Origin of the sequence: Kribbella sp. NBC_01484 (genome assembly GCF_036227145.1) — a bacterium.
In the GTDB taxonomy this organism is placed as follows: Bacteria; Actinomycetota; Actinomycetes; order Propionibacteriales; family Kribbellaceae; genus Kribbella.
This window is the reverse complement of record NZ_CP109437.1, coordinates 966,638-1,196,769: the sequence shown is the minus strand read 5'-3', so window position 1 is coordinate 1,196,769 and position 230,132 is coordinate 966,638. Positions and strand designations below refer to the sequence as shown.

At 67.4% G+C, this 230,132-nt stretch carries 218 protein-coding genes, 3 tRNA genes and 4 pseudogenes (2 of these 225 running past the window's edge); 133 read left to right on the top strand and 92 right to left on the bottom strand.

The genetic code is table 11. The features are described from left to right. Positions 1-150, top strand: the 3' portion of a protein-coding gene (locus OG555_RS05830) for a lipoate--protein ligase family protein (protein WP_329484773.1). It extends 900 nt beyond the left edge of the window; only the last 150 of its 1,050 coding nucleotides appear in the window; the start codon falls outside the window, past its left edge; it ends in the stop codon at positions 148-150. Here the strand turns inward: OG555_RS05830 and OG555_RS05825 are convergent, their stop codons facing one another. The 3 genes from OG555_RS05825 to OG555_RS05815 all read right to left on the bottom strand — a co-directional run bounded on the left by OG555_RS05825 (position 151) and on the right by OG555_RS05815 (position 2,373). Further along, on the bottom strand, positions 151-780 hold the full coding sequence (locus OG555_RS05825) for a dihydrofolate reductase family protein (protein WP_329481654.1): 630 nt from the start codon (positions 778-780) through the stop codon (positions 151-153). A gap of 452 nt (positions 781-1,232) precedes the next feature. Next, the gene (locus OG555_RS05820) at positions 1,233-1,682 is read right to left on the bottom strand and encodes a hypothetical protein (protein ID WP_329481653.1); all 450 of its coding nucleotides are present in this window, start codon (positions 1,680-1,682) and stop codon (positions 1,233-1,235) included. Between the two features lie 103 nt (positions 1,683-1,785). After that, positions 1,786-2,373, bottom strand: a complete 588-nt coding sequence (locus OG555_RS05815) for a helix-turn-helix domain-containing protein (RefSeq protein WP_329481651.1) — start codon at positions 2,371-2,373, stop codon at positions 1,786-1,788. Positions 2,374-2,423: 50 nt separating this feature from the next. Between OG555_RS05815 and OG555_RS05810 the strand changes: the two genes are divergently transcribed. After that, positions 2,424-2,813 carry a VOC family protein gene (locus OG555_RS05810; RefSeq protein WP_329481650.1) on the top strand — a complete coding sequence of 130 codons (390 nt, stop codon included), beginning with the start codon at positions 2,424-2,426 and terminating at the stop codon, positions 2,811-2,813. A 1-nt stretch (position 2,814) separates the two neighbouring features. On the opposite strand, the gene OG555_RS05805 is transcribed toward OG555_RS05810, so the two are convergent. The 14 genes from OG555_RS05805 to OG555_RS05740 all read right to left on the bottom strand — a co-directional run bounded on the left by OG555_RS05805 (position 2,815) and on the right by OG555_RS05740 (position 17,471). Then, on the bottom strand, positions 2,815-3,273 hold the full coding sequence (locus tag OG555_RS05805) for a DUF1707 SHOCT-like domain-containing protein (protein ID WP_329481649.1): 459 nt from the start codon (positions 3,271-3,273) through the stop codon (positions 2,815-2,817). After that, positions 3,270-3,947, bottom strand: a complete 678-nt coding sequence (locus OG555_RS05800; RefSeq protein WP_329481647.1) for a PadR family transcriptional regulator — start codon at positions 3,945-3,947, stop codon at positions 3,270-3,272. The genes OG555_RS05805 and OG555_RS05800 overlap by 4 nt, the downstream gene beginning before the upstream one ends. A 137-nt stretch (positions 3,948-4,084) precedes the next feature. Further along, complete coding sequence (locus OG555_RS05795; RefSeq protein WP_329481645.1) at positions 4,085-5,050, bottom strand: aldo/keto reductase; 966 nt, start codon at positions 5,048-5,050, stop codon at positions 4,085-4,087. A 75-nt stretch (positions 5,051-5,125) separates the two neighbouring features. Next, complete coding sequence (locus OG555_RS05790) at positions 5,126-5,848, bottom strand: LmeA family phospholipid-binding protein (protein ID WP_329481643.1); 723 nt, start codon at positions 5,846-5,848, stop codon at positions 5,126-5,128. A 38-nt stretch (positions 5,849-5,886) separates the two neighbouring features. Beyond that, positions 5,887-6,606 carry an NAD-dependent epimerase/dehydratase family protein gene (locus OG555_RS05785; RefSeq protein ID WP_329484772.1) on the bottom strand — a complete coding sequence of 240 codons (720 nt, stop codon included), beginning with the start codon at positions 6,604-6,606 and terminating at the stop codon, positions 5,887-5,889. Continuing rightward, positions 6,501-6,791 carry an FAD-dependent monooxygenase gene (locus tag OG555_RS05780; RefSeq protein WP_329484771.1) on the bottom strand — a complete coding sequence of 97 codons (291 nt, stop codon included), beginning with the start codon at positions 6,789-6,791 and terminating at the stop codon, positions 6,501-6,503. The genes OG555_RS05785 and OG555_RS05780 overlap by 106 nt, the downstream gene beginning before the upstream one ends. 80 nt (positions 6,792-6,871) lie before the next feature. Beyond that, a complete protein-coding gene (locus OG555_RS05775; RefSeq protein WP_329481642.1) occupies positions 6,872-7,183 on the bottom strand; it encodes a hypothetical protein in 312 nt (103 codons plus the stop codon). A 94-nt stretch (positions 7,184-7,277) separates the two neighbouring features. Next, positions 7,278-7,700: a hypothetical protein gene (locus OG555_RS05770; protein WP_329481641.1), complete on the bottom strand. Its 423-nt coding sequence runs from the start codon at positions 7,698-7,700 to the stop codon at positions 7,278-7,280. Beyond that, a complete protein-coding gene (locus OG555_RS05765) occupies positions 7,700-8,785 on the bottom strand; it encodes a flavin-containing monooxygenase (RefSeq protein ID WP_329481640.1) in 1,086 nt (361 codons plus the stop codon). Before OG555_RS05765 ends, OG555_RS05770 begins: the two co-directional genes overlap by 1 nt. Next, positions 8,782-10,371: a multicopper oxidase family protein gene (locus tag OG555_RS05760; protein ID WP_329481639.1), complete on the bottom strand. Its 1,590-nt coding sequence runs from the start codon at positions 10,369-10,371 to the stop codon at positions 8,782-8,784. Before OG555_RS05760 ends, OG555_RS05765 begins: the two co-directional genes overlap by 4 nt. Positions 10,372-10,498: 127 nt before the next feature. Next, entirely contained in the window at positions 10,499-12,250 is a 1,752-nt protein-coding gene (locus OG555_RS05755) for a SulP family inorganic anion transporter (RefSeq protein WP_329481638.1), read from the bottom strand. 62 nt (positions 12,251-12,312) lie between these two features. Further along, the gene (locus OG555_RS05750) at positions 12,313-13,242 is read right to left on the bottom strand and encodes a polyphosphate kinase 2 family protein (RefSeq protein ID WP_329481637.1); all 930 of its coding nucleotides are present in this window, start codon (positions 13,240-13,242) and stop codon (positions 12,313-12,315) included. 91 nt (positions 13,243-13,333) lie between these two features. Continuing rightward, positions 13,334-16,111, bottom strand: coding sequence for a cation-translocating P-type ATPase (locus OG555_RS05745; RefSeq protein ID WP_329481636.1), 2,778 nt, complete (start codon positions 16,109-16,111; stop codon positions 13,334-13,336). A 16-nt stretch (positions 16,112-16,127) separates the two neighbouring features. After that, positions 16,128-17,471 (bottom strand): chloride channel protein, encoded by a 1,344-nt coding sequence (locus OG555_RS05740; protein ID WP_329481635.1) that lies wholly within the window; start codon positions 17,469-17,471, stop codon positions 16,128-16,130. A gap of 201 nt (positions 17,472-17,672) precedes the next feature. On the opposite strand from OG555_RS05740, the gene OG555_RS05735 reads away from it, so the two are divergent. From OG555_RS05735 to OG555_RS05720, 4 genes are all read left to right on the top strand, one after another. After that, positions 17,673-18,365 (top strand): GAP family protein, encoded by a 693-nt coding sequence (locus OG555_RS05735; protein ID WP_329481634.1) that lies wholly within the window; start codon positions 17,673-17,675, stop codon positions 18,363-18,365. 89 nt (positions 18,366-18,454) lie between these two features. Next, positions 18,455-19,921 carry a DUF2252 domain-containing protein gene (locus OG555_RS05730; protein WP_329481633.1) on the top strand — a complete coding sequence of 489 codons (1,467 nt, stop codon included), beginning with the start codon at positions 18,455-18,457 and terminating at the stop codon, positions 19,919-19,921. Between the two features lie 54 nt (positions 19,922-19,975). Continuing rightward, positions 19,976-20,809, top strand: coding sequence for an MIP/aquaporin family protein (locus tag OG555_RS05725; protein ID WP_329481632.1), 834 nt, complete (start codon positions 19,976-19,978; stop codon positions 20,807-20,809). A 50-nt stretch (positions 20,810-20,859) separates the two neighbouring features. Continuing rightward, positions 20,860-21,516: a hypothetical protein gene (locus tag OG555_RS05720; protein ID WP_329481631.1), complete on the top strand. Its 657-nt coding sequence runs from the start codon at positions 20,860-20,862 to the stop codon at positions 21,514-21,516. 9 nt (positions 21,517-21,525) lie between these two features. On the opposite strand, the gene OG555_RS05715 is transcribed toward OG555_RS05720, so the two are convergent. Next, complete coding sequence (locus tag OG555_RS05715; protein WP_329481630.1) at positions 21,526-22,293, bottom strand: CPBP family intramembrane glutamic endopeptidase; 768 nt, start codon at positions 22,291-22,293, stop codon at positions 21,526-21,528. A gap of 186 nt (positions 22,294-22,479) precedes the next feature. On the opposite strand from OG555_RS05715, the gene OG555_RS05710 reads away from it, so the two are divergent. From OG555_RS05710 to OG555_RS05675, 8 genes are all read left to right on the top strand, one after another. Continuing rightward, positions 22,480-23,649 carry a sensor histidine kinase gene (locus tag OG555_RS05710; protein ID WP_329481629.1) on the top strand — a complete coding sequence of 390 codons (1,170 nt, stop codon included), beginning with the start codon at positions 22,480-22,482 and terminating at the stop codon, positions 23,647-23,649. Next, the gene (locus tag OG555_RS05705; protein WP_329481628.1) at positions 23,646-24,320 is read left to right on the top strand and encodes a response regulator transcription factor; all 675 of its coding nucleotides are present in this window, start codon (positions 23,646-23,648) and stop codon (positions 24,318-24,320) included. Before OG555_RS05710 ends, OG555_RS05705 begins: the two co-directional genes overlap by 4 nt. A gap of 107 nt (positions 24,321-24,427) precedes the next feature. Continuing rightward, positions 24,428-25,324 (top strand): ABC transporter ATP-binding protein, encoded by an 897-nt coding sequence (locus OG555_RS05700; RefSeq protein WP_329481627.1) that lies wholly within the window; start codon positions 24,428-24,430, stop codon positions 25,322-25,324. After that, positions 25,321-26,118, top strand: a complete 798-nt coding sequence (locus OG555_RS05695; RefSeq protein WP_329481626.1) for an ABC transporter permease — start codon at positions 25,321-25,323, stop codon at positions 26,116-26,118. Before OG555_RS05700 ends, OG555_RS05695 begins: the two co-directional genes overlap by 4 nt. 259 nt (positions 26,119-26,377) lie before the next feature. Then, entirely contained in the window at positions 26,378-27,676 is a 1,299-nt protein-coding gene (locus OG555_RS05690) for a S8 family peptidase (protein ID WP_329481625.1), read from the top strand. 186 nt (positions 27,677-27,862) lie between these two features. Further along, entirely contained in the window at positions 27,863-28,279 is a 417-nt protein-coding gene (locus OG555_RS05685; RefSeq protein ID WP_329481624.1) for a nuclear transport factor 2 family protein, read from the top strand. Between the two features lie 268 nt (positions 28,280-28,547). Beyond that, positions 28,548-29,225, top strand: a complete 678-nt coding sequence (locus tag OG555_RS05680; protein ID WP_329481623.1) for a GAP family protein — start codon at positions 28,548-28,550, stop codon at positions 29,223-29,225. A gap of 101 nt (positions 29,226-29,326) precedes the next feature. After that, positions 29,327-30,145, top strand: a complete 819-nt coding sequence (locus OG555_RS05675) for an alpha/beta fold hydrolase (RefSeq protein WP_329481622.1) — start codon at positions 29,327-29,329, stop codon at positions 30,143-30,145. A 106-nt stretch (positions 30,146-30,251) separates the two neighbouring features. On the opposite strand, the gene OG555_RS05670 is transcribed toward OG555_RS05675, so the two are convergent. From OG555_RS05670 to OG555_RS42745, 3 genes and pseudogenes are all read right to left on the bottom strand, one after another. Further along, a complete protein-coding gene (locus tag OG555_RS05670) occupies positions 30,252-31,541 on the bottom strand; it encodes a chloride channel protein (protein WP_329481621.1) in 1,290 nt (429 codons plus the stop codon). A gap of 496 nt (positions 31,542-32,037) precedes the next feature. Further along, positions 32,038-32,145, bottom strand: coding sequence for a hypothetical protein (locus OG555_RS42750; RefSeq protein ID WP_442914516.1), 108 nt, complete (start codon positions 32,143-32,145; stop codon positions 32,038-32,040). A gap of 140 nt (positions 32,146-32,285) precedes the next feature. Next, a pseudogene (locus OG555_RS42745) lies at positions 32,286-32,594 on the bottom strand (DUF1254 domain-containing protein); the annotation flags it as partial. A gap of 306 nt (positions 32,595-32,900) precedes the next feature. Here OG555_RS42745 and OG555_RS05665 point away from each other — a divergent pair. Continuing rightward, positions 32,901-33,239, top strand: coding sequence for a sulfatase-like hydrolase/transferase (locus OG555_RS05665; protein ID WP_329481620.1), 339 nt, complete (start codon positions 32,901-32,903; stop codon positions 33,237-33,239). 136 nt (positions 33,240-33,375) lie between these two features. Then, a complete protein-coding gene (locus OG555_RS05660) occupies positions 33,376-33,705 on the top strand; it encodes a carboxymuconolactone decarboxylase family protein (protein ID WP_329481619.1) in 330 nt (109 codons plus the stop codon). A gap of 67 nt (positions 33,706-33,772) precedes the next feature. Here the strand turns inward: OG555_RS05660 and OG555_RS05655 are convergent, their stop codons facing one another. Continuing rightward, complete coding sequence (locus OG555_RS05655) at positions 33,773-34,369, bottom strand: HdeD family acid-resistance protein (protein WP_329481618.1); 597 nt, start codon at positions 34,367-34,369, stop codon at positions 33,773-33,775. Positions 34,370-34,482: 113 nt separating this feature from the next. Here OG555_RS05655 and OG555_RS05650 point away from each other — a divergent pair. After that, positions 34,483-34,585: pseudogene (locus OG555_RS05650) on the top strand (IS481 family transposase); the annotation flags it as partial. A gap of 85 nt (positions 34,586-34,670) precedes the next feature. Continuing rightward, positions 34,671-34,805, top strand: a complete 135-nt coding sequence (locus OG555_RS05645) for a hypothetical protein (RefSeq protein WP_329484951.1) — start codon at positions 34,671-34,673, stop codon at positions 34,803-34,805. 975 nt (positions 34,806-35,780) lie between these two features. On the opposite strand, the gene OG555_RS05640 is transcribed toward OG555_RS05645, so the two are convergent. Both OG555_RS05640 and OG555_RS05635 read right to left on the bottom strand, forming a co-directional pair. Continuing rightward, entirely contained in the window at positions 35,781-36,146 is a 366-nt protein-coding gene (locus OG555_RS05640) for a TMEM175 family protein (protein ID WP_329481617.1), read from the bottom strand. Between the two features lie 50 nt (positions 36,147-36,196). Beyond that, the gene (locus OG555_RS05635) at positions 36,197-37,729 is read right to left on the bottom strand and encodes a DUF2252 family protein (protein ID WP_329481616.1); all 1,533 of its coding nucleotides are present in this window, start codon (positions 37,727-37,729) and stop codon (positions 36,197-36,199) included. Positions 37,730-38,498: 769 nt separating this feature from the next. On the opposite strand from OG555_RS05635, the gene OG555_RS05630 reads away from it, so the two are divergent. The 4 genes from OG555_RS05630 (at position 38,499) to OG555_RS05615 (ending at position 43,882) form a co-directional block, all read left to right on the top strand. Beyond that, positions 38,499-39,095, top strand: coding sequence for a GAP family protein (locus tag OG555_RS05630; RefSeq protein ID WP_329481615.1), 597 nt, complete (start codon positions 38,499-38,501; stop codon positions 39,093-39,095). 245 nt (positions 39,096-39,340) lie between these two features. After that, positions 39,341-40,780 carry a DUF2252 domain-containing protein gene (locus tag OG555_RS05625; protein WP_329481614.1) on the top strand — a complete coding sequence of 480 codons (1,440 nt, stop codon included), beginning with the start codon at positions 39,341-39,343 and terminating at the stop codon, positions 40,778-40,780. Positions 40,781-40,961: 181 nt separating this feature from the next. Then, positions 40,962-43,340: an arylsulfatase gene (locus OG555_RS05620; RefSeq protein WP_329481613.1), complete on the top strand. Its 2,379-nt coding sequence runs from the start codon at positions 40,962-40,964 to the stop codon at positions 43,338-43,340. Positions 43,341-43,366: 26 nt separating this feature from the next. Then, positions 43,367-43,882 (top strand): DUF1269 domain-containing protein, encoded by a 516-nt coding sequence (locus tag OG555_RS05615; RefSeq protein WP_329481612.1) that lies wholly within the window; start codon positions 43,367-43,369, stop codon positions 43,880-43,882. Between the two features lie 316 nt (positions 43,883-44,198). On the opposite strand, the gene OG555_RS05610 is transcribed toward OG555_RS05615, so the two are convergent. Beyond that, complete coding sequence (locus OG555_RS05610) at positions 44,199-44,483, bottom strand: hypothetical protein (protein ID WP_329481611.1); 285 nt, start codon at positions 44,481-44,483, stop codon at positions 44,199-44,201. A 226-nt stretch (positions 44,484-44,709) separates the two neighbouring features. Here OG555_RS05610 and OG555_RS05605 point away from each other — a divergent pair, with 226 nt between their 5' ends. Beyond that, positions 44,710-47,487 carry a LuxR C-terminal-related transcriptional regulator gene (locus OG555_RS05605; protein ID WP_329481610.1) on the top strand — a complete coding sequence of 926 codons (2,778 nt, stop codon included), beginning with the start codon at positions 44,710-44,712 and terminating at the stop codon, positions 47,485-47,487. 537 nt (positions 47,488-48,024) lie between these two features. On the opposite strand, the gene OG555_RS05600 is transcribed toward OG555_RS05605, so the two are convergent. Beyond that, complete coding sequence (locus OG555_RS05600; RefSeq protein WP_329481609.1) at positions 48,025-49,017, bottom strand: potassium channel family protein; 993 nt, start codon at positions 49,015-49,017, stop codon at positions 48,025-48,027. A 154-nt stretch (positions 49,018-49,171) separates the two neighbouring features. Here OG555_RS05600 and OG555_RS05595 point away from each other — a divergent pair, with 154 nt between their 5' ends. Beyond that, complete coding sequence (locus OG555_RS05595) at positions 49,172-49,609, top strand: pyridoxamine 5'-phosphate oxidase family protein (protein ID WP_329481608.1); 438 nt, start codon at positions 49,172-49,174, stop codon at positions 49,607-49,609. Positions 49,610-49,817: 208 nt separating this feature from the next. On the opposite strand, the gene OG555_RS05590 is transcribed toward OG555_RS05595, so the two are convergent. Continuing rightward, on the bottom strand, positions 49,818-50,405 hold the full coding sequence (locus OG555_RS05590) for a TetR/AcrR family transcriptional regulator (protein ID WP_329481607.1): 588 nt from the start codon (positions 50,403-50,405) through the stop codon (positions 49,818-49,820). 185 nt (positions 50,406-50,590) lie between these two features. Between OG555_RS05590 and OG555_RS05585 the strand changes: the two genes are divergently transcribed. The 8 genes from OG555_RS05585 (at position 50,591) to OG555_RS05555 (ending at position 59,159) form a co-directional block, all read left to right on the top strand. Then, positions 50,591-51,271 (top strand): NADPH-dependent F420 reductase, encoded by a 681-nt coding sequence (locus tag OG555_RS05585; protein ID WP_329481606.1) that lies wholly within the window; start codon positions 50,591-50,593, stop codon positions 51,269-51,271. An 18-nt stretch (positions 51,272-51,289) separates the two neighbouring features. Then, a complete protein-coding gene (locus OG555_RS05580; RefSeq protein ID WP_329481605.1) occupies positions 51,290-52,198 on the top strand; it encodes an SDR family oxidoreductase in 909 nt (302 codons plus the stop codon). Then, entirely contained in the window at positions 52,195-52,434 is a 240-nt protein-coding gene (locus tag OG555_RS05575; RefSeq protein ID WP_329481604.1) for a hypothetical protein, read from the top strand. The genes OG555_RS05580 and OG555_RS05575 overlap by 4 nt, the downstream gene beginning before the upstream one ends. Then, positions 52,374-53,006: an LLM class flavin-dependent oxidoreductase gene (locus OG555_RS42740; RefSeq protein WP_442914515.1), complete on the top strand. Its 633-nt coding sequence runs from the start codon at positions 52,374-52,376 to the stop codon at positions 53,004-53,006. The genes OG555_RS05575 and OG555_RS42740 overlap by 61 nt, the downstream gene beginning before the upstream one ends. Before the next feature lie 177 nt (positions 53,007-53,183). Further along, complete coding sequence (locus OG555_RS42735; protein ID WP_442914514.1) at positions 53,184-53,510, top strand: MarR family winged helix-turn-helix transcriptional regulator; 327 nt, start codon at positions 53,184-53,186, stop codon at positions 53,508-53,510. 429 nt (positions 53,511-53,939) lie between these two features. Beyond that, positions 53,940-54,284, top strand: a complete 345-nt coding sequence (locus OG555_RS05565; RefSeq protein ID WP_329481602.1) for a hypothetical protein — start codon at positions 53,940-53,942, stop codon at positions 54,282-54,284. Between the two features lie 927 nt (positions 54,285-55,211). Next, on the top strand, positions 55,212-58,244 hold the full coding sequence (locus OG555_RS05560) for an ATP-binding protein (protein ID WP_329481601.1): 3,033 nt from the start codon (positions 55,212-55,214) through the stop codon (positions 58,242-58,244). Between the two features lie 381 nt (positions 58,245-58,625). Beyond that, the gene (locus OG555_RS05555) at positions 58,626-59,159 is read left to right on the top strand and encodes a hypothetical protein (protein ID WP_329481600.1); all 534 of its coding nucleotides are present in this window, start codon (positions 58,626-58,628) and stop codon (positions 59,157-59,159) included. A 287-nt stretch (positions 59,160-59,446) separates the two neighbouring features. Here the strand turns inward: OG555_RS05555 and OG555_RS05550 are convergent, their stop codons facing one another. Continuing rightward, on the bottom strand, positions 59,447-59,791 hold the full coding sequence (locus tag OG555_RS05550) for a hypothetical protein (RefSeq protein WP_329481599.1): 345 nt from the start codon (positions 59,789-59,791) through the stop codon (positions 59,447-59,449). 220 nt (positions 59,792-60,011) lie between these two features. Here OG555_RS05550 and OG555_RS05545 point away from each other — a divergent pair, with 220 nt between their 5' ends. The 6 genes and pseudogenes from OG555_RS05545 (at position 60,012) to OG555_RS05520 (ending at position 66,261) form a co-directional block, all read left to right on the top strand. Continuing rightward, on the top strand, positions 60,012-61,052 hold the full coding sequence (locus tag OG555_RS05545) for an IS630 family transposase (RefSeq protein ID WP_329481598.1): 1,041 nt from the start codon (positions 60,012-60,014) through the stop codon (positions 61,050-61,052). 74 nt (positions 61,053-61,126) lie between these two features. Beyond that, positions 61,127-62,200, top strand: coding sequence for an IS630 family transposase (locus OG555_RS05540; RefSeq protein WP_329481597.1), 1,074 nt, complete (start codon positions 61,127-61,129; stop codon positions 62,198-62,200). Between the two features lie 1,131 nt (positions 62,201-63,331). Beyond that, a pseudogene (locus OG555_RS42730) lies at positions 63,332-63,409 on the top strand (zinc-ribbon domain-containing protein); the annotation flags it as partial. 231 nt (positions 63,410-63,640) lie between these two features. After that, positions 63,641-64,009, top strand: a complete 369-nt coding sequence (locus tag OG555_RS05530; RefSeq protein WP_329481596.1) for a hypothetical protein — start codon at positions 63,641-63,643, stop codon at positions 64,007-64,009. Between the two features lie 795 nt (positions 64,010-64,804). Further along, positions 64,805-65,137: a histone-like nucleoid-structuring protein Lsr2 gene (locus OG555_RS05525; RefSeq protein ID WP_329481595.1), complete on the top strand. Its 333-nt coding sequence runs from the start codon at positions 64,805-64,807 to the stop codon at positions 65,135-65,137. Positions 65,138-65,187: 50 nt separating this feature from the next. Continuing rightward, positions 65,188-66,261: an IS630 family transposase gene (locus tag OG555_RS05520; RefSeq protein ID WP_329481594.1), complete on the top strand. Its 1,074-nt coding sequence runs from the start codon at positions 65,188-65,190 to the stop codon at positions 66,259-66,261. Here the strand turns inward: OG555_RS05520 and OG555_RS05515 are convergent. The 6 genes from OG555_RS05515 to OG555_RS05490 all read right to left on the bottom strand — a co-directional run bounded on the left by OG555_RS05515 (position 66,258) and on the right by OG555_RS05490 (position 73,627). Further along, the gene (locus OG555_RS05515; protein ID WP_329481593.1) at positions 66,258-67,289 is read right to left on the bottom strand and encodes a YheC/YheD family protein; all 1,032 of its coding nucleotides are present in this window, start codon (positions 67,287-67,289) and stop codon (positions 66,258-66,260) included. The genes OG555_RS05520 and OG555_RS05515 overlap by 4 nt on opposite strands. Further along, complete coding sequence (locus OG555_RS05510; protein WP_329481592.1) at positions 67,282-68,703, bottom strand: SIR2 family protein; 1,422 nt, start codon at positions 68,701-68,703, stop codon at positions 67,282-67,284. The genes OG555_RS05515 and OG555_RS05510 overlap by 8 nt, the downstream gene beginning before the upstream one ends. A gap of 543 nt (positions 68,704-69,246) precedes the next feature. Next, the gene (locus OG555_RS05505) at positions 69,247-70,338 is read right to left on the bottom strand and encodes a response regulator (protein WP_329481591.1); all 1,092 of its coding nucleotides are present in this window, start codon (positions 70,336-70,338) and stop codon (positions 69,247-69,249) included. 1,035 nt (positions 70,339-71,373) lie between these two features. Next, the gene (locus tag OG555_RS05500) at positions 71,374-71,916 is read right to left on the bottom strand and encodes a flavoprotein (RefSeq protein ID WP_329481590.1); all 543 of its coding nucleotides are present in this window, start codon (positions 71,914-71,916) and stop codon (positions 71,374-71,376) included. 20 nt (positions 71,917-71,936) lie between these two features. Next, positions 71,937-73,160, bottom strand: coding sequence for a helix-turn-helix domain-containing protein (locus tag OG555_RS05495; RefSeq protein ID WP_329481589.1), 1,224 nt, complete (start codon positions 73,158-73,160; stop codon positions 71,937-71,939). A gap of 119 nt (positions 73,161-73,279) precedes the next feature. Further along, entirely contained in the window at positions 73,280-73,627 is a 348-nt protein-coding gene (locus OG555_RS05490; RefSeq protein ID WP_329481588.1) for a GntR family transcriptional regulator, read from the bottom strand. A gap of 117 nt (positions 73,628-73,744) precedes the next feature. Between OG555_RS05490 and OG555_RS05485 the strand changes: the two genes are divergently transcribed. The 16 genes from OG555_RS05485 to OG555_RS05410 all read left to right on the top strand — a co-directional run bounded on the left by OG555_RS05485 (position 73,745) and on the right by OG555_RS05410 (position 92,040). After that, the gene (locus OG555_RS05485; RefSeq protein ID WP_329481587.1) at positions 73,745-73,993 is read left to right on the top strand and encodes a helix-turn-helix domain-containing protein; all 249 of its coding nucleotides are present in this window, start codon (positions 73,745-73,747) and stop codon (positions 73,991-73,993) included. A gap of 113 nt (positions 73,994-74,106) precedes the next feature. Further along, a complete protein-coding gene (locus OG555_RS05480) occupies positions 74,107-74,514 on the top strand; it encodes a hypothetical protein (protein ID WP_329481586.1) in 408 nt (135 codons plus the stop codon). After that, positions 74,511-75,023: a Pycsar system effector family protein gene (locus OG555_RS05475; protein WP_329481585.1), complete on the top strand. Its 513-nt coding sequence runs from the start codon at positions 74,511-74,513 to the stop codon at positions 75,021-75,023. Before OG555_RS05480 ends, OG555_RS05475 begins: the two co-directional genes overlap by 4 nt. After that, positions 75,020-77,302, top strand: coding sequence for a type IV secretory system conjugative DNA transfer family protein (locus OG555_RS05470; RefSeq protein WP_329481584.1), 2,283 nt, complete (start codon positions 75,020-75,022; stop codon positions 77,300-77,302). The genes OG555_RS05475 and OG555_RS05470 overlap by 4 nt, the downstream gene beginning before the upstream one ends. Continuing rightward, a complete protein-coding gene (locus tag OG555_RS05465) occupies positions 77,299-78,201 on the top strand; it encodes an RRQRL motif-containing zinc-binding protein (RefSeq protein ID WP_329481583.1) in 903 nt (300 codons plus the stop codon). The genes OG555_RS05470 and OG555_RS05465 overlap by 4 nt, the downstream gene beginning before the upstream one ends. Continuing rightward, positions 78,201-78,953 (top strand): hypothetical protein, encoded by a 753-nt coding sequence (locus OG555_RS05460; protein ID WP_329481582.1) that lies wholly within the window; start codon positions 78,201-78,203, stop codon positions 78,951-78,953. Before OG555_RS05465 ends, OG555_RS05460 begins: the two co-directional genes overlap by 1 nt. Beyond that, positions 78,950-80,434, top strand: a complete 1,485-nt coding sequence (locus tag OG555_RS05455; RefSeq protein WP_329481581.1) for a DUF2637 domain-containing protein — start codon at positions 78,950-78,952, stop codon at positions 80,432-80,434. Before OG555_RS05460 ends, OG555_RS05455 begins: the two co-directional genes overlap by 4 nt. A 232-nt stretch (positions 80,435-80,666) precedes the next feature. After that, positions 80,667-85,316 carry a MobF family relaxase gene (gene mobF / locus OG555_RS05450; RefSeq protein ID WP_329481580.1) on the top strand — a complete coding sequence of 1,550 codons (4,650 nt, stop codon included), beginning with the start codon at positions 80,667-80,669 and terminating at the stop codon, positions 85,314-85,316. A gap of 323 nt (positions 85,317-85,639) precedes the next feature. Further along, on the top strand, positions 85,640-85,891 hold the full coding sequence (locus OG555_RS05445) for a hypothetical protein (protein ID WP_329481579.1): 252 nt from the start codon (positions 85,640-85,642) through the stop codon (positions 85,889-85,891). Between the two features lie 82 nt (positions 85,892-85,973). Continuing rightward, the gene (locus OG555_RS05440; RefSeq protein WP_329481578.1) at positions 85,974-87,518 is read left to right on the top strand and encodes a DNA cytosine methyltransferase; all 1,545 of its coding nucleotides are present in this window, start codon (positions 85,974-85,976) and stop codon (positions 87,516-87,518) included. A gap of 283 nt (positions 87,519-87,801) precedes the next feature. Beyond that, positions 87,802-87,987, top strand: coding sequence for a hypothetical protein (locus tag OG555_RS05435; protein ID WP_329481577.1), 186 nt, complete (start codon positions 87,802-87,804; stop codon positions 87,985-87,987). After that, entirely contained in the window at positions 87,984-88,208 is a 225-nt protein-coding gene (locus OG555_RS05430) for a hypothetical protein (RefSeq protein ID WP_329481576.1), read from the top strand. Before OG555_RS05435 ends, OG555_RS05430 begins: the two co-directional genes overlap by 4 nt. Next, positions 88,205-89,119 (top strand): bifunctional DNA primase/polymerase, encoded by a 915-nt coding sequence (locus OG555_RS05425; protein ID WP_329481575.1) that lies wholly within the window; start codon positions 88,205-88,207, stop codon positions 89,117-89,119. Before OG555_RS05430 ends, OG555_RS05425 begins: the two co-directional genes overlap by 4 nt. A gap of 465 nt (positions 89,120-89,584) precedes the next feature. Continuing rightward, positions 89,585-90,061: a GNAT family N-acetyltransferase gene (locus OG555_RS05420; protein ID WP_329481574.1), complete on the top strand. Its 477-nt coding sequence runs from the start codon at positions 89,585-89,587 to the stop codon at positions 90,059-90,061. Positions 90,062-90,210: 149 nt separating this feature from the next. Then, positions 90,211-90,900, top strand: a complete 690-nt coding sequence (locus tag OG555_RS05415) for a hypothetical protein (protein ID WP_329481573.1) — start codon at positions 90,211-90,213, stop codon at positions 90,898-90,900. A 309-nt stretch (positions 90,901-91,209) separates the two neighbouring features. Beyond that, positions 91,210-92,040, top strand: a complete 831-nt coding sequence (locus tag OG555_RS05410; RefSeq protein ID WP_329481572.1) for a hypothetical protein — start codon at positions 91,210-91,212, stop codon at positions 92,038-92,040. Between the two features lie 266 nt (positions 92,041-92,306). On the opposite strand, the gene OG555_RS05405 is transcribed toward OG555_RS05410, so the two are convergent. Continuing rightward, complete coding sequence (locus OG555_RS05405; protein ID WP_329481571.1) at positions 92,307-92,738, bottom strand: hypothetical protein; 432 nt, start codon at positions 92,736-92,738, stop codon at positions 92,307-92,309. Between the two features lie 188 nt (positions 92,739-92,926). On the opposite strand from OG555_RS05405, the gene OG555_RS05400 reads away from it, so the two are divergent. After that, positions 92,927-93,571 carry a hypothetical protein gene (locus tag OG555_RS05400; RefSeq protein ID WP_329481570.1) on the top strand — a complete coding sequence of 215 codons (645 nt, stop codon included), beginning with the start codon at positions 92,927-92,929 and terminating at the stop codon, positions 93,569-93,571. 9 nt (positions 93,572-93,580) lie between these two features. Here OG555_RS05400 and OG555_RS05395 read toward each other — a convergent pair whose 3' ends face one another. The 8 genes from OG555_RS05395 to OG555_RS05360 all read right to left on the bottom strand — a co-directional run bounded on the left by OG555_RS05395 (position 93,581) and on the right by OG555_RS05360 (position 107,796). Beyond that, a complete protein-coding gene (locus OG555_RS05395) occupies positions 93,581-93,805 on the bottom strand; it encodes a hypothetical protein (protein WP_329481569.1) in 225 nt (74 codons plus the stop codon). Further along, complete coding sequence (locus OG555_RS05390; RefSeq protein ID WP_329481568.1) at positions 93,805-94,143, bottom strand: hypothetical protein; 339 nt, start codon at positions 94,141-94,143, stop codon at positions 93,805-93,807. The genes OG555_RS05395 and OG555_RS05390 overlap by 1 nt, the downstream gene beginning before the upstream one ends. A gap of 243 nt (positions 94,144-94,386) precedes the next feature. Then, positions 94,387-97,239: a hypothetical protein gene (locus tag OG555_RS05385; RefSeq protein ID WP_329481567.1), complete on the bottom strand. Its 2,853-nt coding sequence runs from the start codon at positions 97,237-97,239 to the stop codon at positions 94,387-94,389. After that, complete coding sequence (locus OG555_RS05380; protein WP_329481566.1) at positions 97,239-97,901, bottom strand: hypothetical protein; 663 nt, start codon at positions 97,899-97,901, stop codon at positions 97,239-97,241. The genes OG555_RS05385 and OG555_RS05380 overlap by 1 nt, the downstream gene beginning before the upstream one ends. A 404-nt stretch (positions 97,902-98,305) precedes the next feature. After that, a complete protein-coding gene (locus OG555_RS05375; protein ID WP_329481565.1) occupies positions 98,306-98,626 on the bottom strand; it encodes a hypothetical protein in 321 nt (106 codons plus the stop codon). Between the two features lie 996 nt (positions 98,627-99,622). After that, positions 99,623-106,099 (bottom strand): RHS repeat-associated core domain-containing protein, encoded by a 6,477-nt coding sequence (locus OG555_RS05370; RefSeq protein WP_329481564.1) that lies wholly within the window; start codon positions 106,097-106,099, stop codon positions 99,623-99,625. Positions 106,100-107,371: 1,272 nt separating this feature from the next. Then, positions 107,372-107,563 (bottom strand): hypothetical protein, encoded by a 192-nt coding sequence (locus OG555_RS05365; protein ID WP_329481563.1) that lies wholly within the window; start codon positions 107,561-107,563, stop codon positions 107,372-107,374. Then, positions 107,563-107,796 carry a hypothetical protein gene (locus OG555_RS05360; protein ID WP_329481562.1) on the bottom strand — a complete coding sequence of 78 codons (234 nt, stop codon included), beginning with the start codon at positions 107,794-107,796 and terminating at the stop codon, positions 107,563-107,565. Before OG555_RS05360 ends, OG555_RS05365 begins: the two co-directional genes overlap by 1 nt. 153 nt (positions 107,797-107,949) lie before the next feature. On the opposite strand from OG555_RS05360, the gene OG555_RS05355 reads away from it, so the two are divergent. Next, positions 107,950-108,201, top strand: a complete 252-nt coding sequence (locus OG555_RS05355; protein ID WP_329481561.1) for a helix-turn-helix transcriptional regulator — start codon at positions 107,950-107,952, stop codon at positions 108,199-108,201. 158 nt (positions 108,202-108,359) lie between these two features. After that, on the top strand, positions 108,360-108,674 hold the full coding sequence (locus OG555_RS05350) for a hypothetical protein (protein ID WP_329481560.1): 315 nt from the start codon (positions 108,360-108,362) through the stop codon (positions 108,672-108,674). Between the two features lie 59 nt (positions 108,675-108,733). On the opposite strand, the gene OG555_RS05345 is transcribed toward OG555_RS05350, so the two are convergent. Further along, positions 108,734-108,871 (bottom strand): BON domain-containing protein, encoded by a 138-nt coding sequence (locus tag OG555_RS05345; protein ID WP_329481559.1) that lies wholly within the window; start codon positions 108,869-108,871, stop codon positions 108,734-108,736. Continuing rightward, positions 108,841-109,164, bottom strand: coding sequence for a hypothetical protein (locus OG555_RS05340; protein WP_329481558.1), 324 nt, complete (start codon positions 109,162-109,164; stop codon positions 108,841-108,843). Before OG555_RS05340 ends, OG555_RS05345 begins: the two co-directional genes overlap by 31 nt. 203 nt (positions 109,165-109,367) lie before the next feature. Between OG555_RS05340 and OG555_RS05335 the strand changes: the two genes are divergently transcribed. Next, a tRNA-Arg gene (locus OG555_RS05335) sits at positions 109,368-109,443 on the top strand. Positions 109,444-109,456: 13 nt separating this feature from the next. Here OG555_RS05335 and OG555_RS05330 read toward each other — a convergent pair. From OG555_RS05330 to OG555_RS05305, 6 genes are all read right to left on the bottom strand, one after another. Further along, positions 109,457-110,914, bottom strand: a complete 1,458-nt coding sequence (locus OG555_RS05330; protein WP_329481557.1) for a tyrosine-type recombinase/integrase — start codon at positions 110,912-110,914, stop codon at positions 109,457-109,459. A 200-nt stretch (positions 110,915-111,114) separates the two neighbouring features. Beyond that, positions 111,115-112,428 (bottom strand): hypothetical protein, encoded by a 1,314-nt coding sequence (locus tag OG555_RS05325; RefSeq protein WP_329481556.1) that lies wholly within the window; start codon positions 112,426-112,428, stop codon positions 111,115-111,117. Positions 112,429-112,520: 92 nt separating this feature from the next. After that, positions 112,521-113,126, bottom strand: coding sequence for an META domain-containing protein (locus OG555_RS05320; protein ID WP_329481555.1), 606 nt, complete (start codon positions 113,124-113,126; stop codon positions 112,521-112,523). After that, complete coding sequence (locus OG555_RS05315) at positions 113,123-113,617, bottom strand: SigE family RNA polymerase sigma factor (RefSeq protein ID WP_329481554.1); 495 nt, start codon at positions 113,615-113,617, stop codon at positions 113,123-113,125. The genes OG555_RS05320 and OG555_RS05315 overlap by 4 nt, the downstream gene beginning before the upstream one ends. Before the next feature lie 104 nt (positions 113,618-113,721). Beyond that, entirely contained in the window at positions 113,722-115,020 is a 1,299-nt protein-coding gene (locus OG555_RS05310) for an alpha/beta hydrolase (RefSeq protein ID WP_329481553.1), read from the bottom strand. 55 nt (positions 115,021-115,075) lie between these two features. Continuing rightward, positions 115,076-115,732 carry a hypothetical protein gene (locus OG555_RS05305; protein WP_329481552.1) on the bottom strand — a complete coding sequence of 219 codons (657 nt, stop codon included), beginning with the start codon at positions 115,730-115,732 and terminating at the stop codon, positions 115,076-115,078. Between the two features lie 217 nt (positions 115,733-115,949). Here OG555_RS05305 and OG555_RS05300 point away from each other — a divergent pair, with 217 nt between their 5' ends. Together OG555_RS05300 and OG555_RS05295 are read left to right on the top strand one after the other, a co-directional pair. Further along, positions 115,950-117,953, top strand: a complete 2,004-nt coding sequence (locus OG555_RS05300) for a sensor histidine kinase (protein ID WP_329481551.1) — start codon at positions 115,950-115,952, stop codon at positions 117,951-117,953. Beyond that, positions 117,950-118,609: a response regulator transcription factor gene (locus tag OG555_RS05295; RefSeq protein WP_329481550.1), complete on the top strand. Its 660-nt coding sequence runs from the start codon at positions 117,950-117,952 to the stop codon at positions 118,607-118,609. The genes OG555_RS05300 and OG555_RS05295 overlap by 4 nt, the downstream gene beginning before the upstream one ends. A 244-nt stretch (positions 118,610-118,853) precedes the next feature. Here OG555_RS05295 and OG555_RS05290 read toward each other — a convergent pair whose 3' ends face one another. Further along, positions 118,854-119,459: a hypothetical protein gene (locus OG555_RS05290; protein WP_329481549.1), complete on the bottom strand. Its 606-nt coding sequence runs from the start codon at positions 119,457-119,459 to the stop codon at positions 118,854-118,856. 452 nt (positions 119,460-119,911) lie between these two features. On the opposite strand from OG555_RS05290, the gene OG555_RS05285 reads away from it, so the two are divergent. From OG555_RS05285 to OG555_RS05270, 4 genes are read left to right on the top strand one after another with little or no spacing between them, the layout of a single operon-like run. Then, entirely contained in the window at positions 119,912-120,589 is a 678-nt protein-coding gene (locus OG555_RS05285; RefSeq protein ID WP_329481548.1) for a hypothetical protein, read from the top strand. Next, a complete protein-coding gene (locus OG555_RS05280) occupies positions 120,586-120,723 on the top strand; it encodes a hypothetical protein (RefSeq protein ID WP_328526555.1) in 138 nt (45 codons plus the stop codon). The genes OG555_RS05285 and OG555_RS05280 overlap by 4 nt, the downstream gene beginning before the upstream one ends. After that, complete coding sequence (locus OG555_RS05275; protein WP_329481547.1) at positions 120,720-121,568, top strand: hypothetical protein; 849 nt, start codon at positions 120,720-120,722, stop codon at positions 121,566-121,568. Before OG555_RS05280 ends, OG555_RS05275 begins: the two co-directional genes overlap by 4 nt. Positions 121,569-121,580: 12 nt before the next feature. Next, the gene (locus OG555_RS05270) at positions 121,581-122,099 is read left to right on the top strand and encodes a GNAT family N-acetyltransferase (RefSeq protein ID WP_329481546.1); all 519 of its coding nucleotides are present in this window, start codon (positions 121,581-121,583) and stop codon (positions 122,097-122,099) included. Positions 122,100-122,146: 47 nt separating this feature from the next. Here the strand turns inward: OG555_RS05270 and mscL are convergent, their stop codons facing one another. The 4 genes from mscL to OG555_RS05250 form a co-directional block, all read right to left on the bottom strand. Beyond that, a complete protein-coding gene (mscL, locus tag OG555_RS05265; protein WP_329481545.1) occupies positions 122,147-122,536 on the bottom strand; it encodes a large conductance mechanosensitive channel protein MscL in 390 nt (129 codons plus the stop codon). Positions 122,537-122,642: 106 nt separating this feature from the next. Beyond that, positions 122,643-123,260 (bottom strand): hypothetical protein, encoded by a 618-nt coding sequence (locus OG555_RS05260; RefSeq protein ID WP_329481544.1) that lies wholly within the window; start codon positions 123,258-123,260, stop codon positions 122,643-122,645. A 66-nt stretch (positions 123,261-123,326) separates the two neighbouring features. Then, positions 123,327-123,683: an FmdB family zinc ribbon protein gene (locus tag OG555_RS05255; RefSeq protein WP_329481543.1), complete on the bottom strand. Its 357-nt coding sequence runs from the start codon at positions 123,681-123,683 to the stop codon at positions 123,327-123,329. 98 nt (positions 123,684-123,781) lie between these two features. Next, a complete protein-coding gene (locus tag OG555_RS05250) occupies positions 123,782-124,246 on the bottom strand; it encodes a DUF1203 domain-containing protein (protein WP_329481542.1) in 465 nt (154 codons plus the stop codon). 79 nt (positions 124,247-124,325) lie between these two features. Between OG555_RS05250 and OG555_RS05245 the strand changes: the two genes are divergently transcribed. Further along, on the top strand, positions 124,326-126,848 hold the full coding sequence (locus OG555_RS05245; protein WP_329481541.1) for a penicillin acylase family protein: 2,523 nt from the start codon (positions 124,326-124,328) through the stop codon (positions 126,846-126,848). A gap of 5 nt (positions 126,849-126,853) precedes the next feature. On the opposite strand, the gene OG555_RS05240 is transcribed toward OG555_RS05245, so the two are convergent. Genes OG555_RS05240 through OG555_RS05230 form a run of 3 tightly spaced genes read right to left on the bottom strand, consistent with a single transcriptional unit; the run spans position 126,854 to position 129,373 of the window. Further along, the gene (locus OG555_RS05240; protein WP_329481540.1) at positions 126,854-127,918 is read right to left on the bottom strand and encodes a serine hydrolase domain-containing protein; all 1,065 of its coding nucleotides are present in this window, start codon (positions 127,916-127,918) and stop codon (positions 126,854-126,856) included. Continuing rightward, positions 127,918-128,820, bottom strand: a complete 903-nt coding sequence (locus OG555_RS05235; protein ID WP_329481539.1) for an aminoglycoside phosphotransferase family protein — start codon at positions 128,818-128,820, stop codon at positions 127,918-127,920. Before OG555_RS05235 ends, OG555_RS05240 begins: the two co-directional genes overlap by 1 nt. Further along, a complete protein-coding gene (locus tag OG555_RS05230; protein ID WP_329481538.1) occupies positions 128,813-129,373 on the bottom strand; it encodes a 5-formyltetrahydrofolate cyclo-ligase in 561 nt (186 codons plus the stop codon). The genes OG555_RS05235 and OG555_RS05230 overlap by 8 nt, the downstream gene beginning before the upstream one ends. A 65-nt stretch (positions 129,374-129,438) precedes the next feature. On the opposite strand from OG555_RS05230, the gene OG555_RS05225 reads away from it, so the two are divergent. The 8 genes from OG555_RS05225 to OG555_RS05190 all read left to right on the top strand — a co-directional run bounded on the left by OG555_RS05225 (position 129,439) and on the right by OG555_RS05190 (position 135,272). After that, complete coding sequence (locus OG555_RS05225; protein ID WP_329481537.1) at positions 129,439-130,827, top strand: UTP--glucose-1-phosphate uridylyltransferase; 1,389 nt, start codon at positions 129,439-129,441, stop codon at positions 130,825-130,827. Between the two features lie 20 nt (positions 130,828-130,847). Further along, the gene (locus OG555_RS05220; RefSeq protein WP_329481536.1) at positions 130,848-131,324 is read left to right on the top strand and encodes a GNAT family N-acetyltransferase; all 477 of its coding nucleotides are present in this window, start codon (positions 130,848-130,850) and stop codon (positions 131,322-131,324) included. Between the two features lie 103 nt (positions 131,325-131,427). After that, the gene (gene glp / locus OG555_RS05215) at positions 131,428-132,654 is read left to right on the top strand and encodes a molybdotransferase-like divisome protein Glp (protein WP_329481535.1); all 1,227 of its coding nucleotides are present in this window, start codon (positions 131,428-131,430) and stop codon (positions 132,652-132,654) included. Continuing rightward, positions 132,651-133,130, top strand: coding sequence for a cyclic pyranopterin monophosphate synthase MoaC (moaC, locus tag OG555_RS05210; RefSeq protein WP_329481534.1), 480 nt, complete (start codon positions 132,651-132,653; stop codon positions 133,128-133,130). The genes glp and moaC overlap by 4 nt, the downstream gene beginning before the upstream one ends. Further along, on the top strand, positions 133,127-133,615 hold the full coding sequence (locus tag OG555_RS05205) for a MogA/MoaB family molybdenum cofactor biosynthesis protein (RefSeq protein ID WP_329481533.1): 489 nt from the start codon (positions 133,127-133,129) through the stop codon (positions 133,613-133,615). The genes moaC and OG555_RS05205 overlap by 4 nt, the downstream gene beginning before the upstream one ends. Continuing rightward, positions 133,615-134,232, top strand: a complete 618-nt coding sequence (locus OG555_RS05200) for a GNAT family N-acetyltransferase (RefSeq protein WP_329481532.1) — start codon at positions 133,615-133,617, stop codon at positions 134,230-134,232. Before OG555_RS05205 ends, OG555_RS05200 begins: the two co-directional genes overlap by 1 nt. Before the next feature lie 98 nt (positions 134,233-134,330). Continuing rightward, positions 134,331-135,116 carry a divisome protein SepX/GlpR gene (sepX, locus tag OG555_RS05195; protein ID WP_329481531.1) on the top strand — a complete coding sequence of 262 codons (786 nt, stop codon included), beginning with the start codon at positions 134,331-134,333 and terminating at the stop codon, positions 135,114-135,116. 83 nt (positions 135,117-135,199) lie between these two features. Then, positions 135,200-135,272, top strand: a tRNA-Ala gene (locus OG555_RS05190). A gap of 207 nt (positions 135,273-135,479) precedes the next feature. Here the strand turns inward: OG555_RS05190 and OG555_RS05185 are convergent. After that, a complete protein-coding gene (locus OG555_RS05185; RefSeq protein ID WP_329481530.1) occupies positions 135,480-136,283 on the bottom strand; it encodes an endonuclease/exonuclease/phosphatase family protein in 804 nt (267 codons plus the stop codon). A 250-nt stretch (positions 136,284-136,533) separates the two neighbouring features. On the opposite strand from OG555_RS05185, the gene OG555_RS05180 reads away from it, so the two are divergent. Both OG555_RS05180 and katG read left to right on the top strand, forming a co-directional pair. Next, a complete protein-coding gene (locus tag OG555_RS05180; protein WP_329484770.1) occupies positions 136,534-136,950 on the top strand; it encodes a Fur family transcriptional regulator in 417 nt (138 codons plus the stop codon). 36 nt (positions 136,951-136,986) lie between these two features. Beyond that, the gene (katG, locus tag OG555_RS05175) at positions 136,987-139,218 is read left to right on the top strand and encodes a catalase/peroxidase HPI (RefSeq protein ID WP_329481529.1); all 2,232 of its coding nucleotides are present in this window, start codon (positions 136,987-136,989) and stop codon (positions 139,216-139,218) included. A gap of 522 nt (positions 139,219-139,740) precedes the next feature. Here katG and OG555_RS05170 read toward each other — a convergent pair. Continuing rightward, positions 139,741-140,082 (bottom strand): hypothetical protein, encoded by a 342-nt coding sequence (locus OG555_RS05170; RefSeq protein ID WP_329481528.1) that lies wholly within the window; start codon positions 140,080-140,082, stop codon positions 139,741-139,743. A 458-nt stretch (positions 140,083-140,540) separates the two neighbouring features. Here OG555_RS05170 and OG555_RS05165 point away from each other — a divergent pair, with 458 nt between their 5' ends. From OG555_RS05165 to OG555_RS05140, 6 genes are all read left to right on the top strand, one after another. After that, on the top strand, positions 140,541-140,765 hold the full coding sequence (locus OG555_RS05165; RefSeq protein ID WP_329481527.1) for a helix-turn-helix domain-containing protein: 225 nt from the start codon (positions 140,541-140,543) through the stop codon (positions 140,763-140,765). Further along, a complete protein-coding gene (locus tag OG555_RS05160) occupies positions 140,657-141,640 on the top strand; it encodes a hypothetical protein (RefSeq protein ID WP_329484950.1) in 984 nt (327 codons plus the stop codon). Before OG555_RS05165 ends, OG555_RS05160 begins: the two co-directional genes overlap by 109 nt. Further along, the gene (locus OG555_RS05155) at positions 141,640-142,299 is read left to right on the top strand and encodes a YdcF family protein (protein ID WP_329481526.1); all 660 of its coding nucleotides are present in this window, start codon (positions 141,640-141,642) and stop codon (positions 142,297-142,299) included. Before OG555_RS05160 ends, OG555_RS05155 begins: the two co-directional genes overlap by 1 nt. After that, a complete protein-coding gene (locus OG555_RS05150) occupies positions 142,296-143,078 on the top strand; it encodes a WbqC family protein (RefSeq protein WP_329481525.1) in 783 nt (260 codons plus the stop codon). The genes OG555_RS05155 and OG555_RS05150 overlap by 4 nt, the downstream gene beginning before the upstream one ends. Before the next feature lie 107 nt (positions 143,079-143,185). Beyond that, the gene (locus OG555_RS05145) at positions 143,186-144,622 is read left to right on the top strand and encodes a GuaB1 family IMP dehydrogenase-related protein (RefSeq protein WP_329481524.1); all 1,437 of its coding nucleotides are present in this window, start codon (positions 143,186-143,188) and stop codon (positions 144,620-144,622) included. Positions 144,623-145,058: 436 nt separating this feature from the next. After that, a complete protein-coding gene (locus OG555_RS05140; RefSeq protein WP_329481523.1) occupies positions 145,059-146,042 on the top strand; it encodes a helix-turn-helix transcriptional regulator in 984 nt (327 codons plus the stop codon). 54 nt (positions 146,043-146,096) lie between these two features. Here OG555_RS05140 and proS read toward each other — a convergent pair whose 3' ends face one another. Beyond that, positions 146,097-147,509, bottom strand: a complete 1,413-nt coding sequence (gene proS, locus OG555_RS05135) for a proline--tRNA ligase (RefSeq protein ID WP_329481522.1) — start codon at positions 147,507-147,509, stop codon at positions 146,097-146,099. Between the two features lie 157 nt (positions 147,510-147,666). Between proS and OG555_RS05130 the strand changes: the two genes are divergently transcribed. Then, positions 147,667-148,680: a metallophosphoesterase gene (locus OG555_RS05130; protein ID WP_329481521.1), complete on the top strand. Its 1,014-nt coding sequence runs from the start codon at positions 147,667-147,669 to the stop codon at positions 148,678-148,680. A 57-nt stretch (positions 148,681-148,737) separates the two neighbouring features. On the opposite strand, the gene OG555_RS05125 is transcribed toward OG555_RS05130, so the two are convergent. Genes OG555_RS05125 through OG555_RS05105 form a run of 5 tightly spaced genes read right to left on the bottom strand, consistent with a single transcriptional unit; the run spans position 148,738 to position 153,793 of the window. Beyond that, positions 148,738-150,954, bottom strand: a complete 2,217-nt coding sequence (locus OG555_RS05125) for an NADP-dependent isocitrate dehydrogenase (RefSeq protein WP_329481520.1) — start codon at positions 150,952-150,954, stop codon at positions 148,738-148,740. A gap of 51 nt (positions 150,955-151,005) precedes the next feature. Further along, positions 151,006-151,680, bottom strand: coding sequence for a pentapeptide repeat-containing protein (locus OG555_RS05120; RefSeq protein WP_329481519.1), 675 nt, complete (start codon positions 151,678-151,680; stop codon positions 151,006-151,008). Between the two features lie 31 nt (positions 151,681-151,711). Continuing rightward, positions 151,712-152,548, bottom strand: coding sequence for an ROK family protein (locus tag OG555_RS05115; RefSeq protein ID WP_329481518.1), 837 nt, complete (start codon positions 152,546-152,548; stop codon positions 151,712-151,714). A 25-nt stretch (positions 152,549-152,573) separates the two neighbouring features. Beyond that, the gene (locus tag OG555_RS05110) at positions 152,574-153,275 is read right to left on the bottom strand and encodes a hypothetical protein (RefSeq protein ID WP_329481517.1); all 702 of its coding nucleotides are present in this window, start codon (positions 153,273-153,275) and stop codon (positions 152,574-152,576) included. Continuing rightward, a complete protein-coding gene (locus OG555_RS05105; protein ID WP_329481516.1) occupies positions 153,272-153,793 on the bottom strand; it encodes a SigE family RNA polymerase sigma factor in 522 nt (173 codons plus the stop codon). Before OG555_RS05105 ends, OG555_RS05110 begins: the two co-directional genes overlap by 4 nt. 167 nt (positions 153,794-153,960) lie before the next feature. Between OG555_RS05105 and OG555_RS05100 the strand changes: the two genes are divergently transcribed. The 10 genes from OG555_RS05100 to OG555_RS05055 all read left to right on the top strand — a co-directional run bounded on the left by OG555_RS05100 (position 153,961) and on the right by OG555_RS05055 (position 161,319). After that, entirely contained in the window at positions 153,961-154,500 is a 540-nt protein-coding gene (locus OG555_RS05100) for a hypothetical protein (RefSeq protein ID WP_329481515.1), read from the top strand. 44 nt (positions 154,501-154,544) lie between these two features. Next, positions 154,545-155,276, top strand: coding sequence for a YcnI family copper-binding membrane protein (locus tag OG555_RS05095; protein WP_329481514.1), 732 nt, complete (start codon positions 154,545-154,547; stop codon positions 155,274-155,276). Between the two features lie 2 nt (positions 155,277-155,278). After that, positions 155,279-155,791: a copper resistance CopC family protein gene (locus OG555_RS05090; protein ID WP_329481513.1), complete on the top strand. Its 513-nt coding sequence runs from the start codon at positions 155,279-155,281 to the stop codon at positions 155,789-155,791. Further along, positions 155,788-156,891: a CopD family protein gene (locus OG555_RS05085; protein WP_329481512.1), complete on the top strand. Its 1,104-nt coding sequence runs from the start codon at positions 155,788-155,790 to the stop codon at positions 156,889-156,891. Before OG555_RS05090 ends, OG555_RS05085 begins: the two co-directional genes overlap by 4 nt. Positions 156,892-156,937: 46 nt before the next feature. Further along, positions 156,938-157,423: a MarR family winged helix-turn-helix transcriptional regulator gene (locus tag OG555_RS05080; RefSeq protein ID WP_329481511.1), complete on the top strand. Its 486-nt coding sequence runs from the start codon at positions 156,938-156,940 to the stop codon at positions 157,421-157,423. Positions 157,424-157,605: 182 nt separating this feature from the next. Then, on the top strand, positions 157,606-157,887 hold the full coding sequence (locus tag OG555_RS05075; RefSeq protein WP_329481510.1) for a hypothetical protein: 282 nt from the start codon (positions 157,606-157,608) through the stop codon (positions 157,885-157,887). Positions 157,888-157,915: 28 nt separating this feature from the next. Beyond that, on the top strand, positions 157,916-158,962 hold the full coding sequence (locus OG555_RS05070) for a pyridoxal-phosphate dependent enzyme (RefSeq protein ID WP_329481509.1): 1,047 nt from the start codon (positions 157,916-157,918) through the stop codon (positions 158,960-158,962). A 63-nt stretch (positions 158,963-159,025) separates the two neighbouring features. After that, complete coding sequence (locus tag OG555_RS05065; protein ID WP_329481508.1) at positions 159,026-159,853, top strand: Rossmann-like domain-containing protein; 828 nt, start codon at positions 159,026-159,028, stop codon at positions 159,851-159,853. Positions 159,854-160,160: 307 nt separating this feature from the next. Continuing rightward, a complete protein-coding gene (locus tag OG555_RS05060; protein WP_329481507.1) occupies positions 160,161-160,835 on the top strand; it encodes a DUF1707 SHOCT-like domain-containing protein in 675 nt (224 codons plus the stop codon). 28 nt (positions 160,836-160,863) lie between these two features. Next, positions 160,864-161,319, top strand: a complete 456-nt coding sequence (locus OG555_RS05055) for a GNAT family N-acetyltransferase (RefSeq protein ID WP_329481506.1) — start codon at positions 160,864-160,866, stop codon at positions 161,317-161,319. A gap of 1 nt (position 161,320) precedes the next feature. Here OG555_RS05055 and OG555_RS05050 read toward each other — a convergent pair whose 3' ends face one another. Beyond that, entirely contained in the window at positions 161,321-162,871 is a 1,551-nt protein-coding gene (locus OG555_RS05050; RefSeq protein ID WP_329484769.1) for a dolichyl-phosphate-mannose--protein mannosyltransferase, read from the bottom strand. 196 nt (positions 162,872-163,067) lie between these two features. On the opposite strand from OG555_RS05050, the gene rsmI reads away from it, so the two are divergent. Together rsmI and metG (OG555_RS05040) are read left to right on the top strand one after the other, a co-directional pair. Then, positions 163,068-163,910, top strand: coding sequence for a 16S rRNA (cytidine(1402)-2'-O)-methyltransferase (gene rsmI, locus OG555_RS05045; RefSeq protein WP_329481505.1), 843 nt, complete (start codon positions 163,068-163,070; stop codon positions 163,908-163,910). Between the two features lie 29 nt (positions 163,911-163,939). After that, on the top strand, positions 163,940-165,505 hold the full coding sequence (gene metG, locus OG555_RS05040; protein WP_329481504.1) for a methionine--tRNA ligase: 1,566 nt from the start codon (positions 163,940-163,942) through the stop codon (positions 165,503-165,505). A gap of 2 nt (positions 165,506-165,507) precedes the next feature. Here the strand turns inward: metG (OG555_RS05040) and OG555_RS05035 are convergent, their stop codons facing one another. Next, complete coding sequence (locus tag OG555_RS05035; RefSeq protein ID WP_329481503.1) at positions 165,508-166,767, bottom strand: helix-turn-helix transcriptional regulator; 1,260 nt, start codon at positions 166,765-166,767, stop codon at positions 165,508-165,510. A gap of 139 nt (positions 166,768-166,906) precedes the next feature. Here OG555_RS05035 and OG555_RS05030 point away from each other — a divergent pair, with 139 nt between their 5' ends. Next, positions 166,907-167,818: an NADP-dependent oxidoreductase gene (locus OG555_RS05030; protein WP_329481502.1), complete on the top strand. Its 912-nt coding sequence runs from the start codon at positions 166,907-166,909 to the stop codon at positions 167,816-167,818. A gap of 475 nt (positions 167,819-168,293) precedes the next feature. On the opposite strand, the gene OG555_RS05025 is transcribed toward OG555_RS05030, so the two are convergent. The 5 genes from OG555_RS05025 to OG555_RS05005 are packed head-to-tail and all read right to left on the bottom strand — an operon-like array spanning position 168,294 to position 173,535. Beyond that, positions 168,294-169,205 carry a phytanoyl-CoA dioxygenase family protein gene (locus tag OG555_RS05025; RefSeq protein ID WP_329481501.1) on the bottom strand — a complete coding sequence of 304 codons (912 nt, stop codon included), beginning with the start codon at positions 169,203-169,205 and terminating at the stop codon, positions 168,294-168,296. Then, positions 169,202-170,485, bottom strand: a complete 1,284-nt coding sequence (locus OG555_RS05020) for an ABC transporter substrate-binding protein (protein WP_329481500.1) — start codon at positions 170,483-170,485, stop codon at positions 169,202-169,204. The genes OG555_RS05025 and OG555_RS05020 overlap by 4 nt, the downstream gene beginning before the upstream one ends. A 14-nt stretch (positions 170,486-170,499) precedes the next feature. After that, complete coding sequence (locus tag OG555_RS05015; RefSeq protein ID WP_329481499.1) at positions 170,500-171,309, bottom strand: carbohydrate ABC transporter permease; 810 nt, start codon at positions 171,307-171,309, stop codon at positions 170,500-170,502. Further along, the gene (locus tag OG555_RS05010; protein ID WP_329481498.1) at positions 171,306-172,220 is read right to left on the bottom strand and encodes a carbohydrate ABC transporter permease; all 915 of its coding nucleotides are present in this window, start codon (positions 172,218-172,220) and stop codon (positions 171,306-171,308) included. The genes OG555_RS05015 and OG555_RS05010 overlap by 4 nt, the downstream gene beginning before the upstream one ends. Next, complete coding sequence (locus OG555_RS05005) at positions 172,213-173,535, bottom strand: glycoside hydrolase family 36 protein (RefSeq protein ID WP_329481497.1); 1,323 nt, start codon at positions 173,533-173,535, stop codon at positions 172,213-172,215. Before OG555_RS05005 ends, OG555_RS05010 begins: the two co-directional genes overlap by 8 nt. Positions 173,536-173,611: 76 nt before the next feature. Between OG555_RS05005 and OG555_RS05000 the strand changes: the two genes are divergently transcribed. The 13 genes from OG555_RS05000 (at position 173,612) to OG555_RS04940 (ending at position 186,122) form a co-directional block, all read left to right on the top strand. Beyond that, positions 173,612-174,529 carry a helix-turn-helix domain-containing protein gene (locus tag OG555_RS05000; protein WP_329481496.1) on the top strand — a complete coding sequence of 306 codons (918 nt, stop codon included), beginning with the start codon at positions 173,612-173,614 and terminating at the stop codon, positions 174,527-174,529. 48 nt (positions 174,530-174,577) lie between these two features. Next, the gene (metG, locus tag OG555_RS04995; RefSeq protein WP_329481495.1) at positions 174,578-176,332 is read left to right on the top strand and encodes a methionine--tRNA ligase; all 1,755 of its coding nucleotides are present in this window, start codon (positions 174,578-174,580) and stop codon (positions 176,330-176,332) included. Positions 176,333-176,396: 64 nt separating this feature from the next. Next, entirely contained in the window at positions 176,397-176,825 is a 429-nt protein-coding gene (locus OG555_RS04990) for an SRPBCC family protein (RefSeq protein ID WP_329481494.1), read from the top strand. 10 nt (positions 176,826-176,835) lie between these two features. Further along, positions 176,836-177,750, top strand: a complete 915-nt coding sequence (locus OG555_RS04985; protein ID WP_329481493.1) for a TatD family hydrolase — start codon at positions 176,836-176,838, stop codon at positions 177,748-177,750. After that, positions 177,750-178,649: an ornithine cyclodeaminase family protein gene (locus tag OG555_RS04980; RefSeq protein ID WP_329481492.1), complete on the top strand. Its 900-nt coding sequence runs from the start codon at positions 177,750-177,752 to the stop codon at positions 178,647-178,649. The genes OG555_RS04985 and OG555_RS04980 overlap by 1 nt, the downstream gene beginning before the upstream one ends. Before the next feature lie 116 nt (positions 178,650-178,765). Next, complete coding sequence (locus OG555_RS04975) at positions 178,766-179,074, top strand: hypothetical protein (protein ID WP_329481491.1); 309 nt, start codon at positions 178,766-178,768, stop codon at positions 179,072-179,074. Between the two features lie 21 nt (positions 179,075-179,095). Continuing rightward, positions 179,096-179,710, top strand: coding sequence for a nitroreductase family protein (locus OG555_RS04970; RefSeq protein WP_329481490.1), 615 nt, complete (start codon positions 179,096-179,098; stop codon positions 179,708-179,710). 216 nt (positions 179,711-179,926) lie between these two features. Continuing rightward, entirely contained in the window at positions 179,927-181,063 is a 1,137-nt protein-coding gene (locus OG555_RS04965) for a ubiquitin-like domain-containing protein (RefSeq protein ID WP_329481489.1), read from the top strand. 72 nt (positions 181,064-181,135) lie between these two features. Next, on the top strand, positions 181,136-181,957 hold the full coding sequence (rsmA, locus tag OG555_RS04960) for a 16S rRNA (adenine(1518)-N(6)/adenine(1519)-N(6))-dimethyltransferase RsmA (protein WP_329481488.1): 822 nt from the start codon (positions 181,136-181,138) through the stop codon (positions 181,955-181,957). An 11-nt stretch (positions 181,958-181,968) separates the two neighbouring features. Continuing rightward, a complete protein-coding gene (locus tag OG555_RS04955) occupies positions 181,969-182,907 on the top strand; it encodes a 4-(cytidine 5'-diphospho)-2-C-methyl-D-erythritol kinase (protein WP_442914484.1) in 939 nt (312 codons plus the stop codon). 34 nt (positions 182,908-182,941) lie between these two features. Continuing rightward, positions 182,942-183,196, top strand: coding sequence for a type II toxin-antitoxin system Phd/YefM family antitoxin (locus tag OG555_RS04950; RefSeq protein WP_329481486.1), 255 nt, complete (start codon positions 182,942-182,944; stop codon positions 183,194-183,196). Positions 183,197-183,201: 5 nt separating this feature from the next. Then, positions 183,202-183,579 (top strand): type II toxin-antitoxin system VapC family toxin, encoded by a 378-nt coding sequence (locus OG555_RS04945; RefSeq protein WP_329481485.1) that lies wholly within the window; start codon positions 183,202-183,204, stop codon positions 183,577-183,579. A 644-nt stretch (positions 183,580-184,223) separates the two neighbouring features. After that, a complete protein-coding gene (locus OG555_RS04940; RefSeq protein WP_329481484.1) occupies positions 184,224-186,122 on the top strand; it encodes a translation factor GTPase family protein in 1,899 nt (632 codons plus the stop codon). Between the two features lie 5 nt (positions 186,123-186,127). On the opposite strand, the gene OG555_RS04935 is transcribed toward OG555_RS04940, so the two are convergent. Next, complete coding sequence (locus OG555_RS04935; RefSeq protein ID WP_329481483.1) at positions 186,128-186,976, bottom strand: fructosamine kinase family protein; 849 nt, start codon at positions 186,974-186,976, stop codon at positions 186,128-186,130. Positions 186,977-187,025: 49 nt separating this feature from the next. On the opposite strand from OG555_RS04935, the gene OG555_RS04930 reads away from it, so the two are divergent. Then, complete coding sequence (locus tag OG555_RS04930; RefSeq protein WP_329481482.1) at positions 187,026-188,846, top strand: ABC-F family ATP-binding cassette domain-containing protein; 1,821 nt, start codon at positions 187,026-187,028, stop codon at positions 188,844-188,846. A gap of 456 nt (positions 188,847-189,302) precedes the next feature. On the opposite strand, the gene OG555_RS04925 is transcribed toward OG555_RS04930, so the two are convergent. Then, complete coding sequence (locus OG555_RS04925) at positions 189,303-189,800, bottom strand: MarR family winged helix-turn-helix transcriptional regulator (protein WP_329481481.1); 498 nt, start codon at positions 189,798-189,800, stop codon at positions 189,303-189,305. Between the two features lie 97 nt (positions 189,801-189,897). On the opposite strand from OG555_RS04925, the gene OG555_RS04920 reads away from it, so the two are divergent. From OG555_RS04920 to OG555_RS04910, 3 genes are all read left to right on the top strand, one after another. Further along, on the top strand, positions 189,898-190,683 hold the full coding sequence (locus OG555_RS04920) for a methyltransferase domain-containing protein (protein WP_329481480.1): 786 nt from the start codon (positions 189,898-189,900) through the stop codon (positions 190,681-190,683). A 2-nt stretch (positions 190,684-190,685) separates the two neighbouring features. Continuing rightward, positions 190,686-191,033: a VOC family protein gene (locus OG555_RS04915; protein WP_329481479.1), complete on the top strand. Its 348-nt coding sequence runs from the start codon at positions 190,686-190,688 to the stop codon at positions 191,031-191,033. 881 nt (positions 191,034-191,914) lie between these two features. Then, positions 191,915-192,145, top strand: coding sequence for a hypothetical protein (locus tag OG555_RS04910; RefSeq protein WP_329481478.1), 231 nt, complete (start codon positions 191,915-191,917; stop codon positions 192,143-192,145). 238 nt (positions 192,146-192,383) lie between these two features. Here the strand turns inward: OG555_RS04910 and OG555_RS04905 are convergent, their stop codons facing one another. The 6 genes and pseudogenes from OG555_RS04905 to OG555_RS04880 all read right to left on the bottom strand — a co-directional run bounded on the left by OG555_RS04905 (position 192,384) and on the right by OG555_RS04880 (position 199,427). Then, a complete protein-coding gene (locus OG555_RS04905) occupies positions 192,384-194,843 on the bottom strand; it encodes an ABC transporter permease (protein ID WP_329481477.1) in 2,460 nt (819 codons plus the stop codon). Between the two features lies 1 nt (position 194,844). Further along, a complete protein-coding gene (locus OG555_RS04900; RefSeq protein WP_329481476.1) occupies positions 194,845-195,624 on the bottom strand; it encodes an ABC transporter ATP-binding protein in 780 nt (259 codons plus the stop codon). A gap of 94 nt (positions 195,625-195,718) precedes the next feature. Beyond that, the gene (locus OG555_RS04895) at positions 195,719-196,321 is read right to left on the bottom strand and encodes a response regulator transcription factor (RefSeq protein WP_329484768.1); all 603 of its coding nucleotides are present in this window, start codon (positions 196,319-196,321) and stop codon (positions 195,719-195,721) included. A gap of 564 nt (positions 196,322-196,885) precedes the next feature. Beyond that, a pseudogene (locus OG555_RS42725) lies at positions 196,886-197,488 on the bottom strand (sensor histidine kinase); the annotation flags it as partial. Positions 197,489-197,712: 224 nt separating this feature from the next. Further along, positions 197,713-198,315, bottom strand: coding sequence for a TetR/AcrR family transcriptional regulator (locus OG555_RS04885; protein WP_328526627.1), 603 nt, complete (start codon positions 198,313-198,315; stop codon positions 197,713-197,715). Between the two features lie 107 nt (positions 198,316-198,422). After that, positions 198,423-199,427: an acyl-CoA desaturase gene (locus OG555_RS04880; protein ID WP_329481475.1), complete on the bottom strand. Its 1,005-nt coding sequence runs from the start codon at positions 199,425-199,427 to the stop codon at positions 198,423-198,425. 124 nt (positions 199,428-199,551) lie between these two features. Here OG555_RS04880 and OG555_RS04875 point away from each other — a divergent pair. Beyond that, positions 199,552-199,623: transfer RNA gene (locus OG555_RS04875), tRNA-Gln, on the top strand. 273 nt (positions 199,624-199,896) lie between these two features. Here OG555_RS04875 and OG555_RS04870 read toward each other — a convergent pair. Beyond that, positions 199,897-200,457: a GNAT family N-acetyltransferase gene (locus tag OG555_RS04870; RefSeq protein WP_329481474.1), complete on the bottom strand. Its 561-nt coding sequence runs from the start codon at positions 200,455-200,457 to the stop codon at positions 199,897-199,899. Positions 200,458-200,918: 461 nt separating this feature from the next. On the opposite strand from OG555_RS04870, the gene OG555_RS04865 reads away from it, so the two are divergent. After that, the gene (locus OG555_RS04865) at positions 200,919-201,191 is read left to right on the top strand and encodes a hypothetical protein (protein WP_329481473.1); all 273 of its coding nucleotides are present in this window, start codon (positions 200,919-200,921) and stop codon (positions 201,189-201,191) included. A gap of 138 nt (positions 201,192-201,329) precedes the next feature. Here the strand turns inward: OG555_RS04865 and OG555_RS04860 are convergent, their stop codons facing one another. Then, positions 201,330-201,695, bottom strand: coding sequence for a YciI family protein (locus OG555_RS04860; protein ID WP_329481472.1), 366 nt, complete (start codon positions 201,693-201,695; stop codon positions 201,330-201,332). A gap of 549 nt (positions 201,696-202,244) precedes the next feature. Between OG555_RS04860 and OG555_RS04855 the strand changes: the two genes are divergently transcribed. Continuing rightward, positions 202,245-203,198 carry an aldo/keto reductase gene (locus OG555_RS04855; RefSeq protein ID WP_329481471.1) on the top strand — a complete coding sequence of 318 codons (954 nt, stop codon included), beginning with the start codon at positions 202,245-202,247 and terminating at the stop codon, positions 203,196-203,198. A 118-nt stretch (positions 203,199-203,316) separates the two neighbouring features. Here the strand turns inward: OG555_RS04855 and OG555_RS04850 are convergent, their stop codons facing one another. The 3 genes from OG555_RS04850 to OG555_RS04840 all read right to left on the bottom strand — a co-directional run bounded on the left by OG555_RS04850 (position 203,317) and on the right by OG555_RS04840 (position 205,033). Beyond that, a complete protein-coding gene (locus OG555_RS04850) occupies positions 203,317-204,138 on the bottom strand; it encodes an alpha/beta fold hydrolase (protein ID WP_329481470.1) in 822 nt (273 codons plus the stop codon). Positions 204,139-204,187: 49 nt separating this feature from the next. Then, positions 204,188-204,520 carry a VOC family protein gene (locus OG555_RS04845; protein ID WP_329481469.1) on the bottom strand — a complete coding sequence of 111 codons (333 nt, stop codon included), beginning with the start codon at positions 204,518-204,520 and terminating at the stop codon, positions 204,188-204,190. 129 nt (positions 204,521-204,649) lie between these two features. Further along, positions 204,650-205,033, bottom strand: a complete 384-nt coding sequence (locus OG555_RS04840; protein WP_329481468.1) for a hypothetical protein — start codon at positions 205,031-205,033, stop codon at positions 204,650-204,652. A 207-nt stretch (positions 205,034-205,240) separates the two neighbouring features. On the opposite strand from OG555_RS04840, the gene glmU reads away from it, so the two are divergent. Together glmU and OG555_RS04830 are read left to right on the top strand one after the other, a co-directional pair. Then, a complete protein-coding gene (gene glmU, locus OG555_RS04835) occupies positions 205,241-206,707 on the top strand; it encodes a bifunctional UDP-N-acetylglucosamine diphosphorylase/glucosamine-1-phosphate N-acetyltransferase GlmU (RefSeq protein WP_329481467.1) in 1,467 nt (488 codons plus the stop codon). A gap of 13 nt (positions 206,708-206,720) precedes the next feature. After that, entirely contained in the window at positions 206,721-207,701 is a 981-nt protein-coding gene (locus OG555_RS04830) for a ribose-phosphate diphosphokinase (protein ID WP_329481466.1), read from the top strand. A gap of 53 nt (positions 207,702-207,754) precedes the next feature. Here the strand turns inward: OG555_RS04830 and OG555_RS04825 are convergent, their stop codons facing one another. Further along, a complete protein-coding gene (locus OG555_RS04825) occupies positions 207,755-208,234 on the bottom strand; it encodes a hypothetical protein (protein ID WP_329481465.1) in 480 nt (159 codons plus the stop codon). A gap of 220 nt (positions 208,235-208,454) precedes the next feature. Between OG555_RS04825 and OG555_RS04820 the strand changes: the two genes are divergently transcribed. From OG555_RS04820 to OG555_RS04795, 6 genes are all read left to right on the top strand, one after another. Then, positions 208,455-209,216, top strand: a complete 762-nt coding sequence (locus OG555_RS04820; protein WP_329481464.1) for a DUF1932 domain-containing protein — start codon at positions 208,455-208,457, stop codon at positions 209,214-209,216. Positions 209,217-209,519: 303 nt separating this feature from the next. Continuing rightward, positions 209,520-210,167, top strand: coding sequence for a 50S ribosomal protein L25/general stress protein Ctc (locus OG555_RS04815; protein ID WP_329481463.1), 648 nt, complete (start codon positions 209,520-209,522; stop codon positions 210,165-210,167). Positions 210,168-210,213: 46 nt separating this feature from the next. Further along, positions 210,214-210,789, top strand: a complete 576-nt coding sequence (pth, locus tag OG555_RS04810) for an aminoacyl-tRNA hydrolase (protein ID WP_329481462.1) — start codon at positions 210,214-210,216, stop codon at positions 210,787-210,789. Continuing rightward, positions 210,786-214,412 (top strand): transcription-repair coupling factor, encoded by a 3,627-nt coding sequence (gene mfd, locus OG555_RS04805; RefSeq protein ID WP_329481461.1) that lies wholly within the window; start codon positions 210,786-210,788, stop codon positions 214,410-214,412. Before pth ends, mfd begins: the two co-directional genes overlap by 4 nt. 28 nt (positions 214,413-214,440) lie before the next feature. Beyond that, positions 214,441-215,067, top strand: a complete 627-nt coding sequence (locus OG555_RS04800) for a hypothetical protein (protein ID WP_329481460.1) — start codon at positions 214,441-214,443, stop codon at positions 215,065-215,067. An 89-nt stretch (positions 215,068-215,156) separates the two neighbouring features. Next, a complete protein-coding gene (locus tag OG555_RS04795) occupies positions 215,157-216,080 on the top strand; it encodes a MazG family protein (RefSeq protein WP_329481459.1) in 924 nt (307 codons plus the stop codon). A gap of 6 nt (positions 216,081-216,086) precedes the next feature. On the opposite strand, the gene OG555_RS04790 is transcribed toward OG555_RS04795, so the two are convergent. After that, positions 216,087-216,320, bottom strand: coding sequence for a hypothetical protein (locus OG555_RS04790; protein ID WP_329481458.1), 234 nt, complete (start codon positions 216,318-216,320; stop codon positions 216,087-216,089). 434 nt (positions 216,321-216,754) lie between these two features. After that, the gene (locus tag OG555_RS04785) at positions 216,755-218,359 is read right to left on the bottom strand and encodes a helix-turn-helix transcriptional regulator (protein ID WP_329481457.1); all 1,605 of its coding nucleotides are present in this window, start codon (positions 218,357-218,359) and stop codon (positions 216,755-216,757) included. Positions 218,360-219,001: 642 nt separating this feature from the next. Between OG555_RS04785 and OG555_RS04780 the strand changes: the two genes are divergently transcribed. From OG555_RS04780 to OG555_RS04770, 3 genes are read left to right on the top strand one after another with little or no spacing between them, the layout of a single operon-like run. Beyond that, on the top strand, positions 219,002-220,144 hold the full coding sequence (locus OG555_RS04780) for an OmpA family protein (protein WP_329481456.1): 1,143 nt from the start codon (positions 219,002-219,004) through the stop codon (positions 220,142-220,144). Positions 220,145-220,156: 12 nt separating this feature from the next. Further along, complete coding sequence (locus OG555_RS04775; RefSeq protein WP_329481455.1) at positions 220,157-221,527, top strand: hypothetical protein; 1,371 nt, start codon at positions 220,157-220,159, stop codon at positions 221,525-221,527. Positions 221,528-221,570: 43 nt separating this feature from the next. Next, entirely contained in the window at positions 221,571-222,428 is an 858-nt protein-coding gene (locus tag OG555_RS04770) for a phosphotransferase enzyme family protein (protein ID WP_329481454.1), read from the top strand. A gap of 339 nt (positions 222,429-222,767) precedes the next feature. Here OG555_RS04770 and OG555_RS04765 read toward each other — a convergent pair whose 3' ends face one another. Then, positions 222,768-223,226: a hypothetical protein gene (locus tag OG555_RS04765; protein WP_329481453.1), complete on the bottom strand. Its 459-nt coding sequence runs from the start codon at positions 223,224-223,226 to the stop codon at positions 222,768-222,770. 69 nt (positions 223,227-223,295) lie between these two features. Here OG555_RS04765 and OG555_RS04760 point away from each other — a divergent pair, with 69 nt between their 5' ends. From OG555_RS04760 to OG555_RS04735, 6 genes are read left to right on the top strand one after another with little or no spacing between them, the layout of a single operon-like run. Then, a complete protein-coding gene (locus OG555_RS04760) occupies positions 223,296-224,138 on the top strand; it encodes a LysR family transcriptional regulator (protein ID WP_329481452.1) in 843 nt (280 codons plus the stop codon). Further along, positions 224,135-224,680, top strand: a complete 546-nt coding sequence (locus OG555_RS04755; RefSeq protein ID WP_329481451.1) for an RNA 2'-phosphotransferase — start codon at positions 224,135-224,137, stop codon at positions 224,678-224,680. Before OG555_RS04760 ends, OG555_RS04755 begins: the two co-directional genes overlap by 4 nt. Before the next feature lie 39 nt (positions 224,681-224,719). Further along, positions 224,720-226,000, top strand: a complete 1,281-nt coding sequence (eno, locus tag OG555_RS04750; protein WP_329481450.1) for a phosphopyruvate hydratase — start codon at positions 224,720-224,722, stop codon at positions 225,998-226,000. 1 nt (position 226,001) lies between these two features. Then, positions 226,002-226,613, top strand: coding sequence for an FtsB family cell division protein (locus OG555_RS04745; protein ID WP_329481449.1), 612 nt, complete (start codon positions 226,002-226,004; stop codon positions 226,611-226,613). Next, a complete protein-coding gene (locus OG555_RS04740; protein ID WP_329481448.1) occupies positions 226,610-227,092 on the top strand; it encodes a DUF501 domain-containing protein in 483 nt (160 codons plus the stop codon). The genes OG555_RS04745 and OG555_RS04740 overlap by 4 nt, the downstream gene beginning before the upstream one ends. Continuing rightward, complete coding sequence (locus OG555_RS04735) at positions 227,085-227,993, top strand: Ppx/GppA phosphatase family protein (RefSeq protein ID WP_329481447.1); 909 nt, start codon at positions 227,085-227,087, stop codon at positions 227,991-227,993. Before OG555_RS04740 ends, OG555_RS04735 begins: the two co-directional genes overlap by 8 nt. 112 nt (positions 227,994-228,105) lie before the next feature. On the opposite strand, the gene OG555_RS04730 is transcribed toward OG555_RS04735, so the two are convergent. After that, positions 228,106-228,681, bottom strand: coding sequence for a TetR/AcrR family transcriptional regulator (locus OG555_RS04730; RefSeq protein WP_329481446.1), 576 nt, complete (start codon positions 228,679-228,681; stop codon positions 228,106-228,108). 130 nt (positions 228,682-228,811) lie between these two features. On the opposite strand from OG555_RS04730, the gene OG555_RS04725 reads away from it, so the two are divergent. Then, a protein-coding gene (locus OG555_RS04725; RefSeq protein ID WP_329481445.1) for an MFS transporter crosses the window boundary here: on the top strand, positions 228,812-230,132 show its 5' portion. The gene runs 101 nt beyond the window's last position; 1,321 of the gene's 1,422 nt are visible here — the first part of the coding sequence; the start codon lies at positions 228,812-228,814; its stop codon lies beyond the right edge, outside the window.

The following is a 230,132-nucleotide window of genomic DNA, read 5'->3' as shown; positions in this document are numbered from 1 at the left end:
CGCGTGGACGTGATCGACCGGATGGTCGACTCGTTCCGCAACCGCTACGGCCTCGGCCCGGGCACGATCGACGCCGGCACCGTGGACCGCGCCGTCGACCTCGTCGCGAGCAAGTTCGGAACCGAGGAGTGGCTCACCCGGGTGCCGTGATCACCGGCGGACGATCTCGATGTGGGTGGCCTTGGGGGACGTGGCGGTCTTGGTGACCTTGTAGTTGCCCAGGGCGTCGGCGACGTTGTCGAAGAGGCGTTCGCCGGCTCCGGCCAGGATCGGTGCGACGACGATGTGCAGCTCGTCGATCAGTCCGGCGCGCAGGTACTGCTGGACTGTCGACGCACCGCCCGCGATCAACACGTCCTGCCCGTCGGCGGCCTTGAGGGCCTGCTCCAGTACGACCTCGACCGGGTCATCGGTGAAGTGGAACGTCGTACCGCCCTCCATCGGCAGCGACGGGCGCAGGTGGTGCGTGTGCACGAAGACATCGGTGTGGTACGGCGGGTTGTCACCCCACCAGCCCGTCCACGACTCGTCCTCCCACGGCCCGCGGATCGGCCCGAACATGTTGCGCCCCATGATGGTCGCGCCGATGCCCTCCTCGTGCCGCCCGACCTGCTCGACGTCGAGCCCGCCCTTCCCGGCCGCCTTGTCCTCGAACGCCGCGAACATCCAGTCGTGCAGCCCGTCCACCCCGTCCCCGAACGGTGCGTCCAACCGCTGCCCGACCCCGGCCCCGAAGCCATCCACCGACACCGTGAAGTTCTCCACCCGAACCTTCGCCATGACCTTCTCCTCGACTAGTTCCGACTCTCACCCCTTGGTCGAAGCGAGCCCGAGCCTTTTGACATCCCCAGAAGCCCTGTTCCACCCAGTCCAGCTGCGCCTCCGGGATACCTAGCGCTCGCCCGAACGCCTGCGCCTCCGCCCGCTCCGCGTCATCACCCCGCCGATACCGGAAGACCCGCCCCGGAAACACCACGAAGATCTCGCTCTCATCGTGAAAGTCGGCATACCACCCCGGCTCGTCGAGCACCCCCGCCAGCGACTCCGCCAACCCCTCCGTCTGCTCGTCCGCCACCCCGAACTCCAGAACCGACCACACCGAGCCCTGCTCAGCAGTAGTCCCGGAAACGCCGTACCGACTGATCTTCCGCACCTCCAACGGAATCCCCGCCAGCTCCGTCCCAACCTTCAAACTCTCCAGAATCAACGCACCCTCGTACATGCTCCGCAGCCTACGAACCCCCACCGACAGCCAGCTCCGCGATCCGCTGGACATAGGCAACGAGGTGAGGATCGTGCTCTTCGAACGGGTAGGCCGAGTAGTAGGCCTCAACCGCCGCGCGCGCGTCGGCGAACCCGCACGTCGGCCACAACGCGATCATGTCGTCGTGATCCGGTGCGCGGCCGGCCAGCAGCTTCATCAAGAACACCTGGCCAGGCGGCGGCCCGAGGACTGTCAGGTGGCTGTGCTCGTACAGCAGCTCACACGCATCGGGCGCCAACCCGACCGGCGCGAACATGGTGGCCGAGTCATTGATCCAGGTGGCGCGCAGGCCATGCCGCTCCCCGACCTGCCGGACGACGGCCTTCAGCTCTGCGGTGAGCACTGTCAAGGAGTCGACGTCCGCGGTCGACTCGCGCAGGTCGTGTAGGGCCATGTACGAGCCTCCGACGACAACCAAAGAGCAGGTCAGGTCTCTGGCGGCGAGCTCGTCGGCGACCTCGGCGAGGTGGGTGAGGATCTCGGCTTGTCGAGGACGGCTGGTGGCTCCGGTGGGCCTTGGTTCATGCGGCGTTGCGCCAGAGGTCGTGGGCGGCGAGCCAGATGTTGCGGGCGGCGAGCTGAGTGGGAGCTTGCGCGCGTGCTCGCTTAGTTCGTGCCGGCGTGCCTGGCGCCTCCCACGGCGTGGGTGACGGTGACACCGAACGGGTCCATCGAGGTCGTGGGATCCCGGCGTCGTCGGCGAGTTTTTCCGCGATTCCGGCCAGCAGGGCGTCGTACGCCGCGTCGCCGGTCCGGTGCGGAGGAGACTCGATCGCCTCTGCGGTGAGTTCACGATGTTCGGTGAGCTGGTCGAGGAATCCTCGCACCTGGGCCCAGTTGACCTTGCGGACCTTTGCGTCGGGTGTGTAGGCCTCGGTCAGCGTCTCGATGGCAATCCGATGCGGCCGATCCTGGATGGCGTCGAGGGTCAGCGACAGGTGGCGGCCGCTGGCCGCGATCAGCCGCGAGAGCATCGTCAGTGTCGGATCGCTCGACCCGGCTTCGATCCGTGACACCGTCGACGTCGGAACGCCGGCCTTGGCGGCGAGCGCACTGCGAGACAGCCCGGCGTCCTCCCGAGCTCGCCGAACCAGTTCTCCAGCACTCACAGGAGTAGCATATATGCAACCCCCGTGTCCGCCAACGCTAGCGTGGGGTTGTGGAGATTGGCTATGTGATCTTGTACGTCGGCGATTTGGCGGCGTCGGTGGGGTTCTATCGGGATGTGGTGGGGTTCGAGTACAAGTTCACGGATGCGGGGTATGCGGAATTCGATGCCGGTGGCGTGCGGTTCGCGTTGTATGAGCGGCGGCGGGCGGAGTGGCTGACCGGGCGGGATGTGGCGCCGGGCGCCGGTGGGGAAGTGGTGGTGATGGTTGCGGACGCGGATGCGTGCGCGGAGCGGCTGGCGGGGCTGGGCGTGGCGCTGCTGAGCGGGCCGGCCGACCGTCCGTGGGGACATCGGACGGTGCATGTGGCCGACCCGGACGGGTTCGTGGTCGAGTTCGCGGCGGAGATCCCGCGGGCTCGAGGGCGGCGGCGTACCTGAGTCAGCGGCGGTAGCGGTTGTTGTGATCCCAGCGGCGATGGCCCATGCCGCTGAACAGCATGATCCAGAAGAAGCCCCACAGCAGCCACGGTGCGGTCAGGGTGATGGCCGCGACGACGAGGCCGATCATCAGGAACGGCGCCAGCATCATGATCGGCGGCGGTGGGCCGGGACGGCGGCGGGTACGGGCGGTCTGCGGCGACCACGGGCCCTGGGCGAGTTGCAGCTCGGCCGGGCTCGGGAGGTCGTCGAAGAGCGGCGCGAGGTCGTCGACATAGCGCGCTCGGGTCGCCTGTTCGCTGCGTTCCTCGAACTCGGTCTGGGTCAGCCGGCCCGCGACGAAGTGATCGCTGAGCATGGAGACGGCTTGATCGCGTTCGGCGTCACCGATCCGCAGCGAGCCCCGGCGTTCAGCCCGGCGTTGGTCGGGGTCGCGCCATTCGGGAAACGGGAGACTCATGAGCGGTCCTCGTCCGTGCTCTCGTCGGCCAGGATGCCGTACAGCTTCCGGCGCAGTTCGCCGAGTGCCTCCCGCGCCTTCGCCTGCTGCTCCGGCGTACCGGTCGCGAGGATCTGCCACATCGCCGTCGCGACCTGGCCGAGCATCGGCTTCAGCCCGTTCTCGTCGTCCGCGGCCGGCGCGCTCATCGCCTCCCACGGCGCGGACACCTCGTCCTGGTGCTCGGCGACGTACGCGCGTCCTTCGTCGGTCAGCGTGAACGTACGGCGACCGACCTCGGCATCCGCCGTGACCAGGCCCTCGTCCTCGAGCTGCTGCAGGGTGGGGTAGATCGAGCCGGGGCTCGGCTTCCACACGCCGCCGCTGCGCTCGGCGATCTCCTGGATCAGCTGGTAGCCGTTCATCGGCTGCTCGGCGAGGACCGCGAGGATGGCGGCCCGCACGTCACCGCGCCGGGCCTTCGGTCCACGCCAGCGCGGCGGCGGACCCCACGGCGGCCCGAACATCTGACCACCGCCGAACATCCCCCACGGCGGGCCGAATCCCTGGTGCCCGTGGTGCACACGCCGCCCGGTCATCGCGGCGCGCAACTCCTCTTTGATGTCGTCGAAGGCTGAACAGTGCCGCGCGAAGTGCTGCCAGGGCCACCCCGCGGCGTACGTCGATCCGGTCATCACGACCACCGTCCCTCACGAAGAGATTGCGATACGTCGACGATATATCGCCAACCATCGCAACCCAAGGGACTCACAGAGCGATCTCGAGGTGGCCGGCAGCCCACGCTTTCGAGGCTAGCGCGGGGGTGCACGCGTCAGAACCAGTTGCGTGGCTGGTCGGGATATGGCTCCTCCAGGCGCTTGAGCTCTGCCTCGGTCAGCTCGAGCTCCAGCGCCGCAGCGGCGTCCGTGAGGTGGTGTGGCTTCGTAGCACCGACTATGGGCGCCGAGACGACCGGTCTGGTCAGCAACCAGGCCAGTGCGACCTGTGCCATCGGCACACCGCGCTCGGCTGCCACGGCCTCCAGCGCATCGACGCTCTGCTGGTCGCTGTCGCGGGCGAGGGCCCTGGAGACTCGATCGGTGTCCGCACGCAGTGTCTGCGTACCCCATGGCTTGCCGAGCTTGCCTTTGGCCAGTGGCGAGTACGGAATGGAACCGACACCCTGGTCCGCGCAGAGCGGCAGCAGCTCCCGCTCGTCGTCACGCCGGATCAGGTTGTACTGGTTCTGCATCGCGACGAACCGCGTCCACCCGCCCTGGTCGGCGGTGTGCTGCAGCTTCGCGAACTGCCACGCCCACATCGACGACGCACCGAGATAGCGGACCTTCCCCGCCCGTACGACGTCGTGCAGCGCCTCCATCGTCTCCTCGACCGGCGTCTCCGGGTCCCACCGGTGGATCTGGTAGAGGTCGACGTACTCCGTGCCCAGTCTGGTCAGCGAAGCGTCGATCTGCTCCAGGATCGCCTTGCGCGACAGCCCCGATCCGCCCGGGCCGTCGTGCATCTTGCCCCACACCTTGGTCGCCAGTACGACGTCCTCGCGCCGGGTGTACTGCTTGATCGCGCGACCGACGAACTCCTCGGAGCTACCACCGCCGTACGTGTTCGCCGTGTCCCAGAAGGTGATCCCGAGCTCCAGTGCCTGCCGGAAGTACGGCTGCGAGCTCTCCTCGTCCAGCGTCCACTGATGGAACTCGTTGCGCTCGCCGAAACTCATGCATCCCAAAGCGAGCCGGCTGACCTTGAGGCCGGTCTGCCCCAACCGCACATACTCCACGTCGAACCCTCTTTCCGTTGGGCTCGACGCTACGAGGACTCCGCCGGTTGTGGGAGACCCTGTCAGTACCGGTATTCAGGCGGCGAACTTCAGATCGGCAGCGGTGGCGGTGAGCACGATGGAGTTGCCTTCCACGCTGACCTGCTTCAGCGTGGCGCCGTACGGGAGCTTGGGGAGGGTGATCGCCCGGGAGAGCTGATTGCGCACCGCGTTCCGGACGAACGACGGGACCGCGTCGGACAGCTCGTCGACGGTGAGGACGATGCGGCCCTTCTCGACCTGCGGGCGCAGCGTCGCCTCGGCCTCGACACCGCGGATCGACAACTTCGCGTTCAGCTTGCCGTCGACCGCATCGAGTGTCAGCCCCTGCACGCCGGTGCTGCGGACCGCGAGCTTGGCGAGTTCGGCCGGTGACAACTGCAGCCGGACGTCGGTGGTGTCGATCGTGACCGCCGTACCGGGCGTCCGCGTCAGTAGACCTCGAGGCACCTGAACGCCGTGCAGCTCGACCTTCAGATCCTCCGCCGGGATCGAGTCGAACGTCGGTTGCTTCATGGTCAGCGTGACCTTCGAGAACCTCTCCCTGGCCAGCTGCGGCAGGAACCCGAACCCGCCGATCTGGACGGACGTGTCGGCCGCGCGTACGTCGTACTGCGCCGCCTCCTTCTCGGCCATCGTCGCGAGCTGGTTCTCCGCAACCCACGCGGCGGCCCGGTCGACGGCAACCGCCAGCACCCCGAGCACCACCAACGTGACAACCAGCCGTCGCAACCAGCGCCGCGGTCTCCTGGAACTCATCCCTGCCCTTCCGTCGATCCGCACAGCCTAAGGGGTCGTTACGCGACGATCATTTCCCGGAGGGCGTCGTCGGTGCGGGCAGGCTTGATGCCGAAGGCAACGGTTGCGGCGGTGGAGTCGACGATGAACGGGCGCTGCCACTGGTATTGCGTCTCGAGCATCTCGCGGGCGTCCGGCCTGAACAGGCCGGCGAGTCGGAGCGCGATCGCGGGCATTCTGGCAACGCGGGCCTGGGGTGCTCCCGCGAGTTCGGCGGCGCGGGTGGCGAGGGCCCGGACCGACACCGGGGCCGGGGTCGGCACGTGCCAGGGGCGGCCCCAGGCGCTCGGGTCGGCCGCGACCGCGACCAGGGTCTTCGCGACATCACCGACGTACGTCCAGCTGTGCGGTGCGTCGAGGTCCGCCGGCGCCAGACCGCGCCCGCCTTTGATCACCTTGGGCAGCACCATGACGCTGAACGCCGACACCGCGCCGGCGCCGAGGTAGTCCGAGCCCCGCACCTCGGCGGTCCGGATCCGACCGGCCTCGTGCGCGGCCAACGCATCGGTCCACAGTTTGGCGCGCACCCGCCCCTTGACCGAGTTGGGTAGCAGCGGCGTCTCCTCGGTCATCTCTCCGTCGACAGCGCCGTACCCGTAGAGGTTGCCGGTTGTCACCAGTACGGCGCCTGTCGTTTCGGCCGCCCGGATGAGCGCTGCCCCCAGCGGAGGCCAGTCCGTCGACCACCGGTGGTACGGCGGTCCCGCACACGAGTAGATCGCCGTCGCGCCCTCGGTGAGCCGCGCCAGCGCCTCCGCATCACTCGCGTCCGCCGCGACGCGTTCGATCCCGCCGCCTCAGGCCCGCTCCCGGACCTGGTGATCACGCGAACCTGTTCTCCCTGACCCGCGAGTAGCCGAGCAGTAGCAGACCCGACAGGACCGGCGCCGACGACGACGTGCACTGACACCCCTTTCACAGGACTCGGCGCCCAGTCTTACCCATCCGATGGTCCCGGTTGCCGGCCTGGGGGGTGGTGCCTTATCAGGACCTGTCGTAGTGGGAGGGCGGGAACGGGTGGCGATCGGTTAGCGGGTAGAGCTCGCTCTCCTCCGTCTGGCGTTTGATCTCCGCCTCTTCCTCCCGATACTCCTCGGTGTCGGTCGGATCGTCCGCCGCGGGCACATCGGTGGCCGGCGGGACGTCGTCGGGGTCGTAGGCGTCGACACCGGCTTCGACCCGCTCCTGCTCCGTCCGGCGGGCGAGATCGTCGTCGTCCGGGTGCAGTGGCAGGCCGCCGTGCTCGCGGCGGTCGTGGTGAACATCCTCCGACGTTTCGAAGGGTTCGTCAGTCATCGCTACCTCCACTGATCCCGAAGCCGCTGGTGTCTTTCCGAGCGTACTCGCGCCGTCATCGGCCGCCGGACCGCGGTGGTGCGCGGAAGGACCGTCACTGGTGGAGCGAGACCCCGGCGACGATCGCGATCGCGATGATCGTGGCGGCGAGCCAGTCGACGGCGAGGCAGAACGGGGGCCACCACCGGGTGTTCGCGACATAGTGCGTGCGGTGTTGCCAGAGGTCCTTGAACCCGTGGGCGATCAGGGCGACGACGAGTAGCCACACCGATCCGGTGATGCCCACAGCGGCGAGTACGACGAATGCGCCGGCGACGGTGATCTCGACGGCGATGACCGCCGGTCGTCCATCGGCGACGGCGAAGCCGATGTAGACCGAGGCGATCAGTACCACCGAGAGGGCGTAGACGGTCGCTGCATCAAGCCACCAGAAACCGAGCGGCGCCGTGGCCTGGATGACGCCCCAGACGAGTCCCCAGGCGAGCGGGACCCGCTCGTTGGCGAACAGTCTCGACATCAGCGCGGTGGGGACTGCACGGTCTGGATCGACTGATCCGAGCCTGCGGCGGCGATCTGATCCGCGAGGTACGACGCGTCGGAACCGACCCAGCCGAGGAGGGCCGAGGTCCTGGTGTGCTGCCAGGTGAGGCCGAGCATGTACAGACCGGGGGACGAGGTGACGCCGCGGTTGTGCGGGATGCGTCCCCGTTCGTCCTGTACGCCGGGCACGTCGATCCAGGCGTATTCCGTCGTGAACCCGGTCGCCCACACGACAGCGTCGTACTCCGACGCAGTCCCGTCGGCGAAGGTCACGGTCCGGCCGGTCGCCGCCGTCACGCGGGGACGGACCCGGATGCCGTGGCGCTTCGCAAGCTGTCGCGGTCCGCTGCCGATCACCTGGTCACGTCCGGCCAGCCGGTTTCCCAGCCGGGAGCCGACCGTGACCCGGTCCAGTCCGAGCCCGCTCGCCCACCACCACACGTCGCGGCCCAAGGGCCGCTGAGGGATCGTCGGGATCCGTTGGCCGGCCGCCAGCTCCACGGTATGGGTGGCGCTGAGCTCCAGGGCGATCTGGCAGCCCGAGTTCGCGGCTCCTACGACCAGGACCTTTTCGCCCGCGAGGTCTTGCGGTCGCCGGTATTCCACGCTGTGGATCTGGGTCACCTCTGCGCTGAGGTCGTTCGCGATCGGGGGGATCGACGGGGTATGGAAAGGCCCGGTGGCAACCACCACCTGCCGTGCCTTCCAGGTGTCTCGGCCCGTCGTCACGACGTACCCGTCGTCGCTCCTGGTCAACGATTCGACGGTTGTGTTCAGCTGCACCGGTAGCTGGAACCGCGCCGCGTACGCCTGCAGGAAGTCCGCGACGTCGTCCTTGCCGGGATAGGTGTCTTTCGCGGCGGGGAACGGCATTCCTGGCAGGTTGTCGAACTGCGCCGGTGTGAAGAGCTGCAGGGAATCCCATCGCGAGCGCCACGCGTGGCCGATCTCCGGGCCGGCGTCCAGGATCAGGAAGCGCTGCCCGCGCTCGGCCAGGTGGTAGCCCATCACCAGACCGGCCTGGCCGCCGCCGATCACCAGCACGTCCAGGACGTCCGTCATGACGACACCGCCTCGGGACGCCGGGCGACATTGAAGCTGAACATCATGCCGCTCTCGGTGTGCTCGGCGATGTGGCAGTGCGCCATCCACAGCCCGGGATTCGACACGTCCAGCAGGATGTCCACCGTTTCGCCGGCGCGCACCAGGACGGTGTCCTTCCAGACGAGGTTGGTCTCCGGCTGGTCGTCCCTGGACAGGATGAGGAAGCGACCGGCGCCGTGGATGTGGAACGGGTGGTGCATCGGGTGGTCGGAGTCCATCTCGTTGACCAGCCGGATCTTCACCCGGTCGCCGACGGTGAACGCCCAGGTGATGGCTCCGTTCTCGGCGCCGGTCTCCCGGTCGACGAGTTGCCAGATCATGTTGCCGGGATCCGATGCGCGGTTGATCTCCGGCATCAGGTCCTCCCACTCGAGGCCATCACCGTGATCGTGTCCGCCGTGCGCTGCGGCCTCCTGGGGCATCGCGGTGGAGGGAACCAGCTTCATGCCGCACTGTGGGCACTTCGACGGCTCGGTGGCAGTGACGTCGGGATGCATCGGGCAGGCGTAACTGGACGCGAGTGCGTCGTCCCCGCCGTACAGGAGTGGCATCTGGGACAAGAACGCGAGGACCTTGTCGGGTTCTCGGTCCAGATCGGGGCCGATCGACTGGTGTATTGCGGTGAGGTCCGGGTCGGTGCGCAACGTGGCGAACGACGCAGCAGCAACGCCGCCATCGCCGCCCGCGACCGTGAAACCGCCGAGGTCGTACACCCGGTCAGGGGTGCGGTTCTCCAGCCGCACCTCGCCGGGGGTGTCGAACAGTACGTCGACGACCGCGCGTTCGGAGGGGGCGAGCAATACCGCCTCGATGAACGTCTCGCGCTCGTACCGGCCGCTGTCGCCGCCTACCAGCTTCGCCCGCGCTCCGCGGACGGCCACGTTGAAGATGCGGGTGTTGGCCGTGTTGACCAGGTAGAGGCGCACGACCTCTCCCTGCACTGCCTGGCCGGAGAACTGGGTCTCGCCGTTGATCAGCATGACGTTGCCGAACCGGCCCATGGCGGTGAAGGTCGGCCCGGACCGGTTGAAGGGCGCGATGTGTCCGTCTTCGACGAGCAGGTCGTCCACCGTGAGAGTGAGCTGCCGGTCGACGGCGGGCCAGTACGACGAGTCCGACGGCTCGACGACGATCGCGCCGTACAGGCCCATCTCCTGGGCGAAGTCCTCCCGCATGTGCGGGTGGTACCAGTACAGGCCGGCGTCGGGGAACTGCAGCTTGTAGGTGAACGATCCGCCGATCTCGATCGGCTTCTGCGTCTCGTGCGGGACCCCGTCGTACCGGTTCTCCAACCGCAGGCCGTGCCAGTGCACGGTCGTCTCTACGTCACCGTCGTTCCGCACCTGCACCGTGATCTCCGAATCCTGGTCCACGTGCAGGGTCGGGCCTGGGATCGACCCGTTGTAGGCAAGCATGCGCAGCTCGGCGTCATCGATGCGTTTGCGCACCGCACCGATGCCAAGCTCGAGCAGGTCGCCGTCATGCAGCCGCACCAAGCCCGTGGGCGCTACAGCAGCCAATCCGACCGTTTCTGTGCTGAACACGCCCTGAGAGTCCATCTGCTTCTACTTTCGTGATGTCGGCAGTGGTTGGTGATCCCAGCGGGGTCAGGGCACAGGAGATCCTCGGTACCAACAACCTACGCCGACAAGCAGACAACAAACAGGGCGCTCAGCTCTCCGGGCTCGGAGCGCGCCAGGTCGCGCCGGTCTGCCGGACGTACTCCTCGACAGCCTCGTCGAGGGTGGGGAGGAAGTGCGCCGGATCGATCGTGCGGGTGAGCTCGTAGCGCCCGACCTTCTCGCGCACCGGATCCTTCATCTCCGCGAAGACCAGGGACACACCGCGCGCGTTGAGCCAGGCATCCAGCTCGTGCAGCATGTCCGAGGCGGTGGTGTCGATGTCGGTGATGGGCTCGGCGGCCACGATGATCCAGCGGAGGTCCGGGCTATCCTCGGAGATCTCCCGGACCTTCTCACTGAACATCCGCGAGTTCGCGAAGATCAGGGGCGCGTCGAACCGGTAGACGACCAGGCCGGGCAGAAGCTCGGCGTCGGGGTAGCTCTCGGTGTCGTGCAGGCCATCGATCCCCTCGACCCGGCCGAGCTCGGCCTGGTGCGGCCACCACGCGCGGCGGAAGACGTTGAGGATGGACAGCCCGACGGCGATGAGGATGCCGGGCAGCACACCCAGGAGCGCCACGCCGAGCAGCGCGATGATCGACAGCGTGAACTCCGTCTTGCGCTGTCGCCACAGCCGGCGCGTCCCGGCAATGTCGGCCAGCGACAGCGCGGCGGCGATGACGATCGCGGCCAGCGTCGGCTGGGGCACGTACTGCATCAGGGAGGTGGCGAAGACCAGGACCACGGTGATCGTCGCGGCGCCGACGATGCCGGTCACCTGGGACTTGGAACCGGCCTGCTCGGCGACGGCGGTGCGGGACCCGCTGGTGCTGACCGGAAAGCCCTGGAAGAACCCGGCCGCGATGTTGGCCGCACCGATGCCGACCATCTCCTGGTTCCCGCGCACGCGGTCGCCCCGGCGGGCAGCGAACGCCGATGCCGTGGACATCGTGTCGGCGAGCGCGACGACGGCGATGGCGAGCGCCCCGACGAACAGTGGCGGTAGGTCGCCCCAGCTGACCCCTGGGATCGTGAACGGCGGAAAGCCCTGGGGGAGCTTGCCGACCGTGTCGACGTCGTGGGACTGCAGGTCGAACGCGCTGACCAGGACAGAGGCCAGCACCACGATGATGAGGACGCTCGGCAGCTTGGGCAGGAAGCGATTCAGCAGCAGGATGCCGGCCAGCGAACCGATCCCGAGGATCGCGGCGATCGTGTTGGCGTCGCCGTTCGCGAGCCCCGACACGAAGGCGCCCAGCTCGGCCAGCAGCCCGTCGGCATCGACCTTGAACCCGAACAGCTTGGCCAGCTGACCGATCACGATGGTCAGCGCGAGCCCGTTCATGTAGCCGATCTGCGTCGGCTTCGACAGCAGGTCGGCCACGAATCCGAACCGGGCCAACCCGGCGACCGTCATCACCACGCCGACCATCACCGCCAGCATCGACGCGAGCGCGACGGCCCGAGCGGGATCACCGTTGGCGAGCAGGAGCGGCGCTATCGTCGCCGCGATCATCGGGCCCAGGGACGAGTCGGGACCGAGCACCAGCACTCTGGACGGTCCGAACACCGCATAGCCGATCAGACACAGGATCGAGGTGTAGAGCCCGGTCACGGGCGGCAGTCCGGCGAGTTCGGCGTACGCCATCCCCTGGGGCACCAGCAGCGCTGACAGCACGAGGCCGGCGACGACGTCCTTGGGCAGCCACGACCGCTGGTACGACCTGGCCACGCCCACGCCAGGCACGTAGTCCTGCCACCCAGGAGATCGCACATCCGGCTCTTTTGCGGTCGCGGTCATGGTGGTCAGCCGACCGTCCGGACACACTCGCCGTCAAGGGCCAGAGTCGTCATGCGCGCGGCCTACTCTTCCGCGAACGGATCGGCCGCCGCGCCGGTCGGCGCCTGTGCCTCGAGGACGCTCTTGACCTCTTGCAGCGCCCTTCGTGCGTCCCTGCCGACCTTGGGATAGCGAGGATCGATCTCGATCAGCGTGTTGGCGATCACCGCGCCGGCCGCGATCCGCGCGTACCACTTGCGGTCGGCGGGAATCACGTACCACGGCGCCCACTCGGTGCTCGTGTTGGACAGCATCCGCGAAAACGCGCGCTGGTAGTCATCCCAGTAGTCGCGCTCGCGGATGTCGGCCGAGGAGAATTTCCAGTTGTGGTCGCGCAGGTCGATCCGCCGCAGGAAGCGGATCCGCTGCTCCTCCTTGGAGAGGTTCAAGAAGAGCTTGACGATCTTGATGCCGTTGTCGCTGAGGGTCCGCTCCCATTCGTTGATCTCGCGATAGCGCCGCTTCCAGAGCCCCTGGCGGCTGCCCGCCGGAAGTTTCTGCCGGTCGAGGAGTTCCGGGTGCACGCGGACGACGAGGACCTCCTCGTAGTGCGAACGGTTGAAAATGCCGATCTCACCGCGGGCCGGCAGGTGCAGCCCGTAGCGCCACAGGTAGTCGTGATCCAGCTCCTCGCTGGAAGGGACCTTGAAGCCGTGCACCGACACACCTTGTGGGTTGACCCCGGTCATGACGTGGCGGATGGTGCCGTCCTTGCCGCCGGCATCGAGCGCCTGCAACACCACCAGCACGCCGTGCGTGTGCTGCGCGTACAGCCGGGACTGATACTCGGCCAGCAGGTCGACTCCGCGGTCGAGCATCTTGCGGCCGCGCTTCTTGGACCGGATCGTGCCCTTGAAGTCTGGCGCGAAGTCCCTCGCCAGCTTGACCTTCGAGCCCGGTTCGACCCGGAACGGCTCGATGAAGTCGGCGATCTGTTGCTCGCGAGATGTCATTCTCTGCCCCTACCTCCTCAGGTACCGCCCGACCATCAGTCGACCGCTCACCGGAACGTTCTGCATCCCCCCTTGCGGACGAGTCCGGAACCTACGCGGCGGGCGTGTGCCGGGCCCGAGCCGGCGCGACGGCCTGCTCCGCGCTGACCGTCGCCGGCGTCCGCTGCCGGCGTCTCCTGACCAGCTTGTCCAACTCGACGACGATCGGGAGCAGCGCGGCCAGGCCGAAGCAGGTGAGCCACTGACGCGGACTGAGCGCGACGGTGAGCAGCCCGCTCTGGATCGTCGGGAGCTGGGTGGCCAGGAACACCAGGACGACGGAGATCAGGCTGATCCCCAGCGCCTTCACGATCGGTGGGGTCAGGCCGCTGGCAGGGTCGCGCCGGTTGACCACCGCGTTGAACATGGTCCCCAGACCCATCACCACGAACGTCATCGTCATCGACACGCTGCCTTGCGTCGTACTCGGGTCGTCCGGTCCCGCCACCAGGGGTACGAACGCGGCCAGGAAGAGCACGAAGGCGTAGACGATCCACATCACCACAGCGCTCCGGTTCGTGATCGGTACGGCGGGGTCGCGCGGTGGACGGTGCATGACGTCGGGGTCACCGGGGTCGACGGCGATGATCACCACTCCGACGGCGGTGGCGAAGAACAACAGGTACAGCACCATCGACGGCGTCATCGCCGCCCCGTCGTTGATGTCGAACACGGTGGCGGCGAGGAAGAGCAGGACCAGCGACAGCAGTTGCGTCATCTGGTAACGCACGTACGAGACGACCTTGTCGTAGACGCGCCGCCCGATCTCGACGGCGTGGACGAGGGTGCCGAAGTTGTCGTCGGTGAGGACCATCCGCGCGGCCTGCTTGGTCACCTCGCTGCCGCTCCCCATCGCCACCCCGATGTCGGCCTGTTTGAGGGCGGCCGCGTCGTTGACGGCGTCGCCGGTCATCGCGACGATCAGGCCCTGCTCCTGCATGGTCCGGGCCAGCCGCAGCTTGTCCTCCGGGGTGACCCGCCCGAACACGTGCAGCTCGGGCATCCGCCGCTTCAGTTCCTCGTCGCTGAGCGCCACCAGTTCCGCGCCGCTGATCGCGCCGGGACCAAGGCCCAGTTCCTCGCCGATCGCCTGCGCGGTGACCGCGTGGTCACCGGTGATCATGCGTACGTCGATGCCCGCGGTGAGCGCCGTACCGACCGCGCTCTTCGCCTCCGTGCGCAGCGGGTCGATGATGCCCGCCAGCCCGACGAACGACAGTCCTGTGGTCAAGGACATCGGATCACCGGTCATCGTGCCCAGCTCGTCGTCCGAGACCAGCCGGGCCGCGAACGCGAGGACGCGCAGGCCCTTCTGTCCCATCCGTGTGTTGGCCTCGTCGATGCCCTGCCGCGACTCCGCGATCGGGACCTGCGAGCCGCTGAGCGGACCGCCTGCCTGGCTGCAGCGGGCGACGACGACGTCGGGCGCGCCCTTGACCAGCTCGATGACGTGCTCGGTGCCGTCGACGGTCACCCGGTGGAACGTCGCCATGAACTTGTACTCGGAATCGAACGGAACCTCTGACAGCCGCGGGTAGGTACGCCTTGTCTCCTCGGCGTCGATGCCGAGCTTCGCGGCCAGCACCACCAGCGCGGCCTCGGTCGGGTCGCCGATCACCGATCCGTCGTCGCCGACCACCGCGTCGCTGTCGAGGGCCAGCCCGAGGCCGAGGCGGGTGAAGTCCGGCACGGGTGCGCCGGCCACCGAACGGATTGCGCCGCTCTTGGCGTAACCCTCCCCGTCGACGGTGAACCACAACCCGCTCGCGTACAAGGTCGAGACCATCATCTGGTTCAGCGTGAGCGTCCCGGTCTTGTCGGTGTTGATCGCGCTCGTCGCACCGAGCGTCTCGACGTCGGTGAGGTTCTTCACCACGGCCTTCGCCTCGGCCAGCTGCTTCGCGCCGAGCGAGAGCAGGCCAGAGACGAACGCCGGCATGCCGGTCGGGATCGCCGAGATGGCCATGGCGGTGCCGAGCAGCAGCAGGTCCTTGCCCGCCACCCCGCGGATCAGGCCGACCACGACGATGACCGCGACCGATCCCCAGGCAACGATCCCCAGGACCTTCGTCAGTGAGTCCAGCTCCCGCTGGAGCGGTGACCGGGTGCGTGTCACCGAGGTGAGCATCGTCGCGATCCGGCCCATCTGCGTCTGCATGCCGGTCGCCGTGACCACGATCGTGCCCGTGCCCCGCGTCACCGAGGTGCTTTGGAACAGCATGTTGGTCTGGTCGCCCAGACCGACGTCCGCGGAGGCCAGTGGGCTCGCGCCCTTGGCGATCGGCGCACTCTCTCCGGTGAGCGCGGCCTCCTGCGCCTCCAGGGTCGCGGACCGGACGATCCGGCCGTCGGCGGGCACGATGTCGCCGGCCTCGACGTGGACGATGTCGCCCGGGACCACCTGCGTGGCCGCGATCATCGTCACCTCGCCGTCGCGAACCACTCGCGCCTGCGGCACCTGCAGGTCGGCGAGGGCGTTGACGCTGGCCCGTGCCGTGAGCTCCTGGCGGGTGCCCAGCCCGACGTTCAGCAGGATGAGCAACGCGACGATGATCCCGGTCGAGAGTTCCCCGATCACCAGGCTCACGATCACGACGGCGATCAGCATGATGTTCATCGGGTCGCGCAGTTGCTGCAGCGCGATGGCCCAGGCCGAGGGCGGCTTCTCCGCGGCGATCTCGTTCGCGCCGTACGTCGAGAGCCGGTTCGCTGCCTCACTCCCGGCAAGCCCTGAAGCGGCATCGGAGCCGGCTGCGGCGACGACCTCGTCCGCCGCGAGCACGTACGGCGGACGCTCTGCGTCGGTCGCTGTCATCCCGGTCTCACTCACCTGTATCTCCTCTCGGTCACGGCGTACTGCCAACAGGTGCCTCGGCTTCCTTGCCCGGAGTCGGGAGCATGGTGGTGATGACGAAGGCGACTGCCACAGCCACCACGACCTGCGGCGTCACCGTCACACCGTCCTTGCCCAGCAGCAGGGTGGCCAACAGCGTGGAGGTCATCGGCAGCCGCAACATCGCGCTACACATGGCTCCGATGCCCATGCCGATCGCCGGCGCGAGACTCATGCCGGGCAACCCGCTCGCGGCGATGCCGATCACCGCACCGGTGAACATGGCGGGGAAGACCGGTCCGCCGCGGAATGCGCTCAGCGAGAGCCCGTAGGCGAACATCTTGCAGGCGGCGAGCACGATCAGCACACCGACCGAATAGTCCGTGGCGTCTGCGACCAGCTCGGGCAGAGCATCCTGGCCGGAGAACAACACCTGGGTGAAGCTGTGATCGGTGATCAGCTGGTAGGCCATCGCGGTGAGGCCGATGACCAGGCCGAGGCCCGCGGTCACCAGCACCCGGTTCACATGGACGACCGGACGCAGCGACAGCCCGATCCAGCGGATCACCCAGCCCAGGAGGGCCCCGGCCGCGCCCATGACCAGAGCCCAGGCCATTGTGGCCACGGTCGGATCCACAGCCGGCGGCACTGAGGTCAGAGCCAGCGAGAAGCTGCCGAGGCCCGTCCAATTGTCCAGACCGATGAAGACCAGAGCGCCGACGCCGGAGGCCAGCAGCCCCGGCAACGTCACCAAGCTCAGCCTCGCACCCCCGATGCCGGCCGCCTCCATGATCAGGAATGCGCCGAGCACAGGGGAGCCGAGGAGGGTGCTGATCGCCGCGAAGCTGCCGGCCGCCGCCATGACCGTCAGGGCCATGGGTGGCGCGTCCTTCTTGATCAGGTGCACGGTCAGCGCCGCAAGGCCGCCGCCGATGGCGATCAGGGGAGCCTCGGGCCCGAGGACGGCACCGAGACTGAGGGTGGTCAGGGAGGCCAGGACGATGGCGGGCAGGTCCCGGTCGACCGGCGGACCTCCGCCGGTCTTGAACCCGAAGGCGGGTGAGTGCCCGCCATTGCCGGGCAGGTACCGGATGGTCAACCCGGTCAACAGTCCACACAGCGCCAACCAGGGCACCGGCCACCACGCGGGCGCGCCCCCGGTGAAGATCTGCTTCGGGAGATCGTCGAACAAGGACTCCTGGATCGCACCGGTCAGCGCCAGGAAACCGTACGCGACCGCTGAGATCGGAATCCCGAGGAGCGCGGCGAGGACCAGCGCGATGAGGTACGGCTTCGAACGGATGACCGCCGAGGGGTCCATCGCCGGCGGCGACGAGGGCGGTGCACCGATCGACACGACGGACTCCTCTCAGCCGCCTCCACCATCCACGTGGTCGGCGACGGCCGCATCGTCCGGGCCGGACGATCTCCGCTGCATCGGTTCGGCGACCCTGGGTGAACGGACCGGCACCTGCCGTGAGATCGCCCCCACGGGGTGATGCCTTGCCAAGGCCCCTGCCTGACGCTCGAGCCTGGACCGGCAGGCCCGACGAGTGGGATGGCTCCGACGGGGGTAGGCATGGGCGGCGTCATCGGTGACATCCTTCCGCTCGCGTTGGGGGTCGCGATCAGCCCGATCCCCGTCATCGCGGCGATCCTCATGCTCCTGTCACCGAACGCGAGGACGACCAGCATCGGGTTCCTGGCCGGCTGGATCGCCGGCGTCGTCATCGCGGTGACTGCGTTCACCCTGCTGTCGTCCCTGCTGCTGGAGGAGGATCCGAACGCCTCGAAGCCGGTCCAGGGCACGATCAAACTGGTCCTCGGCGCCCTCCTCCTCGTCCTGGCCGTCAAGCAGTGGCGCGGTCGGCCCCACGGTGGTGCGCCGCCGGAGTTGCCGAAATGGATGTCGGCCATCGACACGCTGACCCCGGTCAAGGGGCTCGGGCTCGGAGTACTGCTCTCGGCTCTGAACCCCAAGAACCTCATCATGGCCGCAGGGGCGGGCGTCGTCATCGGGAAAAGCGACCTCAGTACCGGTCAGATCGTGGTCGTGATCGTCGTCTACACGGCGATCGCCGCCTCGACCGTCGCAATACCAGTCATTGCCTACCTCGTCGCCGCCGACCGGATGACCCAACCGCTCGAGGCTCTGCGCACCTGGCTTGTCCGCGAGAACACGACCGTGATGGCGGTGCTGCTGCTCGTGATCGGCGTAGTCGTGATCGGCAAGGGGATCGGCAGCTTCTAGGCGGGACTCTCCGGGTCTCGTCACCCAGCAGGGGTGATGCCGTGCTACCCCTCTCGGTATCACCGTAGGGGTGGGTGGAAGGGGGAGCTATGGCCGAGAAGACTGGGGGTGGCAGATCGGCGACCCCTGCGCGGGCGTTCCGTGGAGACTCGAAGCGGGCCGACGCCCGAGGGCAGTTGAGCCGTGCGGACCGGGTCGCCCTGGGAAAGGACGCCCGGAGGGCCACTCCGCGGGAGTCGCACGCGGAGTTCGAGCCCGGCGAGTCGCGGGATCCGGTGGGGCTGCTGCTGGAGCAGTCGAAGTCGCGGGTGCCGGAGCTGGTGCCGATCCGGCACGGGCGGATGCTGGTATCGGCGTTCACGTTCTACCGGGGCGCCGCGCTGCCGATGGCGGCCGACTTGGCCACGACTCCCACGTCGGGGTTGCACTTGCAGTTGTGCGGAGACGCGCACCTGTCCAATTTCGGTGCGTACGCCTCACCGGAGCGGGAGCTGGTCTTCGATGTCAACGACTTCGACGAGACGCTGCCCGGCCCGTTCGAATGGGATGTCAAGCGGCTGGCGGCGAGCGTGGCAGTGGCGGGACGGGACAACGGGTTCGGAGGCAAGCACCGCCGCAAGTCCGTCCTCGCGGCGGCGAAGGCGTACCGGAAGGCGATGCGCGAGTTCGCGGCGCAGACCTTCCTGGAGGTGTGGTACGCGCATCTGGACATCGAAGAGGCCATTGAGCAGTTCCGGTCCCAGATGAAACCCAGAGGTTACAAGGCCACGGAGAAGATGCTGGCCAAGGCCCACACCCGCGACAGCACCCAGGCGCTGCGCAAGCTGACCACGGTGGTCGATGGCCGTCGGCGGATCATCAGTGACCCCCCGATGGTCGTCCCCGTCGAGGAGGTCTTCCCCGACGTACAGGCCAGTCAGGTCTATGAGCAGATACAGACGGTGCTGGGCAAGTACCGGCGCACCCTGCAGTCCGACCGGCGGCACATGCTCGAGCAGTTCACGCTGGTCCAGGCGGCCCGCAAGGTCGTCGGCGTGGGCAGCGTCGGCACCCGCGCGTGGATCGTGCTGATGGACAGTGGAGGCGGAGTCGAACCGGTGTTCCTGCAGGCCAAGGAGGCGCAGCCGTCGGTCCTGGCGGACTACTGCGGGCGCACCAAGTACACCAACCAGGGCGAGCGCGTGGTCGCCGGACAGCACCTGATGCAGGCCGAAAGCGACATCTTCCTCGGCTGGACCCACACGCCAGACCCGGACGGCGTGGACCGCGACTATTACGTCCGCCAGCTCAAGGACTGGAAGTTCTCGTTCCCGATCGAGCAGGCGGGCCCGCCGGGCATGGTGGTCTATGCCGAGGTGTGCGGAAGGACCCTGGCCCGCGCTCACGCTCGCTCAGGCGACCGCGTCGCCCTGGCTGCCTACCTCGGCGGCTCGGACGTCTTCGACCAGGCGATCGCGGACTTCGCCGAAACTTACGCCGACCAGAACGAACGCGACTACGCCGCGCTCCAGAGCGCCGTCGATGACGGCAGAGCCGCAGCGACCACCGACATCTGAAACCGAACCTGGGCCGTCCAGACCGGACAGCCGAGAAGGAAAGGAAATCGCGCCATGGCAGAGCCCGCCATCGATCCCGATGCGGAGCACAGGGCGTCACTCGGGCGCCGGTACTTCGTCCGGTTCGAGGAAGACACCTTGCGGCAGCGGCCGTTGTGGATCCGGCTGATCATCGAGTTTCTCGGCACCTTCGTCCTGGTGACGGTGGCGGCTGGATCGGGTGTGATCAACCATTACGTGGGCAACGCACCGATCAGCAGGACCGCGGCGGTGATCGCGCCCGGTGCGGTGGTGATGGCCATGATCTACGCCTGGGGCCCGCTGTCGGGACTCCACATCAACCCCGCTGTGACCTTCGCCTTTGCCGGCCGGGGAGTGTTTCCGACCAAATGGGTGGTGCCGTACTGGGTGGTCCAGCTCGCCGGGGCCATCTGTGCCGCGCTGTTCCTGCAGGGGATGTTCGGCGACGTCAGCGCGGGCGGGAACTACCCGATCAACACGTCCGGCGGGGAGTGGAAGTCGTTCGTGATGGAAACCATCCTGACTGCGATCTTGGCCAGCATCATCCTCAACACTGCGACCGGAGGCCGCAGCATCGGCCACAACGCGGCGATCGCGGTCGGCTCGACGGTCGCCCTGCTCGGCTTGTTCGCCAGCCCGATCAGCGGCGCGTCCATGAACCCGGCCCGCTCCCTCGGGCCCGACATCGTCGGCAACGACTACACGGGCTGGTGGGTCTATGTCGCGGGCCCGGTGCTCGGGGCCGCCATCGCCGTGGCGATCATCGGAACCGTGCGCGGACGGCCCGACCCGGACGAGCTCGCGGCCGCCGAGGGCGGCGCGCTGCCGATGACCGCCACCCCCACAGACGCGAAAGCCACTGAGTAGACCGGCCCGCAGACATGTTGGCCTCCGGCCAGCGTCAGGAGCGTGTGGCGATGACGGCTGAACCGCCCGAGGTCCGGGTCGGCGCGGGAGAGCGCAGCCTGGAGGTGCGCTGGATCTTCCCGGGCCGGCTGGAGACCACGGTGACCGGGTGGTTCGGGCGGTTCCCGATCGGGACGGAGTCACGCGAGGACAGCTACCTGCTGGCCCCGCGGTTGCCCGGGCTTTCGGTGAAGATCCGCGGCGGCAGGGCACTGGAGGTCAAGATGTACCACGGGAGCCTGGGAATCCTGGAGGTGGCGGGCCGCGCCCGCGGCCGCCTGGAGTCCTGGCAGAAGTGGTCCTTTCCGGTCAGCGCGGCCGACCAGGACAGCGGCAGCCCGCTCGGGTGGCGACCGGTTGGCAAGAGCCGGCGCATAGCCCATTTCTCACTGGCCGGAGGACAGATCGTGGCGCGCCCCTCGGAGCTGGACCACGAGCCGCAGTGCGACGTGGAACTGACCGAGGTCAGCAGCATCGGCCAAGACTGGTGGACCCTGGGATTCGAGGCGAGCGGTCGTTCCGATCTGCTCGAAAGCACACTCGAAGCCACCGCCCGGCTCGTCTTCGACCGGCCCCTCCCCGGTGGTGCGAAGCCCGGTCTCGACGAATCCAAGTCCTATCAGCAGTGGCTGACTCAACGCCACGACCCCGAGACCGGGGTCTCTTGACATCGAGCGTCAGCGGAGGACGAGTGCGAGCGCGATCACGAAGAAGAAGACGCTTTGTGAGCTGTGGACCGCGATGCCGATCAGAGAACTGCGCCAGCGGCGCGAGGGCAGGGCCTCGGCGAACGTGTCGACCAGGAACGTCTGCGGGATCACCCACGGCTCGTGCAGGTGATAGCAGGCGAAGAGCACGCCGTTGACGAGCCAGTCGGCCCGGCCGAACGTCCCCATCCGAGGCAGCAGCAGACCTCGGAACAACAGCTCTTCGCCGAGAGCGGTGTTGAAGATGAACACGATGACGAGCAGGGCGAACCAGATCCAGTTGCCGGACATCCACGCCTGCCCGCTGTCAGATCCGAGCAGCAGACCGAGGTCGCGGGACACCGGAGTAGGGAGAGACGGCAACATTTCTTCGAGGGCCAGCAGAGCCGTCAGCGGCACTACCATCCACCAGAGCCGGTTGCTGCGCCTGCCGGTGCGCGGGCTGATCGGGGCGTTGAGCCACAGTGCGGCCTTGACGACCGGCCAGCGCAAGGTGCCCTGTTCGCGTCGTACGACGATGAGAACGAGGACGAACTGCCAGATCAATCCAGCCGCGAGGCACACGATGAGTGCTTGTGGAAGGGCCATCGGCCCCGAGAAAGCGTGCGCCAGGGCGGGCGCGACGACCCAGGCGAGCACTCCCATGGGAAGGGCCGCCGCTGCCCACACCTTCAGCACAGTGCCGCGGGACCAGGTCGGAATGTGGACTGCCCGGGTGGCGGTGTCGGATGTCGTCATGTCGCCCACTCATTCGTTTCCGCGGGCTGAGGCTCGTCCTCAGCAATCCTTGGTGTTCACGACGCTATGGGCGGGTCCCCCCGGAGCGCGTCGTCGGAAGGCCTTGTTCACGGGGGCACCAAGCGATGAGTGGCCGTGCGACCTTGGTAGGACGCGACGACGATCGTGGTGACGTACGTTGACCGGGTGAGCCGAGCGCGGCTGTTCTTCTCGAAGTACGGTCTCGACGTCCTGATTGTGATCGCGGCGGTCGAGAGTGCGATCAGTACGGCGCGGCGCGACGACCCGGGTCACCCGACCGGCCCCCTGCTCTTGTTCGAAGTGCTCGCGGTCTCCGCGATCGTTCTCACCCTGCTCGCCCGACGCCGCTTCCCCTTCGGTGCACCGGCGGTCACCTGGCTGTGGAGTGCGGCGCTCTCCTTCGTGGACGGCCTGCTCATCGTCGACAAGGCCGGGCTCTTCCTCGCCGGAATGGGTGCTGCCCTACTCCTCGGCAACCTGCCCGGCGACCGGCAGGCACGGGTCGGCCTGGCGATCGTGCTCGGCGGTGCGGCGATCGTCATCTACAACGACCCGAATCACGTGCGCGGCGACGTGATCTTCACGCCGGTGCTGTTCGCGATCGGCTGGCTGGTCGGCTACGCGCTCAGGGAGCGAACCGAGCAGACCAAGGCCGCCGAGGAACGCGCGACCCGGGCCGAGAGAGAGCGGGAGGCGGCGGCTCGCGTCGCGGTGGCCGAGGAACGCGGACGGATCGCGCGAGAGCTCCATGATGTCGTCGCGCATGCCGTCAGCGTGATGGTCCTGCAGGTGGGGGCTGTGCGCCACCGGATGCCCGAGACCGACACGGAGGATCGCGAGACCCTCACGAACGTCGAGCAAGCCGGACGCACCGCTCTCGCGGAGATGCGCCGCCTGCTCAACGCCATGCGACATGACGACGACGAACTCGAGCTCCTGCCGCATCCGGGACTCGGCAACCTCGACGCACTCGTGGACGACGTACGAGCCGCGGGGCTGCCCGTACGGCTCCAGATCAGCGGTGAGCCGGTCGCGCTGCCGCCAGGTCTCGACCTCTCCGCCTACCGGATCTTGCAGGAGGGGCTCACCAATGCCCTGAAGCACGCTCGGGCGAGCCAGGCGGAGGTGGAGGTGCAGTACACCGCCACAGAGCTTCGGCTCGAAGTCCGTGACGACGGTCCCGGCGGTCCTTCCACCGACGCCGGTGTCGGCCACGGACTGGTCGGCATCCGCGAGCGCGTCAGGATCTTCGGTGGGGGCATGAGCGCGGGCACCTCCCGGGCCGGCGGCTTCGTGCTCCGCGCGCAGCTTCCGCTGGATCACGGTGCCCGATGACCATCCGTGTCCTCGTGGTGGACGACCAATCGATGGTGCGGGCAGGGTTCCGGCTGCTGCTCGCCGACGAACCCGATCTGGAGGTCGTGGCGGAAGCGAGCAACGGCCTCGAGGCGGTCGCCCAGGCAGCCCGCTTCCACCCGACCGTCGTCTTGATGGACATCCGCATGCCGGAGCTCGACGGGCTCGAGGCGACCCGGCGGATCCTCGCCGCCGATGCGTCCGCGCGGATCCTGATCCTCACCACGTTCGATCTCGACGACTACGTGTACCAAGCACTGCGAGCCGGCGCGAGCGGATTCGTCCTCAAGGACGACCCTCCCGAGCAGCTGATCGCCGCTGTGCGAACCGTCGCCGCCGGAGATGCTCTCCTTTCGCCCGCTATCACCAAACGGGTGATCCAGCACTTCACCCGACTCCAACGACAGGCTCCGCCGAAGGCCGTGGACACCTTGACCACCCGGGAGACGGAGGTGTTCCGCCTGATCACGCGCGGTCTGTCCAACGCCGAGATCGGGCACGAGCTGTTCATCAGCGACACGACGGTCAAGACACACGTCACCCGCCTGCTGCAAAAGCTCGCGCTGCGCGACCGCGCACAGGCGATCGTCCTCGCCTACCAGACGGGCCTGTTCGACGCGTCCGAGACGCAACCGGACGACCCAAGCTGACCGTTGTGGGTCGTACCTGAGTAGGACCCACAGCTCATCGGCTGGTCGGACTGAAGCGCGACCTCATGACGACGCGCTGACGCGATCGGGTTCCTAGCGTTTGAGACATGATCACCATCGACTCTCTGTCCAAGAAGTACGGCGCCGGCACCGTCGTGGACGACATCAGTTTCGTTGCGCCAGCAGGCCGCGTGACCGGCTTCCTGGGTCCCAACGGGGCCGGCAAGTCCACCTCGATGCGCATGATGGTCGGCCTCACCGCACCCACTTCGGGGAGTGCCACCATCTCCGGTCGCAGGTTCGCAGACCTTCCCAACCCAGGGCGGGAGGTCGGCGTGATGCTTGACGCTTCGGCCCAGCATGCCGGCCGCACCGGCCGCGAGATCCTCACCATCGCCCAGCGGACGATGGGGCTACCCAGCCATCGGGTCGCGGAGATGCTGGAGCTGGTCAGCCTCACCGAAACCGAGGCGAACCGCCGGGTGCGCAACTACTCGCTCGGGATGCGCCAGCGACTCGGCATCGCCACCGCCCTCATCGGCCACCCGGCCGTGCTGATCCTCGACGAGCCGGCCAACGGGCTCGACCCGGCCGGCATCCGCTGGATGCGGGACCTGCTCCGCGAGTACGCGGATCAGGGCGGAACCGTCCTGCTGTCGTCGCACCTGCTGCGGGAGATCGAGGTCATTGCCGATGACATCGTGATGATCGGCAAGGGCAGGATCGTCTGCCAGGGCTCGAAGACGCAGCTCCTGCAGTCTGCGGGCACGGTCGTCCGCGCTGTGGACCTGTATGCGCTCAAGCGGGCGCTCGACACGTCCGGTCTTCACACCACCGTCTCGGACGACGGGGCTCTGCGCACCGACGCGGACCCGGCACGGGTCGGACGAGTGGCGCACGAGGCAGGCGTGGCTCTCGTCGAGCTGCGCACCGCCGACGGCGGACTGGAGGAGATGTTCCTTCAGCTCACCGCCGACACCCAACGAGAAAGGAAAGCAGCATGACCGCCATCGTCGTCAATCCCGTCCGCGATCAGCGCGCCGACATCCATCCGGTGCCGCTCTCGAGAGTCATCGCGGTCGAGCTGCGCAAGATGTTCGACACCCGTTCCGGCTTCTGGCTGATGGCGAGCATCGTCATCACCGCCCTGCTGACCACGATCGGGACGATCGCGTTCGCCCCTGACGCGGACCTCACCTATTACACCTTCGCCAAGGCGATCGGATTCCCGATGACGGTCGTACTGCCGATCATCGCGATCTTGTCGATCACCGGCGAATGGAGCCAACGCACCGGCCTGACGACGTTCACGCTGGTCCCGCGACGAAACCGCGTGATCGCGGCCAAGGTCGTCTCGTCGGTCGCCGTGGCCGTCGCCTCGATGGTGTTCGCCTTCGTGATCGGAGCCATCGGCAACGTGGTGGGAACCGCGATCGCCGGGACGGACATGGTGTGGGACGTGTCGCTCGCCGAGGGCCTGAACATCGTGCTGGGCAGCCTGCTCTGTCTGCTGACCGGCACGATGCTGGGCATGCTGATCCGCAGCTCGGCGGCGGCCCTGGTGACGTACTTCGTCTACTCGCTCCTGCTGCCCACCGTCGCCGGCATCCTGGCCACCAGCCAAGACTGGTTCCGGCACCTGCAGCCATGGGTCGACCTCAACTACGCCCAAGCCGCCCTCTTCCAAGGCACCCTCACCACCGAGCAGTGGGCCAACGTCGCGGTCACAGCCTCAACCTGGCTCGTCTTGCCCGCCATCCTCGGCCTCCACCTGGTTATGAAGTCCGAAGTCAAGTAACCGACAAGCGAGCGCCTCAGTCCTCGGACTTCTGGTCCTCGGGCTCGTGTTGGGCGAGGCCGGTCTCCTCGCGTCACACGCTTGCTTGAACCGCCGCGAGGTGCTGTCTCCAGCATTCCTCCGGGATGCAGTTCCCGCGGGATCCACCTTGGTCGAGGCGTTGCGTGACTCCCCGTGCGGATCGATCATGAGGCATTGATTGGGCGGTGCGCCGGTTCCGATCCGAGTCGTCCGCACCTCCCTGGGGAAGGGGAATCAGATGAGGAAGTTCGTGCTGCTCGTGGGAGCCGTGCTCACGCTGACGCTGGGGTTGCTGACCCCGGCGTCAGCGGCGACACCCGGCGCACTGACCCCGGCGACAGCCTCTGCCAACTGCCAGGCCTTCTTCGGCGTCCCAGCCGGACCCGAGCCACTGTCCGCTTGTCAGTGGGACATGCGTGCGATCGGAGTCGGTGCGGCGTCGTACGCCAACGCGACCGGTAACGGCGTCAATGTGGGGGTGATTGACGGCGGGGTCGACTTCACCCACCCCGACCTTGCCGGCGGCATCGACGTCGCTCGGTCGTGCTCGTTCATCTTCTCGACCACGCCGACGGCCGACCCGCGGGAGATCGCCAACGGTGACTGCAGTAACAAGGCCGCAGTACAGGATCTGCAAGGCCACGGCACGCATGTATCCAGCACGATCGCCGGCCGGGTCAACGGCGTCGGCATCGCCGGTGTGGCACCCAGGGCCAAGATCGTGGCCATCAAGGCCTGCACCATCATGGGCTTCTGCTTCGCCGACTCGGTGGCTGCCGCGCTTCGGTACGCCGGTGACCAGCGCCTCGACGTCGTCAACCTCAGCCTGTTCGCCGACCCGTGGCTCTACTTCTGCGGCAACGACGCCGAGCAGCGAGCGATCCTCGCGGACCTGCGGAATGCCTCTCGGTACGCACAGCAGCGCGGCGTCGTGATCGTGGCCGCGGCCGGCAACGAGGCGCAGGACCTGGGGCACCCGACCACCGACACCATCAGCCCGGACTGGCCGCCGGACACAGCCGTGACCCGCGAGGTACGCAACAACTGCCGAGTGGCGCCTGCTGAACTCCCCGGTGTGGTCGCGGTATCGGCCTCTGGCGTGACCACGCTGGCCGGTTACTCCAACACCGGAGGTCCGACCGTGGACGTGACGGCGCCAGGTGGCGACGCGGTGCAGACTCCTGGTACGACGTTCGGCCGGGTCCTTGCCGCCTGGTCGAGCACCGATGGCACCGGCCAATGGGAGGCCTTGGCCGCCACCGGGCGCGGGGTCGAGGACGCCAACGGCGCCCGGTGGGTCTGGATCAGTGGGACGTCCATGGCATCGCCTCACGTGGCCGGGGTGGCAGCGCTGATCCGTCAGCTCCACCCCAACTGGAGCCCAGGTGCCGTGGCAGCGCAGATTCGGCGTACTGCGACGCCGACGGCCTGCCCGGCCGTCTGGCCGGCCGATGACGTCCGCCAGTGCACCGGCGGGCCGTCGAGCAACACCTTCTTCGGCGCGGGCATGGTGAACGCCTTGGCCGCCACCTCTTGACACCGAAGCGCTGAGTGGGGCGGGCACCAGCCCGCCCCACTCTCGACCTGACGCTGCGGCCATCGCCGGACCACAAGGTGCCCGGCCCCGGCACCCTGTGCCTCCGGCGACGGAGGTGGCGTGAAGCGTGGCGGTTCAGGTGCGTGGCCTTACGTCGACCGTGGTCGCGGACTAGGTTTCGTTGGTATGACGACCATGCTCGAACGACTCAAGGATGCGACGAACTCCCATGATGCCCGGGCAGTAGCGTCCCTGTTCGCCGAGGACTATCAAAGCGTCCAACCGCTTCACCCGAGCCGTGCTTTTGGTGGGCGCGCGCAGGTCCTGGAGAACTGGTCGTCGGTGTTTGAGGGTGTGCCGGACTTTGTCTCGGAGCTGATTGCCGCTTCGGTGGACGGAGGGACCGAGTGGGGCGAGTGGGACTGGCGCGGTCACCACGTGGACGGCTCACTCTTCGCTATGCGCGGTGTCACGATCCTGATCGTGCGTGACGGCTTGGTCGCCGCGGCGCGTTTGTACCTGGAACCCGTCGAGGTAGGCGGCGGGGACATCGACGTTGCTGTCCAGGAACTGTACAAGCCCCCACCCGTCCCGTCCTCCTGATCCGTGCCTGACCTCCTTCGGTTGGCGTGACGCCCCCCGCTAGGCCCTCAATCACGACCACGTGCGGAAGGTGGCGCGGTTCCAGCAGACGCGGAAGAAGTGGCTGCGCGCCCAACCCGCCCCGCCTCGTCCGCCCGCCTCGTCCGGCGCGACTCGTGCTGCCGACTTGCCGGCCGCGGCCTTCCTCGCTGAGGCATTAGGTGCCGGGTGCGCGATACTTCCGGTGACGGGACGGCCTGGTACGCCAAGCCGAAATCCTCGTCGTGGGGTGGAGATCGGAGACGCGATGGGGCAGGCGCTGCTTCAGTTGATACCGCTGGCCCTCGCGGCGGCGCTGAGCAGCGTCCCCATCACCGCCACCATCTTCATCCTGCTGTCGGACAGCCGCAGCCGTTCCGGCCTGGCCTTTCTGGCCGGCACGGTGCTCGGTACCTTTGCCACCGTCGTGTTGGCGATAGTGGCCGGCCAGGCACTTCCCGGACGACCGCGCCAACATGAGGCCCTCGTCGGGAAGCTGGAGGTGGTGATCGGCATTGCCCTCGTGCTGCTGGGCGTGGTGACCCTCGCGCGTCGGCCCCGTGCCGGGAGCGGAAGTAGTCCGGGCTGGCTGAAGCGCATCGGCACGTTCGGCATCCTGCCCGTGTTCGGCATCGGCCTGGCGCTGACCCTTCGTCCGAAGGCGATTCTCCTGGCGGTGGCGGCGGGCCTGGCGATCGTCGGCGTGAACCTGGTGTTCCACGACGACCTCGGCCTGGTGGTCTTCTACACCGTGATCGCCACCTGCACCGTAGGTGTTCCCATCGTCGCGACGCTCCTGTTCCCGCGGTGGATGGAACCTCGCCTCCTCTCGGCGAAGGGGTGGATCGCGGCGCACTCCACCACGGTCGGTGCCACGATGATGATCCTGATCGGCGGCTTCGTCATCGGAGTCGGGGTGAGCGGCTGAGCACGCCGCCCGGACGACGCGTGCCATCATCCGTCCCGGATGATGGCTGCTCTCCTCGTCCATCCGACACTTGTCGGACAGCGGTCGAAGGAGTGAGCCGGGTGCGCTCGGTGCGTGACACGTTCACAGACGGCGGGTGGACTGCCGGGTACATCAGGGTGCGCGGCCGGTCGGTCTACTACCGCCGCAGTCTCGGCGATGCACCTGACGTCCCCATCGTTCATGTGCACGGCTTCGGCATCTCCGGCAGCTATTTGATGCCGACCGCACGGCTACTGGCCGGGCGTCGAGTGAACCTGGTGCCCGACCTGCCCGGCTACGGTCGCAGCGAACGAGGCGAGCACGTGCTTGGCATCCCCGAGCTCGCCGACACGCTCCTCGCCGTCCTCGACGAGATGCACATCGACACCGCGGTCCTGGTGGGCAACTCCATGGGCTGTCCCATCGGCCTCGAGATCGCCCACGCCGCGCCCGAACGGGTGCACCGCCTGGTTCTCGTCTCCCCGGCCGGCGGAATCCAGAATCAGCCACTCCCGCGGGCGCTCGGCCAGCTCGGGCTCGATGTGATCCGGGAGAGCCCGCGGATGGTGCCGATCGCCTTGCCCGACTATGTGAGGTTCGGGCCCTTGAACGGTCTGCGACTGTTCCACGAACTCACCCGGTTCCCATCCCTCGAGCGCCTGCTGAACGCGCCTGTTCCGTCGCTCGCCGTCCTGGGCGGCCGGGATCCGCTCATGCCAGGCCCCGATCGCGTACGAGATGTCGGTGGGCGGGCGCATGTCAGCGTGGTGGTGATCGAGCGCGCAGCACACGCCATCAACTTCAGCCACCCACGCCAACTGGCGCAGGTGATCGACAACTGGCTCGCCGGCCGAGATCCCTCCACCGGCCCCGGGATCCGCGCACTCGACACCCGGTAGCACTGCGATCCGCGGTCACCTGATAGCTCGCCACCGAGCACGTCAATCAGGTTGTCCAGGATCGTCGGCAATGGCATCGGTCCGCGTACCGGTCCAGTCACCGCGGTCAGCCGGTCGCCCGATTCGTTGAGGGGCTGGTTCGCCGACGTGTGGTTATGACGTACTTCACCGACTCCATTGCGAGGAATGCGGTGATGACGGCGATCAGGACGGGGGCGGTCTCGAGTGCCCCCAGTTGGGTCATGAACGCGGCAAGTAGCACCAGCGCGAACGGCGCCGAGATCATGGCTCCGGGAACCGCGGCGAGCAGGCAGGTGAACGCCAGGCCCAGGGGCACGCCGGGGATTATCTGGTGGACGAGCACTCCGGCTGTGCCCCCGATGAACAGCGTTGGGAAGATCGGGCCGCCGACGAACCCGCTGGCTTCGCTGATGGCGAAGGTGAGGATCTTGGCGACTACGAGGGCTGCCAGGAAGCCCGCGCCGAGTGTTCCGCCGGTGTCCAGTACGGTTTTGAGCTGATCACTGCCCGTGAACATCGTCAGCGGCAGGATCACGCCGACGACGCCGAACGCCAGGCCGCCGATCACTGACCGAACGACGGCCGGAACCTTGAGTCGACCGAACATCCCTGCTGCCAGCTTCATCACGGTGGCCAGCAGCGTCACCACGACCGCCGCGAACAGGCCCAGGCCGATACCTGCCAGCAGTTGCCAGTCCTTGAACGTGTAGGAGGGCACCTGGTAGGCGTCGAGGAAGAAGGAGCCCGCGACGATGAAGTAGATCGCGAACGAGACGCTGGAGGAGACGATGGTGGCGGCCAGCGTCTTGGCCATCCGCTGTCCGCCCGGGCGGGCGACCTCCAAGATCAGCATGACCACGATCACCGTGCTGGAGAACAACCCGCCGTAGGCGCCGGCGAACCCGGCGTGCGTGTTCACCTTGCTGTCCTCGTCGGTGAGCCGTCGTCGCTGCGAGACCCACTCGGCAGCCCCGCCGCCCATCGACCCGAGCGCCTGCTCCGGGCCTAGGCTGGCCCCTCCGATCAACGACGCGGCCGAGACGGCCACGATTCCCGGCACCGATCGGCGGTCGACGTGTCCGTGCTGGAGGTCGTCGATCAGGCTGGGGATCTTGGCTGGAAGGTGCGTCCACCGGCGCAGCAGGCCGACCACGACTCCCGCGGCAGCAGTGACCCCGACCCACCACCACTGGCCGCCGAACCACCCCGGATCCGAAGCCGTGTACCAGTTGTCCCCGAGCCCGATCAGGCCCATGAACAGCAGGGCAGCGACTGCGCCGAACACGCCAAGCCCGACCGCATTCACCATCAGCACCCAGAACTGCGGCGTCTGAGCGAACGGCGGTGCCGGCGTCGAACCGGGTGGGGCGCTCATGAGGTGTCTTCCTGCTCCTCGGTCCGCACGTGGGCCTCCTTCTGTAGAGACATCCCGGGTCCTTGTGGTCTGGCCCAGTGTTCGCCGGCCCGCCTCCTGCCACCGGCATTCACCAACGTGGTCGAGAAGTCCACCTCATGCTCATGTCTTACCCCTGCTCCCTTGCCGACGGCACGTCCTCCTCATCCGGATCGGGTGGCGCCTCCCGCGCGATGCGGCACGCGCACTGTCCATATCGCCTGTGACGTCTGCCGCGCTGCTCGCTCCCAGCGCCCGTGGTCGCTGTCTCAAACTAGAGCGCGACTGAGGCGACTGCGTCACCCTGGCCGGATGATCCGGTGAAACAAGCTCTTGACGCGGAGGAGTAGACGCCCTGGCGCTCCGATCGCCGGTTCGGGACGATCGGCAGATCTGCCGCCGGAGTCCACTCGGAGGCGAGCCAGTGGGCCTCCATTTGGCGCCCATCTGTTGTGGTCGCGGTGGCTGGGCGCCTCTCTCAGGTGGGTTGGATCTCTCCGAGTCGCCAGGTCTGGTCGAACCACCGTTCGAGTGGGCCGTAGAGGCGCAGGATGCGGAACCAGCTCTTGCCGGGGAGGGCTTGCAGCCAGTTCGTGTCGGGTTGTGCCGGTGGGGTCGGACCGAAGGTGAGGATCGTGTCGGCCGGTAGATCCGCGTCGTCAGCAGCGAGTCCGGACCGAGCAGGGCACGGATCACCAGCCAGTTGGAGTACGTCGGCGACCGGAACACGAAGTACCGGTCCGGTACGTCGCCTTCATGGTCGGGCGGCAGGAACAGGTACTTGCCGCCCCGACCCCTGTCCGGTCCCGCGTTGCCCATGTCGGCGACGTAGCGCGGCCACAGGTCGTCGACGAAGCACAACGAGTTCGGTAGCGCCTCGACCACGGTCGGCCCGTCGTTCTTGAGGTCGAGAAAGGTGGTGCCGTAGGTCGTCTCGGTGTTCGCCGTCAGCACGACCGGCGCGGAGGTACTGCGCGGGTCCGTGCAGGCGATCACATTCGATCGGGCACCGACGCTGCGCAGCCCGTTGCGCATGGCCAGCATCGAGGCGCCCGGTACACAGTTCAGGTACACGTCGATCCCGCGCAACAGAGCCAAAACGTCGTAGCCGAGCTCGACCGTCGCAGCCGTCGGCACCCCGTCGAAGAACTCCATCGCACCGGACGGGGTGTCGATCTTCGGTGGCGAGCCCAGCGATTCCCGCAGCTTTGCCGAAATCCCCGGACTCAGTCCTTGCTGCGTCATGACCTCTCCGTTCACGAAGTAGGAGCGTGGCCAGCCCAGCGTTGTTCCTTCAAACCTCTGTTTCACCCCCCCAAGGGTGAATGCGGCAGCGCCACCGTGGTCCGTGTAGGGAGGCGGGTCGACGCGTTCGGCGGGCCGGCGCGTACGCCGGTGTTCGATCGGCTGGCGCGGCATGGCCTGAGCTACACCAACTTCCACACCACTCCGGTGTGTGCGGCGTCGCGTGCCGCGTTGCTGACCGGCCGCAACGCGCATGCGGTGGGGATGGGCAGCGTGCCGGAGGCGTCGGCCGGGTTCCCGGGGTACAACGCCTCGGTCCCGCGCAGCGCCGCGACGGTGCTGGGGATCTTGCGATTGAACGGGTACGCCACGGCGTGGATCGGCAAGACCCACCTCACCCCGATGCACGCCATCACTGCCGCCGGGCCCATGTAGTTGCGGGTCCCGCGCTCGAAGTTGTCGAGCGTGCCGACCGCTTTCATTCGATGTGGACGATGCGGCGGCTGCGCTTTCCGGGTGGAATCGGAGCTGCAACGCTCCAGCGCCCGCACTGCGAACGAGGGGATGCACCATGACCGATTCCACTTCCGAGAGCCCGGTCCTCGACCTGCTCGCGCGGATGACCGCAGATTCGCTCGACGCGTCGAGCCTCGATCCACAAACGCTGATGCTGGTCCGGATCGCGGCCCTGGTCGCGATCGACGCAGCGCCGATCTCGTATCTGCTGAACCTCGGTGCCGCCGGTGAGGTCGGCGCGGATGCCGAGCAGATCAGCGGCGTGCTGGTCGCGATCGCACCGATCGTGGGTACGGCGCGGATCGCCGCGGCGACGGCGAAGATCGTTGACGCGCTCGACGTCGCCATCGAGGTCGCCGCGCTCGAGGAGCAAGGCAACGAATAGACCGAGGCTGCGAACTACCTTCCGCCACCACCCGCCTCCCCACGTGCTGGCGGCTGCGGCGAGCGGCCTACGTCGCCGGGGCCATCTGTCCGACGGTTCGGCCCGCCGAACGAAGCTGGAACGCAAACACGATCTCCATGACGCCCAACACGAGCAGCCACACGCCGAGGACGACAGCGAGCGTCAGCAGGGAGATCCCCGGCCAGACCAGGACCACTATTCCGGCCGCGACGCTGAGCAGCCCCATCAGCACGGTCCAACCCCGTCCGTGCATTCTGGAGTCTGTGAGCGCTGTGAAGACCTCGATGGCTCCGTTCACGATCCAGAAGATCCCGAGGATGACGGCCAATGCGGCGATGGTCACCAGCAGGTGACGCAGGGCGTACAAGCCGGCGATGAACGACAGCACGCCCAACAACGCCAGCAACACCCGCGTGCCGCCGCCCTCGCCGTCGGCGGCAATGGCCGAGACGAAGTAGAAGACTCCGGCCACGAGCAGTTGGATGCCGAACAGTATTGCGACCACCTTGATCGTTCGGTCCGGCCACGCCAGGACCACGACCCCGAGGAGCAGCGTGATGATTCCATAGGCCAGCGGCCAGCCCCAGTGCCGTCCGGCTCCGCGCAGAAGTTTGGTGGTGTTATCCGCGAGCACATCGCTCATTCGAACCCCTCCGATCCGGCACGTACCGCTCCGGCGTGACCGACGCTCACGCTTCCGCGGCGACCCGCCTTCGAGGCTACTCTCACCGGCTCCGGACCGGCAGTGGCCGCGTCATCGGCGTCCTGCGCCGTGCCGTGGCCTGGGTTCGCCCAGTACGACGTCACCATCGAACGGGTGCCGTCCGACAAGGGTGCCGCCTACCGCTCACACGCCTGGCACCAGGCCCGCACCGACCGTGGATCAGACAACTGGGTGCCCGACTGTGATCATCCGCCGTCAGCGGGGTCGGGGCTGCTGCGCAATGAGGACCACCGCCGTCACGAGCATCACAGCACCGACCGACGCCAGAACCACGCGGACCTGCTTGACCGTGAACGTGCTGCCGATTCCCACCAAGCACAGCACCGTGGCCAGCAGCACCGTGATCCGGACGTAGTTGTCGGCAACAGTTGCTGAGTGATACCCACTGGCGGTGGCCGCGTCGGCGCGTCCATCGAGCTGGTTGGCTTGGTCCTTCTCCGGCTGCCGGTACCGGCATGTAGGTCGGACCTGGCAGGGCTGACGGATTGTGGTCGGGGTCGGTTGCCCGCCAGGCGTCGAACGCGACCCGGAATCCCGGCTGGAACCGGCGCTCGGCGATCGTCATCTTCTCGCGGTTGTCGAGCGTGTAGGCGGTGAACCAGGCGTTGAAGGCGCTCGCGTCGAAGTTGCGGTTCTCGGCGGCAACAGCAAAGGCTCGGTTCGCCTCGATGCGCAGCGCGGATCCATGCGCGAGGTCCAGGCGGGACTCGGTGCCCCATTTGGCCGCGGAGTAGCCCGCCCAGGCAGTCACGACGGTGACGACCGACAGGAGTGCGGCCTCCAATATGGCAATGACCTCCCGTCGGTGCTCGCCGTGCGCCCCTTGCTCGCCATGCCGATGGTGCTCGAGCTCTTTGGCCGCCTCGGACGGCGTCAAACCCTCAGCCATGGTCGTCGGAAGCGCTGACGGCGATCGTCACGGACAACCAGGGGCTGGACATGACTTCGACGTTGCCAGCACCGGAGTCCGTCGGCGTCACCCGGAGGGTGTGACTCAGCGCAAGAGTGGCCTGTGTCCTGTCCGCGCCGGCACCTGCTGGAGCGGGGTTATTGGTGGGGGCTGTGCCGCCGGGTCAGCACCCGTGCGGCCTCCCGGAACGGCACCACCAGGTACACCGCTATGCAGAAGTAGAGCGCTATCGCCAGTATCGGCACGACGAGCCCGATGAGAATCGTGATCAGATACGCGATGACGATGGGCAGGAACTTCCGCTGGCTTGTGTGCAGCTCCTCGCCCTCTTTTGGCGGGGAGTAGAGGTGCTCGTGCCGCGCGCGTCCAGGGCGGCCCCCAGGAGGCGGATGGCCAGGAGCGTGAGCCCGTACATGGTGGCTACACCCGTTCGCCGCTGGCGTTACGCAGGGCGTCGGCGACGAGTTGCGTCGGGAAGGGCAGGAAGACGACCACGAGCAGGACGAGCAGGTTGAGGCGCAGGAACAGCGGATCGGTCTGTGCGAGCTGATCGGTCAAGGCGGTGTGCTGTAGCCACGCACCGCCGATGGTCAGGAAGCTGACGACGTAGGCCACGTAGGCGGGCCAGGCGTGAACCACCTGCTGCAGGGGTGTGCCCGGTGGGCGGAGGGCGATATCCAGGACGAGCAGCGTGATGGCGAATCCGAAGACGCCGTCGCTGAATCCTTCCATCCGGTCCTTGCCAAGGACCCGGCGTCCGCGCGGAGTGTCTGGGTCGACCGGCACGGCACCGCCTCCTTCGCTTCGGCCGGCAGGCAGCAGGACCTACCGGATCGTCAGACGCCCTCGACCGCTTTCAGCCTCCCGGATCGGACCGCGTTGACGAACTCGGTGTAGTCCCGCTCGTTCTGGTCGGCGTACCGCTGCGAGAAGTCGGTGATCGACTTGTCGAACGCGTCGCTGGTGCCCAGGTATGCGGCGATGGCGACCGGGTCCCCGGACCGGGCGTGGGCGCGGGCCAGCGTCCACCCGCAGATGCGCGCGTAGTAGGTGAGCCCGAGCGGTATCATCTCCTCGACCACGGCCGAGCCCTTCATGTCGCGCAGCTGGCGCCAGTAGAAGTGGCGGCTCACGTCCAGCCCCTTGGTCCAGCCCAGGTAGATGTCGCTGGCGGCCTGCATCATCCGCTGCCCCTGCACCACCCGCTCGCCGTGCTGCCGGTACCGGCTTTTGCCCACATAGGGCTCGAGAACCGAGGCCGTCGCCTCCTTGATCTGCAGGAACAGCGGATCCTGTGCGTCGCGCCCCTGCAGCAGCACGATGAACGCCCGGGTCCCGACGCTGCCGACCCCGACGACCTTCCGCGCCATGTCCACAAACTCGAAGCGCTCCAGCAGATGGCGCCGGTCATCCTGCAACGTGGCACGGTAGGCGCGGAACTCCTCGCTGAACTTCGGCATCACCTGGTCGGCGGTCAGCCCGTAGGTGGCGGCCAGGTCACGCGCAGGGACCACGATGGGCGGCTGGCTGACGATCCGGTAGGTGCCATCGACCTGCTCACAGAGCTTGGACAGCGCCTGCAGGCTGTCGCGGGTGTGTGCCTTCGCGGCGGTCTTCTCCGCCCGCTTCTCCGCGCGCTTCGCCGCCTTCTCCTCTTCCCTGTCCGCCTTCTCCTGCTTCGCCGCCCGTTTCTCGGCCTTCTTGGGCGCCTTCGCCCGTTTGTCCGCCTTTTCCTGCTTCGCCGCCTGTTTCTTCTGCTTCACCGTCCCGGCCACCGCGGTGCGGATCGAGGCCCTGAGCTCGTCCTCGTCCAGGTGGGCATACCAGATGTCCATCGTGCCCATCTGAGCGAAGGAGGCCATTGCCTCCCGGTAGGCCCGCACCGACGCCAGCGTCGCGTCGCGTGCGTCCGTCTTGGCGAACCCGTTGTTGCGGGCCGCGATGGTGAAACTGGCCGCCATCCGCTTCACGTCGTACTCGAACGGCCCGGGCAGCGTCTCGTCGAAGTCGTTCACGTCGAACAGCAGGACCCGCTCGGGCGAGGCGAACAGGCCGAAGTTCGACAGGTGCGCGTCGCCGCACAGCTGGGTCTCCAGTCCGGCGACCGGCGTGTCCGCCAGGTCCGCCGCCATGATCTTGGCCGCGCCCCGGTAGAAGGTGAACGGCGAGACCATCATCCGGCCGTGGCGGACGGGCACCAGGTCCTGCTCGCGGGTAGTGTCCTGCTCCTCCAGCAGGGCGACCGGGTCAGGGCGGTCCGTAGCGGGCCGCCACTTGGTGTGGCTTGACAGCTCCGCCCGGTTCCGGGCCTCCAAGCCCTCGGCTTCGCGCTCGCCGACGCTCGGATGCGCGAGCTTTCTTGCGACCATTTGGCTCACCTCCGTGCTCACCGCCCACGCTGCCCCGCTCCAGGCGGCGAGCGCTCCCCCGCACACTCAGGACCCGGCGCTACGCACTGCGTTTCTTGTGCACCCCTGCTTCACGAGCCTAGGCCTCAACAGCGGAAAGGGCACCTCCCGGCAGGGAGGGATTTCGGCCCCCCAAATAGGGCAGTCTTGGCCGCAGTCGACTCGAATCAACACCTCTTTGTCTTGTTTCCACGCTGTTCCGACGCTGAATTGGTGAGCGTGCGCGGTCTTCAGGCGACTCCTTACGACTGAGCCGTGCCGGTTTGATACTGCGAGTCTTGGCGTACCCGGTCGGCGGGCTCAAGCCTCCGCCGTCCTCGATGACCTGTCGCGTACATCTACCGATTCGTTGGTATAGACCAGCTCGTCCACCTGACCGGCACGGATCCCCGGCCTCTCGGAGCGGTCGCGAATCGCGTCGGCAGCCTTCCCGAACCCGGTCCTCAGACCATGGCACGTGGGACGTCGATCTTCGCCCCAAGGCACCGTCCGAAGGCCGTTCTGAGGGATGATTTCACCAGACCTCGCCGGGTGACATGTTGACGAGCGGAACAGACGGCGCCGGCGCTCGCCCACCCACCAGTAGTTCGCCGAGGAGTTGTGGCTGCGGCTCAGCGGGGCTCGGCGAGCGGCAGTCGTCGTCGAGGGGGTGGGCGGGTTGGTCGTTGATCCGTTTCCATTGGCGGTTGCAGTTGCGCTTAGCCCGGTTCCGGTCATCGCGACGTTGTTGATGCTCCTGGCACGGCGTTCGACGGACACCGGGCTGGGGTTCTTGCTTGGTTGGACAGCCGGAATCGCCGGAGTGACGACGGTGTTCACCCTTGCCACCTCGACATCCGGGGAAGGACGCTCGGACACGTCTCCGCCGGCGACCGACTGGATTCTCTTGTGGTTGGGTCTGCTCCTACTGCTCCTGGGGATTCGCGGGTGGTTGCGGCGGGCGAGGTCGCCGGCTGTGACGACACGTCCCCGTTGGATGAATGCGCTCGACTCCTTGTCCCGGGTCAGGGCCGCGGGCTTGGGAGTGGTGCTCTCGGCGTTGAATCCGAAGAACCTGACGATCTGTGCGGTGGCCGGGACAATGATCGGCGGCACGTCAGGGAAGACTGTTGAGCAGGTTGCCGCGATCGCCGTCTTCACCGTCATCGGGACCAGCACCGTGGCCCTCCCCGTGCTCTCCTACCTGGTCGCGAGGGACCGGCTCCGACCCTCGCTGGACGGCCTACGGGAGTGGCTGGAGCAGAACAGCAGGGCCGTGGTGAGCGCACTGTTCATGGTGATCGGTCTGGTGCTTCTCGCCCAGGCTCTCATCCGCCTCGCGGGCTGAGCGTCGGTGCATGCCCTTACTCCGTTTGGCCTAGTCCGGCCCGAGCCCTGCCTGCCGGACAGCGGTCACGGCGTGTCCGGGACGGCGAGGGCGAGCGCGATTACCCGTTGAGGACGAGGCGCCCAGGCGGTGCCGCCCGCAGGCTTGACGCACGCTCTCGAGAGTAGGGGGTCAACCATTCGATTGCCCGAGCCCACCAGCGGGGCCGGGCCGCCACAGTTTCCCACTTCGAGGAGGAGAGGTCGATGACCACGACAAGAGAGAGGTCGATGACCGCGACGATCGAGCATCCGAGCGTCGACGATCGCCGGGCCCTGGGCAAGGATGCCGGCCACCAGACGCCTCCGTCCAGCCATGCGGGATGGGAGCCGGCAGCGCACCGCCCCGACCCGGTCGCCCTGCTGGAGGACCAGAACCTGACGCGTGAGCAGGACCTGGTGCCGGTGCGCCACGGCCGGATGATGGTGTCGCCGTTCACGTTCTACCGTGGCGCGGCCAAGATCATGGCTGCCGACCTGAAGGACACGCCGAGGGCCGGGTTGACCGTACAGCTGTGCGGCGACGCGCACCTGTCCAACTTCGGAGGATTCGCTTCCCCCGAGCGCCGGCTGATGTTCGACGTCAACGACTTCGACGAGACTCTGCCGGGGCCGTTCGAGTACGACGTGAAGCGAATGGCGGCGAGCTTCACCATCGCTGCCCGCAACAACGGCTTCCGGAAGGCGGAGGTCCGGGATGTGACCGTCGCGTCGGTGGCGGCGTATCGCGAGGCGATGGCCGACTTCGCGCAGATGCGCACCCTGGACATTTGGTACGCGCACCTCGACGAAGAGGATATCCTCGCGTCCGCACGCTTGCAGGAGAAGGGCAAGAAGTCGAAGAAGGACGTCAAGCGCGCCAAGAAGACCTTCGGCAAGGCCCGGACCCGGGACAGCTTGCAGGCGTTGTCCAAGCTCGCCGAGCTGGTCGACGGGAAGTACCGGATTGTCAGCCAGCCGCCGATCGTGGTGCCACTGCGCGACCTGGCCGCCACCGACTACGGGCTGGCGCCGGAGTCAGTGGGCAAGGCGCTCCATGACCAGTTCCGCGCCTACCGGCAAACCTTGCAGAACGACCGGCGTCAGCTGCTGGAGCGGTACGAGCTGGTCGATCTGGCCCGGAAGGTCGTCGGCGTCGGCAGTGTCGGGACCCGGGCGTTTATCGGACTGCTCCAGGGCAGGGACGGACAAGACCCGCTGTTCCTGCAGGTCAAGGAGGCCACCGCGTCGGTGCTGGAGGACCACCTGCCGAAGAGCCGCTTCAGGCAGCCCGGTGAGCGGGTCGTGCAAGGGCAGCGGATGATGCAGGCCGCCAGCGACATCTTCCTCGGCTGGACGAAGGGAGCGGACGTTTCACGCCACTTCTACTGGCGGCAGTTGCGCGACATGAAGGGCTCGGCAGACGTCGAGGCCATGTCACCGACCGGCCTCGCCTTCTACGCACAAACCTGCGGTTGGACGCTGGCCCGGGCACATGCACGATCCGGAGACCCGATCGCCATCAACGCGTACCTCGGCGACTCGGACGCGTTCGACCTGGCGATTACCGACTTCTCGCGGCGCTACGCCGACCAGAACGACCGTGACTACGACGAATTCGTGACCGCGATCCGGTCCGGCAAACTCCAGGCACTCGAAGGCGTCTGAGACGCGGAGGAGGTCAGCCGACGCTGACGCTATTACCCACTCAGGGTAATGCCAACCGAAGCGGCCGACACCATCGTGAAAAGGAGCAGCAGGCGCGGGTCACGGTCGAATGTGGCTCCGGCAGCCACACAAAGCAAGGGCGGCGAGGACATTGGCTGAAGTAGATCGCACCAGCCTTCCGATGAGGCGACCGACGTTCGCGGGAGTGGCCAACCGGACGTTGGCCGGCTCCCAGCCGGACTGGAACCTGATCGGGCATCCGACCGCACCCGACGACGCCCCGAATGTTCTGCTCGTGCTGATCGACGATGCCGGGTTCGGCAACCCGAGCACGTTCGGCGGCCCGATCCGGACGCCGAACTTCACGCGCATGGCCGACGGCGGTTTGCGCTACAACCGGATGCACGTCACGGCGCTGTGCTCGCCCACTCGGGCAGCCTTGCTGACCGGGCGGAACAACCACGCCGTCGGGTTCGGTTCCGTCGGTGAGTTCGCCGGCGGCTTTCCCGGTTACTCAGCCACGTTGCCTCGTGACTGCGCGCCGTTGCCCCGGATCCTGCGGGAGAACGGGTACAGCACGGCGGCGTTCGGCAAGTGGCACCTGACGCCCGACGGGCAACAAGGCCCGGCCGGGCCGCTCGACCGGTGGCCGAACGGTTGGGGATTCGACTACTTCTACGGGTTCCTCGGTGGCGGGGCCAGCCAGTATGACCCGTGCTTGGCGGAGAACCAGAAGATCATCGGTACGCCGCCCGAGTTCTACGACGAGGAGAATCCGTACTACTTCCCGGACGCGATGGCGGACAGGACCATCGAGTGGCTGCACGCCGTCCGCGGTCAGGATGCTTCCAAGCCCTTCTTCGCTTATTTCTCGACGGGCTGCAGTCACGCTCCACACCATGTCGCGAAGGAGTGGGCCGACCGGTACAAGGGCCAGTTCGACCAAGGCTGGGACCAGTTGCGCGAGCAGACCTTTGCGCGGCAGAAGGAACTCGGGGTCATTCCACCCGACGCCGAACTGACGCCCCGGGACCCGGCGTTCCCCGCGTGGGACGACGTACCGGACAAGTTGAAGCCGTTCTACGCCCGCCAGATGGAGGTGTACGCCGGCTACTCGGAGAACGCCGACCACAACGTCGGGCGGGTGATCGACGCGATCGACGAACTGGGCGAGCTCGACAACACGTTGATCATCTGGATCTGGGGTGACAACGGCGCCAGCATGGAGGGGACTGTGACCGGCTCGTTCAACGAGCTGACGATGCAGAACGGCATCCCGCTCACTGACGAGATGCAGCTGCAGCTGTCCGAGCGATACGGCGGAGTCGACGCCTGGAGTACGTCGATGATGGCGCCGCACTACGCGGCGGCCTGGGCGTGGGCGGGAAATACGCCGTTCAAGTGGGGTAAGCAGGTCGGCTCACACCTGGGCGGGACGCGCAACCCCTTGGTGCTGCACTGGCCGGACCGCATCACCGATCGTGGCGGCATGCGCTCGCAGTTCGCTCACGTGATCGACATCGCACCGCTGGTTCTCGACGTGACGGGGATCCCGCTGCCGCGGACCGTTGACGGGATCGAGCAGGCGCCGATGCACGGGACCTCGTTCGCCGCGTCGATGACCGACGAGGCTGCGCCTGAGCATCGATCGCAGCAGTACTTCGAAACCATCGGCAACCGGGCCATGTACAAGGACGGCTGGTGGCTGGCGATGAAAACCGAGCGCATTCCGTGGGTGATCACTCCCGACGCGCTCAGGCCCTACGCCCCCGACGTGTGGGATCCGGACGCGGGGCCCACCGAGCTGTACTACTTGCCGGACGACTTCACCCAGGCGAAGGATCTGGCCGGTGAGCACCCGGACAAGGTGCGCGAGCTCAAGGAGCTGTTCTGGCAGGAGGCCGAGCAGTACAAGGTCCTGCCACTGCTCGCGACGCTGTCGACCTTCTTCGGGATGCTGCCACCGTTGCCGGAGCAGACGACGTTCGAGTTCCGGGGCGACGTGCAGAACGTGATGTCCGGGATGATCCCGCGGATCTACAACCATTCCTACGCGATCCAGGCCGACCTGGTCGTGCCCGAGGGTGGGGCCGAAGGTGTGATCGTCGCTGAAGCGGACCACCTCGGTGGCTTCACCCTTTATGTGAAGGACGGCAAGCTCACGCATACCTACTCGATGATGGGCGTGTCGGTTTTCAAACAGGTCGCTGACGAGGCAATGCCCACCGGCGAGGTGACGGTCCGGATGGAGTTCGAGGCCGACGGTGCACAGCCGGCGACCGGCGGCGATGTGACCTTGTTCGTCGACGGCCGACCGGTCGGCAAGGGACGGATGGATCACACCGTGCCGATCCGGTTCTCCGGCTATTCGGGCATGGATATCGGCAGAGACAACGGCGGCGTCGTCGACCTCAGTTACGAGAGCGAGAAGCCGTTCGCGTTCACCGGGACGGTCAAGAAGGTTGTGTTCGACATCAAACCGCATCTGTCCGCCGATGACGAGATGAACATCCACGCTTCTGAACAGCACGGACAGGCCGCGCACGGCCTGTCCGGGTGACGCACGGCACCGCAAGGAGGACTGCCATGGGGTTCGATGACGAGACCACCGATGTGCTCATCGGGGGGTACCTGTCGGTTGATGCAGCACAGGAGGATTACGAGGCGGCCCTGAACTGCGGCGAGCGCCTGTGGGGCGCCGTCGTGGTGAGCAAGGACCTCGAGGGCAACGTCACGGTCGAGCAGTCCGACCACATGGTCGAGGAGGGCGCCGCCGGGCTGGCCGCCGTGGGATTCGCAGTCGGTCTCTTCGCACCGCCGCTGCTGGCGGCGACCGCGATCGGAGCAGCCGTGGGAGCAGTCGGCGGAAAGCTCTTGCACAAGAAGTCGAGCAAACAGATCGAAGAGCAGGCCGGGGAGACGATTCCCATCGGCGGCGCCGGTCTGATCCTGGCGTACCCGCACAAGGCTGCAGGGATGGTCGAGCCCGCGGTGACGCGAGCGATCAAACACGTGGTAGGCGAGGCGGACGGTCATCACGTGAAGGCCCTCAAGAGCGCCCTGGCCGACGCCGAACGCAAGATGGCCGAAGCCGGCGGCTGATGCTTGGTCAAGCAACGGGCGGACGACCGGCAACGCCAGACCGCACAGGCCACTGCGCCGATTGGGCGAGCGGCGCCGTGGCTGCGCCGGCCGGCCGGGTGCGAAGCCCGACGTCAGGCTGTGATCTCGCGGCAGCGTAGGGAAATGATCTCGACGTTGAGACTGTCGAGCCGACGAGCGAGGTCTGCGACCCGCGGAGGCTCCGCGCTCACGATCAACAGCAACGTTGTTGCGGGGCGGGCCGTAGTCAGGGCGCCATCGGGGAGCGCCGAGGTCGTGAGTGGTCCGATCCGACCGGTGACCAGGGCCTCGCAGATCATGTCGACCGCACGGGTCGAGGTCCCGGCGACAATGCCTGGATCTCCGCTTCGCGGCCTTCGTCGACGTCGGCCACCTGACGCAGCGCGACGACCTTGAGGCCGAGAGCGTGGAGCAGGTCCAGCAGCCCCACCAGCGCGGACTGGTCAGGAGTCCTTGCCCGGATCAGGGTGGTGACCGGCACAGTCGTCGTGAAGACCTTCCCGACCTCGGCGTCGAGTTCGGACAGGACGCTGGGACTGAGTTGGCCGACGATCTGGACCTCGTAGACCCAACTGGTCATTGCTGCCACCTCGGCGTCGGAGACTCTTGACATCCAGCGTCGCCGCGCCACCGCGCCAAGCGCATTATCCGCAGTGGGTAGTCGGCCGCTGCGAAATGATCCGGGCCGCGGTGGGTTGCTGTGGGGCGATTTTCGCTTAGGCTGAGACCGAATGGAGCCGCTGGGGGATGGCCCAGAGGTGGGGGCTGAAGTGGATACTTCGGAGGTCGGAGAACTGACGGGGGTGATGCCCACTCCTGAGAGCGCCGAGGGCACAGTACGAGAGTCGCCCGGCGTCGGGTCAGCTCAAGGCGAAGGTACGCCGCTGCCCGCGGCGAGTTTGCTGACCAGCAAGCTGACTGCACCGCAGCTTCCGTCTGGGCTGGTGGTCCGTTCGCGGCTCGTGGACCGGCTGGAGGCGGGGGCCTCCGGACGGATGACGTTGGTGAGTGCGGGAGCTGGCTGGGGCAAGACGATCCTCGTCGCCGGCTGGGCCACGCAGCGATCTGCGGCCCTGCCCGTGGCCTGGTTGTCGTTGGACTCATTCGACAACGACCCTGTCCTCTTCTGGTCGTACCTGGCGGCTGCGGCTCACCGCAGCGGCGTGGCCCCGGGCGGAGCGCTCGGATCGCTGATGATCAGACCGCCGGTTGGCCAAGAGGTCGTACGAAGGATCATCTTCGAGTTGTCACAGCTGCGACGTCCGCTGACCCTCGTTCTCGACGACTTCGGCGAGATCCACAATCCGGAAATCCTGAACGGGATCACCGAGATGCTTCGCCACCCCCTGCCACTCCACCTGGTGATCGTGACCCGATCTGACCCGAATCTGCACCTCCACCGGCTCCGCGTCGACGGCGCGCTCGCGGAGGTACGCGCGGAGGACCTGGCCTTCACCGAGGCGGAGTCCCACGAGCTCTTGGTGCGATCAGGGGTCGACCTGCCGGCTGCGCTGAGCAGTCGAATCCTGGATCGAACCGATGGATGGGCCGCCGGGCTCCGGCTGGCGGCGATGTTCGCGGCCACCAGAGCAGAGTTCGACCGCATCGAGGAGTTCACCGGGAACGACGCGGGCGTCGCCGAGTATCTGTTCGACGAAGTCCTCGCGGCCTTGCCCGCGGAGCGCCGCCGCTTCTTGCTGCGGACGAGCGCCGCGGACCGCATGTGCGCCGACCTGGCCGATCTGCTGACCGATCGCAGTGGGAGTCAGAGGGAGTTGGAGAGCTTGGTGCGGTCCAACGCCTTCGTGGTGGCCCTCGGAACAGACCGCCGCTGGTTCCGATACCACCCGCTCCTGGTCGACTTGCTCCGTCACCGGCTGCTCTTGGACGACCCGGACCTCGTGCCTGAACTGCACCGGCGGGCGGCGCGGTGGTTCGCCGGCCACGGAGAGGCGATCGAAGCGGTCCGCCACGCGGTTCGGGCGCAGGACTGGCAACTCGTCGGCGAACTGATGGTCGATGGCGCCGCGATGCGTGCCCTGTCGGCGGAGCGGCAGGCGTTCGGAGCACTCCTGGCGGAGATTCCCGCCGCAGAGTTGCACTCCAGCGCAGAGTTGAGGGCAAGCGCGGCGATCGCCTGCTTCATCGCCCGTGACTATGCGGGATTCAGCAACCATATCGCGCACGCACGAGGCTTGTTGACCGAACGCGACGAGGCGTCCCGCAGATCGCTCGAGCTGTTCCTCGGCGTAGCCGACCTCGTGCTGAGCCGTGTACAGGGCAGCGTGCCCGACTTGATCGTGGCTGCCAGGCAGCTGCTGCGGCGGCTGTCCGACCCCGAGGTGGCGCGACTGCCGGCCGCGTCCACGTACGAGGCACCGGCGTTGAGCAATCTAGGGGTGGGGCTCGTCTGGTCGGCCCACACCGACGAGGCCGAGCAGCCGCTGCGCGAGTCGATGGGCGTCGCCACCACCACCAGAATTGACCTCACGGTGGTGAACAGCCTTGGCTACTTGGCACTGATCGAGTGGGAGCGGGGCCACCTGCAGGCCGCGCACGACCTGGCGGCCCAGGCGCTGGAGATCATCGAGCAGCGGGGTTGGACCGAGCATGCCCAGGCCATTGTGGTCTACCTGGTCCTGGCCCGGATCGAGTTGGAGCGAAACCACCGCGAGATCGCCCAGATGTTCATCGACGCCGCCCTGGCCGCCGAGCGCAACGACCCGGACCGCACCCCCTATCCGGCGCTGCGCGCGACCCAGGCGCGGCTGTGGCTCGCGGCGGGGGAAGTCAATCGGGCCGAGGACCTGATGGTCGTCCTGGGCTCTGAGCTGGAAGATCGTGCGATGGCGCCGCTCCTCGGTCGATGGGTCACAGTCGTCCAAGCCGAGATCGATCTGGCCCGTGGACGTCACGACGCCGCCGTGAATCGGTTACGTTCACTGCTCGCCGCGCCAACTGCAGGCGACGATGCGATGACCAGCGCACCTGGTGGCACCGCGGGTCTCGACGAGGTCAGACTGTGCCTGGCGCGGGCCGAGCAGGTTCTCGGCAATCTGACAGTGGCGGAGGACATCTTGTCGCCGCTGCGCGAGCAATGCCCGAGTGCGGTGATAAAGGCCCGGGCTTGGCTCGTGACCGCGCTGGTGGCCGACAGTCAGCGGGAGGACCATCGAGCCCTTGCTGCTGTGGACCAGGCGCTGTCCATTGCCGAATCAGAGGACATTCGCCGGCCATTCGTCGCCCTCGGCAACGGGCGCCCCGAGGCACTGCTGAGGCATCGGCTACGACTCTGGGACGGTGCGGATCCGGCTGCCCGGCAATTCGTTGACGCCCTTCTCGAGGACATCGGCTCGGCCGACCGCATCGCTGTCGAACCCACGCCTCTTGACGAGCCCCTCACAGATCGCGAATACGTTGTCCTCAGCCATCTGGCGACGCTCGAAACCAACGACGAGATCGCCACAGAACTCTTCGTATCCGTCAACACCGTGAAGGCACATGCCCGGGGCGTGTACCGCAAGCTCGCAGTCCACAGTCGCCGCGAGGCGGTCCGCCGGGCGCGTGAGCTCGGACTGATTTGAGCTCCCTTCGCCACAACCTCAGCGCACCCTCGGCGGCCTCCCACCAGGCCCCAAGAGCAACAAGCCCCGAACCCAAGGACGGTTCGGAGCCATGCCGATGCCTTGAGACATCACACAGCGCCCCGGCAGTGTTGCCCCCGGCAGGATTCGAACCTGCGACGCACGGGTTTAGGAAACCGACGCACCCCACCGACTTACGCCCCTCCAGGTGTATCTAGCCCACACCAGTTCGGCTGGCCTCGACTCCAGTCGACCCTGATCGACGCCTCTTTGTTCCCACGGTGTTCCCCCGCTGAACTGATGAGCGCGGCGACGCGACGCACAGCTGCAGCGGGGCGGAGGCGTGGGCGTCCTACTGGATTTCGACGTCGGCCGCGACCCGCCTGGGCCTGCTGTTCTGTGACGTACTGGCGCAGAGTACTTGTTCCTAACCAGTCCCATGCCCCGTGCCTTTCATTCCCGGGTCGCGTCCTGGACCTGCCCGAAGCTAAGCCTCGTGTGGACAGGGCGGGTGACTGTTGGCCTTGCGCGACGGATTCACGCTGCACCGCAGTGGAGGCGCAGCGCGTCGATCTGGGTGGGGGTACCGAACACGATCAGGATGGTCTGGGGCTCGAGCCGAGTATCGGGAGTCGGGTTGGGCAGGAACATGCCGGTGCTGCTGGGCCGGACGGCGAGCAGTAGGGCTCCAGTGGTCTCCAACAGGGCTGCGTCGCGTAAAGAGCGGCCGGCTAGCCGCGACGCGGAGGGAATCTCAACCTCCTCGATCCGGAAATCGAGGGCCTCATCGTGCATGACCACGTCGAGGAATTCTGCGACGTGCGGCTGCTGTGCAAAGGCCGCCATTCGCCGACCGCCGATCAGTTGCGGGTTGACGGCCCGATTGGCGCCCGCGCGGACGAGCTTAGCCTTGGAGGCCTCGGTGCGGGCACGAGCGATGATGACCAACTCAGGCCGCATGGCGCGGCTGGACAGCGTGACGTAAACGTTGTCGGCGTCGGTGTCGACTGCAGCGATGAGCGCGCGGGCGCGGGCGATACCGGCGGCTGCGAGAACGTCGTCATCTGTGACGTCGCCGAGCACAGTCGCGTGCTCAAGCCCTTCCAGTCGGTCAGGGTTGCGATCGATGACGACGATTTGCTGTCCAGTGGCGGCGAGGTAGTGTGCGCTCGCGCGTCCGACGCGGCCCCACCCGCAGATTATGAAGTGGTCGGTCATTCGGCTGATGTCACGGTCCATTCGACGCCTTTCCAGGTGCTGCTGCAGGTGTCCTTCGATCAGGGCCTCGAGCAGGACGCCCAACGTGTACAGCGCGGTTCCGACTCCCGCCAGGATGAGCACAATCGTGAACAGCTTGCCGGCGGCGTTGAACGGATGTACCTCGCGGAAACCAACGGTCGTTACGGTGGTGACTGTCTGGTACAACGCATCGAGGACGCCGAACCCGAGGATGACGTACCCGAGCGTGCCAGCGCCGACCACGACCCCAAGGGCCAGGAGCGCGAGGCGGATCCGGCGAAATGTCCCCACGAGTCGGATTATCCCTTCGTGCCGGCGTCCAGCCTCGGTCTCTTCGGCTGCAAGCAGGGACCGAGACCGGCCGCCACTAAAGGGGACTGCGTTTCGACCGTTTCGGGGACCTACGGCCGGTCCGCCGACAGGAGGATCGCGGTATATCTGAGAGATGAGCAGGGACGACAGCAGCAACCGATGGTTCGAGCCGGCGCTCTTCCAGCACCTGCCGCCCGAGGAGTGCCGAGAGCTCCTAGCCGCCAAGTCCGTGGGACGGGTGGGATTCAACGGCCCGGAAGGTGTTCAGGTGCTGCCCGTCAACTACGTCGTCCACCGGCGCAGCATCTTCTTTCGGACAGCAGCCGACAGCGCGCTGGCCAACGCGATGCGCCACAGCCGGGTCGCCTTCGAGATCGACGACATCGACGAGTTCCTGCAGCGCGGGTGGAGCGTCGTGGCCGTCGGTGACGCAGAGCTCGTCGACGACCAGGACACCCTCGTGGAGCTATGGGGAGAACAGGGGCCCAAGCCATGGGCGGTCGGCCTGCGCACCCAGTTCGTGCGGATCACACCGATCCGTCTGACCGGCCGCCGCGTCCTCCAGCAATAGCCCACAATCAGTCGGCGGCAAGAACCGATGTTCCGTGAGCCCGCTTCCGCGAGCAGCTGCCGGCGCCGAGGCGCGAACGCGTTTCCGTGCCAACGGCTGGTGTTTCGGCCCGCCCACTCCCTGCTGTCGGTGGTGCGGTTGTCATTGCAGAGCCGTTCCCGCCGAACTGTGGGGCAGGCTGCTCGTCAAGCGCCGCAGAGTGTCGGTCCTACGCTGTTTCGGGTGGGCAGGCGGTGTCGACAAGAACCCGGGCGGCGGCCTTCCCGGCGTCCGGGGTGGCGGGGTCGGCGTCGAGGACGCCGCCCGAGAGCCCGCCGTCGATCAGCAGGGTCAGCTGCCGGGCGAGGAGGTCGGGGTCGGCGGCACCGGCTCGGCGGGCCAGGTCAGTGACCCAGGCGCGGACGACGTTCTTGTGCTCGACGGTGCGCCCGTGCACGTCGGTGCCGGCCTCGGACTCTGCCGCTGCGTTGATGAATGCGCAGCCGTGGTAGCCCTCGCGCAGGCAGGCCGAGCTCAGGCCGTCGAACATCCCGACCAGCTGGTCGCGCGGGTCCTCGCCAGCGGTCCGGGCCGCGGCGCGAAGCTGGCCGAACCAGGCCTGGTCGACCTTGTCGAGGTAGGCCAGCACGAGGTCGTCCTTGCGCGGGAAGTGCTTGTACAGGGTGGCCTTCGCCACGCCGGACTCGGCGATCACTGTGTCTACCCCGACGCCGCGAGGACCGTGCGCGTAGAACAGCCGGAACGCGGTGTCCAGGATGCGCTCGCGCGCCGGCTTCGTGTTCATGGCCCCGCTCATGTGGTGCACCTTTCGACGTGATCCTGAGCCCATAGTATAGACAGATCTGTCTCCTAATGACTCCGCTTCCATAGATCGACCGATCTCAATGGCCATCATATAGGGAGATCTGGTCGCGGCTTGCGGGTAGACAGGTCTGTCTGTTAGCTTTCGCTGCAACGATCGATACGCAGGGAGCACCAATCATGAGAATCGCAGTTCTGGGCACCGGGATGGTCGGCCGCACCTTCGCGGCACGGCTGACCGAGCTGGGTCACGAGGTCACCGTCGGCACCCGTGACGTGGCCGCCACGATGGCGCGCACCGATACAGACGCGATGGGCAACTCGCCGTTCCCGGAGTGGGCGGCCGAGCACACCGCGGTCACGCTGGCCACCTTCGCCGACGCCGCGGCACCAGCCGAGCTCGTCGTGAACGCCACCACGGGATCCGCGTCGATCGCCGTACTGGAGGCCGCCGACGCCGCCGGCCTGGCCGGAAAGATCATTCTCGACATCGCGAACCCGCTCGACCACTCGGCCGGCATGCCGCCGACCCTGTTCGTCAAAGACACCGACTCCCTCGGTGAGCAGATCCAGCGCACCTTCCCCGACGCCAGGGTGGTCAAGGCGCTCAACACCATGAACGCCTACCTGATGGTCGATCCGCGGCAGCTCGCCGATGCTGACTTCTCGGCCTTCGTCTCCGGCAACGACCCCGATGCCAAGAAGACTGTCACTGTGCTGCTGGAGTCCTTCGGTCACACCGACGTGATCGACCTGGGCGACATCACCACGGCCCGCGGCACCGAGATGATCCTGCCGATCTGGCTGCGTCTGTGGGGCGCGCTGGGTACGCCGATGTTCAACTTCAAGATCGTCCGCTGAATCGCTCCGGAGACGGCGATGGCTGACCAGGCATCCCGGCCGATGGCCGGCAAGACGGTACTGGTGACGGGCGGCACCGGCGGTATCGGCGAGGCCACAGCCGCCGGCCTCGCCGCTCTGGGCGCCCGAGTCGGGATCACCGGCCGGGACCGCGGCCGGGCCGAGGCGGCCGCGGCACAGATCACTGACCAGACCGGCAACCCCGCCGTAGATGTGTTCGTCGCGGACCTGTCGGCCCAGGCCGAGGTACGCCGGCTGGCGGCCGAGGTCCTCGCGTCGTACCCGAGACTGGACGTGCTGATCAACAACGTCGGCAAGATCTGGGCCAACCGGCACGTCACGCCCGACGGGCTGGAGCACACCTTCGCGCTGAACCATCTGGCGCCGTTCCTGCTGACCAACCTGCTGTTGCAACGGCTCCAGGCCAGCGCACCCGCGCGGGTGGTCACGGTCTCGTCCGGCGCCCAGGCGATGGGCCGGATCGACTTCGACGACCTGCAGAGCGAGCGCCGGTACTCGGGCCAGCGTGCGTACAACGCCTCGAAGCTGGCCAACGTCATGTTCACCTACGAGCTGGCCCGCCGGCTGGAGGGCACCGGGGTTACCGCGACCGTGCTGCACCCCGGCGTGGTGCGGACGTCGTTCGGTGCCGAAGATCCGTCGCCGTTGTACAGAGTGCTGTTGCCGCTGGCGCGCTTGTTCATGAAGACCCCGGAGCAGGGGGCGGCCACCTCCGTCTACCTGGCGTCATCGCCGGAGGCGGAGGGCGTCACCGGCCGGTACTTCGCCAACCGCAGACCCAAGCGATCCAGCAAGGCGTCGTACGACGCGCAGGCCGCGGCCCAGTTGTGGCACGTCAGCGCTGACCTCGTCGGCCCCGGCGGCACCTGGCCACAACAGCTGGACGGAAGAGGCGAGCGCGGATGAAGCTCGGCGTACATGTGGTCAGCTTCGACGTCGACGGCGGGGCCGCGGCGATCGGCCCGACGCTGGCACGGGTCGGACGAGCCGCCGAGGACGCGGGCGTCGACAACCTGCCGGTGATGGACCACTACCTGCAGCTGGACATGGCCGGCGGCGCCGGGCGGCCGATGATGGAGGGCTGCACGACCCCGGCTTCCTGGCCGCCCACACCAACACCGTCGAGCTACAACTACTTGTAACCGGCGTCACCTACCGGTATCCGGGTCTGCTCGCCAAGATCGTCTCGACCCTGGACGTGCTGTCAGGCGGCCGCGCCATGCTCGGGATCGGCGCAGCGTGGTACGAGCGTGAGCACGCCGCTCTCGGCGTGCCGTTCCCGCCGCTCAGGGAACGGTTCGAACGGCTCGAGGAGACGCTGCAGATCGTGCACCAGATGTGGAGCGAGGACGACGGCCCCTATCACGGCCTGCACTACCGGCTCGCCGAGACCATCAACTCGCCCCAGCCGCTGCGCGTACCCCGTCCCCCGATCATGGTCGGCGGGGGTGGGGAGAAGAAGACCCTGCGGCTGGTCGCGCAGTACGCCGACCCTGCAACCTGTTCGCCGGTGGCCCGGGCGCCGGGCCCGACGAGGTCGGCGCGAAGCTCAAGGTCCTCCGAGCGCACTGCGCGCGGCTGGGCACCGACTTCGACTCCATCCGCAAGTCGATCCTGTGGACCGGTCCGCTGGAGGTCACAGCCGCCGGCGGTACGGCGTTCGCCGAGGCACTCCGGCCGTACGCCGAAGTCGGCGTCGACGAGGTTCACGTGATGCCGTTCACCGGCGATCCCGTTGCCTTCGTGAACGGTCTCGGCGAGCACGTCGTCGGCCCACTGAACGACGTGCTGTGACCGACCCGACCGGACCGGAAGCGACCCTGACGCTCCGCGGCGATGTCCCGATCCCTGTCCTCGGTCTGGACGTGTCCCGCGTCCGCCTCGCATCGTGATGCGTTTGATGTCCGCGATCAGTGATGGCGACCTGGCTGTCGCCGCGATCGCTCGGCGCCTCGGCCTTCCGCGTCAGGCTGTCCATCGGGTTGTCGACGACCTCGTTGCCCAGGCGCACGTACAGAAGCTTCCGAACCCTGACCACGCCCGCACCGAACTCATCTCACTCACCGACGCCGGTCGAGCAGTCCTTCACCAACTCTGGTGCGAGTCCGACCGACACCGCCTGGAGCTCGTCAGAACCGCAGAGCTGTGCCACCGAGACCTCGCAACCGCCTGCGAAGCGCTCGAGCGGCTGCCGGCCCCGTTCCAGCAACCGAGGTAGCGGCGCGATATGTCGTCACTGTTGCGCCCAACTGTCCGCCCGTCTCAGCGTGAGCTGACGCCGTGACCATCGCCGGACCACAACGTGCCCGGCCCCGGACGATGAGTGCCCCCGGCAGGATTCGAACCTGCGACGCACGGTTTAGGAAACCGACGCACCCCACCGACATAGGCCCCTCCAGGCGTCGCCAGCCAGCATCAGTTCGGCAGTTCTCGACTCCAGTTCACTCGGATCGCCGCCTCTTTGTTCCCACGGCGTTCCCACGCTGAACTGCCCGATCCCGGCGTCTTGGTCCAAGCTCGCCGCGAACCGAATCGAGGCCGGTTACACCCAGACCGACAAGGCACGCCCCGCGACGACATACAATGTCAGCCCGACCGCGCCGGGGCGTCGGTGGCCCCCGCCGATGCCAATGCTTGATGATGAAACATGGAACCTGACGAGGCCCCAGCTTCGGACGACAGAGAGGCCAGCGGCGCTGTGTCGGCGGCCCGTGGGGAGCTGGGCGGGCTAGATCCCCTTCCCGGCCGCCCTCGCCAACTCGCCAGCTTGGTGGGTCTGGTGCTGATCGGGGCTGCACTGCTGTACGTCGGCCTGACCGGTCAGCAGGTGAGCCAGCTGAGCCTGACCGAAGGCGGATCGCCTTCGGGTTGGTCAGAAGGGTCGCGAGTGATGAAGATGCTCCGCGAAAACTCAGACGTGATGCTATCGACACTCTCAAGGAAGCCGCAGCGCAGCTACCGCGAAGGCAGTCTGCGCGTTTCCACCGCTTAGGCCGGCGCTGATCGGTGGTTCGTGACCTATCACGAAGGAGGACAATGAGACGGCGCTAAAGCTGGACTGTCGGAGGAACGACCCGAGGTCGAGACGTGATCGGCGTCCAGCGGGTGCGGAGGTGGCTCCGGAGCACCGGACGTCGCCCAGATTGACTCCAGGGTCTGGTCAGTGGGGGCCAGGTCCTCTAGCGGAGCTCTGGTGTTCAACATGTGGCCGCCGGCATCACAGTGACCAGCCGGATGTGGACGCCAGCAGGCGCGACTCACACCAAACCTGGCCAACCGGAACCCACCACCTGCGGATTAAAAGGCTTGCATGATCCGGTCCCACTTGCCCTCTTTAGGCGTCCGCAGTCTCGGTTGAGCCCTCGATGACCACCTTTGCCAGCGCTGGTTGACGCCAGTTCGCGTCACGAACCGTGTCACGAGCACTCTGCGACTTTCGCGGCGCCTCGGCTGGCCGGTGGCCGCCGCGTACCTCAGTGGGAACATGCCGATTGCCCAGCATCGAGGGACTAGGTCTCGGTCGGTGCCGCGAGCGTCTCGTCGGGAGCAACGCAGTGACCTAACGGCTGCAGCAGTTGATGGATGGCAGTCTGCACCAGCGGCGATCAGAGACGGGCGGTGGATGACGAGTGACGAACCGCAGAAAGACAGTCTCCCGTGACATCTGTGATTGCGCAGAAGTGCAGCCTACGCTACTACACGAACCGGTCCCGTTGCAGTCGGCCGTGCGGAGGCGAAATCCGATGACGCTGCCAATGATCCCGCCCGGCGGAGAGCCTTACGGTGCTCTGGTGGTCCCCGTTGGGTTTCCCCTCCACGATCCGGCTAACGCGTCGGTCGTGCGATGAACTACCCGCACGCAGGCCGGTCGGTGTCCTCGGCATCTATCGAACACATTCAGCGACTCGGCGCTGCTCCGATGGCAGATGCTGTGAGTGGGCCGACCACCATCGTTCCTCTGGCGCTGCGGCGCCTCGTCCGTGTGGACGGAATCTCCTACCCCAGCCGACCGGGTATCACGCATGACGACACCCAGGCTGAAATCCCAACGGAGCAGATGCTCGTCGCGCTGGCCGGTTCTGGCGCGCCGGTCGCGTTCGTTGTCGTAGGCGGACCTGTCGGTGTCGCGCTCTCGTTGGGCACGTGGACAGAGCAGGCCGAGTCCACCGGTCCGGCGACGCTCGACTACCGCATGCGTGTTCTCACCGCCGCAATCCGGGGTGTCTACCCCTCGATCGACACAAGCCCTATGGAGCACATGCCGATCCGCTGGCCGATGGGTGGTCTGGCGCTCGGCGTGCCAACAGTCGACCCGCCCGACCTGCTCGACGGAACGATCGCGATTGACAGACTCGTACGCGCCCTCACTGGGATGCGATGGGGCCTCGTCATCCTCGCAGAGCCCTTGCGCGAGAAGTCCCTGGCTACGCTCGCAAATCGGCTCATCAACGAGATGCGGGGAGTCGCAGCATTCGAACAGTCGGCGGGAGCTCCCAGCCCGCTTGCGCGCCATTACGACGAACTGCTGCGCGCCGGCTTAGACATTGTTACGAGGAGCCAGTCGGTGGGCGGGTGGCGGACCGCGGTTTATCTCCTCGGCGACGAGGTGAGCTATCCGTGCCTTGCGAGCGCCTGGCGCGCCATCCACTCGGGATCGAGGTCACTGCCAGAGCCGGTGCGCGTGTTTGACGGCAGCGAAGCGGTCGATCTGGCATCTCGTTGGGCGATGCCATCCGCCGCCACTGACAGTACCGCCCCGGACGAATTCCATCACCCATATGCTTGCCAGACAGTTCTGTCCTCGCGCGAACTATCGGGATTGGTCCAGTTGCCGCGGTCTGAGCTTCCAGGTTTCGCCATCCGCATCGCGCCTTCCTTCGACGTTGTTCCGCCTCCAGTCGAGCGGCTTGCGTCGGTGGCAGTGGGCAGCGTCATCCATCGGGAACAGCCGACCGCCATCACCTATGGGGTGACCCTGCGGAGCCTTACGCGTCACGCCTTCGTCGCTGGCGTAACCGGCTCCGGTAAGACGAACACGATCCTTCACTTGCTGACCGAGGTGGCCGCCCATGGCACGCCGTTTCTTGTAATCGAACCAGCGAAGACCGAATACAGGACGCTGCTTGACCATCCCACGATCGGTCGCCGCGTACGCGTGTTCACGCCAGGAAAAGAACGTGTCGCTCCGTTCCGCCTGAACCCGTTCGAGGTCCCACCGGGAGCCGAGGTCGCCACGCACCTGGACTTGCTCCGCGCCGTATTCGGCGCGAGCTTCGCGATGTGGGGACCCTTACCTCACGTCCTCGAGCGCTGCCTGAACGAGATATATCTCGATCGCGGCTGGGACCTTGGCACCAACCTCAACCATCGTCTGGGCGAAGAGGCAGCCATTTGGAGCGCATTCCCGACGCTTACGGACCTTAGCCAGAAGGTCAAGGAGGTTGTACCGAGCTTGGGCTACGAGCAGCGGGTTACCGACGACATTCGTGCAGCGCTGCTGACACGGCTCGACTCCCTCCGTAGCGGCGGGAAAGGAGCGATGCTTGACGTCCTGGCGTCGATCCCAATGCGAGAATTACTCGACGCCCCGACGATAATCGAACTCGAAGGTGTCGGCGACGACGATGACAAGGCCTTCCTGATAGGACTCCTGCTGATCCGCCTCGCCGAATACCGACGTGCTGCGGGCCAAACAGTCGAGTTGGCGCACTTGCTCGTCATCGAAGAGGCGCACCGACTGCTCACCAACGTCACGCGCGACTCTGAGTATGGTGGCGATCCGCGCGGGCAGGCAGTAGACACATTTACAAACCTGCTGTCGGAGATCCGAGCGTACGGGCAGGGTGTCCTTATCGCCGACCAAGTGCCGATGCGGCTAGCGCCTGACGTGATAAAGAATACGAACCTTAAGATTGCGCACAGGATCGTGGCGTCCGACGACCGCGCAGTCCTCGGCGGCACGATGGCGATGACGGACGTGCAATCGCGCTATGTCAGCACTCTTGCGTCCGGGCGCGCAGCAGCGTTTAGTGAAGGCGACGACGCGCCAGTGCTCGTCGCGGTCCCGCGGGTCAAGAACGGTGCAGTGGGGCCGGATGACGGCAGGATTGCTCAGGCGATGACGCAGTGGAGGTTGGGGCGTGACCTTGAAGGGCTTTATCGCGCCCGGCCATTCTGCGTCCAAACCTGCGCCGACGCGGACTGGGCGTGCAAGATGGCGCGCCGGTTGCTAGAGGACGAGCTCGTGCAGGGTGCCGTGGCGAGACTTGCGCTCTCAACAGCCGAGCACGCCGATGCGGCCGACCGCTTGTGGCCCGAGGTGGTATGGGTACTTCGGGCGCGGCGACCGGCACGCGTTGACGAGGAAGTACTGCTCCGGGCGTTCGCTGGTCACGCAGCAGACTGGTATTCCGCGCGCCGTGGAGCGCAAGGTGGATGGTCCTATCGGTCGACGGAGGCTCTAGCGGCCGCGCTGCGCGAATTGATGGTCGAAAAGGTCGCCGGCATCAGCGGTGGTAGTCCAGCGCGTGAGAGCTTCCAGCGACAGATGCGGGAGATGCACCGACGCGCCTTCGCGCCCTACCCAGCGTGCGATCGGGTCTGCGACCACGCTCAACTGTGCCTCTATCGATCGGCTGCGGACGACTTAGTTCGGTCTAGGCGGTACGAAGCACCTTGGCGGCAGGCTGAGGCGGCCGACGAACAGGCGGCAGGGGAACACGGCCGGAAGAATACCTGGCGCACCGCATGGAGCACCGCGTACGAGCTCGTCGAGATTCCACATGCGGGTATGTCCGCCGCTGAGCGTGAGTCAGTGACTGGCGCTGCCCGTCGCGCTGCACTTTGTTTCGCACAGCAGATGGCAGCGACCGACGAACGCAAAGTGCCCAGTACTGCGCGCTGGGTAATCGATCGCGTGCTTGACGAGGCCGACAGGAGTTCGGCGACGTGAACGCCGCCGGCGACGCTGAGCTGAGGGATCCCGAGCCGACGCCCCCACTTCCCCGCAACCCGCCGGTTGACCCTCCGCCGCTCCATCCGCCGCCCCCAGTGGACCCGAACCCATACCCCGGTCCCGACCCCGAACCTGAGCCGACGCCCCCACTTCCCCGCAACCCGCCGGTTGACCCTCCGCCGCTCCATCCGCCGCCCCCAGTGGACCCGAACCCATACCCCGGTCCCGACCCCGAACCTGAGCCGACGCCCCCACTTCCCCGCAACCCGCCGGTTGACCCTCCGCCGCTCCATCCGCCGCCCCCAGTGGACCCGAACCCATACCCCGGTCCCGACCCCGAACCTGAGCCGACGCCCCCACTTCCCCGCAACCCGCCGGTTGACCCTCCGCCGCTCCATCCGCCGCCCCCAGTGGACCCGAACCCATACCCCGGCCCCGAACCCGGCCCCGATCCCGGCCCCGAACCCGGCCCTGCACCCGATCCCGAACCCGGCCCCGAACCCGGCCCTGCACCCGATCCCGAACCCGGCCCCGAACCCGGCCCTGCACCCGATCCCGAACCCGGCCCTGCACCCGATCCCGAACCCGGCCCTGCACCCGATCCCGAACCCGGCCCTGCACCCGATCCCGAACCCGGCCCCGAACCCGGCCCCGAACCCGGCCCCGAACCCGGCCCCGAACCCGGCCCCGAACCCGGCCCCGAACCCGGCCCCGAACCCGGCCCCGAACCCGGCCCCGAACCCGGCCCCGAACCCGGCCCCGAACCCGGCCCCGAACCCGGCCCCGAACCCGGCCCCGAACCCGGCCCCGAACCCGGCCCCGAACCCGGCCCCGAACCCGGCCCCGAACCCGGCCCCGAACCCGGCCCCGAACCCGGCCCCGAACCCGGCCCTGCACCCGATCCCGAACTAGCGGACTCGCCGACATCTCCTGAGCCGCCGAGCGAATCGTCGCCGACGGACCCACTACCGCCGCCTCCCGATGTGGAGCCGCCGCCCGTCCCACCCGCGGAACCATCGTCGCCGGGGCCGCCTACCGAGCCCACGCCGACAACCGCGTAGCGAGCGCCCAACTGACAGACGAGACCCGACCTGTTGACGATGTAACCGAGGAGGTGGCGGGCTGACATGTGAGGTCAATCAGAGAAGGATGCGGAACGGATGGTTAGTCACTGCTCGTATCGCTAGTGGGTGCGCCCGTTAGTTCGTCGGTGGTTGCCAGGCGGTGGGGTCGTTGAGGTAGAGGCCGCAGGCACAATCGAGGGCCTCGGCTGGGGTGCCGGCAGGGAGGCCGCTGGGCAGGATGGAGTCCTGGTAGGTGTTGTTGCTGGCTTGGTAGATGGCGAATCCCCAGGTGGTGGCGGAGCCGCCGTAGCGGAGCCGGAGTAGTGGCATCGTGGTGCCGTCGGGCAGTTCGCCGTCGACGTAGGCGAATGCTCCGTGATGGCGGATGTGCAGACCGGCCAGTTGGGGCCAACGTTCGGCTGCGTGGGTGTGCAGCCGTTGTCGCAGTGAGGTCTTGGTCGAGTCCGGCGGTGTGGCCATGGCTGTCAGCCTGCCACGGCCACACGCGGTGAGTCTGCGCGACCGTGCCGAGATCGTCGGGCACAGTTCCTTGTTCGCAGTGGGCAAGGGGACAAGGGAATTCGCGGTGTCGATGCGCAGTCGGTATGTCGTGTGCTTGACCGTTACGCAGCGGTCGGAACTGGAAGCGATCACGCGCAGAGCCTGCGCTGAGCATCGGCAAGTACTACGAGCCCGGATTGTGCTGGCCGCTGCCGACGGTGCATCCAACGCCGCCATCGGGCGCCGCTTCGCGATCGATGCCGACACCGCCGGCAAGTGGCGCAGGCGATTCTGCCTCAGCGGGATCGAAGGATTGCTCGATCTGCCGCGAAGCGGGCGGCCGCGCAAGTTCACCGCCGAGGTGGTTGCCGGGGTCAAGGCCTTGGCCTGCGAACTCCCTACTACGGCGGGGATGCCGATGACCCGGTGGAGCTGCCCCGAGTTGGCGCGTGAGGTAGTGACCCGCGGTGTGGTCGAGCAGATCTCGGTCTCGACGGTGCGCCGGTGGCTGGCCGCCGACGCGATCAAGCCCTGGCAGCACCGATCCTGGATCTTTCCCCGCGACCCGTATTTCGCGTCCAAAGCCACCAGGGTGCTCGACCTCTACGCCCGTACCTTCGACGGCGAGCCGCTCGGCAAGGACGATTTCGTGTTGAGTGCGGACGAGAAACCCGGCGTCCAGGCCCGACACCGCAAACATCCCAGCCTGGAGCCGGCCGCACACCGCCCGATGCGGGTCGAAGCCGAGTACACCCGCAACGGCACGCTGGCCTATTTCGCCGCCTACGACGTGCACCGCGCCCACGTCATCGGCCGGTGCGAGCCCACCACCGGCATCGTCCCGTTCACCCGACTGGTGGACCAGGTCATGTCCAGCGAACCCTATGCCAGCGCCCGGCGGGTGTTCTGGGTCGTCGACAACGGTGCCTCCCACCGCAACTGGGCCGCGGCGCAACGACTCAACGACGCCTACCCCAACGCGCACATGGTCCACCTGCCCGTGCACGCGTCCTGGCTGAACCAGGTCGAGATCTACTTCTCCGTCGTCCAACGCAAAGCACTTACCCCCGACAACTTCACCGACCTCGACGCCGTGGAACAACGGCTGGTGGCCTTCCAGGACCACTACAACCGCACCGCCAACCCCTTCGACTGGACCTTCACCCGCACCGACCTCAACGACCTACTCACACGCCTCGGCAACCACAACCCCCATACGCCACTACCCCTTGCCGCGTAACCACCGACGAACTAACGGGCGCACCCACTAGTGTCGCGGTAACGAAATAGCTTTACCTCGTGGGATCATCGGTTATGGCGTTGACTGTGACCGTGGATGTTCCGGTCGAGGATCGCAGGGTGTTGGAGTCGTGGACGCGTTCGTCGTCGATGCGGGCGGGTCTGGCGCAGCGGGCGCGGATCGTGTTGCTGGCGGCCGACGGGGTGGCGGTGAAGGACATCGTGGCGCGGGTGGGGGTGTCCAAGCCGACGGTGATCGGGTGGAAGAAGCGTTACGCGGCCGAGGGGCTGGGTGGGCTGGACGACCGGCCGAAGCCGGGCCGGCCGGCCACGGTCGACGAGGTCGCGGTGGTGCTGGCGACGTTGGAGCCGCCGCCGGAACGCCTCGGCGTGACGCACTGGTCGTCGCGGCTGCTGGCCGACCACCTCGGCGGGGTCTCGCATGTGTGGGTCGGCAAGATCTGGAAGAGGTGGGGCCTACAGCCGTGGCGGGTCGAGACGTTCAAGTTCTCCACCGACCCCGAATTGGAGGCCAAGGTCCGCGATGTCGTTGGTCTGTACCTGAGCCCGCCCGACAACGCGATCGTGTTGTCTATCGACGAGAAATCCCAGATCCAGGCATTGGACCGGACCGCGCCGATCCTGCCGCTGCGCCCGGGGCTACCCGAGAAGCGCAGCCACGACTACCGCCGCAACGGCACCACCACACTGTTCGCCGCGCTCGAGATCGCCACCGGCAGAGTCGTCGACGCGTGCATGCCCAGGCACCGCCACCAGGAGTTCCTGCGGTTCCTCAAGCAGGTCGCGAAGGCCTACCCACGCAAGAAGCTGCACATCGTGGTCGACAACTACGGCAGCCACAAGCACCCCAAGGTCCGCGCGTGGCTGGCGAAGAACCCGCGGATCCAGCTGCACTTCACCCCGACCAGCGGCTCCTGGCTCAACATGGTCGAGATCTTCTTCGGCATCATCACCCGCCAGGCCATCCGGCGCGGCACCTTCACCTCAGTCCGCGACCTGGTCGATGCCATCCGGACCTTCATCGACGGCTGGAACGACCGCTGCCAACCCTTCGTCTGGACCAAAACCGCAGACGACCTACTCGACCACTGCAAACCCGGTCAAAGAACATCGTTTACGCGACACTAGGACCTGCCATCTGTCTGGCGCGACACATACAGACTCGACACCCTAGCCGGACGCGGATCCAATCAGCTATGAGCGTGATCCGCGCGGCAGCACTCTCGTCGTCGTCTCCGAGGTGTTGAACTAGGGCGAGTCACAGGTGCGCCGCAAGAACGTGCTCCTAGCGCTCGACCAGCGGAGTCGTGGCTGCCATGAAGGAAGAGCAATGTAACCAGCAGATGCTGCTGTAGCCGCCGGGGTAACAGCTGCGCCGCTCGCGACGGTGGCGATATACGCAACACGCGAGAGCCAGGAGGCCACTGAGCCGGCGTTGGCCTGGCTCGCGGTCGTGCTGCTGGTCCTGGTGCGAAGTGGTGTCGACCCATGCGAGGCATGTGCACGTGGTGCAAACAGGATGAGGGCAAAGCTGCTGCTAGAGGCTGGATGAGGCGTTGGCGTACCTTCTCGCAATGAGAATGTCGCCCGGTTCCAACCTGTCCGGATCTTGGCGGCGCACTGCGTCGAGATAACTGGGGGACTGCTGGCGAGCCACTCATCGCCGCGAGCGGCGTGAAGACGACCGCCACGGTCGCCGTAGCTGAAGCCAGACAATGGGTGCAGCCGATCCAGGTGTTCGAAACGTCCCGGCAGAGAGGCTGCGCAACTCAGCGGCTAGATCTGATGTTCAACGACGTCGGTCGGTCGGCTGGCTGGGGGCGTGCCGCCGATGAACAAGTGGGCTCGGTGGTGATTGTAGAAGAGAAGCGAGCCGGGCAGGGCCGCGTTGCGCTGAGGGCCTTCCACCTCTCCTACTTCATGGGATTCGGTCACTTGTACAAGCGAATGATTTTGTTGAACTGGCTCACGCCGACCAAAGCTCTGCGACGGAACGCGGGTCGAGGACGACTGGGATAGCAACCTATATCTCATTGTGACCCTCATAGGTCGAGGTCTGCCAGCAACCAAGCGCTCAACAAGTCTGAAGCTCTCATGCCTTGACCTGCACAATTTGAAGATCTGATCCGCGCCGTATCCACTCGCCAAGCGCCGTGATCTACTGGGAAGGAGGGTCGCGCACGCGAAGCGGAAGCGGCTTAGGTTGCCGGATGCCGGGCTACTCGGTCGCCTCGCATCGGTCTCCAGGCGAGAGGCGTTGTGGTGCACTGCCAATCTTGCGGTTATGTGAACCGAGCAGGCGCAGCCTACTGCGAACGGTGCGGAGCTGCGTTGACTCGGCCTTGTCCTGCTTGTGGTGAACCCGCGTCTGTTGGGGCGGTAGCATGCTCGTCTTGTATGGTGCCATTAGCTTGGCCAGGATCATATGAGGAACCACCATCTGGTGCGGTAGTGCCCCCTGCGCCAGTGCCTTCTCCTCCAATTGACCCTCCGCCGGCGACAACAACCGCGACTCCAGCTGGCTGGAGAGGACCGGCGCAAAGTGATGGTGCCGGTTTCACTGGTGTTGTGAGGGAACTGCAGCGCGACGATGCGATGGTCACCAATAATGCGGAGAGAGTCTGGAGTTTTCGGATCGAGCGCTACGATCCGAGCGGAGACCGGCTTGCGCCTGTGCCAGTCGAGATGCGAGGAACGTCGTTCTCCGGCACCGTTAGCAACGGCGATGAGGTTCGGGTGAATGGGCGGTGGTCGCAGGGGACGCTCCGGATCCATGAACTGGACAACCTCACGACCGGCGCCAAAATTCACTCCAATTCTCACCCAGTTCTGCAGGTAGTGGCGTGCAGTGTGATTGCTATCGCCTTCTTCGCCTTCTTCGTGTTCCTTGGGATCACGTTCGTGATGAGCGTGTTCCTTGGACGAGACTGGCCGTGATGGCAACCGACCCAGTCAGCACGGCGGTGGTGGACCATCTCCAACGATTGGGGTTCGTCCCAGCGTCGCGGGGCGATGCCTCGACACAGGCTGGCTTGGTGCATGCCGACTCGTACGGACTACAGCTGTCGTTGTGTGGCGCTCTTCGTGGTGCGAACCGTCGGTGATACTGCGCTGGTGTGGACGCTGTTGCGCGGGTCGAGCGTGGCAGCCATCCGCGCCGCTGAATCAGTCCGGGCGGCCCTTCAGCCGGCGGCTGACCGCACGCTCGCCGTTGGACCCCGAGAAGATTACCGACGACGGGCCTTCCGGCTCGACTCGCGCTCGGCAAGAGCGTGCCGCTTGTCCCAGGTCTTCTTGCTGCGCGGGACTCCGGCGCAGGCCAGACGTCGGGCTGACTCAGATGCGTTGGAGCGTGCGAGCGGATTAAAAGGGGCAATGATGCCCTAGTAACCAGCCTCTCTAGGCGTCAGAGCCCCCAGTTTGAAGACCTTCTGCCCCCACCAGCTGACTGTGTCCGACTCGATTTCGCACCACGATTGATCCCACGGCCGATGCAGCGCCTCCCGCCGCCCAGCCATGCGAGCTTCCCAATCGGACTCTCCCGGGTCAAGGCGTGCCATCGCCGCGAGGCGCAGGAGCGAGCCCGCGGCGTTCACCGCCCGCACCCGCTCTCGAGGTCTTTGGCAGAGCCAAGTAGTCGCCTCCGGGGCCTCTCCCGGCGGGTAAGCCGCTTCGGTGTGGCTGTGGTGAGCGATGCTGTCTACACCTGCATCTACCGCCAGGAGGCGACCCATGGTCCAAAGAGTCGAGATCCTGCTGACGGATGACCTCGACGGCAGCAAGATCCCTACCGGCAAGGGTGAAACGGTGCACTTCGCGCTCGACGGCACGTCGTATGAGATCGACCTCCGCACCAGGCACGCGGCAGTGTTGCGCGCCGCACTCCGGCCCTACGTCGATGCAGGCCGCCCGATCAGGAGCGGGCGCGGCCGGCAAGTCACCCGAAGCAAAATCGCTGCGGATGCTCGCACAGTCAAGGAGTGGGCTCGGGCGAACGGGTACGAGGTCAATGACCGCGGGCGGGTGCCGGCCAAGATTCGGGAGGCCTTCGAGGCCGCTAACTAGTGGGGCGTGCCATTAGTTGTTAGACGGTTGGGTGGAGGTCAGAATGAGGTATGGCGAACCGTGCGGCTACTGCGTTGGCGTTGCGAGATGGTGATCGGGAGCGGTTGGTCTCGTTGACCCGGAGCTCGAGTGTGCGGGCGGGCTTGGCTCAACGGGCGAGGATCGTCTTGCTGGCCTCGGAGGGAACGTCCAACACCGCGATCGCGGACAAGGTCGGTGTGACCCGGCAGACGGTGATCACCTGGCGGGATCGGTACTGCTCGTCGGGTCTGGCCGGGTTGGACGACGAGCCTCGTGCGGGCCGGCCGCGTGAGGTGGATCATCGGGCGATCGTGGCCGAGACGTTGAAGTCGCCGCCGAAGAAGCTGGGCGTGACGCACTGGTCGAGTCGGTTGCTGGCTGCGCATCTGGGCGTGGGCAATGCGACGGTGGCCAGGGCGTGGCGGGACTACGGAGTTCAGCCGTGGCGCAGTGAGACGTTCAAGTTCTCCACCGACCCGGAGCTGGTCGCCAAGGTCACCGACGTGGTCGGCCTGTACCTGGCGCCGCCGGAGAACGCGATCGTTTTGTGTGTGGACGAGAAGTCCCAGATCCAGGCGCTCGACCGGACCCAGCCGACGCTGCCGATGCAGCCCGGGCTGGCCGAGCGGCGCACCCATGACTACGTCCGGCACGGCACCACCACACTGTTCGCGGCCCTGGAGATCGCCACCGGCACGGTGACCGCCGCGGTCAAGCCCCGGCACCGCCACCAGGAGTTCCTGGCCTTCCTCAAACAGGTCGCCAAGGCCTACCCCCACGACGAACTCCACCTCGTGATGGACAACTACGCCGCGCACAAGCGCGTCGAGATCTGTCGCTGGCTCGAGGCCAACCCCAGGATCCAGGTGCACTTCACCCCGACGTCGGGCTCCTGGCTGAACCTGGTCGAGGTGTGGTTCTCGATCATCGAGAAACAGGCCATCCACCGCGGCACCTTCGGCTCCGTCAAAGACCTCAACGCCAAGATCCGGGCCTTCATCGCCGGCTGGAACGACCGCTGCCACCCCTTCGTCTGGACCAAGACACCAGACCAGATCCTCAAGAAAGCGAACCGTCCACAGACTTCAGAAACGGTCCACTAGTTCCGATCCAGCGCATAATCAAGGATGCTTTGGACCGACGCCCTGCGAATGGCCGCGTACCTCTTTCGCTCCAAGAAGCTAGACGCGTGCCGTGCAATCAATTCGAAGCCAAAGCGTGCCGGCCGGCCATTCACTTCGAGGATCCATGACGCACCTTCGCGGGTGACAGCCTGATCGACCCCCGCCTCGAAGAGCTCACCGGTCGTGCATTCGTCTATCGCAAGGCACGCCGCCACCGCGTTAGTTTCGATCAGGTCAATAGGGATCTGGACTGGGAATTCGGGAATTTCCTGAATCGAGCGTGCCTGAGCGCCAAGGCTGATATTTCCGAGAGCGCCCTCCTTTGATACTTTGGCATAGGAACCAATCGCCGTTAGTGTACGACCTCGACGTTGAACCAGGGTTCGTACTTCAAGTATCTCCGGGTGACCGACATCCTCTTGCAGTAGGTAGTTAGATAGTTTGCCGGTGAGGTCGCTATTCGTGATTTTCCCACCGTCATCCCACGCGAGGCTATGCCCTGATCGATTGACAAACTTCACCCCCGATCCCTGGCTGCCGCTGCGTGGCTTGAGGACCAGCGCATCTGGCAGCAAATCTAGCGTCGAGGAGCTAGCGAGCACCTGCTCGACGGAAACAGTTAGCGGGGAGGGCAATTTAACGGCAGTGAGGCGTTCGTACGTCGCCAATTTGTCGCCCATAAGATCGAGGGCATGCAGGGGATTGAAGACGCGCTCCTCATCCTCCAGAGCGACCCTAGTCGGTTTAGAACTTGCGCGGTCCCAACCGGCGGCAAGCCGGTCGTAGTACGCGCCAACGGAATCGTTCCGCCCGAGGGGTGTCCCTTGGACGTCGTATAGCTGCATATCGCTGATGTTCTCACCGGACAAGACGTCGGCCACTCCAACAGACAGTCCCTGCTGCTCCGCCAATGCACCAAGCTCGCGAAAGAAGTATCCTTGGGCACCGAACGGGCGCGCACCTGGCGCCACATTGGACAGCACGAGAAGATCGAGCTTCTTATTCATTGTCGACAATCCGCCTAATTATGACATCACCCGCGCGCTTGTTTCGAGAACGATTAACGTCAGCCAATCCAAGCAGCGCTAATGATGCGCTGGATATGAAAACGGAGTTTATAGAGTCGTCTATCTTTGTTCGCACCGCACACTTCACGGACAGGTCGGCATATGTCACCTCGACGACATCCCCTTGCTCAAGTCCCAGTCTAGCAAACTCGTATGGTCGCAGCTGGAGCATCGGTAGTTGCTGAGATCCTTCACCGTCATAGTAGTCATCCACTTCACTCATTGAGGGTCGACCGATGTAAGCATCCGAGGAGACGATGAATCTGTTCCATAAATGATCCCGAGCTACTCGACCCTCAATGCGATGGGGTATATCCGAGTTGTCCCACGGGATGTCGAGCAGGGTCCGCAATTGCTTCGGCATAGCCACTCCGTAGGGTACACGCGAGTCATATCTGATTTGGACGTATTCGGAGTGATGTTCAGTCACAAGCCTGATCCACGTCCGTTCCGGGGCTTCTGGGAATTGTCTCTTGAGGCTCGGCGAAAGAACGATGAAACGATGATGGTGACCGAACTTTCCAGGCAGTTCACGTATGAGATCCATCGGCACTCTTGTCAGCGGACACTCGGGTCTAATGACGATGCGACGTTCCTCGCCATGAATCTCGATATGCTTCGCAAGGAGGAGTTCAGATAGACTGTCCACGAATTCGGCTGCGTCGCAATTGATCACTGATATGCCTCGCCGGGACCATGACTGCACATCAAGCGGATTCGGATTCTGCTGGATCGCGAACATGCGGTCCTGGAAGTTTAGATTCGCGCTCGAAATCAGTGAGCGTACATAGTAAAAGAGATGCAGGAAATTCGGATCCCGGAGCCCGAAGCCGATAAAGATGCTGGTCTTGCTCAGTAGCCACGCTTTAAGTAGATCCTGTGCAACCGAGCCGCCAGCTACGAAGTGTTCGTAGAAGTCGTGAGTCGTCACTATCAATGGCGCGAGCGCCTCTTCAACGTCCAGTGATCCGTGGAGCTTCAAAAGCACCGTCTTGTCGGACGATATATGTGAAATATCGGTTGGTGAGCACAGTCGCTGGAAATTCACCCCGGCGTCACTCAGTGCTCTTTCCATGAATAGATCATAGTTGGTGGTCACGAAGGTCTTCACGGGTAAACGAGAAAGCGCGATGTGGAACTCTGGTGTGGTGGCTGGCGCTGACTCGAAGGCTTGGCCTACTAATTGAATTAGTTCATATCTTCCTATCTTGGCCTCGAGTCGTCCGGCCATGTCGCCTAATGTCGAGCAGCCTTCGGCTTCGCTCGGGTCGAGTTCGCTAGCCAACCGGTCCGCAAGTTGAGCGCCTGTAGGTGCATCAGCTGTAGTTGCAGACGCTCCCGCTCCGAGGAACACGAGCAGTTCCCCTCGCAGCATTGGAGCAAGAAACCTCTTGGCGAAGGAGCGAGGCAAACTTGCAGCTCCGTGGTTATCCATAAGTCGACCCGCCCCTTATTGCGCCGTCGTCAGTCGGCGCCGCCCATCCATTATCCGACACCTTCTTACAGTCGTTAATCGATCCTGAGCGTCGGACGTTACAGTTGGCGACGTGCTCCCGCGCTATCACGGTCCCAAGAATTTCGATTTCGCATAGCGCATCGCGACACCCGCGTCAGGCGAGCTCATGTGGGTGAGAGCACAGCTGGTGGAGGCGCGGGATTGGACAAGTTGGCTCTTGACGACGGCCGTGCTAGCCTCGGGGCGCGGGGCGCATGCCGAGCAAACACCTGGCCCAGTCCGTGGCGAGTAACCTTGGCATTGCCGCAGAATGCGGACTGGCACCCCATCCTGGGCACTGCACCCACCGGCATCACACACTCCCACTCACCGCTCGGTGACTTGGCGCCGGCCGCGGGAATCGCGTCTCTGTGATTCTGGCTTCATGGCACGCTGGGGGAGTCATTTCGGAGCTGGCGCTGTCACGGTCAGGGGTTTGGTCCGTGGTGTGGTTACTGCCCGGGTTGCCTCCTCCAGGAGCACGCTGGCTCGGGTGGTCACGAGATTGGCGCCCTCACGAAGTAGGTCCTCCTGCATGCCAACGGCGCGGTGCGTGCCAAAGACGAAGATCGGCACCATCGCATCCTTGGCCCGCACCGCTCGGATGAGGTCCACGCCAGCGCTCGGGTTGTAGGTGCCACCTTCCGCACGCCCAAGGTCGGTGATGATCAGCCCGAAGCTCCGAGCGTCAAACAACTCGAGCGCCTCGCCGGTCGAGCGGGCCAGCGTTACTTCGATGTCGAGGGATCGCATTGCGGCGATCAGCGCGGAGTTGTTCTGTGGCGTGTCGTCAACCCATAGAATCGGGGCAATGCTTCCTCGGCCTATGGCCTTGCGCGCCTCGACGGCGCTTTGCGCTGCCCGGTCCAGGTCACGCCCAGCTTCGGTCTCCGCATGGGCCGCGTTTTGCCTGCGGAGGTTCTCGACAATTCCCCGGGCCTTTGATTGCTCCGCAGCCAACCGGTCGGAGGCTTCAAGGTAGAGGCGCATTCGCAGACGGGTCCAGAGATATCCAAACACGAATCCTACGCCACCTCCAAAGGAGACGGCCGCGAGCGAGAACGCCGCCGCGTTGGGAATCTTCATCCCGTCTCCGAGGTAGGCGCCGAGCGAATCGGCTGCGTCAGGCAAGTTTGTCAGTTCGACGAGGCCAGCACCGACGAGGAGTTTCGTCAACCAATCTGAAATCTGCTCTAGATTGGAGTTCGATGTATACCTCTCACCGGAGCCGGGCACGAATCCTGTACGTTCCCGGGGCACGCCGAAGATGACACCGAGGATTATCGCAACTACCGCCGCGGCGATCGCGTATAAGAACCAGCGCACGCCATCGCCCACGCCCACCCCAGCTGCCAGGGAGACGAACATCGCAGTCAACCCACCAGCAGTCAGCGCTGCGCCGAAACCGCCGTAAACCGCGTTAGCGGACCAATGTCGGCTGAGCGCCGCACTCTCGGCGGCGGCATATTCATTAGCTGATCGCGGATACGTCATCACTCCCACGCCCCCAATGAACTGGCGAGTCGACGTCCTGCAAAGCGGACCCGTTCAGAGAGATCCCTAACCCCCGCTACCGACTGTGCCATGACTGTCTCCTCTGCGGCAGAGAGTGGATTCGGCGTGTCGAGCGCTCGCTGCTCACCCGATTCGCCCTCTCGACCAAGATGTGCCGCGGAGTTTGGCGGTAACACCGCCTGGCTCCCTCCTCGTTCGTTGAACGTGATGAGTAGAACGGTGTAGCGGAGCACCTGATACAGATTGGGCGGGACATTTGTGTAACGGTTGGCCAGGCCCTCGGGGCCAGCCCAGGACTTCCCATCGGCCCGATCGTGCCCGTCACCTTCCGCGAGAACCATCGCCTGGCGCGGCCTCCAGCAACCACGCTCGCTGAGGCGGAAGACCCATCCCACGAACGACGTGCTGCTTCTAATCCACAAGCTGAACCACGCTTGAGCCACCCCGTATGAACTGCAACTCCGCCCCATATGCCGCGGGACGGATGGCGATGCAGTGCGCTGACGTTGGCGATGCGGTGCACCGACGTCGGCAATGCGGTGGCTCGGCGTGACCAGCCCCGGGGATCCTCACCGGCTGCTGCCGCTGGAGCTGACTGGAGCTGTACGCGGGCCTGCTGGTCGTGGCGGGTGACGCGCGGACGACCAGGACCTGGCCGAGAAGGCGACCGGGCAGCTGCGCACCGTTCCAAACGACGAGGTTAGGCGCCGTCTCGGCATGAGCCGGGCGTGACCTACGAGGTCACCTGGAGCGAACGTGCCCTGAATCAGGCCGCCGGCTTCCTCGCCGACGCCCCTAAAGGACTCGTTCAGCTCCTCGATGCTGTCGACCTACTCGAAGACGATCCCCGCAGGTCTGATCCAGGAGTCTGGAGGACGGCTCGCCACATCGCGGCAGGGACATGAGGATCGATGAATCCGACGCGCGCATTCGCGCGCAGAGAACACTGACAAAGGCTGACGCCTCACGGACACTGTGTTCTAGCGACTGGAGCCAGGGTGCGACTGGTTCAGTTCAGCGAGGAGAGGCTTTGGCGATGGAGCTATCGATGGCCTCGCGAATCGCTGCCCAGGGGAGTGGCTTGCCGGGAGCGCTCCGCGGGGTATGGAGCGGCCATACGTCTTCGCCGTAGATCAGGTGCACGCCGGCCGAGGTCAGAGCGCCGATGTGCTGATCCCACGCGGGCTGACCGGCATGCGCTGCGTTGATCCGTGGGAACACCACCACCGGCGGCGTGTGCGCGCCAATCGCTTCGCAGACCTGGGTCAGAGCCTGGTTGTCTGCGATACCGAGGGCTAGCTTGGCGACAAAGTTCGAGGTAGCCGGCACGACGGCGTAGCAGTCAACAGCTGGGTGAGGGCTTTGTTCATCAGGTAGGCGGGTTTCGCTCCTGACCGGGAGCGACGTAGCTGCTTCGATCTTCTCGCGCTCCCCGCTCGTCTCCAGCCACACGGCTGCGGTTGGGGTGAGCGTGACGGCAACTGTCCAGCCGTCCTCGAGTAGCGGTTCGATCAGCCGTTCGCGAACCTGCTCGATGCCACCGGCGGCGGCGCACACGAGACCGAGAGTGCGCCCGGTCACTGAACCGCCCTGCAGCGCTCGGCGAGAGCCAGGATCTCTGAGCCGCGGCCTCCGGTGCTTGGAGTGCGCCGGTGGATGTCGCGGACGACCTCGCGCACGCCGGGATTGTGACGCACGAGTTGGGGAGATTTTGCTTCGGCCGCGAGCAATGCAGAGATGGCCTTGTCATCCTGGGCTGCGTAGCTGTGGGCTTTCGCCAGATCGATGGCGTGCGCGACCTGGCGGACGGTGGGGAGGACAGACGAGTCGACTCGGGGACCATGCTCCGTCACATAGCCGATGTCACCAAGGTCTAGCGCCGCGGTCAGTCGATGCAGCATGACGTTCGTCGGACCGAACGAGGTATTCCAGTAGTTCGCGTCGGCGCCGAGCTGCTGAGCGGCGGCATCGGCCTCGGCGAGCAGCTCGGTAGTCGTAGCGCGATCGTGTCGCCGCGAGGCAGCGGTTGCCATACGAAGGTTGAGCATCCCTAAGAGGCTAAGTGCAGCTGGGTCGTTCCTGCGCAGGCGCGGCGTGAGCCAGGAGCGTGCATTAAGGCCGAGCTCAATCGCTGCGTCATACCGACCAATTGCCAGCAGTGCATGTGTGCCGGCTCTCGCGGCAGATGCGAGCACGAGGGGGTCGTCCGACCTGTCGGCTGCTTTCATCGCTCGCTCTGCCGAGATCCACGTGAGGTCGAACTCGCCAATCTTGGTGAGAGTGGTTGTCGCCAAGTGATGAATGCGGGCCGAGAGCGCAGCGCCACGCCCCCCATTCGTCGCGTCAGCTTCGAGTGATTGAGTGGCCCGGATCAATTCAGGCAGCAACACGACAGTCCGACCGATGCGGCCATGTTGGTAGCTATCCCAGGCCGCTTCGGTGAGGCTGGAGACGTGTTCGATGTTCGCAGGCCAGGCCTCTGGGTCGTCCGTGAACAGAACGCCTGACAGCCGACGTGGCGCCATGAGAGCATCGCGGATGGCCGGTATGTCGTCATGCTCGTGGTCGTCTTCCAAGAGCACGGGCTGGCCGAGCAGATCGGCGAGCGAGACTCGAAGGGCAGAGGCAACCTCGCCGAGTATGTCGAGTCGCCGTATTTCGCGCTCGCCACGCTCGATCTTGCTCAGCCAGTCCTCCGAGCGGCCGACCAGACTCGCGAGGACAGCTTGGGTGAGGCCGCGGCGTGCGCGGTAAAAGGCGACGCGCTCGCCGATGCTGAGATGATCGCCCGCTCCTCGCATGACTACAACGATAGTTCAGCGAGCGAGAACCACCCGGACAGTTTGTCCGGGTTCAGAAAGCAACTCCAGCGTCCACTGGTTCCCATGGGCACAGCAGCCACACTGGTCAGACTTCCCCGTCAGGTCCGGGGACCATCATTGGTGTCGAGTCGCCTTTCGAGAGCGGCGAGTCGTTGGCTCAGCTCCTCAACCGTGCTGCGCAACGTGGCCAAGTCTTCGGCGGGTGGGCGATCCCCGGCCGCCGCGACGAAGACGCCTCGGCCTTGCTGGCTATACACCAAGCCCTCCGCGCGCAGCTGGTCCACTGCCTTCTGGAGCGTCATGAGTGCGACGCCCCATTCGGCGGCGAGCTCGCGACCTGACGGCAGCTTGCTACCGGCGGCGAGTTCGCCTGACTGGATGGCTCGCCGAAGCCCGTCTGCCACCTGGACGTACGGCGGTCGGGGGTCGTTCGTCTCCACCTTCATGCATCCAAGGTAGTCGACCTAGATAGCTAGATCAGTTGCTACCCCAAAGTCTTGTACAACAAAGTGACCTAGGTTAACCTAGGTCAATCTAGTGAACTCTTGAATAGGAGAACCGCAGTGAGCGAACAGGTGATGTCCAGCGAGGTCGTACGGAAGTTTCTTAGTGTCGCCGCGGCAGCCGAGGTTCTCGGGCTGTCTGAGATGACTCTCTACCGGGTGATCCAGGCGAACTCATTCCCCGCGGTCCGGGTCGGTCGCAGGTTGTTCATCCCGAGTCAGGCCCTGGATGACATGGCCGCCGCGGCAATCGCCAGCGGGGGAGTCGTTGACGCTGCCGAATGGCGACCCACGCAGGTCGCCGGATGAGCTGCCAGCCATCAGCTCTTCATCAGGACATCAAAGACCGGCCCCGCACAGGCGCCAACCAGGACAGGGCCGGTTCTCCCTTCACTCAGGTACGAGTTCGAGAGGTCTACAGCATGACTGACGCAGTACAGGGCGGCATGGAGTGGGTGCCGCGGTTCGGGATGTTGGAGGTTCCGCGAGAGCGTGCGGAGCTGATCCGTGGGTTGTTCGAGTTGGCGGCGTGGGTGGCGGATCACCCGGAGCTGCCGGTGCCGGCAGTGCGGGCCGTGGTCTGGCCGTCGAGCCGGAACACGGATTTTTCGGCGGCTTGCAGCGAGGTCGATCAGGTCGGTGCCGCGCTCGGTGTTCAGCCGGAGTTGCGCGGCGGGCACTACGACGTGAGCACGGAATTCGGTCCCGTCGAGATCACGTCGTTCGCGATTTCGAGCGAGACGATGGCCGCGCACACCGCACACATGTCGTACGCGGAAAACGTACAGCCCGAGCCGATCGCGGCACCCGAGGCGGGTGTGGCGCGATGAGCGACAATGTACGGCTGGATCTGGCCTGGCGGATGCATGATTCGGCCGCCGCGGCGATCGACAAGGCCGATACGAAGGCTGGTTTCGCTGCCACGGTCGAGACCGCGCTGGCCGCGGTGGTCCTGACCCTGGTGTCGCAGTCACACAGCGCCGCGCTGGCGGTCCGGGTCTTGTTCGGTCTCGCGCTGGCCGCGCTCGCGGTGGCGCTGGGTTCGGCGTTGCTGGTGGTCGTGCCGAGGCTGCATCACCCGGGGTTCAAGCTGGTCCCGGGGGAGTTCCTGTACTTCGGTGCGGTGCGTCTGCGGTCGATCCGCGAGCTGCGCCAGCACATCGACCCCGAGGTTTATGGCGAGTTGGTCGCGGAGCCGTGGGAGGCCGTCAGCCACCATGCCAAGCGGCTCGCTGATATCGCCTGGTCCAAGCACCATTGGCTGCGGATCTCGTTGACGGCGGCGTCCGCGGGCGTGCTGTTTTCGGTGGCGGGTGTGCTGGTCGGGGGTGCGCGATGATGCGCCGGCCGACGCGGACCGAGGGCGTGATGGTGCCGCGGTTCACGGCGCTGATGGTGACGCTGACCGGCGCCGGTCTCGCGGCGCTCGTTTGGGGCCGGACCCCCGCCCTGATCGAGGCTGGCTGCTGGGCTGGTGCGACCGGGGTGCTTGGTCTGGTGACCGCGGGCCTGTTGTTTTGGCGTCTGATGCACGGCGCGCTCATCGCGGCCCCGCTGTGGGTGCTCTTGGCTGGCCTGGTCGGCCTTCGTCTGGGCGCACCGGGTGGTGCGGCGGGGTGGACGATCGCGGCCGGGGCGTTGCTGCTCGTGTCGCTCGGCCTAGTGGCCGTGAATCGCAGTGTCGGTGGCGGGATCGCGGCGGCGCTGTGGCTGGCATACGCCGGGTTCGTCCTGCACGCCTTGCCCGAGTCGGTGCCGGCGTCGCAGCGCTGGTGGCAGCTACTGGTCGCCTCGGCTGTCGCGGTACTGGTGACGGCCGGGTTCACGTTGCGGTCGCGGTCCAGCTCCCGTGGGCTGCTGCGCCGCCTCGGCCGGGCCGGCCGGGTTACTGATGGGCTGGCGTCGGGCTGGGACGTGCACCGGGTCTCGTCGGCGCGGACCCTGCGCAAGAAGGCCCGCATCATCCGTCCCTCGCTGGCCGCGGTGCCGGCGTGGAAGCGGCGCTTCGTGCCCCTGGCCCAGCTGGGCGCGACGGTCGCGACGGTCGGCTGGGTCAAGGTCCGCTCGAGCGCGGAGGACCACACCGCGTGGTTCGCCGGGCCGCGCGCGGGCAAGACCGGCGCGCTGATGGGGATCCTGCTCGACGCTCCGGGCGCGGTGATCGCGACCTCGACCAAGACCGACATTCTCGACATCACCCGCACCCTGCGATCCAAGCGTGGCCCGGTGTGGGTGTTCGACCCCGACGGCCTCACCAGTGACGGGTCGACGATCACCTTCGACCCGCTGACCGGGTGCACCGACCCGGGCGTGGTGATGGACCGCGCCTCTGACCTGCTCGATGGGGTCGGCGCCAAGAGCGACGACGCCGAGCACTGGCTCAACCTGGCCCGCCAGGCACTGACGGCGCTGATGCACGCCGCCGCACTCGGCGGCTACACGATGGCCGACGTTCAGCGGTGGATCGCACACCCCGACGACAACGCCAAGGGTGACGTGTTGTGGGAGCTGCGCGCCGCGGGCGCGACGGGGTTCGAGCAGCAGGCCACCCAGTTCTTCACCAACAACGAACGCACCCGCTCCAGCATCTCCACCACGATCATGCCCGCCCTGTCCTGGTTGTCGGTGCCATCGGCCGCCGCGGCGGCAGCCCCGGGCGGGGTTCCGTTCGACGTGGAGCGGCTGCTGGCCGAGACCGGCACGGTGTACCTGCTCGGCGCGGACGACAAGAAGACCGCCCCACTGGTCACCGCGTTGACGGCGCACATCGCCCGCCAGGCCAAGACGCTGGCAGTGCGGACGCCGGGGCGCCGGTTGGATCCGCAGCTGACGATGGTGCTGGACGAGGCCGCGCTGATCTGCCTGATCCCGCTGGACAAGTGGACCGGCGACTTCGGGTCGCGCGGCATCACCCTACACATCTCGGCGCAGTCCCGCGCGCAGTTGCGGGACCGGTTCGGCGAGGCCGCCGCGGGCGCGTTGATGACCAACGTGACGACGAAGGTGCTGCTGGCCGGCACCGCCGACGACGACGATCTGCAGTTCTGGTCCACGCTGTGCGGGGAGCGGCTGGAGCAGGTCACCACCCGCGACCGCACCACCGGTGGCGTGTCGATCAGCGACCGCCGGGTCCCGGTCCTCACCCCGGGCCAGGTCGCGCAACTGCGCACCGGTCAGGCGTTGATCATCACCCGCGGCATGCCGCCCGCGATCGGGCGCGTGAAGATGGCCTGGAACCGCCGCGACCTGCGCCTCGAGCGTTTCCACAACCACCACCGCGTCCAATGGACCAGCCGCCATTTGGCTGTGCTCGAGAACCGGGCAGGTGCGCGGCTGCTCACCGACACCGCTTGGCTGCGCGACCAGGCTTTGGCCGGGTTCGAGCAGATGGCGAACGTTCGGCGTCGCCTGACCGTGCCAATGCTGCGAGGCATCGTCGGTCGCCTCGATGCTGCGGTGACTTGGCTTGAGGCCACCGACCCGGTCCGAGAGTTCCTGGCCCGGCTTCGTCTGGTCGCCGCGATGCGTAAGGCCCGCGCGGCTCTCGCAACCCGCCACACCGACCGCGATGCTCGGGAACTCGTTGCCTCTGACAACCCGGACGGTGACCGCTCATGAGCGCCCACAACAGCGGCGACCACCGCCATGGCGTGGAGTGGGTGCAGCTGTGGGACGGGCGCCGCTGGCCGGGACGAATCCGTGGCGGGTTGCCCGAGTTCCGGTTCGGGCAAGCGCCGCCCGGGCTGTCCACGCGACGCCAGCAGCGCGAGCGTGGCCTGTCCCGCGGCGGGCAAGAGCCGTTCGCCCGGTTGACCTGGAAACGGGACCAGCGGTTCGCGTGGCTGTACGTGGATGAGCGCGCCCGGACCAAGCGGACCCCGAGCGACAAGCAGCTCGCCGCGGTCAACAAGGCCCTGGCCGCGCGGAAGGTGTGCGCCGAGTGCGGCCCGGTCGATCACTTCGTCCGCACCACCGACCGGCTGTGCGGTGAGTGCCACGCCGCCGGCGTCACACCCACCGATGGCGGAACCGCCGGGTGGCGCGCCGTCCAAGCCTGGCAGGACGAAAACGCCGGCGACGGGGCCGAACACAACGCACACACCGACGCGTCGGCCGCGGCCAAGCGAGCCGCCACGGCGCTGACCCGCGCCACCGACCGGATCGACAGCCGCCACACGCGGACGCACCAGACCGGGCGCGATGAGGAGCTGACCCGCTGGCACCGACGACGAAACCGCACGGATAGTCGCCGCGCAGACCGGAACCGACAACCTGCACGACACCTCGTGGAGCGAGAGGGGAGTGGCATGACGACACCGACCACGACACCAGGCACGTCGCCGAACACGGCCGCGGCCGAGCTGCGCGCGTACTACGGCTGCCGCGACCTGGAGGCACGGGGCCTGCGGGCGGTGCCCGCCTCCGACGAGCACGGCCAGCCGACCGGACAGGTCGCGATCGACGCCGATGCGTTCTGCGACTGGCTCGACGACCTCTACCAGGAAGACGGCGACTGATGCGCTACGACGACGACAAGGATCCCGGCACCGCCGCTCTCGCGGCGGTCGCCGGCCTGGCCCGCTCGGTCGAGGCCCTGACCCGAGACGTGGCCGCCATGAAGACCGGGTTGCAGCGGACCGCGTCCAAGACCGCGGTGGCGTCGCTGACCAGGACCGTCACCTCGCTCGGCGACACCGTGGCCTCGTTCGAGGACCTGCTGACCCGGATCGCGGCCAAGCCCGCACGCAACACCAGCCGCGACGCCAACGATGTCGAGCCGGAGCGGTCATGGCTTCGGCTGCCCGAGAACGACGAAACCGCCGTGCAGACGGTGCTGAGCCAGTTGCTGCCCTGGATGGAGAGCACCTACCTGCGGTACGCGACCGCGCGGGAGACGCTGCCGCCGTGCTGGCTGTGGCACCCCGAGATCGTCGAGGAACTGCTGTGGCTGATGGACGCCTGGACCAGCGCCTACGAAGGCGACGAGGCGTCGAACAAGCTCGTCGGTGACTGGCACGACCGCCAGCGCCCCGGCGTGACCCGCCGCATCGGCGAGTACGCCCCGGCCTGCGACGTCCTCGCACACCGAGACACCGCCGCACAGACAGCGGTCACGGTGCCGCTCGCGGCCGGCGCCGACCCGTTCGTCACCTGGTGGGCCACCAGCCGCGACACCTTCGGCCCCGCCCCGACGCCCGAGCAGATCAAGGCCGGTCGCCGCGGCGGCCTCACCGCTGTACCTCACACGACCGCTGGAGGCCAGCGATGACCCCCCAGATCCTCACCCACGCGATCGACCTGCCCAGCTGGGCCGACGCCGGCACACTCACGTGGCCGGTGATCGCCGCCGGCCTGGCCGGTCTGCTGATCCTGGGCGGCCTGTTGACCGCGCTGGCCTGGACGATCCGCCGCGGCATCCGCGCTGTCCTGGCCGCGGTCGCCGCCGGTCGGCTCACCACCCGCCGGGTGCTGATCACGGTGGCAGTCGTGGCCGCGCTGGGCGTCGCAGGCATCGGCGGCGCCCGCTCGTTCGCCGCGGTCTCCGTCAAGTTCGACAGCCCGCTCGTGCCGTTGGTTGCCGACGGCATGATCGTGGCCTGCACCGCGCTGCGTCTTGCGGCGTTGACGCGCGGGTGGCGGATCCCGGGGGCCCTGGTCACGACGTATGTGTTCATCGGCGGCACGGTCTGGCTGAACATCGACACCGCCCACGGGATCGCCGACGCCCTCGCGCACGCGCTCGCCCCGCTCGCCTACGCCGTGCTGGTCGAGATGCTCGCGCATCTCTTGCGCCTGCATCTGCGGCTGGCCCAGCCCGCGAAGCCGCGGTTGTCGGCGCTGACCTGGCTGACCTCGCCAGTGATCACGATCCGCGTGTGGCTGCACCTGTCGCGCACCGGCGCCGATGACCCGGCCGCTGCGCGGGCGCTGGTCCAGCAGGTTGTCCGGATGGCGTCGCGGCTGGCGACGCTGTGCCCGAGCCACAAGGCCTGGCCGTTCGACGCCGCTCGGGCCGCGCGGACCGCGGCCTTGCAGACGATCCGCGATGGACTGCTGTCGGCAACCGACCTGGCCTCGCTGTTGCCGGCCACCGGGGCGTTGACGCCGGGGGAGTTGCTCGCGCTGGTCGACTCCGCAGCACTCGCCCCGCCCAGCCCCGGCGAGCCCGAAAACGTGGCGAATGACAGGAACGCCGTTCAGCGGTCGGCGGCGGCAGACCCGCTGGGTGCACCGGTTTGGGTGGTCGCCTACCTGCTCGGTGCACTCCGCGCCGCATCCACTGGTGCACCAGTGCAGCCCGGCACCCGCACCGCACCACCCGCACCAGTGCACCAACCGGCCCGCACCGGGACCCCGGACAGTGCACCCGCACCAGTGCATCCGCCGCAGCGCACCGCCACCCGTACAGAGACGGCGCCGGCTCACGGCAGTGACGAGCGCACCGACGATGAGCTCCTGGCCCTGGTGCGCCACCACTCCGCGACCGAGCACGGCGGTCGCCCGATCAGCCAGCGCGCGATCCGTCGCGTTACCGGCGCCGGAACTCCACGCGCCCGGCGGCTCGCGGAACTGGCCGGGTGGGCCGAGCCCACCGAAGCCTCACAGGACGACACCTCCGGCATGCCGGAGGTTCGTGGACAGCTCCAACTCGTCACCGAGCACGGCGAAAACGCCGACGACAACACCGCCAGCGGAACCGACGAGGACAGCACAACAAACCGCGAACTCGAAACGAGCAGCAACCGATGAGCACCAGATCAGCAGCCAGTTACCAAGACAGCAACGGATCCGCAGCGACGATGAGCCAACCGACAATCCAGCAGCCGCCAGCAGGCAAGTGCAAGACCAAAGAACTCAGATCACACCTATGCATCACGATCAAATGGAGCCGTCGCTCCGCTTCGCGTCGCAGGCGGTGCGCGGGCTTCGCCCTGCGTGCCGGTGCCGGGCGCGGCCCGGCCGGAGTCTGCGGAGGTGCTCCGTGCTGAGCGTGCACAGCGGTCACCGGGCCGACTACCTGACCGGCGCGGTCGCGACCGGCCGGGAGAACTACTACACCGGCGCGGTCGCGGCCGGCGAGCCGCCCGGGCGCTGGTCCGGAAAGGGCGCCGAAGCGCTCGGCCTGTCCGGCGAGGTCGACAGCCAGGACATGACCGCGCTGTACGAGCGGTTCATCGACCCGCGCGACGACGCGTTCCGGGATCCGGCGCGGTGGGACGAGGCCGAGACCCTCGGCCACACCGGTCGGGCGTACAAGAGCGAGGAGCGGGTGTACGCCGACGCACTGGCCAAGGAGCCCGGTGCGGACGCGGAGCGGCGCGCCGAACTGCGTGCACTGGCGGCCAAGTCGGTGCGCAAGAACGTCGCGTTCCATGACGCGACGTTCTCGGTGCAGAAGTCGGTGACGGTGCTGCACACGGCATTCGAGGCCCAGGAGGTGCAGGCGCTTGGTGCGGCCGAGGCGGCCCGCGGTGCACTGGCCGAGGCGCACCGCACCGGTGACGCGGCAGCAGTGCACCGGTGCACGCAGGCGGTGCACCGAGCCGAGACCGAGGCCGCGTCGTGGGGGCAGTACCGCCAAGCCGTCGAGGACGCGATCTGGGCGGGCAACAACGCCGCGCTGACCTACCTGCAGGACAAGGCCGGGTACACCCGGATCGGCCACTGGGGCGGCGCCGCGGGGCGGTGGGACGACGCCCACGACTGGACGATCGCGTCCTTCTTCCAGCACGACTCCCGCGACCACGACCCGCAGCTGCACATCCACAACGCGATCCTGAACCGGGTTCAGGGATCCGACGGCAAGTGGCGCACCGTCGACGGCGAAGCGCTGCACCGCTACCAGCCCGCCGCCGGCGCGGTCGGTGAGCGGGTGATGGAGCACCACCTGGCGAAGTCACTCGGCGTCCGGTTCGTGATGCGCCCCGACGGCAAGGCCCGTGAGGTGGTCGGCATCGACCAGGCCGTAATGGACCTGTTCTCCTCGCGCCGCAAGGCGATCACGAAGAAGACCGCCGTCCTGGTCCGCGAGTTCGAGGCCCAGTTCGGCCGGACGCCGAACAACCTCGAGCTCGCACGGTTGCAGCAGACCGCCACGCTCGCGACCCGCAAGGCCAAGTCCCACGACGGCGAGACCGTCGCCGAACGGCTCCAGCGGTGGGACCAGCAGCTGCGCGCCGAGGTCCGCGGAGGACTCGGCAAGGTCGCCCAGACCGTCCTCGCGACCACCGGCCAGCCGCCGGAACCGCAGACGTTCAACGAGGCGAAGGTGCTGGACATGGCGCTGGCCGAGGTGCAGCGCAAACAGGCCGAGTGGGAAGCACCCGACCTGACCCGCGAGATCAGCAACGCCCTGCCGGACGATCTGGGCGACCGCACACCGGAGCAGATCGTGGAGCTGCTCGACCAGCTCACCGAGCAAGGTCTGCGCAAGGCGGTCGTGCTGGCCGCCGAGCGGCCCGGCGAGTCAATCCTGCCCGCCGAGCTGCGCCTGGCCAACGGGACCTCGGCGTACCGGGCACCCGGCGGCACCCGCTACGCCACGAGCGACCACCTCAATGCCGAGCGCCAGCTCGCCCGCGCCGGCTACGCCCGCGGTGCCGCGCTCATGCAGCCCCATTTGGCCGAGGCGTTCTGCGGCCAGCTCGCCACGGCTGGTCTCAAGCTCGGCGCCGACCAGGAGGCGGCCGTGCGGGGCATCCTCACCTCCGGCGCGAAGGTGGAGACGCTGATCGGCCCGGCCGGCACCGGCAAGTCCCGCGTCATCGGCGCCTTGGCCAGGGCGTGGGAGGACCCGGCGCTGTGGTTCGGCCAGCAGCACCGCATGATCGGGCTCGCCGCGTCCCAGGTCGCGACCGAGGTCCTGGCCGCTGACGGTGTCACCGCCATGAACATCAGCCGGTGGCTGATGACGCAGCAGCGCATCGCCGACGGCACCGCCAGCCGCGGGGAACTCGCGTGGACGGTCCGCGACGGCGACCTGGTCGTTGTCGACGAGTCCGCGATGGCCGCGACGAGCGATCTGGCCGTCATCAACCGGCTGTGCGATGAGGCCGGGGCCAAGTTGTTGCTGGTCGGTGACCATCGCCAGCTCGCCGCGGTCGGTGCCGCCGGCGGGATGGAATTGGTTGCCGCCGGCGCCCTCACGCACGAGCTGACCGAGACCCGCAGATTCGGCGCTGACTGGGAAGGTCCGGCGTCGCTGCGGCTGCGTGCCGGTGACCAGAGCGTCTTGGCTGAGTACCACAAACAGGGTCGCATCCTTGACGGCGGCACCATCGAGCGCGCCCAGCGCACGGCCGCTGACGCGTGGCTGGCCGACCACGTGAACGGTCTGCATTCGCTGCTGATCGTGGACACCAACGACCAGGCCGCCCAGGTCAGCGCGCAGCTGCGCGCCAAACTCGTGGAATACGGCCGCGTCGACGACACCGCCACCGTGATGCTGGCGGCGCAGGGTACCCACGCCGGTGCCGGTGACCTGATTCAGGCACGTCGTAACGACTGGCGGCTCGCCACCTACAAGGACAATCGGCGGGCCGTGTTCAACCGCGACGAGTTCGAGGTGATCGAGACCCACCCTGACGGTGGCCTGCTCGTCGCGCCACTGGAGCGCGGCACCCGGCGCCGCGTCTCCGGGGAAACGGTGGAGCTGCCCGCGAGCTATGTGCGCGAGCACGTCGCCCTCGGCTACGCCGCGACCGTCCACTCATCTCAGGGACTCACCGTGGACACGGTCCACTCGGTAACCACCCAGAACACCTCGCTATACGCGCTGTACGTGGCCATGACCCGGGGCCGGGTCGCGAACACCACGCACGTCGTCACCCAAGCGATCGCGGCCTCAGCCGAGATCGGCGAGACCAAATCGGCGGCGAAGCGATCACCACTGGCCGTGCTCGGCGCAGCCTTCGACCTCGACCAGCCCCAAATCTCGGCCTTACAAGCTCAGGCCGAGGCCGCCGCCGAAGCAGGCCACCTCCGCACCCCGGCCGAACTACTCACCGACGGCATCGCGGTCGCCACCGCCGGCCGCTGCTCACAATGGCTCGACGAACTGACCAAGCAAGGACTGCTGACCGAGAAACAGCGAACGAAACTCGCCGCCGAGGACGGCGCCGGCACCCTGGCCACCCTGCTGCGACGCGCCGAGCTCGCCGGACACGACCCACGCCAGGTGCTCACCGACGCGGTAACCGCCCGGACGCTGACCGACGCCCGCCGCCTGACCCACGTCTTGCACGACCGCATCACCAAGACCACCCGGCTCGACCCGATCGGAGACACCCACACCGCGTGGCTGCCCCGACTCGAGGACCCGGCCTGGTCGACCTACCTGCACCAGCTCGCCACCGAAGCCGACCACCGCGCCACCACCATGGCCGAGCAACTTGCCGCCAACCCGGCTCCTTGGGCGGTCAAGGCGTTCGGTGTGCCGCCCGCCGCTGGACAGGCCCGCACCGAATGGATCGACCGAGCTGCCGTGGTCGTCACCCACCGCGAACTCGCCGGCGTCACCGACGATGCCGCCGCGCTCGGACCGGCGCCGAAGCCGGGCCAGGCCGAGGCCTACGCATCATGGCGCGCCGCGTGGCGCGCCCTCGGCCGCCCCGAAACCGACCGCGCGGAGGTCGAGATGTCCAACGGCCAGCTCCGCGTCCGGGTCCGCGCCTACGAACGCGAACAGGCCTGGGCGCCACCATCGGTTGCCGAAGAACTCGCCGGAACCCGGCAACAGGCCCAGGATCAGCGGCGCACAGCCACACTGCGTGCCAACGAGGCCGACGCCAGCAGCGACGCGGAAACCGCGGCCCGCTTGCGCCGCGAAGCAGGCGAGGCGAAAGCTCTCGCGCAGGCCCTCGATGCCCGGGCGGCCGAGCTGGCGATCGTCGACCAAGCCCGCGCCGAGTGGTACGCCCACACAGCCGCCACCCGTGAAGCAGCGTTACGCGCGGCCGACGAACTCAAGGACCGCGGCATCGACAACAGCGACGAAGGCACCACCCCCGAGGAATGGCTCGCCGGACACCGCGCCAGCGATCAAGCCGACGACCAGCACCGGCCCGTCACCGACGAACACGAACTGGCCGACATCGCGCAACAGCGCGACACCGACACCATCGAAGCCGTGCCCGGCGCCGAGTTCGTGGAGGCCGAACTGGTCAACGACCAGCTACCCAGTAAGGCCCCGGAACCCGACGTCGCTGCGGACGAGATCCACGACGCGCAGATCGTTGCCGACGACAACGCCAGCCTCGAGGGCGCGTCGACCGCAGGCCCCGTGGCCGATGACGGCCAGGCCGCGAAAGAAGGCCAGGCGCCGGTCGACATTCGCGAGATCGCGGACGGCGAGGAGCGGGTCACCGAGTCCGACACGCCGCGGGTACCGTCTGCGGACGAGACCGCCGAGGCGGTCCGCAGGGCGCAGCGGGCACTGATCGAGATTCAGCACCGCCGCGAGGCCGAAGAACGGTTCGCCGCCGCCGAAGACGAAGCGCGGGAAGAAGAACTCGCCCGTTGGCATGCCGACGACACGAGCGCCGAGCGTCACGAGACGGCAGCGAAGGCAGCCGAGCCCGCGAGCGAGGACAACGGACCGGTGCTGGAACTGGGCAGCTACGACCACGAATAGCCGCGCGTAGCCGCGAGGCTCTCCCGCCCTTGGCGGGCGGGAGAGCACCCCGGCCTCCGGCCGGTCAAATCCCTTCTCTGGCTGGGGTTGGTGGGCGGCTACCAGACCGGCCCCCTCCACCCGAACCGGTTGCGGAAGTTCTCGCCTGATGGACGGCGGCGCTGCGCTTATTTCCTTGTCCATCAACCGAGATCTTCCGTAACCGCTTCGCGCGGAGCCTCTAGCCGGTCCGGTAGGCGGCAGTAGCCGGCAGGGCCCAAAGGACGGGGCTGCCGCAACACAAGCCCACCAGCGGGCAACGGACCAGTCGCAAGGAGACCACCGTGACGAACCAGAACTACCTCCTCACCCCGCCGATCACCGCACCGGCCGCCGCAGGCAGCGACCTGGCGTGGCCCGACCACCGCGACGTCACCCCGGCCCCGCAGCCGATCCGCAACGGCAAGGTCCTAAGCATCTGCTCGTGCGGCCGCAAGTTCATCGGCATCGACCCCGACCACGCCGACTGGCAGCTGATCGACCACATCGACAACGCCCTCAAGACCGCAGCCCCGGACGCCGAGACCGCCAACTAACCCACCGGCACGGGGAGCGTCGTGGTGACGGACCACGCACCCACGGCGCTCCCCGCACCACCCCTTGAGAGGAGCTGAACCGATGACGTTGACCGTAACTGATCTGTTCTGCGGTGCCGGTGGATCGAGCACCGGCGCTGTCCAGGTGCCGGGCGTGACGGTGCGGATGGCGGCGAATCACTGGCAGTTGGCGGTCGAGACGCACAACAGCAACCACCCGGCCACGGACCATGACTGCGCGGACTTGTCCCAGGTCGACCCGGGCCGCTACCCGCGCACGGACGTGTTGTGGGCGTCGCCGGAGTGCACGAACCATTCCCAGGCCAAGGGCCGCAAGCGCAACGTGGATGCGATGCCGGACTTGTTCGGCGACACGCTGCCGGACGAGGCGGCCGAGCGGTCGCGGGCGACGATGTGGGACGTGGTCCGGTTCGCCGAGCACCACAGGTACGCCGCGATCGTCGTGGAGAACGTGGTCGACGCCGCGCTGTGGGTGCTCTGGCCGGCCTGGCGCTCCGGGCTCGACGCGCTCGGCTACTGCACGCACGTGGTCTACCTCAACAGCATGCACGCCCAGGCGAGCGGGCTGCCGGCGCCGCAATCGCGCGACCGGCTCTACGTCGTCGCACACCAGCGCACGACGAACTGTCCGGACCTGAACCGGTGGACCCGGCCGATGGCGTACTGCCCGGGATGTGACGCGATGGTGCGGGCGATGCAGGCGTGGAAGAAGCCCGAGCGGACCTGGGGCCGGTACCGGGCGCAGTATGTGTGGCGCTGCCCGAACGTTGCCTGCCGCAACCAGACCGTCGAGCCCGGGTGGCTCCAGGCCGCGGCCGCGATCGACTGGTCGCTGGTGGGGGAGCGGATCGGGGACCGGACGAGGCCGCTGGCCGACAAGACCATGCAGCGCATCCGCGCCGGTCTGGCCCGCTATGTGCGCCCGGAATTGCTGGTGCCGGTTGAGGGACGCGACGGCAAGACCGCCGCCCCGCTGGGCGAGCCGATGCGGACCATGACGACCCGCAACGAGACCGGGCTGCTGGTTCCGGCCGGTGGGACCTGGAACGAGACCGCGACGCCGCTGAGTGAGGTGATGCGGACCCGGACTACGCGGGAGTCGGAGGCGTTGGTGGTGCCGCTGCGCAACAACAACACGACCAAGCAGGTGTCGGAGCCGTTCGACACGTTCGCGGCAGCAGGCAACCACCATGCACTGCTGATGCCCTACTACGGCAACGCCACCACCCGAACCACGGCTGAGCCGCACGGGACGTTCACGACCCGGGATCGGTACGCGCTGATCATGCGCAACAACGGCTCCCGCTACTCCGGCGCGGAGATGTGCACACCCGCCACCGAGATCCTGCGCACGATCACCACGGCCGGGCACCAGTCCCTGCTGGAGCCGCAGACCATCGCGGTCGAGGACTGCCTGTTCCGGATGCTGGAGCCGCACGAGGTCGCCGCCGGAATGGCCTTCACGCCCGGATACGTGGTGCTGGGCAACAAGCGCGAGAAGGTCCGCCAACTCGGCAACGCCGTCACCCCACCCGCCGCCCGCGACCTGATCGCCGCCGTCGCCGAATCCCTCGGCCACGACCTCACCGACCTGAACGCCGCCTGACCGGGTCGCGGCCGGGCCGGACCTCGACAGGTCCGGCCCCTCGGCCGCCCGGCCACTGACACGTAACCGTCAATCAGCCAAGGAGACCGATGATGCAGGAAGTGCCCCCGAACCCCGACAACCCGCATCTGACCGGACCACAGTCACCGGAGCCCAGCACCGAGCAGCCAGTCGAGTTCCGGACTGACTCTGCCAACGGCGGCAACGCGCCAGCGACACACCGAGCACCATCACGCTCACGATCAGAACGACTGATACACCTGCTCGCGACCTGCCGTTCGGCATGGCCTACGACGTATGCCTCGTGCTGAAAGCCTACGGATTGAACGTGCTGGACGAGTCATTGAAGGGTCACGGGATGGTTGCGGTCCAACTGGCACTCGTGAAAGTGATTCAGGCGATCCCGGACGAACTGGGCGGCCGCCAAGACGAGGTACAGGACGGCATCCGAGGCGAGGTGGACCGGTGACGATCAAGGTCCGCCTGTCCGGAGAACCCGCCGAAATCGAGGAACTGGTCGCGCACCTGTGCGAAGGATTCGAGGTGGCCGGCGGGGATCGCGCCTACCCGAACCGGGGATCCTTCGGCGTGCGCGTCTACCTCGAAGTCCGCCCCCGCGGCGACCAGCCGCCTAAACGGCGCGTGCCCAGTGAGCGCGTGAACCCGAGCCACGAGGAGATCGAACCGTGAACACCACAACGGATCCGAGAGCGAGGATCAAGCGGCCTGGGGCTCGAGGTACCGGATCCGACCGGCTCGCGAGGGCGGCGCACTGGAACGCCGCCCGGGGACTGGCCGTGTTCCCCCTCCGGCCAGGCTCCAAGACCCCAGCGCTCGAGGACTGGCCACACGAAGCAACGACCGACGCCGAGCAGATTACGCGCTGGTGGCGCGAAGCCCCGTACAACATCGGCGTCGCCACCGGTCCGTCCGGGCTGCTGGTGATCGACTTGGACCAGCCCAAAGACGGCGAAGTGGTTCCGGAGCCATGGGTCTCCCGCGGTGCGACATGCGGGCGCGACGTGCTCGACCAGCTCGCCGCCAACGCCGGCCACATGATGCCCCGGACCTGGACCGTCAGCACCCCCAGCGGAGGACAACACCTGTACTACCGGCACCCCGACGGCGCCGAACTCGGCAACACAGCCGGGCGACTTGGCTGGAAGATCGACACTCGAGGAAACGGCGGGTATGTCGTCGGCGCCGGATCGGTCCTCCACGGGCAGCGGTACCGGGCCGACGTGATCCGCCGCCCCGCGACCATCCCTGGCTGGATCGCCACCGCCCTCATTCCGCAGCCAGACCTCACACCGAGGAACGCGCCCGACCGGAGGAACGCAAGCGCCTACACGCTCGCGGCGCTCTCCGGGGAGCTCGACAAGGTCCTCGCAGCCGCACCAGGACAGCGCAACGACACCCTCAACCGCGCCGCGTTCGCACTGGGCCAACTCGTCGGCGCCCACCTTCTAGAGGAAGGAACCATCCGCGACGAACTCGTCTCCGCGGCCGCACGCATCGGTCTACCCTGGCGTGAAGCGGACCGCACCATCACCTCAGGACTCACCGCCGGCGCACGCCACCCCCGTCAACGAACTGTCTGAGATAGAGATCTGGCGTATGGCGTGAAAGGACCTTCAGGAGCACCGATGGCAAGGGAGACCTTCCCTTCCGCAACTGACTGCAGGCGGCAACAGCGAGTCGACCTTTTGACGTCTGCCTCAGTACCAGTGGATGAGATAGAAGGCCACGGCGGGACGTTGCCACTGAGTGACAGGCTCGCATGCGTGATCACCAGGTCATGTGGAGCGTCGCCCGCCCTTCCCGTGAGCAGCTGCGCAGGTTCCAACCCTGCACCCGCCACCAGCTAGGAAAGTGCCTCTGACGTGGGAACCGTAGGGCAGGGGGCTCGCTTTGCTGTTGCGGCTTTTACCGGCAGTTGCTGCGCGGGTTCGAGTTGAGGTGAGTGGTATGGGCCGATACGGTGGTTGTTCCGTTGTGTCGTGCTGAAGGGGACGCCTGTGCGGGAGCTGCGTGGGTTGGCACGTGGGGAGATCTCGGTTTTTCGCATGGGGGCGGATGACTGGGAACTGCTGCGAGACTTGCGGCTCCAGGCGTTGCGGGAGTCTCCGAAGGCGTTTCTGGGTGATCCCGAGGCCGAGGGGAAGTGGCAGGAGGCGGACTGGCGACGGGAGTTGGAGATGTATGCCTGGTTCCTCGCCACGGCCGGCGACAAGACGGTCGGCATCGCGAAGCTGAACCACACGGCGCCACCCGAGGACGGCATGCACCTCGAGGCGATGTGGGTCGATCCGCACGCGCGCCGCGGTGGCGTCGGGGCACGTTTGGTCGCGGCGGTGGAGACGACCGCGGCGGCGATGGGAGCGCAGCGGTTGCGGCTGTGGGTGTTCGCCGGAGACAACCCGAGGGTGCCAGATTTCTATCTCGGCCTGGGGTACGCCGCGTCCGGACGGACGCAGCGGATCGACGTCGTCGATCGGCCGACGGTCGAGACGGAGTTCCAGAAGACGCTCGCGATGACTTAGGTCCTTTGGGGAGGCTCGTGTTCGGAGTACTGGGGGGACTTGCGCAAAATCTGCTGGCGGCGGCCGTGGGAGCCGCGCTGGCCTGGGGCTGGCGAATTGCGCAGAAGAGAGCCGGCTCGAAGGACGTCCGCGCTATGTGGGGTCCATTCATGGGCGAGGACGCGTGCATCGTCCAAGGCAGCTTGAGCGCGCAGATGCTGTCGGAGGACCTTCCGGATCGGGTGCCGGACGATCTCAAGGAGCAGGCGACCAAGCTGCTTCCCTGTGTGGTGAAGAACCTGGCCGAGCAAGAGCCGACCGGCCTGATGGGGCGCGGCGACCACGAGGCGATCGTTCGAGTACAGGCTGGCCTGGCCAAGGCCGGCCGCAGGCACATGGTGACCGTGCGGGCGGATGACAAGCTCGGCGATCGCCGGGATGACAATCTGATCGTGGTCGGTGGGCTCGACGTCAACGAAGTGACGAAGGACTTGCTCAAGCGGCTGAACTGCACTGTCACGATCGCCCGGGACGAGTCCGACCGGAACTTCGTCGAGGACCTGATCCACAAGCAGCGCTGGGTCATGACCGAAGACCAGAACGACATCTGGGACTACGGCATCATCGTCAGAGCACCCAGCCCGTACAAGAAGGGCAAGCACGTCATCGTGCTGGCCGGTGTCTATGGCTATGGCTGCATGGCCGCTGCCTATGTCGCTGTCAACGCGATCAAGCGCGTGGCCGACCTGAGCCGAGAGTTCCCGCGTGGGTTCGAGTGCATCGTGTCGTACCACCGCACCGGAACCGCCGCCAGTTCGAGCGAGACCAGCGACATCGTCCTGTTCCGCGAACTGCGCTGACCCCAGGAGGCAGCAGTGGCCCCTTCACCGGAAGCCGTAAGGCTCGCCCGGAGACTTCGAGATCTGCGAGAATCGGAGAGACTCACCCAATCAGAGTTGGCTCGTGCGCTCAGTGGCGAATCGAGGGTCGCCGTCGCGACTATCAGCTCGTGGGAATCGCAGACCAATCCCAAGCTGCCGCCCGAGGAGCGCCTGCGTTCCTACGCCCTCTTCTTCTCCCGTCCGCCGTCAGACGGTGACGGCCTCCCACCACGAGAACACGACCTGACGCCCGCGGAGCGCGAAGTATTTCGGACACTCCACCGTGAGTTGGCCGGTCTCCGGGATGCCGTTCGTCAGGAGGTCAAGCTTCCGCTCAGCACGCCGTACGCCTTCGACTTCGAGAGCGGGCGGATCTCCATCGTCTGCCCCGAGGTACCAGACTACGGTCGCTCGCCGCTGGCCGACGTGGACAACCCGAACTACATGAGGTTGTACCGGTACGCCGATCTCGACGCGCTGATCGAGATGTGGGGTCATGTGCGTGCGTCGAACCCGGAGCTCCGGGTCCGGCACCGGCTGCCTTCGGAGATCAGCGCCGACCATCTCTCCGGCCACTTGATCCTGATCGGGGGCGTCGCCTGGAACCAGGTCACTAGTCGGCTGCTGCCAATGCTCGACGATCTGCCCGTGCGGCAATTGTCGGTGCCTGCTGTGGCGGACGGCGAGATCTTCCGGACCCGGGACAGCCGGGACTTCCTGCCGCTATGGGAAGAACGGCGCGGCGCCGCGGACGACGAGCCGAGCAAAGCCTCACTCGATGCGTCTCAAGCGCACGACGCCTGGAGTAACGGCGCCCGCCGTGACTTGATCGAGGACGTCGCGTTCTTCGCCCGGCTTCGCAATCCATACAACCACAGCCGGACGATCACCATCTGCAACGGTGTCTACAGCCGCGGTGTGCTGGGGGCTGTCCGGATTCTCACCGACGACGCGATCCGCGAACGCAACGAGGCCTACCTTGCCAATCGCTTCCCGGGTGGACAGTTCGCGTTGCTCATGCGCGTGCCGGTGGTGAACGGCGAAGCAGTAACTCCCGACCTGGAGATCGCCGGGAACAGGCTCTTCGAATGGTCCCCGGATGAACAGGACATCGCGTGATTCCTCTCAGGCAACAGTTGTCGCACGCGTCGCTGCTCCAGGATGTGTTGGCGCCTAGCCCGATTCGCGGCAGGATCGACGCCATTGTGACGCCGGCGCGCGGAGGGCGTCCGACGTGCGCAGTACGTGATCAATCTGTCGGCGATGCTGTCGTGCCGTTGGTCGTCTTGTGCAGCAGTCAGGCGCAGCCGCATCAGGTCGAGTGCCGAGTCGGCCGGGCGGAACCGTCCGGTATCTAGTGTGGCCCCTTCTCGATGTGCGTTTGGTCAGCTCGCGTGCGCTTGCTCCACCTGGATCGGTGGCACACCCGAACGTCGCCACGTCCAGGCGAACGTCGCGGCCACTCCTTCGACGTAACCCGGGCGACCTGGCCACTCCCACCGCCCGACCATCCGCTCAGCGCACATCGTCTCTTCCTCGATGAGCTCCTCGATCACCCACGCACTTTTCAGGGTCAGCGGCGTCTTGGCCATCTCACCGTTGCGACCGCCGATCGGGCCGTCGTACGGAATCCACGCGTTAGCGATCCACCGGCACGCCGCAAGCACCCCAACCAGGTACCAATCGACCTGGTCTTCGGCACGCAAAGCATCGCAGCGCTGCTCGGCCTGCCACCACAGATGAGCGAACTCCGTCACCTTCACACCGCGCAGGTGTTCCCGTTGGATGCGGTCGAAATCCCGGCCCATCAGCTTCATGCCACCCCACGATCCCACCGAGCACCGACACTTTCTAGCGGCAGGAACTGGTCTCGAACTCGGTCCGCGCTTCGCTCGCCGGCCGGAGTTCGCCGAACCGGCGGCGCGCCGAGGCCAGGTGCCGGCGCCGAGACGGCACGGCGTTTCGCGGTCCGCACAGCGCCATGGATCCGTGTGAGGCTTGGTGCATGGCGGCCGATCAGCACGAAGAACCCGGCGAGCTGCCCGTCGATCCGCTGCTCGGGCAGCCCCGGATGGTCGCCGATCCCCGGATCTCTATCGCGCAAGGAGCCGTTGTCCTGGGCAAGAAACCCGCGCAGGTCCACCGGTTCATCGCGCTGGGCCGGCTGCCCCGGCATGGGCCGCCGAACAACGGCCGCCCGCTGCTGCTGTCGGAGGTCGAGGCGCTGCGCGACAAGGGCGAACCGATCCCGCTGAAAGACGCGGCGACCATGCTTGGGCGATCGCTCAAGGCGATCCGCGAACTCGTGGACACTGGCCACCTGCCGCTCGTCCCCGGCACGAAGTCGATGGTCTACCCCGCCGACCTCGCGGCCATCGCGGCCGCGAAAATCCAGCCGCCGATCCGGCGCCCCGCCGGCCCGCCCGGGTACCTCAACACCAAACAGACCGCAGAACGCCTGGGGCTCACCGCAATCTACGTGACTCAGATGGCCGCGGCGGAGAAACTGCCGGCCGTCTTCCAGGACCGGCAGTGGTGGTTCGACCCCGCCCGGATCGAAATGATCCGCCGCGCGCGCCGCGCGCGACGGGCGCGCCGCGACCGCGTGATCGCCCGGCCGCTCCGCCGCCGCGGCGATACCGCGCAGTGAAGGATCAGGTCATTCGATCGGGTTCAGGTGACAGTTCCTTCCCTCCCGCCACACCCAGACGAGCCACGACACCGGCCGCTCGTACGACAGCGGCCAGCCCGCCGGATCGCCGACCCTGCGATGCATCCGTTGCGCGGCCCGGATGCATTCGAGGAAGTCCTGCTCGCAGTACTGCCACTTGTCGCTGGGACCGCCCTGCAGCCGGTTGACCGGTCCCCGGTCGGCGGCGGCCATCAGAACTGCTCGGCCCGGCGCAGTTCGGCCTGCGGAATCCAGGAGACCTTGTCATCTTTGCCCTTGACCCGCCCGAGCCAGGTTCCTTGCTCGAAGATCCAGGCGTCCAGGAACCCGGCCGGCTGCCAGGCCTTCTCCACCGGCACCGGCGGGTCGACCCGCCGGACATGATCCGGTGACCGCGGACCGTACACGTCGTACTGCAACTCAAGGTCCGCCGCGAGCCGATGGGCGGCCTGTTCGGACAGGCCCGCTCCCCGGTTGCCGTTCGCCGCGTTGTCCCACACCGACCAGTCCTCGTCGCCCGAGCCCTCGCGCACATTGAACCGTCCCACCATGACGCCAGGATGCCACACATTCGAAAGCATGTTCTAGTGGCCTGCATGGACTCGACGCCATGGACGCTATGGCGACGCCATGGCGGCTGAGTAGAACTACCCAGCGGCAGCGGATCGTCGCAGAGCGCGTGATTGGAGCCAATCTGTAGCCATGTGATGACAGCGGCGCCGGGGGCCACGGAGGTTGTGAGCTGTGCCTACAACCGAGTTGACTAGGCCATCTATCGCTCGCGGACGTCTACGCTAGTCATCGACGTCAGCCTGGGTGATCTTGCCTTCTAGCACCTTGTCCACCTCGCCCTTTAGCGAGATGTTGCCCTCTTCCCCGAGGTAGTTCATGTACGCCGCCGCGTCTTGTTTAAGGCTGTCGTCGCCTGACGAGATAGCTCGGGCGATCACGACCGGAACCGCGTTGCGTGTCAGGTCGTAACTGGTCGCACCGGACGCGCCGGCCTTAAGCAGCAGCTTTAAGACCTCGAACGCTGTGCGCGGATCGACGTCTGCCGACGTGGCGATCTCCTTACCGATCATGTAGCGGTCACTGCTCAGACTTGGATCGAGCTCTGCAGCCTCTTTCAGGCGTGGAAGCCACCACTCGATCGCGAATTTGTGGCTCTTCACGAACCAGTAGAATCCATCGAGTTCTTCCTTTTCGTCCGGATGGCTTCGCACGTGGGCTACCCGTGTATCCCACAGATCAGCGAACCGATCGCGGAGTGCGTCATCGACTGTCTCCGCGTGCATGAACGCCCACGCGATGTGTCCAACTGCTTCGCCGCGGACCTTCGCTGGTGCGTTCGTGAAGAACTCGTGAGCCACAGGGTCATCAAGGTTTTTGTGCCCACGGATGATGGCGTCGATGACCCATTCGCCGATTCTTTGAAGAGGATCGGTCTGCGAGTTCCAGCCGGAGCTGATCGGTACCTTGGAGCGGATTGCGGCGACCATAGACGGGCCAAGCAACTCATAGAGTGTTGGATGGTAGTGATGCACTGCCATCGCCGTTGTAAGTGCCACCTGTTGCTCAATGGTCAGGCCGGCCTCCGAGCCGAACAGCTCTGGAACGCGTGGCCTCAGCCAGTCTTCGTCGACAGTGAGCAGCCGGCCTAGACCTTCACCGATGACAGCTCTCGATGCGCCGTGCGAGTCCTCTCGCGCAAGTTCGGCTTCGAGCGCAGATCTCGCCGCTTCGTACCAAGCGGTGTCTTTGCCGTGAGACATCAGGTAGATCAGCCCTCGGACTCTGATCGGCCACTGCCAGTTCAGCGAGGTAGTGAGCGGATCCATCCAGCTGTCGTAGTCATGGTTGGTGTACTCGTTCCAGGCAGTGTCATCGGCCCCCGAACTGATGAGCATGTCGGCGAAGCGCGACATGGCGTCCGCCGGGATCGTGGGCTGCGTGCGCTTCTTGGCGAACTCTTCGAGGAGTCCTGTGGCAGCTTGCTTTGCTCCGCGGAAGTCGACGTCGTCATCGCCCTGGCCGCCCTCTGCAGGGAAGGATGACTCGTCACTGTGGCCGAGAACGCCGCTTATGAGGTCGGCGACCTGGCCCCAATCTAGCTGCAGGTCGGCCTTCACCGCCGCCTCCCACCCCGTCAGGATGGCCCTCAAGTAGGTAGGACGGAGCCGTACGAGGAGGTCGCCGATGCCGGCAATTGCCTTCGGGTTCGTGGTAACGAGCGCAGTCAACTCACGCCCCTGGCCCTCATGCGATGGCTCCGGTCCGAATCCGTTTCCGGTGTCATGCCAGCTTTCGAGGTGGGCGACAAGCTGGGCGGGGCTCATAGTCGCCATCTCGTCTTGGCTTAAGGGACTGTTCGGCCCCGTCCAACCGGTGATGCGAGGTGTCGGTTCGAGCGGTGCCTCAATGACGCCGTACTTCGAGTCAAGCTCTGCAAGTCGTGTCTGCAACCGCGCTGTTAGGGCCTCCGTCCCGATTGCAGACAGCCACCGGTGCTGCCACTGCTCGCGGTACTCCTGAACTCGTTCATCAACGTCCGCGTCGTCGTCTCCGTCTCGACGTACCAACTCGCGGAGTCGGTCGCCTTCAACACGCGGGCCGATCTCGATGAATTGATCAAGTCCATCAAGCGATTCTGGCGCCACACCGGCCACAGCTCGAGCCAACTCTGCATAGTCGAGGCGGCAGCCGGCGTCGCCGGACTTCTCCTCGAGTAGGAGTTCGGTGGCAACGGGGACAATGTGTGCCAATTTGGAAGTATCATCCGTAACGCGCCTGATCGCTTCTGAAAGCGCGAATAATGCAATCTTGCGAGCGAGGATCATTTCGGTCTTGAGGAGCACCTCCTTTGCCCCGGAGGCGTCCACAAGCATTGCTCTGATCGCCAGATCTCTAACTGCATCGATGAGCACTTGTTCTATACGATCGTGCGAATCGGTCCTGACGCGTACCGAATCCCGTAAGAAATAGGTGATGTCGAACTTTTTGGTTAGATGCCCATTATAGCGTTCATACGCCACCAGCCAGGGCAACACCAGAGACAGCCCGTCGTCCCCGAGATGAGCAACAATTTTCGGGAGTTCCGTCTCGTACCAATAGTCCTCAAGCGCAAGATCCGGCTTTTGGTTTCGCTTTCTCTTGGACGGGTTGAAAATGAGATTCGCGAACCACTTGCCGGCTTCATACCGTCCTCCTTGGAGAAGATTCACTGCAAAGGCAGCGAGATCCTGAGGGTCGGTTCGCCATCCAAAGCCAGTCGACTGCCACGCCCTGATAACCGGCTGTAGGCGTGCGGCCTGATCTGCCGGGATAGACGCGCCAATCGTGAACAACCCTCGTCTCACCCAGGCGTTGTTGCTCCTAGAGAGCTTCAGCAGCACATCAACGACAGCTGCCGGCGCCTCTGGGGCAGCACGAATCAGGTAGCCCATCTCTGGCCAATAGATGTCTCGAATGAGCCCATCATCCATCTTCTCGGGCTGGGGTGGGTCCTTGAAGGCGCCTTCCTTTGCTAGGGGCTCGACCCATAGCGGGTTCTTGAGTCCTTCGAAGAATGCGCGTCTCAATTGAAACGAAGGGATCCTCCTCAGGGCTTCCTTGACCTGATTTTCGGAAGGTGCTTGGTACTTCGCCATCACGCATCCTCTTCAAGCGGGCCGTTAATCTCTGCGAGGAGGTCCTCAAGAGAATGAAGATTCTCAAAAAAGACGGCTGTACGAACCTCGATGACGTCTTCGACGACGCGCATGGTGCTGCGAATCTCCTCATCGGAAGGAAGCTCGCGCTCGCGCTCGTGATTTCGGTCGAGGTGCGCCCATCCTACGAAGAACTCATAGGCGTCCCGCCACTGCTTGATCGCTGGGTGCTCCGCGTCGCTACTTCCTGTCACGAGTGCAGCGGCGTTGCTTCGGTTCCGACCGTCTTCCTGGATTCGTGCCCTGATCAGGGCGTCCAGTTGTCTGGCCACAACTTTCGGAACTGGCACGACGTCCTGATCAACGCCAAGATCGACATCAGGGTGTTTCGCGAGCAGGTTCGGCAATTTGGCGACTAGGGCGCTTGACGAAGGTTTGGGCCTCGGGATAGCAGTGTCGGCCAGGAGCCCTGGAAGATTCGCCATAAGTTCTCGCATGCAATGGCATATGCTCGAAACGCGGGCGGCTTCGCAATCTACGTCCGGGTCGGTACGCAACGTGCGCAGTGCAGTCTTGTATATGCCGGCGAGCTTGGGGCTTCGATCCTGCAAGGCCTTGATCACACCATTCTGACGAGCATCGAACTCGGCTGCGTTGCTCACCAGACAGTGCCCTTCGACCACTGCTCATCTGCAATCGGTACGTCGCCTAGTCGGCCCCGCCTGTCGCGCGTCGACTGATTCATGAGTTTCGTCAAGCGCGCACCGCGGTTGCACCTCATCTCCTGAGCGACGATGTGCTCCAGGCAGTCAGGGTCCTTCTTGGCGACGACGACGTTCAACCAGATATGTCGACTCTCGCGGTCGCTGGAGGTCCACTCGGTCATCACCGTCTGACATTGGCGACTGGGGAGCATGGGGTCAACTTACCGGTCTGGGAGCCTCGTGCGATTGGAAGGTGCAACTCCGCTGTCACCGTATTGGCGCCTTGGTGACGAAGCCAGCGGTCGGGTCCAGGCGGTGGTGATCCGATGGTTGGCCTTGTCGAAGGGACCGGGCGGTGCGTGTCAGTCGAGTTTGTCCTTGCCGGCGGCCACTCGTTCGGCGATCTGTGTGAGACGCAGTCGGACCTCGGCGGCTGTCGGCACGCGGTACGGGTATTGCGCCATGACTTCGCGAACACCGAGGACCTCGTCGAGCAGCACGGTGAAGCCGACCGAAAGCCGCCAGCGGGCGGTCCGGTCGCCAGCGAGTGGACCGGGATGGTGGTAGCGGCTCGCGACGTGCGTCACGATGAACAGTGCATGACGAGCGTCAGCGAGTTCGGTCAGGTACACGCCGTATGACCAGTCGTCAGGGTGCCACGCGACGAGGTCGACTGGATCCACCCACCATCCAAGCCACCGCACCGACTCGATCGCGTCGGGCGGCCGGTTGTGGCCGTTCACCTGTCCGGGCTCTGTCCCGCTTCGGACGGGCGTTGGCCAGTCCAGCTCAAGACTCGGCCCACTTAAGAAGCGCGCTGGACCGTCTGCATCCTTGGGGACATTCACGGGCACGATCTTGCCGTGTCAGGCAGATGTCTGCGGCTGACGGCGCGCCGCTTATGCAAGCTCGGCGGGAGCAGCGAGGCGTGGTGCCGGTCGTGGTGCGAAATCCTGGGCACCGAGGAGGAAATTCGCGTCTAGTACGGCGCCTGGACGCGGTTCGTGCGGTCTGCAGCAAGGTGGAGGCCCCCGTCCCTGAGATGCGTCGGGAGTATTCGCGGTGGGAGTGCCGAAGCGGATCCGGATGGAGATGCCGCGCAAGCGCTCCGTGGGCGAGCGAGGACACTGAGGGCGTGCTGGTGCCGTCGCTGCGGATCCTGCAGCGCCAGGGATCGGCAAGGTCGAAACCTCGGAAGCGTGCCCTCGGTCTGATGTCCGGTTCGAACGCCCGGTCCGATGCAGCTGTGGCAGCGGTGACCCGGACCGGCCCAGTCGAGCTGAAGTTGGCAAGCCCCGTCGGTCAGGGACGCCTGCTCCCAACGTGATGTCCGACGAGCAGCCCCACGATGCCGGAAGCTGGTGCCAAGACCGCAGATACTAGCGCCGCAGCGTCCTGCGCATTGTGATCTCTAGAGATGCCAATCATCGCCACTACGATCCCTGTCACTAGCACTGCGCCGAAGACAGATCCGAGGAACCAAAGGCTTATTCTCGCTGGCGGCTCCGACATCCAAGCTCCTTCTGCCTGCATGAGCACTGATTGATCGCAGAATTGCCGCGCATTCGCGGCAGGGTTTCCTCAGAACCTGCCGTCGCCGCTTGGGCTCCAACAGATCCTAAGACTTGGTTAGAGGTCGAGGAAGTCGTGCGCGAGATCCGCGGCCTGGAATAGGGACTCTAGAAGTTGGACTTGCCCGGGAGGCCCGGGAATATATTGTAGAGGCAACCAGACATTTCCGTGATCACGGTATACCACTGTGTTGGCGCCGGTCCCCCAACTGGCGTCCGAGTGGTCGCGTCGAACCCAATTATGAACGGAGCCTTCACGATAGTGGCGATTCTGTCGTTCTTCTGCAGTAATGGGAGCTCTTCCTCCGCCAATTCGAGCAGTCTCAACACATTGGTTCCCAGGAGGAAATAGCTCCTGCCGGCCGGAGCCAGACCTTCCGCGTGATTCAGCAAAATATGCAATACCCTCTTGTATGCCTCCGCACATGATCCCCACGAGGGCGTGATCCGGCTCAAAATGATGCGTGGTGCCTGTCCCGCGGCAGTCGCCTCCACAGCCTCCGCGCCCATCGCCCCCACGCCTACAAACTCCAAGAGCGGACCGAAAGACATGAGCCCGTAACCGAGCCCCAACGACGCAGTGATGAATCCGTACGCCACGTTGCGCGTCGGATTTGCGAAGGGAGCCTTGTCCATGTATCCGCGCGCTCTATCTCGATCCAGCCTAGCTGTCAGATTGAGATAGATCTGTGCAGAGTTGTTGGCGTGGCTCTGTGCGATGCCAGCGTTCGGTGGAGGCCCAACCTGGCCAGGGTCACCAAAACCGTTCTCGTTTCCCCCGTTTTTCTCGGGCGGGGTTTGGCCCAGTCCATCGGTTCGCCCAATGGTGTGTGCGTCGGCACATTTCGTGTCGGCGAGGGAGCCCTTTAGAGATGTGATTCCAGGTGCAGCATTTTGCTCCCGCCCACCGACTCCCGCCGTGCCACTCCGATGGCCGAACACCCAGGATTCGTACTTTGGGTTTCCTTTCGTGTCGGAATACCGTGGACCCGGCGACTTCGATACCGAGGTATCGTCCGTACGGTTGATGTCAACACCGTCGTCTCCGTCTAGATCGTCGAATCCGGTGGGATCGCGAAGGGTCAACGGGTTGTTGAGCACATACGCGTAACGGTTCCATGACTGGGGGTTCAGGGGTCGCGGCGTGTAGGGATCAGGAGTGAGGAATTTGCCTACGACGGGATCGTAGAACCGGCCCTTCATGTCGATGAGGTCCCAGCCGTCGTCTATGTGATCGTGGCCAGTGAATCCGGTATGGGGGTCGCCCCTTAGAGAAGGAGCGGGTTTTGCGGAGTCGGTTGGGTCCACGCGTCGTCCAAAGGGATCGTACTTACGCCGCTCGACGATTCTGCCTTTAGAGTCGGTGATGAGGTCAATCGATCCCTGATGGTCAGCGTGGAGATATTCTACTTGGTCTGCCTTCAAGGACCCGCGTACGATCATCCATATACGGCAGGCGATCGCGCGTCCATTTATCCAGATGAAGAAGATATGTTCACCATCCGGGCCTGGCTTGCCGGTGGGGCGGCGGTATTCGTAGAGCCCGTCCACCGTGTCCGATGTGATCTGCGTAATGGAGTCGACGGTCCGAACACGGTCCAGTTCGCCGTCGTACATAAAGTCGATCGTCCCGGGACGTTTCTTGCCGCTCTGACGTACTTGGGTGGGAAGATCACCGCGGCCGAAGGAGACCGTCCGTCCAGGAGCACCTGTCTGGTTGCCGCACACATCGTAGGTATACGCGCCACGCGTCGTCGAAATTACGGCGTGCGGGCCGGCGACCGAAGGATCATAGGTGTAAACAAGGTCGGCGCCGGGCCCGACGTCCACGGCGCGCTTCAGAATGTTTCCGATGTCGTCGTATTCCCAGCGAACACCTCGCGATCGCACACCGCGCTTCCAAGTCCATCGGTTCAGACGATTGAGGGGGTCGCACTCGAAGGTCTCCTTAGTCTTCAGAACCTGGTCTTCGCGAGTGCGAAGGTTGAGGTTCGCGTCGAACGCATAGGCGAGGGCTCTGATGGTGTTATCGTGCGAGTCGAGCGTGAGGATGGACTTCATCACACCTGGTCGGGCGGGATCTTCGTTCCACACCTCTCGGAGCTGGTTGCCGAGTAGCGCCTCCCCGAAGAGGCCGGCCGCATCCATGTTCACGTAATTCCAGAAGACGTTCCCGCCGGGGCCTGTGTCGGCCGCTCGCAGGAGCTGCCCGAATCGTCCGTATTCATAGCCGAGCACGAACGGCCGTGCCGACCCGACCTTCGGATACGAGATGCTCGCCAGTCGGCCGACGCTGTCGTACCCATACCCCACCGTGTAGCCGTTACCTGCGATGTCCCATGTCTTCCCGACGAGGCGACCCGCTGTGTCGTACGAATAGGTCTTTTTGGCTGAAACAGGCGCCTCGACTTGGGCGATCTTTCCGATCCCATTCGCGGCGGTGTCCCAGGTGTACTGGACGTCTCCATCGACAGTATCGTGGATCAACGAGGGTCGTCCGATATCATCGTAGTGATAGGTTGTGATCTGTGTTCCCGCGGTCGACTGCGTCAAGTCACCAAACACGTTGAATTCAAACGTGCGGTGGCCGCGGTCGGGGTCCTTCAGATCAATCATCCGCCCCAAGCGATCACTTCTCGCGACAGTCCTGTGGCCCGCGATATCAGTGACGGACACGACGGTGTCGAACGGCCCATGCTCATATGCCGTGCCCTGCGGACCCGTGGCACTCGCCACGAGTGCGGCATCGCGATCAGTGGAGAATATGACGCGGTCGAGGTCGTCGACTCGAACCGCCGTCGGATTCTTGTTTGCGTCAGTCCTAATGACCCATTCGCCGCGGTATTCGGCGGATCTTGTGCTTCCGTCGGGGCCGACCCAGCCCGTCGGTCGTGAGAGGGTGTCGTATGAGAAGGTGTCGAAAACCGGCGGTGCGCCGATGAAATGCGAACGGGACGATTGTGCCACCCGGCCGAGCCCATCGTAGCGGATTTCGCGGACTGTGGCGGCCCCGTCGTCTCGCGCATTGACGGTTTCCCGGACCACACGGCCAAGCAGGTCATAGTCCGTCTGCACCTGGGCCCCCGAGGCTCGCGTGATGGTGACTCGCGTTGTGCCGTCAGCCTCGACGTAGTCCGCGGTGACGTCGTCACCATCAGGCGACGCTTCATGCCGGAACCGTCCGAAGCCGTCGTACTGCCGAACACGACGCACACCGTTGGGATCCTCAAGTGTTGCGATCACCCCTAGGCCTGGATGATAGGTGGCGCGAACGCGATGACCGAGGAGGTTGTCCACCTCGACGGGAAAGAGCTGCTCAAGATCATCGTAGATGATTGTTCTCGAACGCTTCATGCCCGTGGATGCGTTCGTCTCCTCCTCGACGATCCGGTAGAAGTTACCGTTCGGGTAGCGATCGATGGACCGGTACAAGGTCTGTACACCGTCCGGTTGCGGTCCGAGTGGCGCGTAACCCGTGGTACCCAGCGGGCGTGGCTCGAGCGGGCCCGGCTCGATGATCTCGCGCCAGAGTAGCCCCCGCGTGTCGTACTGGTATGCCCGCTTCCGCGTCTGAGTCATCCCATTGGGCGTGCTGCTCTGCTCCGTGATCATGGTAAGCAGACCGATCAACCAGCTGGTCGGGTTGTTTGCATACCTTGACGTGGACGTATGCTTATTGCCGTCGCTCCATACCTCGCTAAAGGTCGTCACGTTTCCGTATGCGTCCATATCCTGCGTAATCGTGCGCCGTCGGACGGGCATCGTGGGGACGCCGTTCGCGTTCTCAACATTTTCCTCCACGATCGATAATGGAAAACTGAAAAACGGGACCTTACCCAGGCCCGGCCGCGTCGCATACGTAGTATGCATCGTCGTCACCCGCTCGACGCCGTTCGCAAGCGGGATGTGCGTTTCCTCGCTCATCGGCAAACCAAGCAGTGGGTAGATGCCGCCCCAGCCGACGAATTCCGGAAAGTAAGTGGTGTGCGCCGTGACGCCTGTCTCCAAGTGCAGCACATCCCGCGCGTGGAACCCGAGGAACCCCAGCCCGGTGACGTCCTCTATTCCCCCGCGGTATGTGAATACATACGTGTTGACGCCACCGATACCGTCGTCATCGCTGTGCTCTTTGACAACCCATACCTTTCCCGCGATCGCGCGCTGGGGATACACGTAGCCAAACTCCGGCGTATGCACACTGGGATCCGAGATTGGCGCGTACGTGATCGCAATCCGCGCGCCGAGCCCGTCGACGACCGATGTGAGCATATCGGCCTTGCTGCCTTCGCGAACAAACACGCGCAACTGGCCGTCGCTCGCCATGACAACATCGTCGAGGCCGTTCCCGTCATAGTCCATCACCTCGAAGACATCGAACTGCTCAGGGACGCGTTGGTCCCAGCTACTCGTGAAGGGAAGCTGCACCTGCGAAAATCCCGACCCTTCCCATCGGAGGACGAACATCGGATCATTCAGCTCCGCCACCGTGCGGGTTCGCGCCAGCACCGTGGCGTGGCCATCCTGGTTCCAATCAAAGACGCGCAGCGCCGGCAGGAAGTTACTCGGGGGTTGCTCCAGAGCCAGCACGAATGGCACAGGCGGCCCGAAGCCGCCACCTGTGTTTTCGGTGAGTATCGGGTCGGACGTCGCGCCATTGCTGCTGAGACTGAAGGCCGACGACAGGCCAACGCGCGTGAAGTCGCCGAAAACATAGTCCTGATCGCGCCACAGCGTTCCGAGGGTCACGGCGGTTGTCACGTTCGTCCCCCGACGCGTCACGCTCAACTCTGAGTAGCGCGGATCGCCACCGAACCTTCCCGCATCGTTAATAAGAAGACTCGTAGCCGTCCCTCCATCGAGGTTTGCCGTCAGGAAGTCGGACGCGAACACGCCGAGCGGTTGATACTCGTCGTCGAAATTCAGGTTTCCGCCCAGGTTTGCACGCATGTGCCAGACCGGCTCTGGACCGCCGGCGTCCGTGTCACCATGAAGCAAGTCCGGCAGGCCGTCGCCATCAAGGTCAACCACCTGGATTGGTCCTTCGACCGAGTCGCCATTAAAAATGGGTCTGCCCGGAAATACCCAGAACGAGCCGATGCTGCCCGACGCGCCGGAGCGATCGATCCCGGCATGATAGACGCGGTAGGTAGGGCTACCGATCGTTCCGGGCTGCGCGCTGTCGTCGAGAACGAATATGTTCATGAAGTCGCCCGCCGGATCCGGGTACACGTAGACGCGGCCGTCCTGGCTGTCAGCGGCGGGCACGGGGATCCTCGTGTTGTACGGGGCTGTGAAGCCCGTCGGCGACGAAGGATCGGATCGGATGATGTGGAAATGATTGAGATCGCTGCGGGGTACGTAGAGGATGTCGTCCCGCCCGTCGCCGTCAAAATCGGCGACGCGAATCCGGCCCGGAAGCGGGCTGCGACCCGCTGGCGTCGTCTTGATGTCCGAGATGCCGGTCGGGATCTCGTGGAAGGTCCTCTGTCCGAGCTCCCAGTCGAACCTGTGGGCACCTTTGGCGACCCCGAAACCGTCGAGCTCCTGAACGCTCACGAGGAGGCTGCGGCCGCTCACGCTGTCGTTTCTGTACGCAAATGCGTAACGACGCAGGAGTGAAACATTGGACGGATCCGTCGTGGTCGGATCCGGCCCGCTCATACGGACCTCCTTTAGCCTCTTGTTCTGCGTCACACGAAGGCCCGACACAAACTTCATCTCGCGATCCGAGCGCTCCTCCCAGACGAAGTCGACGGAACGGAGCGCCGGTGTCCTGTCACCTGAAGATCCGGTGTACTCAATGCGATTCGGGATGAAATCCCGCGCAGCCGGAGGCGCACCGGGCCGGAATGGATACCCCTCGTAGTACACGATGAGCATGTTTCCCGACCGATCACGCATGCTCTGAAGGCCCCAGGCATCACGAACCATCCGATTCGAGATAACGACCGACTCCGCCCACCTCTGTCCGGTCAATGGCACCGTTCGGTCGGGAATCGGCCGCGGCATAGGCACAGGGTCGAATTCTTGCGCGATCCCCTCGAAGCGCGATCCCAGGTCGCCGCTCCCGATACCGCCGAAGGTCAAGATACGCCCATCCTTGTGGAACGCCTCGAACCAGGTTGGTCCGAGGATACGGCCATCGGGCGCCGAGTCGACGTCGTGGAGAATGATCTTCATGAACGTGTCGCGCTTCGTCCGATACTCGGCGCCATCGACCCCATGCGTGCCGTTCACCAAAACAAGCCGCTCCCCGTCCAGAGTGAAAGGATCGCTGCTGTCGAAACGAACGGGCGCCTCGAAACCATCGTCAGCGATTGTCTTGCGACTGCGACGAATCTGCGGAATGCCGCTGAGATACCAGCCAACTCCAAGGAGGCCATTACCTCCCCGGCTGTGATAGTGCACGGCAAGCTCAGGCTGAATGCCGAGCCTACCCGGAGGCACCCACAACGGAAGCGCATAGGTCGCAGCGCCGTCGTATGTCACTTCGAACGTCCCACGCCCGATCTTGCCCGGCGTGACACCGTTCACGTTCTCGGTCTCAATGACGATACTGGAACTAACATCCTTGTCGCGATCCACGGATTCGATCCTTCCGAGAAGCGAAAGAGCAGCACTTTCGCATCCGGGCTCGGCCTCTTGGCGCTTCTTTCCGCCACAGTCACGGATAGTGGAGTCGATGACCAATAGAGGGAACATTGCACAGTCCGAACATTTGGCAGATGCGGCGTCGGCCGCATGCTCGACCGACGGGCCCGTGCTGGGAATCAGGGCGACGGTTGCCAGACCTGGGCGGATCCGGAGTGGTCAAGCTGGCCGTGTCAGGTCAACCGCTCCGCGCGACCGCGGCACTTCGCGATGCTGATCGGGCGTCGGCGGGGGTGGAAGATCAGCGATGACAGCGGCTTCGGTGGCATCGCTGCGCGCCAGCAATTCGCACCGCAATCGGTCCAGATGATCGTTGCGTGCACCTTCAGTGCTGCTCTTGGCCGTCCACCTATACTGCGACGCAAGCGCGAAAATGCGGTCGGGGTCCACGCGTGTCGTTCCCATGTCCCGAGCGTGACACCAAATCTCGCTCCGGACTAGAGTCTTCGCTAGATCAGCAATTCGACGAGTTGTGCCCGATGCATCCCAGCTTTGGACACGTACGATCTGCTGACCCGCTGCCCTACCAAGCCGGCGGACGCAGCAGCCCCCTCCGAGCCGGCCTGAGCCGCTTTGATTATCGGGCACTTCATGTCATGTCGGGCACTTCACCTCTGCGTACTGATCGAACACATGTTCTGACTTGCATGACCAGTCGCGGGATCGGAGACGTGAATCGTGTGCTCGGTGAGCCGAAGTCTTGGATCGAGCACACGTTTCACCCACAGCGCTCCGGAGACTGGCACGGAGCGGTACCGCGCTGTCGAAGCGACATTCGATCCTCCTGACTGACCTGACGTGCGGCAGACAGTGAGGCGTGGTCGAGATGCATGGCATGACTCGTGGCACGAAACGAGGGATACGCATGGGGAATTTCGCGCTTCCTGGGGGCGGTCGTGTTGCTAGAAGCGCTCGTAGAGAGCGGATGCGACGGTGTAGGTCTTCCTCGTAATGAGAAGGTCGGCGGTTCGATAGAACTCAGCCTGGCCCGCTGGCTGCATGAAGTTTGTCTTGGTAGACGAACCGCAGACCGACGTGGACCGACCCCGCGCGAGGAAAGGCCTCACCCGGCGTGGCGCGCTCGGCGGGGAGGCTGCGATGATGGCCGGCCGACAGTGGACATGGCTCGCCCCCGCCGTGTATGTGCGTGGGAACCAAGGCGGGGGCGGGGCGCGTCGGCGACGAACAGGGGAGCGCGCCCCGCCGCTATGGGTCCTCGGGCGAGGACAGTGTCTCCAGGCCGGCGACGAACGCCCTGGTGTGATAGAGCCGGTGTCGGCCGGCCGACTCGTGGAGCGGCTGATCCCAGTAGATGAGCACCTCGTCGGCGACAGCCTCGATCGTGCCGTCGCCGTACTCCGGATGACGGACCCGAGCATCGCGCTCGATGCCGGCCATCAGTCGCGCGGGTCGTACGGTCGGGTGTCGGGGTAGGCCAGCTCGTTGATGCTCAGTGGCACGCACTTCAGTCGGCGATCCGAGAGGCCGGCGATCCGATTGCGGATGACATCGGCGTAGACCTGCGCCAGCTCGGGCGGCGCGATGTGCTCCTCGATCAGGTGGTCCCCGAGCCAGAGCTGGATCTTCCAGAAGCCACTCGTGTTGCGATCAGACTGCCGTGCGGTCGACACCGCGCGCCCCCAGATGGATCTACGTCGGATTCACTTGCGTGACGACCGTATGACATGACGTGCGCAACTGCAAGATGTTTTGCGCAGCGAATAGATGCGTCATGCTAGTTATCACGAAATGCTGAAGGCGGCAATGGCGGGAAGGATGCCGCTGTGTCACCAGAGGAGATCGACGCGGCCATTGCAGCGAACGTGCGCGCCCTCCGAGCGAGGCGACGGGAACGCCAAGAGGATCTGGCCATCGACCTCGGATGGGTGAGGCAGAGCGTCAGCGCCCTCGAAGCGGGCACACGGCGAGTCACCGTGGCCGACGCCATCGCCCTCTGCCAGGCTCTCGACGTGGGCCTCCGCGAGCTGCTGAGCGGCGTGGACGAGGAGAGCTTCCGGGCGCTGCGCCTCGAATAGCGATTGGACAGAGAGTATCTGCGCAGGCCCTGATCTCCCGCTGAGCCAGGAGTGGCTCATTCACTAGTAGCCGGGATTCATGGCACAGCAGTACCCTCCGCCGCAGCATGCCCAGGCGCCGATGCAGCCGACGATGCCGCCGCCGAAGAAGAAAGCACATGGTGCGGAACGTCTTCATCGTCCTGGGCATACTCGCCTTCCTCGGGATAGGCGGCCGCGTCACCGTCGTTGGCGCGATCGGCAACGAGCGGAGCAAATCGGTCGACGCCGACGCGGAGAAGAATGCGCCGCGCGAGATCACGACCGGCATGGCGTTCTACATCGGCAAGCACGAGACGCAGGCCGGTTGGAAGGCCGCCCGAGTGTTTGCGCGTCGCCAGCGCCTCCGACGTCGCAAGCGATCGAGGAGCGCGACTCTTGACCCGCCACGGCACCCCTCGGCTCGGCTCATGTGCCCTGCTCGACAGTGCTGAGGCCGCGGTGCTTGTTCACGACGCCGGCGGTGTGGGCGCTGAGGACTCTCGCGGCGGTGTCAGGTGGTTGTGAGGTGCGACCGCACGTCGCGGACTCCGGCGATGCCCTCGACGGCCTTGACGATCTCGGCTTCCGCCTCGTTGTTGGGGACTTCGCCGTGCAGGATCACCGTGCCGTTCTCGACCGTGACGTGCACCCGTGGCACGTGGAGCGCTTTTCCAACGGCCCGATGCTGGAGCGCACGTGGTCGGCCAACGTCGCGTCGTCGACGTTGGCGTCCGGGTGGCGCCGCAGCGTGTGGTAGGCCACGCCCTTCGCCTGGCCGGCGAGATGATGGCCTCGGCGGCGCAGGTCCGCGATGGTGCTCTCGGCTCGACTGGATCGTCGCAGCTTGTCGATGCCGATCTTCGCTCCGACGGCGGCACAGGCCGCCGCGGCGATCACGAGCAGTTTGCGCATGATGATCATCGCCTTCAGCGCGTTCGTCACTGTCTCGGATCCCATTGTGCGCCGCGAGGGCCCCACAAGGGAGGCCTGGGCGATCGGATGAGGTGCAGTCAAATCACCTCCGTGGCCCGGCTACGAAGCCGATCGATCCCGTGTATCGGCGTGCCTGCAGGTGCCCGATCGGCCCCGGACCAGGCGCCCTCCTCTCTGCGCGGAGGTCTCCGCTACGCTAGGCTCCGCGCGTTGCCCCCGTAGCTCAGGGGATAGAGCAATGGTTTCCTAAACCATGTGCCGCAGGTTCGAATCCTGCCGGGGGCACCAACACAGCGACGGCCTAACCAGCACCTTCTAGGGGAGCGCCGGGCCGCGCCGCCTCCCTGCTGACGACTGTGGCTCGTTGGTACTGTCGGGCGTCGACCAGTCCGCGGACTTTCAGATCAGCGATCGCTCGGCTGACCGTGCCTACGGAGACGTTGTGGGTAGCGGCCAACTCACGTGCGTATGGCAGTTCCGAGCCAACCGGATAGTGGCCTGATTCGATCGCGGTCCGAAGTTCGGCGGCGAGCTTTTCGAATGCGTGCCGTGGTCTGCGCTGGCCGAAGTCAGGGCGGGGGATTGAGTGCGCCAGTGCCTCGGCAGCTGCCGTATCCGCCTTCTCGACCCAGGCAGCGTAGAACTTCAGTGTCGTTGCTCCGCCGCTGCCGTGGCCGAGGCGTCCGGCCACCGACCGCAGGTCGATACCGGCCGCGAGCAGCTCGGTCGCGGAGTAGTGCCGGATCGAGTGGAGGCGGGTGCTTCGAAGCTCGTTCCGGGTTGCAAGTCGCCGGTACCGCTGGGTCGCCGTGTTGGGCTTCAGCGGGCGCGAGAAGTCCGGCGCTAGAGAGAAGACGAAGGCGTTCCGCGCGAGCTCGGCGCCAAGTTCGTCGCACTGGTGCCGGCATCTGGCTCGGTATGCGCGGAGGAGGTCGACGGTGTACTCATCCAGCCTGACCCGTCGTTTCTGCCGGCTCTTTGTGGGACCTTCTACGACTTCCCCGTCGTATTGATCGCCGGCCCGTTCCACCATGATGGTCGAGCGTGACAGATCGACATCGGTCCATCGGAGCACGCAAATTTCGCCGCGCCGGCTGCCCGTGATCATCGTCAGCCACAGGAACAGGCCCCAGGCCGGATCTCTCCATGCTTCGTTGATGACTGGCGCGAGCTCCTCAGGGGTTGGGGGGTCCGGCTCTGGCGTTCCGAAGGACGGAGGTTCGGCCAGGGCTGCAGCGTTCTTACCGAGGTAACCCCACTTCACCGCGCGGTCGAGAGCCGCTCGGAGGATGAAGTGAATGGCACGAACCGAGCTGTTCGCCAGGGGCTCGCACTCATGATCCTTGTGCGGAGCCAGGCGGATGCCGTTGTGCTTGCAGGTCTGGAGCAGCGCGTAGTAGTTCTCGAGGAGTTCGGCGTCGATCTTTGCGGCTTTCATCGAGCCAAAGCGCGGTTCGATGTAGTCGCGGATTAGTTGGCGGTTGCGGACCCTGGTACGCCTCGCGTGGACGGGTTCCTTGATGACTAGCCACTTCTCGATGACCTCACGCAGCGTCAGGTCGCTCCGCGCGTGCGTCTGGTGGTCGACCTGGTGGAGCAGGTTGGTGAGGGCCTTCTGAGCAAGGTTCTCCGTGGGCGCAGTTTCCCTGAGGAAACGGCGCTTGCCGGTAAGGGGGTCGATGCCGGCGGACACGACCGCGCGGAACGTTCCGTTCGGCCGCGCCTCGATGTGGCCGCGGTTAGACGATCGTTTGCTCACGGTGACCACGGTAGCGGCGGCGTGTTCCCATTTGTGTTCCCATGACGCATCGAGCGTCGAGTTGAGGTATACAGTTCTCGCTGGTCAGAGCCACTTTCTAGGAGCTAGTTCGAGAAAGTGACGCACGGTTTAGGAAACCGACGCTCTATCCCCTGAGCTACGGGGGCGCACGCGGGGACAGCTTAGCGGAGGGTGGGGTGTCAGCCGGTGAGGGCGTAGACGCCCAGGTGGCCGGCGATGGAGGCGTAGCGCTCGGCGTAGAGGGTGGTGCAGCGGGAGGAGGCGCAGCCGGCGCCGGCGAAGGTGATGCCGCGGATGGTGGCGGTGGAGGAGCCGGGGCGGGTGTAGACGGGGCCGCCGGAGTCGCCGCCGATGATCGCGATCAGGCCACCGCGGGTGGCGCGGATGACGTACGTCGTGCAGCCCTCGGTGTCGCAGTACTTCGCCGACGTCGAACGGACCGTGATGCCGCACAGCGACGTACTGAAGCTGCCGGACTGGCAGACGACCGTGCCGACGCCGGGGTCTGCGCCGCCGGTGACGGTGCGGGTGTTGGGCGTGTCGCCGGGGCCGTCGGTCCAGATCTTTGGGCCGTAGCTGCTGCCGGTCACCAGGGATTGGTCGTAGTCGGGATAGTTCGTCCGGATCGTGGTGGTGCCGTAGTAGTTGGTGCCGGACTTCCACACCGTCCCGGGCCCGCCGCAGTGGCCGGCGGTGACGGAGCCGCGCTGGCCGGTGGAACGCCGTACGACGGAGAAGCCGGCCGTGCAGCTCTTCAGGGCCGACGTGATCCGGGCGCCACCCCAGTGGCCGCCGTTCGGTGTGTCGCTCAGCCGGGACGTCCGTGCGAGTGAGCTGGCGACGAGTTGTACGTCGGACAGTCCGCGCAAGCCATCGAGTGACGCGGGGGAGGTGCTCGCCTGGTCGTACTCGACCACGATGTCCTCGCTGACCGGGTCGAGATCCGCGGCGAACGTCGTACGGGCGGCGTCGGCCGACCAGGAGCGGGCGCCGACCGAGGTCCAGGCATCGGCGATCGACTGGGCCGAACGGCAGCTGCGCTCGATGCCGACCAGCTGCTTGCCGGCGGCGGGGACGTTGCGGGCCATCGCGGACTGGTACTTCTTCGCGTCCAGCTTGGCGCCGTCGACCACGACCTTGTAGCCGGTCGAAGCGGAGCCGACCACGCCGATCACGCCCTGGCTCAAACCGTAGGGCAGTCCGGACTTCGGTCGGCCGGTCGCGTCCAGGGGCTCGAGCGAGCGGACGGCGGCGTTGATCCCGTCGCCGAGTGTCTCGCCGAGCGGCCGCGGATCCTTTGCTGACGTGGGCTGCGTCAGCCGCTTGGACTCGACCGAGCTCGCACTCGGCTGGGCATGCGAGCAAGCCGCCGCGTCAGCCGAAGAACCAACCGCGCCAGCCGAAGGGCCAACCGCACCGGCCGACGAGAGGCCGACTGCGAAGAGTGAGACTGAGCCGAGTGTGAGCAGCGGGACGGTGGCTGAGAGTCGCACGTAGCTCCCCAAATCGGTGGACGGCCGCATACATCGTCCGGTCAGGGGCTCCGCTCAGTCAATAGCCGATCACCGTCCGCGAACAAATTCGACTACCCTGCGCGAGCGTATCTCGCAAGTTCACGCCCGTCGGCGCCGAAGAACTGAAGGCTGTCGGCGTCGGCCGCGATCCGCTTGGCGGCGTGCAGTACGGCGGTGTGCGGCACGTTGTCGCAGCCGATCAGGCGCTGCGGGCCGACCGTCGCGGTGAACTCGCCACGCTGACCGATGGAGTACGTCCCCTGCAGCGCGTTGCAGCCGTCCGAGCCGCCCCACGTGCCGTCGGGGCGGAACACCAGCACCGGATCGTCCGGCCGGGTCGCCTTGAGCGACTTGAGCTCGGCGATCTGGACCGGCCGCCACGTCCCGGACACACTCTGCGCCGTGGGCGGCTCCGGCGCCGCCGTGGTGGCCGCCGGCGTCTGTCCACCCGCTACGGGCGGCTCGACGGGCTTGTTGTTCGAACCGGCCAGGCCGAAGCTCACGACGGCAACGGCGGCGACCGCGACGGCGGCGGCTCCAGAGATGATCCAGGTACGGCGCTGAGCCCGCCGCGCGCCCGTGGTCGCCCGCCCGGTCAGGTCGGTAGCCGGCGGCACCGAGGCCGCGGCGCGATCGAAGGTTCCCCGCAGGTCATCCTCGAGATCGGTGTTGCTCACGACAACCTCTCATCAATGCGCTGGGACTGCCTGGTCGTCCGAAGATTCGCGAGTGCTCTGCTCGCGGTCGCACGGACGGAGGACGGTTTGATGCCGAGCACGTCGGCGATCGTGCGGTCGTCCAGGTCCTGGTAGTAGCGCAGGACCAGCACGACTCTCTCCCGGGCCGACAACGCGGCGAGAGCTCGCCAGAGGTCGTCGGAGTTCACGATGTTGGTGGCGTGGTCGGGCACTGTCCGTTGCGGATCGAGCTCGGCCGTCGGAGCCTCGCTGAACGAGCGCCGCCGCGTCATCGACAGGTAGGCGTTGATCAGGATCCGCCGGACGTAGTGGTGCGGATCGTCCGCCTTCCGCACCTTCCGCCAGGACCGGAACGCCTGCATCAGCGCGATCTGGGCCAGGTCCTCCGCTCGCTGGTAGTCCCCGGAGACGGTGAAACCGAGCCGCACCAGTTCCTGTCCCCGGGCGGATACATACTCCTCGAACTCCACTCGCCACTCCCCGGCTGGGCGTACAACACCTCACACCTATTAGACGCATCGAGTCACCCAGGTGCTGCAACCGTTCACGCACAGTTGGATCTCACCCAGGCGGACTAGACCAGCAAGAACGCACGGACTGCCTGCTGACCGCGCGGATCCCGCTGCACACTGTGACCGCTTCCCGGTATGACGACCAACTTGGCGGACCGTGCATGTCCCTGCTCCCACTGAGACCATTCGAGCGGACAGAACAGGTCGTTGCTCCCGTGCAGGATCAGTGTGCGCGGCAACAACTCCTGACTGGCCGGGTACGTCGACACTCGCGCAGCCGGCCACCTGACACAGCCCTGGATCATGAGCTGGTCGCGCGCGGTCCGCACGTCGTACGGATACAGCCGCTTCGGGTCCAGCCGTCGTACGGCGGCATCCAGCGCGGCAGTGCGGTTGGCTGTGCCGGACCAAGGGAAGCGAAGGTCCGAGCAGAGGGTGGCCATGTGCAGTCCGGCCGACAAGGTGTCGTAGCTGAGCCCCATGCTTGTTGTCTGCTGGAGGAGCTCTTTCAGACCCGTGTCGTCGCCATTGCGGGCGGCATGGAGGATCGCCGGGATCCCTTTCAGTGATGGGTTGACCGAGTTGAGGCTGGCGACCGACAGGCTCTCCATCAGATCCGTGCCACTGACGCCGTGCTGCACCAACCACGCCAAGTCGGCAACGGGATCCGTCGTACACGCAGGGTCTTGGTGACACGCGGCCGTGAGCACTCCGCCGGTCGCGGCCATCAGATCGACGCCCATCGGGTTGAAGCCCTTGTGCGGCACGACCGAGTCCAGCACGAGCGCCTGCACCCGATCCGGATACTTCAGACCGTACTGCGCCGCCGTGAAGCTCCCGTACGACGTCCCGTCCAGTGTCAGCCGATCGACCTTGAGGTCCTGACGCAGTTGCTCGATGTCCTCGACCGTGTCCGGCGTGCCGTAGTACCCGACCCCAGCGCCGATCCTTTGCGCGCAGTCGTCCACTGCCTCCGTCGGCGGCGTCAGAAAGTCCGAACCACCCACAGTCTCTTGTAAAGAAGGGCAATTGATCCCCTTCGGCCCGGTGCCGCGCTGGTCGAACATCACCACCCTGTACTCGCGTAACACGTCCGGATGGAGGTTGTTGCGCAGGCGAGGCAGCAGCGAGACACCAGGCTGACCAGGACCACCCGCGAGGAGCAGCAGCACACCACGCGGCGCGTCCACGTTGTCGGTTGCGATCACCCCGAGGTCCAGCGACGGGCCGCTCGGCTGCTGACGGTCGAGCGGCACGCGCAACGTCGTACACGTGAAGCCCTCTGTGCAGGCGTCATGGTCGGGAGGGGAGCAGGCGGTGCAGATGAGGAGCAGCACGAACAGCAGTGGTACCCGCCGCATGCACCCTCCCGAAACGACTTGTGGTGTTCAGGGCAACAGCCGGTGTCGTCGAGTGTCAAGCGGTCGGCAGCCCCTTGGCGAATCCGCCACCGCGATGGACGGATACCGCAAGCACGATGCTCCAAGCCGCGAACAGGCCCAGGCCGCAGGTCTTCACCACCGCGGGGGCTTCATCCGGAATCGTCATGTCCAGCACGGAGGTGACCACCATCAGGATGGGAACGGCCGGCGTGATCGAGCGGGTCCGGAACTCGGCCCAGCTCAGGGCGATGGAGCCGACGAGTAGACCGCCCATGAACATCACCAGGAACACCGGACCTGGAGGGATCGACAGCAGGCCGTCCATCGCGTGGTCGAGGTCTGCCTGGCTGATGCCGTCGTTGGTCGCGGCGAGCTGGAATGCCTCGATCCCGTGCAGCGCGGCCAGACCGAACAGCTGGACGGTGAGCGCAACGAACGCGATGCCGGCCATCCGTCGGGAGGACCGCCACGACACCGCGGCGGCAATCGCGACAGTGGCGAACAGGAACGGCGTACTGACCAGGCCGGCGAGGATGGACCACCCCTGGCTGGTGGCATCTGTCGCCCCGTGCGGGATCGCTGCTTCGGCGACGGTGAGCAGAGGTCCGATCGGCAACAGGACCGCAGCCCAGGTCCGGATTCGGCGTGACGGTCGTACCAGGCTGTCCTGAGCGGCGTCGATGATGGTCATGGCAGGGTCCTTTCGGGTTGGCAGCGCGTTGGTTTCCCTGACCGTGCGCGCGCCGCTGTCCCGGACACATCGGGCCGGTGCCCCGACTTGTCCCGGCTGCGGCGCTCCAGTTGTCCCGGGCCGAGGACAGGACTCCGGTCCCGTGCATAGCGGCACACTCGCGCGCAGACTGTGGCTGGGACCCCGGCGCGTAGCAGGGTTGCCACCGGAGGGCGCCATGAGATCAGCGAGGCTCAGACCGGCGCCGCTGCTCGTCCTCGCAGCCATCGCCGGGCTGTCCGCGACCACAGTCGCGCTGACCGTCGCGAACGGAACCAGTCTTTCCGCGTTCGTCGACAGCAACGGGGCCAGCGGTTGGATCTCCGCGCTGGCGTTCGGCGTGGTCGCTGTGCTGGTGTTGTCGAGACAGCCGGGGAACCGCCTCGGACCGTTGCTCGCGGCTGGGGCCTTGCTGGTCGCGATCTCGGGTGCCGCGGATCCCTATGTGTACTACGCGCTGCACACTCGACCCGGTTCCCTGCCGTTGATCAGCCTGGCGGCCCTCTGCGCCAGTGTGCTCTGGATGACCGGGCTCTTGGTGATCCTCGGGTCGCTGACCTTGCTGTTCCCGAGCGGCCGCCTCTCGTCGCCCGGTTGGCGCTGGCCGGCACGGGCGACAGGTGCCGCCATCGTCATCGCAACGCTTGCCGCCGGTACGACGCACGTGATCGTCGACGACACGATGGGTGTGTCCGTGGTCGGCACTCCGTTCGATCTGCCGTTTCCGGACGGTCCGCAGATGGCCCTGGCGGTGGTCTGCATCGGGGTGGTCTTCGCAGTGGCTTTGTCGGCAACTGTCGGTATCGCGATCCGGATGCGCCGCGTCAACGGGCCCGAGCGGCAGCAGTACGCATGGTTCGTCGCCAGCGTCCTGCTGCTGGCGATCCCGATGCTGCTGCCGATCGACCTGCCGGAGACCGTCGGGCTCGGGGTCACCGTGCTCGCGATCGCCGCACTTGGCGTCGGCATCGTCAGGTACGGAGCATTCGACATCGAGATCGCGCTGTCCCGCACCCTCGCCTATCTGGTCCTGACTGCCGCCGCACTGGCGGTCTACAGCGTCGCGGCAGTCGCGGTAGGGGCCCAACTCGACGCCGGTCTGTTCCCGGCAGCCGCGGCGGCCGCCGCGGTGTTGCTGCTGGCCGCCATCCGGCAGCGCGTCCAACGAGCAGTGGATCGGCTGTTGTACGGCGACCGCCGCGACCCACTGTCCGCACTGACCACCCTTGGGGACCGATTAGGTGCAGCTCTGGACTCGGGCGCTGTCCTGCCCGTGGTCGCAGAGACCGTCCGCCAGACGTTGCGATTGCCGTACGCCGCGGTGCGGTTGGAGAACGATGCAGAACCTGCATGTACGTCGGGCGAACCGCCGGCGCGGACCGTGGAGTTCGACCTGAAGCACGCCGGCCAGCAGGTCGGCACTCTGGTTGTCGGTGTCCGCCGCGGCGAGGTGGGGTTGAGTGCGGCGGACACCCGGCTCTTGGAGACGTTCGCTGCACAGATCGGTGTTGCGGCCCACGATGTCAGGGTCACCAGGGAACTGCGACAGTCGCGCGAAGCCCTGGTCACGTCCCGCGAAGAAGAACGGCGGCGGATCCGGCAGGACCTGCACGACGGTTTGGGGCCGACGCTGGCCGGCATCTCCCTCGGCCTGGAGTCGGCCGCGCAGCGGACTCGCCGGGCCGATCCCGAGATCAGCGCGCTGCTCGAGTCGCTCGGCGCCGAGACCACCGCGGCGGTGACCGAGATCCGGCGGATCGTCGCGGATCTGCACCCGACGATGCTCGACGTGATCGGCCTGGTGCCGGCTCTGGTTCATCACGCCGGACTGATCAGCTCCAGGACCCGGGGCGATCTCGTCGTCAGCGTCGTCGCGGAACCGTTGCCGGAGCTGCCTACCGCGGTCGAGGCAGCGGCCTACCGGATCACGCTCGAGGCGCTGACGAACGTCGTACGGCACAGCCATGCTGCGGCTTGCGACGTCCGCCTGACGATGGACAGCGGTCTGCACGTCACGATCCGCGACGACGGGACCGGCGCTGTTCCGGTCGGGCCGGTACGTGGCGCGGGCCTGGCTTCGATGCGGGCGCGCGCCGAAGAACTCGGGGGCGCCTGTACCGTGCGGTTCCGCCAGGATCAAGGGACCGAGGTCGTTGCCATGCTGCCCGTGACCGCACGATGACCGGCGGCGCGATCCGGGTTGTTCTCGCGGATGATCATCCGGTCTACCGCCAGGGGCTGGCGGCCGTCGTCACCGACGCCGACGACGTCGACCTGGTGGGCGTCGCGGCAGATGGTGGCGAGGCCGTTGCTCTTGCGGTGGAGCACATGCCGGACGTGGCGCTGCTCGACGTCCACATGCCAAGCGTCAGCGGAATCGATGCCACTCGGCGACTCGCGGTCGAAGCGCCAAAGGTCGCCGTACTGGTGTTGACGATGCTGGAGGATGATGAGTCCGTGCTCGCCGCGATGGCGGCCGGAGCCCGCGGGTATCTCGTCAAAGGGGCCACCGGCGACAGGATCCTCGCTGCCATCCGAGCAGTCGCCGCAGGGGAGGCGGTCTTCGGGCCGACTGTCGCGGACCACATTCTCGACCTGGTGGGAACCGACCGGCGCTCCGGTCGCCGTGGTCAAACCTTCTCGGCGCTCACCGAGCGGGAGGAGGAGGTTCTTGCGTTGATCGCGGCCGGGCGCTCGAACCGTGAGATCGCACAGGTGCTCGTCGTGGCGGACAAGACGGTCCGGAACCACGTCTCGAGCATCTTCACCAAGCTGCAGGTCGCCGACCGCGCGCAGGCGATCGTCAAAGCCCGCGAAGCCGGTCTGGGGAGGACATAGGGGAGGTGCACAGCGATTGCCTGTGCAAAGGAGGAATCCAGCCCACCGATCCATGCTCGCCGTCCGGGCCGCGGCCGCACCGTTCCACGCGCCATGCCGGCCGAAGACGCCAGTGACGCGCAGTTGCGCCTGACGACCGATCCAGCCGCTGCCTGCCTTGCGGGTCGACCTTGGAAGGGACCCGCAAGGCAGGCGCGGGTTGACCCTGGTCCGGACGGCTTCGGGGGGCGCGTCCGGCGCAGGGTCAGCGCAGGCCGAGCGACTTGATCAGCTCGGGGGTCACCTGGCGTGGGGCCGGCAGCGTGCCCGGCTTGCCCTGGCCTTCCAGGGAGGTCGCCACCAGGCGGCGGCAGCCGAAGGCCTCCGCTGTGTACGACAGCACGCCACGATCGTTGTCGGTGAACCGCAGCACGTACGTCGGGCCGAGCTCCTTGGTGCAGATGGCCGGCTTCTTGGCAACGGGCTTCGATGCGTTCACCAGAGCGAGCAGGTCGGTCGCCTGGCTGCCGTTGCGTCTGGTTGTCACGGTCGCGTAGTCCTGCCCGGACGCCTCCGTGTCGAACTGGCAGATGGTCACGCTGACCGGCTGGAACAACGAGGTCGCCGCGCCCTTGCCCCAGACCACCTTGTCGGTAGAGGCGCGGACCGCCGCGATGGTGTCGGGACAGTCCATGCTCGGGGTGCCGCTGGGGGTGGGCGACGGGGTAGGTGTGCCGGGGGTGGTCGGCGTATCAGTGGGCTGGGCGGCGGGCGGGGACGTGGTGTTCTCGTTACCGCAGGCGGCGGTAGCTCCGAGCACAGCCACGACGAGCGTCGCACCGATCAGGCCCCGTGTCCGTAATGCACTCACGACTCGGTCCTTCCGGGTTGGCAAGGTCACCCATGATGGTCGACCGGAGTCACGTCCCGCGTGCCAGAACATCACGGCGGCGCGTCTATCCGGTCACGCCGGCGGATCGTAGGCCAACCGAGGCCGACCTGTAACGTCCACGCGCTGTTCGCCCGTCCTTGTCCACTCGCTAATCCGAACAGTTCGGTCGTCCGGATCGGCCGGGTGGTGCGCGTGCTGTGCGGTTGTCGGGATCGGTCGGCTGGTCCGCGTGCTGTTCGGTCCGGATCGGCCGGGTGCTCCGCGTGCTCTGCGGTTGTCGGGATCGGCCGAGGTGCGCGTGCTGGCGGTTGTCGGGATCGGCCGGGGTGCGCGTGCTGGGCGGATGTCCGATCGGCCCGGTGGTGCGGCTGTTCGGCGCGACCCGCTGGTCCGCGGGCTCTCGACCGGGTCGCGGATTACGATGCTGTGCCGTGGGTCGCAACGACAAGAAGGCTGCCGCGGAGCGGGAGCGCGCCGAGTGGCAGCTGGGGATCGACTGGGCCCGGTGGCTGATGGCGGGCAACTCCCCGCAAGTACTGACCATGTACGGCCTCGTCCTCGAGCCGGGCGAGGTCGCGTACGTGAACACGCCCCTGCAGTACGCGCGCCTGTACGGCGGCAGCGGTCGCTACACGCACAGCGGCGGCCTGTTCATCGGCAAGCCGGGACTGGTGCTGGGCCTGATGGCCGCGAACGCCGCCGTGAACGCGAGCCGGAAGGCGGCGGCGAAGCGGGACATGCAGCTGATGTGGCGCGACCTGCAGGAAGTCCCGACGATCGCGACCAACTACCGGTTGCTGTGCCACCTGCCCCGGAGCGGCTGGATGAGCTTCTACTACAGCGCCGTGCAGGAGTTCTATCCGGATCCGGCCAACTGGATGATCACTTTCGGCTTCCAGAACGCGGAGCCGCTGCGGCTGGCCGGACTGGCGACGCCGACACTGTCAGTACTGACCTCCTGGTGTGTGCTCGGAAGCGATCGCTGGCAAGGCGAACCGGGGATCGCGCCGCTGATCGAGGCCGCCACCGGCCGGCAGTTGCCGCCGGGTGTAGTCCAGGGCGAAATCGGTCCCGGCGAGCCCCGGCGACTCGGTAATCTGGAACCATGACGAGCCCGTACGAAGACGACGAGCCGCTGCTCCCCGAGCAGACCCGGGACGACGACCCGCGGACCTGGGGCGACGACGACTCCGGCGACGACGACGAACGCATCCTGAACGAGGTTCCGCCCCACCACGGATGAGTAAGTCCGTAGTGCTCGTCCACGGCGGCCTCTGGGACGCCATGGACGCAGAAGCTTTCTGGGGTACGACGGGCATCACCGGGGGACTCACATCCGCCGGGCTGAAGGTGCTCGCTCCCGACCGCCCGCGGCGGCCGAGCGGCTGGGACGTCGAACGTGCAGCGCTGGGTGAACTCCTGGCGAACCACCATGAACCGCTCACGATCGTTGGGGCATCCAACGGGTGCACCGTAGCCGTCCTGCTGGCCTTGAACCTTCCGCACCTGGTCGATCACCTCCTGCTCGCCTGGCCGGCCACCGCCGGCGATCCCGACCTCGACGCGCGGACCCGCACCGGCCTGATCGAGCGAGGTTGCCCGCCGGACGCCGCAGACGCCCTACTCGCCGGCGAGACCCTCCGCGGCGTCACCGAAGCGAACCTCGCCCGCCTGGCCACCGACGCCATCGATCCGGTCGCGGCCGACGCGGCCGATCCGGTTGCCGCCGACGCGGCCGATCCGGTTGCCGCCGACGCGATCGATCCGGTTGGCGCTGATGCGGCCGAACCAGTTCGACCTGATGCGGCCGGGCCGGCTGGCCTTGGTACGGCCGAGCCAGTCGGCGCCGATGCGGCCGGGTCGCTTGGCGCCGGCGAGGTCGGAATCGGGGCGGCGCGTGGGCGTATTTCGGTGGCGGTGGTGCCTTCGGTGCCGGAGAATCCGGCTCACCAGCGGAAGACGGTCGACGCGCTGTTGCGATCGATCCGGGGGAGTCGTGAGCTGGCCGGGTGTCCGGAACCGCCGACGCCCGCCTTCCCGCCCTACCTGGATCAGCTGGTGCGAACGATCGTCGAGTTCGTGAACTAGGGGGAGAGGGCCGTGGAGCTTCGGGGGTTTTCCGACGAGTACGCCGTTCTGGTCGCGGGGTGGGCCGTGGACGCGAAGGAAGTGGCGTTGCTGTCCGGGCAGGTCGAGTACCCGTTCCCGGAGGAACTGAAGGCGAGCTGGCGGAAGGTCGACCCGGATATCCACTCCTATCTGCTGTTCGACGGTGACCGGCCGGTCGGGTACGGCGAGGTGTGGCTGGACGACGAGGAGGACGAGGTCGAGCTGGCGCGGATCATCGTGGATCCCAAGGTCCGCGGTCGCGGGATCGGCCTGGAGTTGGTGCGCGCCTTGCTCCCGCCGGCGGTGGCCGCCGGGTACTCGGAGGTCTTCCTCCGGGTCCGGCCGGAGAACGAGGTCGCGATCCGCACCTACCACCGCACCGGCTTCGTCGACGTCCCGGCCGCCTTGATGGACGAATGGAACCAGGGCCAGCCCATGGCCTACCGCTGGATGCGCTATGCCGGCGAGCCCACCTGGCTCGCGGAGCAGCTACCCCACGGGAGCAGGTAGGCGCCGGCGAGCTCAGGGGCTGAGGTTGTGCGCCTACCCACTCCGAGTCAGCTCTGACGCGTCCGGAGGGCGTCGCGGATCTCGGTCAGGAGCTGCTGGTCGGTGGTCAGTGACTCAGGCTCTGGCTCCTCGCCGCGGGCGCGGCGTTCGGCGAGCTTGTTGAGCGGCATCACGATGAGGAAGTAGATGGCCGCGGCGACGAACAGGAAGTTCAACGCCGCCTGCAGGATCCAGCCGATGTGGAACTCCGCGCCGTTGATCTTGAAGAACCAGACGCCGCTGATATCCGTCTTGCCGAAGATCGCGGCGATCAGCGGGTTGATCAGCCCATCCACGAGGGCGCTGACGATCTTGCCGAACGCGGCGCCGATGACGACGGCGACCGCGAGGTCGACGACGTTCCCGCGCATGATGAATTCCTTGAAGCCCTTGAGCATATGGGTGCCTCCACGAAGCGGTGGTTGTACCCGAGACAAGGTAGGACCGCAGACCTGCGAGGGCGAGGGACCGCGCCGGACAGCGACGCATCGTGTCGCTGGGTAATCAACTCGTGTCCGGCGTCAGTGCCACGGTGATTCTGGAGTTCGTGGTTGCCTGGGCCAACCGCGTCGCGATCTCGGGGGTTGTCGCGACCACGATCAGTGCGCCGGAGCTCGTCGTACGTGGGGTTGGCAGGGCGATGACGCGGACCGCTCGGGCGAGAAGGCTTGCGTCGTCAGACGCTGTGCTGGTCGCGGCGTACAGGTTGAGGTGGTCGCCGACGCGGAGGAGTGCGCTGATGTCGGCGTCGTCGATGCGGAACGGATAGGCGAGCGATCCGGCCGGCACTGCGGCAGGAGCCAGGAAGCGGGCGTCGGTGAGTGGCTCGCCGGATCGGACCGGGCCGCTCAGCACGCGGGCGGTCAGATCGGCGCCGGGTCTGAGGACGCCGTCGGGCACCGAGCCCGGAGGGAGGTCGACGGTCCGGAGATCGGCGCCCGCGGGCACAGCTCCGCCCGCCAGGTCGCGCGCAGCGGCCAGCACGGCGACGGTCGGTGGAGGTGGCGGGGACAGGGCGACGAGGCCGAAGTACACGGCGGCCGCGGCGGCGACGCCGGCCAGCAGCCGGCGATGCCACCGGGCGGCCCGGAGCAGATCACGAAGGAAGGAAGGGGTTCTCATGCCAGAGAAAGTACGAGTTTCGCCGACACCCGCCCCTCAGTTATCCACAGGCGGCGGAGGAGAAGGTCAGGCCGCGCTCGTATTGGTGCCCGAAGACGAGGACCCGCTGGACGACGAGCCGCTCGACGACGAACCGTTCGACGAAGACTTCGAGGAAGACGAGGAGGAGTCCGACGATGACGACGAGCCCGACGACGAGGACGAGGCGGTCGACTCGGACTTCGCCGGGACCGAGCTCTTACCGGACGAGCGGCTGTCGTTGCGGTAGAAGCCGGAGCCCTTGAACACGACGCCCACGGCGTTGAAGACCTTGCGCAGCGTGCCCTGGCAGTTCGGGCACACGGTCAGCGCATCGTCTGTGAAGCTCTGGCGCACCTCGAGGGCCTCGCCGCAGTCGGTGCACTGGTACTGGTACGTCGGCACGATTGGTCCCTTCAGGCCGCTGGCACTCCTACTACTCGACTGCTAATAATGCGCCAGCGGCCCGAAGTATTCCAACTCAAGCCCGCGGAACGGACTGTTCAGCCCTGACGCCGCACTGTGAAGTTCCAGCAGCCGGCGATCACGTTCCGCACCTGGACCGAGTCCACGGTCGCGTCCTCGAACAGTCGTTTGAGCTCCGCCTCGCTCGTCCCAGGCTCCGCGACGACTCCGTCCAGCATCTGGCCCGAGACGTCGTACGGGCGTAGCACCGCCTGCCGGTCCCGGAAGTCCAGCGGGAAGACGTCCGCCGCCGGCACCGGACAGTCGGTCGTGTGCACGAACACCGGCCCGACCTCGGCGTACGGACCGCCGGCCGTCATCGGCCGGTGCGACACCAGGGCGATCTGGTCGCCGGCCCGCGCCAGCGTGAGGCAGCAACGCAGCGGCTCGCCGCCGCCCGCGGTCCGGGAAACGACGGCGTTCCCGAAGTCGTCATGACCGTTGCACCGGATCCGGTCCAGCTCGGAGAACGGGACGGGGATGTACACCAACTCTGGGTTCATGTCCACAGAACGCAGAGCAACGCAAAGTTGTGAGGGACCCCATTTGGGGCGCGCCGGGGGATTCTCTACGGTTGGGTCCGTGCGTCGCCTGCTTCGAGTCGTCATCATCAGCGGAATCGCCCTCACCACCGTCCTCCTGGTGATCGCGGGAACCGTCGTTTTCGTCGTCCGCCACTCGTTCCCGTCGTACGACGGAACGATCGAGCTGTCCGGCCTGGACGGTGACGTCAATGTGGTCCGGGACGCGAACGGCATTCCGCAGATCTACGCCGACACCCCGGCCGACCTGTTCGCCGCGCAGGGCTACGTGCACGCACAGGACCGGTTCTTCGAGATGGACTTCCGCCGGCACGTCACCGCCGGCCGGCTGAGCGAACTGTTCGGCAAGGACGCACTCGAGACGGACAAGTTCGTCCGCACGCTCGGCTGGCGCCGGGTCGCCGAGAAGGAGCTGGGTCTGCTCAGCCCGACCACCCGGCAGTACCTCGACGACTACGCCCGCGGAGTGAACGCGTACCTGTCCACTCACAGCGGATCGGGCCTCAGCCTGGAGTACGCCGTTCTGTCACTCAAGGGCACCGACTACCACCCAGAGCCCTGGACCGCGGCGGACTCGCTGTCCTGGCTGAAGGCGATGGCGTGGGACCTCGGCGGCAACCTGGACGAGGAGATCACCCGGACCAAGCTGGTCGCGACGTTCCCGGCCCGCAACATCGAGAGCCTCTACCCGCAGTACCCGTACGACCGGAACCAGCCGATCATGACCACCGGCGCGGTCAAGGACGGCAAGTTCACCACCTCCCCGGTCACCGCGGACCGCGGCATGCTGTCGAAGGACTTCCTGAAGTCCCTCGACACCGTCCAGAAAGTCGCCAAGGGACTGCCCGAGCTGCTCGGCCAGGGCGATGGGATCGGCTCGAACTCGTGGGTCGTCTCCGGCGACCACACCACCACCGGCAAGCCGCTGCTGGCCAATGACCCGCATCTGGGCGCGACCATGCCAGGCATCTGGACCCAGGTCGGCCTGCACTGCAACAGCGTCGGCAAGAGCTGCCCGTTCGACGTCTCCGGCTTCAGCTTCTCCGGTCTGCCCGGCGTGGTGATCGGCCACAACAACGCGATCTCCTGGGGGTTCACCAACCTCGACCCGGATGTCCAGGACCTGTACCTGGAGCGGATCGACGGCAACAACGTCCTCTACAACAACAAGTGGCGCGCGATGGCGACGCGCGAGGAGACGTTCAAGGTCGCCGGCCAGGACCAGCCGGTGAAGATCACAGTCCGCGAGACCCGGCACGGTCCGCTCATCTCCGACGTCGGTGACGACGAGCGCCAGGTCGGTGATGCGGCCGCCAAACAGGCGAAGTACCCGCAGGCGTACGGCGTCGCACTGCAGTGGACCGCGTTGAATCCGGGCCGCACCGCCGACGCGCTCTTCGCGATCGACCAGGCCCAGAACTGGACCGAGTTCCGTGCCGCCGCACGGCAGTTCCAGGTCCCCTCGCAGAACCTCGTGTACGCCGACACCGACGGGCACATCGGCTATCAGGCGCCGGGACTGATCCCGATCCGCAAGACCGGCCGGGGCGACTGGCCGGTGCCTGGCTGGGACCCGAAGTACTACTGGACCGGGTACATCCCGTTCGACGCGTTACCCAATGAGTTCGATCCACCGGACGGGATCATCGTCACCGCGAACCAGGCCGTCGTACCGCATGGATACACCTACTACCTCACCAACGACTGGGACTACGGCTACCGGTCGCAGCAGATCCTGGACCGGATCAAGTCCGCCGGGAAGCTGGACGCGAACGCGATGGCGTCGATCCAGCTCGACACCAAGAACCGGGCCGCCGAGATGCTGGTGCCGTACCTGCTCCAGATCAGCATCGACGACGCGTTCGACAAACAAGGCCAGGACACCCTGCGGAACTGGGACTTCACCCAGCCCGCCGACTCCGCGGCGGCGGCGTACTTCAACGTCGTCTGGCGCAATCTGCTGTCTCTCACCTTCCATGACCAGCTCCCCGAGGGCACCTGGCCGGACGGCGGCTCGCGCTGGTTCGAGGTGATCCACACGCTGCTCGGCCAGCCGAACAGCACCTGGTGGGACAACATCGGTACGCCGCAGCACGAGAACCGGGACGACATCCTGCGCGAGGCCCTGGTCGACGCACGGACCGAGATCACGCAGAAGATGGCTCGTGAGCCCGCCAACTGGCAGTGGGGCAAGCTGCACAAGCTCACGCTGACCAACCAGACGCTGGGCAAGTCCGGGATCGGCCTGATCGACAGACTGTTCAACCGCGGTCCGTACGAGCTCGGCGGCGGTTCGTCGATCGTGGACGCGACCGCCTGGGACGCGTCCGAGGGCTACACGGTCACCGCGACGCCGTCGATGCGGATGGTGGTCGATCTGTCCGACTTCGACAAGTCTCGCTGGGTGAACCTGACCGGTGTGTCCGGGCACGCGTTCTCGTCCAACTACACCGATCAAACCAAGCTGTGGGTTCGGGGCGAGACGCTGCCGTGGGCCTACACCAAGGGTGCCGTCGAGGCGGCCCGCAAGCACGCCCTGACGTTCACCAAGCCGGACCGCTAGCTAGGTCACCAGGCGGGCGCGTTGGCCTCGGCGAACAGCTCCTCCGGCCAGGTCCAGAGCGCCCGCTGGGTCAGCAGGATCGAGATCGTTTGCTCGGCCGGCGTCGTCGACCACAGCGCGCCCAGACCACCGGCCCAGCCGTACCGTCCGCCGCCGACGGACAGTCCGTAGCCCCAACCGGTCTCCGGCCCGAGGAAGTCGACGGCCGCCACGCGCTGCGCCGGGGTGAGCTGATTGGTCGTCATCTCCGCTACGGCGGCCGGCGACAGCACCCTGTCTCCACCGGCGAGCAGCATGCGCGCGAAAGCGTGGAAGTCGTCGGCGGTGGAGATCAGCCCACCACTCGCGTCCGGGAACGGAGGCTCCGACAGCCATTGGCTGCCGAATGCCGTGTCGAGTACGTCGTTCCCGACGTACGCAGTCGTCAGCCGCGCCGGATCCGATGCGGTGAAGGCGGTGTCGTGCATCCCCAGTGGTTCGAAGATCCGCTCCCGCAGGAAGTCCCCCAACGGCTGCCCGGTCGCCCGTGCGATCAGTACGCCGAGCACATGCGAGCCGGTCGAGTACAGCCACCGCTCTCCGGGCTGGAACTGCAGCGGCAGCGTCCCCAGCCGCCGCATCCACTCGTCGGGATCCAACGGCGTCCGCGGCACCGGCGGCCCGAACGTCCGCAGCTCCAGCTCCTCCTCACGCTGCCGGAGAGCCGGGTTGTCCGACTCGCCCAATCCGAGCCTGAACGTGAGCAGGTCCCGCAGCGTAATCGGCCGCGCCGCCCGGACCGTGTCATCGATCGGGCCGTCCGGCTGCCGCAGTACGGCCGGGTTCGCCAGCTCCGGCAGCAGGTCGTCGACAGGGGTGTCCATGGAGAGCCGGAGCTCGTCGACCAGGATCATGGCGGCCGCCGCGACGATCGGCTTGGTGAACGACGCAACCCGGAACAGGCTGTCCCGGTGCAGCTCCGGACCATCGAAGGCCGTCCTGCCGATGACCTCGACCCGCGTCTCGTCCCCACGGCTCACCAAGGAGACGAGCCCGGCCAGGACCCCGTCATCGACGTACTTGCTCAGCATCAGCCCAGTCCACCAGCGAAGGGCATCGCGCGCCACTGTCCGACAAACATCCGGATGCCGTCGGCCAGCGCCGGCATCTGTTGCACCAGTGGCGTGCACACCGCGATCTGGAGCACCCGAGCCGTGTCCATCACCTGCTGCACGCGCTCGTCGAGCTGTGGTCGTCCGAGGGCCGCCGCGGCCTCGTCGTACACCTTGCCGAGGTCCGGTCCGAACCCGGCCATGTCCCACTCGATCGGACCGAGCGTCGCGTCCTCGAAGTCGGCCCACACCATGCCGCCTGTCGTCGGAATGACGTTGTACGCCGGTGCATCGCCATGGATCGTCTGGATCGTCGCCGCCGGGAAGACCGCCTCGAACCCGGCCCTGCTCGTCAGCACCGGCCGCAGCACCTCCCACTCCGCCCGGGCCCGGTCCACGTCCTCCTGCTCGAGCAGACCCGGCACAGCCTCCAGAGTCGCGAGGCCAGAGGGCACCGCGAGCAGTGGAGTCAGCCAGGGCAGTTCCTCCGGGTAGTCCGCGAGTACGGCGTGCAGCTCGGCGGCTCGGGTGGTCGCGGCGAGGTAATCGACCTGCCCGGACTGCTCGACGTACTGCCAGAACGTCATCGAGAACCCATCTCGCTCCACCGGCTTCAGCGGCACGAGCGGGCTTGGCGCGACGACCGGATGGCCATTCGAGAGCAGCCACGCGGCCAGGTCCAGTTCGCGCTGCTGGCGTCGTTCGGCGACCTCGACGTCCGTCAGGTAGTCCGGGAGGTTCATCGGCACCCGGGCGACCACCGGGGACGGCTTGAGATGCACGACCACGGAGAATGCGTCGTACAGGACTGTCGGGTCGGTGACCGTCAGGCCGAGGTCACGTGCGGCTGTGGCTGCGGCTTGGACCGCGGTCTCAGTCATCCACTGATCTTCGCAGCGCGATCAAGTGATTTGGGGTGAGCGCTGCGTCCACCAGATGGTCGTGGGCGTCGGCCGGAAGCGCTTCGACGATCTCGGAGTCGTACACCGCGGCCCAGATCGGCGTACCGGGTCTCACGCGAGCGAGCGCCCGGTCGTACGAGCCGCCGCCGCGTCCCAGGCGCACACCGTCGCGGGCGACGGCCAGCGCCGGGCAGATGACCAGATCGGCGGTGGCGATAGCGTCCGAGCCCAGATCGAACGGCGGCTCGGACAGTCCCAGCCGGCCGGGCACCAGATCGGCAGCACCCGGTGCGACACCCCAGCCGATGTCGTTGTCGGCGTACAAGATCGGCAGCAGCACCTCGTGGCCGGCCGCAAGCAACCAGTCGATCAAAGCGCCCGTCTGCGGCTCCGGACCCCTTGATACGTACAAAGCCACCCGGTGCGCGTCAGACACGACCTGCTGGGCACTCCTCAGCAGATCTTCCGCATGAGACCGGGCACTGCGGGCACTGAGCAAGTACTGCCGCGCCGCGGCCTTCGATTGGAACACCCCTCGATCGTAGGAGCGTGACGCGCTTAACACTGTGATTGCCGGACGTCCCCTAGGGTTGGTGCATGAGTGAGGCAGGTCTGAGACAGGCGCAGGAGAAAATGCGCGCGGCCGGCGCTGCCGACGTCGCGATCCGCGTCTTCACGCATTATTACCGGCTGCTCGAGTCCGGTCAGCAGGGCACGATCCGCGAGGACGACATCGAGCCGGTCGGCGACCTGCCGCACCTGGACCACCTGGACACCGACCCCGAGGCGATGCGGGCCGCGCTGGCCGAGACCGCCGTGATCAAGCTCAACGGCGGCCTCGGTACGTCGATGGGCGTCACCGGCCCCAAGTCCGCACTGCAGGTCAAGGACGGGCTGAGCTTCCTCGACATCATCGCCCGCCAGATCCTCAGTACGCGGCGCAAGTACGACGTACCGCTGCCGCTGGTGCTGATGAACTCGTTCCGCACCAAGGCGGAGTCCCTGCAGATCCTGAGCGAGTACGACGGTCTCGCGATCGACGGCCTGCCCTTGGACTTTATGCAGAACATGGAGCCGAAGCTGCTCGCCGAGGACCTCACCCCGGCCGACTGGGAGCCGGACCCGGAGCTGGCCTGGTGCCCGCCGGGCCACGGCGACCTGTTCACCGCGTTGGTTGCCTCCGGCACCCTCGACGCATTGCGGGAACACGGTTTCCGGCACGCGTTCATCTCGAACGCGGACAACCTCGGCGCGACCCCGGACCCGCGGATCGCCGCCTGGATGGCGGAGCACGCCGTACCGTTCGGGATGGAGGTCTGCCGCCGGACCCGGTCCGACCGCAAGGGCGGGCACGTCGCGGTGCGCAAGTCCGACGGGCGGCTGATCCTGCGGGACAGCGCGCAGGTCGCGGACACGGATACGAAGTACTTCCAGGACATCGCGCGGCACCGGACCTTCAACACCAACAACCTGTGGATCGACCTGGACCAGCTGGCCGAGCTGATGGACGGGCACGACGGGATCCTCGGGCTGCCGATCATCGTGAACCGCAAGACCGTCGACCCGGCCGACCCCACGTCACCCAAGGTGATCCAGCTGGAGACCGGGATGGGCACCGCGATCGAGACCTTCGAGGGCTCGCAGGCGGTGCTGGTCGACCGCAGCCGGTTCAAGCCGGTGAAGACGACGAACGACCTGCTCGTACTGCGCTCGGACGTGTACGAGCTGGACGAGGCCGGCGACCTGACCACGACGCACGAGGGCGACGAGCCGTACGTCGACCTGGACCCGGAGTACTTCAAGATCCTGGCCGACTTCGACACGCGGTTCCCGGTCGGGCCGCCGTCGCTGGTCCGGGCCGACCGGCTCGAGGTGCGCGGTGACGTTGCCTTCGGCAAGGATGTGGTCATCGTCGGCGACGTGGAGCTGCAGGCGCCGGCGGGTGAGCGCCGGGAGATCCCGGACGGCGCCGTACTCGGCGGCTGAACCGAGCCCTGGGGGAGTGAATGGACGACCTGCTGATCAGGCCGTTGGAGCCGTACGACACGGACGAGGCCGCTGCGGTGTGGTGGCGGTCGCGGCATGCGGATGGGGCGCAGTTGCCGCCGGCGATCCACACCGCCGAGCAGGTGGCGACCTGGTTCGCCGAGGTGCTGCTGCCGGACGCGCAGACCTGGATTGCGCTGGATGACGGCCGGATCGTCGCCGTACTGACCCTGGACGGCGACGACCTCGACCAGCTGTACGTCGACCCCGACGCGGCCGGCCGGGGCGTCGGCTCGACCCTGGTCGACCTCGCCAAGGACCTCCGCCCCGGCGGTCTCGCCCTCTGGACCTTCCAGACCAACACCCGAGCCCAGTCCTTCTACCGCTCCCACGGCTTCACCGAAGTACGCCGCACCAACGGCGCCACCAACGAGGAGCGCGCCCCCGACGTCCGCATGACCTGGGGCAACCACCCGGAAAGTGTGCAGGTCGATTAGGAGGTAGTGCCGACTCGGTGCGTGGTGGGCGTGGGCACGAGCCTGAGGGCCCGCCGACGCGCCAACTACCTCCTGTCGATCTGCACGGATTAGGGTCGGGCTCGTGAGACGGACTGTGGATGAGCATTTGGAGGTTGTGCTCGGGCGGGTGACGGCGCTGCCGGCGTTCGATCAGCCACTGATGGAGGCGCTGGGGCTGGTGCTCTGTGAGGATGTCGTCTCCGGGGTCAGCCTGCCGGGATTCGACAACTCGGCCATGGACGGGTACGCCGTCCAGGCCGCGGACCTGGCCGGGGCGTCGCAGGACAACCCCATCACCCTGCCCGTTGTCGGGGAGTTCCGGGCTGGGCGGAGTGAGCCGATCGTGGTGACCCCCGGTACGTGTGTGCGGATCATGACCGGGGCGGAGATGCCGCGGGGCGCGGACAGCGTCGTACCGGTGGAGTGGACCGACGGCGGCACCGTGAACGTGCGGATCGCTCAGCAGCCCGCCCTCGGAGCGTCGGTGCGACGCGCCGGTGAGGACGTGCACGCGGGGGACCAGGTTCTGGACCGTGACACCGTGCTCGGGCCGCGGCAGATCGCCGTACTCGCGGCTGTCGGCCGAGCGCGTGTGAAAGCGCGCCCCCGCCCCCGCGTGGTTGTGGTCTCGACCGGTGCGGAGCTGCGGGAGCCTGGAAGTCGGCTCGGCGAGGGACAGATCTACGACTCGAACAGCTACACCATGGCCGCGTGCGCACGGGACGCCGGCGCCGTGGTGTACCGCGTCGGCATCGTCGACGACGACCCGAAGCGGATCATGGACACGCTGTCCGATCAGTTGGTCCGCGCGGATCTGATGATCACCACCGGTGGCGTCAGCATGGGTGCGTACGACGTGGTCAAGGAGGAGCTCTCCAAGCTCGGCACGGTCGACTTCCCGCAGGTCGCGATGCAGCCGGGCAAGCCGCAGGGCTTCGGTGTGCTCGGTGAGGACGAGGTGCCGATCTTCACGCTGCCGGGCAACCCGGTGTCGGCGTACGTGTCCTTCGAAGTGTTCGTCCGGCCGGCGCTGCGCAAGCTGATGGGCCAGATGCCGTACCGGCGGACCACTGTGCCGGGCGTGACGCTGGACGGGTTCAGCTCGCCCTCCGGGCGACGGCAGTTCGTCCGCGCCGCGGCCAGGTCCGGCGACGAGGGCTGGATGGCCAGTACAGTCGGCGGGCACGGCTCACACCTGCTCGGCGGGCTGAGCCGCGCGAACGCACTGATCGTGGTGCCCGAGGACGTGACGGCGGTCCGGGCCGGCGATCAGGTCGAGCTGTTGCTGCTGGACGAGGAGACCCGATGACGCAGGACCCTGGGCTGACCCATGTCGACGAGACCGGGGCGGCGCGGATGGTGGACGTGTCGGCCAAGGATGCGGTCAGCCGCCGGGCTGTTGCCAGCGGCAAGGTTCTCGTCTCGGCCGAGGTGGTGACCGCGCTGCGCGGCGACGGCGTACCGAAAGGTGACGCGCTCGGCGTCGCCCGGATCGCCGGCATCATGGGCGCCAAGCGGACGCCCGATCTGGTCCCGCTCTGCCACCCGATCGCGATCACCGGCGCCAAGGTCGATCTCGAGGTCACCGACGACGCCGTCCTGATCCAGGCCCAGGTGAAGACCACCGACCGCACCGGTGTCGAGATGGAGGCGCTCACCGCCGTCGCGGTCGCCGGGCTCGCGGTCATCGACATGGTGAAGGCGATCGATCCGGCCGCCGTGCTGTCCGACGTCCGCGTGGAACTCAAAGAGGGCGGGAAGACCGGCCACTGGGAGCGGCCGTGAGAGCCCTCGTGGTCAGTGTCTCGAACCGCGCGGCTGCGGGCGTCTACACCGACACCACCGGCCCACTGATCGCCGAACGCCTGACGTCGTGGGACTTCGAGGTGTCCGGCCCGCAGGTCGTGCCGGACGGTCCGCCCGTCGGTGACGCACTGCGTGCTGCGGTCGAGGCGTCGTACGACGTTGTGCTGACGACTGGTGGCACAGGGATCTCACCGACCGATGCGACGCCGGAGCAAACCGCTGCGGTGCTCGACAAGCTTGTGCCGGGAATAGCTGAGGCCATCCGGTCCTATGGCGTGGCGAACGGCGTACCGACTGCCGCACTGTCTCGTGGACTGGCCGGAGTGGCTGGTACGACGGTCATCGTGAACCTGCCCGGTTCACGCGGCGGCGTGAAGGACGGGCTCGCCGTACTGGAACCGTTGCTGCGGCACGCCGTCGAGCAGGTGCACGGCGGTGACCATGTCCGGGCGGATACCGACTGATGGCGATCGTGCATTGGCCCGTGGAGCTTCAGCACGGGCAGGTCGCGCTCCGACCGCTGCGTGCCGGCGACGGCGGTGAGTGGGCCGCAGCGCGCCAGCGCAACGTCAGTTGGCTGCGCCCGTGGGACGCGACCCAGCCGCCCGGTGCGGAGGACGGTGCGCGGACGTTCCGAGCCATGGCGCGCGACTGGAACCGCCAGGCGCGCTATGGCCGGATGCTGCCTTTCGTCATCACATACGGCGCCGCAGCAGGTGCCGGTGCGCGGGCGAAGTGGCCGCTGGTCGGGCAGTTGACGGTGTCCGGGATCACCTACGGCTCGGCCCGCTGGGCGAACCTCGGCTACTGGGTCGACGAGCAGTACGCCGGCCGCGGCATCGTGCCGGCCGCGGTCGCGCTGGCCGCGGACCACTGCTGGTTCACCCTTGGCCTGCACAGGATCGAGGTCGCGATCCGCCCCGAGAACAAGGCGAGTCTGCGGGTGGTCGAGAAGCTCGGCTTCCGGTACGAGGGCGAGCGGCCGCGGTTCCTGCACATCGACGGCGACTGGCGCGACCACCGCATCTTCGCGCTGAACGTCGAGGAGGTCGGGCCCGGTCTCGTAGCGCGACTGCGATGATCACTCAGCGTCGCTATTCACATCAGTCACACGAGTCTTCTTGCGACACACCGACTCACGTACCCCATCTGGCCCTCGCCGCGCCTTAGCGTCGTCGCATGGGGACGACAGGGCTGATCTATGTGGCGATCGTCGCCGCGTGGGCCGCCTACCTCGTCCCGATGCTGCTGAAGCGGAACGACGAGGCGCGGCGCCGCCCGGTGTCGTCGTCGGCCGACGCGCGGGTACTGTCGCGTGACCCGTCGCGGCCGCGGTACGTCGTACGCCCGGCCGGTGCTGTGGACGACGCGACGCCGGCAGGTGATCTGCCGCCTCCTCCGACGCGGTACGTCCCCAATCGAGCCCGCCGGGTGGCCGCGATGCGCCGCCGGCGGGTGCTGTCGATCCTGACCCTTTCGCTCCTGTCGGTCGTAGCCCTGGCCGGTCTGGAGATGCTGCTGTGGTGGACGGTCGCCATTCCTGGCGCGTTGATCGTCGGATTCGTCGTACTGACCCGGGTGCAGCTCCGGCGGCAGGCACGCACACGTGCTCGGTTGGCGGCCGAGCGGCGCGCCCGGATGCAGGCCCGCCACGACCGCGGTCCGGCTGGGAAGCCCGCGCCTTCTCCGGACGAGGAGATGACGATCGAGGTCAAGCTCCCTGCGGAGCCTCAGGTGGCGAAGCCCGCGCCGCCCGCCGAGGGCCTGTGGGATCCGGTGCCGGTGACGCTCCCGACGTACGTGATGAAGGAGAAGGCTCCGGACCGCACCGTCCGCACCATCTCGCTGTCCGACGACGAGGTCTTCTCCTCCGCGCGTACGACGGATCCGGCCGAACGCGGGCCGCTCCCCGAGCCGGCGGAGAAGCCCGAGGAGACCGAGGTCAAGCGCGCCGTCGGCGACTGAAACCCGCTCGACAACCTCGGTTTTAACCGGCGACCATAGGCGTGTTAGAGTTTCGCGGTCGCCAGGCAACTGGTGACCGACTCGGGGCTGTGGCGCAGTTGGTAGCGCGCTTCGTTCGCAACGAAGAGGCCAGGGGTTCGAATCCCCTCAGCTCCACGAAGTCGATAGGCGACTCGTGTCCGCGGAAAGCGCGGACCGGGTCGCCTTCGTCGTGTTGTGCGGCTGCGCTTCGCTTGCCGCGAGCGGGGGCTCCGCCACCCGCACCCCCCGGCGCCGTCGCTTCGCTCGGCGGTTGTGGTTGCTCGCCGCGTTCGGTGGTGCCGTCGCTTCGCTCGGCAACTATGGCTGTTCGCCGCTGCCCGCTCAAGCGGGCGGGTTGGGGAGGCGGAGGCGGGCCAGGAGTCCGATGTGGTCTGACAGGTAGGTGGGGCCGGTGGGAAGGGGCCGCTTGTCGGTGAGTAGTAGAGCTGTGTCTTCGACCTCGATCGTCTCGGTGACGAGGATGAAGTCGATGCAGTGCGGTTCGCTGCCTGGTGGGAGGTACTCGGCATGGAAGGTGGGTGGGCACTCGCCGTCGAACGCATCGCGCAGACCGGATCGCCGCCGGAGTTCGCGGTGCAGGGTGCTCGCCTGGGCGACGTTGAAGTCTCCGCACACCACCGTCGGTGAGTTGTCGGTCGCGACTGCCTGCGCGAGCGCAGTGAACTGGTCCCGCTGCAGCTGACGGAATCGATTGTGTTCCGACCAGTCGCCGTCGGTGTTGGCCGTCGGGTGGATGTTGAGCACGCGGACCCGGCTGTCGGCCAGCCGAACGGTGAGTAGCCCGCTGTGGAAGGCGCTGACCCGGGCTCGAGCGGGTATGCCTGAGTGGCGCGACGACCGCGGAAGGCGTGCGTACGCCGTCCCGGCCAGGCGCAGCCGCGACAGCGTGACCAGGCCGCCGGCGGGGCCGGCCACCGACGGCCGATAGGCCACATGCGGGAAGGACGGCATCCCTTTCCGGAGGTGTGCCAGGTGGTGGTAGACGAACACCTCCTGCAGGCAGACCACGTCGATGTCGCCGGCGTCGAACTCGGCCGCAATCGCGGCGAATCGCTCGGCTATGCGGGTGCCCTTCAGAGGGAGCCCACGGGTATTGAGGGTGGCGACGATCAGCCGCGTAATCATGGCCCGGCAGATCGTACCCCTGGAGGCCGGGGCCTCGCATTGGGCTGCGGAGGCTGTTGCGCGGGCGTTGACGTCTGCGCGCACCATGATGGCGATGGCTAGGGTCCAGGTCGCCCACGACGTACGCTGCTACCCGGCCAGGTAGGTGCCTGAGGCAAGGATCTGCGCCGGGGATGTCTCAAAGTGAGAATCGCCGCAGCTAATCTTGACTGATTCCAGAAAACCCGACAGACTGCGACACGTGCCGACGATGGATGAGCTCCAGGAGTTGTTGCGTGGGGCCGCGCTACGGGTGACCCGGCCGCGAGTGGCGGTGCTGACCGCGGTGTACGCGCATCCGCATGCGGACACGGACTCGATTATCGGTGCCGTGCGCAACGAATTGCCGGAGGTCTCGCACCAGGCCGTGTACGACTCGCTGCACACGTTGTCGGCGGCGGGCCTGGTTCGGCGGATCCAGCCGTTGGGGTCGGTGGCCCGGTACGAGTCGCGGGTGGGAGACAACCATCATCACGCCGTCTGCCGGTCGTGCGGCGCCATCGCCGATGTCGACTGTGCGGTCGGGCACGCGCCCTGCCTGACCGCGTCCGAGGACCACGGTTTCGTCGTCGACGAGGCCGAGGTCATCTACTGGGGCCTGTGCTTCGACTGCGCACGCCGTACCTGACTTCCTTTGAAAACCTCCAGTCCTGGAAGGAATCCGATGTCCGAGATCCATGAGCCACTGCCCGGTGAAGGTAGCGAGGAGAGCCGCGGCGAAGAGACCGCGCAGGCCTCGGGCGGCTGCCCGGTCGCGCACGGTCAGGGCACCCACCCGACCAGCGGCAACGCGAACCGCGGCTGGTGGCCGAACCAGCTGAACCTGAAGATCCTGGCCAAGAACCCGGCAGTGGCGAACCCGCTGGGCGAGGAGTTCGACTACGCCGCGGCGTTCAAGACCCTCGACCTGCCCGCCGTGAAGGCGGACATCGCCGAGGTGCTGACCACGTCGCAGGACTGGTGGCCGGCCGACTTCGGGCACTACGGCCCGTTCATGATCCGGATGGCCTGGCACAGCGCCGGCACCTACCGGATCAGCGACGGCCGCGGTGGCGCCGGCGCCGGTCAGCAGCGGTTCGCGCCGCTGAACAGCTGGCCCGACAACGCCAACCTGGACAAGGCCCGCCGGCTGCTCTGGCCGGTGAAGAAGAAGTACGGCCAGAAGCTCTCCTGGGCCGACCTGCTGATCCTGACCGGCAACGTCGCGCTGGAGACCATGGGCTTCAAGACCTTCGGGTACGCCGGTGGCCGTCCGGACGTGTGGGAGCCGGAGGACGACGTCTACTGGGGCCCGGAGACCACCTGGCTGGGCGACGAGCGCTACAGCGGTGACCGCGACCTGGAGAGGCCGCTCGGCGCGGTCCAGATGGGCCTCATCTACGTGAACCCGGAAGGCCCGAACGGCAACCCGGACCCGATCGCGTCGGCCCGCGACATCCGCGAGACCTTCGGCCGGATGGCGATGAACGACGAGGAGACCGTCGCGCTGATCGCAGGCGGCCACACCTTCGGCAAGACGCACGGTGCGGCCGACCCGGAGCAGTACGTCGGTGCCGAGCCGGAAGGCGCGCCGATCGACCACCAGGGCCTGGGCTGGCGGAACACCTACAACACCGGCAAGGGCCCGGACACCATCACCAGCGGCCTCGAGGTCACCTGGACCCGGACGCCGGCGCAGTGGGGCAACGACTTCTTCGAGATCCTGTTCGGTCACGAGTGGGAGCTGAGCAAGAGCCCGGCCGGCGCGAACCAGTGGGTCGCCAAGGACGCCGAGGAGGTCATCCCCGACGCCTACGACGCGGCGAAGAAGCACAAGCCGACCATGCTGACCACGGACCTGGCGCTGCGCTTCGACCCGATCTACGAGCCGATCTCGCGTCGCTTCAAGGACAACCCGGACGAGTTCGCCGACGCGTTCGCGCGGGCCTGGTTCAAGCTGACCCACCGCGACATGGGCCCGATCGTGCGCTACCTCGGCCCGGAGGTCCCGACCGAGATGCTGATCTGGCAGGACCCGGTCCCGGCGGTGGACCACGAGCTGATCGGCGCCGACGACGTCAACGCGCTGAAGGCGCAGATCGCGGCGTCGGGGCTGTCGGTGTCGCAGCTGGTCTCGACGGCGTGGGCCTCGGCCTCGAGCTTCCGCGGCAGTGACAAGCGCGGTGGCGCGAACGGCGCGCGCATCCGGCTGCAGCCGCAGAGCGGCTGGGAGGTCAACAACCCGGACCAGCTGGCGCAGGTGCTGCGGACGCTCGAGGGCATCCAGCAGTCGTTCGGGAAGCCGGTCTCGCTGGCCGACCTGATCGTGCTCGCCGGTGGTGTCGGCGTCGAGGTCGCGGCGAAGAACGCCGGCCACGATGTCGTCGTACGGTTCACGCCTGGTCGTACGGACGCGTCGCTCGAGCAGACCGATGTCGACTCGTTCGCCGCGCTCGAGCCGTCCGCGGACGGGTTCCGCAACTACTACGGCAAGGGCAACCGGCTCCCGGCCGAGTACCTGCTGCTCGACAAGGCGAACCTGCTCACCCTGAGTGCGCCGGAGCTGACCGTCTTGGTCGGCGGTCTGCGCGTCCTGGGCGCGAACTACGACGGCTCGAAGCTCGGTGTCCTCACCGAGAACCCGGGCACGCTCACCAACGACTTCTTCGCGAACCTGCTCGACCTGGGCACGGAGTGGAAGTCGACGGACGACAGCCAGGAGTTCTTCGAGGCCCGCGACGCGAGTGGCGCGGTCAAGTGGACCGGCACCCGGGCTGACCTGGTCTTCGGCTCGAACTCCGAGCTGCGCGCGGTCGCCGAGGTCTACGCCTCCGACGACGCCAAGGAGAAGTTCGTCCAGGACTTCGTCGCCGCGTGGACCAAGGTGATGGAGCTGGACCGCTTCGACCTCGCCTGATCCGTCACGCGGCAGAAGACCGGCTCCCTCCTCCAGGGAGCCGGTCTTCGGACGGTGCGGCCTGTTGATCAGCCCGACACGTTCCCCTCGAAATGACTGCCTGCGTAGTCCCACCCCCCGGCGCAACTTCGAGCTGAAGTGTTATGCGCCGCACGGCTCGTTTCCGGGCGCGGTCAGGAAGAACGGCCGGCAAGTGCCGTCATACCGGAGCGGTCAGGTGATTCCGCGAGCACGATCATGACGACCATCGCGAGAGCTGGTCTGGTGGAGGCGGTCAGCTTGCGAAGACGTTTCAATGGTGGTCCTTTCAACACATGGTGGCTGGCAGCGGGAAGCATGGAGAGTGGAACGGCTGGCGCAGTGCAGGACTCGGCACTGCACCGCGCCAGCCGGCGATAGGTCCCTGTCTAAGCAGCAGGAATCGGGGTCAGACATGGACGATTGATGTGTGCGTCAGCGCCCGGCGGCCGAACGCGTGGCAGCCGCAGTGAGAGAGATGAGGTGGCATCCGCCGCTGGCACATCAGGGCACTGGGCGTATGACGAGAACGCGGGCACCGGTTGCTCGCTCGAACGAGTCCCGGATATCGGTCGGTACGCCGAACGCGGCGAAGTGGAACAGACTCGGCAGCGCGACAGCGGTTACCTTCTGGCGATTGACTGCCTCGATGAGGGCCTCGAACGCAGCCGGCCAGGTGCCAGCGTGTTCAACGAAGATGACGCCCATAGTGAAACCCTCAGCCCTGGCAAACATTGCCAGTTCCTGCTTGCCGGCCTCTACTTGGTCCTCGGTTACCATCAGTCCGCGATGCAGGTATCCAAGCAGCAGCGGTTGCGTGTCGTGGCCGCGGCCATCGCTCGACAACCGCGGCGACCTTCGCCCTCTATGTGCCGTCAGCATCCGCTGCCGTCACTGGCTCGTTGGTAATCCGCAGGCTGGCGAAGCGTCGCCGCATCGCCGCCTCGAAGGAGCGTGCAGCTATTGGCTCGGCGACATGTTCGACGAGCTTCTGTCGGCCGAACCAGACACAGACGCAGTGGTCGGCTGGCTGGGGTTCCAGAGCGGTGCTCATCGGTCACGTACCTCGCGGTCGATGTCGCGGACGAGACCGATGTACAGCAGACAGGCGATGATGCTCAGCAGCCAGAATCCCTGGTTCACGACCTACCTCCCAGTTGTATCCATCGCAGTTGTTCATCGATGCGCTTGATCAGCCTGGTGTCGGGGCGATCGCTCACCAATGGCCATCTGTGGCACCTCTGTGGCACTTTCGCTGCGAAGTACCGCCTGAGCTGCTTTGATTGCAGGGAGGGAGGAATGCTGTGCGGACGGTGAACACCTGGACCGGCAGAGAGGCAAGGGCTCTCAGGCTTGCCCGGCGGTTCAGCGTGCGTGCGTTCGCGGAGCACCTCGGTGTTGGGATCCGTACGGTGTCGAAGTGGGAGTCGAACGGCGGAGTCCGTCGCCCTCAGCCGGCGATGCAAGCGGCACTGGATACTGTCTTGGCCCAGGCAACGGCAGGGAGCAGGCTCGTTTCGAGGAGCTGACCGCGAGCTCGGCAGCGATCAAGCGTGGCCGGACCACCCTGAGGCCGTGGAGCAGAGACGACTGGATCGATGATCTGGATCGTGCCCGCCTCAGTGCGTCACAGCAGAACTTCGCGCTCGCCTCCATCCTGGCTGCACGATGGCTTGCCCGGACCGATTCCAGCGTCCTCGACGACGCAGATCTTCACCTTCGAGGACGTACGTTGATGCTCCTTGGAGACGTCGCCCGTGACCAGGGCCGCCTAACGGGGCCAGGTTCGGCCGTGTCCACCTACCGCCAGGCTCTCCGGGCCTTCGGTGACGTCCGAGCAGAGCGTCGTACTGCGCAGGTCGAACTTCTCCTCACCGTCGTACTCGAGATGTCAGGCGAACTCGAACGTTCGGCGGCGCGCTATCGAGAACTCTCTACCGACCCGCGGCTGAGCGCGCTGGATCAAGCCAGGGCCCGGATGTGGGTCGGAACCGCGTTGACGAAGGTGCCCGAATCGGTCGGCATCGACAAGACGACGGCGGTCGGGGCGATCGCCTCTGCTGTTTCCGACTTCGAGGAACTCGACGAGCCGGACGAGTGGAACGTCGGACAACAGAAGCTGGCACTTGCCTACCTTGCACTCGACAAATGCGACGATGCCCACCGGCACATCGATATCGCACAGGCCAGCGGCGGAATCGGCACACCACTTCAGAAGGTAAAGCTCGACACGGCACGCGGGCACATCCTGCTGTCCGATCGCGCGACGCGTTCCGAGGGGTTGACGTCGTTGGAGCTATGTCGGGAGCTTGCCAGTGCACATCAATTGCTTCATCAGGTGACGAGCATCGACCGGATCATCGGATCGATCCAAGATCAAGCAAACCCAGGAAAGGTGAGTTGATGACCGACGAGGTCTCGGCGAAAGATCTCCACAACGCCCGCACGATCTGGGATTACCACCTGATGAACCACCGGTTGGAGCCCGTCGACGTAGGGATCGGGCTGGGCAGTCACGATCTCGGAGTGGCGACGTTCACTGCGAAGCTGTACCACGAGCAATTCTTCCCGATGATCGTCTTCACCGGCGCCAGCAGCCGCACCACTGCAGCGCGATTCCCGCGCGGCGAGGCGGTGCACTATCGAGAACACGCCATCGAGCTCGGTGTGCCTTCCTCGGCGATCAGGGTCGAGACGAACGCCACCAACACAGGCCAGAACCTCACCTTCACAAGGGATCTGCTGGCGTCTGCCGACATACCGGTCAAGACTGTGTTGCTCATCGCGAAGCCCTATATGGAGAGGCGGGCATACGCGACTTGTCAGAAGGTCTGGCCCGAGGTTCAAGCCATCTGCGCCTCAGAACCCATCGGCTTCGATGACTACCTCGCCGGCATTGGTGATACCAAACTCGTACTGGACATGCTGGTCGGCGATCTCCAACGCGTGATGGAGTACCCCGCACTCGGCTTCGCCGTACAGCAAGACATCCCGACCGAGGTGGAATCCTCCTATGACCGCCTGGTCGCCGCCGGCTACACGAGCCGGCTGATGACGGCATGACCCGATCGGGTGGGCTGCTCTGCGCAATCCACCAGCCGAACCTGTTTCCGCGTCTTTCCACGCTCGCCAAGTTGTTTACCGCAGACATCTGGATTGCACTTGACGACGTCCAGTTCGCTCGCCGTGATTACCAGCACCGTGCCCGTCTCGGGCGCCACGACGACCCGAACGCTCAGCAATGGATGTCGCTACCGGTCCGATCGCCTAATGGCCGCAGAAGTCTGATCAACGACATCATGATTTTGGAGCGAGACCGATCAATCCGCCGCATCCTGAGAATGACTAGGCAACATCACGGCCGTGGACGCCATTGGTCAGCAGTCGAGGCTGACATCGGCCTGGTGGCCGAGATGATCAGCAGGACTGAGTCACTCGCGGACGTGGCGATCACCTCCACGCTGTTGCTTCTCGAATTGCTCCACTGGCCCGGCACCGTCGTCCGCAGCAGCGACTTCGTCGTCTCCGCCGACCGATCGGCGCGTCTGGCCGATCTCACCCATGCGGTCGGTGCCACGACCTACCTGTGCGGCACCGGCGGCGCAAACTACCTGCGACCAGATCTGTTCTACGAGCGGGACATCGGTGTCACCTACTTCTCGGTCCCAACGGCTACGAGTCACGAAGTCTGGGCGGGCGCTCAACGACTGAGCAGCATTGCCGCCATGGCGAGCGCTGGTGTTTCAGCGGTACAGCGCGCCTTCGAGCGTGAAGTTCACTTGCGACATCACCTCGCAACCCGCGACCGAGTCGATAGGCAGTCAAAGGCACGCGGTCAGTGAGCCGCGGGCGACCGGTCCGAGGGGGCATGTGGACCGAGGCTCGCTTGTGAGTGGCTCGGGGGCATGTCAGGCTGGCGAGGTTGCCAGCGGGCGGAAGGGGTCGTGCCATGCGGTTTCATCATGATCGGGAGCCTGCGGGGGATTTGACCTTCAGTGACGTGTTCCTGGTGCCGAATCGGTCCGGGGTGGTCTCGCGGCTGGATGTGGATCTGTCGACGAGTGACGGGAGTGGTACGTCGATTCCCGTCGTCGCGGCGAACATGACAGCGGTGTCGGGGCGGCGGATGGCGGAGACGATCGCCCGGTGTGGTGGGCTGGCGGTGATCCCGCAGGACATTCCGGTGGACGTGGTCGCCGAGGTGGTTGCCTGGATCAAAGAGCGGGACCCGGTGCACGACACTCCGCTGGTGTTGCCGCCGACCGGGACTGTCGGGGAGGCGCTGAACCTGTTGCCCAAGCGCGGTCACGGCGCGGTGATCGTGGTCGACCAGGGCCGGCCGGTCGGCGTCGTGACCGAGGCGGACTGCTCCGGTGTCGACCGGTTCACCCAGCTGGACGGGATCATGTCGCGCGAGCTGCTGACCGTGCCGGCCGGGATCGACGCCGAGACGGCCTTCGACCAGTTGCACGACGGACGGCACCGGCTGGCGCCTGTGGTGGACGCCGACGGCACCATCGTCGGGATCCTCACTCGCGAGCGAGCTTTGCGGGCCACGCTGTACGAACCGGCCCTTGATGCGAACGGCAAGCTCCGGGTGGCCGCTGCGATCGGGATCAACGGCGACGCCGAGCAGAAGGCGAAGGCGCTGCTCGACGTCGGCATCGACGTCCTGGTGATCGACACCGCGCACGGGCACCAGGAGCGGATGCTCGAAGTCCTCGAGCTCGTCCGGGGTCTCGAGCCCCAGGTCCCGATCGTCGCCGGCAACGTGGTCACCGCCGAAGGTGTCAGCGACCTCGTCGCGGCCGGCGCGGACATCGTCAAGGTCGGCGTCGGTCCGGGCGCGATGTGTACGACGCGGATGCAGACGGCGGTGGGTCGTCCGCAGTTCTCCGCCGTACTGGAGTGCGCGACGCGAGCCCAGGAGCTCGGCAAGCACGTCTGGGCGGACGGCGGCGTGCGGCATCCGCGGGATGTCGCGCTGGCGCTCGCCGCGGGCGCGTCCAGCGTGATGATCGGGTCGTGGTTCGCGGGGACGTACGAATCGCCGGGTGATCCGCATCGAGACAGTGACGGGCGGATCTACAAGGAGAGCTTCGGGATGGCGTCGGCGCGGGCGGTGCGGTCGCGGACGGCCGACGACACGCCGTTCCAGCGGGCCCGGAAGGGCTTCTTCGGCGAGGGGATCTCGACCGCGCGGATGTATCTCGACCCCGAGCGCCCGAGTGTCGAGGACGTGCTGGACTCCATCGTCTCCGGGATCCGGAGCTCCTGCACGTACGTCGGCGCCGCCAACCTGGCCGAGTTCCATGCACGCGCTGTAGTCGGCCTGCAGACCGCCGCCGGGTACGCCGAGGGCAAGCCGCTGGACACGAGTTGGTGACCGCAGGGCCTACTTGACAACGAATTCCGTCGTTTGATGCTTGCGTAAACGACGACATCCGTTCTCATCCCCGGGGTGAGATTGAGGACACAACAATCTCATACGGCGGGCGATAGGCACGATCCGGAATCGGTGGCACGGTGTAGTCACGGGGTGGAGGGGAGGGACGCCAACAGGATCTGTCGGGGGGTCGCCGATCTCGCAGGGGGAGTGGGATCGATCGACGCGGGGGCGACAGGACAGGCGTCCGGAACTGGTCGCGGGTGGTGGTTGTGGAGTTCGACCGAGGCTTGGGAGGGCGACTCGGGAACTCGGACCCACCACCCGCGACTGCACTCGCCTGTCCGAATAGCACGCTGGTGGTGGCAATCTGCCCGGCCCGGCGGCATAGTCGAGGGATCGATGAGCTGCTTGGGGTTCGTGGGGAGCCGGCGTTGTGGAGGGAGACAAGGCTGTCCCGCTGAGGGTGGACGCGGAAACCGCGATCATCCTGCGGGAGGCGTACCACAAGATCGAGGCGCTGTACCGCGCCGACCACTACGGTCTGTACGACTACGTACGGGTGGTGGCCGGCAAGGTAGCCCGTGTCGACGCGTTCTTCGTCGGCTTCCTGCAGGGCAGCAACCGCGTGCGCTATCCCTACGCGTACGACGACGGCCGGTACGTCGACCCGGACACGCACATCTTCGGCCCCAACGGCCAGACGTCCTGGCTGCTCAAGCGTCGCCAGACGTATCGCTTCGCCTACGACGGCGGCCTCGCGCTGCACGCCGGCATCCCGCTCGGTGACGCGGTACGGCGCTCGGAGGACGTGGTGACTGTGCCGATCTTCCGGCCGGTGAAGGACGGGCCGGACCAACTGTTCGGCATGTTGTCGATGCAGAGCTATGCGCCGGAGAGCTACGACGACAACGCGGTCCGGGCGTTCGAGTGGTTGTGCAGCCTGGTCGAGCGGGTGCTGACCCGCGAGGGCGAGGATCGGGAGGCGCTGCGCCGGCTACCGGCCGGTGACATCGGGCCGAACCTGCTGACGTCGGACCACGTGATGGAGTACCTGTCCCACCGGGTCGCGTCGATCCGCGAGATCGTCGCGGAAGCGATGGACGAGCCGGATGTGAGCGCGTCCGTGGAGAGTCACCTGGCCCGGATCGTCGACGCGACCGAGCACATCCAGTCCGAGCTGATCGAGATGCTGATGGACACCGACGAGGGTCCGGAGCGCCGGTTCGCGAGCCTGACCAAGGCTCAGCAGGGCATCGCGGTCCTGCTCGTCGACGGCCTCGACAACGACCAGCTCGCGGCCGAGCTCGGCGTCAGCCTGAACACGGTCAAGACCCACCTCAGCGCGATCCTGCGCAAGTACGGCATGCCCAACCGCGCCCAGGTCGCCGACGACGTCCGCAGGTACCTGGCCCGCTGAGCTCTCGCGATGCGGCTCGGCCTCCAACCTGAAGCTGGAGGCCGAGCCACACAACTAATAGGAGCGGGCGACGAAGGCAGTCAGGCCGCGCTCGTTGTCCTCGATCGGGAGGGTGCCGTCGGGGCGTTGGAGGCAGCGGACGGAGATGCCGGACGCGACCAGGCGGTCCTCGCCCTCTTCGCCGACGACGTCGTACGGCAGGCTGGCCCAGCCGGACGCGGCCGCCTCCACGGCTTCGTCGACGGTGGCAACTGCCGTCGTCCGCGCTATCTGCCGCTTCGTGGCTTCCTCGAGCAGGTGCGTCTGGTCCGCGTCGATCGCAGCAACCACAGTCGACGTGAGGTCAGCCAGGCCCACGGCCTCCTTTCCGGAGTCGCGCAGCCGGCGGACCACGGTCGCGACGTTGCCGGCGAGGTCACGCGGGCCGAGCTCGATCCGGACCGGGACGCCCTTCAGCTCCCAGTTCACCGCCCGCCGGCCGAACGGCTGGTCGGTCCGGTCGTCCAGACTCACTCGCAGCCCGGCGGCCCCGAGGTCGACGGCGATCTGCCGCGCGGCCTCGACGGTTTCGTCCCTGACCGCGAGCACCACCACCTGCGTGGGCGCGACCCTCGGCGGGACCCGGAGGCCGGCGTCGTCACCGTGCACCATGATCAGGCCGCCGACCATGCGCGTGGTGCTGCCCCAGGAGGTGGTCCAGGCGAGCTCGCGCTGCCCGTCGGTGGACAGGTAGCCGATGTCGAACGCCCGCGCGAAGTTCTGCCCGAGCTCGTGCGACGTCCCCATCTGCAGGGCCTTGCCGTCACCGGTCATCGCTTCCAGCGTCATCGTGTTGATCGCGCCGGCGAACCGCTCCCGCCGGGTCTTCCGGCCGGTCACGACCGGGATCGCCAGCATGTCCACCATCACCGCGCGATAGACGTCGTACAGAATCCTGGTCGCGTAGGCGCGGGCGTCTTCCGCGGTTGCGTGGGCGGTGTGGCCCTCCTGCCAGAGGAACTCGGTCGTCCGCAGGAACAGTCGCGGCCGGAGCTCCCACCGGACCACGTTGGCCCACTGGTTCAGCAGCAGCGGCAGGTCGCGGTAGCTCTGGATCCACTTCGCCATGTACTCACCGACGACCGTCTCCGACGTCGGGCGGACCACGACGGGCTCTTCGAGTTCCTTGCCACCCGCATGCGTGACGACGGCCAGCTCGGGGCTGAACCCCTCGACATGCTCGGCCTCGCGCTGCAGATAGCTCTCCGGGATCAACAACGGGAAGTACGCGTTGGCCGCGCCCGCCGCCTTGATCCGCCGGTCCATGTCTGCCTGCAGCAGTTCCCAGATCGCGTACCCATACGGTCGGATGACCATGGTCCCCCGCACCGGCCCGTTGTCGGCGAGCTCGGCTTTGGCAATCACATCCTGGAACCATCGGGGAAAGTCCGCCGCCGGTGAGGCGAGTACGGATCGGGTCGTAGCCATGCCGGTCAGTGTAGGAACGCGGCCGACTCCGGTGCCACGCAATTCCCAGCGGGAGCCTCAGCGGATTCTGGGCGGGGATGTTCACGCGGGCGTGAGCCGGAGTTCACCACCGAACCGAAAGGTTGGCCTGTATCCCTCTCGGAAGTGGAGAAAAGCTGTGAGAGTTCGTCGTGCGCCTGTGCTGTCGGTGTGCCTGGCCCTGGTCGGGCTGGCGGTCGGGATCCCGTCCGCTGCCGCGGATCGTGGGCCGGAGAAGTATTCGTTCGCCGTGATCGGTGACATCCCCTACGGCCCGGCCCAGATCGCCGGGTTCCCGAAGGTGGTCGACGAGATCAACGCGGACAAGCAGGTGAAGCTGGTCACCCATCTCGGCGACATCAAGGACGGCTCGTCGGTGTGCAGCGACGAGTACTTCGCGCAGGTGAAGACGCAGTTCGACCGCTTCGCCGACCCGCTCGTCTACACCATCGGGGACAACGAGTGGACCGACTGCCACCGGGCCAACAACGGCGGGTACAACCCGCTGGAGCGACTGGCGAAGATCCGGTCGATGTTCTTCTCGCAGCCCGGCCGGACACTCGGCGAGCACCCGGCCAAGGTCAGCAGCCAGGCTGACCAGGGCATCCCCGAGGATGTTCGGTTCACTCGGGCAGACGTCGCGTTCGCGGCCCTGCACATCGTCGGCAGCAACAACAGCATGGCCCCGTGGACCGGAAAGACCGGGCCCACGCCGGAGCAGTCGGCCGAGGTGCTCGCGCGCACGGCCGCGGTGATCGAGAGCATCCGCGACACCTTCGCGCAGGCCCGCGAGCAGCACAACCGGGCCGTCGTACTGCTGACGCAGGCCGACATGTTCGATCCGACCGTGGCGGCGCCGGCGTTCGCCGACTACTTCGCGTTCCAGCCGATCGTTCAGGCCATCGCCCGTGAGTCCGCGTCCTTCCGTGGCCCGGTCTACCTCTTCAACGGCGACAGCCACGTCTACAACAGCGACAAGCCCCTCGCGGCCGGATCGAAGTGGGTCAGCCTGTACGGCGTGACCACCCCGGTCGCCAACCTCTCCCGCATCACGGTCGACGGCTCCACCGGCGTCAACAACTATCTCCGCGTCACCGTCGACCCCCGCAACCCCGCCACGCTGACCTGGACCCGGGTCCCCTTCACCTCCTGAACACGCAAAAGCGCCCGGTGACCCGTGCGGGTCACCGGGCGCTTCGGCCCGCCTCGGTCAGATGGACGCGAGTGCGTCGTTCCAGGTCTTGGACGGGCGCATGACGGCGGCGGCCTTGGCCGGGTCGGGCTGGTAGTAGCCGCCGAGGTCGACCGGGCTGCCCTGGACGGCGAGCAGCTCGTCGATGATGGTCTGCTCGTTCGTCGCGAGGGTCTCGGCGAGCGGGGCGAAGGCCTTCGCGAGTTCGGCGTCGTCTGTCTGCCTGGCCAGCTCCTGGGCCCAGTACAGCGACAGGTAGAAGTGGCTGCCCCGGTTGTCGATCCCGCCGACGCGACGGGTCGGCGACTTGTCCTCGTTGAGGAACGTCGCGGTCGCCCGGTCGAGCGTGTCGGCGAGGACCTGGGCCCGCGCGTTGCCGGTCGCCTGGGCCAGGTGCTCGAAGCTCGCGGCCAGCGCGAAGAACTCGCCCAGGCTGTCCCAGCGCAGGTAGTTCTCCTTGACCAGCTGTTGCACGTGCTTCGGCGCCGAGCCGCCCGCGCCGGTCTCGAACAGGCCGCCGCCGGCCATCAGCGGGACGACCGACAGCATCTTCGCGCTGGTGCCGAGCTCGAGGATCGGGAACAGGTCGGTCAGGTAGTCACGCAGGACGTTGCCGGTCACCGAGATGGTGTTCTCACCGCGGCGGATCCGCTCCAGCGACAGCTTGATCGCGTCCACCGGCGCGAGGATCCGGATGTCCAGGCCCTCGGTGTCGTGCTCCTGCAGGTACTTCTTGACCTTCGCGATGATCTGAGCATCGTGCGCCCGGGTCTCGTCCAGCCAGAACACCGCCGGGTCACCGGTCGCCCGGGCCCGGGTGACGGCCAGCTTCACCCAGTCGCGGATCGGGTCGTCCTTGGTCTGGCAGGCACGGAAGATGTCACCGGGCTCGACAGCCTGCTCCAGTACGACGGTGCCCGCCGTGTCGACCAGGCGCACCGTGCCGGCGACCGCGATCTCGAAGGTCTTGTCGTGCGAGCCGTACTCCTCGGCCTTCTGCGCCATCAGGCCGACGTTCGGCACCGAGCCCATGGTGGCCGGGTCGAAGGCGCCGTGGGCACGGCAGTCGTCCAGGACGACCTGGTAGATCCCCGCGTAGCTGCTGTCCGGCAGCACAGCGAGAGTGTCGTGCTCGGCGCCGTCGGGTCCCCACATGTGGCCAGACGTACGGATCATGGCCGGCATCGATGCGTCGACGATGATGTCGGACGGCACGTGCAGGTTGGTGATGCCCTTGTCCGAGTCGACCATCGCCAGCGCCGGTCCGTCGGCCAGCTCGGCGTCGAACGACGCCTTGATCGCGTCGCCCTCCGGGAGCGCGGACAGGCCGTTCAGGATCGCGCCCAGTCCGTCGTTCGGGGACAGGCCCGCCTTCGCGAGGGTCTGGCCGTACTGCTCGAAGGTCTTCGGGAAGAAGACGCGCACCACGTGGCCGAACACGATCGGGTCGGAGACCTTCATCATGGTGGCCTTCAGGTGCACCGAGAACAGCACGTCCTCGGCCTTCGCGCGGGCGATCTGAGCGGTCAGGAACTCGCGCAGCGCGGCGACGTGCATGACGGAGGCGTCGACGACCTCACCGGCCAGCACCGGGATCGACTCGCGCAGCACGGCGGTGGTGCCGTCCGCGGCGGCCAGCTCGATCCGCAGCGAGCCGGCGGACTCGATCACAGCCGACGTCTCGGTCGTGCGGAAGTCGTTCTGGCCCATGGTGGCGACGTTGGTCTTCGAGTCGGCCGACCAGGCGCCCATCCGGTGCGGGTGGGTCTTCGCGTATTTCTTCACCGAGGCGGGGGCGCGGCGGTCCGAGTTGCCCTCGCGCAGCACCGGGTTCACCGCGGAGCCCTTGACCTTGTCGTAGCGGGACTGGATCTCCCGCTCCTCGTCGGTCTTCGGCTCGTCCGGGTAGTCCGGCAGCGCGTAACCCTGGGCCTGCAGCTCCGCGACCGCGGCCTTCAGTTGCGGGATCGAGGCCGAGACGTTCGGCAGCTTGATGATGTTCGCCTCGGGCGTCTTGGCCAGCTCGCCGAGCTCGGTCAGCGCGTCCGCGATCCGCTGGTCCTCGGTCAGGTAGTCCGGGAAGAGCGCGATGATCCGGCCGGCCAGTGAGATGTCCCGGGTCTCCACCCCGACACCGGCCTGACCGGCGTACGCCTGGATCACGGGGAGGAACGAGTACGTGGCCAGCGCCGGAGCCTCGTCGGTGTGGGTGTAGATGATCGTCGAGTCAGTCACAGCCCCACCCTAATGGGCGTTCCGGCCGCCCCCGCCGCCACGTGGGCAGGCTCACGCTCCGTCGAGCTCGTCGGGGTGAGCGAGGGTGATCCCGGCCGCGGTGGTGACCGCGCTGGTGAAGGTCAGGGTGTCGATCGGGGAGGAGGCGGCGACGGTCGCGCCGGTCAGTGAGGTGAGGCCGCGGGCGGCGTCCCAGGTGCAGTCGACGAAGACGGCGCCGGTCGCCTTGACCTGGGAGAACTCCGCCCCGGTGAAGTCGCAGCCGCGGAAGACCGTGCCGGACAGGTCGGCGGAGACGAAGTCCGCGTTCTGCAGCCGGCAGTCGGCGAACTCCACCTTGAGGAACCTGGTGAACCGGAACGAGCCGAAGTCGAGCACGCTGTCCCGGATCGTGGCGTGCTGCAGGCTCATCCCCGGACCGGCGAACCCGGTCAGCCGGGACGACGTGATCGCCACCCGGGTCACCGCCGCGTCGGCCCAGCGTGCGTTCGCGAGGTCGCATTGGGTCAGCTCGGTGTCGACCAGGATCAGCTTGTCCAGATCCGAACCCGCCAGCTTGCAGCGGGTCAGCCGGCAGCCGCTCAGCTCGAGGTGCTCGGCCTCCAGATCGCTGAGATCCACGTCCTCCAGCGAGAGGTCGAGCAACCGGGTCTCGTCGTCGATGTCGTCCGGATCCGGCGACGCGGGATCGAGGTGAGCCCTGAGCCGTGGTGCTGCGATCTTCATGCGACTGACCGTAACGAGAGCCTCCGACAGTTCACTGGGAGCGAAGGTAGTGGGCGGCCGCCCCGATGAGGGCCGAGTGCTCGGTGTCCTTCGTGGCGGAGACAGGGGAGTCGAAGGCTGTCGCGACCAGGTCGAAGGCGCCGGAGATCGAGCCACCCAGGACCGTCTTCGTCACGCCGAAGCGCTCCAGCCACGGCCCGAGAGCGGCGGCCAGTACGCCGAAGGTGGTCAGCAGGACCTCGTGAGCGACGGTGTCACCGGCCCTGGCCCGATCGGCGATCTCTTTGACGCCAGGCTCGTCCGTGCCGGTTCTGGTCGCGTACTCGCGCAGGATCGCCCGGCCGGAAATCGAGTCCTCCAGCGGTCTCCCGTCGTACGACGTCTTGTAGAGCTCACCGCCTGGCGGCACGGTCTCGCCGTCGCGGACCACGCGGCCGTCGGCGAGGAACGCCGTACCGATTCCGGTGCCGATGGTGACGCCGACGCAGCGTTCGACGCCGCGGACCTCGCCGGCGGTCCACTCGCCGACCGCGAAGGCCTCCGCGTCGTTCATGAACATCAGCCGGTCGAGCGCGAGCTCGGCGCGCAGGCTCTCGCCCAGGTTGAACCCGTACAGCTGGTCGAACTTGTCCTGGCCGCGATACCAGGCCACGCCGGTGGCGAAGTCGAACGGCCCGGGCAACGCCACCGCCAGACCGCTTGCCAGTGGCAACTTCCGGGCCGCCGCGGCGAGTTGCCCGGCCACCGCCTCGGCCGGCTGCTGCGACTCGAGCTTCGCCCGGTCGACCACGGTCACGTTCCATCCAGCCGGCGACACCACCGCCGCGGTCACGTGGCTGCCCCCGACCTCCAGTACCGCTACGTCCATCAGGTCATCATCCACGACCCGGTGGTCACCACCTGACAACGGCGGTGAGCGTGCCGCGCGCGTCGAAGGTCTGGGCGACGACGATCGGTTTCGTCGCGGGCCACGGCCCGGCGTCGATGTGCCGGTAGACATAGAACTCCGACTTGACGACCGCCGCACCGATCTTCCCGTCGCCGGTTCGGACGAGGACCTTGACGTCCGTGCCGTAGGCGCGGCCGAAGACGGTGGTCACACTGCTCACGGCGTCGATGGGGGACTTGCGGACCAGGACGCCGCCGCGGCCTCCGAGCGGCACCGTCGGTGCGTTCCTCAGCTGAGTGATGCAGAAGGCGTAGCGCGCGGTGTAGCGGTAGCGGGTCGCCGTGGGCTCGCGCCGGATGCTGGCGGACCCGTACTGGTCCGAGATCGAGACGACCTCCGGCCACGCCCAGGGTTCGGTCCCGAGCACCGCGCCGTTCGACGCGGTGCACAGTTCGACGGACCCGACGGATGGTGTCGGCCGGCGGTCCTGGGTCGCCGGCGCAACGCTGCGCGGCTCCTGCAGATCGACCGTGACCGCCGCACCTGCCGCCAGAACCACGACCGCGGCGAGGGCAGCCAGCGACCCCGTGATTCGGCGCTTCCGGACCTGACGGCGGCCGGCCGCGATCAGCGTCGCCGGATCGGGAGTGAATGTCTCGGACCGGTCGGTCGCGCGGTCCATCAGAGTCTTCAGCTCGCGCGTCATTTCAGGACCCCCAGCGTGAGTTCGGCGAGCGCGGGGTGGGTGCGGAGCTTGTCGAGGGCCCGCAGGGTCTGGCTCTTGACCGTCCCGGGGCGGCAGTTGAGCGCGGCGGCCGTCTCGTCCACGGACAGCTCGTCGAAATAGCGCAGTACGACGCAGGCGCGCTGGCGGGGCGGGAGTTCGGCCAGAGCCTGGGTGATGACGAGCCGGTTCTCCAGGACGCCGAGCGGATCGGCCGGGTCGGCCTCGGCGGTGAAGTACTCGTCGCCGCCGACGAGTTCCTGGCTGGACTTGCGGCGGAGCGCGTCCAGGGTGGTCGACACCACCACCTTGCGGGCGTACGCGGCGACCGCGCCCTTGCGCTGGATCCGGCCCCAGACCCGGTACAGCCGGATCAGGGCCTCCTGGGTCGCGTCCTCGGCCCGCCGCCAGTCCCCGCACAGCAGGTAAGCGGTCCGGCACAGAGCGTTCGCCTGGTGGGTGACGAAGTCGATGTAGTCCCTCTCGGTCTCGTCCTTCACCCGCTTCCTTCCCCAGTCATGTCGATCCAACGTGATGGCGAGCCGATCGGTTGCATCGGTACGGCACCTTTTCGTGCCTCAACTCATGGTCGACGCCGTACGGGTCACTTACTGAGGGAACCTGCGGGCGGCGCTGACCGTAGAGTGACTGGAACGAGGGGATAGTCATGCCGGTCGAGAGCAGTACGACGTCCGTGGTCGCGGCGCTGAGCGTCGTGCTCGCGGTGGTCGGTCACGCGCTCGTCGGCGGCGGGACGGTTCCGCTCGGGGTACTGGTGCCGCTCGCCGCGCTGGCCGGAGTGTGCTGGCTGCTCGGCGAGTATCTCGCCGGCGAACGGTTGCTGACGGTCCTCGTCCTGGCCGGCGTGCAGCTCTTCGTCCATGTGACCCTGGACGCCGCGCACGGGCCGATGGATCACGCGATGGCGATGCCACGCGGGGTTGGCGGCAGTCTGTTCATGAGCGCGGCTCACCTGAGCGTCCTGCTTGCCGGCGTACTGGCGATCAGCCGGGCCCACCGATGGGTTCACCGGGTTCTGCGGGTCTTCGACCGCTTCCTGCCGCGGTTGCCGGTTGTGCACGTGGTGCCGCGGATCGCCTCCGCAGTGCTCGCGCGCACGTCACCGCCACGGCTCGTCGGTGCGTGGCTCACCTCGAACGTCTGCCGGCGTGGACCTCCCGTCGTACGAGTGATTCCAGTTCGCTGACCGGCTTCGGCCGGGTTACTCGTACGCCCCTGAAAGGTTCTCTCATGCCCAAGAGATTCGTCCTGCGGGCCGGCGCGATCGTCGCGGCGTCCGCACTCGTCCTCGTCGGTGCCGCCTCGTCGGCGTCGGCCCACGTCACGCTGTCGTCGCCGGACGCCAAGCCTGGCGGGTACGCGAAGCTGATCTTCCGCGTGCCGACCGAGTCCGGCAACACCAGCACCACCAAGCTCGTCGTCTCGCTGCCCAAGGACCTCCCGTTCGCGCACGTCGGCGCGCAGGTGAAGGACGGGTGGAAGGTCGAGAAGAAGACCGAGAAGCTGGCCGCGCCGGTCAAGGTCGGCGACGTCACGCTGACCCAGGCGATCACCACGATCACCTGGACCGCCACGGCCGGCGGCATCCCGCCGAACGACTTCGACGAGTTCGCGCTGTCGGTCGGCAAGATCCCCGAAGGTGTGGACGCGCTGAGCTTCCCGACCGACCAGACCTACAGTGACGGCGAGGTCGCCAAGTGGGCCGACGTCGCCAAGGACGGCGCCGACGAACCGGAGCACCCGGCGCCGACGCTGAAACTGGCCGCGGCTATCACTCCGGTCGCTGCGACCACCTCCTCGGACGCGAAGGATTCCTCCGACCCGTTGGCTCGCTGGCTCGCTGGCGCCGGCCTGCTGGTGGGCCTGCTCGGTCTCGCCTTCGGCTTGCGGCCGCGCAAGGTTGCTCCGGTTGCCGCCTCGGGCGAGGCTGGTACGCCGGACTCCGGAAAGGCACAGTCGTAATCGTGCGCCGATTGATCGCTGTCCTGGTGGCGTCGCTGCTCGCTCTGGTGGTTTCCACCGGAGTGGCGGCGGCGCACGCCAAACTCGAGTCGATGACACCTGCCGACGGTTCCACGATGGCCGCGCCGCCGACGAAGGTCGTGCTGACCTTCAGCGAGCCGGTCGGCAGCAACGGCACCCAGGTGCAGGTGAAGTCGCCCACCGGCAAGAACGTGGCCAGCGGCGACGTCCAGGTGATCGACAACACGGTGACCCAGCCGGTCGGTGCGATGGTGGAGGCCGGCCGGTACCAGGTCGACGCCCGCATCGTGTCGGACGACGGCCACCCGATCACCGTGACCGGATCCTTCACCGTCACCCACGCCGGTCACCCCGCCACCGACCCCGGCGCCCCGCCGGCCGCACAGCAGTCCGGCAACTCGAACACGGTCACCATCGTCGCGATGTGCCTGGTCATGCTGGTCGTCATCGCCTTGGCCGTAGTCATCGTCCGCCGCCGCCCAGCCTCCCCATGACCGAGGAATCGGCCGGGCCTGGCCCGGCACCCACCGAGGGAGCGGCCGGGCCTGGCCCGGCGGCCGGTGCGCGGGAGGCCGGTGCGCGGGAGGGCGGTGCGGGCTTGGCGCCCAGCGGTGGCTGGATGGTGGCGGCCGGGATGGTTGCTGTTGGCATCGTGGTGATGGTGGTTGCCCTACTCGCCGCGGGCGGGGCTCCGAAACCGTTGCCGGCCGGACTGCTCGGTGCCGGAATGCCTTTGTCCTGGTCGGTTCCGGTCCTGCGCTTCGTCGCGGACGCGGCCGCGGTCGCCACGGGCGGCGCGCTGCTGGCCGTCGTACTCTTCCTCCCGGCAACCGACGGGAGGCTCGGCGCGAAGGCCTTGCGCGCCTGCCAGGACGCCGCGCTCGCCGCGGGTATCTGGGCGGTCGCGAGCATCGGCGGGCTCGTCACCACGGCCGCGGTGATCCTCGGCATCCCGCTCGCACATCTCGCCGAGCACGCGTCCATCGCCGGCCAGCTCACCCAAGTCAGAGCCCTGGCGGTCGCCGTCGTACTCACCGCGATCCTGGCTGTCGTACTCAGCGGCTGCCGGACGCTGCGCGGCGCCCTGTTCGCCGCTGTACTCACAGCGGCCGCGCTGGTCGGGCCGCTGCTGACCGGCCACGGCGCGCTCGACCGCACCAACGTCTGGTCGGTGCTCGCGACCTCGTCGCTGGTGGTGCACGTCTTCGCGGCAACGGCATGGGTCGGCGGACTGGCCGCCGTACTGCGGTATGCCCGCTCGCGTCAGGGAGTCGAGTTGTTCAGCGGACTCGCCCTGGTGTGTGCGGTGACGATGGGGATCACCGGGCTGCTGACCGCGGAGATCCACCTCGGCGGCCGCGACGAAGGCTGGGCGCTGATCACGCAGTGGGTGACCACCGGGTACGGCGCCCTCGTGTTCGCCAAGGCGGTCGCGTTCGCCCTCCTGGTCGCGGCCGGCTGGTGGCATCGGCGGACGACGCTCCCGCGACTGGAGGCCGGGGATCCGGTGGCCTTCCGGCGGCTGGCCGTGGTCGAGTTGCTGATCATGGCCGCGACGATCGGACTGGCCGTTGCCCTTTCGCGCACACCGTGACCCGCGTACTCGGTGACATGTCAACAGATCCCCGTACACTGGCTGAATGGTGGATGCGCAGTGGCTCGATACGCGTGAGGCGCGGCTGTGGCAGTCGTACCGCGACACGTATCGCGAGCTGATGCGTGCCCTGGAGGCGCGGCTGATCGGCAACTCCGGGCTGTCCGGCGCCGACTATGCGCTGCTGCACCCGCTGTCGGAGGCGGAGGACGGCGTCCTGCGTACTCGCGACCTGGGCAAGTCGGTCGGCTGGGAGCGGAGCCGGCTGTCCCACCAGGTCAGCCGGATGGAGAAGCGCGGGCTGGTCTGCCGCGAGGAGTGCGCGTCGGACGCCCGCGGCTCGATGGTCCGCCTCACCGAGCTCGGTTGGAAGGCGATCGACGCCGCCGCGCCGGACCACGTCGCCGCGGTCCGCGGCTACTTCTTCGACCACCTGACTGAGGCGGAGCAGACCCAGCTTGCCGGTCTCCTCGACCGCATCGCGACCAACATCCCGGCCGATGCCTGCGCGACCCCGGACTGCGACGAATAGTCGGTCCTGACCCCTTCCTGACCTCCCGCGCCGCAGCGGTGACTCCTCGTGCCCGGAGGCAAGCGTTGGGTGACACGCCGTCACGCAGAGCAGCCGGAGAGCGGCGCCGAAAGAATGATGTCGTCTCGTTCGGATGCGCGCTGAATTCGACAATCGTTTTCACTAAGGTGAGGATGTGCGGGATGTCTGTGCACGAGCTGCGGGAGCGTGCGGCGAGTGGGCTGGGGATCTTGTTGCCGAGTCATGACCTGGAGCTGGTGCGAGCGCTCGCGACTCGGGTCGTGGTGCTGTCGGTCGGTCAGGTGATCGCGTCCGGCGGGCCCGACGTACTCCCGATCGCGCCGAAGCTTCGCGCTGGCGGGAACCACTGCCGCCGGATGACCGTTGCTTCAGGCAATGAACCTGTCAGCGGCCCGCGGCCACGGCCGCCCACACCGATCACCCACAATCTCCGCCCGTGCTGACCCCCGACACAAGGAGCGAACCGCGCCGATGACGCGACTGCACGACCACCTGGCGGAGGCGATCAAGGATCCGGATCCGATCCGGGTCGGCGACGACCTGATCTGCTTGCGGTTCGAGACGATGAAGGTGTACTCCGCGCTCGGCGCCGTACGCCATCTCCTGGAGACCGGCACGGTCCGGCCGGGGGACACGCTGATCGACAGTTCGAGCGGCATTTATGCGCACGCGCTCGCTCTTGCCTGTCACCGGTACGGGATGAAGTGCCACATCGTCGGCTCCACCACCGTCGACCGGACGTTGAAGATCCAGCTCGAGATCCTCGGCGCGACCGTCGAACAGGTGCCTTCGTCGAACAACCTGCAACTCGACCAGAACCTCCGGGTCCGCCGGATCGGCGAGATCCTTCGCGACAACCCGACGTACCACTGGATGCAGCAGTATCACGACGACATCCACTACCTCGGGTACGGCGCGATCGCCGAACTCGTGGCCGAAGTGGTGCCGGCCGGGCCGCTGTGTCTGGTCGGCGGGGTCGGGACCGGAGCGTCGACCGGCGCGATCGCGGCGTACCTTCGGGAGCGCGGGCGGGACGTGAACCTGGTCGGCGTGCAACCGTTCGGGAGCATCACGTTCGGGGCCGGGCACACGCAGGATCCGGAGATGATCATCGCGGGGATCGGCAGCTCGATCGAGTTCCGCAATGTCCGGCACGAGTTGTACGACCGGCTGCACTGGGTCTCGTTCGACTATGCGATGTCGGCCGCGGTCGACCTGCTGCGGACGTCCGGTGTCTTCGCCGGGCTCTCGGCGGGAGCGGCGTACCTGTCCGCGCTCTGGGAGCACAACTGCGACAGCAGCCGGAAGCATGTGTTTCTCGCCGCCGACACCGGGACGCGGTACGTCGAGTCCGCGTTCGCCCGGCATGCCGAGGCGCGGCCGATGGCGTCGATGCAGCCGCGCGAGATCGACTCGCTGGACGAGCTGGCGGTGCCGTGGTCGGCGATGTCGTGGGACCGGCGGGAGTCGGCCTGGGTCCGCCGCGAGGAGTTTCCATCTGCAACCCCGTCGCATTAGGCGGACGTCCGTGACGGGTTTGTCCGCCCTGCTGCACGACCCCGAAAGGCTGGCCGATCTGCCATGACCGCACCCGCAATCTCTTCCGTCGACGACTTGGTCGCCGCCGTCCTCTCGGGCTCCGTCGGACCCGATCCATCCACGTTCGCCGTCACCAGCGCCTTCTGGCTCCACCACACCACGCGCCTGCCGGGTGCCGACGTGACCTACCGCAACTACTACGTCCTCCTGCGGGTCGGCGAGGTCTTCGGCGCCTGCTCCTTCGAGGCCGGCGAGCTCGACCCGTCGTACTGCGCCGACACGTCCGGCCGCACGCTCGCCGACGTACTGCGTTCCGACGACCCCCCACCGGTGCGGATCGCGGCGCTCGACGCCTACCTGGCCTCGGTCGAGCCGCACCACGTGTCGCCCGACGCCGAGGAGGTCGTCCTTCCCGCCGGTACGCCGGACATCCGCGCCCGGGCCCGTGATGCGGCGGTCGCCGGACTCCTGGATGTTGCCGAGGGCACCAAAGTCGCGCTGATCGGCGTGGTGAACCCGCTCGTCGACGCGATCACGGCGCGCGGCGGGATCTGCCTGCCGTGTGACTTCAACCTCCTGCAGACCGCCTCCGGCCTCCTGGTCTCGCGCGACATGACAGCGGTGGTCGACTCCGCCGACGCCGTCGTCGCCACCGGAATGACCTTGTCCAACGGAACTTTCGACGTTCTCCTAGATCGTTGCCGTCAGCAAAAGAAGCCTCTCGCCATCTATGCTCAGACCGGCAGCGCCGTCGCCCGCGCCTTCCTCGGCTCCGGCGTCAGCGCCCTCTCCGCCGAACCCTTCCCCTTCTCCCAATTCAGCTCCCGCCCGACGAGCCTGTACCGCTACCACTCCAGGACGGATCTGTGAGCAGCCGCACTCAGAACCCGGCGATAGTCGTACGAGTCCGAAGCCAACCGGCGACAGGGTGACCAGACCGCCGGTTCGGGTCGGCGCGCCTGGTGCAACGGGCGGGGGCCTGGGACAGGAAGTGGTGGGCTGGGACAGGTTATTGCCTGTTCACGCCCCCGGCTTCCCGTCCAGGCTCCCGATCCGCCGACCCCGGCACGCCGCCTCGGGCACCCTGCGAGTGTCTGGCTCAAGACCTCCGCTCAGGGCTTGATCCGGGCTTTATCAGGGTCCTCACCGAGCCTTGGTCGATATATCGTTCAGTCTTATGGAGAACCTGCCCGACCGCCCGCATCCGCACGCGCATCTCCGCGCGTCCGACATCGATCGCGACCAGGTCGTCGACGTACTGCGGGATGCCCTGATGTCGGGGCGGTTGTCACAGGACGAGCATGCCGACCGGCTCGAGCTGACGCTGCAGGCGAAGACCCTGGGCGAACTCGAGCCGATCACCCGCGACCTCCTCCTCCCCGGTCAGGCCGCGCCGGTGTCGGCCGCGGTGCCGGTGCCGGTCGCGTCGAACGGCCGGGTGCCGATCGAGGAGCCGGCGAACCCGGCGGAGAGCTTCGACACGATGCTGGCGATCTTCGGCGGCGGTGAGCGGAAGGGCCGCTGGCGGGTCAAGCGCCGGACCAACGCGGTCGCGGTCTTCGGCGGCCACGACCTGGACATGACCGACGCGGTGTTCGAGGGCCGCGAGGTGACGATCTGGGCGTTCGCGGTGTTCGGCGGGATCGACATCACCGTCCCCGAGGGCGTCAGCGTCCGCAACGAGGGCGTCGGCATCTTCGGCGGATTCGCGGCCCGCGGCAGCGAGGACCCGGACCCGAACGCACCCACCGTCGTGGTGAAGGGCCTCGCCCTCTTCGGCGGCGTCGGCGGCCAGTCATCCGCCAAGCGCTACAAGAAGAAGGACAAGGGCCGCGGCCACCTGGGGCATTGAATTCGGGTGCGGTGGATAGCCTTCGACCATGACCGGCCAGCCGTTCGTCCCCTCCGACTTCGTCGTCCCCACTGAGCTGATCACGCCGCGGTTCCGGCTGGAGCCACTCGGCCCGGAGCACAATGCCGCCGATTACGCCGCGTGGACCAACAGCATCGGCCACATTCGCGCGACCCCGGGCTTCCAGGGCAGCTGGCCGCCGGTCGACGGCATGAGCACGGACGCGAACCTGGCCGACCTGCAGCGTCACGCGGCCGATTTCGCCCAGCGCCGAGGATTCACCTACACCGTGCTCGAGGCCGGCACCGACGACGTGATCGGTTGCGTGTACATCTATCCGTCCCGCAACGACGAACACCTCACCGATGTTCGATCGTGGGTCCGCGCCGACCGGGCCGAGTTGGACGTGGCTCTGTACGAATCCGTCAGCACCTGGCTGGCCACGTTCTGGCCGTTCGCGAGGATCGACTACGCGTCCCGGTGACTCAGATCCAGGACTTGAACCACATTCGGCTGAGCCAGTCGGGGTGTGGGAGGACCTTGTCGGTCAGGATCGGCCAGATGTAGGCGAAGTTCAGCACGACGAGTACGACGAACGCGCCCACCACCGCACTGCCGATGAGTCTTCGTGGCGTCGCCGTACCCAGCGCGGCTCTGGCCGGTCCGAGGATCTTGCCGAGCACGAGCGCCAGCGCCATCACCGTGAACGGGATCATCGTCACGGCGTAGAAGAAGAAGATCGGTCTGTCGTCGAACGCGAACCACGGCACCCAGCAGGTGATGAAGCCGACGATCGGTACGCCGAATCTCCAGTCGCGCGAGCCGATCCACAGCACGAGGGCCGCGATCAGCGCGAGGGCGCCGCCCCACCAGAGGATCGGGGTCCCGAGGGCGGAGATCACCGACAGGCAGTTCGTCCCGGCCGGCGGGTTGCAGCCCGGCGTACCGGCCTTGATGTCGTTGACCGCGTCGAACCCGATCGGGCGGGCGATGATCGGCCAGCCGGCCGGGTTCGACTGGTAGGGGTGGGTGGCGTGCTTGATGTAGTCGCCGGTGTGGAAGGCGAGCACTTCCTGGTGGTAGTGCAGGAGTGAGCGGAAGTCGTCGGGGACGACCTTCATCACCCCGTGCGCCGGATTCTTGGACGCGTAGTCGTGGTCGTAGGCGTTGTCGTGCAGCAGCCAGCCGGTCCAGGTCGCGAGGTAGGTGACGAGCGCGACCAGCACGATGCTGAAGAACGCCGGGATGCCGTCGACCAGCACCGACTTCACGAACGCGAACCGGACGCCGAGCGCACGCCGGGCACCGAAGTCCCAGGCGAAGACCAGGATGCCGAAGCCGGCCAGCACCCAGATCGCGGACCACTTGGTCCCGCAGGCGAGACCGAAGCAGATCCCGGCCAGGATCCGCCACGGGCGGAACAGCAGCCAGCGGCCGACGGTACGGCGCTCGCCGTCGGGAACCGGGGTGTCGAGGGTGTCGGCGTGCCGGCGGCGGGTCCAGTCCCGGTCGGCGATCAGGCAGGAGACCGCGGCGACGATCCAGAACGCCAGGAAGATGTCGAGCAGAGCGACCCGGGACATCACGAAGTGCAGGCCGTCTACGGCGAGCAGCAGGCCCGCGATGGCGCCGATCAGGGTCGACCGCGCCATCCGGCGTACCGTCCGGATCACCAGCAGCACGGTCAGGGTGCCGAACAGGGCCGGCATGAACCGCCAGCCGAACGTGTTCATCCCGAACAGCTGCTCACCGGCGGCGATCATCCACTTGCCGACCTCGGGGTGCACGGTCAGGCTCGGGGTGGCCTTGAAGACGTCCAGATTGCCGCTCAGGATCGCCTTGTCGGCGGCGCCTTCCGGCTGGTCGATGAACTGCCGGGCGTAGCCGAACTTGAGCAGGCTGAACGCGTCCTTGGCGTAGTACGTCTCGTCGAAGACGAACTTCACCGGGTTGCCCAGGTTCCAGAACCGCAGGATCGCCGCCATCGCGGTGATCGCCAGCGTCGCGATCCAGCCGCCGTCGACGTCCTTCGGCATCGGCGGGTACAACCGGTCCTTCAACGGCGGCAGCCGTCTCCCGAGCACGTCCCGCCCGAGCGTCTCCAGCCCGTCGGCAGCGTCACTCCGCCGCGCAGTCCCGTCCTCGATCACAGCAGCCACGCCCGCCATGGTACGGACGCCCCGGTACCACCGCCTCCCCGCGTGGGTTCCGGGCGGCTGGGATGATGGCCTGGTGACCGGGCGATTGGTGTTGGCGGGGACTCCTATTGGGGACGTGGGGGATGCTTCGGCGCGGTTGGGGAGGGTGCTGGCGGAGGCTGATGTGGTGGCCGCGGAGGACACCCGGCGGTTGCGGCGGCTGACTTCCGAGCTGGGGATCGCGGTCGGTGGGCGGGTGGTCAGCTACTTCGAGGGGAACGAGCGGGAGCGGACTCCGGAGCTGCTCGAGGCGCTGACGTCCGGGCAGACCGTGGTCGTGGTGACGGATGCGGGGATGCCGAGTGTTTCGGATCCCGGGTATCGGCTGGTGGCCGCGGCGATCGAGGCCGGGGTCGACATCACGGCGGTTCCGGGGCCGTCCGCCGTACTGACCGCGCTGGCGCTGAGCGGGCTGCCGGTGGATCGGTTCACGTTCGAGGGGTTCCTGCCGCGGAAGCCGGGGGAGCGGGCGCGGCGGCTGGGCGAGCTGGCGGACGAGCCGCGGACGATGGTGTTCTTCGAGGCGCCACACCGGCTCACCGCGTCTCTCGAGGCGATGGCGGAGGCCTTCGGTGCAGACCGTCGTACGGCGGTCTGCCGCGAGCTCACCAAGACGTACGAGGAGGTCAAACGCGGGCCCGTCGCCGACCTGGTGACCTGGTCCAAGGACGGCGTACGCGGGGAGATCACCGTCGTGGTGGCCGGTGCGGACCCGCACAAGATCCTCACCCCGGAGGACCTGGCCGCCGAGGTCGCCACCGACGAGGAGGCGGGCACGCCGCGTAAACAGGCCATCGCCGACGTCGCCAAGCGCTTCAACGTCCCGAAACGGACCGTGTACGACGCCGTACTGGCGGCCCGAGACCCCGGTAAATAGCACTGGCGTCCGGCACTACCCTTTAAGGCATGTCCGAGAAGGCCTATTACGTCACCACCCCGATCTACTACGTCACGGCCCCGCCGCACATCGGCAGCGCCTACACGACGGTGGCCGGGGACGTCCTGACCCGTTGGCACGCCCAGCGCGGCGAGCGCAAGTGGTACCTGACCGGTACCGACGAGCACGGCGAGAAGGTGATGCGCAGCGCCGAGGCGCAGGGCATGTCCCCGCAGGCGTGGACGGACAAGCTGGTCGAGGAGGCCTGGAAGCCGGCCTGGGTCGACGTCGACATCGCGTACGACGACTTCATCCGGACCACCGAGCAGCGGCACACCGAGCGGGTCCGTGAGTTCTGGCAGACGCTGTACGACAAGGGCGACGTCTACAAGGGCGAGTACGAGGGCCTGTACTGCGTCGGCTGCGAGGAGTTCAAGCTCCCCGCCGACATCCGCACCGACTCCGACGGCACCCAGCGGTGCATGATCCACGGCACCGAGCTGGAGACGGTATCGGAGACCAACTACTTCTTCCGGCTCTCGGCGTACGCCGACAAGCTGCTGGAACTGTACGAGTCGCAGCCCGACTTCGTGGCCCCGGCCAGCGCCCGCAACGAGGTGGTCGCGTTCGTCAAGCAGGGCCTGCAGGACCTGTCGATCACCCGCTCGACCTTCGACTGGGGCATCCCGGTGCCGTGGGACGAGGACCACGTCCTCTACGTCTGGATCGACGCGCTGCTGAACTACGTGACGGCCGCGGGCTACGGCACCGACCCGGAGCGGTTCGAGGAGCTGTGGCCGGTCGACGTGCACCTGGTCGGCAAGGACATCCTCCGGTTCCACGCAGTGATCTGGCCGGCCATGCTGATGGCCGCGGAGGTCGCCGTACCGCGGCAGGTCTTCGCGCACGGCTGGCTGCTGGTCGGCGGCGAGAAGATGAGCAAGTCGAAGCTGACCGCGATCGCGCCGCACGAGATCACCGACCACTTCGGCTCGGACGCGTTCCGGTACTACTTCCTGCGGACGATCCAGTTCGGGTCGGACGGCTCGTTCTCCTGGGAGCACCTCAGCGCGGTCTACACCTCCGAACTCGCCAACGGCCTGGGCAACCTGGCCAGCCGGATCGCGGCGATGGTCGGCAAGTACTTCGACGGCGCGCTGCCGGAGCCGACCGACCACGGACCGGCCGAGCAGGCGCTCGCCGACAAGCTCGCCCAGACGGTGGCGATCGCGGACAAGGCGATCGACACGCTCGCCTTCCAGGACGCGCTGGCCGCCATCAACGACCTGGTCGGCGCGGTCAACGGGTACGTCACCGAGCAGGAGCCGTGGAAGGTGGCGAAGGACGAGACCCAGCAGGCCCGCCTGGCCACGATCCTCTACAGCGCGGCGGAGGCGCTGCGAGCGGTCGCCGTACTGCACAACCCGACGATGCCGAAGACGTCCGCGAAGCTCTGGACCGTGCTGGGCGCCGAGGAGAAGCTCGGTTCGCTGAAGGACCAGCGGGTCCAGGACGCCGGCACGTGGGGCCAGCTCCCGGCCGGCGCCACGCTGACCAAGGGCTCCGCGCTGTTCCCGCGGCTCGAAGAGGCCTAGACCTAGACCTGGATCGCGGCCGTCGCGTGGTAGAGCGCGGCGGCCTGGGTCCGGCTGGTCACGGCGAGCTTCGTCAGGATGTTCGCCACGTGGAACTTCACCGTCGACTCGCTGATGTGCAGCTCGTCGGCGATCGAGCGGTTGCGCTGACCCTGGGAGAGGCGTTCGAGGACCTCGAGCTCGCGGGTGCCCAGCGCGGCCAGTGGGTCCGAGGTGATCGTCTGGGCCTGCGCGGTTTCGTGCGCGTGCAGGGTGATCCGGGCGGTCAGCCCCCAGCCGGGGACGGCGTCGAGATCCAGGTCGTCCTCGTGCAGGCGGAGGCGCTCGGCCAGTTGGCCCAGGTCCAGCACGTCCTCCAGCCGGCCGGGGCCGTCGTCGCGGACAGTGGCCTGGAGATCCGTCCCGGTGCACCGCCAGCCGACGCGGATCCGCCGTACGCGTTCCTGGGTGAGCATCGCGAGGACCACGGACCGGACGGCGACGCGGGCGCGGTGGGCGACCCCGGCCGGGATCAGCCGATCGTTGCTGGGGGCATCCAGTTCGAGGTCGACCGGCCCGTGCCGGAGCAGGGCGCGGAGCGAGTCGGCGAGTCGCTCGAACGCCTTGCCGGCCGGTTCCTCGCCGCTCCACACCCGGTCCCGCTGGGTGTCGGTGCGCAGGTCGGCCAGGCCGTTCAGGGCGAGCTCCACGGCCGTCGAGCGGGCCGAATCAGCGTCGACCCGCTGGTTCCGCAGTACGCCGAGAAGCGTGGCGAGCGTGGCCGCGTGGGCCTCACCGAGCTCGGCGGCGAGGTCGGCGCGGGCCTTGGCCACGGCCCGGTTCTGCGCCAGCGCGCTGGGCTCGCGTTCGAGGGTCAGCTGGTACATGTGCGCGGTGATCAGGTCCCACAACGGCTGGAGCGTGGCGGCGGCGTCCGTCGGCGTCTCGTCGGACCGGATGAAGACGACCACTGATCCCCGCGGCGCCCGGTCGCTGGCGACGGCCAGGACAGGGTGGGGCGCGCCGGCGATCGGTACGACGCCCTGCCACGGGTGACCCGCGGTCACGGTGCCGAGCAGGCCGGCCAGGTCGGCGCCGGTGATCGCCTTGGCCAGCACGGGCTCGCCGTGGGTCGTGATCGGGGTGGATGCGCACTGGGAGGCGAGCTGGGCAACGGCACGATGCGGGATCAGCTCGGCGGTCGCGGCCGAGAGCCGGACCAACAGCTCATCGGTAGGCCCGTCGATGATCTGCGCCGCGGCCGCCAGCACCTCGTCTGCCATGTCGTTCAGGGTACGGCGGTTGATGCGTCCACCCGAGCCCGTCTTTCGGACGGTGGACAACCATCCGTTCGGCCAGTCGGGAATGCCCGGACACCCGCGAAGCTTGATTGAAGCATCAACCAATCGATGGAGGCGCAGCATGCGAGCGGTGGTTTTCGAGGAGTTCGGCGGTCCCGAGGTGCTGCGGACCGAGGATGTGACCGAGCCGCACGCCGGCCCCGGACAGACCCGGGTCCGGGTTCGCGCGGCCGGGGTGAACCCGATCGACTTCAAGGTCCGCCGCGGCTGGACCAAGGGGTTCATCGACGTGACGTTCCCGGCCACGCCGGGGCTGGAGGTCGCCGGGGTGGTGGACGAGGTCGGTGAAGGCTCGGAGTTCGCCGTCGGTGACGAGGTCGTCGGCTGGTCCACGACCGGGTCGTACGCCGAGCACGCGCTGGTCGGCAACGTCGTACGCAAGCCATCCGGCGTGAGCTGGGAGCAGGCGGTCGGGCTGCCCGTCGCGGGTGAGACGGCGCAGCGTGTCCTGGACGAGCTGCAGCTGAAGGACGGCGAGACCCTGCTCCTGCACGGCGCCGCCGGCGCGGTCGGCTCGATCGCGGCCCAGCTCGCCAAGACCACGGGCGCCACAGTCATCGGTACGGCGTCGCCCGCCAACCACGACTTCCTGCGCTCGCTCGGCGTGATCCCGGTCGCGTACGGCGAGGGCCTGGTCGACCGGATCCGCGAGGTCGCGCCGCAGGGCATCGACGCGGTGTTCGACACCGCCGGTCAGGGCGGCCTGAAGGAGTCGATCGAACTCCGCGGCGACACCGACCGCATCATCACGATCGCCGACTTCGCCGCCCAGGAACTCGGGGTCGCGGCCTCCATGGGGTCAAGCGGAACCCCGGAGGAGATCGCCGCCGGCCTGACCAACCAGCTGCAGGCCGCCGCCGCCGGTAATCTCCAGGTCCGCATCGCCCAGACCTTCGCCCTGGCCGACGCCGCCAAAGCCCAAGAACTCAGCGAATCCGGCCACGCCCGCGGCAAGGTCGTCGTACTCCCCTAGTGCCGCGCCAAGCAACGTTCGGTAGGTAACCGGGACGACCGCTCACGACGCCGGGGAGGAGGTGTACCGACGGGCGGGTAGTAGTCGGTCGCCTTCGGCATGGTCGGGGTGGTTCACGTGGGGCTCGGGTCAGGGTTGGTGGGTGGCTTCGACTACTACCCGCCCATCGGTACGGCATCGGCCTGGAGGTCCGTCATCTGGTGAGACAGCAGGTCCCGGCATCCGGACCGAATGAACCGGCCGTCGTGGGTTCAGACACCCACTGGTGGGCCGAGACAGGAAATATCAGGTCGCGACCCACCACAGCCTGTCTCAGGTCCCCACGACTGGCCGCCGTATCCAGGTATCCGACACCCGCGAACCTCTGCTCGTTGGATGCGTGGACGGGGGCTTCAGGGCGCCAACGCCGTTCCGTCGGCCGCCGGCCGCCGGTACCGCTACCTGCGTCGAGATGACACTGCTGTTCAGCAGCGCACTAGCCGTAGGCGAACCGCGAGGACGGTGTGGGTACGTCGGCCACTCGCGGGTCCCAGCGGTCGACGAAGTTCACCCCGGGCGGGATCTCGACGGAGGCCGTCGAGGTCCAGCCGCGGGTGAGGGTCGGGAAGTCGGGGACGTCCGGGTGGTAGTGCGGCTTGCCGGTGCCGAGGAGGTCGCGGGCCATCGGCGCGCTGACGGCCTGGTACCGGAAGTCGGCCGACAACCGCAGCTGCTTCGTCCGGTTGGGCATCGCGCCGTGCACAGTGAGGCTCCCGAACAGCAGCACGTCACCCGGCTGGTACGACGTCGTCCGCCACTCCGGATGGTTCTCGTCCGCCTCGGCCCGCATCATCCCAGGCCCGTCGGACGCCCTGACCGGCAGTACGCCGAGCCGCGGCGAGCCGGCGAACACACGAAGCCCACCGATCTCCGGCGGCGCCGCACTGAGTGGCAGCCAGGTCGTCAAGGTGTCGATGCAGCCCTGGATGAATCGGTAGTCCTGATGGATCGGGGTCGGGTTGGCCCCGGGCGACGGCGGCGCGATCCGGCAGATATGCGCCGGATGCGCGAACGCCTCCTCGCCCAGCAGCCGCGCCGCCAGAGTCAGTAGCTCGGGACGCACGGCCAACTGGTGGAACGCCTGCGTGCCCTGGATGGCGGTGTACGCACCGAAGAACCCGGGCGATCCTTCCTCCACGGCCCGCTCCGACGCGATCAAGTCGACGGCGGTGGTGCCAGGCGCGAGCCAGTTGCTGTCGTGCAGGATCCGGGCGAGCTGATCGCGTACGTCGCCGATCACGTCGCCCGGCAGCAGCCCACGAAAGAACAGATAGCCATCCTCAGCCAGCCGCCCCCGCAGCACCGCCGCATCGCTGAGTGCGCCGGATGAGTCGGTCAGATCCTTCACTTGTCGTTTCCGATCTTGTCCATCGCTGCGGCGATGGCGGCGACGTCGGTCTTGTCCAGGTAGAGGTCGTTCACGGTCTTGTTGATGTCGGCGACCTTCCCCGTCCAGCCCTCGGCGATCGGCATGTTCACCGTGCTGGAGGCGGCCGAGTCGAGGAACGGCTGGACGTCGATGCCCTTCTTCTTCCAGTACGCCGTGTAGCCCGCGCCGGCGTTGTTCAGGGCCGGGATGATGTAGCCCGCGTCGCCCATCAGCTTCTGCGCCTTCTCCGAGCCGAGGAACGCGACCAGCTTGCCGGCCTGGTCCGGGTGCTTGGTCTTGGCGAACATCCCCTCCGCGAGCCCGTTGATCACGACCGTCCGGCCCGACGGCCCGGCGGGCATCGCCGCGACGCCGATCGGGAACTTCACCTCCGGCAGTGCGAACGGCAGCAGCGCGTTGTTGGCCGGGAACATCGCCACCTCGCCGCGGTAGAACATCTCGGTCGCCTGACCCGTCGGCGGATTGGTCCGGGTGCCGTCGGGGGAGAGGTGCCACTGGAAGATCAGGTCGCGGGCCCACTGCAGCGCCTCGACCGATTTCGGTCCGGCGAAGTCGAAGGTCCCGTACGGCTTGTCCATCGCGTGACCGCCGTTGGACGCGATCCAGTTCAGCCACTGGGTCTGGCTGTGGTTCCAGGAGCAGAACCCCCATTGCTTGCTGCCGACAGTCAGCTTGCGCGCGAGTTCCTCGAAGGTCCCGGAGCCGTCCGGAGCCCAGGTGAGCTTGTCCGGCATCGTCACCCCGGCTTTGGCGAACAGCGTCTTGTTGTACAGCAGGCCGACGATGCCGAGGTCCTTCGGCATCCCCAGTTGCTTGTCCTCGAACTTGTACGACTGGACGACGTTCGGATGGTACGAGTCGAGCTTCAGCCCGGCCTTCGCGATCAGATCGTCCAGGGGTGCGAGCACGCCCTTGCCGGCCAGGTCGGGGAAGCTGTCGACCGTCAGCCAGAACACGTCCGGCGCCTTGCCGCCGGCCAGCTCGGTGGTCAGCTTGGTCCAGTACTGGTCGTACGGCAGGATCTCCATCCGGACGGTGATGTCGGGGTTCTCGGCGGTGAACGCGGCGAACACCGTCTTGTAGCCGACCTCCTGCTGCTCGTCCCACAGCCGGTACACGAGCTCGACCTTGCCACTGCCACCGCCACCGCTCGCGCCGTCGGTCGAACCGCAGCCGGCCAGCGCGAGCACACTGCCGGCACCGATCAGGAATGTCCGCCGGGAAAGCTTTCGAGACATCAGATCCTCCGAAGTTACTTGAGCCCGGTGACCGCGACCGAGCGGACGATGAAGCGCTGGAAGACGACGAAGAGCACCAGCAGTGGCAGCAGCGCGATCAGGCTGCCGGCCATCACGGCGTTGTAGTCGACGCCGATCTCGCCCTTGAACAAGGCGATGCCGACCGAGAGCAGCCGCTTGTCCTCGCTGCTGGTGATGATCAGCGGCCAGAGGAAGCTGTTCCAGTTGGCGACCACCGCGAGGGTGGTGACGGTGACCAGGATCGGTTTCGACAGTGGCAGCACGATCGACACCAGCGTGCGGACCCGGCCGGCGCCGTCGATCCGGGCCGCGTCCTCGAGATCCACCGGGATGGTGCGGAAGAATTGCCGGAGCAGGAAGATCGCGTACGGCGTCCCGAGCATCGTCGGCAGCATCAGGCCGGCCCAGGTGTCGACCAGCCCGAGCTTCTGCATCATCAGGTACAGCGGGATCATTGTGACCACCGGCGGCACCATCACCGTGGACAGATACACCCAGAACAAGGCGTCCCGGCCCGGGAACGACAACCGCGCGAACGCGTACGCCGCGAGGATCGCGAACACCACCTGGCCGGCGGTGATCCCGGCCGTGACCAGCACGGTGTTCACCAGGTAGCCGCCGAACCCGGACGCGAACAACCGGTGGAACGCGGCCGTGCTGGGCGGCAGTCCCGGTTCCCAGGGCATCGTGTCCGACAGTTGCCCAGGGCCCTTGAACGCGGTGAGCACGGACAGGAAGTACGGGAAGATCGCGAACACACAGCCTGCCACCAGGACGGCGTACGTGAAGAGGCGGAGTTTCATCCGGACACCTCGTAGGTCGTTCGGCGCTCGAAGTACACGAACTGTGAGATCGTGGCGATCAGCACCACCGCGAACAGCAGCACCGAGATCGTCGAGGCGTAGCCGAAGTCGAACTTGCGGAAGGCCTCGTCATAGATCAGGTACGTCGCCACCTCGGTGCTGTCACCCGGGCCGCCCTCGGTCATCACGAAGATCGTGTCGAAGGCCTGGAACGAGCCGATCACGTTGGTGATCAGCACGAACAACAGCGTCGGCCGCAGCAGCGGGAGCGTGATGGCGAAGAAGTGCTTGATCGGGGAAGCGCCGTCGAGCGAGGACGCCTCCCGCAACGACTGGGGAATGTTCTGCAGGCCGGCCAGGAAGAACAGCATGTTGTAGCCGGCGAACTGCCAGATGTGGACGGCGGCGACACTCGGCATCGCCAGCAGCGGTGACGACAGCCAGGCCGGACCGTCGATCCCGAAGAGGCCGATGAACTGGTTGAGGGCACCCCGGGCGGGATCGAAGATCCAGGTCCAGACCAGGCCGAGCGCGACCGGGGTCGCCATCCATGGGATCACCAGCAGCGCCCGGAAGTACTTCATCCAACGCAGTTTCCGGTCGACCAGCAAGGCCAGTAGCAGCGAGAGGATCGTGGTCCCCGGCACGCAGATCAGGACGTAGTACAGGGTGACGAGGAGCGAGTGCCAGACATCGCCGTCGGCTACCAGCTTGCGGTAGTTGGCCAGGCCAACGAACTCCGGGGTCGACAGCAACTTCCAGTCGAACAGGCTGAGCGCGATCACGATCAGCACGGGCGCGAGCAGGAAGCCGATGACGCCGACCAGACTCGGTGCCAGCAGGGTGTACGCGGCCAGCGTCTGCCGGTACCGGCCGGGCCGACGGGTACGGCGCGGCGCCGGCCTAAGCATCGGGATCCTTCAGCGGATGCGGCCGCGGCGAGCTCGGGGTGAGCAGCTCGCGGGTGCGATCGAGACCCCAGCGATCGAGCTCGGCGATGGGGTCGCTGGACATCCGCAGCCCGGGGCCGGCCTCGATGTGGTCGGCCCACCGCTCCCGGTCCTGGACGTCGGGGCGCACGATCAGGCAGTCGGAGTCGTTCGCCCACCATCGGCCGTGCAGGAACTCGCGTGCCACGGAGGTGGAGCGTGCGCCGCGCTGGCCCGGTTGGCTGATGTCGCCGGACGGCGGCTCGACCAGCGGATCGGTGTCGGGAGAGATCCGCATGCAGTCGACCAGCCCGAGACTCGGCAGGATCGGGGCGCCGCAGCCGTGCAGGATCCGGTTGGGCCCGACCGCTTCGCGCAGCAACCGCATCCCGTGCCGGTACGCCGCGATGCCGTCGAGCTGCTCGTGTCGCGGGCCCTCGATCGCGCCGGCGTACACGAAGTCGAGCTTGAAGTGGTCGTAGCCCTGCCGGCACAGCTCGGTGAAGACGTCCTGCAGGTGCCGCGCGGCGCCGGGGTGGGTCACGTCCAGAACCAGTTGCTCCTGGCCCCAGTTGGTGCCCGCGGTGATCCCGGGGACAAGCCACTCGGGATGCCGGCGGGCGGTCTCGCTGTTGCTGCCGACCAGGAACGGCGCCACCCAGATCCCGGCCCGGCGGCCGCTCGAGCGGATGTCGGCGGCCAGCCGCACGGTCGATCCGAAATCCTCGCGTGGGGTCAGCCAGTCGCCGATCTCCGCTTGGTACCCCTCGTCGAGCAGGACCAGGTCGACGCTCAGGTCGTGCTGGTCGAACTGCCGGACGTCGGTCATCACGTCTCGCTCGGTGACCTTGCCCCAGTACGCGTACCAGCTGCACCAGGCCGGCCCGAACACCCGGACCGCGGAGTGCGCCGTACTGGCCGCGGAGGCGTCGGCCCAGTCGGCCAGGGCCTGGTTCGGGTTGGCGTGGGTGCTCGTCGTCACCTCGACCTCACGGTCGGCCGAGATCACCAGCCGGTCGGCCTCGACCTCGCAGCGGATCGACGGGACCGCGTCCGGACTGGACGCGGCAACGACAGTCACCTCGCCGCCGGTCGCCACCGCGAGCAGTCCTTCGCCCTGGAACCGGCCGGCCGTCACGCCCGGGCGGTACGCCATCACGTGGTGGTTCGGCGCGGTCGGCCGGGGCGGACTCGCGCCGAGCCGGTACCAGCCGCTCGGGCTCCACGACTGCCAGCCGTGCTCGAAGACCAGCGTGGCGGCGTCGTGCCCGAGCTCGGCGACGGTACTGAAGCCCACGGGAACCTCGATTCGCTGGGTGTGCAGGATCTTGCTGCCGTGCAGGTAATCTTGGGGCGTCCGCGAAGGGGAGGCCATGAAGGAGCCTGCTGACTCTGAGCACGATCTTGCTACCCAGATCCTGATCGAGCTCTACAGTGAGATCCCGCCGCCGAGCAAACTGGTCACCGGTCACTTCCACAGCGGCGGCGACTACCGGGTCGTCCGACCGGACGGTGTGGGCAGCTGGTACCTGCTCTACACCGCGGCCGGCACCGGCCGGTTCCAGATCGGTGGAGACAAACTGACACTGGGCCACGGGGACCTCGTGCTGGTCAGCCCCGGCACCGAACACGACTACGGCACGGTCGGGACGTTCTGGGAATCCTGGTGGGCCCATTTCCAGCCCCGGCGGCAGTGGCACGCGTGGTTGTCGTTGCCGCAGGCAATGCCCGGCCTCTCGTACGTGCGACTGGCCAGATCGTCGGAGACGGACCGGGTGGTGTCGGCGTTCGACCGCTTGCACCGCGACGCGCAGCGGGCGGGCCTCTCACCGACCGGTGACACCGAGCTGCACCTACTCGAGAAGAGCGTCGCGGTAGAGCTGACCATGAACGGGATCGAGGAAGTGCTCCTGACCGCGGTCGCCAGCCTGCGCCGGAACACCCAGCACCTCGACGCCCGCGTCCAGCTGGTCCTCGACGCGATCACGGCCGATCCCGCGCGGCCGCACACCCTCACCTCGCTGGCGGGGCTCGCGCAGGTGTCGGTCTCCCGGCTCGCCCACCTCTTCAAGGAGCAGGTCGGCGACTCGATCATGAACGTGGTCGTGGCGCTGCGGCTGCAGCGCGCGGCCGAACTGCTCGGCGCGACCGACATGTCCGTCGCGCAGATCGCCCGTGCGGTCGGGTTCGACTCACCGCACTACTTCAGCCGCCAGTTCGGCCGCCGCTTCGGCATGTCCCCGACCAGCCACCGCACCGCAGTCAGGAACCCGGAGCTGGAGCTGTACTGAGCAGATAACCCGTCGCCCGGGTGGCCGACCGGCTTCTACAGTCGACGCATGACGAGCATCTTGTCCGCCGTGGCCTGGCCCTATGCGAACGGTCCCAGGCATATCGGCCACGTGTCCGGCTTCGGCGTACCGTCCGATGTGTTCAGCCGGTACCTGCGGATGGCTGGTCACGACGTGCTGATGGTGTCCGGGACAGACGAGCACGGTACGCCGATTCTCGTGCAGGCGGAGCAGGAAGGTGTGAGCCCGCGGGAGCTCGCCGACCGCTACAACCGGGTGATCGTCGAGGACCTGCAAGGCCTCGGCCTGTCGTACGACCTGTTCACCCGGACCACCACCCGCAACCACTACGCCGTCGCCCAGGAACTCTTCAGAACCCTTTATCGCAACGGATATCTCATCACCAGGACGACGATGGGCGCGATCTCGCCGTCCACCGGCCGTACCCTCCCCGACCGCTACATCGAGGGCACCTGCCCGATCTGCGGGTACGACGGCGCCCGCGGAGACCAATGTGACAACTGCGGGAACCAACTGGACGCGATCGACCTGATCAACCCGCACAGCCGGATCAACGGCGAGACGCCGGTGTTCGCGGAGTCGGAGCAGTTCTTCCTGGACCTGCCGGCGCTGGCCGATCAGCTGGGCGCCTGGCTGCAGACCCGCACCGGGTGGCGGCCGAACGTGCTCAAGTTCGCCCTCAACCTCCTCGACGACGTCCGGCCGCGGGCGATGACGCGCGACATCGACTGGGGCATCCCGGTGCCGCTGCCGGGCTGGGAGGACAACCCGAACAAGCGGCTGTACGTCTGGTTCGACGCGGTCATCGGCTATCTGTCCGCCAGCATCGAATGGGCCCGGCGGTCTGGCGACCCGGACGCCTGGCGCAAGTGGTGGTGCGATCCGGAGGCCCAGTCTTACTACTTCATGGGCAAGGACAACATCACCTTCCACGCCCAGATCTGGCCGGCCGAACTCCTCGGCTACAACGCCTCGCCCGGGCAGTACGGCGTACTCAATCTGCCGACCGAAGTGGTGAGCAGCGAGTTCCTGACCCAGGAGGGCAAGAAGTTCTCGTCGTCCCGGTCGGTGGTGATCTTCGTCCGCGACGTGCTGGAGCGGTACGGGCCGGACGCGTTGCGGTACTGGGTGTCGGTCGCCGGGCCGGAGACGCGCGACGCCGATTTCACCTGGTCCGACTTCGTCCGGCGGAACAACGACGAACTCGTCGGCACCTGGGGCAACCTGGTCAACCGGACCGCGTCGATGATCGCGAAGAACTTCGGAGCGATCCCGGCGGCCGGTGAGCTGACCGCGGCCGATCGTGACCTGCTTGCCGGCAGCAAGGAGGCGTTCGGCACTGTCGGCGACCACCTGCGGCACCAGCGGCTGCGGACCGCCATCGGGGCGGCGATGCGGAACGCGGTCGACGCGAACCAGTACCTGTCCCAACAGGCGCCGTGGAAGGAGCCGGACCCGGAGCGGAAGGCGACGATCCTGCACGTCGCCGCTCAGGTGGTGGCCGATAGCAACCGGCTGCTCGCACCGTTCCTGCCGCACTCGGCCCAACGCGTGCACGAGGCACTCGGTGGGACCGGGACGTTCCTGCCACAGCCCGAGGTCCGCGAGGCCGACGACCTCGACGGCGGCGCGCCGTACCCGATCATCACCGGCGACTACACCGCCCAACCACGCTGGGCGTCCGAGCCCGTCGTACCCGGCACACCGGTACGACCCCCCACCCCGATCTTCGCCAAGCTGTCACCGGATGTGGTCGAGGAGGAGCTGGCGCGGCTCGGTTGACGCTTTCTTACAAGCGCGTAAGTGGCGGCGGTCGTACGGTCAGGGGTGAGAGGAGTTGAGGACGATGACAAACTACCTGGCGACCGCCGAGACCGATATCGCCGCAGCGCCCGAGCGGGTGTGGGATGTGCTGACCGATCCGGAGCAGCTGAAGGAGTTGTGGTTCGGGGCCGAGGTGAAGACGGACTGGCAGCAGGGGAGTCCGATCACCTGGAGTGGCGAGTGGGAGGGGAAGCCTTATCAGGACAAGGGCGAGATCCTCGAGGTCGACCCCGGGCGGCTGCTGAAGCTGACGCACTACAGTCCGCTCACCGGGCAACCCGACGTACCGGAGAACTACCACACGCTGATCTACACGCTGGACGGCGATGGTACGGCGACCCACTTGAAGCTCACGCAGGACAACAACGCGAGCGAGGAGGAGGCCAAGCACTCCCAGGGGATGTGGGAGATGCTCGTCGCCAAGGTCAAGGAGGCTGCCGAGGGTCAGTAACCTATGGCCTATGGCTGCTGATGGTGTGGAGGTGGACCGGCCGACCCGGGAACGGGCCGCGATCGGGGAGGACGGCAGGTCGCGGGACCGGACCCGGCCGGCGCTGCCCGACCCGCTGCCGATGAGCGTGGTCGACGCGCACTGCCATCTCGACATCGCCGACGGCGAGGACGGTGCCTGGCTGAGCCCGGCCGAGGCGATCAAGCTGGCCTCGTCCGTCGGCGTCACCCGGATCGTCCAGGTCGGTTGCGACCTGCCGGGCGCGGTCTGGGCGGTCGAGGCCGCCGAGCAGTACCCGAACCTGATCGCCGGCGTGGCCCTGCACCCGAACGAGGCTCCGAGGCTGAAGGCCGCCGGCGAGCTCGACAGCGCGCTGGCCGAGATCGAGCGGCTGGCGGCCGGCGCGGACAAGGTCCGGGTGATCGGTGAGACCGGGCTGGACTACTTCCGCACCGGCGAGGACGGCCGCGCCGCGCAGCACGAGTCGTTCGCCGCGCACATCGAGCTGGCGAAGCGGCTGGACAAGACGCTGATGATCCACGACCGGGACGCGCACGACGACATCCTGCGGATCCTGGACCGCGAGGGCATGCCGGACCGGGTGATCATGCACTGTTTCTCCGGCGACACCGAGTTCGCCCGCGAGTGTGTCAACCGGGGTGCCTTCCTGAGCTTCGCCGGCGTGGTGACGTTCAAGAACGCCCAGTCCCTGCGGGACGCGCTGGCCGTGACGCCGCTCGACCGGGTGCTGGTCGAGACCGACGCGCCGTACCTGACGCCGTCCCCGCATCGCGGTCAGCCGAACGCGTCGTATCTGATCCCGCACACGGTCCGGAAGATGGCCGGCGTCCTGAACATCTCGGTCGCCGAGCTCTGCGATGCTCTGAACAACAACGCGAATCGCGCCTTCGGCGGCTCATGGTGATGGTCCTGACCGATGCCGACATCCGGGATCGGTTGACGGCCGAGGACGCCGTCGCGTGGACGCGGGAGGCGATCCTCGCCGCGCACACCGGGCGGTTGCACACGCCGCCACGGGTGCACACCGAGCTGGGTGGCGGGAATCTCGTCTTCACCACCGGCGCGCTGACCGGGGAGTGGTACGGCTACCGGTCGTACGACACCTTCCCCACCGATCCCGGCGGCCAGCTGGTCGTCGTCCACGACTGGCACACCGGCACGGTGCGTGGTGTTGCTGTGGGCAACGAGCTCGGACCGCGCCGGGTCGGGGCGATCGGTGCGGTCGCGGTCGGCGCACTGGCTCGTGCGGACGCCACGACGCTCGGGCTGGTCGGCGCCGGCGCCCAGGCGTGGACCCAGCTGTGGGCGATCGCCACCGTCCGCCCGCTGACCTCCGTCGCCGTCTTCAGTCGCGATCCGGTCCGCCGGAATGCCTTTGCTGCAAGGGTTTCCGAGGAGTTCGGACTGCCCACGGCCGGCGTCGCGTCGGCCCAGGAGGCGGTCGCCGGGCGGGACATCGTCGTACTCGCGACCAACAGCCCGGTGCCCGTGATCGAGGCCGACTGGGTCGCGCCGGGGGCGTTCGTGACCACGCTCGGGCCGAAGCTGATCGGGCGAGCCGAGTTCGGCCCGGGCCTGATCGCCCGGGCGGATGTCGCGGTGACGGACTCGATCGACCAGACGCGCGCGTACGACCCACCGTTCGTGCTGGTCGGCACGCCGCAGCACGACCGGCTGATCAACCTCGGCGCGGTGCTCGCCGGCGACGCCGCCGGCCGGACCTCCCTGCACCAGATCACCGCCTTCTGCTCCGTAGGCCTGGCAGGCACCGAGGCTTACCTGTTGGCGAAGCTGGTTTCGTGACCGGCCGGACGCCGACCGTCAACGTTTCCGTCGACCGTTGCGCGGGGCCACGGACAAGCGCAGTCTGAGGGCGTCGGCCTCAGCGGAGGCCGGTGTCCACAATGGGGGAGAAGGCAATGAGCGTTCTGATGACGCTGCGGGTGACTGGGGATCCGACGGCAATCGAGAAGTTGGGCGCCGACAACGGCGCACTCTTCGAAGGGGTGGTCGCCGACGCGTCCAGTCGCGGCCTGATCTCGCATCACTTCTACGGCAACGACACCGAGCTTCTCGTCGTCGACGAGTGGCCCGACGAGGCGTCGTTCCAGGGCTTCATGGAGAACTCCGGAGGGCAGATCCAGCAGATGATGGCGGCGGCCGGGGTGACCGCGGAGCCGGCCATCGAGTTCTGGCGGCACCTGGAGGTCGGCGACGACGTCGGGTGACACCGCTGGTAGACACACCTCATGGAGTTCAGTGAGGTGGTCCGGCGACGCCGGATGGTGCGGAACTACGACCCGGATCGGGCGGTGCCGGACGAGCTCCGGGAACGCATCCTGGAGAACGGGTTGCGGGCACCGTCCGGCGGGTTCACGCAGGGGTGGGCGTTCCTGACGCTCGAGGGCGACGATCGGGAGCGGTACTGGCGGATCGCGGCCGAGGACGCCGACGAGAAGTATGTGGAATGGCTCACAGGGCTGCGCCGCGCGCCGCTGCTGATCCTGGCCTTCGCGCACAAGGACGCCTACCTCGATCGGTACGCCGCCGCGGACAAGGGCTGGACGGACCGTGACGAGGCCCGCTGGACCGCGCCGTACTGGTACATCGACACCGCGATGGCGGTGCTGCTGATGCTCCAGACGGTGGTCGACGAAGGCCTGGGAGCGTGCTTCTTCGGGCCTAGGGCGGACAAAGTGGGCCGGTTGCTGAAGGAGTTCGGCGTCCCCGCGGGGTTCGACCTGATCGGGCTGCTGTCGGTCGGCTACCGGGCCCCGGACAGGCGGTCGCCGTCGCTGCGGCGCGGCCGCCGGACCACCGCGGAAGTGGTGCATCGAGGGCAATGGGGCCATCACCTGGCGTAACGGCCCCATTACACCTTTTTACGACTCGCCGACGAGGGGATTGGCATATCCGGGACATCTTCGTTACTGTCTCGTGATGTTGGCCGGGATCGGGGAAGATTCCGGGCAGCACAACCCCTCGGCGGGATAATGGATTCCGGGCAGCCAGTCCGGCGTTCGCGATCGGTGCCTGTGCTGTCCCACCCCGTGCCCGGGTAGCCCTACCTGGGAGCGTTAGTGCGTAAGTCCATCATCGTGGCCGTCGGTGCGACGGCTGCGTTCGCCGTCGCGGGCGGCTCCGTGGCATATGCCGCGAAGAGCAAGACAGTCAGTGTCTCCGTCGACGGCCAGGTGCAGAAGGTGCACACCTTCGGCTCCACCGTGGCAGACGCCCTGAAGGCCGAGAAAGTTCAGGTCGGCGAGCACGACGTCGTCGCGCCCGCGCCGGACTCGAAGCTGAAAGACGGTCAGGAGATCGCGGTGCAGTACGGCCGCCAGCTGACCGTCGACGCCGACGGCACCAAGAAGGCCTACTGGACCACGGCCGACACTGTCAGCGAGGCACTCGCCGACCTCGGTCTGCGGTACGACACCGGCGCGGTCTTCTCCACCAGCCGCAGCGCGCCGCTCGGGCGCCAGGGCCTGGAGCTCGTCGTGAAGACCCCGAAGACCGTCCAGATCGTGCGACAGGGCAAGGTCGCGACGATCAAGTCGATGGCTGCGACCGTCGGCGAGGCGCTGACCGCGGCCAAGATCGTCTGGGACCGGGACGACCGGATCAGCCCCGCGGCGGCCACCGTGCTCAAGCCGGGAGTCAACCGGGTCGGGTACGTGAAGGTCGACGTCAAGAAGGTCACCAAGACCGAGGCGATCGCCCACGGCACCGCCGAGACCAAGTCGGCGACGCTGGAAGTGGGCACCAAGAAGACCGCCGCGAAGGGCGTCAACGGCGCGAAGTCGGTGACGTACGTGCTCACCTACCTGGACGGCAAGCTGACGACCACCAAGCTGCTCACGTCGACGCTGGTCACCGCGCCGGTCGACGAGAAGGTCCTGGTCGGCACCAAGCCGAAGCCGGCGCCGCCGACGACCGACACCACCCCCACTCCCACCACGCCGCCGTCCACCGGTGGCACGAGTGCCTGGGACCGGATCGCCGCGTGCGAGTCGGGCGGCAACTGGGCGGCCAACACCGGCAACGGGTACTACGGCGGCCTGCAGTTCGACCACGGCACCTGGGCGGCCTACGGCGGGACGGCGTACGCCAGCAATGCCAACGGCGCGTCCAAGGCGCAGCAGATCGCGATCGCGGAGAAGGTCAAGGCCGACCGCGGTGGCTACGGCGCCTGGCCTGTCTGCGGCCAGAAGGCGTAGTGCAAGACTGACGGGGTGACCCCGTCTGATTCATCCACTTCCGCCGGACCGAGACTTCTCGGTCCGGCGGAAGTGCGTTCACTGGCCGCCGCGCTCGGGGTCCGCCCGACCAAGCAGCGCGGCCAGAACTTCGTCATCGACCCGAACACCGTCCGCCGGATCGTCCGCGCGGCCGAGCTGGACGACGGCGAGACCGTGCTCGAGGTCGGCCCGGGTCTCGGCTCGCTGACCCTGGCGCTGCTGGCTGACGGGCACCCGGTGACCGCGGTCGAGATCGACCCGCTGCTGGCGAAGGCACTGCCCTCGACGATCGCGACGTACGCGCCGGATCAGGCGGGCATGCTGACCGTGGTCGAGGCCGACGCGATGACGGTCGGACCGGAGCAGGTCGGGTCGCCGTCGGCGTGTGTGGCCAACCTGCCGTACAACGTCGCCGTACCGGTCCTGCTGCATCTCCTGGCCATCTCGCCGTCGTTGCGGCACGGGCTGGTGATGGTGCAGTCCGAGGTCGCGGACCGGCTCGCGGCCCCGCCCGGTTCCCGGACGTACGGCGTACCGTCCGCGAAGGCGGCCTGGTACGCCGAGGTGCGGCGGGCCGGGCCGATCGGGCGGAACGTGTTCTGGCCGGCGCCGAACGTGGACTCCGGGCTGGTCGCGTTCGAGCGCCGGGACCCGCCGAAGACGGCGGCGAGCCGGGAGGAGGTGTTCGCGGTGATCGAGGCGGCGTTCTCGCAGCGGCGGAAGACCGTGCGGTCCGCGCTGGCCCGCTGGATGCCAGACCGCGAGCGGCTCGACGAGGTGTTCCGGGTCACGGGGATCGACCCGAAGCTGCGCGGGGAGATGCTCGGGATCACCGACTTCGCCGCGCTCGCCGGCGCCGGTCGGCCTGACTAAGGCACTAGCCTGTGCCCGTGCCACCTTCCTCTGAGGTCACGGTGCGGTCGCCGGCCAAGATCAATCTGGGTCTGTCGGTCGGTCCGCCGCGCCCGGACGGGTTCCACCCCGTCGCCACGGTCTACCAGGCCGTTGCCCTGTACGACGATGTCACCGCGGTGCTGCGCGACGACGACGCCTCGATCTCGGTGGAGGTGGTCGGCGACTTCGCGAACGACGTACCGACCGACGACACGAACCTCGCGGTGCGGGCGGCGTTGCTGCTGCAGGCGGAGTACGACGTCGAGGAAGGCGTCGCACTGACCATCCGCAAGACGATCCCGGTCGCGGGCGGGCTGGCGGGCGGATCCACTGACGCGGCAGCGACTTTGGTGGCGTGCAATCGGTTGTGGGGGCTGCAACTGTCGCAGACCGAGTTGCGGAACCACGCGGCCGAGCTGGGCAGCGACGTGCCGTTCTGCCTGGTCGGTCACACCGCGCTCGGCCAGGGGCGGGGCGAGCAGGTCACCGAGGTGATGTCGCGCGGGACCTTCCACTGGGTGTTCGCGATCGCAGACAGCGGGCTGTCCACGCCGGCCGTCTACGGCGAACTGGACCGGCTGCGTCCGCTCCGCCGGGTCGAGGCGCCGCAGGTGCGACCCGAGCTGATGTCCGCACTGCTCTCCGGTCAGCCCGGCGCCCTCGCGGTTGCCCTCAGCAACGACCTCCAGGCCGCGGCGCTGTCGCTGCGCCCCGAGCTCGGCGATACCCTCCAGTTCGGCCTCGACCAGGGCGCCCTCGCCGCCCAGATCTCCGGCTCCGGCCCGACCTGCCTCTTCCTCGCCGCGGACAGCCGCAGCGCCGTCGACCTGGCCGTCGAACTCGCCGAATCCGGCCTCTGCCGCATGGTCCGCCAAGCCGAAGCCCCCGTCCCCGGCGCCCGAATCCTCCCCGCCACCGTCACCCGGTAGAGGTACACTTAGCTAAGTGGACTAAGGAGGGGTGATGGGCGAGCCGGCGGTGCAGTTCAACATCCATGAGGCGAAGACTCAGCTTTCGCGGATCATCGATCGTGTCGAGCACGGCGAAGAGGTCATCATCAGTCGTGCCGGTCGGCCGGTCGCCAAGGTCGTGCCGCTGCCCAGCTCGGTCCGGCGGGCAGGGCGGGGATTGCTGTCGGGACAGATTGGCTGGTCCGACGATTGGGATTCGACCGAAACCAATGAAGAGATCGCCGACGACTTCGGTCTTCCGTCATGAAGGAGATGGCACGGCTTCTGCTGGACACGCATGTGCTGCTCTGGTGGCTCGAGGACAGTCCTGAGCTGTCCGATGACCTGAAGGATCAGATCGACACCGAGCTCGAGGTCTTCGTCAGCGCGGCAACAGTCTGGGAGCTTTCGATCAAGTCGGCTGCCGGGAAGCTGAAGCTGCCGGACGACCTCACCGGCTGGATCGAGCGCAGCGGTCTGAGTGAGCTGCCGATCCGGATGGCGCATGCGGACCTCGCGGGCCGGCTGCCGGCGATCCACCGGGATCCGTTCGATCGGATGCTCATCGCACAGGCGCTCGTCGAGAAGCTGACACTGGTGACCAGAGATGGTCTGATCCATCGGTACGACGTACCGATGATCAAGGCGTGATTCCTTAAGCCTGCAAGGGATCCTGGGTTATCTGCCGGTGAGGATGGACACGAGTTGGTTGGTGGGGATGGTGAGGGCTGCGCGGACGGCTTGGGATGGGGTGAAGGTGGCGGGGTGGAGGGCTGCGGTGGCGCGCTCGAGGTCTGGTTGGGCTAGTTCGGCGGGCACGGTGGGGGACCTGGCGCCGTCGAGGAGCGGGCGTACCTAGGTCTCGAAGTCGCGGTACGTCCCGGCGAGCTGACCGACGGGCAACGGCCTGCCGGTCTTCGCGGGCGGCGGCATCACGACAACGGTCGCACCGGCACACGTCGCGATGCTCATTGCGAAGGCTCCTCGCCGGGGCGGCGGTGGTGGCGAGCACGACCGGGCTGGTTACTCTGCACACCGGATCGGTCGCAGTCCGCGACGATACTCTCAGTCCGGGTCGCTCGAAACCTCTTGAAACACAGGGATTTCGCCCCAACTGAGCAAGTGAGCGTTTGAATCGCCGGGTAATTCGGTCGCGGCCCGGCCGGGCCGCTGCTACGGTCCGGGCAGGAGTCCATCGATCGAGTGGCAGGAGAACGGGATGCGGCACGTGGTGATCGACCTCATCGGTACTGATCGCTTCGACGCATTCGCGAGGACTCTTGAACTCTCTGACGATGGGCATTGTGGCGCATGTCGACGCCGGTAAGACCAGCCTGACCGAGCGGCTGCTGTACGCCGCCGGTGTGATCGACCGGGTCGGCCGGGTCGACGACGGGAACACCCAGACCGACTCGATGGACCTCGAGCGGAAGCGCGGTATCACGATCCGCTCGGCGGTGGTGTCGTTCGAGCTGGGCGACCTGACCGTCAATCTGATCGACACCCCGGGACACTCCGACTTCATCGCCGAGGTCGAGCGCGCGCTGTCCGTGCTGGACGGCGCCGTGCTGGTGATCTCCGCGGTCGAGGGCGTCCAGGTGCAGACCCGCCTGCTGATGCGCACGCTGACCCGGCTGCGCATCCCGACCTGCCTGTTCGTGAACAAGATCGACCGTGTCGGCGCCCGGTACGACGAACTGCTCGCGGACATCGCGCGGTTGCTGACACCCGCCGCCGTGCCGATGGGATCGGTGTCGGACCTCGGTACTCGCGGAGCCGTCTTCGGACCGTTCGGGCTGCCGCGCAAGGCGCTCGGAGAACTGCTTGCCGAGCGCAACGACGGCTTCCTGGCCCGCTACCTGGATGACGGGTTGTCGGCCGACGACTACGCCGCTGAGCTGCGTCGGCAGGTGGCGGCCGCGCAGGTCCACCCGGTGTACTTCGGCTCGGCGATGACCGGCGTCGGTATCGCCGACCTGATCGGCGGCATTCGGTCCTGGTTGCCACGCGCAACCGCATTGCCGTCGGAGGCCTTGCAGGCAAGGGTTTTCAAGGTCGAGCGTGCGTCCGCTGGGCAAAAGGTTGCCTCGGCGCGCGTGTTCGCCGGGTCGCTGTCGGCTCGCGCGTACGTCGATGTGCACCCGGCGGCAGGTCCGTCGTACCAGGCGCGTCCGACGGCGGTGGAGCTCTTCGAGCGCGGGTCGCGGCGGACAGTCGAGCGAGCCGAGGCCGGGCAGATCGTGGCGTTGCGCGGGTTGAAGGACATCCGGATCGGCGATCAGCTCGGCGTACCGGCGCCTGGTGCGGGCCGGTTGTTCGCGCCGCCGACGCTCGAGACCGTCGTGGGTGCGCGGGATCGGGTGAAGCTCTTCCAGGCGCTGACCCAGCTCGCCGAACAGGACCCATTGATCCGCGTCCGGAAGGCCGACGACATCACAGTCAGCCTGTACGGCGAGGTGCAGAAGGAGGTGATCGCGTCCTTGCTGGAGTCGGAGTACGGACTGGCGGTCTCCTTCAGTGAGACCACGCCGATCCACATCGAACGGTTGGCCGGCGTGGGAGCCGCACACCGGGAGATGGGTGCCCCGGACAACCTCTGGGCGGCGGGCGTCGGCTTCCGCGTGTCACCGGTCGCCGAAGGCATTGACTACCGGTTGGAGGTCGAGCTCGGAGGACTGCCGCGCGCGTTCCATACCGCGATCGAGGAGACGGTCAGGCAGACCCTCCACCAAGGCCTCTACGGCTGGGAGATCCCGAACTGCCGGATCGATCTGACCCACACCGCCTACAGCAGCGTGGGTACGTCCGCCGCAGACTTCCGCCGCCTCGTCCCACTCGTCCTGATGCAGGCCATTGCGTTCGCCGGCACCACGGTCCTCGAACCCCTCAACCACTTCGAGCTCGACATTCCACCCGACTCGGTTTCCCGGGTTCTGTCCCTGCTGGCCGACTCCCGTGGCCTCGTCACCACGACCACCCTGGACCAGGACCGTGCCCACCTCGAAGGCACGATCCCCGCCGCCACCACCCATCCTTTCGAGGCCCACCTGCCGGGCCAGACTCATGGCGAAGGCATCCTCACCCCGACCTTCACCACCTACCACCCCGTCCCTGGCACACCTCCCGCCCGGTCCCGGACCGACGGCAATCCCCTCAACCAGAAGCAGTACCTTCTCCACCTCAACCAGGCGTGAGCCGGTCAGGCGAAGCGCGCGAGGGTGGTGTGGATCTGCTTGACGGCGTTGGCGGAGTCGGTGAAGTGGGCGGTGACGCAGAGATGTTCGCGGAGGTGGAGGAGGGGCATCCGGTCGCGCCAGCCCGGCGCCAAGGGATGAGCTTCTTCGTAGGCGCGGTAGAAGGCATCGGGGATGTTGCCGCAGCCGATGAGCATGGACAGTTCGGCCTCGGGCCAGCCGTAGTAGACCGCAGGGTCGATCAACGCCGGGCGGCCGGCGGGTGTCGGGATGAGATTGCCGTGCCAGAGGTCGCCGTGGAGCAGCGCCGGCGGTTGGGGCGGGACGAGCTCGGGGAGGCGGTCGGCGACGCGTTCGAGGCGGTGGCGGTCGTCCGGCGAGAGGGCGTTGTAGCAGCTGGGGACTTCCAGGTAGCGGAGCAGCCGGTGCTGGGCGAAGAAGCTGTGACCGTCGGTCGTCCACGGGTTCCGCTGGGGAAGGACGCCCAGGTAGTTGTCCTGGTGATACCCGAACTTGTCGGAGGTGTGCTGGTGCTGGAGGACCAGGGCGCGGCCGGCGTCTTCCCAGTAGGTGGGAGAGGGTGCGGACGCACCGAGGTCGGTGAGGACGATGAAGTCGGGCGCGACGCGGAGCACTTCGGGTACGGCGAACCCGCCCGGGTCCCGGAGTGCGTCGAGGCCGTCGGCTTCCACCGCGTAGAGGTCGGGCGGCAGGTCGGTCTGCGTCTTCACGATCGCCGACCGGCCGAGCGACGTACGGACGCGGAAGGTCTTGCTGGCGTAGCCGCCTTCCACGGATTCGGCGGACACGGCGTCACCGAGGGCCAGGCCGTCGAGCCAGGAAGGAGTCAGCACGTGGACGATCCTGGCACGCCCGCCGGTGTCGGCTACCCTGGGGCGCGATATGGCGACACCTAACTTGGTCAACCTGGAAGCTGTTTCCAAGGGCTTCGGGACTCGGACACTCCTCGACTCGGTCAGCCTCGGCATCGGCCGGGGTGAACGCGTCGGCGTGGTCGGGCGGAACGGCGACGGCAAATCGACGCTGTTGCGGCTGCTGGCCCGGCGGGAGGAACCGGACAGCGGACGGATCACCCACAACCGGGACCTGCGGCTCGGGTACCTCGGCCAGAGCGACGACCTCGACCCGGAGCAGACCGTGCTGCACGCGGTGCTCGGCGAGGTGGAGACCTACACGTGGGCCGCCGACCCGCGGACGCGGTCGGTGATGGAGCACTTGCTGGGTGGCGTCGATCACCAGGCGCTCGTCGGCACGTTGAGCGGTGGTGAGCGGCGGCGCGCCTCGCTGGCCAGGTTGCTGCTGATCGAGGTCGACCTGCTGATCCTCGACGAGCCCACCAACCACCTCGACATCGAGGCGGTCAACTGGCTCGCCGAGCACGTGGTCGACCGGGCCGGCGCGCTCATCGTCGTGACCCACGACCGCTGGTTCCTCGATGCGGTCTGCACCGACACGTGGGAGGTCCAGGGCGGCCGCGTCACGTCGTACGACGGTGGGTACGCCGCCTACGTGCTCGCGAAGGCGGAGCGGGCCCGGAGCGCGCAGGTCTCGGAGACGAAGCGGCAGAACCTGCTGAAGAAGGAGCTCGCCTGGCTGCGTCGCGGCGCCCCCGCCCGCAGCACCAAGCCCAAGTTCCGTATCGAGGCCGCCAACGCGCTGATCGAGGACGAGCCGGCGCCGCGCGACAAGCTCGCGCTGTCCCAGCTGGCCACCGCCCGCCTCGGCAAGGACGTGTTCGACGTCGAGGACGTGAGCCTGGCCTTCGGCGACCGGGTGATGCTCGACCACGTCACGTTCCGGCTCGGGCCGCCCGACCGGATCGGGCTGCTCGGGCCGAACGGCGCCGGCAAGACCACGTTCCTGAAGATCCTGACGGGTCAGCTCGCGCCGGACCGCGGCCGGGTCAAGCAGGGCAAGACCGTCCGGGTCGCCAACCTGTCGCAGACCCTCGACGAGATCGACGAAACGGTGACGGTCCTCGACTACATCACCGGGATCCGTCGTACGGCGGCCCTGGCCGGGCGCGGTGGCGAACTCACCTCGTCGCAACTGCTCGAGCGGTTCGGGTTCACCGGCGGCAAGCTGACCACCCGGATCTCGGACCTGTCCGGTGGTGAGCGGCGCCGGCTGCAACTGCTGCGCATCCTGCTCGACGAGCCGAACGTGCTGATCCTCGACGAGCCAACCAACGACCTCGATGTCGAGACGCTCACCGTGCTCGAGGACTTCCTCGACAGCTGGCCGGGTGTCGTCGTCGCCGTCACGCACGACCGCTACTTCCTCGAGCGGATCAGCGACATGGTTTACGCGATCATGGGCGACGGCCGGGTCCGTCATCTGCCCCGCGGCGTCGATCAGTATCTCGACGAGCTCGGGACCGGAATTCCGCGCCGTACGGCGTCGAATGCGTCGACGTCGCCGGCGGCGGTGTCCAATGATTTGGCGCCGGCCGGAAATACCACGGTTGATGATCCGCCGGTGGTTGACGCGGCAGCGGCCCGGGCGGCGAAGAAGGAACTGAACCGGATCGAACGCCAGCTCGCCAAGCTCACCGAGGCGGAGGCGAAACTGCACGACCAGCTGGCGGTGAGCGCCAGCGACTACGCGCGGCTGGCCGAGCTGGACGCCGAACTGCGCAAGCTCGCCGACGAACGCGGTGAGCTGGAGACCGCCTGGTTCGACGCGGCCGAACGGGCCGAATGATCCGCAGCGGCGCAGAGCTCCTGGAACAACAGAACTGAGCCGCGGCACACCCTCCGATCCCCTGTGCTTCGGAGGGTGTACCGCGGCTCCGGGTGAGCGGGCCCCGTGCCGGCCGGCGTTGTTCGGGCCCCGAGCCCCGGACACCGCACGGCCGCTTTCGGTGGACCACCTCTTGCCACCGAAGTCACCGTGTTCTCTACGTTTCGTAGCCGGTTAGCCACCGACAGTGAGGACCCTAGTGTGGCCCCTCACTCAGTGTCGACAGTCGTGCGCTACAGCAGCCTCTCGATCTCGTTGCAACTAGCAACGATCGAAACCAGGCAGAAGTGACGGGTCGTCTTTTCGGATTATTCCGGCACAATTCCAAACGAGCGTTTGTCCGACCTGCCGAGCCGTTTTGTCGGCACTACCGAGCGGCTTTGTCCACAGCGTCGGCAAAGCGGATGTTTTCCCGGGTCAGTGTTTTTCCAGGTCGAACGGCCGGACCAGCTCGCGCAGTACGCGGGCGATCTTGGCCTGGTCGCGCTCGCTGATCGTGGCCAGCAGTTTGCGCTCGTGCGCGAGCAGATCGGCCATCGCGGCGTCGACCGCGTCGCGGCCGGCCGGGGTCAGCTGGACGAGCACGCCACGGCGGTCGGCCGGATCTGGCAGGCGCTCGACCAGGCCGCGCGCGGCCAGCCGGTCGACCCGGTTCGTCATCGTGCCGGAGGTGACCAGGGTTTCCTTCAGCAGCTTGCCGGGGGAGAGTTGGTACGGCGCTCCGGCCCGGCGCAGGGCCGCGAGTACGTCGAACTCCCAGGACTCCAGGCCGTGCGTCTCGAACGCCTGGCTGCGGGCGCGATCGAGGTGTCGCGCCAGCCGGCTGACCCGGGACAGCACCTCCATCGGCGCCACGTCGAGGTCGGGGCGCTCGCGGCGCCAGGCCTCGAGCAGCCGGTCGACCTCGTCTTCCATACTTCGAGACTACGTCATCAAGACTCTTGACATCAAGACAAGTCGAGCGACTAGAGTATCTCGACGTCAAGATAAATGCGTCAGAGAGGTACTCGCCATGCGCACGTCACCAGTGTGGAGTCCGGAGCAGTACGGCACATACGCCGACGAACGCGGCCGCCCGTACGCGGATCTAGTCGGCCGGGTCAGGGCCGAGGACGTCCGCACGGTCGTCGACCTCGGCTGTGGTCCCGGCGGGCTGACCGTGACCCTGCGGGAGGTCTGGCCCGAGGCAACCATCGTCGGCGTCGACAACTCGCCGCAGATGCTGGCGGCGGCGGAGCAGTACGCGGACGACCACCTGAGCTTCGAGCTGGGCGACGTCCGCGAGTGGTCGGTGGAGCCGGGTTCGCTGGATGTGATCGTGACCAACGCGACCCTGCAGTGGGTCCCTGAGCAGCTCGACCTGCTGCCCGGTTTCGTCCGCGCGCTGCGGCCGGGCGGCTGGCTGGCGATCCAGATCCCCGGCAACGGCAACGCGCCGTCGCACGCGATCCTGCGCGAGCTCGCCGGCACCGAGCCCTATGCGGAGTACGCGAAGGACGCGTCGCTGCGGCCCGACGTCCCGGGTCCGGCCGAGTACGTCGACGCGCTCAGTGCCGAGGGATGCGTGGTCGACGCGTGGGAGACGACGTACTTCCACCTGCTGCACGGCGACAACGCCGTACTGGAATGGGTGAAGGGGACCGGCGCGCGGCCGGTGCTGCAGTCGCTGCCGGACGACCTGCGGCCGCAGTTCGAGGCGGAGTACGGCGCTCGGCTGGCGGAGGCGTATCCGCAGCGGGACTACGGGACGCTGCTGCCGTTCCGCCGGATCTTCGCGGTCGCGCAGAAGAGGGGCTGACCATGCGGCTCGATCATGTGCAGGTGTCGTGCCCGCCCGGTGGGGAGGACGTCGCGCGGGAGTTCTACCGGGACGCGCTCGGGATGACCGAGGTGGAGAAGCCGGAGCTGCTGAAGGCCCGGGGTGGTTGCTGGTTCCGTGCCGGGACCGCGGAAGTGCACATCGGTGTGGAGCAGGACTTCCGCCCGGCGAAGAAGGCTCATCCCGCGTTGGCCGTCGACGATCTGGATGCGCTGGCTTCGCGACTCGCGGAGCTCGGCTATCCGGTGAAGTGGGACAACGAGACGATCCCAGGCCGCCGGCGCTTCCACACCGCCGACGGCCACGGGAACCGGGTGGAGATCGTCTGACGCTCGTTCGAGGGGATATCCGGCTCTTCTGACGTATCCGTGGGTGGTTCGTTCGCGTCCCTTCGCGTCCCTTCGCGTCGTTCGCGTCGTTCGCGTCGTTCGCGTCGTTCGCGTCGTTCGCGTCTCGGCGGTCGGCCGTGTTGTGTCGGTTGGCGCCGGGGGTGGGGAGGATCTCGTCCCGGATCGGGTGGGAGATCCTCCCCAGCCTGGCCCGGCCGGCTCGCGGGTCTTGGCCTGGGCGGACGTGGGGCACTCACTAACCCGGTCCGTCAGCCGCGGAGTGCTCGGGGCCGAGCGGGGCCTGTCTGGCATCGCGCTGTTTGGTGAGTGCTGCAGGTCCGGTCGACGGCCCGGCATCGCCCCACCCGCCACCGCCGCCGGGCGGGTGTGGGTGGACTTCCAAGCCATCACAATCACCCAGACGCCGCGATCGTCCGCGGGAGGCCATCGTCGTCGCCTCGTTGTGATGGCCTGGCGATCCGGTCGACGGCACGGGAAACACCCACGGAACCAACCGAAGCGCCGGATCTCCCATCCCGTTGTCGGTTCTCCCCTGGTGCACGACGGGAGAACCCACAACGGCAGCGGATATCCCCCCGTGGCGTGGGTTCTCCCCAGGCAGACCAGCAGAGAACCCTTCGCTCGAACGGATATCCGGCTCTTCTGCTGGATGTGTGGGCGAAGTGAGCGAAGTCGGCTGGGTGTGCCAGCTCGACAGGAGGTGTCGGTCCTGGGTGCTGGTCGGGCGAGGCATTCACGCGTCGCCCCGGCCGGCCAGGTCGGGGCCAGGACGGACACCTCCTGTCGAGCTGACACACCCCCAGCCACATCCCCGCAAGCCACCGTCCGCACCCGACCAGCCGACGGACCGCAGTTGAGCGATGAGCGCGACTCCGCGAGGCACCGGGATCTCGGCCCGGCTCGACGATCGGTGGTGGTGGCGATCTGGCGCTGCGACGTACGACAGTCCGCCACCAGGAGCCCGCACCGGCGGGCAGGTGCAGTGGCTGGGCGGGTTCGTCGTGCCGGCGGTGGGATCGGTGGCGATCACCGGGGCCTGGGACATGATCTGGGTGCCTCGGACAGGCTGTGCGGTGTCCGAGGTCCCCTAGTACTTGTCCGAGGTCGCGGCAATCGCGCCGATCAACACTCCGGGCGGCGCAAGCATTTCAGGGCTCCGGCGTCTGGATGCTGCCGGCCGGATGCCGGGGGCAGCGACCGGACCACGGGCTGTCTCGAGTCACCGGATCCGGGTCCGCACACCGACCACGACAGGCAGGCCGGCCACCACCCACACATCGAGCAGAAGAGCCGGCTATCCCCTCAAACGCGTGCTGACGTGGCGGGTGGCTACTCGGTGGCCAGGGCTCCGGCTGGGGCGACCTTGGCGGCGCGCCGGGCCGGGAGCACCGAGGCGAGCAGGCCCGCGACCGCGGCGACCGCTGCGATCACCACGAGAAGCGTCCCGGGTACGGCGTACTCGACGCCGCCGTCGACCGTCTGGCCACCCATCAGTGCGCTCGTCCCGGTCCAGCCGTAGATCAGGCCGAGCGCGATCCCGAGCCCGGCCGCGACCAGTGCCATCAGCAACGATTCGACTGCGAGCATGCCGCGCAGCTGGCGTCTGGTCAGCCCCATGGCGCGGAGCAGTGCGTTCTCCCGCGTTCGCTCCAGGACAGACAGGCTGAGCGTGTTGCCCACACCGACCAGCGCGATCAGCACCGAGACTGCGAGCAGACCGACGCCGACGATCAACAGCACGTCGAAGATCTTCGTGTAGCTGGTCCGTTCGGCCAGGCCGCCGCCGACCGACAGTTCCTTGACCGAGGGGATCGACTGTTGCACGGAGTCGATCACCTGCGAGCCGTCCGCCTTCGGATCCGATGCCAGCCAGAACCCGGTCACCGAGGCGCTCGACGAGAGCTTCGCGAGATCGGTGGAGGTGACGGTGATCGGATCGAGCCCGGTCGCGCCTCGAGCCGTCACCGTCAGCTTGTGCTGACCCGACACGATGGTCAGCGGAGCGCCGTCATCGAGGCCCAGCATGTGCAGGGTGCTGTAGTCGATCAACGCCGTACCCGGCTTCAGTTGGTCGGAGATCGCCGGGTTGTGGATGACGCGACCGGCCGCGGCCTGGTCGATGCCGGTCACCGGCAGCTCCTGACCACCGGCCTTCACATTCACCTGATGGACCGGGACGACCTGCGTGATGCCCTTGATGTCGCGCAGTTGCTGCTCGGCGCCGGCCGGCATCTTCTCGTTGTACGTCGTCACCATCAGGTCGACCGGATACTGCCCGTCCATCGACACGTCGAACGTCTTCCGTACCGAGGCGATCCCGACACAGGTGAGGCTGATCAGCGTTACCCCGATCAGGAGTGCCGACGTGGTGGCCGCCGTACGCTTCGGATTGCGGATGGCGTTCGCAACGGCGATCCTGGCCGGGACTCCACCGCTCCGGGCCGGGAGCGTGCCGATCAGCCGGATCAGCGCGGGCACCAGCAGCGACCCGATCGCCAGGATGCCGAGGAACGACACCACACCGCCGGCGACCCCGATCAGCACCTGATGGCTCGACGCTCCGGCCGCCAGCAGCAGTCCGCCGCCGGCGAGGAGCAGGAAGCCGAGGATCAGTCGCAGTACGCCGGCCTTGGACGCGGCCGCCGGAGCAGCCTCGGGCCGAAGCGCGGCCAGCGGCGCGACCTTGGTCGCCCGGCGAGCCGGTACGACGGCCGCCGCGATGGTGGCCACGGTCCCGAGCAGCAGCGGCAGGAACACCGACCACAGGTCGAGGTGCAGCGGGACCGGCGGGATTCCCCAGTCGAACTCGCGGGACAGCGCCAGCGCCAGCGCGGACAGCGCGACGCCGAAGACCACACCGATCGCCGACGCGATCACGCCGACCACCGACGCCTCCGCGAGTACGGAGGAGAACACCTGCCGGCGGGACGCGCCGACGCAACGCAGCAACGCCATCTCGCGAGTGCGCTGGGCGATCACGATCGTGAAGGTGTTGCCGATCACCAGGCAGGCGACGAACAGCGCGATCACGGCGAACATGCCGAACACGCCGCCGAGGACGTCGATGCCGTGCGTGTAGCCCTTCACCTCGTGCTGGATCCAGGCCTCACCGGTGTAGGCCAGCAGGCCCTTGGCGACGACAGCCTGGGCCGCGGCGGCGAGCTGCTGCTGGGTCACGCCCGGCTTGGCCGCGATCCCGATCGCTCGGACGGCGGCGTCCGGCTCGAAGATCTTCAGCGCGGCCGCGGTGGCCACGGCGGACCCCCGACCGACCGACGTCGAGTCGTCCAGCAGGCCGACAACGGTCACGTTCCACGCCTTGTCGTACGAGCTGAGCCGGAGCGTCTGACCGATCGCGACGTTGTGCTTCGCCGCCAGCTTGGCCGGCAGCGCGATCTCATTCGTTGCGTTCGGCAATCGTCCGGACGACGTACCGGGGCCGGCGATGTGGGTGGTGTCGTGGAGCGCGTCGACCGGCAGACCGATCGGCCGGACCAGACCGGGGAACGACGCGTTCAGGTAGGCGGTCGTCAGCGTGACGACCGAGACGGCCTGCGGGAGCTTCTGCACCTTGGCGATGTCCGCGGCGGTGATGGCCTCGTTCTCCGGCGAGACCACCGCGTCGACGCCGTGGTACTGCGCGCCGATCGTCTCGTCGATGCCGTGCGACGCGGACGCGTGCGCGGTCATCGCCAGGGTGCCGAAGCCGACACCGAGGACGATCGCCAGGCAGGCGGCGATCAGGCGGCCCAGGTGGGCACGCAGCGAGGAGAGGATGGAGCGTCGCACTTCAGGCCCCCAGCTGCCGCAGCGCGTCGAGCACGGTCTCCGGAGTCGGGTCGGTCAGTTCACCGGCCAGCTTGCCGTCGGCAAGCATCACGACGCGGTCGGCGTACGACGCGGCCAGCGGATCGTGGGTCACCATGACCACCGTCTGACCGAACTCCCGGACCGACCGGCGCAGGAATCCCAGCACCTCGGCGCCGGACCGCGAGTCCAGGTTGCCGGTCGGCTCGTCGGCGAAGACGACCTCTGGCCGGCCGGCCAGGGCGCGCGCGACCGCGACCCGCTGCTGCTGACCGCCGGACAGCTCGCCCGGCCGGTGCGTGAGCCGGTCGCCCAGCCCGAGTACGTCGATCAGCGTGCTCAGCCACTGCTGGTCGGGTTTGCGGTTGCCGAGCTCGAGCGGGAGCAGGATGTTGTCGTTCGCGGACAGCATCGGGAGCAGGTTGAACGACTGGAACACGAAGCCGACCCGATCCCTGCGGATCCTGGTCAGCTCGGCGTCCGGGAGCCGGGTCAGCTCGGTCTCGCCGAGCAGCACCTGACCGTCGGTCGGGGTGTCCAGCCCGGCCAGGCAGTGCATCAGCGTCGACTTGCCCGAGCCCGACGGCCCCATGATCGCGGTGAACTGGCCGACACCGAAGTCGACCGACACCCCGTCGAGCGCGGCGACCGCGGTGTCGCCCTGTCCGTACACCTTGCGCAACTCGTGCGCCCGGATCGCGGTCCGCGGCGTCCCGTCCTGCGGCAACCGCCCGACCGCAAGCTCCCCGGTCTGCAAGCTCATGTCACTCCTTGGATTCGTTGTTGTCCAAGAAGTTAGTGATCCCGGCCGATGATCTCGTCGGACCGCAGACTGCAGTTGGCGTAGTACCTGGGTATTACTTGTTGGGTCGCACCAGTCCCGTTTCGTAGCCGAGGACCACCAGGGCGACCCGGTCGCGCAGGCCGGTCTTGGCCAGGATCCGGCCGATGTGGGTCTTGACCGTTGCCTCGGACAACGTGAAGAGCCGGGCGATCTCGGTGTTCGACAGGCCGCGGGCGACCTCGACCAGGACCTCGCGTTCGCGGGCGGTCAGGTCGGCCAGATCGGGGCGCTCGGCCTCGGTGTCGGGCAGTGCGCCGGCGAAATGCTCCAGCAGGCGCTTCGTCGTACTGGGGGAGACCACCGCGTCACCGGAGTGCACCTGCCGGATCGCCGACAGCAGGTCGGCCGGCGGGGTGTTCTTGAGCAGGAAGCCGGCCGCGCCGGCCTTGATCGCGGCGAACGCGTACTCGTCCAGGTCGAAGGTCGTCAGCACGATCACTTTCGGTGCCTGCGGCAACGACTGTAGCCGGCGGGTGGCTTCCACTCCGTCCAGGCGGGGCATCCGGACGTCCATCAGGACGACGTCGCACCCGGTCACCTGGATCTTCTCGACCGCCTCGCCGCCGTCGCCGGCCTGGCCGACCACCCGCATGTCCGCCTGTGAGTCCACGAGCATGGTGAATCCGGCTCTGACCAGTTCCTGGTCGTCCACCAGGAAGACCCTGATCGCGTCGGTTTCACTCACTGTTCGCCTCCAGTCGGCAGGTGGTACGGGAGCTTGGCGATCACCTCGTAACCGCCGCCCGCCTTCGGTCCGGCGCTCACCGTACCGCCCGAGATCGAGGCGCGCTGCCGCATCCCGACCAGGCCGTGACCCGGATCCGAACTCGGCGCGACCCCGGCGCCCCGGCCGTCGTCGGTGACCACCACGGTCAGTATCTCGCGGCCGAAGTCCAGCTTCACGCAGGTGCGCGCGCCCGGCCCGGCGCAGCGTGTTGGTCAGACCCTCCTGCACGATCCGGTACGCCGTCAGTCCGAGCAGCGCGGGCAGATCGCGCGGCTCGCCGGTCACCTGGTAGTCGACGGTCAGCCCGGCGTCGCGGACGTTGTCGATCAGCTCGGGCAGGCTCGAGACACCGGGCTGCGGGCGCGGCTGGTTCGGGTCGAGCTCTGGTTGTTCGTCCTGCTTGAGCAGACCGAGCATCTTGCGCATCTCGGTCAGCGAGGCACGGCCGGTGTCGCCGATCGTGGCGAGCGCCTTCTTCGCCTGCTCCGGTGACTGGTCCGCGGCGTACAGACCGCCGTCGGCCTGGACGATCATGATCGACAGGCCGTGCGCGACCACGTCGTGGATCTCGCGGGCGATCCGGGTCCGCTCGTTGCTCACGGCCAGCTTTGCCTCCCGGTCGCGGTCACGCTCCAACTGAGCGGCCCGCTCCTCGAGCTGGGCGACGTACAGGCCTCTGGTGCGGCGGCGTTCGCCGATCGCCCAGACGCCGAAGACGACGGCGCCGAGGGCGCCCATCATCGTGATCTGCTGCTTCCAGTCGCCGCCGTTGTAGTAGCGCGACGTCGCCATCAGGACGCCGAGCCCGCCGACGACGAGGGCGATCCGGCTGAACCGGTGGTCGCCGTACACGGCGATGGCGTACAGCGCGACCAGCAGGCCGATGTTGCCGGCCATCAGGTGGATGCCGGCCAGCCACTGCAGCACGGCGACCGCAGAGACGCCGAAGAAGACGAGCTCGGGGTGAGTCCGGCGCCAGATCAGCGGGACGAGCATGCCGAACGCGAGGACGCCGCCGAGCCCGGTCTGGGCGATGGCCAGGAAGCCGAAGGTCATGCTCAACCCGCCGGCGAGCAGCAGGTCGAACGCCTTGCTGCGGGCAGGCACGGGCCGCGCGGTCAGGATCCCCGTCATGCGGGCCAGGGTACGGCGATCAGCCAGGTGAGAGGTCATGCCACGGGCGGATGTCGCCGTACGACCGCGGTCGCCCCACCGCGGACACGCGACGGCGACTGCGGACAGGCTATGCCGTGTCCGGAGCCACGAGAGGGTGTCCGAGGTTACTTGTGGGGGCGGGTCGACAGCGTCGGTTTGGCTTCCAGGCCGGAGAGGCCGTTCCAGGCGAGGTTGACTAGGTGAGCGGCGACGTCGGGCTTCTTCGGCTTGCGGGCGTCCAGCCACCACTGGCCGGTGAGCGCGACCATGCCGACCAGCATCTGGGCGTACATCGGCGCGTTCTTCGGGTCCAGGCCGCGGCGCTTGAACTCCTCGGCCAGGATGTGCTCGACCCGGGTGCCGACGTCGCTCAGGATCGAGATGAACGAGCCGCTGGACGACCCGACCGGCGAGTCGCGGACCAGGATCCGGAAGCCGTCGGAGTTGTTCTCGATGTAGTCCAGCAACGCGAGCGCCGCCTGCTCGACCAGCTCGTGCGCACGGCCGGCGGTCAGCGCACCGGTGACACCGTCGAGCAGGGCACGGACCTCGCGGTCCACGACAACGGCGTACAGGCCTTCCTTGCCGCCGAAGTGTTCGTAGACGACCGGCTTGGAGACCTCGGCGCGGGCCGCGATCTCCTCGACCGAGGTCGCCTCGTACCCCCTCTGCGCGAACAGGCCGCGGGCGATGGTGATGAGTTGCTCGCGACGTTCGGCACTGGTCATCCGGACTCGGCCGGACCGCCGCGGTTTGGGTTCCGTCACGTCGAGATCACGTCAGCATCATGCCGTACTTCGGTGTTGCCAGTGGTTGATTTACCGCCGGTGGTGCCTCAGGCCGCCGCTTTCAGGGGCTTCGTGCTGGTCTCGACGCGGCGGGCTTCCAGGCGCTCCCGCACCGGCCAGCGGACGTCGCTGACCCAGCCCATCTTCTCGAAGAACCAGATGCAGCGGGCGGATGTGTCGAGCTGGCCCTTGAGTACGCCGTGCCGCGCGCAGGTCGGATCCGAGTGGTGCAGGTTGTGCCACGACTCGCCCTGACTCAGGATCGCCAGCCACCACACGTTGCCGGACTTGTCCCGGCTCTTGAACGGCCGGTCGCCGATGGTGTGGCAGATCGAGTTGATCGACCAGGTGACGTGGTGCAGCAGGGCGATCCGGACCAGGCTGGCCCAGAAGAACGCGGTCAGCGCGCCCTCGATCGACCAGGACCACAGTCCGCCGATGACGGCCGGCGCGAGCAGCGAGATCGTCACCATCAGCGGGAACATCCGCGACACCTTGACGATGTCCTTGTCCTTCAGCAGATCCGGCGCGTACTGCCGCTGCGGAGTCTGCTCGGTGTCGAACAGCCAGCCGACGTGGGCGTGCACGAATCCCTTGGTCAGCGCGCTCACCGTGTTGCCGTACTTCCACGGGCTGTGCGGGTCGCCGTCGCGGTCGGAGAACTTGTGGTGCTTGCGGTGGTCCGCCACCCAGCGGATCACCGGGCCCTCGATCGCGAGCGAGCCGGCGATGGCGAGCACGTACTTCAGCGGGCGGTTCGGCTTGAACGACTTGTGCGTGAACAGCCGGTGGAATCCGATCGAGATGCCGTGCCCCGCGATCGTGTAGAACACCACCGCGAGCACGATGTCGCGCCAGCCGAGGAAGCCGCCCCACGCGATCGGCACGGCCGCCAGTACGGCGAGGAACGGGATGCCGATGAACAACGCCAGTGCGACTTGCTCCCATGGACGCTTCTGCTCACCCCCGAGCGTTCCGGTGTCGACATCGAAATCGTCGGCCTGCTGGGCGCTGGTGGGCGCCTCCGGTGCGGCTACGGCGGGTGGAGTCATCTTTGGTGATCCCTCAGGTGGAGGACGGCTTACCTACGCTACCGTAACCTACGGACCCGTAGGTAAGGAACCCCTCAGCGTGTCGCTCGCCCCACTCCATGGCAAACTATCCCGGCAACCACGATCCCCCGTGGGGTAATCGGCAGCCCGCGAGACTTTGAATCTCGAAGACCAGGATCGAAACCTGGCGGGGGAGCAACAAGAACCCCTAGGTCAGAGCGCTTCTGACCCAGGGGTTCTGCCATGCATGGGCCGTTTTGCCAACGGACTTGCCAACAAGCGACTGAGGCAGGGGCATCGTCAGACTCAGCAGTGACCGCCGGAGTAGTTCCATCAACCGCAGCGGCGAAGGTGGCCGCGACGCCGTCCGCGTGCTTCCGAATCACGTGCGTGAACAGTGCGACGCGTAGCCGCCGTGCGGCCGGGTGTGACCGTGAAGGCAAGGCACGGATCGACCCCTCTTCCAGTGTTAGTCCCCTAGCGCCTTCACGAACTGTCGGCAGGAGTACACACGGCTGAATCGATTGCGCAGGGCATCCTCGTGGTCAAGCCAGGCGTGGAAGAAGCCGGCGCGGGGCATGAGGTCCAGCTGCGAACCGAAGGCCGAAACAGCTTCGTCCGGATCGGACGCGTACACGTGCAGGTAACGCATCTTTTGTTCGAAACCCTGTGACCGGTACCAGGCCAGCGTTCCCTCGTCGTCCCGGGTCCACGCATCGACCTGCGTAGCTCCTCGCCTTTGCAGCCGGTCGCAGATCTCGTTGAGCAGCCGCTGGGCAATACCAAGCCGACGGTAGTCAGGGTGAACCGCAATCGTCTCGATGGTCGATTCGCTACCTGTGACACTCGCGTCCAGTATCCCGACAACTTGATCACCGAAGGCAGCCACCAGCTCAAGACCAGCTTCGCGCCTCGGCTTGATCGTCGCGACATCGTCGTAATAGGTCGTGTCGAGAAAAGCCAGGACGCGGCACCGCAGCCATGGCGTCTCGTCTCCTGGGGCGTAGTCCCGCACAGTCCACTCCGCCATGCCGACCATCCTCTCCCTGCTAACGCATTTGCTGACAAACGGTCTGGACATGGTGAGGATGCAGCACGGTCGCGGCTGCATCGATGAGGTCGTCGTTACTTCGAACGATCACGCGCGGGAACCTAGCAACCCCGTCTCGCTCGGGCTACGGGATTTTCGCCAGGGCCGATTGGGACGCCTGCGCGTCCCGCGATTGCGCGGGATCAGGAGCGGTCACTCGGTCGGCACCGATTCAGGCTCGGGGCCAAGCGGAGCTCGGAATCGGCCGACCTTCCAAACCGACTATGCCTGAGCGGGGCCCCGACGGCCTGAGTCGCACCCGCGGTGAAGTTTGGGTGAACGCGGACCCGATCCGTTGGTGCGGCCTCGGATCAGGTGCGACGATGCGATGAGTCACGCCCGGGCGAGCGGCCTGTCCTAGGCATCCCTGCGGCGAAACTTGAGGGGGAAGCATGCTCTTGATGGCGAATTCACGTATCGGAGAAGGTGTGACGCCAGGGCAGCTCACCCGGTTCTTCGACGAGAACACCGTCTCGACGCAGGCCTGGGACCTGGTGCGCCACCGCGTCGTCACCGAGTATGCGTTCAAGATCGGTGACGTGCCTGGCATCGTGGTGTTCATGGAGGTCGACTCCGCGGACGAAGGCTCCGAGATCGTGAACGGACTGCCCGTTGTTCAGCAGGGCCTGCTGACGTTCGAGCTGGACCCGATCGGAAAAACGATGCGCTTCTGAGCACGCCAACTCTGCTCGGCACCGATGGGTTTCGCCGGCTGCCCGCAGCGCGAAGGTCTCCTCACGGTTGGTGGCAGCGTTTGCTTGGTCGTCCTTCGCCATTCGTCCTTCGGTATCAAGCTGGCGTCTTCGCGTGGGTCACTCGTCTGGTACTCCGACGTCGAGGCACTCGCGGATCTCGATGGTGTAGTCGAGGGGGAGCAGGGACGCGACTTCGGTAGCGCTGGTCAGGTCCGGCAGGCCCACGAGGTAGAAGCCGCCGAGTTGTTCGACGGTTTCGGCGTACGGGCCCTCGGTCAGGCGGCGGCCCTGGCCGTCGGGGCGTAGCGTCCGGGCGTCTTTCGGGTGGACGAGGGCTTCACCGCTGAGGAAACGGCCGCGGGTACGGACCGCTGCCGTGAAGGCTCGGAGGTCGGCGAAGACCTGTACTTGTGTTGCGTCGTCGGCGGCGTCCCAGCGGGCGAAGTGGTCCGCTTCGGCCATCAGGATCAAGAACCTTGTCATCGGTTCCTTCCTCGGGTTGAACGGGTCTGTCATCACGACGACGCGCACCACTCGCCGAAATCGACAAGAGCATTCGGTGCGCCGGACAACCTGTGCGCTAGTCCCTCGCCAGGAAACGTCGAGGTCGTTACCGCACTCGCCTTCCGCCCGGGCAATTTCGGGGGAGAACCTCGCAGCTGCACCCTTCTACCCACCGCATACCCGGGGTGAAGGGACAAGATCAGGGGTGAACCCCGCACCTGGCCGCCGGGACGGGCTTCGGGGTGGTGGTCGGTCCGGATTGCCGCCCCAACCTTGCTTGACGCGGCGCTAGCTATCGGGGGCACGCCGGGGGTACGCGCCCGCTGCCGCCTTGAAAGGGAAAGACGGATGGTCCTGGTACGGCGAGCGCGAGTCGAGACAGACCTCGGTCAGCGGAGCTGGCTGTGTGCGGACGATCGAGCGAACGACCCGCACCGCAGCGCGTCCAGATCACAGCTCAGCATCACGGCAGCTGACCTCGTTGCTCGGACTTGACCTGGAGCGCGCTCCAGCAGCGAGAGTGGCGTCATGAACACCAAAGTCACTGCAGATCGGGTCGTCCTCGGCACGATGTACCTGGGCACCCGGCTGGACGATCGGGACAGCTTCGCTGTGCTGGACCGCTATGTCGAACTGGGTGGCCGGTGGATCGACACTTCGAACAACTACTCGTTCTGGGAGGACCAGTCCGGCTTCGGCGGCCAGAGTGAGGCCGTGATCGGCCGCTGGCTACGCGCCAACCCGGGCGTGCCGGTCAAGATCAGCACCAAGGTGGGAGCCCAGCCGACTCACCCCGGCGGCTTCCCTGACCACCTGGAAGGGCTGACAGAACCGACTGTGCGTCGCTCGTTGGCCGAAAGCCTGCAACGGCTGGGCAGAGACCAGGTCGACCTGTACTGGGCGCATGTGGAGGACCGCAACGTGCCGCTGGCTGACCTGATCGGAACGTTCGGCCAACTGGTCGCCGACGGCCAACTCGGGGCCTACGGCCTGTCGAACCACCCGTCCTGGCGCGTGGCCGAAGCGCGGCTACTGGCCGGCCAGGCCGGACTGGCGATGCCGACGGCCTATCAGCAGCGCTACTCCTATCTGCAGCCAGCGCCGGGCGCCCCGGTCGAAGGGCAGCCGATCCCGCTCGGCATGCTGTCTGCGGACGGTCTGGACCTACTCCGCCGCAACGACGACCTGACGGGCTGGGTCTATACGTCCTTGCTGCTCGGCGCCTACGACCGCGACGACTGGACACTGTCCAGCGAGTACGAGCACCCGGGCAACACCCGGCGGATCGCGGCGCTGGACGAGGTTGCGAAGGAGCGGGGAATGTCCCGAGGTCAGATCGTTCTGGCCTGGCTGGCCGGTGGTGATCCGCAACTGATGCCGATCGTCGGCAGCAGCCGGTCGGAGCAGATCGAACAAGCGTGGGCGGGGGCGGGCACCGAACTCACGGCCGAGGAGCGGGCCCGGCTGGACGCCGCCTACTGACTCACCCCGAGCAGGGGCAGGGCGGGGTTGCAACAACCCAAGGAGGTGCTCAGCACGCCGCGTGAGACACGCCGACCCACAGGTCCTGATCATTCCTCTCGACAACCGGGCACCGCACTCAGTCGAGGAACTGGCGGATGTGGTTGGACCAGGCTTCTGGGTTCTCGAAGTGGCACATGTGGGCGGTTTCGGGGATGACGACGAGGTGGCTCGTGGGGAGGGCTTTGTGGAGGCGGTGGGCTAGTTGGAGGGGGAAGCCCATGTCCTTTTCGCCGTGGAGGATGAGGATGGGTTTGTCGAAGGTGCGGAGGATTTGTTCGGGGTTGCCGGGGCACCAGGGGTGCATGAGGCCGTTGATGGCTCGTTCCTCGCTCCAGTCGCCGAGGTCTGGGCCGAGGCTTTCCAGTAACGCCAGGTAGGCCGGCGCCAGGTCGAGGTCCCAGACGAAGATCGTCGAGTTCCGCAGTGTTCCGTCGGCGGCGTCCTCGGCCCGGCGGCGCCGCTGATACTCGTCCCAGTTGGCCAGATACTCCGCATTGTCAGCGCTGCCATAGGCCGAGGTGGACGCGAGGACGAGGCGTCGTACTTGGTCTGGATGCTTGTCCACGAACTGCATTGCCGCTCGGCCGCCGGTGGAGAAGCCGAGCAGGTCTACCTGGCCGAGGCCGAGCTTGTCGATCAACAGGTCCGTGTCGTGTACGACGTACTCCGGCTGAAGAGCGTCCGCGGGGAGACCCCGGGTGCTGCGGCCGCAGCCGCGGAAGTCGAAGAGGACGATGTGGTGGTCGCGGGCGAGTGGCTCGAATCCGGGGACCAGATAGCCGTGGCCGACGTCCGGGCCGCCGTGCAGTACGACCAACGACGGCTTGTCGGACCGCTCCCCGAGCTCTCGCACGAACAGCGTGACCTCGCCGACGTCGACCAGCGCCCCATCACCCATGCGGCGAGCATGTCAGCCGCCGCCGACAACGCAGTGCGGGGCTGGGGTTTCAGTTGATGACGCAGAAGATGGTGCCGTCGGGAGCGGCCAGTACGACGAAGTCCGCGCCCGGTGGGTAGGTCCAGTCTTCGACGCGTGTGGCGCCCAACCCGATCAGGCGGTCCACCTCGGATTCGAGGGTCGAGGTGGTGCGGTCGACCCACAGATCCAGGTGGGTGCGGTCGGTTTCGTCGAGGTGGAGGCGGGTGGCGGGTCCGGCCGTCGGGACGAGGAAGTCGGGGTTGTCGGGTGAGGCGTCGTACCCCAAGGCCTGCTTCCAGAACTCCGCGGCGACGCCGAGGTCCTTGGTGTTCAGCACGATCGCTCCGAGCGTGAGGCCCACGTTTCTACTCCTGTCGTTCAGGTGCGATCAGTCACGCACCAGTTGCTCTTCCATCACGACGAGCTCGAGCCTGGAATGGGTTCGTCGGACGCCCACCTGACGGCTCGCGCTCTGAGTTTCGGCACGCGCTCAGTCTGCGGCCGGACGGGGGTGGGGGATGACGACGATTTGTACGTCGTCTTCGTAGAGGAGGTGGCCGGGGTCGGGGGAGGTGTGGCGGGTGCAGGGGATGTTGTGGGCGGTGAGGATGGCGAGGTAGCCGGGGATGCGGGGGAAGAGGTGGGTGGCGGTGGGTTTGAACCAGGCGGCGGCCAGCAGGTTGCCGGCGTAGATCGAGGGGTCGACGTCGGACGGGTTGGTGTAGGCGGCGTCGTACCAGTCGTTGTTCCGGCGGCGGAAGGCTTCCTCGGCCTCGGTGAGGAGGCCGCGGTGGGCGAGCGTGTTGACCAGGCCGAAGATGCCGATCCGCCGGCCACGGTGGTCGGGTTCCGGGCTCTGGTAGCGGATGTACACCGCAGATGATTACCACGCCGGCGGATCCAGCACGGAGAGTCACCACGAAGGGAACGTGAGACCGGTCACGGTGTGGCGGGGAGAGCTGGTCGAGGGCGTTCGGTTGAGCAAGTAGGCTTGCGCGGGCACCCCAAGCGGTACACACAGCGAGTGCCCATGCTGATACTTGTTCCAGAAAACTCGCAGGGAACTCGAGGAGAAGACCGCGTGACTTCCCATCGTCCCGCGGCGGTCGTCATCATGGCCGCCGGTCTGGGAACCCGGATGAAATCGGCGATCCCGAAGGTGTTGCACGAGATCGGCGGGCGCAGTCTCGTCGGGCACGCCGTGGTCACCGCCCGGGCACTGAGCCCCGAACACCTGGTCGTCGTGATCGGCAACGGCCGCGAACTGGTCGAGGCCCACCTCAAGGTTGTCGACCCCGGAGCCAGGACCGCCGTCCAGGAACAGCAGCGGGGCACCGGTGACGCGGTTCGGGCCGGGCTGACCGTCGTACCGGCCGACTTCGACGGCTCGGTGATCGTCACGTCGGGCGACGTACCGCTGCTCGAGGCGGAGACGCTGCACGAGCTGATCGCCGAGCACGACAAGCACGGCAACGCGATCACCGTGCTGACCGCGCGGGTGCCGGACCCGACCGGCTACGGGCGGATCATCGCGGGCCCGGACGGCACCGTCGCCGGGATCGTCGAGCACAAGGACGCGACGCCGGAGCAGCGGGAGATCGACGAGATCAACGCCGGCATCTACGTCTTCGACGCGGCCACGCTGCGGGACGGCCTGAGCCGGTTGACCACGGACAACGCGCAGGGCGAGCTGTACCTGACCGACGTCCTCGCGATCGCGCGCAACGACGGCAAGCGGGTCGGCGCGCACGTCACCGACGACGCGATGCAGACCGAGGGCGTGAACGACCGCGTCCAGCTGGCCACGCTCCGCGCCGAACTGAACCGCCGGACCCTCGACAAGCTGATGCGCGACGGCGTCACGATCGTCGACCCGAACACCACCTGGGTCGACCGGACCGTCCAGCTCGCCCGCGACGTCACCCTGCTGCCAAACACCCAGCTGCACGGCGCGACCACGGTTGACGAGGGCGCCACGATCGGCCCGGACACCACGCTCACCGACGTCGCGGTCGGTGCGGGCGCGACCATCATCCGGACGCACGGGTCCAGCTCCGAGATCGGTCCCCAAGCCTCCGTTGGCCCGTTCGCCTACCTGCGCCCCGGTACGTCGGTCGGCGTGAAGGGCAAGATCGGCACCTTCGTCGAGACCAAGAACACGACCATCGGCGACGGCGCGAAGGTCCCGCACCTGACCTACGCCGGGGACGCGACGATCGGCGAGGGCGCGAACATCGGCGCCGGCACGATCTTCGCCAACTACGACGGGGTCGCGAAGCACCCGACGCACATCGGCAAGCACTCGTTCATCGGCAGCAACTCGGTGCTGGTCGCGCCGCGGACGGTCGCCGACGGCGCCTACCTGGCCGCCGGGACCGCGCTGACCGAGGACGTCGGACCGGGTGAGATCGCGGTGGCCCGGTCGCGGCAGCGCAACATCAAGGGCTGGGTCGCGCGCAAGCGGGCCGGGACCAAGACCGCCAAGGCGGCCGAAGAAGCTCAGGCGGCGGATCAGGCCGCACTGGGCGACACTGGCGAGAAGGCGTAACGGGAGGCTGGCCATGAGCGGGATGAAGCGAACCACCGAGAAGAACCTGATGGTGTTCTCCGGCCGGGCTCACCCCGTCCTGGCAGAGCAGGTCGCCGAGCAACTCGGCGCCGGCCTGGTGCCGACCCAGGCCTACGACTTCGCCAACGGTGAGATCTACGTCCGGTTCGAGGAGTCGGTCCGGGGCAGCGACGCGTTCGTGATCCAGAGCCACACCTCGCCGATCAACGAGTGGATCATGGAGCAGCTGATCATGGTCGACGCGCTGAAGCGGGCGTCGGCCAAGCGGATCACCGTCGTCCTCCCGTTCTACGGGTACGCGCGGCAGGACAAGAAGCACCGTGGCCGGGAGCCGATCTCGGCCCGGCTGATGGCCGATCTGTTCAAGACCGCCGGCGCGAACCGGCTGATCTGCGTCGACCTGCACACCTCGCAGATCCAGGGCTTCTTCGACGGACCCGTGGACCACCTGATGGCGATGCCGATCCTGAGCGAGTACGTCCGGAACAAGTACGGCGACGAGCAGCTGGCCGTGGTGTCGCCGGACGCCGGCCGGATCAAGGTGGCCGAGCAATGGTCGGCCCGGCTGAACAACGCGCCGCTGGCCTTCATCCACAAGACCCGCGACATCGAGCGCCCGAACGAGACGGTCGCGAACCGCGTCGTCGGTGAGGTCAAGGGCCGGGTCTGCATCCTGGTCGACGACATGATCGACACCGCGGGCACCATCACCAAGGCGGCCGACGCGCTGTACGCCGAGGGCGCCGCGGGCGTGGTGATCGCCGCGACCCATGCGATCCTGTCGGGTCCGGCGGTGGACCGGCTGAAGAACTGCCAGGCCAGCGAGGTGATCGTCACCAACACGCTGCCGATCGCGGAGGACCGCCGGTTCGACAAGCTCACCGAGCTGTCGATCGCGCCGCTGATCAGCCGGGCCATCCGCGAGGTCTTCGAGGACGGCTCGGTCACCAGTCTCTTCGAGGGCCGCGCCTGACCACCGGGCGTACGACGTCACGCGCCGTACGCCCTCCCTCGGTCTTTCGGTCTTCAGGCGCTGATCCGGCGTCCCGTCAGCTTCCCGGTGCCGGACTCCACCACCTGGGTCTCACTCCCCGGCGCGAACACGGTGAACCGGTAGCTCGCCGAGATCATGCCGTGTGACAGCGCGCCCCTCAGTTGCACGCGGATCGTCGGGCCGACCGAATCCGGGCCCTGGTCCCCGGCGGTCCCGGTCCAGAAGGTGGCCCGGAACGACTTGCCCTTCTGCGACCAGGTGCCGGTGAACGGCGGTCCGGCCGGGCTGATGTCGTGCTCGATGATCACGCTACCCGCGGCGAAGCTCAGAACCAGCCGGATCTTGTCGGTCGTGCCGTCGTCCTGACGTACGCACATCCAGCTGCCGAGCAGCCCGTTGTCGTTTCCCGCCATCGCCGGCGTAGCCGTCGCCAGTCCGGCGATCGCCACACCACCCGCTGCGATGCCCGCGCCCCTCAACGCCTGGCGGCGCCCCACTGCATTCTCACTCATTGGAGTCCCTCCCCGGAGTCCGTTGTTTCCTCCAAGCTGCACCCGGTACGACGCCGTGACAACGGTTCGGCCCGCTCGACGACGAGGCGTAGCACTCCGCCTCCTCGCTGTACTACTCGTCGGCCATTCCGTACGACTCCACGCGCGTGGAGTCGCCGCCCGGGTGCGCGCCGTACTGGCCTATCTTGGAGAGCACTGACCGCTCTCCAGAGGATGTTGCATGCGGATTGCCGTGTTCCACCCCGGGGCGATGGGCTCGAAGCTCGCCGCGCAGTTGGTTGCCGCAGGCCATGAGGTGCACTGGGTGCCGGACGGCCGCAGCGAGGCTTCGGTGGCGCGCGCGGAGGAGGCCGGGTTGATCGGTACGCCGTTCGCCGACGCGGTCGGCGTGGTTGAGGCGGTGCTGTGTTCGTGCGCTCCCCAGGGAGCCGTGGACATCGCCAAGCAGGTCGGCCAGGCCGGGTTCGCCGGGCTGTACATCGAGGCGAACCCGCTGTCCCCGATGTCGTTGCGCGAGGCGCAGTCGGCGGTGCCGGCCGCGACGTTCGTGGATGCCGGTGTGGTCGGTCCGCCGCCGACCGGTGGGCCGAGTCCGACGCATCTGATGCTGTCCGGCGCCGCCGCCGATCAGGCCGCCGAGCTCTGGGCCGGCACCGCGGTCACCCCGATGGTGGTCGGCGCCGAGCCGGGTGCGGCCAGCGCGGCGAAGTCGTCGTACGCGCTCTACAACAAGGGCAAGGCGGCGCTGGCGGTGCTGGCCTTCCAACTGGCCGAGAAGCACGGCGTCACGGATGCGCTCACCGCCCAGCAGATCCGTGCGGACGCGGGATCTTTGAAGGACCCCGGCTTGCCGGAGCAGCTGAGGAGCGTCGCCTGGCGCTGGGGCCCGGAGTTCGACGAGCTGGCCGAGACCCTGGACGTCGCCGGTCTCGAGGGCGACGCGGCCCGCGCCCTTCGCCAGGTCTGGACCAAGCTCACCTGATCCCGTCGCGGCAACGGGTCCGGACTGGGCCGGAAAGAGGCGTGGAAAGCCTTCACCGGGGCGCGATCGGAGCGGGTGCTCGGCGCCCGGAGATCGGATTTCCCGTCTGGGCGCAGTGATGGGTAGACTGTTTTGGTTGCCTCGGCGAGGGACGCCCCCCGAGAACTGTTGGGCGCGGCTCCGTGATCGACGCGGTGGTTCGTTGCCTGACGCCTTCTCCGGGGTCACAAAGCGCCCGCTGAGGCCGCAGCCGAGTTCCACCTAGTCAACAGATCGCCGCAACGCACTTGAGGAGTTCATCTCGTGGCCGAGGTCAAGATCCAAGCCGAATCGCGTACGGAGTTCGGCAAGGGTGCTGCCCGCCGAATCCGCCGGGACAACAAGGTTCCCGCCGTCCTGTACGGCCACGGTAGTGACCCGGTGCACATCACGCTGCCCGGTCACGACACCATGCTGGCCCTGAAGACCGCCAACGCCCTGCTGCTGATCGAGGTCGCGGGCGGCGAGAGCCACCTCGCGCTGCCGAAGCAGGTCCAGCGCGACCCGATCAAGGGCTTCATCGAGCACGTCGACCTGGTCATGGTCCGGCGCGGTGAGAAGGTCCAGGTCGACATCGCCGTTCACCTCGAGGGCGAGGCCATCAGCGACACGCTGGTCGTGCTGGAGAGCCCGACCATCCTGGTCGAGGCCGAGGCGACCCACATTCCGGACGGCGTCGCCGTCTCCGTCGAGGGTCTCGACGTCGGCGCGCAGATCCACGCCTCCGACATCAAGCTGCCGACCGGGACCACGCTGGCGATCGAGCCGGACACCCTGATCGTGAACATCACCCAGGCCCAGACCGCCGAGCAGGTCGAGGCCGAGCTGGCCGACGCCGAGGCCGAGGCCGGCATCGAGCGGGACGAGCCGCAGGCTCCGGCCGAGGAGCCGGTGGCCGCCGCCGCCGAGTAGTCTGTCTGCGCCGCAGTACACAGACACAGCAGGAGGGCCGGGATCCGTGGCGGACGACGTGTGGTTGGTCGTCGGACTGGGGAATCCCGGCCCTTCCTATGCCCGCACCCGGCACAACATCGGCCACCTGGTGGCCGATGAGCTCGCGGCCCGGACCGGCGACAAGTGGAAGCAGCACAAACAGGTCAAGGCCGAGGTGATCGAGACCCGGATCTCCGGGATCCGGACGGTGCTGGCCAAGCCCCGGTCCTACATGAACGAGTCCGGCGGTCCGGTGTCCGGGCTACTGAAGTTCTTCAAGCTGGAGCCGGCCAACCTGCTCGTCGTCCATGACGAGCTCGACATCGACTTCGGCGTACTGCGGTGCAAGTTCGGGGGCGGCGACAACGGGCACAACGGGCTCAAGTCACTGCGGAAATCGCTTGGCAGCGGTGAGTACTATCGAGTTCGGTTCGGTGTGGGTCGTCCGCCGGGCCGGCAGAACCCCGCCGACTTCGTCCTGAACGAGTTCTCCTCGACCGAACGCAAGGACCTTCCGTTCGCCGTCGACCGGACCGCGGACGCGGTGGAATCACTGCTCACCGACGGCCTCGATGCCACTCAAGGGAAGTACAACTCGTGAAACTCAGCGGTCTCGTCGACACCCTGATCACCGATCCGGTGGTGGCCGAGGCCGTTCGTGATGCCAAGGCTGACGGCGTCACGACCCTCGACCTGAGCGCCCCGACCCCGGTCCGCCCGGTCCTGCTCGCGGCGATCGCGTCGGAGCAGAATGGCGCCGGTCGCCCGGTACTCGCGGTGACGGCGACCTTCCGTGAAGCCGAGGAGCTGACCGAGGCGCTGCAGTGCATGGTCGAGCCCAGCACGGTCGCTTACTACCCCGCCTGGGAGACCCTCCCGCACGAGCGCCTCTCGCCCCGCTCCGACACGGTCGGGCGGCGTCTCGCCGTACTGCGTCGCCTGGCGCACCCGGATCCGTCGGACGAGACGACCGGGCCGATCAAGATCCTGGTCGCACCGGTGCGGTCGGTGCTGCAGCCGCAGGTCGCCGGCCTGGCCGACCTGAAGCCTGTGCAGTTGCACGTCGGCGACACGGTCGAGTTGGAGGAGGTCGTCGAGGCACTGGCCGGAGCGGCGTACCACCGGGTCGATCTGGTCGAGCGCCGCGGTGAGTTCGCGGTCCGCGGCGGCATCATCGACGTGTTCCCGCCGACCGAGGAGCACCCGCTGCGGGTCGACTTCTTCGGCGACGACGTGGAAGAGATCCGGTACTTCGCGGTCGCCGACCAGCGCTCGTTGGAGATCGCCGAGCACGGGCTGTGGGCACCGCCGTGCCGCGAGCTGCTGCTGACCGACGAGGTCCGCGCGCGGGCCGCCGTACTGGCCAAGGAGCACCCCGAGCTGGCCGAGCTGTTCGAGAAGCTGGCCGAGGGCCACGCGGTCGAGGGCATGGAGTCGCTGGCACCCGTGCTCGTCGACGACATGGAACTGCTGGTCGACCTCATGCCGGCCGGTACGCACGTCATCGTCAGCGACCCCGAGCGGGTCCGGGCCCGGGCACACGACCTGGTCGCGACCAGCCAGGAGTTCCTGGAGGCGTCGTGGGCGGCGGCCGCCGGTGGTGGCGAGGCGCCGATCGACCTGGGGGCGGCCGCGTACATGTCGCTGGCCGACGTCCGGTCGCACGCCCTGGGCAAGGGCCTGGCCTGGTGGAGCATGTCGCCGTTCACCGCGGCGCCCACTGATGTGCCGGAGTTGCGCGACTCGATGGGCGCGCGGGTCTCGTTCGACATCGACCCGGACGCGGGCGCGGTCCGGAGCCGCGCGATCGCCGCGCACGAGGTGGACCCGTACCGCGGTGAGACGGCGGCGGCGGTCGAGGACGTCCGCGGCTGGCTGCGGGACGGCTGGCGGGTCGTCTGCGTCACCGAGGGCCACGGTCCCGCGCAGCGCCTGGCGGAGGTCTTCTCCGAGGCCGAGCTGCCGGCCCGCGCGGTCGACGGGATCGACTCCGTGCCCGAGCCGGGCGTGGTGCTGATCTCGCAGGGCCAGCTGGACCACGGATTCATTGCGGACGGCATCAAGTTCGCGGTGCTCACCGAGAACGACCTGGCCGGCCAGCGATCGGCGGCCGAACGGCGTTCCCAGCAACGGATGCCGAGCCGGCGGAAGAAGGCGGTCGACCCGCTCGAGCTGCAGCCCGGCGACTACGTCGTGCACGAGCAGCACGGCGTCGGCCGGTACGCCGAGATGATGCAGCGCACCGTCGGCACGGGGGCACAGAAGGCCACCCGCGAATACGTCGTGATCGAGTTCGCCCCGAGCAAGCGGGGCCAACCCGGCGACCGGCTGTACGTGCCGACTGACCAGCTCGACCAGGTCACCCGGTACGTCGGTGGCGAGCAGCCGAGCCTGGACAAGATGGGCGGCGGGGACTGGGCCAAGCGCAAGGGCCGCGCCCGTAAGGCGGTCCGGCAGATCGCCGGCGAGCTGATCAAGCTGTATGCCGCCCGTCAGGCCACCAAGGGCCATGCCTTCGCCAAGGACACCCCGTGGCAGGCCGAGCTGGAGGACGCGTTCCCCTTCGTGGAGACGCCGGACCAGCTGGCCACGATCGACGACGTGAAGCACGACATGGAACGTGTCATGCCGATGGACCGGATCGTGTGTGGTGACGTCGGCTACGGCAAGACGGAGATCGCCGTCCGGGCCGCCTTCAAGGCAGTGCAGGACGGCAAGCAGGTCGCCGTACTCGTGCCGACGACGCTGCTCGTGCAGCAGCACTACGCGACCTTCGCCGAGCGGTACGCCGCCTTCCCGGTGAACGTGGCGCCGCTGTCGCGGTTCCAGACCGACAAGGAGGCCAAGGCCACCATCGACGGCCTGGCTGACGGGTCGGTCGATGTGGTGATCGGGACGCACCGGCTGTTCAGTGGTGAGGTCGCGTTCAAGGACCTCGGACTGGTCGTGGTCGACGAGGAGCAGCGGTTCGGCGTCGAGCACAAGGAGCAGCTGAAGCGGTTGCGGACTGCGGTCGACGTACTGACGATGTCCGCGACGCCGATCCCGCGGACCCTGGAGATGTCGATCACCGGGATCCGCGAGATGTCGACGATCGCCACGCCGCCGGAGGAGCGGCACCCGGTGCTGACGTTCGTCGGCGCCTACGAGGAGGGCCAGGTGACCGCCGCGATCCGGCGCGAGCTGCTGCGTGAGGGCCAGGTCTTCGTCGTCCACAACCGGGTGAACACGATCGAGAAGGCGGCCGCGCGGATCCGCCAGCTGGTCCCCGAGGCCCGGGTCAGCGTCGCGCACGGCCAGATGAACGAGCACACCCTCGAGAACGTCATCCAGGGCTTCTGGGAGAAGCAGTCCGACGTCATCGTGTGTACGACGATCGTCGAGTCCGGCATCGACATCTCGAACGCGAACACGATGATCGTGGAGCGCGCCGACCTGCTCGGCCTGTCCCAGCTGCACCAGCTCCGCGGCCGGGTCGGTCGCGGCCGGGAGCGCGCGTACGCGTACTTCTTCTTCCCGCCGGAGAAGCCGCTGACCGAGACCGCGCACGACCGGCTCGCCACGATCGCGCAGCACGCGGATCTGGGCGGCGGCATGGCGGTCGCGATGAAGGACCTGGAGATCCGCGGCGCCGGGAATCTGCTCGGCGGCGAGCAGTCCGGGCACATCGCCGACGTCGGCTTCGACCTGTACGTCCGGCTGGTCGGCGAGGCGGTCGCGGAGTACCGCGGCGACACCCAGGCCGAGGAGCCTGAGGTCAAGATCGAGCTGCCGATCGACGCGCACCTGCCGCACGACTACATCCCGTCGCAGCGGCTGCGGCTGGAGATGTACCAGCGGCTGGCCGCCGTCCGCGACGAGGACGGCATTGCCGAGCTGGTCGAGGAGTTGCACGACCGGTACGGCGACATCCCGCAGCCGGTGCTGAACCTGGTCGAGGTGGCGAAGTTCCGCAACCACGCCCGCCGGGCCGGTCTGCACGACGTCACGCTGCAGGGCAACCTGATCCGGTTCGGGCCGGTCGAACTACCCGATTCGAAGGTGCTGCGGCTGAACAGGCTGTACCCGAAGAGTCTGGTCAAGCCGCAACTGCGTACGATCCTGGTGCCGAGACCTGCCACCCGGCCGGTCGCCGGTCAGCCGCTCCGCGACCAGGAGCTGCTGCAGTGGTGCACCCGGTTGATCGACGACGTGATCGCCGAACCGATCGGGGTCCCGGCGTGAACCTGTACGGAAGACACGAGGAGATTCGGTGAGCACATCGCGACGGCTTGGGGCGATCGGAGCGGCGGTGGCCATGGTGCTGCTGGCCGGTGGCTGCGCGGCGGGGACGCACCCGGGCGCGGCGGCCGTGGTCGGTCCGACCGAGATCACTGTCCGCGACGTCGACCAGACCTCGCGCGCGGTCACCACGGCCCTCGGCCAGGACTTCGCGACCAGCGTGACGCTGAGCGAACTGGTGAACAACGCGCTGGTCGCGCAGGTCGGTGAGCAGAAGGGCATCACGGTCTCCGACGCCGAGACCGCCGAGGCCGCGAAGCTCGTGGTCAGCGACGAGGCGTCGTACCAGAAGTTCCAGGAGAACGAGCTCACCCGCGACTTCCTGAACCAGGTCGCCGCGGCCGCCGTCACCACCATCAAGCTCGGCGGTGGCACCGGCGTCACCGACCCGCAGGCGCAGCAGAAGCAGCAGGCCGGCATCGCCGCCGTCAAGGACGCGTCGAAGGACATCAAGATCAGCATCGCGCCGCGCTTCGGCCAGTGGACCGACGGCGCCATCGACGGCAAGGTCTCTGGCTCGCTGTCGCAGGAGTCCGACCAAGCCAAGGCCAAGCGCGAAGCCGCCGAGGCCCAGCAGCAGCAACAGGGCCAGGGCTGAGACCGCTGACGCACGACGGTCGTCCCAGCCGGGGACAGCGTGGCGGCATCAAGGTCGTCCTGACCAGCCCTCGGGTGGCGCCAGGCCTGATGACTCGCGCCGCCTGGCAGGCGTTCGAGGATGCCGATGAGATCGGCGCCTCGGCCGGTCCGTCCCGCCCGGACGTCCAGGCGGTGATCGGCTCCGGCTTGGTTGTCACCCAGCTCGAAGGCGGCTTCGCCGAGGCGTGGACCTGGCTCTCCGCCGCAGCCACCGCAGGCCGTCAGGTTGCCTGGCTCGTCGCCGACGACGGCGAACCAGCCCTGCTTCGCGTGGTCGCCGACCAGCTGAACCGGGACCCGCGACCGCCCTTCGAGGTGGAGATCCTGCACGGCTCGTACGACGTACCAGGTGCGCGCCTGATCGACCTCGTCCGCGTCATGGACCGCCTCCGCCGCAACTGCCCGTGGGACCAGGAACAGACCCACGAGAGCCTCGCGAAGTACCTCCTCGAGGAAACCTACGAAACCCTCGAAGCCATCGACACCGGCGACCGCGCCCACCTCCGCGAAGAACTCGGCGACCTCATGTTGCAGGTCGCCTTCCACTCCCGCATCGCGGAGGAGAACCCGGATGAGGGCTTCACGATCGACGACGTCTCCGCAGACATCGTCGAAAAGCTCATCCGCCGCCACCCCCACGTCTTCGGCGACGAGACGAACAAGGACCTCGCCGCGGTAGAGGCCAACTGGGAGACCATCAAAGCCGCGGAGAAGCAGCGCAGCTCCGTCCTGGAGGGTATTCCGCTGGCCCTCCCCGCGCTGGCACTCGCGGACAAGGTCCTCAGCCGCGCAGCCAAGCTCCTCGCGGACGACGAGCCCACCCCTGAGCCGTCCACCGACGCCGACCGCATCGGCCAGGAACTACTGGAGCTGGTCCGCGCAGCCCGCACCTTGGACGTCGACCCCGAACAAGCACTCCGCGGTGCGGTCCGGTCGCTGGCAGACCAGATCCGCACCGCGGAACAGCGCTGATTTCCTTCAGGACACCGCGCTGAGCGCGGTCGCCTTGAGCATGGCCGCCGTACTCAAAGTGCAGAGTCCGTAAACGATCGGCGTCTCGCCGCCGAAGTCCGCCCCCAGAACCTCGGCGTCCCGCCGCTCCACGGCCACGGCATGCCGCTCCTCGTCCACAAACCCGATCCACGAGTACGACGGCGTCCGGTGCGGGAAGATCTCCACGCCGGCAGGTACCGACACATGCACGTTGATCATCGTCAAAGGCTCGGTGACTGGCCGCCCATCGGCGCTCCCGATCACACTGTGAGCCTGCCAAACCTGCACGAAATCAGGCTTGAGCCCCGCTGTCATCTCACTGTCAGCCGCCAGCTTGCCCCCCAGCAACTGGTCCACGTGCGCCGTCAACCAAGCCGGCACATCCCCAACCACCGGCCCGCTCTGCAGACCAGAAAAGTCCTCCACCCCACGAACCCGCACGGTCGGAGAACTCAGCACCCCCGGGTGCGTCCGGTTCTCCTCAGGAGACCGCACGCAACCCAGAACCTGTCGCGAACCTATGTCCTCGCGGGTGATCGTGAGCGCGAGGACCGGCATGTACGTCGCGACCGGCTCAGTAGACCCCGGCGTCAGCTCCAGCGCGTCAAGCCACTCGCGCGGAACCCGCCTGAGGTCATGGTCAATTGTGTTCATCAATCCATCGCAATCTTCAATTCTTGAAGCACGGATAAGAACCAGTCCCCCGCTTGCGTCCGCGCGGTCTCCAGGAAGTCGTTGAGTGGGACGTCCGGATCCTGCAGATCCCGCTGGCCGAAGGCCATAGTGCCAGCGGTGTCGAGCAGGGCAGCTTCGAGGCTGCCGACGGACGCCGGCCAGCTGTCGAGCCGCGCCGAGTCCCCCTCCAGCCCACTCGACTCGATCGGGGCCGACAGGTCCTCGCGGTAGCGGGGAGTCAGGTCCAGATGGAACAACCGCGGCACGACCGGCATCAGGCGGTTGCCCCGCTGGTCGAATTTCTCAACGATCCACAGCGGCTCCGGCAACGGAATCTCCTGGAGCGCGTCGTCCGGCACATCTGCGCCGAATTCGTCCAGAAGCCCGTGCCGGGCCGCCCGGATGAACGCGGCCGGGGCGACGCTCGCCTCTCGATCGCCGGCGATCAGCTTTCGTCGCGCCTTATGGCTGGTCGAGGTAGACCGCGGCCCACGCTCTCCGGTGCCGTCGAGGTCCTCGTCGGAGATGTGGGTGCTGACGAGCTGGTACGTAGCGGACTTCGGATCCTGCTGCAGCAGGATCCTACGGCCGAGCGGACGCCCGAGCCGCTCGGCATAACCATGGATGAGAACCAGCGCGACGCCGAAGCCGAAGCGCATTTTTGCCCTGCCGGCAGTCGCCGCCTCGTCAAGCTCGGAGTCGACACCGAGCTGGAAGTAGCTCGAGAGTCGGTGCCTGGCGACTGGGCCGGCCGGTGTCGATCCGTTGCCCTTGCCAACGACGACGACTGCCTTCAGGTGGGTCAGCGGCTTCCTGCCGCGGACCAGATCGCGGTAGTGAGCCTCGATCAGCTGGATGAACGACGGATCCGCGGACACGGCGACCGGAACGGTCTCGAGCTGGTCGGGCTGGATGTTCGGCAGGGCCGGCCAGACGGCGCACTGGTTCCCCTCCGCGACCCCGACCAGGACGAAGGACTGCCGGACGTCATCCGACTCGTAGAGCTTGATGTCGTAGTCGAGCGGCCCTTCGTCCGGGTGCAGCCGGCCGCCGACAGCCAGGGCCTCGAAGATCCTGGTGATCTGCCTCTGCACGTCCCAGGTGGCGGAGTTCGGGGCCGCCGGTCCGCGGAGCTGCTGTTGGCGGGCGTGACTGGGGAAGACGATCGTCACCGCCTCCGGCAGGTTGATCCGGGCGCGCTCCAGCAGGCCCAGGATGTCCAGTTCGTCGGCGACGACGATCACCAAGCGGGCGAGTCCCGGAGAGTCGAGCAGTTCCTCGAGCAATGCGTCGCGAGTGTTCGGGTGCCGAAGCGGCTGAGACGAGGACGCCAGCTGGGCGCGGGTGAGCTGCTCGAGCTCGGGCCGGTCGAGCACCTCGGCCAGTTTGAGAGCGAGGTCCAGTGACAGATCCTGGTTCTCGCCCTCGAGCCGGTTGATCACATAGCGGCTCACTCCGACTCGGGAGCCGAGCGTCGCTTGACTCAGCCCGACCTCCTTGCGCGCCATCCGGATCTGGCCGGCGATGGTGCGGCGGGTGTCCCGCGAGTCGTCAGCGGTCGGGCCAGCGGGTGTGTCGTTCACCGCCTTCTCCTTCTGAGAGTCGTCGGTCGAGGTCGGCTGCTCCGCGCGCGGAGCCTAGGAGACGCCGTGGCGCCATTACAAGCACAGAAGTCGCCGAAAGCCTGGTCGACTCGCCGGAGCGTTCAGACCCGTTCACCAACGTGCAACGCAGCCTAGACCTGCCCCCTGCGACTGCTCCCACGACCCCCTCGCAATCATGTGTTTAACATTGTGCGCGAAGTGCGCACCTGTGCATAGAGGGGGCGCACATTTGTATTGACCTGTGCATAGAGCGCGCTTACGCTGAGTCCGAGGCCGCTACACGAAGAGGCGGCTCGGTCTGCACCCGAGCCGCCCCACATCACCGAGAACCCGACGACCTAGCAAGTGAGGGGTCTGATCAGTGATGAAACAAAAGCCTATCCCAAACTGTGCGATGTGCAAGCCAATGTGCACATCTGCGCCCGATACGACGGTTGCGAGCATTCCGGTCCAGTCCGTCAACGCGGTGAAGCACCTTCTGCCCGGCGGTGTGTGATGAGAAGCCGGCGGCGCGGGAGGACCCGCTATCGCACCGGGCGGAGACGGCCGATGCGGGTTGGTGGGAGATCGAGGAGGCGTGGCCGGGGGCGGAGGGGTTCCCGGCGATGGATTCTCGGGTTCGTGATCGGACTGCTGGTGGCGGTCGTCTTCGGGTCGGCGGCGGTGTGGGCGTCGCGCCGGCAGGAGACGCCGGGGCCGATGCTGGGCGGGACGATCGTTTACACGGCGCCGACGGCCAATCAGGCGGCGATCCGGATTGCTGGAAGCGCTCGGGAGATGCTCGAGCAGGCCGGAGCCCACCACCAGGTCGTGAGGGTGGTGCGGATCGACGGCAATGGGGCCGTCTCGACCAGCACAACGGATATGACGCCACGAGTCGACGGGATGCCCGACGGGGCGCCGCTCAAGGTTGCCGAGCGGGCCACACAGGAGATCGACCGCCTGATCGGGACGCTGGAAGGGCAACTCAACGAGAAGAGTTCAGTTGTCGGCGGGGAGGCGTTGTTCGCGGGGCTGTCGCGGGCGCGGATCGATGTCTCAAGGCCGGTGTTCATCTTCTCCTCAGGGCTGGATACGACCGATCCGGTGGACTTCCGGAAGTTGGCGTTCGATGTGGCGCCGGCGACTCTGGCGGCTGAGCTGCGCAAGGCGGGGGAGTTACCCGCACTGCAGGGCGCGGCGATCACGTTCGTCATGCTCGGTGAGTCCGGGCGGCAACCGGTTCTGCGGCAGCCGCAGATCTTCTATCGGGAAGCCGTGTGGACCACGCTGCTCCGGGCGGCCGGTGCGCCGACGGTCCGGTATGAGTACCCGGACGGCGCACCGTCCACGTCGCCTCTGCCGGCGCCCGTCGTACCGATCCCCCCGCCGCCGGGTACGCCGGTGCCGGCCAAGCCCACCAAGGTGCCTGGAGAGAAGACGTGCACGCTGAGTGCGGCGACATACTTCGCTTCGGATCAAGCGGTCCTGCTGGATCGCCAGGCGACGTTGCGGGCGATCGGCTCGTGCGCCGCCACGATCGGATCGACCGGCCGGGTGTCGGTCGAAGGACACACTTCCTCGGCCGTCAAGCGGCCGAACAACCCGGTGGCGCTCGAGCTCAGCACGCAGCGGGCGCAGGTCGTCGCCGGTCTGCTGGTTCAGCTCCGCGTGGCGCGCAACCGCATCGACATCAAGGGCTACGGCAACGCGAACCAGCCGTACCCGGACCCCAGCGACCCTAGAAATCGCTGTGTGATCGTTCGCTTCAGCAGTACCAAGTAAAGGGGGACGGAGATGGCCACTCAGGCGATTCCGTTACCGGACAACGGACACGAGTCCATTCGGGGGCCGCAGTACACGCGACGGGAAGCCGTCCGGGCGGGCCTGTGCACGAAGGAGGAGTACCGCATCGCCTCCACCTATTACGAGTACGTCGTACGCCACCACCGGGATGCCGGCGTTCCGCGGAGCGACTGGGAGCCGCAGCCGGTGGTGGGCCGACAGCTCAGCGCGCCGTACGTGCGTGACGGGCAGGACCTGCTCGCGACGCGACTGAAGAACCAGGTCGACCCGGCGCTGGACGCGATCGACCGGTTGTGCGACGACGTCGAGACGACGATCGACGATCTCGGCAGACATCCCAGGGACCTCAGTACGCCGGAGACCAACAAGGTGTACGGCGGTCACGACGCCGTCGATCGGGTGGAGGAGCTGACCGACCGTGTGGAAGCGGACCGGGCCGACGGCCATCGGCACCACGACCGGGCGCCGGCCTGGCTGCGGACGATCTCGCGCGTCGCGCCGTGGGCCGAGGCGCTCGGATTCCTTGCCTTCCTCACCTATTACCTGAACGTGCCGATCGTGAGTCCGTGGCGGGACTGGATGGGATGGACGTTTGCCCTGATCCTGGTCGTCTACGTGATGCTCGGGCAGACCTGGCTGGTGGATCACGCGGCGCGTGCTCACAACCACGCTCGCGAGGCGCAGGCGGACGGGCAGAAGCACCACGCGGAGACGAGCCGCCGGCACCGGTTGGGGTACTTGCTGGTGACGGCAACGATCGCGCTCGGCATCACGGCGGCGTTGATCGAGCGAGGTCTCGACGCGCTCGGGCAGGCACAGACCGCAGTGGCCGTTGTCATGATCATGCTGGCCGTGACGACCGGATTGTTGATGCCGACGCTCGCGTTCCTGGGCAAGGCGCTCGACGGCAGCAAGGTGTCACGCGAGCGGGACGCGCTGACGGACGACCTCGACGAGGATCGGGAGCAGTACGACGAACTCGTCGAGCAGGCCGAGTCGGACCTGGCGATTGCTCGGCGGCTGGAGCGCGAGCAGGTCGAGAAGATCATGCCGGCGATCCTCAGTGATGTGCAGAAGGTGGTCGACGAGGCGTTGGCGCCGTACAACTTCCTCCGGCTGCAGATCGGTGGGCTGTCGAGCCAGGTGGCCGTGCCGTCGAGCGCGGTGGAGGTGGCGACCGGGTCCCGTCCGCCGCTGAGCAACAGGATCCCGGGCGCTGAGGCGGTCAATCTGCAGCCCGTGATCGACCGTGATCGCCGGCTCGCGGCTCTTCGTGTGAGGCTCGCGGACGTCACGCTGCGGCTGCGACAGGTCCGGCCGCATCCGTGGGACCACTCGGCCGCCACCTCTTCGCTGTACTAAAACCGGGTGCACGTCCACCGGCGCCACTGGCATGGTGGCGCCGGTGGACGTCGAACGACTGTTGCTGGAGCGCTGGGAGCTGAAGCCGGTACGCCTGGAGGTGCTGACCGGCGGGATGAACTCGGCCGCCTGGCTCGCCGCCGCGGATGGGTGGCAGGTCGTCCTCAAGTCCGTGGATGCCGGGGACGGGGCGTTCGAGCCCGGACTGAGGTTGGCGGCCCGACTCGGCGATGCGGGCCTGATCACCGGCCGCCCGCGACCGAGCACCCAGGGACGGCTCGTCGAGCAGGTCGAGGACCGGCAGGTCGGGGTGCTGGAGTACGTCGGCGGGGTGCCATTGACTGGGACGGTTGAGGACCAACGGGCCGTCGGCGAACTGCTCGGGCGGGTGCACGAGGTATCGGCCGCTGAGCCGGGCAACCTCGACGACTGGCTCCACCTGATCACCCAGTTCGACCAGTACCTCGACCTGGAGGACTGGATCCGCCCGGCCGTTCGGAGCGCACTCGACGCCGCAAGCTCGCTCGACGACATCTCGTGGGCTTGGCTGCACGGCGATCCCGCCGCGGAAGCGTTCTTCCGGCAGTCCGACGGCCAGGTAGCGCTGATCGACTGGGGCAGCGCCATGCACGGCCCGGTCCTGTACGACGTCGCGTCGGCCGTCATGTACGCCGGCGGCCGCCCGGATCACGTCGTACCGGCGTACCTCGGCCAGCGCCCTGAGCTCGCGGATGAGATCAGCGCCGGTCTCGACACCTTCCTCAGGGTCCGTTGGGCTGTGCAGGCTGGGTACTTCGCCTGGCGCTGCGCGAATGACGTTCGTACCGGTATCGCCGACCCCGCCGAGAACCTCAAAGGTCTCGCCGATGCCGGACAAGCCTTCGAAACCGCGGACCGGTGACCAGGGACGTTGCGTGGACGGGGCCTCGGGACGAGCAGCTGTGCCCAACCTGATGGATGGACGATGCACCCGGCCTCCGCCACCTGGCCATCGATCGCCGAAGCATGTCCCGTTTGTGGAGGGATTTCGCCTGGAAGGTGGCGGGTTATGCCCTTGTGGAGTGGCATTTCCCTCCAGGTTCACCCCGAGCAATCGCCGGCCCGACGCCGGTGCATCCAGGCCGCGTAGTTGAGTCGCCGCTCGTCGACCGAGTTGGTGTGCGGACCGACGGGTAGTAGTCCCGCCCGCTCCGGCGCGCCACGCTCAGGTGCACAAGGCTCGGCCGGATCGGAGCCACTACTACCCGTCCGTCACGCGCAGGGACAGGTCTCGCAGGATCGAGGCTTCGGTCGTCGGCCAATTCGTGAACAGATACCCATGCGGCACCACCGGTGTGATCGCCGCGATGACGTCCGCCTTGTCGTCCACGAAATGGGTGATGCCCAGGTCGGCGCAGTGGATCGCCTTCTCCGGCCGCCGCAGGCAGAACCGGACGTTGCCCTCGGCAATCCCGGTCAGCTCGAAGAAGCGATGATGCCGCAACCATTCCACCGACCGCCGCTGCACCCGCGGCCCACACTTCGACACCAACCAGGCCTCTCCGAACAACGGCACAAGTCGTGCGATCGCCGCGAAAGCGCCCGGTACGGCGGGAGTCCGCAGCATCGCCGCAGTGTCGCCGGAGAAGAACGACGTGTCGCCGGACCCCGAGGACCCGTCGATGATCACCCGGCCGATGTCGATTCCCAGTCTGTTCATGTCTCCAGGCTGAGCGCTGGAGTGCTTGAGCAGAACTATCGATGTGTCGACAAGCTATAGTTTCTGTCGATGGAACTGGTCGCGGAGGATCTCGCTGCGTTCGCCGCCTTCGCGCAGCACCGGAACTTCACCCGGGCCGCGGCGGACCTGCACGTCAGCCAGCCCGCGCTGCATGCCCGCATCCGCAAGCTCGAAGGTCGCCTGGGTACGCCGCTCTACCTGAAGCACGGGCGGCAACTCCAGCTGACCGAGGTGGGTGAGCGGCTGGCCGCGTTCGCCAATGACACGCTGGACCGGGCCTCGGACTTTCTCAGCTCGATCGAGGCCGCCCCGCCGCGCCCGGTCGTGCTGATGGCCGGCTCCGGCGCCTACCTCTACCTTCTCGGCGAACCGATCCGGCGGTTCCTGCGGAAGGGACACGAGCTGCGGTTGCTGACCGGGAACGCGACCCGGACCCTCGAGGCCGTCCGGGAGGGGACCGCCGATGTCGGCGTCACCGCGCTGGGGATCCCGCCGGACGACCTCGACTGTGAGTTGCTGGGGCAGTTCCCGCAGACCCTGATCACCCGTGCCGACCATCGCCTGGCCGACCGGCGGACGATCAGGCTGAAGGACCTGCAGGACGAGGCTCTCGTCGTACCGCCGAAGGATCGGCCGCATCGGCAGCAGCTGGAGCGGAGCATGCTCGACCTCGGCGTCCGGTGGTCCGTCGCGGTAGAGGCCGAAGGGTGGGAACTCCTGGTCCAGTTCGTCCGCCTGGGGATCGGGCCGGCAGTGGTGAACGGCTTCGTGCGGACGACGGCCGCCGTTCGGAAGATCCCGGTCACGGACCTGCCGCCGGTGCGGTACTACGTCATCAGCCGGCTGGACCGCGGAGAGCGGGTGGACGAGCTGAAGAGGCTGTTGAGGTGAGCCGGGACAGCCGGCGGATCTCCAGGCTGCTCAGGCATACAGCAGGTGAGCGTGGGCTCACCATGAGTGCGGACGGCTGGGCGGCGATCGCCGACGTACGGGCCGAACTTCGGATGGAGCCGGCCGACCTCGCGGCCGCGGTCGAGGACAACGACAAGCAGCGGTTGCAGGTGGACGGCGATCGGATCCGCGCGTGTCAGGGGCATTCGCTCGACGGGATGCCGGTGACGCGTGAAGCCTTGGAGAACAGTTGGGAACGGGTGTACCCCGATCACCTGCTCTGGCACGGGACCAACTGGGCCGCCCTGCCGGCGATCCGGCGTGAAGGCTTACGCGCGGGACGGCGTACGCACGTCCATCTGGCGCCGTCCGAGGACAGCCCGGTCGGCCGGCGTACGGCGGTAGAAGTCTTACTGGCTGTGGATTCCGGCAATCTCGAGGTCTATCTGGCGCCCAACGGGGTGTTGCTGACGCGGGAGGTCCCCGCGGATGCGATCGTTAGGGCCGACGCGGTCCACTGGGGTAGCTGGTCTGGAGGCTAGGCTCGGGACCGATTCGTCATCGAGAACTTGGGAGTCAATGTGGCCACCATCGAGGCCGTCGGCGCCCGCGAGATCCTCGACTCGCGCGGCAACCCCACTGTCGAGGTCGAGGTTCTGCTCGACGACGACACCGTCGCCCGGGCGGCCGTGCCCTCGGGCGCGTCCACCGGCCAGTTCGAGGCCGTCGAACTGCGCGACGGCGACAAGGCCCGGTACGGCGGCAAGGGCGTCCAGAAGGCGATCACCGCGATCCTGGAGGACATCGACAAGGAGATCGTCGGGTACGACGTCCACGAGCAGCGGCTGATCGACCAGGCCCTGATCGACCTCGACGGCACCCCGAACAAGGCCAAGCTCGGCGCGAACGCCATCCTCGGCGTCAGCCTGGCGGTGGCGAAGGCGGCCGCGGACAGCGCCGGCCTGCCGCTGTTCCGCTACGTCGGCGGCCCGAACGCGCATGTCCTGCCGGTGCCGATGATGAACATCCTGAACGGCGGCGCGCACGCGGACAGCAATGTCGACGTCCAGGAGTTCATGGTCGCCCCGATCGGCGCGGCGACGTACGGCGAGGCCCTGATGCAGGGCGCCGGCGTCTACCACGCGCTGAAGGCGGTACTGAAGGAGCGCGGCCTGTCGACCGGCCTCGGCGACGAGGGCGGCTTCGCGCCGAACCTGGCCAGCAACCGCGAGGCGCTCGACCTGATCCTGGTCGCGATCGAGAAGGCCGGCCTGCAGCCGGGCAAGGACATCGCCCTGGCGATGGACGTGGCCGCGAGCGAGTTCCACACCGACGGCGTGTACGCGTTCGAGGGCGGCAAGAAGTCGGCCGACGAGATGATCGCGTACTACGCCGACCTGGTGTCGTCGTACCCGATCGTCTCGCTCGAGGACCCGCTGAACGAGGAGGACTGGGAGGGCTGGAAGAGCCTCACCGCCCAGCTCGGCGACAAGACCCAGATCGTCGGCGACGACCTGTTCGTCACCAACGTGGAGCGGCTGCAGCGCGGCATCACCGAGAAGTCGGCGAACAGCCTGCTGGTGAAGGTGAACCAGATCGGCTCGCTGACCGAGACGCTGGACGCGGTCGACCTCGCCCACCGCAACGGCTTCACCTGCATGATGAGCCACCGCTCCGGCGAGACCGAGGACACCACGATCGCCGACCTCGCGGTCGCGACGAACTGTGGCCAGATCAAGTCCGGCGCCCCGGCCCGGTCCGACCGGACCGCGAAGTACAACCAGCTGCTCCGGATCGAGGAGGAGCTGGACGACGCGGCGACGTACGCCGGTCGCTCGGCCTTCCCGCGGTTCCAGGGCTGAGATGCCGTCGTCCCGCCGGGAATCCGGTGCACGCCCCGGCTCGCGTCCGTCGAGCCGGACCCAGTCGCGGCCACCGGCGCGTCGGGGCGACCAGCCCAAACGCCGTACGACGGGGACCCCGGCCGGCCCGGTCCGGACCCGGGGCTCCCGCAACCTCACCGGCCGGGCGGCCGTCGTACTGCTCGTGCTCGGTGCGCTGATCGTGTCGTACGCGCAGAGCCTGCGGGTGTGGTTCGACCAGCACCAGCAGGTCACCGCGCTGCAGCAGGAGATCCGGGACCGGGAGAAGCGGGTCAACGAGCTGAACGACGAGATCGCCCGCTGGGACGACGACGCGTTCGTGAAGGCGCAGGCGCGGCAGCGGCTCGGCTGGGTGATGCCGGGCGAGGTCGGCTACCGCGTGATCGGCGCGGACGGGAAGCCGCTGGGTGCGCCGCCCGAGCCTTCGGCCCCGACAGACGGTACGACGGACGCACAGAAGCCGACCTGGTACACGAAGCTGTGGGGGAGTGTCGAGGGAGCGGGCAACCCGCCGGCCCCGGCGACGACGCCGACTCCGGCCAAACCGACCCCGAAGCCGATCATCACGCCGTCACCGAAGGCGACCCGGTGAGCGTCAGTCCCGCGGATGAGGAAGCGGTCAGCAAGCAGTTGGGCCGGACCGCGCGGGGCATCCGCGCCATCGCGCACCGCTGCAGCTGCGGCCTGCCGGATGTGGTGGAGACCGAGCCGCGACTGCCGGACGGTACGCCGTTCCCGACCACGTACTACGTGACCTGCCCGCGACTCGCGTCCGCGATCGGTACGCTCGAGGCCGAGGGCATGATGAAGGAAATGACCGACCGCCTGGGCAGTGATCCGGACCTGGCCGCGCGCTATCGGGCGGCCCACGAGTCCTACCTGGCCCACCGCGAGTCCATCCAGCACGTCGAGGAGATCGCCGGCATCACCGCCGGCGGCATGCCCAACCGCGTGAAGTGCCTGCACGTGCTGGTCGGTCACTCACTCGCCGCCGGCCCCGGAGTCAATCCCCTCGGCGACGAGGCCCTGGAAGCCCTGGAGGACTGGGGCCGCCGAGGTCCGTGTGTCTGAACGGGTTGCGGCCGTCGACTGCGGGACGAACTCGATCCGCTTGCTGATTGCCGACCTGGTCGACGGTCGGCTCGTCGAGGTCGATCGGCGGATGACGATCGTCCGCCTCGGGCAAGGCGTTGATGCGACCGGATCCTTCGCTCCGGAAGCGCTGGAGCGCGTCTTCACGGCATCTGACGACTTCGCCGCCGTGATCCGGGCGGCCGGCGTCGCGCGGACGCGATTCGTGGCGACCTCGGCGGCTCGGGATGCGAGCAACCGGGACGAGTTCTTCGCCGGCATCCGGGAGCGGTTCGGTGTGGAGCCGGAGATCATCTCGGGTGCGGAGGAGGCCGAGCTCAGCTTCCGCGGCGCCACGGCATCGCTCGGTCTCCCCGGGCCCTACCTCGTCGCGGACATCGGCGGCGGCTCGACCGAACTCGTCCTGGGCGACGCCGACGGCGTGATCGCGGCGGAGTCGCTCGACATCGGTTCGGTGCGGTTGACCGAGCGGCATGTCAGATCAGACCCCACGACGCCCGACGAACTCGACGCCATCGCCAAGGACGCGGACGCATTCCTGGACACGACCACAGTCCCGCTCGGGGATGCCCGCGCGCTGATCGGGGTCGGCGGGACTGTCACCACCGTCGCTGCGGTCGCTCTTGGGCTTCCGGAGTACGACCGGGCCGCGGTCCACCACGCGCGACTCGCCCGCGCTGACCTTCGCGCCGCGACCACCTGGTTGACGAACTCCAGTCGCGTTGAGCGTTCCGCCGTACCCACCATCCATCCCGGACGCGTGGATGTGATCGGCGCCGGAGCGCTCATCCTGCAGCGGCTCTTCGACCGGATGACGGTCGGCGAGGTGATCGTGTCCGAGCACGACATCCTCGATGGTGTCGCGCTCTCGCTCGGCTGACCGGGCCCTGGACCTGCTGGCGGGTGGCGGACCCGCCAGTGCGGTGATCCCGTAAGCCGGGAAGATCCAGACCCCGGGGAACGCCTGGAATGTGGGCGTCGCGCCGTCGTGATCAGCGGGCGCGGACGCCGTCGAGGGCGATCTCGAGCACCCGGACGCGCTGGTCGTCGTCCACGAAGCCGGCTGCGGTCAGTCCGCTGACCATCCGCAGCAGGTCGTCGAAGCTGACGTCGTTGCGCGCCTCCCCCGCCTCCTGCGCGCGCTCGAACAGCGGCGCACCGGCGGCGTACATCGCCTCCCGGGCCGTCTTGAACCGGTCCGAGTCGCGGTTGAGCGACTCCCAGATCGCGCGCTTGGTCGCGGCGTACTGGACGAAGCGGCGCAGCCAGGTGGTCAGGGCCTCCCACGGCGGCAGGTCGGCGACGTCCTCGGCCGCTTGGCAGAGCTCCTCGATCTCACCGAAGTACACGGCGTTGAAGAGGTCCTGCCGGGTCGGGAAGTTGCGGTACAGCGTGCCGATCCCGACGCCGGCCTGGCGGGCGATGTCCTCCAGCGACGCGTCGGCTCCCTTGCCGGCGAACGCGTCCCGCGCAGCGCCCAGCAACGCGTCGAAGTTCCGCCGCGCATCGGCCCGCGTCGGCCGCCGTACGTCGACCTGCAACGCCGGCCTGGACTGCTCATTCACCACGCGTTCACCCTAACCAGTTGAAACCGGAGGCACCCCTCCGTTATAGTGGAGGCATACCTCGACTTTACCAGGCCGGGGAACTTCTGCGCTTTAGTCCGGCGCGCACACCTCCCTTTCGAAGGACTTTTGCATGCCTGGAAACACAACTTCTCCGCGACTGACGCTGGCTGTGCTGGCGACGGTCGTGGCCTCGTTCTCGATGTTGCAGTCGCTGGTGAGCCCGGCGCTGCCCGTTATTCAGCATGACCTGCACACGACTCCGAGCACCGTCACCTGGGTGTTCACCGCATTGCTCCTGTCGGTCTCGGTGGCGACCCCACTGCTCGGCCGGATCGGCGACATGCACGGCAAGGAGCGCACGCTCCTGATCGCGCTGATCGCGCTCGCGGTCGGCTGTCTGCTCGCCGCGCTGGCCCCGAACATCGCCGTACTGATCGGAGCCCGCGTGCTGCAAGGTGTCGGCGGAGCGGTGTTCCCGCTGTCGTTCGGCATCATCCGGGACGAGTTCCCGTCGGAGCGGGTGCCGTCCGTGGTCGGCGTGGTGTCGGCGATCATCGCCGCCGGTGGCGGTCTCGGCATCGTCCTGGCCGGCCCGATCGTGCAGTCGCTCGGGTGGCGCTGGCTGTTCTGGATCCCGATGGTCGTGATCTCGGTGTCCGCGGTGATGGTCCGCCGCTACGTCCCCGAGTCGCCGAACAAGGTGCCCGGCCGGATCGACTGGCTGGCCGCCACGTTGCTGTCCGGCTGGCTGGTAGCGCTGCTGTTGCCGCTGAGTGCGGGCCGGTCCTGGGGTTGGGGTTCATTGTTGACAATCGGATTGTTCGCGGCCGCCGTCGTACTGCTGATTTCCTGGATCACCGTGGAACTGCGGTCGCGGAACCCGCTGATCGACATGCGGATGATGCGGCTGCCGGCCGTCTGGACGACGAACCTGGTGGCGCTGCTGTTCGGTGCGGCGATGTTCGCGGTGTACGCGTTCGTGCCGCAGTTCATGCAGATCCCGAAGGCTGCCGGGTTCGGTTTCGGCTCGAGTGTCACGCAGGCCGGTCTGTTGATGCTGCCGATGCTGGTCACGATGGCCATCACCGGTTCGCTCAGTGGGCCGTTGGCGCCGCGGTTCCACGTGAAGGCCCAGGTGGTCTGGGGTTCCGCGCTGATCCTGGTCGCGGCGCTCGCGTTCGCGGAGTTCCACGACCAGCCGTGGCAGGTCGCGCTGTCGACCGCGCTCTTCGGCGTCGGGCTCGGGCTTGCGTACGCCTCGATGACCAGCCTGATCGTTCAGAGCGTCCCGCGTGAGCAGACCGGCGTCGCCACCGGCATGAACGCCAACATCCGCACCATCGGCGGCTCGATCGGCACAGCCCTCGCCAGCTCGATCATCACCGGCCACCTCCAGCCCAACGGCCTCCCCGCCGAATCCGGCTTCACCGACACCTTTCTCCTCCTCTCCA

Excerpts from the sequence above, each read along its gene's own strand:
- OG555_RS05825 (WP_329481654.1), bottom strand. The coding sequence starts at position 780 with ATGGCGAAGGTTCGGGTGGAGAACTTCACGGTGTCGGTGGATGGCTTC.
- OG555_RS05805 (WP_329481649.1), bottom strand. The coding sequence starts at position 3,273 with ATGAGTCTCCCGTTTCCCGAATGGCGCGACCCCGACCAACGCCGGGCT.
- OG555_RS05800 (WP_329481647.1), bottom strand. The coding sequence starts at position 3,947 with ATGACCGGATCGACGTACGCCGCGGGGTGGCCCTGGCAGCACTTCGCG.
- OG555_RS05790 (WP_329481643.1), bottom strand. The coding sequence starts at position 5,848 with ATGAGTTCCAGGAGACCGCGGCGCTGGTTGCGACGGCTGGTTGTCACG.
- OG555_RS05775 (WP_329481642.1), bottom strand. The coding sequence starts at position 7,183 with ATGACTGACGAACCCTTCGAAACGTCGGAGGATGTTCACCACGACCGC.
- OG555_RS05770 (WP_329481641.1), bottom strand. The coding sequence starts at position 7,700 with ATGTCGAGACTGTTCGCCAACGAGCGGGTCCCGCTCGCCTGGGGACTC.
- OG555_RS05765 (WP_329481640.1), bottom strand. The coding sequence starts at position 8,785 with ATGACGGACGTCCTGGACGTGCTGGTGATCGGCGGCGGCCAGGCCGGT.
- OG555_RS05755 (WP_329481638.1), bottom strand. The coding sequence starts at position 12,250 with ATGACCGCGACCGCAAAAGAGCCGGATGTGCGATCTCCTGGGTGGCAG.
- OG555_RS05750 (WP_329481637.1), bottom strand. The coding sequence starts at position 13,242 with ATGACATCTCGCGAGCAACAGATCGCCGACTTCATCGAGCCGTTCCGG.
- OG555_RS05735 (WP_329481634.1), top strand. The coding sequence starts at position 17,673 with ATGGCTCCGACGGGGGTAGGCATGGGCGGCGTCATCGGTGACATCCTT.
- OG555_RS05730 (WP_329481633.1), top strand. The coding sequence starts at position 18,455 with ATGGCCGAGAAGACTGGGGGTGGCAGATCGGCGACCCCTGCGCGGGCG.
- OG555_RS05725 (WP_329481632.1), top strand. The coding sequence starts at position 19,976 with ATGGCAGAGCCCGCCATCGATCCCGATGCGGAGCACAGGGCGTCACTC.
- OG555_RS05720 (WP_329481631.1), top strand. The coding sequence starts at position 20,860 with ATGACGGCTGAACCGCCCGAGGTCCGGGTCGGCGCGGGAGAGCGCAGC.
- OG555_RS05715 (WP_329481630.1), bottom strand. The coding sequence starts at position 22,293 with ATGACGACATCCGACACCGCCACCCGGGCAGTCCACATTCCGACCTGG.
- OG555_RS05705 (WP_329481628.1), top strand. The coding sequence starts at position 23,646 with ATGACCATCCGTGTCCTCGTGGTGGACGACCAATCGATGGTGCGGGCA.
- OG555_RS05700 (WP_329481627.1), top strand. The coding sequence starts at position 24,428 with ATGATCACCATCGACTCTCTGTCCAAGAAGTACGGCGCCGGCACCGTC.
- OG555_RS05695 (WP_329481626.1), top strand. The coding sequence starts at position 25,321 with ATGACCGCCATCGTCGTCAATCCCGTCCGCGATCAGCGCGCCGACATC.
- OG555_RS05690 (WP_329481625.1), top strand. The coding sequence starts at position 26,378 with ATGAGGAAGTTCGTGCTGCTCGTGGGAGCCGTGCTCACGCTGACGCTG.
- OG555_RS05685 (WP_329481624.1), top strand. The coding sequence starts at position 27,863 with ATGACGACCATGCTCGAACGACTCAAGGATGCGACGAACTCCCATGAT.
- OG555_RS05670 (WP_329481621.1), bottom strand. The coding sequence starts at position 31,541 with ATGAGCGCCCCACCCGGTTCGACGCCGGCACCGCCGTTCGCTCAGACG.
- OG555_RS05660 (WP_329481619.1), top strand. The coding sequence starts at position 33,376 with ATGACCGATTCCACTTCCGAGAGCCCGGTCCTCGACCTGCTCGCGCGG.
- OG555_RS05655 (WP_329481618.1), bottom strand. The coding sequence starts at position 34,369 with ATGAGCGATGTGCTCGCGGATAACACCACCAAACTTCTGCGCGGAGCC.
- OG555_RS05645 (WP_329484951.1), top strand. The coding sequence starts at position 34,671 with ATGAGGACCACCGCCGTCACGAGCATCACAGCACCGACCGACGCCAGA.
- OG555_RS05635 (WP_329481616.1), bottom strand. The coding sequence starts at position 37,729 with ATGGTCGCAAGAAAGCTCGCGCATCCGAGCGTCGGCGAGCGCGAAGCC.
- OG555_RS05630 (WP_329481615.1), top strand. The coding sequence starts at position 38,499 with ATGCTCCTGGCACGGCGTTCGACGGACACCGGGCTGGGGTTCTTGCTT.
- OG555_RS05625 (WP_329481614.1), top strand. The coding sequence starts at position 39,341 with ATGACCACGACAAGAGAGAGGTCGATGACCGCGACGATCGAGCATCCG.
- OG555_RS05620 (WP_329481613.1), top strand. The coding sequence starts at position 40,962 with ATGAGGCGACCGACGTTCGCGGGAGTGGCCAACCGGACGTTGGCCGGC.
- OG555_RS05615 (WP_329481612.1), top strand. The coding sequence starts at position 43,367 with ATGGGGTTCGATGACGAGACCACCGATGTGCTCATCGGGGGGTACCTG.
- OG555_RS05610 (WP_329481611.1), bottom strand. The coding sequence starts at position 44,483 with ATGACCAGTTGGGTCTACGAGGTCCAGATCGTCGGCCAACTCAGTCCC.
- OG555_RS05605 (WP_329481610.1), top strand. The coding sequence starts at position 44,710 with ATGCCCACTCCTGAGAGCGCCGAGGGCACAGTACGAGAGTCGCCCGGC.
- OG555_RS05595 (WP_329481608.1), top strand. The coding sequence starts at position 49,172 with ATGAGCAGGGACGACAGCAGCAACCGATGGTTCGAGCCGGCGCTCTTC.
- OG555_RS05590 (WP_329481607.1), bottom strand. The coding sequence starts at position 50,405 with ATGAGCGGGGCCATGAACACGAAGCCGGCGCGCGAGCGCATCCTGGAC.
- OG555_RS05585 (WP_329481606.1), top strand. The coding sequence starts at position 50,591 with ATGAGAATCGCAGTTCTGGGCACCGGGATGGTCGGCCGCACCTTCGCG.
- OG555_RS05580 (WP_329481605.1), top strand. The coding sequence starts at position 51,290 with ATGGCTGACCAGGCATCCCGGCCGATGGCCGGCAAGACGGTACTGGTG.
- OG555_RS05575 (WP_329481604.1), top strand. The coding sequence starts at position 52,195 with ATGAAGCTCGGCGTACATGTGGTCAGCTTCGACGTCGACGGCGGGGCC.
- OG555_RS42735 (WP_442914514.1), top strand. The coding sequence starts at position 53,184 with ATGCGTTTGATGTCCGCGATCAGTGATGGCGACCTGGCTGTCGCCGCG.
- OG555_RS05565 (WP_329481602.1), top strand. The coding sequence starts at position 53,940 with ATGGAACCTGACGAGGCCCCAGCTTCGGACGACAGAGAGGCCAGCGGC.
- OG555_RS05560 (WP_329481601.1), top strand. The coding sequence starts at position 55,212 with ATGGCAGATGCTGTGAGTGGGCCGACCACCATCGTTCCTCTGGCGCTG.
- OG555_RS05550 (WP_329481599.1), bottom strand. The coding sequence starts at position 59,791 with ATGGCCACACCGCCGGACTCGACCAAGACCTCACTGCGACAACGGCTG.
- OG555_RS05540 (WP_329481597.1), top strand. The coding sequence starts at position 61,127 with ATGGCGTTGACTGTGACCGTGGATGTTCCGGTCGAGGATCGCAGGGTG.
- OG555_RS05525 (WP_329481595.1), top strand. The coding sequence starts at position 64,805 with ATGGTCCAAAGAGTCGAGATCCTGCTGACGGATGACCTCGACGGCAGC.
- OG555_RS05520 (WP_329481594.1), top strand. The coding sequence starts at position 65,188 with ATGGCGAACCGTGCGGCTACTGCGTTGGCGTTGCGAGATGGTGATCGG.
- OG555_RS05515 (WP_329481593.1), bottom strand. The coding sequence starts at position 67,289 with ATGAATAAGAAGCTCGATCTTCTCGTGCTGTCCAATGTGGCGCCAGGT.
- OG555_RS05505 (WP_329481591.1), bottom strand. The coding sequence starts at position 70,338 with ATGACGTATCCGCGATCAGCTAATGAATATGCCGCCGCCGAGAGTGCG.
- OG555_RS05495 (WP_329481589.1), bottom strand. The coding sequence starts at position 73,160 with ATGCGAGGAGCGGGCGATCATCTCAGCATCGGCGAGCGCGTCGCCTTT.
- OG555_RS05490 (WP_329481588.1), bottom strand. The coding sequence starts at position 73,627 with ATGAAGGTGGAGACGAACGACCCCCGACCGCCGTACGTCCAGGTGGCA.
- OG555_RS05480 (WP_329481586.1), top strand. The coding sequence starts at position 74,107 with ATGACTGACGCAGTACAGGGCGGCATGGAGTGGGTGCCGCGGTTCGGG.
- OG555_RS05475 (WP_329481585.1), top strand. The coding sequence starts at position 74,511 with ATGAGCGACAATGTACGGCTGGATCTGGCCTGGCGGATGCATGATTCG.
- OG555_RS05470 (WP_329481584.1), top strand. The coding sequence starts at position 75,020 with ATGATGCGCCGGCCGACGCGGACCGAGGGCGTGATGGTGCCGCGGTTC.
- OG555_RS05465 (WP_329481583.1), top strand. The coding sequence starts at position 77,299 with ATGAGCGCCCACAACAGCGGCGACCACCGCCATGGCGTGGAGTGGGTG.
- OG555_RS05460 (WP_329481582.1), top strand. The coding sequence starts at position 78,201 with ATGCGCTACGACGACGACAAGGATCCCGGCACCGCCGCTCTCGCGGCG.
- OG555_RS05455 (WP_329481581.1), top strand. The coding sequence starts at position 78,950 with ATGACCCCCCAGATCCTCACCCACGCGATCGACCTGCCCAGCTGGGCC.
- OG555_RS05440 (WP_329481578.1), top strand. The coding sequence starts at position 85,974 with ATGACGTTGACCGTAACTGATCTGTTCTGCGGTGCCGGTGGATCGAGC.
- OG555_RS05435 (WP_329481577.1), top strand. The coding sequence starts at position 87,802 with ATGGCCTACGACGTATGCCTCGTGCTGAAAGCCTACGGATTGAACGTG.
- OG555_RS05420 (WP_329481574.1), top strand. The coding sequence starts at position 89,585 with ATGGGGGCGGATGACTGGGAACTGCTGCGAGACTTGCGGCTCCAGGCG.
- OG555_RS05415 (WP_329481573.1), top strand. The coding sequence starts at position 90,211 with ATGGGCGAGGACGCGTGCATCGTCCAAGGCAGCTTGAGCGCGCAGATG.
- OG555_RS05405 (WP_329481571.1), bottom strand. The coding sequence starts at position 92,738 with ATGAAGCTGATGGGCCGGGATTTCGACCGCATCCAACGGGAACACCTG.
- OG555_RS05400 (WP_329481570.1), top strand. The coding sequence starts at position 92,927 with ATGGCGGCCGATCAGCACGAAGAACCCGGCGAGCTGCCCGTCGATCCG.
- OG555_RS05395 (WP_329481569.1), bottom strand. The coding sequence starts at position 93,805 with ATGGCCGCCGCCGACCGGGGACCGGTCAACCGGCTGCAGGGCGGTCCC.
- OG555_RS05390 (WP_329481568.1), bottom strand. The coding sequence starts at position 94,143 with ATGGTGGGACGGTTCAATGTGCGCGAGGGCTCGGGCGACGAGGACTGG.
- OG555_RS05385 (WP_329481567.1), bottom strand. The coding sequence starts at position 97,239 with ATGGCGAAGTACCAAGCACCTTCCGAAAATCAGGTCAAGGAAGCCCTG.
- OG555_RS05365 (WP_329481563.1), bottom strand. The coding sequence starts at position 107,563 with ATGGCCGGCATCGAGCGCGATGCTCGGGTCCGTCATCCGGAGTACGGC.
- OG555_RS05350 (WP_329481560.1), top strand. The coding sequence starts at position 108,360 with ATGGTGCGGAACGTCTTCATCGTCCTGGGCATACTCGCCTTCCTCGGG.
- OG555_RS05310 (WP_329481553.1), bottom strand. The coding sequence starts at position 115,020 with ATGCGGCGGGTACCACTGCTGTTCGTGCTGCTCCTCATCTGCACCGCC.
- OG555_RS05305 (WP_329481552.1), bottom strand. The coding sequence starts at position 115,732 with ATGACCATCATCGACGCCGCTCAGGACAGCCTGGTACGACCGTCACGC.
- OG555_RS05300 (WP_329481551.1), top strand. The coding sequence starts at position 115,950 with ATGAGATCAGCGAGGCTCAGACCGGCGCCGCTGCTCGTCCTCGCAGCC.
- OG555_RS05295 (WP_329481550.1), top strand. The coding sequence starts at position 117,950 with ATGACCGGCGGCGCGATCCGGGTTGTTCTCGCGGATGATCATCCGGTC.
- OG555_RS05280 (WP_328526555.1), top strand. The coding sequence starts at position 120,586 with ATGACGAGCCCGTACGAAGACGACGAGCCGCTGCTCCCCGAGCAGACC.
- OG555_RS05275 (WP_329481547.1), top strand. The coding sequence starts at position 120,720 with ATGAGTAAGTCCGTAGTGCTCGTCCACGGCGGCCTCTGGGACGCCATG.
- mscL (WP_329481545.1), bottom strand. The coding sequence starts at position 122,536 with ATGCTCAAGGGCTTCAAGGAATTCATCATGCGCGGGAACGTCGTCGAC.
- OG555_RS05260 (WP_329481544.1), bottom strand. The coding sequence starts at position 123,260 with ATGAGAACCCCTTCCTTCCTTCGTGATCTGCTCCGGGCCGCCCGGTGG.
- OG555_RS05250 (WP_329481542.1), bottom strand. The coding sequence starts at position 124,246 with ATGAACCCAGAGTTGGTGTACATCCCCGTCCCGTTCTCCGAGCTGGAC.
- OG555_RS05240 (WP_329481540.1), bottom strand. The coding sequence starts at position 127,918 with ATGCTGAGCAAGTACGTCGATGACGGGGTCCTGGCCGGGCTCGTCTCC.
- OG555_RS05235 (WP_329481539.1), bottom strand. The coding sequence starts at position 128,820 with ATGACTGAGACCGCGGTCCAAGCCGCAGCCACAGCCGCACGTGACCTC.
- OG555_RS05225 (WP_329481537.1), top strand. The coding sequence starts at position 129,439 with ATGAGTGAGGCAGGTCTGAGACAGGCGCAGGAGAAAATGCGCGCGGCC.
- OG555_RS05220 (WP_329481536.1), top strand. The coding sequence starts at position 130,848 with ATGGACGACCTGCTGATCAGGCCGTTGGAGCCGTACGACACGGACGAG.
- moaC (WP_329481534.1), top strand. The coding sequence starts at position 132,651 with ATGACGCAGGACCCTGGGCTGACCCATGTCGACGAGACCGGGGCGGCG.
- OG555_RS05200 (WP_329481532.1), top strand. The coding sequence starts at position 133,615 with ATGGCGATCGTGCATTGGCCCGTGGAGCTTCAGCACGGGCAGGTCGCG.
- sepX (WP_329481531.1), top strand. The coding sequence starts at position 134,331 with ATGGGGACGACAGGGCTGATCTATGTGGCGATCGTCGCCGCGTGGGCC.
- OG555_RS05185 (WP_329481530.1), bottom strand. The coding sequence starts at position 136,283 with ATGATTACGCGGCTGATCGTCGCCACCCTCAATACCCGTGGGCTCCCT.
- OG555_RS05180 (WP_329484770.1), top strand. The coding sequence starts at position 136,534 with ATGGATGAGCTCCAGGAGTTGTTGCGTGGGGCCGCGCTACGGGTGACC.
- katG (WP_329481529.1), top strand. The coding sequence starts at position 136,987 with ATGTCCGAGATCCATGAGCCACTGCCCGGTGAAGGTAGCGAGGAGAGC.
- OG555_RS05155 (WP_329481526.1), top strand. The coding sequence starts at position 141,640 with ATGACCGACGAGGTCTCGGCGAAAGATCTCCACAACGCCCGCACGATC.
- OG555_RS05150 (WP_329481525.1), top strand. The coding sequence starts at position 142,296 with ATGACCCGATCGGGTGGGCTGCTCTGCGCAATCCACCAGCCGAACCTG.
- OG555_RS05145 (WP_329481524.1), top strand. The coding sequence starts at position 143,186 with ATGCGGTTTCATCATGATCGGGAGCCTGCGGGGGATTTGACCTTCAGT.
- proS (WP_329481522.1), bottom strand. The coding sequence starts at position 147,509 with ATGGCTACGACCCGATCCGTACTCGCCTCACCGGCGGCGGACTTTCCC.
- OG555_RS05120 (WP_329481519.1), bottom strand. The coding sequence starts at position 151,680 with ATGAAGATCGCAGCACCACGGCTCAGGGCTCACCTCGATCCCGCGTCG.
- OG555_RS05115 (WP_329481518.1), bottom strand. The coding sequence starts at position 152,548 with ATGGACGTAGCGGTACTGGAGGTCGGGGGCAGCCACGTGACCGCGGCG.
- OG555_RS05110 (WP_329481517.1), bottom strand. The coding sequence starts at position 153,275 with ATGACGCGCGAGCTGAAGACTCTGATGGACCGCGCGACCGACCGGTCC.
- OG555_RS05100 (WP_329481515.1), top strand. The coding sequence starts at position 153,961 with ATGCCGGTCGAGAGCAGTACGACGTCCGTGGTCGCGGCGCTGAGCGTC.
- OG555_RS05095 (WP_329481514.1), top strand. The coding sequence starts at position 154,545 with ATGCCCAAGAGATTCGTCCTGCGGGCCGGCGCGATCGTCGCGGCGTCC.
- OG555_RS05085 (WP_329481512.1), top strand. The coding sequence starts at position 155,788 with ATGACCGAGGAATCGGCCGGGCCTGGCCCGGCACCCACCGAGGGAGCG.
- OG555_RS05080 (WP_329481511.1), top strand. The coding sequence starts at position 156,938 with ATGGTGGATGCGCAGTGGCTCGATACGCGTGAGGCGCGGCTGTGGCAG.
- OG555_RS05075 (WP_329481510.1), top strand. The coding sequence starts at position 157,606 with ATGTCTGTGCACGAGCTGCGGGAGCGTGCGGCGAGTGGGCTGGGGATC.
- OG555_RS05070 (WP_329481509.1), top strand. The coding sequence starts at position 157,916 with ATGACGCGACTGCACGACCACCTGGCGGAGGCGATCAAGGATCCGGAT.
- OG555_RS05065 (WP_329481508.1), top strand. The coding sequence starts at position 159,026 with ATGACCGCACCCGCAATCTCTTCCGTCGACGACTTGGTCGCCGCCGTC.
- OG555_RS05060 (WP_329481507.1), top strand. The coding sequence starts at position 160,161 with ATGGAGAACCTGCCCGACCGCCCGCATCCGCACGCGCATCTCCGCGCG.
- OG555_RS05055 (WP_329481506.1), top strand. The coding sequence starts at position 160,864 with ATGACCGGCCAGCCGTTCGTCCCCTCCGACTTCGTCGTCCCCACTGAG.
- OG555_RS05050 (WP_329484769.1), bottom strand. The coding sequence starts at position 162,871 with ATGCCGAAGGACGTCGACGGCGGCTGGATCGCGACGCTGGCGATCACC.
- metG (WP_329481504.1), top strand. The coding sequence starts at position 163,940 with ATGTCCGAGAAGGCCTATTACGTCACCACCCCGATCTACTACGTCACG.
- OG555_RS05035 (WP_329481503.1), bottom strand. The coding sequence starts at position 166,767 with ATGGCAGACGAGGTGCTGGCGGCCGCGGCGCAGATCATCGACGGGCCT.
- OG555_RS05030 (WP_329481502.1), top strand. The coding sequence starts at position 166,907 with ATGCGAGCGGTGGTTTTCGAGGAGTTCGGCGGTCCCGAGGTGCTGCGG.
- OG555_RS05020 (WP_329481500.1), bottom strand. The coding sequence starts at position 170,485 with ATGTCTCGAAAGCTTTCCCGGCGGACATTCCTGATCGGTGCCGGCAGT.
- OG555_RS05015 (WP_329481499.1), bottom strand. The coding sequence starts at position 171,309 with ATGAAACTCCGCCTCTTCACGTACGCCGTCCTGGTGGCAGGCTGTGTG.
- OG555_RS05010 (WP_329481498.1), bottom strand. The coding sequence starts at position 172,220 with ATGCTTAGGCCGGCGCCGCGCCGTACCCGTCGGCCCGGCCGGTACCGG.
- OG555_RS05000 (WP_329481496.1), top strand. The coding sequence starts at position 173,612 with ATGAAGGAGCCTGCTGACTCTGAGCACGATCTTGCTACCCAGATCCTG.
- metG (WP_329481495.1), top strand. The coding sequence starts at position 174,578 with ATGACGAGCATCTTGTCCGCCGTGGCCTGGCCCTATGCGAACGGTCCC.
- OG555_RS04990 (WP_329481494.1), top strand. The coding sequence starts at position 176,397 with ATGACAAACTACCTGGCGACCGCCGAGACCGATATCGCCGCAGCGCCC.
- OG555_RS04985 (WP_329481493.1), top strand. The coding sequence starts at position 176,836 with ATGGCTGCTGATGGTGTGGAGGTGGACCGGCCGACCCGGGAACGGGCC.
- OG555_RS04980 (WP_329481492.1), top strand. The coding sequence starts at position 177,750 with ATGGTCCTGACCGATGCCGACATCCGGGATCGGTTGACGGCCGAGGAC.
- OG555_RS04975 (WP_329481491.1), top strand. The coding sequence starts at position 178,766 with ATGAGCGTTCTGATGACGCTGCGGGTGACTGGGGATCCGACGGCAATC.
- OG555_RS04970 (WP_329481490.1), top strand. The coding sequence starts at position 179,096 with ATGGAGTTCAGTGAGGTGGTCCGGCGACGCCGGATGGTGCGGAACTAC.
- OG555_RS04950 (WP_329481486.1), top strand. The coding sequence starts at position 182,942 with ATGGGCGAGCCGGCGGTGCAGTTCAACATCCATGAGGCGAAGACTCAG.
- OG555_RS04945 (WP_329481485.1), top strand. The coding sequence starts at position 183,202 with ATGGCACGGCTTCTGCTGGACACGCATGTGCTGCTCTGGTGGCTCGAG.
- OG555_RS04940 (WP_329481484.1), top strand. The coding sequence starts at position 184,224 with ATGGGCATTGTGGCGCATGTCGACGCCGGTAAGACCAGCCTGACCGAG.
- OG555_RS04930 (WP_329481482.1), top strand. The coding sequence starts at position 187,026 with ATGGCGACACCTAACTTGGTCAACCTGGAAGCTGTTTCCAAGGGCTTC.
- OG555_RS04925 (WP_329481481.1), bottom strand. The coding sequence starts at position 189,800 with ATGGAAGACGAGGTCGACCGGCTGCTCGAGGCCTGGCGCCGCGAGCGC.
- OG555_RS04920 (WP_329481480.1), top strand. The coding sequence starts at position 189,898 with ATGCGCACGTCACCAGTGTGGAGTCCGGAGCAGTACGGCACATACGCC.
- OG555_RS04915 (WP_329481479.1), top strand. The coding sequence starts at position 190,686 with ATGCGGCTCGATCATGTGCAGGTGTCGTGCCCGCCCGGTGGGGAGGAC.
- OG555_RS04910 (WP_329481478.1), top strand. The coding sequence starts at position 191,915 with ATGAGCGCGACTCCGCGAGGCACCGGGATCTCGGCCCGGCTCGACGAT.
- OG555_RS04900 (WP_329481476.1), bottom strand. The coding sequence starts at position 195,624 with ATGAGCTTGCAGACCGGGGAGCTTGCGGTCGGGCGGTTGCCGCAGGAC.
- OG555_RS04895 (WP_329484768.1), bottom strand. The coding sequence starts at position 196,321 with ATGCTCGTGGACTCACAGGCGGACATGCGGGTGGTCGGCCAGGCCGGC.
- OG555_RS04885 (WP_328526627.1), bottom strand. The coding sequence starts at position 198,315 with ATGACCAGTGCCGAACGTCGCGAGCAACTCATCACCATCGCCCGCGGC.
- OG555_RS04880 (WP_329481475.1), bottom strand. The coding sequence starts at position 199,427 with ATGACTCCACCCGCCGTAGCCGCACCGGAGGCGCCCACCAGCGCCCAG.
- OG555_RS04870 (WP_329481474.1), bottom strand. The coding sequence starts at position 200,457 with ATGGCGGAGTGGACTGTGCGGGACTACGCCCCAGGAGACGAGACGCCA.
- OG555_RS04865 (WP_329481473.1), top strand. The coding sequence starts at position 200,919 with ATGGCGAATTCACGTATCGGAGAAGGTGTGACGCCAGGGCAGCTCACC.
- OG555_RS04860 (WP_329481472.1), bottom strand. The coding sequence starts at position 201,695 with ATGACAAGGTTCTTGATCCTGATGGCCGAAGCGGACCACTTCGCCCGC.
- OG555_RS04855 (WP_329481471.1), top strand. The coding sequence starts at position 202,245 with ATGAACACCAAAGTCACTGCAGATCGGGTCGTCCTCGGCACGATGTAC.
- OG555_RS04850 (WP_329481470.1), bottom strand. The coding sequence starts at position 204,138 with ATGGGTGATGGGGCGCTGGTCGACGTCGGCGAGGTCACGCTGTTCGTG.
- OG555_RS04830 (WP_329481466.1), top strand. The coding sequence starts at position 206,721 with ATGAGCGGGATGAAGCGAACCACCGAGAAGAACCTGATGGTGTTCTCC.
- OG555_RS04825 (WP_329481465.1), bottom strand. The coding sequence starts at position 208,234 with ATGAGTGAGAATGCAGTGGGGCGCCGCCAGGCGTTGAGGGGCGCGGGC.
- OG555_RS04820 (WP_329481464.1), top strand. The coding sequence starts at position 208,455 with ATGCGGATTGCCGTGTTCCACCCCGGGGCGATGGGCTCGAAGCTCGCC.
- OG555_RS04795 (WP_329481459.1), top strand. The coding sequence starts at position 215,157 with ATGACTCGCGCCGCCTGGCAGGCGTTCGAGGATGCCGATGAGATCGGC.
- OG555_RS04790 (WP_329481458.1), bottom strand. The coding sequence starts at position 216,320 with ATGATCAACGTGCATGTGTCGGTACCTGCCGGCGTGGAGATCTTCCCG.
- OG555_RS04775 (WP_329481455.1), top strand. The coding sequence starts at position 220,157 with ATGGCCACTCAGGCGATTCCGTTACCGGACAACGGACACGAGTCCATT.
- OG555_RS04765 (WP_329481453.1), bottom strand. The coding sequence starts at position 223,226 with ATGAACAGACTGGGAATCGACATCGGCCGGGTGATCATCGACGGGTCC.
- OG555_RS04760 (WP_329481452.1), top strand. The coding sequence starts at position 223,296 with ATGGAACTGGTCGCGGAGGATCTCGCTGCGTTCGCCGCCTTCGCGCAG.
- OG555_RS04745 (WP_329481449.1), top strand. The coding sequence starts at position 226,002 with ATGCCGTCGTCCCGCCGGGAATCCGGTGCACGCCCCGGCTCGCGTCCG.